The following is a 229,267-nucleotide window of genomic DNA, read 5'->3' as shown; positions in this document are numbered from 1 at the left end:
TTCAGCCCGTCAGCCAGGAACGCGTAGACCTCTGATGCGGGCCGGTTGATGGTGACTTCGTTTTCGGCGTGGGCCATGTGGTTCCTCTGGGGCAGTGCGGGCGGTCGGGCGGAAAGATCGGCAGGCTTCAGCGTAGTGGCTCCAACTCCGACGCTCTATCAGCTCCTGCAGGTTTTCCCCCAACGCCCTTTCAGCTCCTGCCGGTCTTCCCCCAACGCCCTATCAGCTCTCGCCGTTCAACGTGATGGCGATGGTGCTCCGGGTTAGAACAGAACCGCGATAACCACCGCAAGCACTGCAAGAACCCCGACGGCGACCGCGGGCATGTTCCAGGTTGACGTGACTCCATCCTGGCTGAGGGAGATTCCGGCATGGCGCGCGTTCTGCCAAGCGGCAACGATGGCGTCACGCCCGGTTAGCGCCACCGGCTGGCTGATCCGCTCGTTGCTCGGGAGGACCGTATACGGGCGGCTCTTCAAATCGCTCAGATGCTGGAACCCGGACCCGGCTGCGGACGGAGGCGTGGGCGAACCCCAACTGACATATTTCCTCCCGCCGGCACAGATGACCGTGGTGTAGCGAACTTCGATGTCCTCTATCGCCCCATACGGTATCCGGTGATCGCGCAAACCGTTGATCACTTCGAAGCCGTCTCCGACAATGAGCAGGCACGGCCGCCACTGGGCGACGTAGGCGAACCAGGCCACAAGGACCAGCCAGGGCGCTGCGTCAGCTGCAGTTTTGGTGGCTCCGGCAACCAGCAGCCATGCGAGTGTGCCGGCGGCGAACAGCCACAGGGCCGCAGCCAGTGGGCGGGCGGATGGGCTGCGGTGGGTGACGGCCGCCCATTCCTGCCTGGTCCAGGGATCACGGCCGTTAGAAGGACCCGGACGTACCGCAGAGGCTTCCTCTAACGCCACGACGGCCCCGAACCTTCGCCGTCAGTCCGTCCCTTGGCCACCCGCAGAACCCAGCGGGCGATAAAAACCACCGCAACGACGACCACCGCCATCATCACCAAGGCCAAAAACACGACGACGTGCCAACCCTCGAGCCTCATCGGTTCCCCCATTCCCCAATCCGACGCTTGCACTGACCCTACCCCTGCCGAGGTCCATCTCGTAGCACTCCGGCCGTCCAGGACGATCTTGCTTCCCTGCCGGCCAACACCACCCGGGCCCTGATCGAGGACATTGCGGGGAGCCGCGACGAGGTCGAGTGGATCACCGAGGGCGTGGGCCGGATCTTCCCGGAAGCGTGGGCGGAGTTCTCAAACCATGCCAAATGCCGGCCCGGGGAACGCCCGGCGGACGCGTACGCCCGGCGCCTCGCGGGCGAGGACCGGGACGATGCCGAGGCGGCTGCCCTGGCATGGGTCCGGTGGGAATCGACGCACGTCTCGCTGGATCCGCTGTAGCAGCCCGGGCCGATGTTCGACGACGAACGCAGGCGCATGACCTTGGCCATCCTCGTCACCCACTACTGGTCCCAGGACGCATTCCTTGGCATCGGGCAAGTCATCATGGACAGGATCCACGAGCTCAATGGAATTCCCGGCTATCTGATTCATGGCCGGAGAGACGTCAGTGGGCCCGTGATCACGCCCTGGACCCTTCACCAGCGCTGGGAGGGCAGCCGGCTCATCGTCCTCGAGAACGAGGGGCACGGCGGCCCGGAATCGCTGACCGCGCTTATCGGCGCCGTCGAAGAAATCGCGGCTGGTCCGCCCTGAGCTGACAGACGGGGGGATAAAAGCGGGGCATAACGGAACCGCGAATCGTGCTTTAGGCTTACTCCACATCTCGCGTCCGCCGTCGCGGGTTGAGCATGGAGCTGAACGAAGAGAGGCAGAGCCAATGCAGCCAGACCTCGGCCAGCGCGCCGCGGATGAGCATGCCGACGTCGCCCGGGCCCTGCTGGCCGCCGCCGAGCAAGCACTCTCAGGCGCCGATGTTGACGCCGAGCTCCAGATCAGGCTGGCCCAGGCGCATGCCACCCTTGCCCTCGCACTCGAAACGCGCGCCGCCGCGTACGACACGCGGACTGCCGCCTACGTCGCGTATCTGGCGACGCTCAAATCGGAAGCCCGCGCGGAGAAGAACCAGCACGCCGCCGTCGTCACGAAGCTTGTCCGCGACCGCCTCGGCTTCGAAGCCGAATAGGCGGCGGGCAAAGCGCCAAACACCAGACGCCCGACGGCCCGTCAGCTCCACCTCTCCCAATAGTCGTCTGCGGCCTGCAGGAACCGGCGCCGCCGGAATTGCTCTCCAAGGAGAGGGTAGCTGTCGGCCCTTCCCAGCGGCCCTGAGGCATCACCCACTGGCGAATAGCTGATCGCGACCAGCACGGCCAATGCCGGCAGGGATCCAAGATTGACGGTGGCAAGCGCCAGGCCGTACTTCCGCCCCGGCGCCTGCCGCCGCCGCGTCCGGAGACGAAAGCCGCCGAGATACGTGCCCAGGGTGTTGCCGCGGGAATAGAGCGCCCAGTTCAGTGCCCAAAAAACCAGCACAAGAGCGATCACGGCCGGGACCACGTGTCCGGGCACTAGGAAGTAGGTGGCGGCTGCCGGCCCCCAGACAAGAGCAGAATCGGTAAGGAGTGCGAAAAGCAGCGAAGGCCAATTGACTATTAAGGCCTCCGGATCTTCCATCCGCTGATTGTTGCACGGGGGGCCGGCAGGCTTCCGGGCCTTGCCGTTTGTTACTCGTCGATGCCCGTGCTGAGGCTGAGGTCGCGCCACTGGTCCAGTTCCGCGCGCTGCGCGTCCGCGACGGCGGCGAACGCACCGTAGGCGTCCTGGCCGAGAACCAGCAGCGACGGCGGGTTGGGGCTTTCGACGACGGCGATGATCGCCTCCGCTGCCTTGACCGGGTCGCCCGGCTGGGTGCCGTGGACGGTGTCGTGCTCCTTGCGGCGCATGCCTGCCGTCTCCGCGTAGTCCGGAATCGCCGTCGCCGACTGGGTGAGTGAACGGCCGGCGAAGTCGGTGCGGAACGCGCCGGGTTCGATGGCCGTGACACTGATGCCGAGCGGCTGGAGCTCCTTGTGCAGCGAACCCGAAAGGCCCTCCAGGGCCGCCTTGGTGGCGGAGTAGTAGCCGGAGCCGGCGGGCGAGATGCGCGCGCCGATGGAGGAGATGTTCAGGATGGCACCGGCGCGCTTTGCACGCATGTCCGGCAGGACTGCCTTGATCATATCGACGGCGCCGAAAAGGTTCGTGTCGAACAGCTGGCGGATGTCGGCGTCGTCCGCTTCTTCCACGGCGGCACGGTAGCCGTAGCCGGCGTTGTTGACGAGGACGTCGATGCCGCCGTACCGGGCCTGCGCCTGCCGCACCGCCGAGCCGATCTGTTCCTTGTCCGTGACGTCGAGGGGGAGTGCCAGTGCAGTGTCAGGGTAATCGGCCGCAATGTCCTTCACTGCGTTCACGTTCCGCGCGGTGACCACCGCGTTGTGGCCGTGGGCGAGCACGGCCTGGGCGAGGGCGCGGCCAAGTCCCGTGGAGCAGCCTGTGATGATCCATGTGGTCATTTCGATTTACCTTCCGTCGGTCATTCGGGACTAGCGATTCACATGTCCAGAAAACCGTACTCCGGGCGGCCATGGCAGTGGCTGCTGATACAGGTAACGCCAATGCCTTCCAAGGAGGCCGGGGCGGGAGGATCACCTAAAGCAAACCGTCAGGACACGCCAAGCGCGGTCAAGACGATCAGCACGCAGTTCAGGCCGACGATAAGCGTGGCACTCGTCCAGCCAGCGATCTTCAGCGGCGGCGAATCAGTGTGGATCCCCATGACCTCGCGCTTCCCGGTAAGCCGGATCAGCGGAATCAGCGCAAACGGGATGCCGAAGCTCAGGAGCACCTGGCTCAGCACCAGCGCCAGTGTCGGCTCGATGCCGGCCCCGAGGATCACCAGCGCGGGAATCAGGGTGATCACCCGGCGGGTCAGCAGCGGAATACGGACCTTCAGCAGCCCGCCCATGATGGTGGCACCGGCGTAGCAGCCGACGGAGGTGGAGGCCAGGCCGGAGGCGAGAAGTCCGATGGCGAACACGACGCCGATCGCCGGGCCCAGTGCCGACGTCACGGCCGCGTGCGCGCCGGCAATGGTGTCCGTACCTTCCACGCCGCGCAGGCTCGAGGCCGCCAGCAGCAGCATGGCGATATTAACGACGCCGGCCAGCAGCAGGGCGCCCACCACGTCAAAGCGGGTGGCCCGGATCAGGCGCGTCCTCACCACAGGGTTTTCGGAGAAGCCGTGCCGGTCCCGGGCGAGTGCAGAGTGCAGGTAAATGGCGTGCGGCATCACCGTGGCGCCGAGCATGCTCGCCGCAAGCAGGATGGTGTCGGTCCCCTCGAAGCGCGGCACCAGGCCGGTCAGGGCGTTGCCGGCGTCCGGCGGGTTGACGAACAGGCCGGACACAAACCCGACGGCGATCACGCCCAGGAGCGTCAGAATGGCCAATTCGAATGACTTCTGGCTCCGGTTGGACTGCAGTGAGAGCAGTGCCATCGACGCGAGGCCGATGATGACGCCGCCGGCCAGCAGCGGAAGTCCGAACAGCAGGTTCAGTGCGACGGCACCGCCGATCACCTCGGCCATGTCGGTGGCTCCGGCCACGATTTCCGCCTGCGCCCAGTACGCCCGACGGCGGCGGGTACCCAAGCGCTTTCCCAGGATTTCAGGAAGGCTCATGCCGGTGGCCAGGCCCAGCTTGGCGGACTGGTACTGCACCAGCACGGCCATGGCATTGGCCGCCACGAGCACCCAGACCAGCAGGTAGCCGTAGCTCGCCCCGGCCGTCAGGTTCGCTGCGACGTTGCCCGGGTCGACATAGGCGATGGCCGCCACGAACGCCGGACCCAGCAGCAGCAGGCGCGACCACACCCGTGCCGGTGCGGTGCGTTCTGAAAGGGTCGAAACAGCCATCATCCATCCTCGTCTTTGGGGTACCGATAAGACGAGGATAGTCGAGATTTAGGTATACCGAAAAGTAGGGATTAGGCGGGCAGGTGGATGCTGGATCTGGCCGGTGGGCACCTTCCTTCGTCGTTAAGAGGAGAGTGCCCCGCACACCTCGTGAGAGGCGGTGCGGGGCCTTCCTAGCGGCAGTCCCACGAATGTGTGTGGCAACTGGGGACAAGGTTCCAGAGCAATCCTTCGGACAGGCTTGTTAACAGCTGGGAATTACCTGAGAATCACGCAGCTGGTCAGGCTAGGCAGCGCCACTTGCGGAAAGCCCCGGCGGGGCCGGCTGTCTGGAGCGGGCGCACCCCCTGATCTGGGGGAGGTCGGCGCCGCTGCCGCGCCAAAACAGCCTAGAAAGCATTGGGCGCAGGCCTGGCCGCCAGTGCAAACGGCGCCGTTACCGGCAAAAACGGCCCAAGGTTTCCGCAAGGCATCCTCCGCAATCTTGCACCGTCCAATGCAACGTTCAATCAGAGCGTGCAATCAACAAAATAGGCAGGTGCGTCATGAAAGTGTTCCACCCAATAAAAGCCATCGGAGGTGATCGGACGGTGTCCCGTGGAGCGCCACGGCGCCCGAAGCACGCGCTGGGGAGCCGGCGGCGCCTGTTCGGCGCCCCTAACCGCGTCGTTGCGGCCGGCGTGGTCATGTCCCTCGTGGCGGCCATCGGCCAGTCAGCAACCATCGCGGCCCACGCGGTGACCGCCCCGGTGGGTGAGGGCTTTACCGTCACGGCCTCGGACCTCGCGTTCATCCTCAAGCAGATCAAGATCGCTGAAGCCCATGTGGCCAACACGACGTCGGCCACCGGCCCCTGCGGCGCCCTCATCGGTACGGGCCCCAACCAGATCCCGGACGCGCTGACCTCGTACGGTCTCCGCACCGTCGACGGATCGTGCAACAACCTCCTGGCCGGGCGTGAAACCTACGGCGCCGCTGATCAGAAGTTCCCCCGCTACACCACGCCGGTCTTCAATGACGCAGACCCCGTCCCCGCCGGTTTCGGTCCCGCCGGCCCCACCTCTTACAAGCAGAAGAGCGGGAACGTTTTCGACAGCAAGCCGCGAGACATCAGTAACCTGATCGTGGACCAGACCTCCACCAACCCTGCAGCCGTGGCTGCCGCCGGATTCCCGGTCCGTACCCAGGGCAACGTGGGCGTCCACCCGTGCATCACCGACCCGGATCCGCTGGCCACCCCGCCGGTGGCGGGTGATCCCGCCGGCTGCGTGCCCTCGCACAACACACTCTTCATTCCGAACGTCACCACCGACGTCGGCCTCTCGCCACCCTACAACTCGATGTTCACGCTGTTCGGACAGTTCTTCGACCACGGCGTGGACCAGACCGTCAAGAGCGGCGGCAACGTGTTCGTGCCGCTCCGGGACGATGACCCGCTGGTCGCAGGCAAGGACCACATCTTCGGCAACGCCGACGACCTGCCCGCCAACCAGCGCTTCATGGTGCTGACACGTGCGCAGAACCTCCCCGGCCCTGACGGCATCATGGGAACTGCAGACGATGAGCAGAATGCGTCCAACACGGACTCTCCGTACGTGGACCAGTCCCAGACCTACACGTCGCACCCGTCCCACCAGGTCTTCCTGCGCCAGTACGTGAACGACCCCGACGGCAAGCCGGTTTCCACGGGCAAGCTGCTCGGCGGTGCCGCAGGCACCAATGCTGCGAACGGCATGGCCACCTGGGCAACCGTCAAGGAACAGGCCAAGACGCTGCTCGGCATCCAGCTGCTGGACAAGGACGTCCTGAACGTGCCGCAACTCGCCGTCGACCCCTACGGCAAGTTCATCCCCGGTCCGGCCCGCGGCCTCCCGCAGTTCGTGACCGCTGACGGCCTGGTCGAGGCGAACCGCGCCGACAACGGCGGCCTTGGCACCCTGGTGCCGGCGAACGTCCGATACTTCGATACCCCGTTCCTCACCGACATCGCGCACAACGCCGACCCGTCCCCCCAGGACACGGACCACAACCCGTCAACCCCGCCGGTTACGCCGTCCCCCGACGCCGACACTGTCGCCTCGGCTGACTTCGCCAGCCAGCCCCCGGGCACCTACGACGACGAAATGCTGAACGCGCACTTCATCGCCGGCGACGGACGCGTCAACGAGAACATCGGCCTCACCACCATCCACCAGATCTTCCACTCCGAACACGACCGGCTCGTGGACGATTTCAAGAACACCCTGACCAACGACACCTCGGTCACCGGCGTCGCGGCACTGGCCGAATGGAAGCTGGCAGGCGGCGCAGACGGATGGAACGGCGAGCGCCTTTTCCAGGCCGCCCGCTTCGTCACGGAGATGGAATACCAGCACCTGGTCTTCGAGGAGTTCGCCCGCAAGGTCCAGCCCGCGATCCAGCCGTTCCACGTGTACCACACGGACATCAACGCCGCGATCCACGCCGAGTTCGCTCACGCCGTGTACCGGTTCGGCCACTCGATGCTGACCGAGACCATCGCCCGCACCAACCCGGACGGGACGGACAACTCCATCCCGCTGCTGAACGGCTTCCTTAACCCGCCGTCGTATACCGACGACGGCCACGGGAACCAGCTCACCTCGGAGCAGGCCGCGGGCGCCGTCGTCATGGGCATGAGCGACCAGACGGGCAACGAGCTCGACGAGTTCGTCACCGACACGCTCCGCAACAACCTGCTGGGCCTGCCGCTTGACCTCGCGACGATCAACATGACCCGTGCCCGTGAAGCCGGTGTCCCGCCTCTGAACGAGGTGCGCCGCCAGCTCCACGACTCCACCGGTGACGGGCAGCTTACCCCGTACACCAGCTGGGCCGACTACGGCCAGAACATCAAGCACCCCGAGTCGCTGATCAACTTCGTGGCCGCCTACGGCACGTACCCGAGCATCGTGAACGCCACCACCCTGGCGGACAAGCGCGCAGCCGCCAAGGCCATGGTGGATCCGGGCCCCGGGGCCACGCCTCCCACGGCGGACATGATCGACTTCATGAACAGCTCCGGAGCATGGGCGAACCAGGAGACCGGCCTGAACAAGGTTGACCTCTGGGTCGGCGGCCTCGCCGAGAAGACCAACCTCTTCGGCGGCCTCCTCGGCAGCACGTTCAACTACGTCTTCGAGAACCAGCTGACGGACCTCCAGAACGGCGACCGGCTGTACTACCTGGCCCGCACGCCCGGCATGAACCTGCGCACCCAGCTCGAAGGCAACAGCTTCGCCGAGATGATCATGCGCAACACCGACGGTGTGAACACGCTGAAGGCCGATGTGTTTGCGACGGCTGACTGCAAGTTCCAGCTGGGCAACCTCGCCGGCACGCCGGCAGGGTTCACGGCCTCAGGTCCGACAGTGGCCAACGACACCACGACCGACTGCGACGAGAGCGCGCTGCTCCTGCGGAAGCCTGACGGCACCATCCAGTACCAGGAGAAGAACACCGTCGATCCGTCCGGCATCAACGGCCAGTCCGTGTACAACGGCACCGACGGTGTGGACCGGATCACCGGCGGCAACGACAATGACACCTTCTGGGGCAACGCCGGAAACGACGTCATCGAAGGCAACGGCGGCGACGACGTGGCGCTTGGCGGCGAAGGCAACGACAGGATCACTGACCTGTCCGGTGCCGACGTGCTCAAGGGCGGTCCCGGCAACGACTACACCAATGCCGGCATCGGCGACGACATCATGATGGGCGGCGACGGCCAGGACTTCATGAACGGCGGCGCCAACGACAACGAGACGTTCGCAGGTCCCGGCAACGACTTCGTCCGGGCCGGCGACGGTGCTGACGCGGTGTTCGGCGACGGCGGCGACGACTGGATCGAGGGCGGCTCAGGGCAGGATCTGCTCCAGGGCGACCACGGCGCTCCGTTCTTCGATGACCCGGCGCAGACCAAACCGGGCAACGACATCATGGTTGGCCAGGTCGGTGAGAACGACTACGACGCTGAAGGCGGCGACGATCTCATGGCCGCCAACGCGGCGATCGACCGGTTCGCCGGTGCGGCCGGGTTCGACTGGGCCATCCACCAGTACGACACGGTGGGCGCCAACGATGACATGAAGATCAACCAGAACCTGGGCGGCCTCCCGCTGCAGATCGTGGTCAACCGCGACCGGTGGCAGGAGACGGAAGCCAACTCCGGGTCCGCGTTCGACGACGTGATCAAGGGTGACGACCGGGCGCCCAGCACCGTGGGCGGCGCCGGCTTCAGCGGCTGCGACGTCCTCGACCAGGCAGGCATCGACAGGATCGCCGGCCTGGGGGATATCCTCCCCGTGCCCAGCACGCCGCTGGAACCGATCGCGGCGGCTTCGGCAATGGGCGCCTGCCCCCTCACCGGACCGGTCTGGGGCGACGGCAACATCCTGCTCGGCGGCCTCGGCAGCGACCGGCTGGAAGGCCGCGGCGCCAACGATGTCCTCGACGGCGACCGCTACGTGCAGGTCCGGATCAGCGTCCGAACCAACCCGAGCGACCCGGCCACCGAAATCGGCAGCACGGACCTCATGGAGCACACCTACCAGGCGGGCAACCCCCACACCCTGGAGGCCGACGTCGCCGCCGGCGTCATTGACCCCGGCAACCTGGTGGCAGTCCGTGAAGTCATCACGCCGACGGCGGCCCAGACCGCTGGCAACATGGACACCGCAGTGTTCTCCGGACCGGAGGCCAACTACACCGTCACCACCACCGGCGGCGACGGCACCCTCGGCTCACCCGGTTCGACGACGACGGTCACCGACAATGTCGGCGCCGACGGCACCGACACGCTGCGGAACATCGAGCAGCTCGCCTTCGCCGACACGGTGGTCACCAACGCTCCGGTCATCGGCGTCGCAACCGCCGGCAACGCCCGGGCCACGGTTACCTGGACCGCGCCGACCGTCGGCGTCGCCAGCAGCTTCAACGTGAAGACGCTCGATGTGACGACGAACCCGGCCGGTGTCCAGGTGGGCGGCCTGCTCACGGCGCCGGGTACGGACACCAGCCTCGTGGTGCCGGGCCTGACCAACGGCAACAAGTACGTGTTCCAGGTTTCGGCAACGAACGCCCAGGGCACCAGCCCGTTCTCGGCAGCGTCCAACGTGGTGATTCCGGCAGCAACCGTGGAACCCGTCGAACCGCCCGCAGCCACAGCGCCCGGTGCTCCCACCGGCGTGACCGCGGTAGCGGGTAATGCGGCAGCGACGCTGGCCTGGACCGTTCCGGCCTCCGACGGCGGTGCACCGATCTCCGGTTACGAGGTCCGCACGTTCGTCGGTTCCGCAACCACCCCGGCACGGACACTGACCGTCGGCACCGGAACGGGCGCCGTCGTGGACGGGCTGATCAACGCCACCGGCTACACCTTCGACGTGGCTGCGATCAACTCGGCCGGCACCGGGGCCAGGTCGGCCCGGACAGCAGTTGCGACGCCGCGCACGGAGTTTGTTGCCCCTACCATCACGGCACGGACCCCGGCAGCCGGAGCGAAGTCGGTCAGCCAGTCCAACAACCTGGCTGTCACCTTCAGCGAGCCGGTGGCCAACGTCACCAGCAGTACTGTGGTCCTGCGGCTCGGAACCACCGTCGTCCCGGCCACGGTCACGTACAACAACGCGACCCGGACGGCGACGGTGAACCCGAACGCGAACCTGCTGGCTGACCGGACCTACACCCTGGCGGTCTCCTCCGTCCGGGACACGGCCGGAAACTCCATGGCGTTCACGTCGTGGCAGTTCACCACAGGGCCCGCCCCCACACTGGTCTCGGTAAGCCCCGGGATCTCGGCACGGGGAGTGTCCCGGACGGCCAACGTGACGGCCCGCTTCAGCGAACCGATCACCGGCGCCAGCACGGGAACGGTGGTGCTGCGGCTCGGCACAACGGTGATCCCGGCCGTGGTGAGCTACAACAACGCCACCCGGGCAGTGACGCTGAACCCGTCGGCCACTCTGGCGGCGAACCGGACCTACACCGTGTCGATCTCGTCCTCGAAACACGACCTGGCCGGCAACCCGTTCGTCAACCGGAGCTGGACCTTCACCACCGGAACGCGGTGAACATTTAGTTAGTCCGCAGTAACCAAGGGTGCGGGGACCGTCTGTTGCAGACGGTCCCCGTTCCGTTGTGTGTGCTGTGTGGCGCCGTGCTGTCTGGTCCCTCCGCGGGCCATAATGGCGGTGTGGCTTCCTGTGAGGCATGCCGGGGATTCGCCGCCGCTGCTGCCGTTGGCGTGATGGTGGTGATGTCCGCTGCCGGTTGCACGTTCCCTCCGCCCGGCGAACCGCCGTGCTTTCCGCCGGCATATTCGGTGAGCCCCTCAGCTGCGAAGCCGGGGGAGACCGTCACCGTCCAGGCGCAGGACGCGGACTGCAATCCCCGCTACGGCGCGAACGCCCGGATCCAGATCAGCGTGACCGATTCCTCGGGCGCGAAAGTGGTCAACACTACTTCCGCAATGAACGACGGCGGCGGCTTTACTTACGCTTTCGTCGTCCCGGCCCGCGCTGCGCGCGGAAAGGCGGCAGTCACGGCGGTCCCGTACAACATTGACTGGTGCGACGACACCGGAAGGAACAACCGCGTGGCGGGGCCCGCCGTCGTTCTCCTGGAACGTGTGTCGTGTGTATTGCCGGTAAAGCCCCTGACCATTGGCCGGTAACGTTCCGGCGGGCAGCCACCGGATCTACGCGTGCTTGCCTGCCGATACCTGGGCAGCCTTGCTCTTTGCCCTGATGAAGGACTGCTCCGCCGCTGAAAGCTGGTGTTCGCCGTGCTGGTCCTGGGCGACACGGCCGCCCGAGGCCTGGTGAACCACATTTGCCACGGTCCGCGGCAGAACCACGCAACCGGGATTTTCGACGAGCCACTTCTTCGTGACTTCATCAAGCTCATCCCACCACTCAACAATCGGCCGCTGGCCCATGAGGTGCTCCTCGGATTTGAGACCCTACATAAATTTGCAGCGGCCGCCGGGGCTTGCGCCCTGGTGCACCGCGAAACGTGCAGAACCCGCCAAACGCACACAGCCTAGGTACTCATGCCCACCTGCCCCCAATCGCGGCACCGGCCCGTCAACACTCCGCTGTCCGGTTCAGCCCACGGCGCTGTGTACGGGGTGTTGGCAGGAATTCACGAATCTCTAAATTGGTAATCAGTACTGAGTTTGGTCCCGATACCGGGAGGGGTCAAGAGGTCCCCGTAACGTCGCGCAACCCTGCGGTGAAGGGCATTCCTGGCGCCCGGACACTATGCGGGGGAAGCGGCTGTGGAGTACCTTTTACACGCCCGGACGGCCCTGCGGCGTCCGCCGGCAACGACGTTGCCCCGCCGGAAGGAGTCTCGGATGACACAAAGGATGACCGGTCCCCTTGGAGATTTCGGGACCGCTGACCTTGCGGACGCCGGCGGGAAAGGTGCCGCACTGGGCGAACTGCTGCGGCACGGGTTTCCGGTGCCTCCGGGATTCATCGTCACCACGGACGCCTACCGCTCGCTCCTCACCGTCACTGGGATCGGGGCGGCCCTGGACGGCATGGATCAGAACATGCCCGACGGCGGCGCCCTCCGCGCGCTGTTCACCGACGTTGGCATGCCCCCGGCTGTGCGGGCGGATATTGGTGCCGCATATGCCGCCCTGGGCGGGGGAGCCGTGGCAGTCCGTTCCAGCGCCACCGCCGAAGACCTGCCCGGGGCGGCGTTCGCCGGACAGCAGGACACGTTCCTGAATGTCGTCGGCGAGGAGGCCGTGGCCAAAGCGGTCGCCGACTGCTGGGCGTCGCTCTGGACCGACCGGGCCATTGCCTACCGGCGGCGGCGGGGGATCGACCCGCGGGAGGTGGCTATCGCCGTCGTCGTCCAAAAGATGGTGCCGGCCGACGTGGCCGGCGTCCTGTTCACGGCGAACCCTGTTACGGGTGAGCGCGGCGAGATGGTTGTGGACGCCAGTCCGGGCCTGGGGGAGTCGGTGGTTTCGGGGAGGGTGACGCCCGAACACTACGTGCTGGACCGCGCGGGCAGGACCCGCAGCTTCGCTCCCGGCGGCGGCGAGGTGGTGATCAGCCCGGACGCACGCGGCGGCACCGTGGAGCAGTCCGTCAGCCACAGCCCGGATCCCTCCCTGGCTGAAGCCAATCTGCGGGAGCTGGCTGACCTGGGCCGCAGGGCGCAGGAGCACTTCGGCCGGCCGCAGGATATGGAATGGGCGCTAGCCGGCGGCCGGATCCATGTCCTGCAGTCACGGCCCATGACGGCGCTGCCGCCGCAGCCGCTGCGGCTCAACGCGGTGCAGCGGCGGGTGGGGCCGTTCTTCGTCGAGATGTTCCAGGAGCGGCCCTATCCGCTGGATGTGTCCGGCTGGATGGAGCAGGGGATCCTTGCGATGCTGCACCGGATGGCCGGTAGCGTCGGAGTGCGGTTCCCCAGCGTCGCGGAGCTGCTGCCCGAGGAGGACGGCGTGGTGATGCAGCTGGTGCCGCCGGTCCCGCGGCTGACGCTCCGCACCCTGGCCGCACCGCTTACCCTGGCCCGCCGCGCGAGGCAGTTCAACATGGCGGACTGGAGGAACGATCCCCGGTTCACCGCCTTCCTGGAGCAGGTGGACCGGCTCAACGCGCGGGATCCGGAAGCCTTGCGCTGGAACGAGGTTGTGGGCGTTGCGCGGGAGTCATTCGCCACCATGCGGGGCGTCACCGAACTGCGCAGTTCCTACATGCCAGGGATATTCCTGCCCATGCTTCGGCTGCGCCTCATGCTCCTGCTGCTGGGGCGCCTGAAGCTCGCGTCCGCACTTGTTGCGGGTGCTGAAACCATGACGAGCGGGGCGAACCGGGCCCTGGAGCAGCTGGCCGCGATGGTTCGGACCGATCCCGGTTTGGCGGACGCCTTCGCATCATCCGACGGCCCGGCCCTGCTGCAGCTGGTGGAAAAGGACCCGGCGCACGCCGCCTTCCGGGAGGCATTCGCCGGGTTCCTGCGCGCATACGGGAACCGCGAGACCGTCAGCGTGGTGCTGAGCAGTTCGCCCACCTGGTCCGACGCCCCCGAGGTTGTGCTGGGGCTGGTGAAGGCGCTCCTGGGCCAGCGGCCCGCCACCGCTGACCAGACCGGCGCGGCACTGTCCTCGCTGAAGCGCCATCCGTTCCTGCGGTTCGGAGGCGTCCGGCGGCAGGTGCTGGCCGCCGTCGACGACGCCCGGGCCGGCATGGCGTTCCGCGAGGACAGCCACTTCTACGCCACGAAGGTCATCCCGCCCGTGCGCCGCGCATACCGGGAGCTCGGCAGGCGCCTCGCTGCTGGCGGTGTGATTGATGACGTTCAGGATGTCTACCACCTGCGGTTCGAGGAACTGGAGGCAATAACGGACGACGGCGGCGCGCTGCCGGCTTCCGTCAAGCAGCGTTACCGGCCGCTCGTGCAGGCCAGGGCGGCCAAACGCCGCGAACTTGAGGGGATTCCGCTGCTGGACACGGCCCTGCTGTTCAAGGAACGCCGCCGTCCGGAGGGCGTTCTGGTCTCCGGTTCGCCGGCCAGCCGCGGCCGTGCCGAGGGGCCGGTGCGGATCATCAGGGGACCGGACGAGTTCGGCCGGCTGTGCAGCGGCGACGTCCTGGTCTGTCCGTACACGAATCCTTCCTGGACGCCGCTGTTCCAGCGAGCGGCCGCCGTCGTCGTCGACATGGGAGGCCTTGGCTCCCATGCGGCGATTGTGGCGAGGGAGTACGGAATCCCCGCCGTCATGGGAACCGGCACGGGCACGGGCATCCTGGCCGAGGGGCAGCGCGTCATTGTGGACGGCAGCGCGGGGACGGTGCGTGCGGCCGCGACCGGCTGAGTGCGCATCCGCCCGCGGGGCCTGCGCTGTCATACTTTCGCTATGAAGGTGACGGGGTGGCTTTCGCCGGACGAATTCTGGGATGAATATGGGCGCCTGGAGGAACTCGTTCGCGAGTCCTTCGGCGAACTGACCTGTTACGGACTCGACAAGTGGTCCGGCCCCATCGCCGTAGGGGAGTGGGACCTGGGCAGCAGCCCGTCCGCGGCTGTGGGCCTTGAATATGGTTCACGCGAATCCGGCCCCATGGTCCGGGTTACCACCACCAGTGAGGATCCGCGGCTGGCCGCTGCCCACCGCCGGCTGATTCTCGATGGCCCTCCTGCCAGCGGCAACGACCTGTCACGGCGCCTGCAGATGCTCACATCGGAGCGGGGCGAGGAAGTGCCGCTGCCGGTCGACGGAGCGGAAGAGGTGTTCGAAGTATGGCGCGAGGCCGGCCGTTGGTGGGCTGCGGGGCGACATGACGGCAAGGGCCTGGTCCTGGAAGGGACGGCGCAACTGGACGTAAGCACGGTCTCACTGCACCGCGTTTCTGACATCGAACCGTATCTGCAGGGCCGGCGCGCCCAGATCCGTGCGGCCCGCGGCGGGATGTAGCAAGTCCTTCGCCTTTCTTGCCTGAAACTTTCGCCGATCTTGTCCGAACGGCGTGAGCATAAAAACGAGGCTGAAAGGGGTGAACATAATGGCTGACGACAAAGAAGTTCTGGACTGGGTCTCCCCCCGCAAGCAGCGGGAAATCGACAACCAGGCCGCCTTCCTGCGCTTCCTCCTGGAGCGTGACGAAACGACCGCCCAGGGGAGTGAGAAATTGTATGGGTGAACGGCTTTCCCATCCGATCGCCCGCTGTAAAAATAGACCGGCCACCTAGGCATCAGGCCGCGGGCACCGCGGCCAACCCCCTGGCGGGCCGGTGCCTGCCAGGGATCTTTAGGGCAGACTGGTGGCGTGAGCGGAATCCCGTGGGTACTGCACGTCGATCTCGACCAGTTTATCGCGGCCGTCGAGGTGCTTCGGCGGCCGGAGCTTGCTGGCAAGCCGATCATTGTCGGCGGCCGGGGCGACCCCACGGAACGGGCTGTGGTGTCCACAGCATCCTATGAAGCCCGGGCGTTCGGAGTCGGTTCCGGAATGCCCTTGCGCATTGCAGCCCGGAAAGTGCCGGAGGCTGTGATCCTGCCCGTCGATCATGAGGCGTATCTCGCGGCGTCTGAAATCGTGATGGCAACCCTGCGGGCGCAGCCCGGTGCCACCGTGCAGGTGCTGGGCTGGGATGAAGCCTTCGTGGGCACTGAAACAGAGAATCCGGAGGCCTACGCCCGGCAGGTCCAGGCCGCTGTCTTGGAACGGACGCAACTGCATTGCAGCGTGGGCATAGGCGACACCCTGGTCCGGGCCAAGGTGGCCACCGGCTTCGGCAAGCCGGCCGGCGTCTTCCGTCTCACGTCCGGGAACTGGCTCGACGTCATGGGCAGCCGGCCCACCAAAGACCTGTGGGGCGTCGGAGCCAAAGTGTCGGGCCGGCTCGCCAAACTCGGCATCAACACAGTCGCCGAGCTCGCCGCATGCGACCCCCAGGACCTTGTCCCGGAGTTCGGGCCAAAGATGGGCCCCTGGTACGCGGAGCTCGGACGCGGGGACGGCGCCAGCGTTGTGGACGACACCCCGTGGGTTGCCCGCGGGCATAGCCGGGAGACCACCTTCCAGCGCGACCTGACCGAGCCTGCCCAGGTATACGACGCTGTCAGGGAGCTGACAGCGCGCGTTCTTGAGGACGTTGTGGCCGAAGGACGGCCCGTGATTGGGGTGACCCTCAAGGTCCGCTACGCGCCGTTCTTCACCACCACCCATGCGAAGAAGATCCCCGAGACATTCGACCGGAGCGAAATCCTCGCGCGGGTCCTGGACCTCGCAGCCACGATCGAAGCGGGCCGTCCCATCCGGCTCCTGGGCCTGCGGGCCGAAATGGCCATGCCGGACGACGCCCGGAAGGGACACACGCCAACGCGCGGTGGTTGGTGACGCCGTCGTTGGGGGAGTCCGAATATCCGATGGTGGTGGACAGCACCCTCGTGCGTCGGGTTAGGTTTTGAAAAAAGGAGATTTTAATGAGCGAGAAACTTCGTTGGGGCATTCTGGGCACTGCCCGCATCGTCCGCAAGACAATTCCGGCGTTGCAGGAAACCAAAAACGGCGAGGTCGTAGGTATCGCTTCCCGCACCGAGGAAAAGGCCAGGGAATACGCGGACAAACACGGCATCCCGCAGGCGTTTGGCTCCTATGCGGCGCTGCTGGCATCCCCGGACATCGACGCCGTCTACATTCCGCTGCCGAACGCACTGCATCTCGAGTGGATTCTGAAATCCCTGGATGCAGGCAAGCACGTACTCTGCGAAAAACCCCTGGCCATGAGCGTGGCTGAATGCCGGGAGATTGCGCGCAAGGCCGATGAGACCGGGCTGAAAGTGCTTGAAGGTTTCATGTACCGCTTCCACCCGCGGTTCGAGAAGCTGCAGGAGCTTCTCGGTGCGAACGTGGTGGGGAAACTGACCTTCATCCATGTCGCCCACTCCTTCGACGCCGGCGGCGACGACAACATCCGCTGGTACACCGGGCTGGGCGGCGGCGCGCTGTTCGACACCGGCGGCTACTGCGTCAACATCAGCCGGATGGTCACGGCACAGGAACCGGTGCAGGTCGCGGCCTTTGGCAACTACCGCGACGCCAACGACGGCGGCCAAATCGACACCAGCATCGCGGGCATGCTGCGCTTTCCTGACGGCGCCACCGCGCTTTTTGATACCGGGGTGAACCTCGAGCGCCGCAACTTTCTGGAAGTCACGGGCACCGAGGGCCGGCTCTACCTGGACAATCCCTATGGGCTCCTGGAGGAGGACTCGGTCCTGGAGGAGCACCATTTCGGGCAGGACACGATTTACCACAAGGTCAGGGGCGAAAACCACTTCGTTCGGATGGGCGAGCACTTTGCGGACAGCATCCTCAACGGTACGCCGCTCCGTTACGACCTCGCGGATGCGGCCAACAACACGAAGGTGCTGGAGGCTCTCGACAGCGCGGCACGGAAACAGGAGCGCCTGCCGGGGGAGTGAACCGCGATCGAATCGAAGCGGAAAAGTCGGGTGCGGGCCGAGGCTGATCAGCAGACTTAATGCTGAAAGGGGAAACCGTGATCGCAGTCCTCAACCGGCTCGTCGAATTCATCGAGGCATTCAGCCGCGCCTTCCGGTCGGTGCATGGCGTCGGCCCCGGCGACGTGAGCAAAAACGGCGGCCCCCTTCGCATGCAACCGCAGCTCAGGTTCCGCCTGACCGTAGAAGGGAACAGCTCCATGGACACCCGCATCGCAGAGCAACCGGCGTTCCGGCTCGTCGGCCATTCGTCCCGAGTGCCGCTCATTCACCACGGTGTCAATCCGCACATCCAGGCGCACATCGCCTCGCTCCCCGAAGCCGAGCACCTGCGCCTCAAAGCCTTGAGCGATACCGAGCCGGCGGGCCTGCTCCAGGTGAGTGCCGACGTCGACCCGACTATACGGAAGGCAGCGAGCTGACCTACCTCCACGGCGTAGCCGTCGGCGAAACGACGCCAGTGCCCGAGGGCCTCGGCACGGCCACCTGCGAATTGTGGCTGCCGGTGGAACGCGCCTAGGGCGTTCATGAAACAAAGCCGAAGTCGGCTCCGGACCTTTGCGCGGCACAACGGCATGGACGAGGATGAACGCATACCCGGTGCTGTGAAGAAGGAGTCGACGCGATGACCAAGTATCTGATCTCGTTTCCAAGTGCGGCCATGGTCGTCTCTGAGGAAGAACTGCAAGCCGCATCGGTTGCGTCGCGCGCTGTCGTTCAGGACGCCAAGGACGCTGGTGTCTGGGTATTCGGCGGCGGCATCAACGAGAGCATCCCGCCCGTGATGGTCGACGGCGATGGGACAGTCAGGGAGGGCACCTACCCTCAGACGGCGCACCTCGAAGGCGGGTACTCCGTGCTTGAGCTTCCCTCGTACGATGCGGCTCTGGAGTGGGCCGCGAAGCTCGCCGCCGCCTGCCGGTGCGCACAGGAGGTGCGGGCTTTCGCATTCGATCCCGCCAGCTGAGGCGGGGCGCGGGGCAAATTACGGGCGGTGCAGTCGCCGTCGGTCCTGGGGTAGGGTCTTCGGGTGACCACATACGGCGTAGTTGGAGTTGGCTCGATCGCAACAGCGATCGTCACGGGGCTTTGCGACGGGGCGGCCGCGCCGCCAGAGGTGGTCCTGTCCCCGAGAAATGCCGAACGTGCGGCTGATCTCGCGGCCCGGTTCCCGTCGGTGCGGGTGGCCACGGACAACCAGCAGGTCGTGGACGGCAGCGACGTCGTGGTCGTCTGCCTGCTGCCCAATGACGCGGCAGAGGTACTTGCCGGGCTGCAGTTCCGCGCTGACCAGGCCGTAGTCAGCGCGGTAGCCGGCTTCCCCGTCGCGCAGCTGGCCGGACTCGTTGCGCCCGCAACGGACATCGCACGAAGCATCCCGCTCCCAGCCGTGGCAACCCGCGGAGGCGTGACACCGGTATACCCGGCAACGCCGGCCGTAAAGGGACTCTACGACCCGCTTGGCGGGAGCCTGGAGATCGTCAACGAGCTGGCATTTGAATCGGTATCCGCAGCATCCGCCACGGTCGCGGCGTACTTCCGCTACCTCGGAAGGGTCACAGGCTGGCTGTCCGATCGAGGCATCCCGGCGGCCGACGCACATCGCTACGTTGCCGACACCTTCGCCGCTTTGTCGACCGAGCTCGAATCTTCTGGAACGAACTTCGCAGCTCTGGCCCAGGCACACACCACGCCCGGCGGCCTCAACGAGCAGTTCGCGCACCATCTTGAAGCCGCAGGAACGTACGACGCTGTGCAGGCTGGCCTCGACGCGGTGCTTGCAAGGATCACTCAGAAGTAGCGAGGTCCAGCCGCACACTGTGCTGCGCGCCGACGGCGCTTAGTCCTTCTTCAGTTCCTCGGCAAGCATCACGATGATCCCGCTGGGACCGCGGACGTAGGACAGTTTGTAGATGTCCTTGTACGTCGCCACACCGCGGAGCGGATGGCAGCCGTGCTTGGCGGCTATCTCCAAGGCTTCGTCGATGTCGTCGACTGAGAAGGCGACGCGGTGCATGCCAATCTCGTTGGGACGAGTGGGCTCCGTTTCGATCGCTTCGGGGTGGATGTACTCGAAGAGCTCGAGGCGACCTTGCCCTTCTGGCGTCTGCAGCATGGCAATCTTGGCGTGATTGCCGTCAAGGCCGACGGCAGTGTCGGTCCATTCGCCACTAACGGTGTCCCGGCCGACAACCGTGAGACCGAGGTCGGTGAAGAAAGCGATGGTTGCTTCGAGATCGCGAACGGCGATGCCGACGTTCTCAAGTCTGATGGTCATGGTTGCACGCTACCGAGGTGCACGGTGCAGGTCCAGCAGCGTCAGGTATTCGGCTACACGCACAGCCCCGGGCCTCAGGACGCCAACGCTGATTCCTTGACACCCCTTTGTTGCCAGCGAATAGGTCGCTTAAGGATTCGAGGGGATGGCGACAGGTGAGTAATGTTTTCAAACCTTTGTTGGTGGGCATTCTTGGATTGCTCTGTTGCCTGTCGGGCTGCGCGAGTTTAGATGGATATGCAGGCTCTGGGGAATGCAATAGGCGACAAGATTGACGACTACGTTGCCGCCCATCCGGGCACTTTCTCCGGGGCTTACTTCTCCTCGGATTCCTCGAAGATTCTTGTCGGCGTTGCGGAGCCTGGCGACAAGGCCGCCTCAATTTTCGAGAGCCTGGCAGACAGACTTGATCCTGGTCGGAAACGGGTTGTCACCGGGGACGCCCAGTGGTCTTGGTCCGAGCTCGACGCGGTGAAGAACACCCTGGTGAAGGGGTATCTCAAAGACTCCAGAGGAGGTGTTGATTCCGTCGGACTCGATACATCCCGGGATACCGTGGTCGTCTCCGTCCTGATCAAACGCGGGGACCCCGGCTTGGCAGACAATCGGACAGTTATAGAGATCGCTGAACGCTATGGGGACGTGGTCATGTTCCGACAGTCACTAGGCCCGGTTTCGCTAAACACAAATTGCCATTCGCTGGCACCAAAATTTGAAGATTGAATGAGTATCGTCCATGCAATTCCCACTGTCTCTGCAGTTCGCCTGTGCAGGGTAGGGAAGCACACAAATCGAGGCTGCCGGGTTCAGAGGCAACACCTGCCCCTTGGGATCCGGTCGGTCAGGCGACGATCGTGATCCAGTCCCCATCGATAGCGGCGGTCACAGGCGTGAGAGGACGGCGCGCCGGTCCGCTGATGACGCTTCCGTCCGATCCGTTGAACGTGGAGCCGTGACAGGGACATTCGAAGGTGGTCCCGGCTGGTGCCACCGTGCAGCCGGCGTGCGTGCACGTTGCGTCGTAGGCCACGACCTTGCGGTCTTCAGGTCTGAAGACAACGATGGTCCTTCCGTTGGCTTTCCCGGTGGCGGTGTCGCCGACTTGAATGTCGTTGAGCTTGCCGATCCGGAAGGGACGGCCGGGTGGCGCCGGAGCGCCGGGAGCGGCAGAGACGGTTGTGTTGCCTGTGGATGCGCCGGAGCAGGCGGACAGGGCCAGTGCACCGCCCGCTGTGGTGGCAGCCGTCCCCAGCAGCAGGAAGCGTCTGGGCAGGGGTTTTCCGGAACTCATGGACCTATCATGTCAACTCCGCGTCCGGTTCTTGGGATGCTGTCGAAGCGGACGCAGGACGTAGCTACTGATCCATCGGGTTAACCAACCGCCGCCAGTGCCAAATCCGATGGACTATGCCAATCGAAGCTAGTCACCCCAGCGCAACCGTTTTGCGAGCAGAAAGGGCCAGTAGAACGGTTGCCCAACTGGCCATTTGGCCGAATCAGTTTCCAGGCGTCGTGGCGCGAGGGTCGAGGCGGCTCTTCAGAATCACCCGGCCACGGTCCAGGATTTCGGTGATGACACGCTGCTCGTGGTCATCGAAGTACGGGCTGTAATGCTCACCGGGAGGAGTAATGCTGGGGAGGTTATTGCCGTAGAAGAGTTTGTCGTAGCACTTGTCGGCCTCTGATCCTCGGTCATCAAGTGATGCATTCACGCTGCGTGCGATGTCGCCGAGCAGGTTCCACGCGTTCAGCAACTGGGCGCAGGTGTCATCCGACGCCGGCAGCTGGAGAAGTTCTTCGATCCCGTCAAGATTCTGAGGTTCCTCGTTGCCTGCTTCCAAAGTGAGGTTGTGCAGACTGGCCAACTCGGAGAATTCCTCTTCGGTGCGGGCCCACACGATCTGGCCGTTGTAAGCGAGAACGCCGTCGGTTTCACCTTCATCACCCGCCTCGTCGTCCGTTTGCCACACGAGACCGAGCCTCTGACCTTGAAATTGGATCCAGTGCGGGTACGACATCCTCATCCGCGAATCCTATCTATTGAATTCGAATACTCTGACGATCGGATTACCAGGAGCCGAACCCTCCGCGGGGACAGGTTTTCAACGCGAGATCCCTTCGTTTCCCGCGTGTAGTCTTTCCCTTCATGGGAAGTCATTCAGGAGCCCCGGCTGAGGGAGAACAAAGAGTACCGGTCGAGCAAGTACTCAACGGGCTCGAAGTGCATGCCCTCGAGCCAGGCCAAACTGCGCTGGAGGCCTTCATCCTCCTCAAAGTCCTGGACCGAGTGTCAATGGCCATTAGTTTCTGCCCAACGGCGGCCAGTTAATGTGCCCGCTGGTGGCCAGTGAAACTGCCCGGTGATGGCCAACAGATCTGCCCACTGAAGGTTTCGGCGGGGTTGGCCATCGTGGGGTCGTGTCAGTTCAGTTGGGTGACTCCTTTTCCGGTGAGGGCCTGGGTGAGCCGGATGGAATCGCCGCTGGTCTGGCAGACATGGGCGTGGTGCAGCAGCCGGTCCACGGTGGCGGTGGCCAGGGTTTTGGGCATGAGCTCGTCAAAGCCTGCCGGGTGCAGGTTCGAGCTGATCGCGACGGAGCGCTTTTCGTAGGCTGCGTCCACGACCCGGTAGAGGCCTTCGGCGGCGTCCGTGGCCACCGGCAGGAGCCCGATGTCATCGATCACGACGAGTTCGGCGCGCAGGATTTGGCCACGGCCCGGGTGACGCTGTCGTCGGTGCGGTGGGCCCGGATCAGGGCGCCGAGGTCCTCGAGCCTGAACCAGGCCACGCGCATGCCGGCTTCGACGGCTTGCTGGCCGAGGGCTTCGAGGAAGAAGGTTTTTCCGGTGCCGGACGGTCCGCAGACGACCAGGTTCTCCCTGCGGCTGATCCATTCCAGGGTGCGCAGGGCCTGCTGGGTCGGCGCGGGGATGGAGGAGACGGTGGGGTCCCAGGCGTCGAAGGTTTTCCCTGTGGGGAAGCCTGCTGCCTTGCGCCGGGTGGCGAGCATGGACCGGGCCCGGCCGGCTGTTTCTTCGGTGAACAGGGCTTTGATGATCTCTGCCGGTTCCCAGCGCTGGGCTCGTGCGGTCGCGATGAGTTCCGGGGCCAGGGCGCGGGCGTGGGGCATTTTCAGCTGCCGCATCAACGCTTCAAGTTCGGCCGGCAGGGGCGGCGCGGTGGTGTTCGTGGTGCTGACAGGGCTCATCGGTTCGGCTCCTTCACAGGGGCGGGTTCAGTGCCCAGGCCGGCCCAGGCACTGGTGCCTTGGGTCAGGGACCGGGTCTCGTCCGCGGCGTGGGTGGTGGTGCGTCGGATGTTGGCGTTGAGGATCGAAGCCAGATCGCCGTGAGCGAAGCGGCCATGCAGGGCGGCGTCGCCCAGGGCCCGGTCCACCGCCTCGGCGCCGGCGATTTTGGCCAGCGTCACGGCCTCGGCCGTTTTCACGTTCATCCGGGCCGTCCCGGTCCCGGCGGCTTCCACGAGCCAGGACCTGGCGCCCTCGCCGATGGCAAGGAATTCGGCCTCACCGGCGTTGCGTGCCTTCACGGCGTAGTCGCCGGGATCCTGGTCCTGGTCCCGGGAAAGTGCTCATCGATGATCGCGGGGCTGCCGGCCTGGCCCGGTGATGGCGGGCGACCTCGACCGGGCCGGCGGGGCCGTGGTGGACGATGATGACCTGCTCATCGGGCTCGGTGCCGTGGGAGCGGACGAACACCCTCGCGCCGAGCAGATGCGCGGGCACGGAGTACTGGGCGTTCTCGAAGGTGACCATCGGCGTGTTCCCCGGAACCGTGCGGGCCAGTCCGAACGCGACCGTGTGCGCCGTGTCCGGGATCCGGTGCAGCCGGAGCTGTTCCTCTGCCAGCACCGCTGCAGGTTTGCGCCGGATGGTGCGGTGCTCCCGGTTGTTCACCTCGTCCATGAACGCCTCGCAGGCGGCCTCAAGTTCAGTGAAGGAGCTGTAGTCCGCCCGCAGGTTGGTCTCTTCGGGAACGATATCGGCCTTGGCCAGCTTCACGGACGCTTCGACGCCTCCCTTCGTGGCGGGGTCCGCCGGCTGGCAGGTCAGCACGGTGACCCCGTAGTGGCGGGCGAAGTCCAGGGTCTGCTGGTTCCGCACCGGCACCCCGGCCACGTGGGCCGTGGTCACGGTTTTCTCGTTGTCCGTCAGGACGTAGGTCGGTGCCCCGCCCAGGATCCGGAAGCAGCGGTCCAGAGCGGCGAACACGCTCGGCGCGGTCCGGTCCCGCAGCGGGATCACGATCCGGAACCTCGAGAACGCCAGCCAGGCAACGAACAGGATGGTCTTCACTCCGCCGATCCGTGGTCCGTCGCCGAAGTCGTACTGCAGCCACATTCCTGGCTCGGTGATCCACGGCCGGTGAACGCGGGTGTGTCCCAGCCGCCACGCGGCCTTGACCTGCGCGATCGCACGGCGGGTGGACCGCTCCGAGCCCGCATACCCCATGGCGAGGAGCTTCGCGTGGGCCTTGTCGGCGCGGATCCGCCCCTTGGACGTCTCGATCCATTCCTCGATCTTGGGCAGGTAATCGTCCGTGACCCTTGGCCGGGGCCCAGGTTCGGCGATTGGCCGGCCGGCGTCCCGCGCCGCGACATGCCTGGCAACAGTGTGGTGCGAGCAGCCCGTGAGCTCCGCCGTGGCGCGCAACGATCCAGTCAGATCGTAGGCAGCAAGAATTTCCATGATTTCTCCGTCATGCTTCATACAGGGCCTCTTCCTGGGATGACATTTGGTGCGACTAGACACCGTCATCAAATCCCGGGGAGAGGCCCCCACCGCTTAAGACGCGGCAGGTTCAGTAAGGAAGTGGGCAGATCTCATGGCCACCAATGGGCAGTGCTACTGGCCGTCAGTGGGCATTTCCGTGGCCGCCTACGGGCAGTTTTTCATGGCCGCTGACAACCGAGACGGCGACGTTGCCTGGTCATACCGAACCACTAATCGACTCAGCCGTGAGGAATTGCTTGGGGCGCTGACCGTGCAGGTGGACGTGCTGCGCAAGTCGCTTCGCGATGAATGGGACGACGACTAAGGTCAACTGGCGGCTCGGCTTCATGGGTGGTCCGGTGGCTGCTGGCTGCCCCACGATTTTGGACGATGCTGACATTGATTCTTCTCGGCAAGATTTTGGTCTTTGATGCCGGGGCTTGTCCATTGGCCTGCGTATACGATCATTGGTCCTGGAGCTGATGTTGGATAGCCCTGGCTGGACCATACTGTTCCTATGAGACCAAGGCTTGGTGGTTGCGCCGTAGTTGCTGTGCTCTCGGTGGTGCTGTCAGCCTGCACCTCGCCCGGGCGGCCTGCCGGCGAACTGCCGCCTCGTCCTACGGAGCAGCAGTCGAAAACGGCCGCGCCTGGAGAGCTTGAGGGCCGCGGGTTGGTGCGTCAGGAAGGAAACGAGCTGCCCCAGTTCTGTATGGGTGGCATCGCCACCTCCGATCCGCCCTTATGCACTGGGCCGCCTCTTCGCGGCTGGGACTGGTCAGCAGCGGAGGGCGAGGAGACAGTCGCAAACGTAACCTACGGAGACTTCGTGGTCCACGGGACCTGGGACGGAACGAGTCTGACCGTCACAAGACCCCCACAAAGCATCTCGTCCAATGAATCATGGGGAGAACCAGATCCTCGACAGGATCCACGCAACCCTGGCACAGGGACCAAAGCGCGTCTGCAGCAAATCCAACGCGAGATATGGGAGACGGAGCGGCCCGCGGCGGATACACAGGTCGAAAACGGTTACCTCTTCAGGTACGTTCCCTACGACGACGGATCGCTGCAGAAGACGATGGATAAACGCTACGGGCCGGGAATCGTCGTGGTCCTCTCCCGGCTCCGCCCCGCCGACTAAGCCGACCGAATCCCAACCCTAAACGGCGCTTTAGTCTTCAGGAAATGACCGGATGTTCTCTGGCGGAAATGCTCCGAGCAGTTTTCTCCGGAGCTTCTTGCTGGCCTTCCAGTCATCCACGCTGAGCTCCGAACTTCTGCCTCTTCTGTCCATCAATGAGATGCAGCCGCAGCTACGGTGACCAACGACGACGACGTCGGCCAAGGAGATTACCTTCGTCTTGCCCGAATCGCGCCAAAGCAAGCGTGTCGGCGTAAGCGACAACGTGGCGTCAGAGGACTTGTGTCGCCAGGTTGGATACTCAGCGTCGCGTTCTTCGGCCCCGTGATGGTTTTCCGGGTCGTGGTGTCGCTGCCAGATCTCATAGCCATCTATGGTGAGCGCCAGTTTCTCACCGACCTTCTTGGAAAGCTTCACAGACTTATCGAGGGCGACGATCAGTGAGGCCATGCTGCCTTTCAATATCTTTGTGAGTTCAGCAGAGCTCATGGCGGCCGCCCGGTCGAGTAGTTCCTGCCGGTCCGCAGTGGTGCGATTGAGCAGTGCGTCGATTGCCAGTTGGTCCAGATAGTCCTGGGGAACGAAATCATCCCACCCCAGCTCTGACAGCAAGGCGTGACGGGTCGACTGGACGGCGTTCTCACTGAATCCTGCCTCCGCGATGCCGTGCAGGGCCTCAAGGACCTCCCGGAGGACTAGGACGATGTTCGCCCGGAGTGGATCAAGAATGAAATCGAGCTGGCTCTGGTGGGCATCGATCGGGGTTGTGAAGTTCTCAACGGAGTATATAAGGCCGCGTGAATGCCGGAGCCGGACCAGAAGTTCGTATTGCAGGGCTTCACCGAGGAACCTGGCATCGTGTGAGGGCACCAGGAGAGACAGGGCGATGCCTTGCTTGCGGGACATGATCAATGTCGGGGCCTTGATGAGCGGCGAATCCTGGGCGCGTTTAACGGGCTTGGCAGGGGGCAGACAGAGGTCCAGCGAGACCGGCAGGGGACCTGTGAAGGTCAGGGCGGCGTTCCCGGATGTCAGCCACCGGCCGGCCCATTCACTGGTTTCAGCCGTGGTCAGGCTGGCAGTGGCCGGTGCCCCGAAGTGTGCGGCGCCCACTCCGTTCGTTCCGTATCGGTAGGTGAGCAAGCCAGCGGAGACAGTACGGAACTTGTGGGAGTCTTCGGCCTCGAGAACGGCCTTTTCGAGGGCGAGATCTTCTTCGGTGAGGGCCTCGAGAGTCGAGGCGGCGGCCGCGATCTCGTTGAGGAAACCTGCGACATCTTCTGGCTGGCCCGAGGCGTAGAACTGTAGTGAGTCTGCATTCACCATGCCGCCGTGCGGTACCGTGACGGGCTGCACCATGCGGAGCAGCAAGTGCTCAAGTAAGTGTGTGATCCCGGCCAGTGTTGGCGGTTCGTTCCGCATTCCGACGCCGAATATCAACGTGCCAGTACAAAGACCCTTGCGATCCAGCCAGTAAGAGCTAATCCCCTTGTGGGAGGTCAATTTTACCGACTGCATCATGGGTGACAGTCTTGCAGATCCCTGCCGCCCCGACCCGAAGCCGAACGTCTACCGGTCAGTCTCTCGGCGCCCCACGTCCCTCCCGGTCATGGGTGGAAGCAGCCAATCGTTAGGAGTTTCCTTCTTGAGGCTGATCGCTTGCCGAAGCTGCTGGTCCTTCTCCAGGTTTGTAGCGCCGTCCGTGACGCTGCTTGCCGCGAATCTTACGCAGGACTTTTGGGGACAGTTTGTCGCCCTGCTGCGCAGCTTTCTTCAGTAAGGCCCTGCCCTCCCGTACCTGACCGGAATTCCAAAGCGCAAAACCCAGATTGTGAAGAGCGTTAGGTTCACCCTCTGCGACGCTGCGTCGGAGGAGTTCAATTTCCTTCTGGGTATTGCCGGTTTTGGAATAGAGATCCGCCAGCACTATCAAGACTCCTACTTCGCCGTTTTCTAAGTGCTTTTCCAGCAGATTGATGGCGGCATCAAGGTCCAGGTCATTTGTAGTGTGGATGAGTTCAACAGCGGCCTCAGGGCTCGTTTCGCATCCTTCACGCAGGACTTCCACGGCTGAAAGTTCATCGCCTACTGCCCGGTACGCTTTGGCAAGGCGAAGCGGTAGGAAGGGGTTACCGCCGGCAAGGCGCAGCCACTTAATAGCTTCAAGGTTTTTGCCCATCTCCAAGGACGTTTCTCCCAGGTAATAGGCTGCCTGCGGGTCCCCTAATTCCAGCGCCTTATGGAACTGGGCCAGCGCTTCCTTGGGCCGGTTTATGTCTCGCAGGAACCATCCATAGTTCAGGTAGGCTTCCGTCACTCCGTGCTCGATGGCAAGAAGGTACAAGACTTCTATCGCTTCAGACTTGGAGATCTGTGTGAGGTCATTTGCAGCGTTGAAGAGCCCGTCCGGGTCGTCGGACAAGATCAGTTCCACTGATGAACGAAAGTCCACGGGTTCTGGATTCGGGGTGCTCATATCCTGCCTGCCTTACGGAACTTGGACGACAACGCAACCCTATCGTCCGCCCGATGCGGCTGGTACTAAGTCAGGTCTGCTTACTTCGATTCGCCCGAGATGCTGTGGTTCCGCGGCGGTAACCTTGAACGGGCTCCTTCGTGTGGGCAGCGCATCTTCCCTGGGATCTAGTCAGACTCCGGATACTCAGTTACGAACCCGTCATTCCATCCTTCAGAATCTAGGTCGTGGGGCTCAATCACTAATTCACCCACTGCCTGTGAGTCTTGCCGGTGAACCGCTTCGAGGGCCGTCTGCGCTAGTTCTTCGGTGGTCAAATCGGCGCCACCCGCGGGGCCCAGCCGCCCGCGAATGAGGAACCCTCTACGGCCTGTTCGATTAGGGTGTGTGCCATGCTCGGCCGTGGCGATATCGCGTAGCAATTCCCCGCATGCCGGCGGGGGTGAGGTCCACGATATCGAGGACTCCGCGCTCGTGAGGGGGCAGGAACTCCGGTTTGGCCCACTGCGGCATGGCTGCGTCGGTGGTTCTCAATTCTTCGGCTGCTTCAACTTTTGGACTCGCTGAGTCCATTACGCTCCCTTTCCTCTGAGCTGGGATTCCGCCGAAGGCGTGCCCGGCAAAGGCAACAAGCGCCGCTGCAGTGTCCGAGGTGTCACTCTCAATGGACGGCAGCACGGAGCTCCTGTCCCAGAACCACGGGGTGCGGGCAAGGGCTCGAAATGTGTTGTGGTCCAGTGAATTGACCACATCAATTCCGTGGATTGGGCAATAGTCGCCTGCCGGAATTTTGTCGGTTGGCCCATCTTCTTCGTCGTCAATGAGGCGGCGCTGAGCTTCTGCCCGGCAGGAGCAACCAGGCGCATCGGCGTCTTTCGGGTCTATGCCGTCGCCGTAAGAAGGGTCCAGGCCCGGCGCCCAAACAGGTCCACCGGCGCAGGGAACCATCCACACAGTTTGCCGTGCCTGCCTGTGGGCCCACCACCGCCAGAGATTCCGGCCCGCGGAAACCACTGTCAGCGCGGTCGCCACGCCAGCAAACTGCGCAACGACGGGATCGAATGAGCTGCCGTCCGTCGGCGGAAACTCATTCCCTGCGATGAACCACTGAACCGACAACCATCCCCACAACACAATGGAAAGGGCCGCCAGGCCGACGGTGAACCCACGCCCCCGTTTCAGGGAACGCCGTTCAGCCGAAAGCGCATTCGCTCCCACCTGAACCGTCGATCCGTCCTTGAATCGCGCCGCGACCTGCTTGACCGCTTTCAGCTGCCGCGACGAGGCCCACGCCTCCACGGCAGCCAAGACAACAGCGACCAAAGCGCCGCTTACCCACACTGGCGCGGACGCATGCCCCACAGCGATATTCAGCCCTGTGCTAACTGCGAGAATAAGCACCAATCCGAAGGCAGTTGCCCTTCCCAACGCCCACCCCAGAAGAACGAACATGGCCGTGCAAGCCGCCGCAGCAGCACCGAAGACATTAACTGGGAGCAACGATTCCTCCCAAGAGAGCGCCGGTTCCTCCCACCCCTGATCAACGACGAAAGCGACAGCAATGGTGACAACTCCAGTCAGCCAAGCGGCCAGAACGGACCGGAACTCCGATCCCCGTCTGGGCAAGTCGACCCAGTCTGACTTGCTTGGCTGAACCAGAACTCGGACGTTTTCCATGCCATCATCCTGCCGGGTGAAGCCCATATTCCACGAAACCTACGCCAGCACACCTCGGAGAGCGGCAACCATTGGAGTGCGCCTGGCATTTTCCAAAAGGCAACCTCAACCGGGTCAGCTTCCTTGGTCTACGCTGCACGGGGAAGCCGGACAAGTCATCGCTGAACCACAGCACCTATCGGGGACTTGGCCGGACCCGTTCGATCAGGGAACCAGTAATCGGCGGAGAGCACGAGGTTCTCAGTGGCCATCAGGCAACATTGATCTCAGTTCTTCGGCACGCGAAGCGATGGCCCGACGCTGGTCTCGGGTCAATCTTCTGGCTTGCAGGTCGAGGATCGCCCGGCTGCCCAACTCTCCCACACCCAACAGCTGACCCACCCGACGTATTGCTTCATCCACGTCCTCTGAATCCTCAATCTCCTGGAAGACCTCGTCGCGCCGATCCATGGCCCGTACCAGGGCATCGACGATCATCAATTCCTGCCTGGTGTGCCGCTCATCCTCGTCCATGCGGCGATTCTTGCACGACGAAAGTCATTGGGGCGTTGGGTCCAGTTGAGGATGGTCACTTGGCGCTCAATCCTTCGGGAACCCCCTGAGCGGGACAGTTTGTGCTCCCGCTCCGTGCGCTTGAAGTCTCAGCATTGCCTTCGCTGAGTCGTACGGTATCGTCATCCCCATGCCCGACTCCGGCGTCGTAGTGAACCGTGTCCGCCGTTTCTTCGGCATTGGAGCACTCATTCTTGCGTCGGCACTAGTTGTGGTGGCTTGCAGCCCGGATCCAACACAACCAGACCTGTCCAGCAGAGAGCCGTTTGCCAGGAGCGTTGTGGCGGCGGCAGCATCAGGATCCGTGGAACAGGTCGAGAAGCTGGTGCCAAAGGTCTACGTCAAAGTCCGCCCTGATGCCCAGCGTCTGGTCGATTCGGCACGGGCCTGGGATCCGGAGACTGTCCAGCTCAGGTTGAGCAATGACTTCCCGGAAATCGCACAAGTCGAGGCAATCAAGCCCGGCCGAACGACTGGAATCAAGTACACGATTTCTTGGAACGATGGACGCTGGAATCTCGACATGGGGGTATCAAGCTACAGGCCGACGGGCAACGCGGTGCCCGGAACCCCGAACAACCCCCAACGTAACCGACCCGAAGAAGTAGCACGGGCGGACCGCGCTCATGGGGAACCTTGAACGGGCTACATGGTCAACGGAACTGAGGCACGTCCGGAGCACTAATCCCATGAGCCGTCGCGGAACGTTGACATGGGAAGAGGACCAGCCGATAGTCAAAGAACGCTAACGCATGGCCATAGCGGAGGTCATATTTGCTCGTTCGTGGCGGGAGGATTTCGCATGAGAAACCAACTGCCTCCTGCGGGCTTGATCATTGGCGTTATTGTTGTCGCCTCGCTAGGTGCTGGATGCACCACAAACGCTAACGTGCCCGCGTCCGGTTCAGGCCGATCGGGGAGCCCAACTGCCCAGCAACCTTCCACGACCCCAGCCCCGCAAGGCAAGGTCGTACCGCGCTTTATCACTCATGATCGCTTTCACGGCATGCCTACGTCAGCCCTCAAGGCTGCCTTTACACAGGTTGACGAGTTTGTTAGATCCCGCCCCGAACGTTTCGGAGGCGCCTACTTCAATTTCAACTATTCAGCCATCCATGTGTGGACTGTCGGCGGGGCATGGCAAGATCCCGAATTTGTACGACTAAGGGAAACGCTGGACCCCGGCGGTGACTTCATCGCCAACGTGGGAACCGGGAAGCCGCTGACGTATCTCACTACGTTGCGGAATCGGTTGGCCACGAAGTTCCATCCAGGTCCACAGAGCAAGATAGCAGCAGTCAGGACGGACCCAATCTACAACGCTGTCAGAGTCCAGATCAGGTACTCCGAGGGGGACGTTTCCCTGCATCGCATGCCGCTAGCCCTCGAAATCGCAACAATAGCTCCCGAAATCGTCATTGAAAGCGTAGGGGGACAATTCACCACCAACTAGAACAACCCAGCCCGACACAGTCGGTTGAGGAACCCTGAGCGGGATGGATTCAGCGCTGGTAACCCGGCCCCGCTCTCTTTTTGACGTCCGTGATTTAGTGATGGAACCAGGATGGGGTTGCCGGACACTTATAGATATGGGGGACAGAAGAGAAGCATCCACAGACACGGAGCTGTGGCTGCGCGCCATGGACGGCGACGGTTCGGCTTTTGCCTCCCTCTTTAAACGCCACCGGGACCGGGTCTTCGTTCACAGCCTCCGGCTGGTGAAAACTCCTTTCGAGGCCGAAGACGTAACCGCGATGGTCTTCCTTGAGGCCTGGCGCTGCAGGTCCAAAATACGGCTGGTCAACGATTCGATGCTCGGTTGGCTGCTGGTAACTGCCACGAACGTGGCCAGGAACAAGCTGCGGTCCACACTGCGCTATGAACGCCTCCTCCGAAAGCTTCCGCAGTGCCAGGTGGTGCCGGATCACAGCGACTTGGTAGCCGACACTGTGGACGGGGACCGCCGGTCGCAGCTCCTGCACCGGGCTTACCGTTCACTGGGTCGCCAGGACCAGGAAGTTATTTCGCTCTGCGTTCTTGAGGAGATGACCACAGCTGAGGTGAGCGAGCTGCTTGGCATTCCATCGGGCACCGTGAAGTCCCGCCTCTCCCGCGCTAAACGGAGACTTTCACAGCTGATGAACCCACAAACCGGGTTCCTGCCGCCAACGGCCCCACTCACTTCTGAGGAGGAATCACCATGAATGACAATCGGCGTTCGCCACTCTTCAACGAGGAACGCAGCGCGGCCATCGGGGAGCTCTTAGCCAATGTCGCGCAAGACGGAACCCCAGAAAATCGGCACTTCCAGAACACCAAGGGCAAGCGGATTCTGCTTGCCGGTGTCGCCGTCGCGCTGGTGGCAACCGGAGGAGCCATCGTCATGCAGCTGCCTGTCACGGACAAAAGCTCAATTGATTGCTTTGCTAGAGCCGAACTTCATGGCAACCAATTCCCCGGCACCACAGTTGTACTGGGGGAAGGAACAAAGGTCGGCGAGCCATCGACGCAACGCAACGCGATTCCGATCGAGGATGCACTGGCCGCCTGCCGGGCTGTCTGGGCTAACCATGGGCTCGACCCCAATGCCCCTGACGGCAGAACGCCTCCAAACCTCCGTGACGGCAGCTCCTCCTCCCCGATCCCGAACCCACTGACCGTCTGCGTTCTGAGTGACGGCCGCGCCGCCGTCATCCCCGGAGACGAAAACGTGTGCGGTGCACTGGGACTGGCCTTGAAAACAGACACAGCACCTTGAGCCGGGGCGATCAACAGCCTCGTCCGGTTGGGTCCAGTGCAGGAACCCCAACCGGGCCAGTTTCCTTGACGGACAAGTCAGATCACTGAGCAGCAGCACCTCCATCGGATTGGATGGAGGAGGAACCCATCAGCTCACATGGCTATCGGTCGTTGGGGATCGTTGTGGGCTGGTACAACTAATTCATGGGATGGCTAACTAAGTGGTTCGACGACACGGACTGGCCAAAGGACCCGCGCCTGGACGCGTTTCGGGATGCTGTGTGGGAGCTGTCCCTGAACGGCGTGCCCATGGGATGGGTGACCACCGGCGTCGCTCCCATGCGATCGTTCCCCTTCCTCTGGCTCAAGGAGGAGCGCTTGTGGTCGCAGGTGCACTGGCTGAACGGTGAGCACGACTATCTCGAAGAGGACTACGGTCCTGAATGGCATGTTGCTGAGGAACTGCGGCGCGGGCACTTTGTCGCCACCGACCCTCTCACCGGCCTGGAAGCAAGCTTTGACGCGGTCGCTGTAACCGGACTCGAGCGTGACCGCCTGTGGGCGCAGTTGGATCACGGCGTGGAACCCCATAGCAGGAAATAGAGAAGTTCCAACACTTCGAATCTCAGCTGGGCATCGGCAGCGTAGCGCTTCATGCCCACAAGGAACGGTAACCGGAATGGTCTCGATGGACTATGCCAATCGAAGCTAGTCACCAGAGCGCAACGATCCTGCGAGCAGAAAGCGGCAATAGAACGGATGCACCAACTGGCCACGTGGGTGGTGTCAGTTTCAAGGCGTCGTTGCGCGACGATCGAGGCGGCTGTTCAGGATCACCCGGCCACGGTCCAGGATCTCGGTGATAACGCGCTGCTCGTGGTCATCGAAGTAAGGGCTGTAGTGCTCGCCCGGGGGAGTAATGCTGGGGAGGTTATTGCCATAGAAGAGTTTGTCGTAGCACTTGTCGGCCTCTGGTCCTCTGTCATCAAGTGATGCATTCACGCTGCGTGCGATGTCGCCGAGGAGGTTCCACGCATTAAGCAGTTGCGCGCAGGTGTCATCAGATGCCGGCAACTGGAGAAGTTCCTCGATCCCGTCAAGGTTCTGAGGTTCCTCGTTGGCTGCTTCTAAGGTGATGTTGTGTTGCTGGGCCAGCTTCAAAAAGTCCTCTTGGGTGCGGGCACATACGATCTGGCCCTTAGAGACGAGAACACCGTCAGTATCGCCTTCGTCGCCAGCTTCGTCGTCTGTTTGCCACACGAGGCCAAGCCTCTGACCTTGAAATTGGATCCAGTGCGGGTACGACGTCTTCATCCGCGAATCCTATCTGTCGAATTCGCTCACTCTGACGAGAGCCGAACGGCTACCCGGGATGGTCGCCGTGGTCTAGTCCCGTGCATTGCAGCTTGTTTGCGCTGGTACCCCGCGGCGCTCAGCCTCATGGAGCAATGTTTTATCCACCAGAAGCGCCGCTCTCGGACTAGCTTTGCGCGGGTGGATTCTTTGCGGCACGGCGGTACCACCAGAAACTGAAGGCGAATAGGGCCAGATTCAACGTCTGTATTACCCAGTACCAACCTGTTGCCTTGGCACCTTCTGCAAGTACGGCATACAAGTTACTGGCGAACAGCAACACAGCGAAAACGCACATGAACACAGCTTGGACTTTCGTCGGTGGCTTGTTGCTCATAAAGCCCATGCGCAGATCCTAGCGGTCAAAAGTCTGGCGGGGTATATTTGGCGGCCCTCCAATCACCGTCTAGGAGTAGGTTCTGAGTCCAAGCGCCGAACCTCTGCCGGGACGTCCAGGCGATAAGTAACGGGAAGATACTTATTTACGCAGAGCGGTCTCGTTTGCGTTCCGACTGGAGTAAACCAGTGGTGTGCCTTTTCCACTGGGCGTAGCTTCTGGGCATGGGGAAATATATTTCAGTGGTGCAGTCAGGGCTCTTGGTAGCTGTACTGGGCACCGGGTGCGGCATTCTTCCAGGCAGTGGTGCCGAAACGTGCGTTGACTGGGTCCGGTTTGAGTCCGTCCAAAAGCAGTACGACCAGGCCGGCATGGTGCTCATCGGGAAGTCTGTAGGCGAGGCCGGCGAAACCAGCATCTACAGTTACAAGGCCACGACCCACCTCATAGAAGTCGAACGAGTACTTAAAGGCGACCCCGGAGCTGGGCCCGTTCACGTCTCCTCCACACCCGCGACATGTACCGGGGGCGAGTCCTACCCGGACGGGGACCCACTCGAGGCTAACCAGCGAGCCATCATTTTCGCTACCCGGCAGGGCAGTGAGTGGTTCACGCTGACGCCAGCCCAGGGAGTGTTGCCCTTCCAGCAAGGGAAAGAACTTCCCTTTCGATAGGGCTCTCACGAAATGAACCGGCCCTGACCAGCTCCGGCCATGCCCTATAGACCTTGCAGTGGAAGCGTCATGCGGTCCCTTGCTACGAACCTCTATCGGGTCTTCTCAACAGTTACTCAACGGCGGACCCTACGTTGGGCGCGGTTCCGCTTTCCGTCGGGGTGCAGCCCGACGCCCACCAAAGCTACGATTACTGCGACCAAGCCGGACAGCACCAGCGGCCATGCGAGCCAATCGTGGTACACCGAGGAATCTTCGAGGGCTACTACATGGGCAACAGCATTGCTGATTACTGCAGAGGGGTAGAGAGAAACTATTGCGGTCAGTCCGTAGGCGCCAAAAATCGTGGCCCATTTCGGCGCGGCCCAGCGCTGCGCCAGCCATACAGATAGAAGAGTTACGCCAGACCAGATGACCAAAGCCAGTCCGTTGCCAAAGTTGGAGCCTGTCTGGAATGAGGCATACGAGTCCACGACGCCCATTCCAGTGTTTGTGGGAGCAACCATGAAGTTGGAAATGAACCCGATAAGCCAAGCCACGGCAACCGCTGACCACACCGGCCAGCGAGGTTCGCGGGCCCAGGAGAGCTCTGTCTGATCGCTGCTGGTGGTCACCCTTCTCAATATAGTTAGCGGCGAGCCAGGGGACGGCAGCACCAGCTCCGTTTCAGATCCCGAACCCGGAACCTCTACCGGGATGGTCGTCGTGGTCTAGTCCCGTGAACTGCAGCCTATTTGCGCTGGTATCCCGTGCGCTCAGCCCCATGGAGCAATGCTTATCCGCCAGAAGCGCCGCTCTCGGCCTAGCTGCGCGCGGGTGGATTCTTCGCGGCCCTGCGGTACCACCAGAAGCTGAAGGCCAACAGAGCCAGATTCAACGTCTGTATTACCCAGTACCAACCCGTTGCCTTGGCACCCTCTGCAAGTACCGCGTACAGGTTGCTCGCGAACAGCAACAAAGCGAAAACGGCCATGAACATGGCTTGGACTTTCGTCGGTTGCTTGCTGCTCCTGAAGCCCATGCGCAGATCGTAGCGCTCAAATCTCTGACGGGAAATGTATGGCCGCCCCCAAGCACGATTTAGGAATAATCAGAGTCCAACGCCGAACCCTTACGGGGACTGGTTTTCAACGCGAGATCCCCTGGTTTCCGCGTGTAGTCTTTCCCTTCATGGGAAGTCATTCAGGAGCCCCGGCTGAGGGAGAACAAAGAGTACCCGTCGAACAGGTACTCAACGGGCTCGAAGTGCATGCCCTCGAGCCAGGAGAGACTGTGCTGGAGGCCTTCATCCTCCTCAAAGTCCTGGACCGAGACGGCGACGTTACGTGGTCATACCGAACCACTAATCGACTCAGTCGTGAGGAATTGCTTGGGGCGCTAACCGTGCAGGTGGACGTGCTGCGCAAGTCGCTGCGCGATGAATGGGACGACGACTAAGGTCAACTGACGGCTCGGCTGCCAGAGCGGTCCGTCTCGTACCCCTAGGGAATCAAGGCACCTAGGTTATGAGACACGCGTGGATCCACTGTCCCGTAAGTGGACCCGCGCTAGGAACCTCAAAGCTTCTACCCGATGCTGGTCCAGGAAGTCGGCCAGCGGTCGCTGCTAATCACATTTGAGCACATAGAAGACCCAGCATTCCGAGCCACGGCTGTAGCTAATCGCTCCACAGGAATCATCGAGAAGCTGGCCGTGATGGGAGACACCACAATTCTGACCGAAGTAGAGACTGGAGTGCAGCTTGATCCGGGGATCAAGCCCGAGTTCCTGCCAATCACGGATTGGATCCGACCCAATTACTGACTTGGTGTTGTTGGTTTGACGGTGAGAAGCAGTTCGGGTGTCCGGTGAAGGATGATCGCCCGTACTCATGCCCCGAGGGAACCTCTACTGGGACAGCCTGACCCCGATTGGCCTGCTTAAAGTTGCAGTTGAAAGGGACGGGATGCGCAGCAGGCCCTGTGGCCCGAACCTGTCTGTGGTTCTTGAAGCGTGCCGGCTGCACATCACGTGAACCTGCCATTGGAACCTTCGGGCATTACTTTTTGTAGTCCACGATTTGGGGCGCTTCGCCGGACATGAGTCCGGCAAGGCGAACTCAACCCTCGATTCGAACCGCTCAGGCTTTCTGCCCTGCGGCTTTTCGGCCCTGCGGTAGCAGTTGGCCGCGCTCAGGCCACAAGGCCGTCAGCGTGGCCAAAAGATCCTCGAGTGCGACGGGCTCGTCGCCGAGTGAATCCAGGAACGCCGCCGCCTTTTTGTACACCCGCTCGGAGACGGCATTGCCAGCCCTGACCTTGGTTCCGCCGGAACGGCTGGTTTCCACCAGACCATCGGTTTCGAGCGACCGGTAGGCTCGCCCGATTGTCCCCGGCGCGACCCTTAGGTCTGCAGCCAGCTGCCGGATAGCGGGTAGCCGGTGTCCGCCCGGCAGACCGCCGGACCGGATCAGCGAGGCGATTTGCTCCCGGACCTGCTCGTAGGGTGGAGTCGGGTCAGCGGCATCGAGCGTGATCATGCCTGAGTCGCCTTCTCCTGTGCCGCCTGCAGGTCAGATCGGCGCACCTCCAAGCGTGCAACCCGCGTTCCGAGGACCACTGCTGCAAGGGCCGCGGCCATCCCGGCCAGTAGGGTTCCGGCGCCGAGCAGCATCAGAATAAGGCCTGCCGAGGAGGCCCCTGCCGCGGATGCTTCAGAGAGGCCCGTGGCGAGCACCGGGGCGTTGAATAGCGGGACCCCTGCTGTGCCCAGGAACATGCCCAGAGTGAGTAGCAGAGGGGCCATGATGATCCAGACGAGCACACGTGTGGTGTTGGCCCGGAGCATACGGTCCGCACCGGCCAACTCGCGCCAGGCAGCATCTGGAAGGAGAATGACGCGTCGAAACGCCGCGGCCGCGCCCGCGGCGAGAATCGCTAAAGAGAGCAGGGTGGGACCGGCAAAGTGCCATCCCGGATACAAGTAAGGCCCTCCGGGCGGGCATGCCGCACTAAATAATGACGTGCATAAAAACCGCCCGTCTCCAACGGCAGCCTTGGATGACAGCCCGCCGGCCAACACTGCGGCCACGGTCCCAATAGCGGTGATGACTGTCAGAATCCACAGCCCCGGAGGCAGCAACTCCCGCACAGTGCGGCGCTTCAAATCTGCCGTCCGGCGCGATACATCGCCCTCGATGGGCACCGCTGGCAGCGTGGCAAAGGCTAACAGCGCACTCCCGGCTCCCGCGGCAGGGCCGACGAACACCGGCACGCCCTCCCACGCAGGAAAAGCCATTTGGACCAGCAATGCCGCACCGAACACCGCCGTTGCGACCAACAACGCGGCGGCAGTTCGGCCGATAATGTTCTGCCGGGCGCGTCGCAGGGCCTGCGACCCCGTCCCCTCTCCAGCCCCGGACAGACCCGCCAGTCCACACACAGCTCCCAAAACGACCAGGACCACTAGTCCCGCGTCAACCAGCAAAGCAGCGATTGCCATTACTTTGTCCCCCTCTACGTGTATCAAAGGGACGGTACAGTTGAGGTGGAACGTGTGTCAACTAGTTGACACACGTTCTCGGAGCTAACGGCCGCAGTGCCGAGTGATGCGGTATCGTCAGCCTCATGCGCGACTCCGGCGTCGTAGTGAACAGCAGCCGTCGTCCATTAAGCGTCGGCGCAGGCATTCTTGCGTCGGCACTATCGGTCGTGGCGTGCAGCCCCGATCCAACACAACCAGACCTGTCCAGCAGAGAGCCGTTTGCCAGGAGCCTTGTGGCGGCGGCCGCATCCGGGTCCGTGGAACAGGTCGAGAAGCTGGTGCCAAAGGTCTTCGTCAATGTCCGCCCTGACGCGCAGCGTCTGGTCGATTCGGCACAGGGATGGGATCCGGAAACTGTCCAGCTCAGACTGAGCAATGACTTCCCGGAAATCGCACAAGTTGAGGCAATCAAACCCGGCGGAACAACTGGAATCAAGTACACGATTTCTTGGAACGATGGACGCTGGAATCTCGACATGGGGGTATCAAGCTACAGGCCGACGGGCAACGCGGTGCCCGGGACCCCGGACAGTGGAACTCCCAAAGTAACCGACCCAAACAAGTAGCACCGGCGTATCGCGCGCATGGGGAACCTCTAACCGGACGGTTTGATAAGCCCCATCCACGAATCACTGCGGATGGCAATTTCTCAATGCCCTTCTGTGCCTGGTTTTCTTGCAGAGGGCGGCGTTGCCCCTCGCTAAGCGTTGTCTCGAGAGGCAGGTAGCTCCGGGTGCTTAGGGTCTTTGCCGCGTTCGCGCCAGTACTCAGCCCGCTGCCACAGTACAAAGCGCGTGAGCCAACCGACCATGACGATGACGATAGCAATCATGAGAGCCATCTTTATCCATAGGAATGGCTCCGGATCTGTAGGCAAAAAATTGAGTGCTATCAGAACAGCGGCGCCGATCATCGAAATGAAAGCCATGCGGTTAGTTTTGCGTTTGACCTCATCTGCCGATGCCATAGCTGCACTAAATCACGAACTCCGGATCGCTCGGTAGCCTCTCATGGAGAACCCTTTACGGTTCCTGCCTGACGAGTTCGAGAACGTGGGCATAGTTTTGCTCGAATGTGGGGCTCGGGGTAGCCATGCGCCGCAATGCAATTCGGACGACGTCGATGGCGACATTCCTGGTGACACGCACCAGCGGGTACCCCGTCTCGACTACCTCCCAGTGCGCTCCAGGAACAGTGTGCGTGAGTAGATCTCCGTAGAACATCCCAACGGGGCGGACAAGCTCGGCCGGCAACCCATCATTGATGGCTTGATCCAGAGTGGCAAGGCTTTCTGCCGCGCGCGGCAATGATTGCCCACGCTGCTGGAAATAGCCGAGGAGTCCTTCGTAGCCGCCGACGTTAGTCGGCGGGGGTTCCACGGCATCCGAAGGGACTGGCCTATATTCTGCGTACCTTCTCGGCATTCCCTCTGGCAGTTTCTGCAGATGCTCGGCGGGATCTTCGGGGATGCTCATGGGGTCATCCTAAACACACACACATCCGCCCTGGTCGGATTGCCGAGAGCCGAACCCTTCACGGCACAGTTCCGTGGGTCTAGTCCTGTTGGCCCTTCGGGAAGCGATGGTTACGGCTGCCGCACATACGCCGTACATGAGTTCCCAGGAACCACGATGGCGCTCCCTATCCGTATTTCGCCAAGAGGCTTACAGTCATAGCAATCAAATTGGGGGATTTGCTATGGATAAATTGGCCAGCACGGATAAGAACACCGCGAGCTCAACGCCCGAACGGGGGTCGGTAGCGTCGGTCCTGGCAGCCGCGGTCGCTTCGGTGCTCGTTGTTTTCGTCACGGGGTATCTGTCCATGCAGCTTCAGGCCGCATATGCCGGCGGTTTTCTTGGTTTCAATTTCCGTCCGGTCGGAGTAGCCGGAGGCTGGTTGCCGTACGTATGGCGTCTGGGCTTCGTTCTACTGGCGGTGGCCGCAGTTCTGGTCCACCGCCTATTGATTCGAACGACTGCTGCACGGCTCTCGGCTCTGACAATCCTCGTGGTCTTGGCCGTCATGGGCAGCCCGGTTGGATCTGGGCTTCCCGTCGACGAGGAACAGCATCCTCTCATGCTGTTTATGTTGACTGAAGGGGCCAAGTCCCCGTTCACCCTCGTACTTATCGGCGCGATTGTCGCCAACATGATCCTCGAGGCCCGGAGAGCACGGCACTGACTCCGCCGGAAATGCCCAGACGCTCCTGCAGCCAGACTTCCGATTCTGATGCGTGAGCGCAGGCAGGCGGGACCCCTCGGTCCAGCTGGCGAACCTGGAACGGGCTACATGGTCAACGGAACTGAGGCACGTCGGGAGCACTAATCCCATGAGCCGTCGCGGAACGTTGACATGGGAAGAGGACCAGCCGATAGTCAAAGAACGCTAAGCGCATGGCCATAGCGGAGGTTATAAATGCTCGTGGCAGGAGGACTTCGGATGAGAAACCAACTGCCTCCTGTGGGCTTGATCATTGGCGTTATTGTTATCTCCACGCTAGGTGCTGGATGCACCCCAGACGCTAACGTGCCCACCTCCGGTTCTGGCCAATCGGCGAGCCCAACTGCCCAGCCACCTTCCACGACCCCAGCCCCGCAAGGCAAGGTCGTACCGCGCTTTATCACCCATGATCGCTTTCACGGCACGCCTACCTCAGCCCTCAAGGCTGCCTTTACACAGGTTGACGAGTTTGTTAGATCCCGCCCCGAGCGTTTCGGAGGCGCCTACTTCAATTTCAACTATTCAGCCATCCACGTGTGGACCGTCGGCGGGGCATGGCAAGATCCCGAATTTGTACGACTAAGAGAAACGCTGGACCCCGGCGGTGACTTCATCGCCAACGTCGGGACCGGGAAGCCTCTGACGTATCTCACTACGTTGCGGAATCGGTTGACCACGAAGTTCCATCCAGGTCCACAGAGCAAGATAGCAGCAGTCAGGACGGACCCAATCTACAACGCTGTCAGAGTCCAGATCAGGTACTCCGAGGGGGACGTTTCCCTGCATCGCATGCCGCTAGCCCTCGAAATCGCAACAATAGCTCCCGAAATCGTCATTGAAAGCGTAGGGGGACAATTCACCACCAACTAGAACAACCCAGCCCGACACATTCGGGGCGCCTGCCGGCCCATCCAATGGAAGGTACCTTAAGCGGGACGAGGCCGAGCCTTCAGGGATAGGGACCGACAGCGAGACGTGCTGAAGCAGGACGTGCAGCGCCGCCATCGGGCAGACTGCTGTCATGGCAACTCGTTACTTTCGAAGGCGTTGGAGTGAGTCGCGCGGTGACGACTATGCCTCCTGGGGGCCGGCTACTTACTACTTCGAGGTCGGCGACGATGGGTGGCCCATTCGTCAGGTCGAGGTCTATGACTCTGGCCCAACCTTGCGCTACGGCCCCGGTCACGAGGAGGACGGGTATGGCCAACTGGGCCAAGCGCAACTCGATGAGCTAGAAGACTGGCGGCCGTGGGCTATCTCCGAGGTCGAGTTCAAGCAGGCTTGGCAGGCACCCCGCTAGCGCGGGGACGGCCGAATCATGCCCTGTTTGCCAGCCATCCCATGGATCGTTCAGAAAGAGCGCTCCGGCGGTTGCCTTCAGTTCAGCGGCTCGGTCGACGGACGTCGAATAGTCGAAAACATATCGTAGGAGGATGTCGCCGTTATGATCGCAGCAAGTTTCTTTTGCGCGTCTACCGGTCAGTCTCTCGGCGCCCCACGTCCCTCCCGTGCGTGGGTGGAAGCAGCGAATCGTTAGGAGTTTCCCTCTTAAGGCTGATCCCTTGCCGAAGCTGCTGGTCCTTCTCCAGGTTCCACACGGCTCCACATTCCCGCGACTTGGGAGACACGCCCTAGCCCCCTGAAGAGGAGCAGTAGGATTGCTCAGCATGAGAGCAAGACCGCAAGGCCGGCACACGCCTTCGACGAAGGCAGGGTGGCTCCTGAGCCACCCCTTAAGTGCCCGCCGTGCCTTGGCCGCAGCAATTATCGTTTCGCTGGTCGCACTGGCTCTACTCTTCGCGGCTGCGGAGCGATCTGATTATGCGCGCGCCGCGGAATTGGTCCGGACACAGGAACAGAAGGTCGGCGTCCTAGTTCGAACGGCTTACCGCGGACGATTTCGAACCGATTACATTATCGAAGTAGATGGACATGATCGGACGCTGTCCTACAGTGAATTCATCACGGACGAGACTCCGGGAGCTGCTGTCCTGGTCGTCGTCGACCCGGAAGACGAGTCGCGTGTTATCGCTGTGGGCTCGCCCGGGGACTGGGGGGAGGAAGAGCCAGTCGGTGTTGGGATTACCCTGGCCGCTGTGACGCTCGCCCTGGTCGTTGGCGGCCTAGCCGGTTCGCGGATCATCCCAGAAGATTTCGCGGCCACCCTCTGTGGCAACTTCCGGAACGCCCAGAAAAGGCAAATTCCCTGAGGGCGAAGCTGATGCTGAAAGACTGGCAGAAGGCGGGAAGGCAGCTGAAGTAGCCGCACAACCGGACGTTACTGTCAAGGGTTGGGCTTAGTTGGGCACGTTCAGCGCGGAACCAGCGTGGTCCTGAATCAAGCCGTCTTGGTGGTCCTGAATCACGTTGACATATTTAGACGAACGCCGCCTCTGAGGGAACCCCTCACGGCACAAGTCGCTAGGTCTAGTCCATTTCCTTCGGGAGCGCCTACCGAGACCCTTGTGGGTAGTACTCAGGGTCAGTCGCCTGCGCCTAGGTTCGCCTTTAACCCGACGCCGCTTTAGCGATCTGACGATGGGCGACGTCAATAGGTATAGCGAATGAAAGGGGTGGCTTACGGAACGGCTACTCTCGGGATCCGTTGACAAGGACACGAAGGCCCGCTGACAGTGGTCCATGGACACATCGGCGCGGGATAGAAGGATTCGGATCGGTGCAGGTTTGGTCATGGCTGGCCTCGCCGTCATTTCGGTGATCATTATTCTTGCCTCCGCTCCGGACCCCGAAACTGAGATCTTCTCAATCATCATCGGCAGCGTCCAAGCGCTTCTCACACTCGGCCTGGGCGCGTGGCTTGCCTCCGGCAAGCGCGGCACGTCCGAACTAGTTCCGGTTCCCGGCCGCTGGAGGAGAATATTTCTCCTCTTTGCCGTTCTGCTCGGCATTTTGCAGTTTGTTTGGCAGCTGATTGATGATCCACGCCACTTGGTGCTAGCGGCGTCATGGCCCAGCCTGATCGGTGTAGCGATCGTCTTGCAGTTCGGCCCCGGCCGGCATCGCTTCCGAAACGAAGAGAAATGGATCACCGCATTGTCCCGGCAAGGCGCTGTGGACGCCCTGGGCCGGGTGTTCAACCAGCCCGGACTGAGCACGAAATCGACGGGTACGGATGTATGGGTGGAAATCAGCCGAGAGTGGCAGGGCGACTGGCGTCACCGAGATGCCGCCAAGCGCCTGAAGGTCCGGCCTCACATCCATTTCAGAATCGACGTCACCGATAACGGAACCCTAGTTACCGCCTACAGCCGGGAAATGCAGATGGGGATGCACGACGTGTTGGAGCTCGCGGACGAAATGAGCGATTCTGGGGTGACTCTGGCCAAACAGGCCACTTCCTGAGACAGACCATCACTTTTCCGCAGGTTTAGTGTTGACTGCGACGGCCCGGCAGGGAGTTTTCTGGGGGAACCGCTAATGGTGCAACTTTGAAGGTCCAGTCCAAAGAGACTTATATCGTGGTTCGCCCGGCGGCAGGGCGCCCAGTTATTCTGCGAGTATGGTCGCGGGGCAGCGTATGAAGAGGCATCACTGATATGAAGTGGATAAACGTCTGTCGGTGGTTCACTTTTCAGCGAACCCGCCGTTATTACGGGTGGAACCTTGCCGAGCGCTTGAAGAATCCCGTCCTGCAGGAAGAGTTCAGAGAATGGACTCTCCGGGACAATGAGCTCGCTGTTATGGAGTGGGCGTTTGCATGGCTCACCATCGCCGGCGTTGCTGTCCTCCCGGTTACCTGGGCGCTCTTGCAGTGGGCACCGTGGTTGGTGCCGGCTATGACAGTCGTCGCCCTACTCGGACCTTTAGCCGGTGTCCTCTGTGCCCTGGAGGTTTATATCCGATGGCTCATCGGACTATGGTTTCCACGTTCGCCTGCACGCTTGCCCGGCGGCCCCTCCGTCATCGAGGGAAATTCCTTGTTGGCCAGCAGTTTGGCCACCTATGCGCTCATCCCGGTTCTTTACATCTTCCTTGAAGCTGTTTTAAGTCCAGCGGCCGGCTAAACCTCCTGGGCCAATTGGGAAGGCCATCCGGTACGACATCCCTCACTGTGACAGGCCAGTGATTAGACCGGGATGCGGTCCCGGTCTCAGCGCAGAATAAACTTCCGGCTGTAGACACTTTGCTCAGCTTCTTCCGTGCGCAGCACAAGTCTCTACACGTCGGTTTGTCCTCGAGTCATGGGATGGTGAATGTTGCAGTTGAGCGTCGCGCTTGGACTGTGCGTGGCGGGCTGCATGATGTCCGCGCTCTTGTTGCACGCGCGAGCGGATCAACCGGGCCAATCACGCTCCCGATTGCCCTGGGTCGTGATTCTTCACCCCGCGGTGCTGTTCATTGGGTTCTTCGCTTATCAAGAAGCTGATCGTGTGTATGGCTCAGGTCTCGCTGGATTAGCCGCCTGGGGCGTTCTATGGCCGTTAGCCGTGGAGATCGCTTCACGGGGGCGTCCCTACCGAGTTACCCGCTTGCTGCGCCTGTATCTGCAGAATCAGCACATACTTCCATTCGGAGCCGAATACAAAAAATACCGTCGAAAGGCGCGACCATTGCTGTGCACGCAACGGGTGCTAATGGGTGTAGCGGCGCCCATCAGCTTTGCTGGCCTCTACATCACAGACTGGATCTCGAACGGTATTTAGCAAAACCCCCTGGGCCTCAAGAGGAATCGTCAAAGGAACGCTAAACGGGTCCACGGCACGAGAAAGCTCAGCGTGTTCCCAAATCTCGTGGTGGCTTGTAGCCTCGGCACATGGCCGAGCCGGAAGCCCATAAGCGATTGCAGCCCAAGATGACTCGCGGTGCCTTCCGCTTTCAGTTTGTCCTGTGGTCAATCTGGACCGCGCTGCAATTGGTAGTTGTCGTCATAAACCTGGCTGCAGGAACGGTCTGGGACTTGGGGGATTACCTAGCCCTCGCCGGGTTGGCACTAGGCCTGGTGTACCTGGGGTTCCTTTTGAAGGTTCGACGTCGTGACGGCCATTTGTGGGAAGAGGAAGAGGCCCGGAGAGCTGATTGGGACCGGCGAGGTCGGTCCCTATAGTCAACAACGAACCCTTCACGACACAATTGGCTAGGTCTAGTCCATTGCTTGGTATTCCAAGACCGAACCTTTGAAACTGGAATCATCGGAGCTGCAACCAGGCTCGATGTTCGTGGGTCATGGCCGCCGGAAGGGAATGCCTTATATGGGAGATGAAGCCAGCTTTCATCAGCTGTTTGTCTCCCGCGTTGCCATGTTTGCCTTTTTCTGGTGTCCCTCGGCGTTGTGATGTCCGAAGGTTTAGTTCCCATGTCGACACCAGCTGGCGCAATGTCCGAGGAGCTGGTCTTCGCGAGTTGCATCGGTTTGGTCGTGCTCTGGTTTAGCTGGCGAGTCTGGAGGCTCGGGGTCCGTCTCACATCTACTCAGGTCCACATAAAGGGTTTGTTTCGCGACAGAAAGATCGCCCGCGAGAGCGTAAGGCTTGATCCCTACACCGAAAGCAGTGCGATACAGGCCGTGATTTTGTGGGGTTTCGCTGCGGTTGCCCTGGCAGGGAACACCATCCGCTTGGCGTACCTCATGGTCCGCCCTAGGCGAGGTTAGGTCCCCTGTAATCCCAGCCTGGGAACCCTCTACGGCCTGTTCGATTAGGGTGTGTGCCATGCTCGGCCGTGGCGATATCGCGTAGCAATTCCCCGCATGCCGGCGGGGCTGAGGTCCACGATATCGAGGACTCCGCGCTCGTGAGGGGGCGGGAACTCCGGTTTGGCCCACTGCGGCACGGCTGCGTCGGTGGTTCTCAATTCTTCGGCTGCTTCAACTTTTGGACTCGCTGAGTCCATAACGCTCCCTTTCTTCTGAGCTGGGATTCCGCCGAAGGCGTGCCCGGCAAAAGCAACAAGCGCCGCTGCAGTGTCCGAGGTGTCAGTCTCAATGGACGGCAGCACGGAGCTCCTGTCCCAGAACCACGGGGTGCGGGCAAGGGCTCGAAATGTGTTGTGGTCCAGTGAATTGACCACATCAATTCCGTGGATTAGGCAATAGTCGCCTGCCGGAATTTTGTCGGTTGGCCCATCTTCTTCGTCGTCAATGAGGCGGCGCTGAGCTTCTGTCCGGCAGGAGCAACCAGGCGCATCGGCGTCTTTCGGGTCAATGCCGTCGCCGTAAGAAGGGTCCAGGCCCGGCGCCCAAACAGGTCCACCGGCGCAGGGAACCATCCACACAGTTTGCCGTGCCTGCCTGTGGGCCCACCACCGCCAGAGATTCCGGCCCGCGGATACCACTGTCAGCGCGGTCGCCACGCCAGCAAACTGCGCAACGACGGGATCGAATGAGCTGCCGTCCGTCGGCGGAAACTCATTCCCGGCGATGAACCACTGAACCGACAACCATCCCCACAACACAATGGAAAGGGCCGCCAGGCCGACGGTGAACCCACGCCCCCGTTTCAGGGAACGCCGTTCAGCCGAAAGCGCGTTCGATCCCACCTGAACCGTCGATCCGTCCTTGAATCGCGCCGCGACCTGCTTGACCGCTTTCAGCTGCCGCGACGAGGCCCACGCCTCCACGGCAGCCAAGACAACAGCGACCAAAGCGCCGCTTACCCACACTGGCGCGGACGCATGCCCGACAGCGATATTCAGCCCTGTGCTAACTGCGAGAATAAGCACCAATCCGAAGGCAGTTGCCCTTCCCAACGCCCACCCCAGAAGAACGAACATGGCCGTGCAAGCCGCCGCAGCAGCACCGAAGACATTAACTGGGAGCAACGATTCCTCCCAAGAGAGCGCCGGTTCCTCCCACCCCTGATCAACGACGAAAGCGACAGCAATGGTGACAACTCCAGTCAGCCAAGCGGCCAGAACGGACCGGAACTCCGATCCCCGTCTGGGCAAGTCGACCCAGTCTGACTTGCTTGGCTGAACCAGAACTCGGACGTTTTCCATGCCATCATCCTGCCGGGTGAAGCCCATATTCCACGAAACCTACGCCAGCACACCTCGGAGAGCGCCAACCATTGGAGTGCGCCTGGCATTTTCGAAAAGGCAACCTCAAACGGGCACTTCCCGGCCGATTTGTTGGAAACTACTGACGATGAGTAACGACCAGAATGTGCAGCCCTATCTCTCGGACCTCTCGAGGAAGGTCGAGCGGATCGTCTTGAGTTTGCCCGAAGGTGTAGACGGGACGGTGAGCGTACGTGAAAACCACATTTATGTAGAGATTCAGGGCCCCCGGCTGGAAGTTTTCACGCTGGTGCTTGGAAGCGAAGCTCCTGAAATCGTCTATGACAGTCAGTACATTCGATACGAGCTAATCCCCGAAGGCATGGAGGAACAGATCGACTTTGCAAAGGAAACCGTCGATGACATTGCGGAGTTTCTTCTCAGCGACAGGAATCTTGTCGAACGTAAGAGCCGGTTCCTGGGCCGAGCTTATCTGTCTGTACCTTTGGCCGGCGACGTCGAGTGGAGACTCAAGAAGTTCAACTGACGTCACCACAGCTCACTATCCCTGAACCAGGTTCAAGTGCCAGCCATCTGCCGCTCTGGACGAACGTCATGCGGCACATGCTTGCGCATGATCGAAGGCCGCTGATTAGTTGGATTCGTTGCCCACCGGTAGCGTGTCGATATGGTCGCTGGCAGAGGTATATGGGGAACCCCATGAAGGTAAGAGCTGTTGTGGCAAAGTCCGCTGCAGTAACGGCTAGTATCCTGTTTGCCGGCTTGGCGGCTGCTTGGTTCGCGATAAAAGTCCAGCAATCTGCCGATATGGGAGCTTCCGCCGGATTCCAAGCGTTCAGGCTTACCTCTGCGATCGTGCTCTTTGCTCCATTCCTGGCTTTGATTTTCCTTTGCACGAAACCTCGGCTGTACTTCAAATGGAACCCATGGTGGGGAAGCCTGTTCTTTGCTGGCGTGGCATTCGCTTGGCTCTTCTTCGCACTAGTTCTATCCGCCTTTGTAGGCTTTGGCGGGTTCTAGGCATGAGGAAGCCACGGCGGGCTCAGTCTCGCAAGCCGAGCGGACTGCCGGAGAGGGAACCCTACCGGGGCCAGAAATAGTCGACACCCAAACTTCCTATGTACAGACGCTTTGCTCTGCTTCATTCGTGCGCAGTACCAGCGCCTACACGTCGGTTTGTCCTCGCGTCATGGGATGGTGAATGTTGCAGTTGAGCGTCGTGCTTGGACTGTGCGTGGCGGGGTGCAGGACGTCCGCGCTCTTGTTGCACGCGCGAGCGGATCAACCGGGCCAATCACGTTCCCGGTTGCCCTGGGTCCTGATTCTTCACCCCGCGGTGCTGTTCATCGGGTTCTTCGCTTATCAAGAAGCTGATCGTGTGTATGGCTCAGGCCTCGCCGGATTAGCCGCCTGGGGCGTCTTATGGCCGTTAGCCGTGGAAATCGCTTCACGGGCGCATCCCTACCGAGTCACCCGCTTACTGCGCCTGTATCTGCAGAATCAGCACCTACTTCCATTCGGGGCCGACTACAAGAAATACCGCCGAAAGGCACGACCATTGCGGTGCACGCAGCGGGTGCTAATCGGTGTAGCGGTGCCCTTCATCTTTGCTGGCTTCTACATCACAGAGTGGATCTCGAAGGGAATTTAGTAAAACCCACTGGGTCTCAAAGGGGATCGTGGAAGGAACCCCTTGCGGCACTGTTTCATAGGCTTGCTCAAAGTCTGCCGGGGGACTGGGAGTGAGTGTATTGCCCTCGTTTCTTGGCTGGCCTAGGAGGCTTAGTAGGAGGGTGATCCGAGGGCAGCTTGGGCGTCGATGCCCGGCCCGTAACGGTCGATAAGCTGTCGCTTCACGGCGTCGATGTCCTTGGCGCCGACCACGTCGACAAGGACGGTATCTCCGTTCGTGGTTATGCCGGTGACCGTGATGTTGATTCCCTTCGAGCGCAAGATGGCGGTGTCGGTGTCCACGCGGCGTTGAATCGCTTTTGCTTGCTCTAGGCTGCGAAGGGCGTTGCGGATGCCTACGGTAAACCCTTCGGCATCGGCCGAAATTGCTGCCACATCGGCTTTGAAACCCTGCAGGTCGGCGTCGGGTGATGGAGGGATGATGGCCATCACGGCATTATTGTTGGGCTCGTACCAGACGTTATTTGGACGGATGCCTCGCTTTTTAGCGCTGGCCTTTACGCTTTCGATGGCTGCGGAAATTCCAGGCGGTGCCGTTGGCGGCATGTCCTGGAGGCTCGCGCCTGCCGGTTTGTCACTCGGTGGCGCCGATGGGGCTACGTCCGCTGGCGCGCAACCGGCCAGCACAGCTCCGAAGATGACCACTGCGGCCAGCATCTTTACAGCGCCCATTTCCGCCTGCCTATCCCAGAAGAGACCAAATCCGCCATGGACCACTTAGTGCCGTTTGCCATGATCTGTAAAACGAAGGGTACCTGCGGCCCGAACTCCCGAACAGGGCGTGCTCCAGGCGATCAGAAATAGGTCTTGTTGCGCTTTTGGGGAAACGCGAACGCACAGTTTGTTCCCGGAACGTACTGAGAGCGTAGACAGCAGTTACTTCACCGGATAGCTTCAGGTCATGGGCATGCTTCTGCGGCCAGTGACGACGCCGGCAGTCCCGCGCGGATTGGCGGTAGCGGCGGTGAGTGCTGTGCTGGCCCTGGCCGCCGCTGGCTGCACTTCGCAGCCGCCCCCGCCGTCTACGTCAGAAACTGCGTCACTGCCGGGAAATATCCCGGCCGAGCTCTGGAACCACGGAACTCCGGATCCCCTTCGGCCAGTGGGTCTGGGTAGGATCACGCCAACGAAGCCAGTGATCGCCACATCCTATGACGAGCGCACCGACACTATCGGGGACTGGCGGCTAATGGACATGAACGACGACCGCACGCAGCTAGTGATCGAGTACGCCCAAGGGGGACCCTGCGACGCTGCCAAGGGACTCCTTAAAGTGGAAACTTCCACGGCCGTCGCTCTTGTTCCCCTCTATCAGAGCGGACCTGCAACGCCTTGTATCGCGCCCCTATATGGACCCGTGAGTACCGTGACCCTGGATAAGCCGCTGGGCGCCCGCGAGCTGCTGCACCTTGCTGATCACGGAACAATGCGGAGTCCGACGCCAGTGCCCTCCAGGTGAACCCATTACGCTAGCAAATGGCTTGGCGTTCACCTCGTTTCCGTGGCTCATGGGGTCCTTCAACTCTGACGGACAGCTCGCCAGCTACGCCCACGACCTAACCTCAACCGGGCCAGTTTCCTTGGTCTACTCCAAAAAGGGGAAGCCGGAAGTCGGATCGCCGAGCCGCAGTACCTCCATCGGAGGACGTCAGCGGGTCGTGAAATGGGAAATGTCGATTCGGCTAAGACCCTGAGCAAGCTGTTCCTTTTTGCCGGTTTGGACTTCAACGCCCCAGTCCCGCTCCAGGTAACGCACGGTCCGGGCCGCGATGGCATCAGGAGTGTGGCCCTTAGCGAGCCATGAGATGGCGCGGTCGACCTCTGTGTCGTATTCAGATTCGGGGAACCAAGTTCCACCGAACCCCATCCCCGCAGGATCTACATCGAGAAATATCCGGCGGACTGCCTGCATGGCAGCTTTATATCTGTCCATCGGATCATCCTCCTTAGGTAAGCTCCAGCCCCACTGCCATGGCCAAAGCATTTTTTGCTTTTGCGGTTCCCAGTCTGGGACATCGGCCAGGATCCGTGCGGCATCAGCTAGCGCTTGTTCATACTCCAACAGGGTGAACGTGTAGCTGCCGAGCTCGTCGATAGGGTCGGTCAATTGGAAGCCGTCTTTCCAAGCCCAGTCGCTCCACGTGATCGTCGAGGCGCTGCGCTCGATGCGGGCCCCGATGCCGAAGCAGTCCAAATCACCGCACCTACAGATATACATAGCGGTGCGGCCATCCTCATGTTCGGGCTTCCCAAGTCCAAGCAAGCGGCCGAACTCTTCATCGAGGCTAAATTGCTCCCAATCAGGCTGGAGTCTGGTGGGCATCCTGTCTGAACCTTTCCCCAAGACGGATTCAATAAGGGGCTCGCCGTCGACTATGAAATCGAGAAATGGTACTGGCGCCCTCCAGCTTCGGCTCTCAGAGACATAGGTCTCCATAGTCATCAGTGACGGCTGCAATGTGAGCTGGTGCCGATGGGCTGCGGAGTTCATGCACTCAGTATCCAATGAACGCCAGTACTCGGCCGTTGATCTGCAGCATGCACCGAGACGGATGATCCTCGTCCTCGCGGGAACCTCAAGCGGGCCGACCGCGGGCTTAGGGCACTTGCGTTCCGTCGTGGCCAGAAAGTCGCCCTATCCGGGCAAGTGCAACGTATGGTGAGTGCCATTCGATTGGCGTGCCGTCCAGCCAATCCAGTAGCTCCTCCAAGGTGTCAAAGGAGGGATCGGGTTCGTCATCGCCGGGACCGGCGTTATCCTCGTCGACCAGCCAGTAGTCCGCGGAGTACCAGAAGTCCGCCGGCTCGTACTCCCGGTCCAGCGCGGCTTCGCCATAGACCGTGACTAAAAGATCGTGACCGACGTAGGGCCCGCTCAGTACTTTGCCCGTGAATTCACGGCGCCCGGCGATGACGGCTTCCCAATGTGGTCCGTACCCGTACTCTGGCTCAGGCCTGGATTCCAGCTCCTGGACTAGGGCCTTCCGAGTTTGCCACTGTCCATCTGGTTTCGAACGCGCGCTCCGCCATTTCCACATTCTCCAATAATGCAGGATCCCGCAACCGGCGGGCTCCCGCTGAGTAACGGTTACTGGCATTCTCGGGCGACTTATGGCCGGGATGACGTTGTCGCGGGAGAGACTCTGACCCTGTCCGGCGAACGATTGATACCCCAAAGGAGTACCGATCCGTCAGGTTTGCGGATGGCTATAGTTCGTTGCACGTCCAAAATGTCTATGTCGCGGGGGTATTCGTAGCCGGTGCGGGCAGTGAATTCTTCTGCGAATCTACGGTTGATGAGTGGCCGGAGTTGTTTTTGCTTGCGAGAGGCATATAGGGCGAACCCGCTCGTAAGTAAAACGGCGACTCCCATGCCCGTGAGGGCGATTTCTCGGGGGACCTCCAAGTTTCCGAAAAATATGATCGCCCACAGAATCCAGAAAAGAAGGAAAAGTAATCGCCACGCAGTGTTGAGTGTCCTGTATTTTCGCAGTTCGGGTAACGCAACCGTGAAAGTGTTCGAGTCATAGTCCAAGGATCGCTCCTGATTCTGCGGTCTCCAGCAAGCCGGTGTTTCCACATGTCAGTTTCACCGCGTGACAGGACAGAGCCTATTACCCTTCAGCCTCACGGAGAAGGCCACAACAGCACAAATTCCAACCTCGGCGTCCCGTCAAGGCCGTCCCTTATAGAGGGAGGAGTGCGTCCCGTAAGCCGGTCACTTACCGGAAAAACGGCTACTTGATCTGCATCGTTGCAGCCAGCGCGAGGCAACCGTCCCGCAGGACCGGACCGGTGAAATGTCCGGTGACGGACTCCTATATGGCGCACTGCTGCTCCTGTGGCGGACACTCCTGTTCATGGGTGAAATCAAGGTTGGCTACGCAAGAGTTTCCACTGACGAACAAGACGTCACCGTGCAACGGGATGCCTTGACTTCCATGGGCGTAGAAGCTGATCGTATCTACGTCGATCATGGCCTCACCGGCAGTAACACGAACCGTCCAGGTCTGCGGGAAGCGCTGGCCGCGTGCCGGAGTGGCGACACCTTCATGGTGACGAAATTAGACAGGCTGGCCAGGTCGGTCCGTGACGCGCATCAGATCGCCGACGACCTCGCCTCGCGCGGAGTGAAGCTGAGCATCGGCGGTTCCTTGCACGATCCCGCGGACCCGATAGGCAAGCTGCTCTTCAACGTCCTGGCCATGGTCGCCGAGTTCGAGGGAGATCTCATCCGGGCCCGCACACGCGAAGGCATGAAAATCGCCAAAGCCAAGGGGCGGCTGCGCGGGAAACAGCCCAAATTATCGGCCAAACAAGAAGCACTCATGCTCCAGCTGCATGACGCTGGCGAACACACAATGGGTGAGCTCGCCGACCTGTTCTCCGTTGGTCGTTCCACCGTCTACCGTGCGCTCGATCGCGCGCGCCAGAAGGCGGAAAAGAAGGGTAGCTCCTGACACCACCCGGAGGGCAACCGCAAGGGTCGGCCACGGGAACGACGGCGGTTCACCGCGCCGTCGTGCGCCTCCCAAGCTATGCCTCAACGCGCCCTAACAAGCCCAAGGCATGCCACGGCAGTTGCAACTGAAACCACCGTAACAACCCCGAACGGCAGTGCATTATCCGCACCGGCGATGCCCACCAGCGGAGCGGCCACTCCGCCGAAGGCAAACCGTGCCAGGCCGAGTAACGACGACGCCGTCCCGGCGATGTCCGGGTAGCCCTTCAGCGCCAGCGACGTGGCGGAGGGGCTCGCCGTCGCCACTCCACCAACCATCGTGAAGAGGGACAGGATCACCGCAATCAGCGGCAGGTGCTGGAGCGCGGTAATTAGCAGGCCAACGGAGCCGGCCGTGGCCATGGCGAGTCCGATCACCAGCATGGCCTTCTCGGACCACCGTTCGGCAAGCCGGCCGCCGAGGAAACCGAAGATCATGAACCCCAGCGAGTTCAGGCCGAAGGCAAATGAATAGCCCTGCGGCGACAGCCCGTAGATGCCCTGGAGGACGAACGTGGCCCCGCTGAGGTAGGCGAAGATCGCCGAGTACGTAAAGCCCGTGATCAGCACTGCGCCGACAAACACGCGGTCCGCCAGCAGGCGCCGGAAATCCTGCACGGTGTGGGAAAACCCGCCGGCCGCCCGCCGCTGAACCGGGAGTGTCTCCTTGAAGATCACGAGGCAGGCCACCAGGATGGCCACGCCAACAACCGCCAGGAACAGGAAGACGCCGCGCCAGTCCGTGACGGAGGCCAGCTGGCCACCGATGACCGGACCCACGATCGCCGCCAGTCCGCCGAGCACCGTCAGGCGGCCGTAGTACCGAAGGAGCTTGGCGCCCTCGTACACATCCCGCCCGGCGGCCTGCGCAATGACGATGCCCACGGCACCGGCCAGGCCCTGCACGAACCTGGCGGCGATCAGCGTCTCAACCGTCGGGCTGACGGCACAGAGAACGGACGTGACCGTGTACGCGGCAACGCCAATCAGCAGCGGGAGCCGGCGGCCGAAGCGGTCCGACAGCGGGCCCGCAATCACCTGGCCGATCGCCAGTCCAAGCAGGCAGGCCGTGATGGTCAGCTGCGCCGTCGAGGTGGAACTTCGCAGTTCCGCCGTCAGGGCCGGCAGCACAGGCAGGTACAGGTCCATGGAAATCGGACCGAAGATGGTCAGCAGGCCAAGGACAATGGCCAGCGGCCGTCCGACTGCCTGTTCGCGCGTGGTCACCGGAGCGTCGGTCAGAGTCACGCTGCCTCCGTTCAAGGGGTAAAGGGGCTGCCGCAAGTTCGACGGCGGGTGGTGGGGATGCATTTCCACCTAACCAGCGTTTACAACGCTGTGGGAGACCCTGCTGGTACCCCCTCCAGCAAGGCCTCCCACCACACCGCCTACCCCAACGTGGCGGAAGCGGCCGGCTGCACCGCCCGCCCCGGCTGACCGGCCACCTGCAGCTCACCAACGGCCTGAAGGGCCTCAAGCGGCGAAGCCCACGCCGCCAAGACCTCCCTGGCGGCAGGGACCGACTCGGCGGCGAGCGCCTGCCGGTGCGCCTCGTCCAGCACGTCGCTGATCAGCACCCGCTGGCCGGTCTGCGAGGACTTCACCGCCGCCTCGACCATCGCAAGGCTCAGGACATTGGCATGGATCTCGCCCGAGGGAACCTCACCCGTCCGGAGGCTCCGGACGAACTCAGCCAGCGCCCCGGCGATCTCCTCCGGGCCCTCGGACGGCCCCTCGGCAGCGGCGTCGCCTTCCGCAACCACAGAATCCGGCGCCGAAGAAACAGAACCCGTCACCCCGCCGTCGTCCGCCAAAACGTCGTCCGCCGAAGCCCCGGCAACACGCTCAGCCACCGGCGCAGCAGCGCCGTCCCACACCGCCGTTCCGTCGGCGCCGTTGATCCGCCAGCTGCCGTTCCACGAGGTCTCCAGCCCGTCGGCGCACCAGCTTCCGGTGTAGACGAACCGCGTCCCGCCGTCCATCTCGAAGACCGCCGTCGCCGCGGCGTCCCCGGCGTACCAGCTCCAGCCCGGGTTGAACTCCTCGCAGTACACGGAGACCGGATTCCGGCCCAGGAGGTACCGCGCGGCGTCGAACGCGTGGATCGCCATGTCCACCAGCAGCACATGCTCCATCTCCTCCCGGAAGCCGCCGAAATGCGGCGCCTTGAAGAAGTCGCAGGTGAGCAGCCCGATCGCGCCAAGCCGGTCTGCCTGCCGCCTGAAGGCAGTGAGCGTCCGGAAGTACCGGCGCGACTGGCTGATCATCAGCAGCTGGCCCGTCGCCTCTGCCACCGCGGCCAGCGAGAGGGCCTCCGCGACGGTCGGCGCCGCGGGCTTCTCGCACAGCACGGGCAGCCCGAGGAAATGCGCCTCGACGTTCACCGGATGGTGCGCGGCCGGGACCGTCACGTTGACCACGGCCTGGGCACCGACGGCGCCGGCCAGTTCGGTCAGGCTCGTCCCCACCGGCACGGCATCCAGCCCCAGCTCGGCGAGCGCGTCCCGTGCCGCCTGCGGGTTGAGGTCCACCACGCCGGCCAGTTCGACGTCGGCCGACTCACCCAGCAGCCGCAGCCAGGCCCGGCCCATGCCGCCGGCGCCGACCTGCACCACGCGGACGGGCGCCGTCGGATCAGGCAAAGTAGCGAAGCGGCTCAATTGGCCATCGCCCCCTCGTAGCTGTGGCCGGTGTAGAACGCCTCGGTCTCGTACCGCAGCAGGACCGGGTCGGTGCGCTCGGGCCGCACGGTGCGGGCCCACTCCACGCCGTTGGCGATGACCCTCCGCACGTCCTTGTGGTGGTAGACGGGGTAGTCCTGGTCGCCGGGGCTGAAGAAGAAGATCTTGCCGTAGCCCCGCTTGAACGTGCAGCCGCTGCGGAACACCTCGCCGCCGGAGAAGGTGCTCAGGAAGATCAGCTCGTCGGGGGCGGGGATGTCGAAGTGCTCGCCGTACATCTCCTGCTCCGGAATGATGAACGGGTGCGGCACGCCCTGCGCGATCGGGTGCGTCGGGTCCACGGTCCAGACAATTTCGCGGTCCCGTTCCGAGCGCCAGCGCAGCGTGCACGTGGTGCCCATGAGCTTGCCGAAGATCTTCGACCAGTGCCCGGAGTGCAGCACCACCAGGCCCATGCCGGCCAGCACGTGCCGGTGCACGCGCTCCACCACCTCGTCCGCCACCTCGGCGTGGGCGGCGTGGCCCCACCAGACCAGGACGTCCGTGTTCCGCAGCCGCTCCTCGGTGAGGCCGTGCTCGGGGTCGTCGAGGGTCACGGTGGCCACCTCGGTCCGCGGACTGAGGTTCTCCTCGATGCCCTCGCGGATCGTGGTGTGCATGCCGTCCGGGTAGATCTCGGCCACGTGCGGCTGGTGCTGTTCGTGGCGGTTTTCGCCCCATACGGTGACGCGCAGGGGAGTGTGGTTCTCAGTCATTGATTCGTTCCTTAGGTTCGGACAAGCTATTTGACGGCGCCGCCGGTGGCCCCGGCAGCGATGTACTTCTGTGCCAGGACCAGCAGCACGATGGCCGGCAGTGAGGAGAGCACTGCCGTCGCCATCACGGCACTCCAGTTGGACACCTGGGTGCCCAGGTACTGGTAGATGCCCAGCGTCACGGGCCGCACGTCCTCTGTGGTGGTCAGCGTCAGGGCGAACAGGAAGTCGCTCCAGGAGAAAAGGAAGGCGAACAGGCCCGCGGTGATGAGCGAGTTGCGGCTGATGGGCAGCACGATCGAGACGAACGCCCGCACCAGCCCGGCGCCGTCCACCCTCGCCGCCTCCACAATGCTGGGCGGAATCCGCATCATGAACGCCCGCATGATCAGGATCACGAACGGGATGGCGTGGGTCGAGTCGGCCAGAATCAGCCCCGGGATGGAGTTGAGCAGGCCGAGGTCGTTGTAGGCCGCATAGAGTGCATTGGCGATCACGATGCCGGGGATCATCTGCGAGATGAGGATCGCCAGCAGCGCGGCATTGATCCAGCGGAACCGGAACTGCGCCAGCATGTACGCGGCCGGGGCGGCGACGGCCAGACTGAACACCACGGTGCCGAGCGAGATGACCAGGCTGGTGAGCAGGTTCGGGCCCTGCTGCGCGATCGCCTTCTCATACCCCTCGAAGCTGGGGTTAAGCGGCAGGAAATCCGCGGTCAGCGTGTTGCCGGACGGCTGCAGGGATGCGTTGACCATCCAGTACACCGGGAACAGCATCACCGCGAGGAGCAGAAGTCCGACGGCGGTGTGCCCCAGCTTGGGCCTGTTAGCCTTCCGCGGCCGCTGCGCGGCCGGCGCGGAGCCCGCCGTCGTCATATCCAGGGTTGTCATGATGGTCCTCTTACTCGTCGACCGCACGGCGGTTCATGCGGAGGTAGACCACCGCGAACACCAGTGAGATCAGGATCAGGATGTTGCTGAAGGCAGCGCCGACGCCGAACTGGAAGTTCACGAACGACTCCTGGTAGGAGCGCACCGCCAGGGTCTGCGTCGCGTTCGCCGGGCCGCCGTTGGTCAGGCCCAGGATGATGTCCAGGACCTTGAGCGTGTAGACGACGCCGAGCACCAGGACCACGCTGACCACCGGCCGCAGGTTGGGCCAGGTGATGTGCCAGAACGCCTTCCAGCCCGTGGCACCGTCCACCGCGCCTGCCTCGTACAGCTCCTCGGGAATCTCCTGCAGTCCGCCGTAGAGCAGGGTGACGTTGAAGGGAATGCCCACCCAGACGTTGACCAGGACCACCGCCAGCAGCGCCACGGACGGGCTGGTCAGCCAAGGCACCGGTTCCTGGATGACGCCGAGGTTCCGCAGGAATGCGTTGAGGATGCCGCTGTCCTGGTCCAGGATCGAGCGCCACGTGGCGCTCGAGACGATCAGCGGCAGCAGCCACGGGAGCAGCAGCATGGAACGCAGGAAGCCGCTCAGCGGGAACCGCCGCTTAAAGAAGCTGGCCAGCGCCAGGCCAAGCACAAACTGGCCGGCGATCGAACCCAACGTGAACAGTGCCGTGTTCAGCATCGCCGGTGCGAAGAGGCTGCTTCCGACGGCGGTGGCATAGTTCGCCAGGCCAACCCAGGGCGCTTCTCCGGTGAAGAAGGTCCGGGTGGTGTACTCCTGCAGGCTCATCACAACGTTCTTCACCACGGGGTAGCCGAAGAACAGCAGGAGAAACAGCGCAGCCGGTGCCAGGAAGAGTGCCTGGACCAGGCGCTCCCGGCGGTAGCCCCGCCGTCGTCCGTCCCTTTCCGGTGTGTCCGCGGCGGCGGGGGAGAGGGCTCCCGGCGCCGGGCTGGTTGTCAGGGTCGGCACGTCCCTGCCTCCTTTCCGCAGTGGGTGCTGGCTGTTCGCGTCATCCCGGGCTACTTCCCCTCAGCCTTGGTGAAGGCCTCCTGCGGGGACGCCTGGTCCGTCAGCGCCAGCTGGATGGCCGTGTACATGACCGTCGCGGTCGTGGGCCAGTCCTTGCCGAGCTTGCCGGTCCGTGACTGGGCGTTGGCCACCTGCTCGGTGAACGCGGCCATCTCCGGGACGGCCTTCACGTACTCACCGGCGAGCGCGGTCTTGGTGGGCACGGTGAAGCGCTCCTTGGCCAGGGCCAGCTGGTTCTCGTCGCTGCTGATGCACTTCACGAGCTCCGCGGACTTGGCCTGCTTGGCCTTGTTGCCGGTCTGCGGCACCGTCCAGACCTCGCCGCCGAGCGGCGCCACGGGAGTCTGCCCCTGCGCGTTGACGGGGACCTGGACGGCCGCCCACTTGATGTCCGGCGTCTTGGCCAGGGACGGGATCTGCCACGGGCCGTTGATCATCATGGCGGCCTTGCCCGCGGCGAACTGGTCGCGCACGTCCGCCTGGCTCCAGTTGACCACGCTCTTGGACGCGGAGCCCGAGGACACCAGGCCGTCGATGAAGCCCAGCGCCTCCGCCACCTTCGGGCTCCTCAGGTCGGTCTCCTCGCCGCCGTTGGTCCACATGAAGGGCAGGAACTGCCAGCTGCCCTCGTAGGTGGCGATCGCGGAGAACGCCAGGCCGTAGCGGCCTCCCGTCGTGAGCTTTGCTGCCGCCGCCTTCAGCTCGTCCCACGTCTTGGGCGGCTGGATGCCGGCAGCCGCCAGCATCTCCTTGTTGTAGAACAGGCCCAGCGTGTTGGCCGTGGGCGCCAGGCCGTAGACCTTGCCCTCATAGGTCGCGGCGTCCAGCATGCCCTGCGCAAACCCGGAGGTGTCCACGCCGAAGTCATTCAGCGGGGCCAGCCCGCCTGTTGCCGCGATCTCCTGCACGTCCGGGTTGTCCAGCATCAGCACGTCCGGCAGGGTCCGGGAGCTCGACCGCTGGAGGACCTTCTGGATGAGGTCCTTGCCGGGGACGGTCTCGCGCTTGAGCGTCACGCCCAGCTGCGCGGCGCACTTGTCGAGCGCGCCCTGGATGTGGGTCTTGTCCGGTTCGTTGTTGTAGTAGTCCAGGACGGTAAGCGAGTCGACCTTCTCGTTGGCGGAGGCCTGGATGCTGCCCCCGCCGCAGGCGGTGAGGGCGAGCGGAGCGATGGCGGCCATGGCCATCAGGCAGGTGAGTGATGCTTTCTTCATGGGGGCTCCTTTGCCGTGCTGCGGTTCATTTGGTGGTTGAGGTGTTCGGTGATTCCGTGGTTCAGGGCGCGTTGGATCGTCCGGGCAGGTGGTAGGTGCATGCCCGCCAGTTAAGCGGTTAACTCACTGGCCAAATGTGGGCCCGGATTCAACGTGTCGGGGGATGTGGGAACAACTCTGCATGCCGCGGCAAGGGGTTGTCAAGGAAAAAGTTAACCGCTTTACTGGAGACCTGTCCCGTTCCCTGAGCCCTGAACTGAAAGAGTCGTACTGTGCCCACCATGAGAGACGTTGCGAGGCTGGCGGACGTCTCGATCGCCACGGTGTCGTTCGTCATCAACGACACCAAGCCGGTTGCCCCGGCCACCCGGGCCCGGGTTGAGGAGGCCATGCTGCAGCTTGGCTACCGCCGTAACGCCCTCGGCCGCGCGCTGGCCAGCAAGCGCACCCGGATCATTGCCCTGCTGTACCCGGCGCTGCAGCGGCGGCTCAGCGAGACGGCCGTGAAGTTCTTCACCAGCGCCACGCAGACCGCGAAGGACCTGGGCTACAACCTGGTGCTGTGGCCCATCAGCAACGACGCCGAACAGGTGGAGGAGCTCATCTCCAGCGGCTTCATCGACGGTGTCCTGCTCATGGAGGTGCAGCTGGACGATGCCCGTGTGGAGCGGCTGCAGCGATCCACGCTGCCTTTCGCGCTGATTGGACGGACGCGGCACCCGGAGGACCTGCCGTACGTGGACGTCGACTTTGAGAATTCCATGATCGAGGCCGTCTCCTATCTGGAGGGCCTCGGCCACCGCCGGCTCTGCTTCGTTGACAGCGGCGGGGCCGAGCATGCCCTGAGCGGCTACGGCCCCGTCATGCGGAGCCGGGCGACCTTCGCGGCGGAAGTGGACCGCCGCGGGCTGGAGTCGCTTCACATCTCGTGCGAGGAATCACCGATCTCTGGTCAGGCGGCCGCCGAAAGGCTGCTCAAGACCGCCCCCGACACGACGGCGGTGATCCTCATGAACGACAACGCGTCGTTCGGCTTCATCAACGGCCTGGACAAGCACGGCATCGACGTTCCCGGCGACATGTCCGTCCTGCTGATCGGCTCGACGCCGGACGTCGCCGCCACGACGGACCCCCGCCTGACTGTCCTCACGCTGCCCAGTACCGAGCTGGGCCGCATGGGCGTTGAAACCCTGGTCGATCAGCTCGAGGAACGCGGCGGTCCCATGCGCCAGGCCGTGGTGATCTGCCGTTTCGAGGAGGGGCAGTCGACGGGACCGGTGCAGCGGAAACCGTCAACGACGAGCGCCGGCTGAGCCAGCCGGCTCCGGCGCGTTCACTGGAAGCGACCCCAGTCAGCAGCCCTTGAGGCTAGAACGCGTAGCGGATGCGGCAGTACGGCGCGATTTTCCCAACGAGCGCAGTCAGTTGCTGTACGTACGCTGCCTTGGCTCGTGAACGGTAGCGGACGTTGGTGAAGCCGTTGGACGAGACCTTCGATTCCTGCAGGTCGGGACGCCACAGCACCTGCTCGGCCTGCGGATGCCATCCGAGATTGACCTCGTGAAGCCGCTCGTTATGGGTCAGGAAGATGATCTCGGCTGCAAGCTGCGCCTTTGCGGCGGCGGTAAGGGTGGCATCGAGTTGGCGCAGCATCTGCTCCCAGTCACGGAGCCAGGTGTCCGTGATGATGACGGGGGAGAAGTTCACGTGCACTTCGTAGCCGGCCTCCACGAAGTCGTTAATCGCAGCCATTCGCTCCGCCACCGGTGAAGTCCGAACGTCAATCGATTTCGCCAGGTCCGCGGGCATGAGGGAAAAACGGATTCTGGTGTGACCGCCGTGGTCCCAGCCGAGCATTGCAGGGTTCACGAATTTGGTGGCAAAGGACAGTTTGGCGGTGGGCAAGTCCCGGAACAGCAGGACGAGATCCTCCACGTTGTCGCTGAGCAGCGCATCCACGGAGCAGTCGCTGTTTTCACCGATGTCGTAGACCCAGAGTTCAGGGTCACACTGGTTGGGCTCCAGCTTCATGCCCTGGCGGGTGACGTGCCGTGCCAGCGACCCGGCAATCTGGTCGATGTTCGCAAACACGGTCACCGGATTGCTGTAGCCCTTGTGGCGGGGCACATAGCAATAGGCGCATGCCATGGCGCAGCCGTTCGCAGTAGAGGGGGCAATGAAATCCGCGGAGCGGCCGTTCGGCTTGACGGTCAGCGCCTTCTTAACGCCGAGGACCAGCGCTTCGGTCTTGATCCGGGACCAGCGTTGCACATTCCGTTCATCTCCGTGAACTTCGGGGATGTTCCAATGATTGTCGACGAGCACGACGTCGGCGCCCGGCCAGCGTCCGACGATCTCCTTGCCTCTGGGAAGCTCCAGTGCAGCAGGCTGCGCGTAGATACGCCGGATCTGCAACAGCCGCTTGAATTCCATGAATCCATTCTCACAGGACAGCAGAGCCTGGCGGCTCAGTCCTCCGGTTCGCCCAGTCCGCGGGCGGCCAGCGCCTCGCCGGTGTGGCGGGCGTAGGCGACGGTGGTGATGAACACCGGCAGGATCAGCGCCCGCGGGTTGCGTTCCAGTCCGCGGGCACGCGCCGAGTCCCGCACGTCAGCGAAGGCCCCGGCGATGAAGGGGATGCTCCGCAGCATGATGGCGATGGTCAGGGCAAAGCGCTCGGGGTCCGCGCCGAAGCGCCGGAACGGGCGGGCGAGCGATACCACGCCGTCGAGCAGCCGGTGCAGCGGGGTGGTGGCCGTCAGCAGGGACGCCGCCACGACGCACAGCAGGATGTTGAGGACGATCCGCGCGGCAACCGGCCCGCCCAGCTGCCACCACTGGAACGCGCCGATGACCAGCAGGACGGGCAGGAGCGGCCGCACCGCGCGGAAGAGGCGCACGGCCCCGGCGCCGCTGAGCAGGAACAGCACGGACATCACGAGGAGGGCTCCGGCGGCGAGCCGCCAGTCGACGACCAGGAACGAGGCCATTCCGCAGGCCAGGACCAGGAGGAACTTCAGCCAGAGCGGCATGCGGTGGATCAGGGATGTGCCGGGCACGTAGTTGGCGAGCAGGAAGCCGTGGCCCCTCACCGGAGGTCCCCGCCTGACAGGCTCCGGGCGGAAAGTGAGCGGTAATGCCCGACGGCGGCGGCAGCACCGCCGTCGTACGCTATCTGTCCGGCTTCGACCACCAGGACCCGGTCCATGTCCAGGGCCAGCTCCAGGTCGTGGGTGGACATGACGATCTGCTGGCTGAGGCCGGCCAGGGTGCGGCGCAGCAGTTCGCGGTTCCGGAGGTCGAGGAGGGTGGAGGGCTCGTCAAGCACGAGGACGCCGGGGTCCACCGCCAGCACGGACGCCAGGGCGAGGAGCTGCCGTTCGCCGCCGGAGAGTTCGTAGATGCTCTGGTCAGCCAGGGGGAGGAGCCCGAAGCGGTCGAGCGCGGCGGTGGCCTGCTCCCGGCGGTCCCGGCCGTTCCGCACCGAACGCCGGAGCGACAGCTCCACGTCCTCACGGCCGGTGGGCATCACCAGCTGGGACAGGGGATCGGTGAAGACGAAGCCCACCTGCTGGCGCACGGCGCGCACGTTGCGGACGGTGTCGGCGCCGTTGACCGTCACGGTTCCCGCGGTGGGTGCCACGAGGCCGTTGAGCAGGCGGAGCAGGGTGGACTTGCCGGAACCGTTGGCTCCGATTACACCGATCCGCTGCTCGGTGAGCTCCAGCGAGATGTCCTGCAGCAGGACTTTGGGGTCAGGGCGGCCGTCGATTGCCACGCTGACCCCTGCGCTCCTGAGGGAGATGGTGCTCACTGCTGAGTGGTTGCTTTCGGCTCCGTGGTTTCCTGCGTGACAGGCTGCTGCGGGGCGGGCTGCTGCGGAAGCTTCCGGACGCGGCGGACCAGCAGGTCGGGGAACGCCTTGTGCAGGGCCATGGCCACCGCAACGGCGAGGACGTTCTTGATGGTGTCACCCGGGTAGAAGGGGAGATCGGCCAGGAACGCCTTGGAGAAGTCCAGCTTGGCATTGACCATCATGCCCGCGATGCCCAGTCCGTGGATCAGCACAATGCTGGTGGCCATCGCTGCAGCGAACAGAAGTACGGCACGGAACTTCACGGTACGGCGGATAACGACGGCGGCCAGCCAGCCCACCGCCGCGGCGGCAAGCGGGAAGGCGATGACGTAGCCGGCTGACGGTCCGGCCAGGATGCCCAAACCGCTGCGCCCGCCGCTGAAGATGGGAAGCCCGGCGAGCCCAAGCAGGGTGTGCAGTCCGACGGCGGCGAACGCGCGGCCGGGGCCGAGGGCGAGGCCGGTCAGCATGACGGCGAGTGTCTGAAGCGTGATGGGGACGCCGAGGCCACCCACCGGAATGGCAGCGACCAGGGCTGACGCCGCCACGAGCGCGGCGAAGACGGCGATGAGTCCGAGGTCGGTGGCGTTCCAGCGGCTGCGCTTTGCCGGCTGCAGGGCGCCGGCGGAATGGGTCTGGGTCATGGGGTGGTCCTGTCGGAGGGGTACAAACAATTATCGGCTGGTGTTGACGTTACTGGCCCGCGACTAGCCTCATTTTGTTGCTGTCCTACAAGAGGGACTGCCTGGGCTCTGGTGCTGGGCACAAATACTCCGTTCTGCCGGTCTTGGGAAGGCGCTCCTCCGGGCGGCTGGAATGGCCCTCGTCCGGGCGGGGAAGGCGTGTTCTGGCCGGGTTGCTCGTGTTCTGGCCGGGTTGCACGGGCCGGTAGACTTGAACGGGCCGTTCTCCGGCCGGCATCCCGGGCGTTCCGTACTTCGCACCGCGCGGCATGCAACCTGCCGTGCTGCGGCATTCCCTGTTGTGAAAGGCCTTACCTGCTTTGATTACCGTTCAGGAACTTGAACTCCGTGCCGGCGCCCGCCTGCTCATGGACCAGGTGAGCTTCCGCATCGACAAGGGTGACAAGATCGGCCTGGTGGGCCGGAACGGTGCTGGCAAGACCACGCTGACGCGCGTACTGGCGGGCGAAGGCCTGCCGGCCGCCGGCAAGGTGACGCGCAGCGGCGAGATCGGATACCTGCCGCAGGACCCGCGCACACCGGACATGGAGCAGCTGGCGCGGGACCGCATCCTGTCCGCCCGCGGCCTGGACGTCGTCGTCGGCAAATTGAAGAAGGCGCAGGCGGACATGGCCAGCGAGGACCCGGAGGTCCAGCGCAAGGCCATGGGCCGGTACGACCGGCTCGAGGCCGAATTCCTGTCCGGCGGCGGATACGCGGCCGAAGCCGAAGCGGCTGCCATCTCCTCCAACCTCGCGCTGCCGGAGCGGATCCTGAACCAGCCGCTCAAAACCCTGTCCGGTGGCCAGCGCCGCCGCGTGGAACTGGCGCGCATCCTTTATTCCGGCGCCGAAACCATGCTGCTGGATGAGCCCACCAACCACCTCGACGCGGATTCCATTTCCTGGCTCCGGGACTTCCTCAAGAACCACCAGGGCGGCCTGATCGTGATCAGCCACGACGTGGAGCTGCTAGAGGCCACGGTGAACAAGGTGTACCACCTGGACGCGAACCGGGCGCAGATCGATTTCTACAACATGGGCTGGAAGCGCTACCTGCAGCAGCGCGAGACCGATGAGCGTGCCCGCAAGCGCGAACGCGCCAACGCCGAGAAGAAGGCCCAGGTCCTGATGGACCAGGCCAACAAGATGCGCGCGAAGGCCACCAAGGCCGTCGCCGCACAGAACATGGCCAAGCGCGCCGAGCGGCTGCTCAGCGGCCTGGAGGCCGTCCGCGAGCACGACCGCGTGGCAGCCCTGCGGTTCCCGGACCCGTCGCCCTGCGGCCGGACCCCGCTGACCGCCGAGGGCCTGAGCAAGTCCTACGGTTCACTCGAGATCTTCACCGACGTGGACCTCGCCATCGACCGCGGCTCCAAGGTGGTCATCCTCGGCCTCAACGGTGCCGGCAAAACCACGCTGCTGCGGATGCTCGCCGGCGTGGACCGGCCGGACACCGGCGACATCGTTCCCGGGCACGGGCTCAAGGTGGGCTACTACGCCCAGGAGCACGAAACCCTGGACCACGACCGCACGGTACTCGAAAACATGCGCTCCTCCGCGCCGGACATGAAGGACGCCGAGGTCCGCGGCATCCTGGGCTCGTTCCTGTTCTCCGGCGACGACGTCGACAAGCCGGCCGGGGTGCTCTCCGGCGGGGAGAAGACCCGTCTGGCGCTGGCCACCATCGTGGCCTCCAGTGCCAACGTCCTGCTGTTGGACGAACCCACCAACAACCTCGACCCCGCCAGCCGCGCAGAGATCCTGGGCGCACTGCGCAACTACACCGGCGCCGTCGTCCTTGTCAGCCATGACGAAGGCGCCGTCGAGGCCCTCAACCCGGAGCGCGTGGTGCTGCTGCCCGACGGTGTTGAGGACCTCTGGAACGAGGACTACCTGGACCTCATCACGCTGGCGTAGTCGCGCTGGCACGCCGGCTATTCCCGCCGGCCTCGGCAGACGCTCTTTAATGTCAGACCCCCTGATCAGACTGGTTCTATGGAAGCCATTGGGGGATTCACCGCGGACCGGGCCTTAGGGTCCGGTGCCGGTGGCTTGGCTTCCGTTCCCGGGAACGACGGCGGTGGCCAGCTGAGTGGCGGGGTGCCCGAGGGCGTGCCTGACGCCAGGTCTATTAATGTCAGACCCCCTGATCAGGCTGGTTCCATGGAAGCCATTGGGGGATTCACCGAACATCTGGCCTTAGGGCGGGGTGCCGGTGGGTTGGCCGGTGCCGGTGGGTTGGTTTCTGAGCCGGTTTCGGTTGGTGCCAACGCCCTTCAAAGCGTGCCTGCCGGGGCGGTCACCCGTATCCACGTGGGGGACGCGGTTGATCAGGCCCTGGTTTTGCTGGAACAGGACGCGATCACTGCCGAGGACACCGCGTTGTGGGGTTTCCGGCAGTCCGCTGACTTCGCCGGCCGGGTGGAGCAGCTCTCCCGGCGGGTGGAGCGCCTGCAGGTGCTCGCCGCCGGGGCGGTGGACCGGTCCCGCACCGCCGCGCTCACGGCCGCGGCATCACCCCTGGTCCCGGTCGCCGTTGCCGAGCCCGCCCCGGGGGATGACGGGTCGCGGAACAGTGTCGAGTTCCTCCGGGACAGGCTGCGGATCAGTTCCGCCGAAGCCCGGCGCCGGATCGGACTGGCCGACTCGGTCCTGCCCAGGGCCGGGTTCGGCGGGCAACAGCTCCCGCCCCGGTACGAAGAACTCGCCACCGCGGTCGAAACCGCCCAGATCAGTTCCCGCGCCGCGACCACCATCACCCTGGCCCTGGACCGGGCCCGGCACTTCACCACCCCGGACCACACCGCCGCGATGGAACACGACCTGACCCTGGCCGCGATCGAGAACGACGCCGACTTCCTCACCCGCGTCGCCCGGCACTGGGCCGAGGCCATCGACCAGGACGGCACCGAACCCTCCGAAGCAGCCCTCCGGCAAATCCAGGGCGCCTTCGATCCGCCGCCCCAAGCACGGCCTGCAGCACCTGGAAATCTTCGCCACGCCCGAACAGTTCGAAACCATCACCACGGTCATGAACACCGCCACCAACCCCCGCACCCCACCACCGGCCGACCGCCACGAAGCGGACGGGAACGGCATCAACGGAGCGGGTGGCGGCGGCATGGGCCGTGACGGGACCAGTTCCGCCGGGACAGGGGCCGGTGAACCGGCCGGCCTCGCTGGCTGGGACACCGCCGACCCGCCCGAAATCTCCCTGGACCACCGCTCACAGGGTCAGAAACGGCTCGACGGGCTCGTCGGCGCACTGCAAACAGTACTCACCACCGACACCCTGCCCGCCAACGGCGGACACCGGCCCCAGATCCTGGTCACCATCAACTACCGCGACCTCCTCACCGACCTCCAACACCGGCAAGACGCCCAATCGGCCCAAAACCCACCATGGGCTTCAGAGGCCCAACGGGCCCAACACCAGCCGCACGGCCACGACGCTCAGGGTTCGCAGCCGACCTCCATCAGCCGGACCAACAACAGCCGGACCACAACCAGCCGGACCAACTTCCACCGGGCCAACGGCGGCACCGCCCTGTTCGCGTTCAGCGGGCCGGTGAACCCGGCCACGATCCGCAAAATCGCCTGTGACGCCGACATCATCCCCATCGTCCTCGGCAGCCAGGGCCGGATCCTGGACATCGGCCGCGCCTCACGCGTCTTCCCGCCCCACATCCGCAAAGCCATCACCGCCCGCGACCAAGGCTGCGCCTTCCCCGGCTGCACCATCCCCGCCGCCTGGTGCGAAGCCCACCACATCACCTACTGGTCCCGCGGCGGACCCACCAGCACCGGCAACGGCGTCCTGCTCTGCAGCCACCACCACCACCTCATCCACAAAGAGCACTGGACCATCGAAGTCACCAACCAGGTCCCCTGGTTCAAACCCCCACCCGAACTCGACCCCCACCGAAAACCCCGCCGCAACAACTACTTCCACTCACGACCCCAACACGAATGAAGACCGGCCGGCACTCAGATCGACGCGAACGGGCAGCGCCGGGACGGGGACTCAGGCCGTCGTCGTCAACCTGGCCAGCCACGACGAAGGGGCCGTGGAGGCCCTCAACCGGGAACGCTTGCTGCTGCCCGTCCGAGTTGAGGACCTCTGGAACGATGCCCACTCGGACCTCATCACGTTGGCCAAGTTTCACTACGGTTCTGACTGGCGTGCCAGTGCCCGGGAACGTCAAGGCCGCCGGGCAGCCTGGTGGCGAGGTTGCCACACGCGCTGTTGAGCTGTGGCTGCGTTAGGTACAAGGCACCCGAAAGATCGGCGTCCTCCAGCCGCGCATCCCTGAGATCTGCGCCCAGGAGGTCCACCGCCGTAAGGTCGCTGCCGCGCAGGTCTGCCGCGATGAGGCAGGCGCCCCGAAGGTCGGCGCCGTAGAGCCGTAGCCGCCGGAGGTTAATGCCCGCCAGGTCCGCCCCCGGCTGCAGCCTTTGATCCAGCTCGTCTACGGACGCAAAGTAGGCGCCCCGGACTTCCCCGCTGACGTCCATCAGCACGTGGCGCACCCGCTCGTGCAGTGTTCCCACGTCCAGGGCGAGCACTTCATGCACTGTCCCCTCTGCGACCTTGACGATGGCGAGCCTCAGCTCCAGCACATCGTTCCGGGTCTCGGCGTCGAAGGCGCGGTCCTGTGCCTCGGCCAGATACCAGAGCATCTCATGAAGCTGCCGCATGACTTTGAAGGCGGCGAACATCGCGGACCTGCTGTCCGGCTGGTCGCGCCAGCTGACGCCATCGAACAGCCCCTGCGACACAGCCTGGCCCGCGCCGAAGCAGTCGAAAACGGTGCACCCGCGGAAGCCCCGCGGGCGCAGCCGGTCGTGGATGCCGCAGGAGAAGTCAGCGCCGAGATTGGGGCACGGCGTACCCGCCGGCTTGTCGATGGCAAAGTCGGCGGACCGGGAAAAGCCAAAGGCGGTGCAGCACAGCGCGAAGCAGTTGCTGCAGTCGGGGCGAAGTTCGTTCCGGCCTGGAACGGCAGTAGAACGACGAATGGATGAGGTGCTCAAGTTGTCTCCCAAGAATGATGCGGATGTGTACGTCGCACAGGGAACTCGTCGTCGAGTTCCCTCGGCGGACACACCGAATCACCGCTCCGTGAAGGAACGAGGGAGCGCTGCCGCGGGAGGGCAGCTGCTGTGGGCTAGAGAGAAGAATGAAAAATCACTGGTTCCAGAATACCCCCATGTGGTACTCACGAGCCCTGTGGCCATCCTTCGCTTCGGTGACTAAGCTCTTGCCGCCGTGACATCTGTAGTCCCCAACCCGATCGGCCGAACCCGAGGAGAACAGCATGAGCGCCATCTACACCTTCGACGTCTTTTCCAGCCTCGACGGCTTCGGCTCGAACCGCGGCAACTGGGGCGGCTACTGGGGCAAGCAGGGACCTGAACTCCTCGAACACCGCCTCGCGCTCTACCGGGAGGAGCAGCGGATGGTTTTCGGCGCCAACACGTATCGTGCGTTCGTGCGGATGCTGGCCGCAAGCAGCGAGGGCTCAGACGTCCGTGACCCCTGGGTCACGCGCATGACGAACTTGCCGGCGACGGTGGTCTCGAAGACCCTGCAGGAACCGCTCGACTGGCCGGACGGGACCGTCGCGAGCGGCGACGCGGTCGACGTCGTCGCCCGGCTCAAGGAGGAGTCAGACGTCCCGCTGCGCTCCCACGGCAGCCTGTCCATGAACCGGGCACTGATGGCCGCCGGTCTGGTGGACCGCGTCCAGGTGACAGTCTTCCCGGTGATCACCGGCCAGACCGGAGAGGAGCCGATCTTCCAGGGTGCCGCCGACTTCGACCTCGAGCTGATCGAGAGCCGGACGCTCGACGGCCACACCCAACAGCTCATCTACCGTCCCACCCTGCACGTCTGAATCCAAAGGACCGCAGGTCACCGCACGGCAAGCGGTCAGCGCACCCGAAGGGCGTGCGCGTCCGTGATGCGCTGCAGCTCGCCGTAGCTGATCGAGAACATGGAATGGTGGTCTCCGGCGCCGGCCCAAAGAGTTGCGTGCTCTTCGAGCGAGGCATCCAGCAGCGTGCGGATCTTCGCGGGATGCCCCACAGGCGCAACGCCGCCCACTTCCTGGCCCGTGTGGTGCAGGACGAATTCCGTCGCAGCGCGGCGGATCCGGCCCGTGCCCAGCTGGGAGGCGACCAGCCGGACGTCCACCTTCGCGGCGCCGCTGGCGAGGATCAGCAGGGGAGTGCCGTCCACTTCGAAGACCAGGCTGTTGGTGATGGCCGCGACGTCGCAGCCGAGCGCGTCAGCCGCAGCGGCCGCCGTCGGAACCGCCCCCGGAAGAACCGTGACGGTGTCGGGTGCTCCGGCCGCGGTCAGCGCGCGGCGCACGTTGGCCACCGGGTCGGCAAGCACGTCCATGCTCCTGTCGTCAGTAGCCCTGTGCATCCAGGATCGCGTCTTCCTCTTCTTCCGCCGTCGGACGCTTGCGTTTCCGCGGTGCCGGCGGACGACGGCGGGCTCCCGCTGCGGTGTGCGCAGGCTCGCCGTCGAGCGCTTCCGCGTCTTCGGCATCCATCGCGGCGTTGCGTGCCTGCTGCCGGGCCGCGTAGCCGAAGCCCACGAACATCAGGACGCCGAAGGCGAACCACTGCAGCGAGTAGGAAAGGTGAGTCCCCTCGTCCACCGAGGGCATCGGGAACGGCTGCGGCATGTCCGCCACGGGCGGCGTCTCGGACGCAAGCTGACCGTAGGCACCGGTCAGCAGCGGGTAGCCGAGTTCGCCGGCGTAGGTGGGCAGGTCGATGGAGGCCAGCTGGCCTTCCGGCGCGCCGCGCTGCAGGGTGGGTTCGCTGTGCTTGAGCCGCACCACGGCCGTGATCTGCCCGGACGGCGGGGCCGGAATCGAGTCAGGCCGGCCGGGGGTCTTGTTGCCGATCGGCAGCCAGCCGCGGTCAATCACCACGGTCTCGCCGGACACGAGCTTGAACGGCACCACCACTTCATAGCCAGGCTGCCCGTTGAGGGGCCGGTTGCGCACAATCCGCTGCCCGTCGACGTCGTACGTGCCCTGGAGCCTGACCTGGGTCCATTCCTTCGACGGGTCCAGCTGGTTGAACTCGTCGCGGGCCTGGGCGAACGTGATGGGCGTGGCGGAGTAGTTGGACGTGACGCGCTGGATTTCCGCCAGCGTCTCCGCCCGGCGGTCCATCTGCCAGCGGCCCAGGAACACGCAGCCGGTGGCGAAGATCGCGGCCAGCAGGAGGTAGCCCAGCCACTTGCTGGAGAACAGGAACTTATACATTCAGCTGTTCCCGCCTGCTTCGGCGGCCTCCAGCGGCACGGTTTCCTTCCAGAGCCCGCGCGTCTGCAGATAGTCCTCCAGCCACGCCTTGTGTTCACCGCACGCCAGCCACACCTTGCGCCGGTCGGGCGTGTGGATCTTGGGGTTGTTCCAGAGAAGCTGCCAGGACGCATCGGCCCGGCAGGCTTTGCGGGAGCACGTGGCCGCGGATGCCGGCCCGGCAAGCTCGCCGCTGCCGCCACCCAGGTTGAAAATGTTCATGAAGCTTTCTGTCCCCGGCCGTCGTCGTCTTCTTCGTCATCAGCAATGAGTTCGCCCTGGAGCACCGTCGGTTCGTCGGCGGCGGCGGCGCTTTCCGCAGTCGCGGGTTCCTCCGCCGCTCCCAGCTCGGCGTACGGCGTGTAATCGAGCAGCGCGTCGCTATGGATCTCCGCCTTGTCCGAACCGTTGGCAATCACCACCGCAATCCATGGCAGGAACACCGCACCTGCCACCGCCACCAGCTTGAACCAGCCATCCACCACGAAGATCAGAATCAGGCACACCATGCGGATACCCATGGCGAGGGCGTACTTGATCATGCGCTCCCGCATGTCTTCGGAATGCGCTGCGGCGGCATCCGTAATGCTGATTACTTCCGGATGGCCGGCGGCTGCGTCACGCTTCCCGGGCGTCTGCTGTCCGGGTTGGGGTTCAGGTATCACGGCTGTCTCATCACGCTCCAATGGCTACCCCAATTCTCTCACCATCCGAAGTTGGCTCCCAATCGGGCGATAAGATCGGAGGCAGTCAAAATTCCAGCCACCATAGCGGAGCCATGCTCCGCGGAAATCCGGAGCACACATGTCTGAAGCAGCAACCACGGCCCGCAGCGTCCTCATCACCGGCGGAAACCGCGGCATCGGCCTGGCCATCGCGGAGGCATTCCTGGCCAACGGCGACAAGGTGGCCGTGACTTACCGCAGCGAATCGAAGCTGCCGGAGGGTGTCCTGGGGGTCAAGGCGGATGTGACCGACGAGGCCTCCATTGACGCCGCATTCGCCGAGGTTGAGGCTGCCCACGGCCCGGTCGAGGTGCTGGTGGCCAACGCCGGGATCACCAAGGACACGCTGCTGCTGCGCATGAGCGAGGATGACTTCACCTCCGTCATCGACACCAACCTGACCGGCGCGTTCCGCGTCATCAAGCGCGCCTCCAAGGGCATGATCCGCCTGCGCCGGGGCCGCGTGGTGCTCATCTCCTCCGTTTCGGGCCTGTACGGCGCGCCGGGCCAGATCAACTACTCGGCCTCCAAGGCCGGGCTGGTCGGCATTGCCCGCTCCCTGACCCGCGAGCTCGGATCACGCGGGATCACGGCGAACGTGGTGGCTCCCGGGTTCATCAACACGGACATGACGGCAGAGCTGCCGGAGGCAACCCAGAAGGATTACCTGTCCGGCATCCCCGCGGGCCGCTTCGCCGAAGCCTCCGAGGTGGCCAATGTGGTGCGCTGGATCGCCAGTGACGAGGCGGCCTACATTTCCGGCGCCGTCATTCCGGTCGACGGCGGCCTCGGCATGGGGCACTAGGCCCCCTCCCGCGCCGGGCGGGAGCCCGCCCAACTTTGCCAACGGGGAGGCCGCCGGGTTCTTTGTCGCGTTTCTACAAAGGAAACCGGCGTCCCCGCTGGCATGATGGACTTCAGGCCATCAGTAATTAGACGTTTTGAACAAAATTAAGACAAGGGAGCCCACATGGGACAGCTGGACAACAAGACAGCCATCGTCACCGGTTCTTCGCGCGGCATCGGCGCCGAAGTTGCCAAGATCCTCGCGGGCGAGGGCGCCGCCGTCGTCGTTAATTACCGCCAGAAGGCGCCGCGCGCCAACAAGGTGGTGGCCGGGATCGAGGCCGACGGCGGCCGTGCCGTCGCCGTGGGTGCGGACCTGACCACCCTGGAAGGCGTGCAGGCGCTGGCCAGCGCTGCCATGGAAAACTTCGGCTCGCTCGACGTGCTGGTCCTCAACGCCTCCGGCGGCATGGAATCCGGCATGGAGGAGGGCTACGCCCTCAAGCTCAACCGCGACGCCCAGGTCAACATGCTCAACGCTGCCGTGCCGCTCATGAAGGAAGGCTCCCGCGTGGTCTTCGTGACCAGCCACCAGGCCCACTTCATCAACACGGTGGCCACCATGCCCGAGTACGAGCCCGTGGCCCGCAGCAAGCGTGCCGGCGAGGACGCCCTGCGCGAGCTGCTGCCGAACCTGGCGGACAAGGGCATCTCCCTGGTGGTCGTGTCCGGCGACATGATCGAGGGCACCGTGACCGCCACGCTGCTGGACCGTTCAAACCCGGGCGCCATCGAGGCCCGCCGCGCCGAGGCCGGCAAGCTGTACTCCGTGGAGGAGTTCGCCGCCGTTGTTGCCAGCATGGCCACCGCCGACGTCGAGTCCGGCCACACGGAATACGCCGGCGGGGCGGACTACTTCGGCAAGAACGCCGGCTGACCACCCCGGCACATCACGTGCAGCGAAGGGCCCGGTGCTGTTGCGCCGGGCCCTTCGCTTAACCTTCGTGCGGAGCTGGTGAAGTCCACACAGGCGTTGTCCGGGCGGCCCATCGCGCCTAGGGTCGTAGCCATGACAGAGGATGCGGGAGTGCAGAAGCGGACCTATCCGGCCGGCGTGCCCTGTTGGGTGGACAGCCAGCAGCCCTACGTCGGAGCGGCCCTGGAGTTTTACGGGGGATTGCTCGGGTGGGAGTACGACGGCGGTGCGGCGCCTCCCGCGGACACTGGAAGTTACGTTGTCGCCCGGCTGGGCGGCCAGGAGACGGCCGCCATCACCGGTTTGGGCGCCGGTCCCCACGGCGTCCCCGCCTGGAACACGTATATTGCGGTCGACGACGCAGAGGCTGCGGTGCGCCACCTGCTGTCCGCCGGGGCAACCCTGAAGTCAGCTCCGGCCGACACCGGCGCGGGAGGCGTGCGGGCATCGCTGGCCGACCCCGAAGGTGCTGAGTTCCGCATCTGGCAGCCGGGGGAGAGGCCTGGCGCCCAGGCGGTCAACCTGCCGGGCGGCTGGAACTTCAGCGACCTCCATACGGCGGACACGGATGCCGCCGCGGACTTCTACGGCAGGGCCTTCGGCTGGGAGTTCGACCGCCTCGACTTCGGCATCATGATCCGCCGCCCCGGCTACGGCGACCACTTGGAAGCCACGGTCGACCCCGATATCCGGACCCGGCAGTCAGGGGACCTGGTACCGGGCGGCTTCGCGGACGCCGTGGGCTGGCTCGCACCGGTCGCCCCGGGCGAGCGGCCGCACTGGCATGTGACCTTCACCGTCGCGGACCGGGACCGCGCGGTGCAGGAGGCCGAGCGCCTCGGCGGCCGCGTCCTGGGGCAGGACGATACAATGTGGACCCGGACCGCCCTGGTCCGCGATCCCGGCGGTGCCGTGTTCACCGCAAGCCAGTTCACGCCGCCGTCGGGCTTCTAGCTCAAGCTGTTAAGTTCCGTCGCCTGCAGCAAGCGCCTAAACGCCGGCGATGTGCCGCACCGCGTCCAGGTACGGCATGTTGATGGCGGCGTCAGCCACGGCGCGGACGGCGGGCTTGGCGTTGAAGGCTACCCCGATGCCGGCGGCGCCGAGCATGTCCAGGTCGTTGGCGCCGTCGCCCACGGCGATGGTGTGCTCCAGCGCGATGCCCTCGGCGGCCGACCATTCGCGGAGGTATTTTTCCTTGGCGGCGCGGTCGATCACGGCGCCGAGCACCTTGCCGGTGAGGGCACCGTCCACGATCTCCAACTCGTTGGCGATCCAGTAGTCCATGCCGAGCTCCTCAGCGATGGGGCGGAGGATCTGGTTGAAGCCGCCCGACACCACGGCCACGACGTGGCCCGCGGCCTTGAACGCCGCCACCAGCTCGGCGGCTCCCTCGCTCAGCTTCACTTCCGCGCGGACGGAGTCGACGACGGCGGCCGGCAGCCCGGCGAGGACGGCCACCCGCGCGTGCAGGCTCTGCGCGAAGTCGAGTTCACCGCGCATGGCGGCTTCCGTGACGGCCGCGACTTCGTCGCGCTTTCCGGCGTACGCGGCGAGGAGTTCGATGACCTCCTGCTGGATCAGCGTGGAGTCGACGTCCATGATGAGCAGCTTGCGCTCCGCGTTCCGCAGTTCCGCCGGGACGATGGCTATGTCCACACCGGTGCGCTCGGCGCTCTCCTTCGCGGCGGCGACCGCGTGCCGCAGGCCGGCGAGGTCCGCTGCGGAGCCCGAGGGTACGGAAAAGTCCACGGTGCAGACTTCGAAGCGTGCATCGCCGGCGCTGGAAGCTTCTCCGAAGATGGCGCCGGAGTCCGCCAGCAGGGACCGCAGGTTTTCCGGTTCCGAGGGGGACAGTTTCAGGCCATAGCTGACCGCAGTCACGTTCGAAGTCATGGCTGCAATCTTATCCAGCGCGGCGCCGCCGCCCGAATCCGTGGAGCAGAATCAGCCGCAGCACGCGCCAGAGACCGGAGCAGCAGCCTCCAGCCCGCTCCCAGCAAACGTCCGGCCAACGCGGAGGCCGGTTTGGCAAAATGGCCCGATGCTCTTTGCCCTGATCGCCCGCCTGCGCCCGCCGCCCCTGCTGAGGCCGTCGCAGCAGGTTCTTTTTTGCTGGGCCGGGGCACTTCTGGTGGCCGGTGACGCCATTTTCTGGCTCATGTTCGCTGCCGTCCAGTCGGACTCGGGGCTGGCCGGGCTGGACGGACCCGTGCACAGTCTGCTGGTGGACTCCCGGAATCCCGCGGCCACCGCGCTGCTGGCGGCGCTGACCACCGTGACGTCGCCGGAAACGCTGAGCGTCTTCGGCGGGGCGTTTGCCCTGGCGTGGGCGCTGTGGAAGAAGGAACTGTGGCGCCCGGCCGTGCTGATGGGTGCCATGGTACTGGCCGTTGTGCTGACAAACCTCATCAAGCAATTCGTCAGCCGGTCGCGCCCGTCCACCTCTGACTTTCTGCTCGGCCCGGACGACGCGCTCTCCTTCCCCTCGGGCCACACCGTCGGCGTCTGTGTGTTCACGGTTGTGCTCGCCTACCTCGCCCTTTCACGGTCCGGGACGCGCACGACGGCGGTACTTGGGTTCTCCGCGGCCATTACAGTCACGGCGCTGGTTGGCTTTAGCCGGCTGTATTTGGGCTACCACTGGCTCACCGACGTGGTGGCTTCCTTCGGAGTGGCCCTGGTGATTGCAGCGGTGGCCGTGTTCACCGATGCGGCCCGCCACGGTTCTGCCAGGCACAGTTCTGTGCTGCACGGTTCTGCCTTGCACGGTTCTGCGCAGAACAGCACGGTGAAGGGCCGCTCCGGAGTGCGCAAGGGCCTGGCCCAGGGCAGTCTGCAGGTTTCTGATCAGTCAGCGCCGGACGCGCAGGCGTAGCAGCGCCACGGCCGCCGCTGCGACGACTGCCGCAGCCAGGGCACTGACGCCGGCGTAGCCCGTCAGGCCCATGACGGGCCCCGCGGCCGCGCTTCCCACTGCTCCGGCAAGGGACATGGTGGCATCCGAGAACCCCTGGACCGGGACGCGTTCTGCAGGTGTGAGTGAGGCAACGAGCAGGGTGGAACCGGCAACGGTGGTTGCCGACCATCCCAGCCCGAGAAGGACCAGACCGACGGTGACCGAGCCCATGTTCTGGGACGCCAGTCCGGTCAGTGCCACGGCTGCGAGCAATGTGAGCAGGCCTGCCAGCGCAGTATTTCGCGGACCAAGGCGGTCGGTGAGGATCCCCATCAGCGGCGACAGGGCGTACATGCCCGCGATGTGCAGCGAGATGGTCAGGCCGATCAGTGCGATGGTGTCAGGATTCCCGGCATCGTGCCCGGCGTGGTGCTGCATATGCAGCGGTGTCATGGACATCACGGCAACCATGACCGCGTGGGCCGCGACGACCGCCACCACGGCTCCGCGGGCAGTGGGGTGCTGCCTGACGATCCGCCAGCCTTCCTGCCAGGTGCCGGAAAGCTTTGAAGCAGGTGTTGGGTCCACCCCGTCGAGGGCGCGGCGGGCCAGGAGCGGATCCGGGTGAAGGGACAGTGCCACGATGGCAGCACCCACCACCATCCCCAGCGCGGAAATCAGGAAGGGGCCCGCAGCAGGCGGAATGTCCAGCCAGCCGGCCAGGACAGCTCCGGGGGAGACCATGTTGGGCCCCGCGACGGCGCCGATGGTGATCGCCCACACCACAAGGGACAAATCGCGTCCCCGGTGGGCGGGATCGGCAAGGTCGGTGGCCGCAAAGCGGGCCTGCAGGTTGACCGCCGATGCCAGGCCGACGAGGAAGGACCCGGCCAGCAGGACAACAAACAATTGGGCGGTCACTGCCGTGACCATCAGGAAGGTGCCGGCGATCGCCGCGGCCAGGCCGGTGGTGAGGGCGACGCGGCGGCCCCGCTGCAGGGCCAGCCGGGAGAGCGGAATCGCCGTAACCGCGGTGCCGAGGGTGAGGGCGGTGTTGACGGATCCCGCCCACGCTTCGGAGCCTGACAGGTCAACGGCCAGGATCGAGCCCAGGGCGAGAGTGGAGCCGTTGCCCAGGCCGGAGAAGATCTGTGCGACCGACAGGGTCCGCACGATCCGGCGCTGGGTGGAACGGGTTGCTTCAGCTGTGCTGGTCAAGTTGCGTGGTCCCCTCGGGCAGGTGTTCGTCGTGGAAAAACTCCACACACCAACTGTGATGTCATGGGTTTATGCAGTTCAACCATGACAACATGCACGGGGTGCGGCTGGCGGAATCCCTCGTCAACATGCTTGCCGACGGCATGTGGGGCAGTGACCCGCTAGAGGATCTCCTGGCGAGCCACCTGTTCCGCTCGCCCCGGGTTACAGCCACGAACCAGGAGCAGCTGCGGGCGTGGGCCGCCCGGCTGCGGACAGTCTTCGCCGCGGAGGACCAGGAGGGGCGTTGCGCAGCGGTCAATGCCCTGCTGGCCGAGGGCGTGCGGCGGGTCTTCCTGACCACCCACGACCACATGCTCCCGCACCTTCATTTTGCCGATGCGAACGAAACGCTGGTGGAACGGGTGCGTGCTGTCACCGCCGGCGGCCTGGCCATCTTCATGACCGAGGCCGCCGGCGAGCGGCTGGGCGTGTGCGCCTGGCGGGACTGCAAGCGCGTGTTTGCCGACACCAGCCGCGGCGGAAATCGTGCGTACTGCTCGGCCCGGTGCGGCAACGCCGACGCCGTCCGGCGCTATCGCGGCCGCGCGCGGTCAGGCTAGACATATGTCAGCCTGACGCAGGCACCGGCGTGAGAGTCATTTCATCGAGTTTGGGCAGGGCGTGGCGGAGCCGGTGCCGGGCCTCGTGCATGGTCTTCTCTGCCAGGCGGATGCTCGTACCGTCGTCGACCGCAACGGTTGCCGCACCCTGCAGGCGGTGCCCGACCCACCGCAGCTGCACGCGCCTGACGTCGACAACTCCGGGCGTGCCCTCGAGGGTGCTGCGGGCGCGATCCAGCAGCTCCGGCTCGATTCCGTCCATCAGCCGGCGCCCGATGCTCCGGACAGTTCCCCACAGCAGGATGATGATGGCCGCCGAGATCAGCAGGCCAACGATGGGGTCCGCCAGGGGGAAGCCGAGCATCACGCCGCCGGCGCCAAGCACCACAGCCAGGGATGTGAAGCCGTCCATCCGGGCATGGACGCCGTCGGCCACCAGCGCAGCCGAGCCGATCCGGCGTCCGATATTGATGCGGTAGATCGCCACTGCCTCGTTTCCGGCGAACCCGATCAGCCCGGCGCCCATGACCCAGCCCAGGTTCTCAAGCGCCTGGGGGTGGAGCAGCCGGTCCACCGACTGCCAGGCCGCCAGTACTGCCGAGAGGGCAACGACTGCGACGATGAACAGCCCCGCCAGATCCTCGGCCCTGCCGAAACCGTAGGTGTAGCGGCGGGTAGCAGCGCGGCGGCCCAGGATGAACGCGATCCACAACGGGACGGCAGTCAGCGCGTCCGAGAAGTTGTGGATGGTGTCCGCCAGCAGCGCGACCGAACCGCTCACCAGCACGACAAGGAACTGCAGGACCGTGGTCCCGAGCAGCATGAACAGGCTGATCTTCAACGCCCGGATGCCCTGCGCGCTGGCTTCGAGGGCGTCGTCGACCGAATCGGCGGCGTCGTGCGTGTGCGGGACGAACAGCTCGAAAAGCCAGCCCTTCAGCCCCTTGTGATGCGTGTGCCCGTGATCGTGGTCGTGTGAATGATCGGGGTCATGTGTGTGGCCGTGACCGTGCGAGTGGTCATGGTCATGATGCCCCTCGTGCGCGTGCCCGTGGTCGTGTTCATGTCCGTGGTGATGGCCCTCGGTGGTCTGTGTCCGCTCCGTCACGATGCCGCTCCCTTCATGCGGTGGTGGGCAGGCTGGCCGCCGAGCGCATGCTCGGCCTGGAAGATTGCATCGGCGACGAGCTGGCGTGCGTGCTCGTTTTCGAGCCGGTAGAGGACCTTTGTCCCGTCCTGGCGAGTGGACACCATGCGCGCCAGCCGCATTTTGGCCAGGTGCTGGGACACGGCCGCCGGCGACTTGCCGACCACTTCGGCCAGGGCTCCTACGGCCATCTCACCCTCGCGGAGGGCCAGGATAATCCGCACCCTGGTGGCGTCCGCCAGCATGGCGAAAATCTCAACCGCGAGCTCGACGTACTGGCTGTCGACGTCGAGCCTGCAAGGATGCTTATCTGCGTTCATACGCATATATTGTCATAAACGGAGAGGGTCAGCCGACGGCCGGCGTTACCGGTTATCAGTCGCACCCGGTTTTGTCCTAGTGTCTACTTCTATGAGTGATGTTCTTGAAATGGCCGCCGTCAGCGTTGTGCGCGGAGCCAAAACGCTCCTGAGCAAGGTGGACTGGCAGGTCAGGGAAGGCGAGCGGTGGGTCATCCTTGGACCCAACGGCGCCGGCAAGACCACTCTGCTGCAGATCGCCGCTGCCCGGCTTCACCCGACCAGCGGCATCGCCGGCATCCTGGACGAAAGCCTCGGAAAGGTGGACGTCTTCGAGCTGCGTCCGCGGATCGGCCTCTCCTCGGCTGCCCTGGCCACCCAGATCCCCGAATATGAGAACGTGCTCAACGTGGTGGTCACCGCCGCCTACGGCGTGACCGGCCGCTGGCGCGAAGGCTACGAGAAGGACGATGAGCGCCGTGCTTTCGCCCTCCTGAACGACTGGGGCATGGGTCCGCTCCTGAACCGCAAGTTCTCCACGCTCTCCGAGGGGGAGCGCAAGCGCGTGCAGATTGCCCGGGCCCTCATGACAGACCCCGAACTGCTGCTGCTGGACGAGCCCGCCGCCGGCCTGGACCTGGGCGGCCGCGAGGACCTGGTGCACCGTCTCAGCCAGCTGGCCATGGACGAGGACGCCCCGGCCATCGTGCTGGTCACCCACCACCTTGAGGAAGTGCCCCCGGGCTTCACCCACGCCATGCTCATGCGCGACGGCGAAGTGGTGGCAGCCGGACCGGTGGAGGAGGTCCTGACCTCGGGCAACCTGAGCGAGACCTTCGGCCTGCCCCTTGACGTCTCGGTGAACGCCGGCCGTTACACGGCAACCGCCCGCCGCTAGCGGGGCGGCCGGCACAGCGTGGAGTTTTTCAGCGGCATCCTTGTGTTCTTCGCCGGTCTCTGGGCCGGCACCATCAACAGCGTCGTCGGATCCGGAACCCTCGTCACCTTCCCGGTGCTGATTGCCCTGGGCATCGCGCCGGTGACGGCTTCGATGAGCAACGCCATGGGCCTCGTCGCTGGCGGCGCGGCGGGCGCGTGGGGATACCGCCGCGAGCTGAAGGGCCGCGGCCGGCAGCTCCTGCGGCTGCTCCCGGCGTCCCTGCTGGGCGGCATCAGCGGCGCCTGGCTCCTGCTCCACCTGCCGGAGAAGGTCTTTCACTACGCGGCACCGGTCCTCATTGTCCTGGCCCTGCTGATGGTGGTGTTCCAGCCCAGGCTCCAGCAGTGGGTGCGGAACCGTGAGGAAAACCCCGAGCACGCCCTGCGGGACAAGCATCACGGCGTCTTGCTGGTGGTCCTGGTCTTCCTCGCCGGTGTGTATGGCGGCTACTTCGTCGCGGCGCAGGGGATCCTGCTGGTGGGCATCCTCGGCGTGTTCATGACGGGCACCATCCAGAATGCCAACGCCATGAAGAACGTCCTGGTGCTGGGCGTGAACCTGATCGCGGCCGCTTCCTATCTGCTGTTTGCCTTCGACCGGATCAACTGGGCAGTGGTGGCCATCATCGCCGTCAGCTCCCTCATCGGCGGCCTCGTCGGCGCCAGGGTTGGCCGCAGGCTGTCGCCGCCCGTACTCCGCGGCGTGATCTTCGCCCTCGGCCTCGTAGCGCTTGGCTTCCTGGTCGCGAACCTGCTCAAGTAATGACTGAAACGACTGCCAGGTGACATTCCACTATCTCGAGTCAGCCGCCGATCCACGCGTCGCCGACTACACCCAACTGACGGACGTGCACCTGCGGAAGCTCCGCGAACCCGCGGAGGGCATGTACATCGCCGAATCCTCCCGGGTCCTGCGGCGCGCCCTCGCCGCAGGGCACCGGCCGCGGTCCTTCTTCCTCGCCGAAAAGTGGATTGAGGATCTCAAAGACATCTTCGAGGAGTACCCCGACGTGCCGGCATACATCGGCAGCGCGGGACTCTTGGAGGAAATCACCGGGTTCCACCTCCACCGCGGAGCCATGGCGGCCATGCACCGCCCGGCGCCGGTCCCGCTGCCGGAACTCCTGGCAGGCGCCCGGCGCGTGGCGGTGCTGGAGGACATTGTGGACCACACCAACGTGGGCGCCATCTTCCGGTCGGCAGCGGCGCTCGACGTCGACGCCGTCCTGGTCTCGCCGCGCTGCGGCGATCCGCTGTACCGCCGCAGCGTCCGGGTCAGCATGGGCACCGTCTTCCAGGTGCCGTGGGCGAGGCTGGACAGCTGGCCGCACGACCTGACGCTCCTCAAGGAGCAGGGCTTCACGGTGGCGGCCATGGAGCTCACCGACGACGCCGTGGACCTGGACGAGCTGGCGGCACGAAACCCGGAGCGGCTCGCCCTGGTGCTGGGCACGGAAGGTGCCGGCATGAGCGCTGAGACGCTTGCCGCCGTCGACCTCGCCGTGAAGATCCCGATGCGGGCGGGTGTGGACTCCCTGAACGTGGCGGCGGCGTCCGCCGTCGCCTTCTGGGAGCTGCGGCCGCGGGGCTGAACCCGCCGGAACGGCGGGTTCGTTAGTTCCCCCGTGATCCGCTATGATTGATAGCTGGTTCCCCTGTGTTTTTCGCTGGCCTTGCGGCTGGCCGGAGCACGGACGGAAGCCATCCCATTCATACCTGGCAACTGGCAAAATCCAGCTGCGTGAACAAAAGGTCCCATTATGAAGTCTGATATCCACCCGAAGTACGAAGCTGTTGTTTTCAACGACCTGGCCTCCGGCACGAAGTTCCTGACCCGCTCCACCGTGTCTTCCTCGAAGACCATCGAGTGGGAAGACGGCAACACCTACCCGGTCATCGACGTCGAAATCTCCTCCGAGTCCCACCCGTTCTACACGGGCAAGCAGCGCATCATGGACTCCGCTGGCCGCGTCGAGCGCTTCAACGCTCGCTTCAAGGGCTTCGGCGGCAAGAAGTAATTCACTTCTCCCCAAGGTTCTTTGGAAAGCCCGCACCGGCAACGGTGCGGGCTTTCCGCGTTTGTGGGGCAGGATGGAAGGCATGACTGCCACGCCAGGTTCTGCAATAGAGGAGGCGGCCCCGCGGCTGCACGGTGAGTACAAGGTCCCGGGCGGCAAGCTCGTGGTGGTGGACCTCGACGTCGAGGACGGCGCCTTCACGGACGTTTCCCTCAGCGGCGACTTCTTCCTCGAACCGGACGAAGCCCTCCTGGCCATCAACGGAGCCTTGAAGGGACTGCCGGAAAATTCGACGGCTGCCGAGATCGCCGCCGCTGTGGAGGCATCCCTGCCGGAGGACACGGCAATGTTCGGGTTCACGGCCGACGCCGTGGCCGTCGCCGTCCGCCGGGCCCTGGCCAAGGCAACGGCGTGGACGGACCACCACTGGAACATCATCGCGCCGAGTGTCCTGCCCACGCACCTGAATGTGGCGCTGGACGAGGTGCTCACCGAGGAGGTCGGCGCCGGCCGCCGCAACCCCACCATCCGCTTCTGGGACTGGGAGGAACCATCGGTGGTGATCGGCAGCTTCCAGTCCTACCGCAACGAGGTGCATCCCGACGGCGTGTCCCGGCATGGCATCACCGTGGTCCGCCGGATCAGCGGCGGGGGAGCGATGTTCATGGAGGCGGGCAACTGCATCACCTACTCGCTCTACCTCCCGCAGACCCTCGTGGACGGCATCAGCTTCGCCGACTCCTACGCCTTCCTCGACGCGTGGGTCATGGCCGCCCTGAAGAAGCTCGGGATCGACGCCTTCTACGTCCCGCTCAACGACATCGCCACCGGCCAGGGCAAGATCGGCGGCGCGGCCCAGAAGCGGCTCGCCAACGGCGGCATGCTCCACCACGTCACCATGAGCTACGACATCGACGCCGACAAGATGGTTGACGTGCTCCGGATCGGCAAGGAGAAGCTTTCGGACAAGGGGACCACCAGCGCCAAGAAGCGCGTGGATCCGCTGCGCCGCCAGACCGGCCTGGCCCGCGCCGAAATCGTGGCCGCCATGATGGACGTCTTTGCCGAACGCTACGGGGCGACGCCGTCGGAGATCACGGAGCAGGAGCTGGCCACCGCCCGCGAACGCGTGGCGTCAAAGTTCGGCACGGACGCCTGGCTGCACCGGGTTCCTTAACACTCATCGAGTGCTCCGTAACCGCCCTTTTGAGCCGTCATAAGGGCGTCTACGGAGCAACCGATGGTGTTCCTACGCCGGCACCGCCTGGGCGGCCAGCGACCGGTGCAGCTGGCTCCGCTGTTCGATGATGATCCGGCGCAGGGCACGCGGGGCGTCCGGGTGCTCCGAGAGCCACCGGTCGGTGCGTGCCAGCACAGGATGCCGGTCCGGGTTGTTGACCGGGCCCAGGTCCTGGACTCCGGGGTAGAGTCCGCGTACGATCCGGCTGGCGATTTCGATGCTCCGCCGCGCCCACACCGTTTCCAGGCACTCGAAGTACGGCTCCACGAACGGGTGCAGGAGGTCTTCGGCGGCGGTGTTGAACCCCGCGATGGTCGCGCTGAGCAGCTGGTTGGAGAGCTCCGTCCCGCGCACTGCGGCGTCCCAGGCCGCCGCCTTGACCGCCGCCTCGGGCCGGGCGGCCAGCGCCGTCGCATGCCCCGCGCGCCCGGAGGCCGTCGTGTCCCTGGCCAGCTCGGCGTCGAGCTGCTGCTCCGAGGCCAGGCCGCGCGCCGCCAGCGCGTGCCACAGGCTCCAGCGGAGCTCCGCGTCCACGGACAGTCCGGGCACCCGCTCGCTGCCGTCCAGCAGGCCGCGGAGCAGGGCAGCCTGGCTGCCGTCGGTCCGGCTGACCGTGGCGAGCGTCCTGGCCCAGGCCAGCTGCTGGTCGGAACCGGGGTCCGCAGCGTACAGCTCGCGGGCGGCGCCCTCGGCGAAGGACTTCCGCAGGGCTTCACGCTCCGTGGCCGGAACGTACTGCTCAATGGCCAGGGTGGCGTTGCCCAGGATGTTCAGCAGGACCCCGATGCCGGTCTCGGCGGCGGCGAAGCGCAGCACGGCGTCCACATACTGCGACGCCGGCGTGATGCCGTCGCGGGCCGAATTCCACAGCGCGGACCAGCTCAGGGCGCGCGCCATGGGGTCGCTGATCCGGTCCAGGGAGGAACGGACGGTGGCCTCGGAGACTGGGTCGAGCCGGACCTTGGCGTAGGTCAGGTCCTCGTCGTTGACCAGCAGCAGGGCCGGCCGGGCCTTCCCGGACAGGGCTGCTATTTCCTGGGCCCCGCCGGACAGGTCTGTCTCCACGGAATCGGTCCGGACCAGTTTGCCGGCGGCGTCGAAGTTGTACAGCCCGATGCGCAGCCGGTGCGGGCGCGGCTCCTGCTGCCCGGTGACGGGGTCGGGGGCGTCCTGCAGCAGCGTGACCCGCTCGAGGCTGGCCTTGCCGTCTGCCGCCCCGGCGGTCTCGAGTTCGGCGCTCAGCGTCGAGATGCCGGATGTCTGGAGCCACTGCCTGGCCCAGGTGGTGAGGTCGCGTCCCGAGGCGCCGGTCAGGGCGCCGAGGAGGTCCGACAGCGTGGTGTTGCCGTACTCGTGGTCCCGGAAGTACTGCCGGGAGCCGGCAATGAAGGCCTCGAAGCCGACGTACGCCACGAGCTGCTTCAGGACGGAGGCACCCTTGGCGTACGTGATGCCGTCGAAGTTCTGCTTGGCCGCCTCAAGGTCCGGGATGTCGGCGACGATCGGGTGCGTGGTGGGCAGCTGGTCCTGCACGTAGGCCCAGGCCTTGCGGTTGTTCGCGAAGTTGACCCAGGCGGTGTCCCAGTCCGTGGCGCGGTCCACTCCGAGGGTGCCCATGTAGTCTGCGAAGGACTCCTTCAGCCACAGATCGTCCCACCACTGCATGGTCACGAGGTCGCCGAACCACATGTGCGCCATCTCGTGCAGCAGGGTGTTGGCGCGGCCCTGGTACTGCGAATCGGCGGCCCGCGAGGTGAATACGTAGTTTTCCGTGAACGTCACCAGTCCGGGGTTCTCCATCGCGCCGAGGTTGTATTCGGGCACGAAGGCCTGGTCGTACTTGCCCCACGGATAGGGGTAGTCGAACAGCCCGTTGAAGAAGTCCAGTCCCTGCTTGGTGAGCCTGAACAGCTCGGCGGTGTCGAACGAGGACGCCATGGAGGCCCGGCAGTAAAGTGCCAGCGGCACGTCAAGGCGTGTACCGCCGTCGTCCGTCCTGCTCCAGTGGTCCTCGGCCTTGAAGTAGGGGCCGGCCAGCACCGTGGTGATGTACGTGGACATGGGCAGCGTGGGTTCGAAGTTCCACCGGCACGCCGCGGCGTCCTCCGCCAGCGGCAGGCGCGCCGCCACGGCGCCGTTGGCGGCCACCTCCCAGCCCGCCGGGGCGGTGACGGAGAAGCTGAACCGGGCCTTGAGGTCGGGCTGTTCGAAGTTCGCGAAGACCCGGCGGGCATCGGCCGGCTCGTACTGGGTGTAGAGGTAGCACTGCCCGTCGGCCGGGTCGAAGAACCGGTGCATGCCCTCGCCCGAGCTGCTGTACAGGGCGGTCCCGGTGACCGTCACCCTGTTCTCGGCCTTCAGGTTGTCCAGCCGGATCCGTGAGCCGTCCACCACGTCCGCCACCGGCAGTTCCACGCCATTGAGGACCACGCTGTGCACCTCACCCGCGATGAAATCCAGGAAGGTGGAGGCGCCCGGCTGCGCTGCCGAGAAGGCGATGGTGCTCCGGCTGGAGTAGCCGGCCGTGTCCGGATCGGGTGCGCTGCGGATGTCGAGCGCGACGTCGTAGCTGTGGGTGGTGATCAGGGCGGACCGCTCTGCCGCTTCGCTGCGCTGGAGGTTCTGATTCGACACCAAGCCATTGAACCACGCCCCGTTGCACCACGCGGCCAGTGAACCGGAGGGCTAATGAACCGGGCGGGCTATTGGATCATCAGCACCGCCGCCGCCAGCCCCAGCACCGCGATCAGCAGCCACGCCGCGAGGGCGGCCAGCACGGCGCGGGCACCGGTGTGCAGCAGCGTGCGGATACGCACCGCCGAACCCAGGCCAAAGAGGGCGGCCCCCAGCAGCACATCCTGCAGACCGGCCGCCGCCTCCAGCCACCCGGCCGAGAGCCAGCCGCTGGAGCGCAGCGCCACCATCGCAATGAACCCCAGGACGAACAGCGGGACTACTGGCGGCCTGCCTTCGGCCGGCCTGCCCGCGCTGCCTGCCTCCCGGCGGTGCCGGAGCCGCTGTTCCGCCCCGGCCATGGCCACCATGGGTGCCAGCAGGATCACGCGGGTGAGTTTGACGACGACGGCGAGGGCCAGTGCCGCCGGACCCGCGGTCTGCGCTGTTGCCACCACCTGCCCGACGTCGTGCACCGAGGCGCCGGTCCACGCACCGAAGACCTCTGTGCTGAGCTGCAGCGGATGGACCAGCAGCGGGAGCACGCCGATGGCGAGCGTCCCGCACAGCGTCACGAGTGCCACAGGCAGGACCGTGTCCCGGTGGCTGATCCGCCGCACAGCGGCCATCGCGCCGATCGCCGAGGCGCCGCAGATGGAAAACCCGGTGGCGATCAGGAGTGCGGTGTCGGCCGGGAGCCGGAACAGGCGGGAGATCCCGTAGGTGCCGGCGAAGGTGGCCACCACCACCGCCGCGATGAGCAGGAGGGCCAGCCAGCCGAGGCCCAGCACGTCGGAGAGGCTCACCTTCAGGCCCAGGAGCACGATGCCGCCGCGCATCAGGTGCTTGCCGGCGAAGTCCAGCCCTGGCCGGGCCCGGCCAGCTGTCCACACCGCCGTGCCGGGCAGGTTGGCCGCCAGCAGGCCCAGGACCACGGCCAGGGTCATGGCCGGCAGCGCGGGCACGGCAGCATGGATTGCGAACGCGAAGGCCAGGGCGACGACGCCGGTCAGCAGGCCGGGAAGAATCCGGGTAAGGTTCTGATGCGTCATCCCGCGCAACTGCTGCGGCAGCGGCGGCGGGAGTCGAAAGTCTGGCACCTCCCAACCTTGCCGGACCTCGACGCCAAAGACCAACCGGAAGTCCCGCCAACACGCCAGGGCGGGACGGGAAATGAATTCGCAACAAAAAGGTGGTTGGCTAATGACCATGTCTGACCTATTCCAGGATTACTCCGAGGCTGCCGGCCGCACCGGCGCCTACGACGAGATGTTTGCCCCCGGGCAAAAGGCACGCCAGTCGTATGGCCAGGTTGCGGGTGCCCTGCGGCAGCTGTCCCTGGCGGATGTCAGCGCGCGGGCGGACTCGATGGCGAGGACGTTCCTGGACCGCGGTGTGACGTTCGACTTCGCCGGGGAGGAGCGCCCGTTTCCGCTGGACATCGTGCCGCGCGTCATTCCCGCCGGCGAATGGGACGTGCTGGAACGCGGCGTCGCCCAGCGGGTGCGCGCCCTCGAGGCGTTCCTGAACGACGTCTATGACAAGATGACAGTGGTGTCCGACGGCGTGATCCCGCGCCAGCTGATCACTACCAGCGCGCACTTCCACCGCGCCGTGCACGGCTTCGAACCCGCCGGCGGGGTGCGCGTGCACATCTCCGGCATCGACGTGGTGCGGGACGCCGCCGGAACGTTCCGGGTCCTGGAGGACAACGTCCGCGTGCCGTCCGGCGTGAGCTACGTGCTGGAGAACCGGCGCGCCATGGCAAAGGGCCTCCCGGAGGCGTTCGGCCAGCAGCTGATCCGCCCGGTGGAGGAGTACCCGCGCCGGCTGCTGTCCGCCCTCCGCAAGACGGCGCCGTCGGGCGTGGACGACCCCACCGTGGTGGTGCTGACCCCCGGCGTCTTCAACAGCGCCTACTTCGAGCACACCCTCCTGGCCGGCCTGATGGGCGTGGAACTCGTGGAAGGCCGCGACCTCATCTGCCGCGGCAACCGCGTATACATGCGCACCACCGCCGGGGAGCAGCGCGTGGACGTCATCTACAAGCGCATCGACGACGACTTCCTCGACCCGCTGCAGTTCCGTTCCGACTCGATGCTCGGCTGTCCCGGCCTGGTCAACGCCGCCCGTGCCGGCGGCGTCACCATCGCCAACGCGGTGGGCAACGGCGTCGCGGACGACAAGCTTGTCTACAGCTACGTCCCTGACCTGATCCGGTACTACCTCGGCGAGGAACCCGTGATCGCCAACGTTGACACCTTCCGGCTCGAGGAGAAGGAAGCCCGCGAGCACGTTCTGGACCGGCTGGACGAACTCGTGGTCAAACCCGTGGACGGCTCCGGCGGCAAGGGCCTGGTGATCGGCCCGGACGCGTCCAACGACGAACTCGAGGCCCTCCGCAAGCGCATCATCGCCGACCCCCGCGGCTGGATCGCGCAGCCGGTGCTGCAGCTGTCCACCGTGCCCACGCTCAGCGGCGACAAGTTCGGCCCCCGGCACGTGGACCTCCGGCCCTTCGCGGTCAACGACGGCGACGACGTCTGGGTGCTGCCCGGCGGACTCACCCGGGTGGCACTCAAGGAAGGGTCACTGATCGTGAACTCCAGCCAGGGCGGCGGGTCGAAGGACACGTGGGTGCTGGCCGGTTCGCCGCAGGTGCCGGTGGAGCGGCTGCCGCGGCAGTCCGCCACCGTCCGTGAGCGGGTCTCCGTGTGGCCGGTCGAGAGCAACTGGCGCGACCGGCAGTCGGAACAGCAGCAGCAGCAGATTTCTGACGCGCAGGAGGTACCCGCGAATGCTTAGCCGAATTGCCGAATCCCTGTTCTGGATCGGCCGCTACGTCGAACGTGCCGACGGCACGGCCCGCATCCTCGACGTCCACCTGGAGCGCCTGAACCACCTTCCCACCGAGGAGCGGCGCAGCGTTGCCCGCGAACTGCTCGGCGTCATGGGTGCGCGCCCGCAGAGCGAGGACTTCGGCCTGGAGGAACTGCTCCACGCCCTCGCCTACGACAAGCACAGCGCCACCTCGATCGCAGGCTCCCTCGGCGCCGCCCGCGAGAACGCCCGGCGTGCCCGCGAAACCGTGTCGTCCGGCCTCTGGGAGAGCCTCAACACCACCTACTACGGGCTGAACCAGCACCGCAAGGACGTGGTAGGCACCTACCGCTTCTGCCACTGGGTGCTCGAGCGCACCGCCATGGTCAGCGGCCTGGCCGACACCACGGTCAGCCACGACGACAGCTGGCTCTTCCTGGCGCTGGGCCGCTCTCTGGAGCGTGCCGACATGACCGCCCGGATGCTTTCCACCCGTGATGTCCTCTCCGCGGGCATGTCCTGGGTGAACATGCTCCGCTGCGCCGGCGCCTACGAGTCCTTCCTGCGGACCCGCAGGGCAGCGTTCGGCGACCAGCACGCGGCAGAGTTCCTGCTGCTGGACCGGCTGTTTCCGCGCTCCATCGTCTACGCCCTGCGCGACGCCGACGAATGCCTCGCCAAGCTGGACCCGTCGGCCCAGCGCGTGGGCTTCATCAACGACGCCCGCCGGATCGTGGGCCAGGCCCGCACGTTCCTGGAGTTCCACCGCACGGACGACCTCATGTCCGAGCTTCCGGAGCACATGGAGCGCGTGCAGAAGGCCGTGGCCCAGGCGTCCGACGCCATTTCCCGTAAGTACTTCAATCAGGCGGATGAACTGGCCTGGGTGGGAGAAGTTTCATGACCCGGCTGAGCATCGTCCACCGGACCGGCTACAAGTACAAGCGGCGCGTCACGCTGTCCTACAACGAGGCCCGCATGACCCCGCTGACGGACCCGCAGCAGGTGGTGCTGGAGTCCTCCATGAAGGTCACGCCGTCGCAGGCCGCCGTCAGCAGCTACCGCGACTACTGGGGCACCCGGGTTACCGCGTTCGACATGCAGATGCCGCACGAGCACCTCGAAGTCCTGGCCACCACCACGGTGGAGGTCCACCGCGCGGTGCGCGTCCCGTCGGAAGCCGACATTGTGGGCTGGGACGACCTCGCTTCCCCAGAGACGCTGAACCAGTTCAGTGACTGGGTGCCGCAGTCACAGCTCACCGGCCCGGGGGAGGAGGTCCTCGGCATCATCCCCGGCGTGGTGGAGGGCAAGAACCCGCATGAGGCCGCCATGGCCATCTTCGCGTGGATGCGCGGCGAGATGACCTACATGAAGGGCACCACGGGCGTGACCACCAACGCCGAGGAAGCCTGGACCCAGCGCCAGGGCGTCTGCCAGGACCTGGCTCACCTCGCCATCGGCGCCCTGCGCAGCTGCGGCATCCCGGCCCGCTACGTCTCGGGTTACCTGCACCCGCGCTCGACGGCGGACATCGGCGAGACGGTGGCCGGCCAGTCCCACGCGTGGCTGGAATGGTGGGACGGCGAATGGCGCAGCTGGGACCCCACCAACCACAAACCGGCCGGCGACTTCCACGTCACCGTGGCCCGCGGCCGCGACTACCGGGACGTGCCGCCGCTGAAGGGCATTCTCTCCGGCGGCGGCGGCTCGAACCTGAGCGTGAGCGTGGAGATTACCCGCCTGGCCTGAGCCTGGCAGGCGTGAGCCGGGAGTTCGCGGGCTTGAGTCGGAATTACTCCGGCGAGGCTTTCACCGCGCCGCTGAGCTGGGTCCACCAGGTGAGCGGCGCGGTGACCTTGAACCGTCTCCCGGTGATCGAGTCCGGCGTGATGCGGATAAAGTGGTCCTTCTGCCCTGCCTGCCACGGGAAGAGGTACAGCGACGCGGTATCAAGGACCTCCTCGGTGCGCGTGATCGCCGCGGCTTTGCCTTTGACCACCACGCTCCAGGCCAGACCGGAAACGGCGTCCACACCGTCGGCCTCCAGCGCCACCGGCGATTCGCCCAGTGCGCCGCCGAGCTTGGTTCCCGTGCCGGTCCGGAACACCAGCGTTCCGTGATCCACGGTGTAGTTGAGCGGGAAGATGTCCGGATGGTCGTCCACCCAGACGGCGAGGCGGCCCACCGAAACCTGCCGGAGCAGGTCCCAGCACTGCCGGGATTCAAGATGTTCCACCGGCTCCTGGGCGGAGCCGGGTGACGTGTCAGCTGCCATGGACCAGAGCCTACGCCGCAGCCACCCGGCCTGCCAGAGCGGGCCGTCGCCGAGATCGCCGGAAGGACTACTCGAACGCCAACCGCCGCTGGTCCGCCAGCCGGGTGTTCCAGATGTCCGGGGCGGCCACCTTGAACCGTCGGCCGGTCAGGACCTTCGGCGCCAACCGGACGTAGTGTGCCTTATTGCCAGGTTCCCAGGCTTCCAGACCCAATGCATCGGCCGCGGCCCGCTCTTCGTGATTGTCGATGATAGACGTGACACCACGGGCCGTGACGCTCCATGCCTCCCCGGTTCGGGTGTCGTAGCCGTCAATTTCGAATGCCGCGGCAGATTCCTTGGCCGATTCCCAGAGCTTTGTTCCGGGGGCAGTGCGGAAGACAACACTGCGGCGTTCTATCACGAAGTTCACGGGGAAGATTTCCGGATGCCCATCCACCACGAGGGCGAGCCTGCCGACCACTGACACGGCCAGCAGCTCCCAGCACTCGTCGAAGGTGAGCTTTCCGTCCTGACCAGTGCTGTTCTGTGATTCCATGTTCATTGACTCATGCTACGAAACCACGGCAGCTGCCGCGAGGCTATTTACCAGGGGCTGGCCTTGTAGTCCTTCAGGAACACCCCGTACTGGTCCTCACCGTTTTCGCCCATGACGATGGGATCGTAGACGCGGGCGGCGCCGTCCACCAGGTCCAGGGGCGCGTGGAAGCCTTCCTCCATCAGCCGGACTTTGGTGTAGTGCGGCCGTTCGTCGGTGATCCAGCCGGTGTCGACGGCGGTCATGAGGATCCCGTCGGTCTCCAGCATCTCCTGCGCGCTGGTCCGGGTCATCATGTTCAGCGCCGCCTTCGCCATGTTGGTGTGCGGGTGGCCGGGTCCCTTGTAGGCCCGGGAGAACTGGCCCTCCATCGCGGAGACGTTGACGATGTACTTGCGCCGGGCGGTGGACCGCTTCATGGCGTCGCGCAGCCGGCTGACCAGCAGGAACGGCGCAGTGACGTTGCAGAGCTGGACCTCCAGCATCTCCAGCGGGTCCACCTCGTCCACTACCTGCGTCCAGCTGTTGATGGTGGCCAGGTCCGGCACCAGGCCGCCGGCATCGATGGCTGTTCCGGCGGCGATCCGCTCCAGGGAAGCCGAACCGGTGGAAAGGGCCAGGGACGTCACGGCGTCGCCGGCCAGGACCGGGTGTTCGGTGACGCTGCTGGCAATCGCGAGCGGGTGTTTGTCGTGCGCGTGGCCGAAGGTGACCAGTTCCGGGCCCCCGTTGGCTGCCTCCAGGGCGGCCGGGAGGGGCTCGTCCTCGGCATCCACCAGCGGCTTGTAGGCGTTGCCGGAGCGGCGCACGGTCTGGGCGGCGTTGTTGATGATGATGTCCAGCGGGCCGGCGGCATTGAGGTCATCGGTCAGGGCCATGACCTGCGACGGGTCGCGTAGATCGATGCCCACGATCTTCAGCCGGTGCAGCCAGTCGCCGCTGTCCTCCATGGCGGCGAAACGGCGGGCGGCGTCCTTGGGGAAGCGCGTAGTGATGGTGGTGTGCGCGCCGTCTCGCAGCAGCCGCAGCGCGATGTACATGCCGATCTTGGCCCGGCCGCCGGTGAGCAGGGCACGCCGGCCGGTGAGGTCCGTGCGGGCATCACGCTTGGAATGGCTGAACGCCGCGCATTCGGGGCACAACTGGTGGTAGAAGGCATCCACCTGCGTGTAGTGCTGCTTGCAGATGTAGCAGGGCCGGGACCTGATCAGGTGGCCGGCCACCTTGCCCGTGGCGGACGGGGCGAGCTTGTTGCCGCGCGTCTCGTCGTCGATCCGGTCCGGCGCGGCGGTGGCGGTCTGGGCCAGCACTGCGCGGTCCGCTTCCGCGATCAGGTCGCGCTTGGTGACGCGGCGGTGCCGCTTGACAGCCTTGAACATCTTGCCCGTGGCGCGGCGCACCGAGACGTAGTCAGGGTGCTCCTCGTCATAGACGTGGATGGTGTTCAAAACCTTGAGGCAGGCCTGAATCTCTTCAGGCGTCAGATCGGCGGAGCTCATTGATCTGATTTTACAGCCTGTGGAGGGTCAGACCTGCCTCAAGGAAATCGCTTGAACAGGGGATTAGGAACGGACGGCCTGCTGCGGGGAGCCAACGGCGGCATGGGCGTGCTCGGCGGAGCTGTGCACCTCGGGCAGGTTCTGGGTGGCGGCCTTCACCGCATCCGGAACCTGGTGCAGGTTGGCGGCGGACAGGGCGCGCTCGGCGTCGTCCGGTTCCGGGACCGCCTGGTACTTCGAGAGCACCGTGATGCCGGAATCGGTCACTTTGAAGCCGCGGGCGCGGTCCAGCTCCGGGTCAAGGCCGATGGCGGCGCCGGCGGGGACCTTGACGTTCTTGTCGATGATGGCGCGGCGCACCACTGCCCCTGCGCCGATCTGCACCTTGTCCATCAGCACGGAATCGACGACCCGGCTGCCCGAGCCGACGTAGACGTCGTTGGAGAGCACGGAGCCTTCCACGATGCCCCCGGAGATGACCACACCGCTAGCCACGATCGAATCGACGGCCGTACCCACGGTGTTGTTGTCGCCACGGACGAACTTGGCCGGCGGGGAAATGCTCTGGCGGGTGTAGATGGGCCATTCGGAGTTGTACAGGTTGAACACCGGCAGCGGCGAGATCAGGTCCATGTGCGCGTCGTAGAAGGAGTCGATGGTACCGACGTCGCGCCAGTACGTCCGGTCGCGTTCGGTGGAGCCGGGGATGTCGTTGAGGGTGAAGTCGTAGACGCCGGCCTGCCCCTGGTTCACGAAGTAGGGGATGATGTCCCCGCCCATGTCGTGCTTGGTGTCCAGCCGCTCCGCGTCAACGTGGAGGGCATCCACCAGGGCGTCGGCGTCGAAGACGTAGTTGCCCATGGAGGCGAGGAACTGGGTGGGATCCGCGGCCAGCCCGGGGGTAGAGGCGGGCTTCTCCACGAAGGCGGCAATCTTCTGGGGATCGTCCGGATCCACCTCGATGACGCCGAACTGGTTGGCCATGTTCAGCGGCTGGCGCACGGCCGCGACGGTAGCCTTGGCGCCGCTCTTGACGTGCTGTTCGACCATCTGGAAGAAGTCCATGCGGTACACGTGGTCAGCGCCCACGACGACGACGATGTCCGGGTTGGCATCGTGGATCAGGTTCAGGGACTGGTAGATCGCGTTGGCGCTCCCCAGGAACCAGCTCTTGCCCACGCGCTGCTGAGCCGGAACGGAGGCAACATAGTTGCCGAGCTGCGTGGACATCCGCCAGGTCTCAGAGATGTGGCGGTCAAGGCTGTGGGACTTGTACTGCGTCAGGACCACGATCTGGAGGTACCGGGAGTTCACGAGATTCGACAGCGCGAAATCGATAAGCCGATAACTGCCTGCAAAGGGCACGGCAGGTTTGGCCCTGTCTGCCGTCAGCGGCATGAGTCGGTTTCCCTCGCCTCCGGCGAGGACAATGGCCAGGACTTTCTTCGTTGACGGCATGGTCGCTCCTGTACGCCTTCGTATCTCCCCAAAAAATCCGGTTTGTCCGGACTTTCTTCACACTAGAACAGTTCAACCGTAACGACTACCTTGGGTAACGTGCGAATAGACATTGTGACTAAAGAATTTCCGCCGGAAATCTATGGCGGCGCGGGCGTCCACGTTGCCGAGCTGAGCCGGGTCCTGGCCAAGCATGTCGACCTTCAGGTCCGTGCCTTTGGCGCGCCCCGGGACGCCGACTATCATGGCGCCGCCGTGACCTCCTACTCGGTGCCCGAGGACCTGGGTGATGCGAACGCCGCTGTGCAGACCCTGGGCGTTGACCTGCGGATCGTCCCGGATGTCGCCGGCGCGGACCTGGTGCATTCGCACACGTGGTACGCCAACATGGCCGGCCACCTGGCATCGCTGCTGCACGGCATCCCGCACGTGCTCAGTGCCCACAGCCTGGAACCGCTCCGGCCGTGGAAGGCAGAGCAGCTGGGCGGCGGTTATGCCCTCTCCTCATGGGTGGAGAAGACCGCGTACGAGGCTGCGGCCGCGATCATCGCCGTCTCCGAGGGCATGCGCCAGGACATCCTGCGCAGCTACCCGGAGGTTGACCCGGCCAAGGTCAAGGTGGTGCACAACGGCATCGACGTCAGCCTGTGGAACCGTGACGAGAACGACGACGTCATCCGCACCCTGGGCATCGACCCCGCCCGCCCCAGCGTAGTGTTCGTGGGCCGCAACACCCGGCAGAAGGGTGTCCCGTACCTGCTGCGCGCGGCCGCCAAGCTCCCGGCGGACGTGCAGCTGGTTCTCTGCCTCGGCGCGGCGGACACTCCGGAACTGGCCGCCGAGACCGCTCGGCTGATCGAGGAACTGCAGAGCCAACGCAGCGGCGTGGTGCTGATCGAACGCATGCTTCCCCGCAACGAGCTCATCCAGGTCCTGAGCCACGCCACCGCGTTCGCCTGCCCGTCCATCTATGAGCCGCTCGGCATTGTGAACCTTGAAGCGATGGCCTGCGGCGCAGCCGTGGTGGCCAGCGCAACCGGCGGCATCCCCGAGGTGGTCAACCACGGCGAGACCGGCCTGCTGGTGGAGCTCGAACAGGTGACCGACGGGACCGGCACGCCGCTGGATCCCGAGAAGTTCGTCAGCGAGTTCGCAGCGGCCCTGACCGAGGTCGTGTCCGACCCGGACCGGGCCCGCACCATGGGCCAGGCCGGCCGCAAGCGTGCCGAGGAGCACTTCTCCTGGGAGTCGATCACCCAGACCACCCTGGACGTCTACCGCTCGGTGCTCAGCTAGCGCCAGTCTCGTAACCCATTAACGCCCGACGGCGGTGCCCCCTTCCGGAGGCACCGCCGTCGGGCGTTGGACTTATTAGCGGTTTGGGCCCACGACCGCAGGGTCCCCTGGCCGAGCTTGCGAGCCTACGGAGCGGTTTGGGCCCACGACCGCAGGGTCCCCTGGCCGAGCTTGCGAGCCTACGGAGCGGTTTGGGCCCACGACCGCAGGGTCCCCTGGCCGAGCTTGCGAGGTTAGGGAGCGGTTGGGGAGTGACTTCTCCGGCACCGGGGCTGTGCCGCTGGCGCGCTGCACCCGGTAGTAATCGCGCGCCTCATCCTGGCGGACTTTTTCAGCGCCGGTGGCAATGGCGGCGCGGAGGTGGGCCGGGCCGTAGCCGAACGCGTCCACGAGGTCCAGCGCATGGGGGCGCAGCTTGACCAGGAGCCGGTTGATGTACCCGCCCACGGTACGTGCCCGCTGCATCGAGAGCCTGCCGTTCATCAGGTACCACGCGAGGTTGTTCTCGATGAGGGACAGCCCGAACAGGTCCCGGAGCCAGGTCAGCACGGTCCTGGTTCCCGGGTCAGCGGCCTGGCCCAGCGCCTCGGTAAAGGCCTCCCACTGCAAAAGTTCGGCGTGCGCGCGGGCGGCGTCGATCAGCTCGTCCTGATGCTGATTGAACAGGGCAGACGCCTCACGCTGCGGCAGCCGGCTGGCACCCCTGAGCGCAGTGGCTGCTTCGGCAACCATGGTCTGGACGCGGTCCGTGAGCAGTGCGCGCTGGCTCTCCTCGTCGCGGAGGGCAATGGCGGCCTTCTGCGCGGAGCCGGTGTCGGCCACGAACTGTGCCACCTGGCGCAGGCCGGTGCGGTGGACGGCGTTTCCGGCGGCCTGGTTAACGACGTACCGCGCCAGCACGCCGAACGTGGCGCTGCGGAACTCCTTGGCGTAGTCAGCCAGCAGCCGCTTGGCCACGAGCTGCAGCAGGACGGTGTTGTCGCCCTCGAAGGTGACATAGACGTCGAGGTCGGCACGGAGCGAGGCGAAACGGTTCTCGATCAGGAACCCGGCCCCGCCGCAGGCCTCGCGGCACTCCTGCAGAGTGTCCAGTGCGTGCCAGGTGCTCAGCGGCTTCAGCGCCGCGGCCAGGGTTTCCAGGTCCTGGCGGTCCTCGTCGGAATCGTGCGCGCCGGAGAAGACGTCGTCCAGCTTTTCGAGCAGCTGGTCGTGCGCGAAGCCCGCCGCGTAGGTGGTGGCCAGCCGGGTAAAGAGCCTGCGCTGGTGCCGCTGGTAGTCCAGCAGTACTTCTTCCTCGACGGGGGACGAGGCGTTGAACTGCCGGCGTTCGGCGGCGTAGGTGATGGCGGTCTTGAGGGCGATCTTGGATGCAGCGACGGCGGCACCGTCCAGGCTGACGCGGCCCTGCACCAGCGTGCCGAGCATGGTGAAGAACCGCCGGCCCGGGCTCGCGATGGGCGAGCTGTAGTTGCCCTCGGCATCGACGTCGCCGTACCGGTTAAGCAGGTTCGTGCGGGGGACGCGGACATGGTCGAAGTGCAGCCGGCCGTTGTCGATACCGTTGAGCCCGCCCTTCACGCCGTCGTCCTCGCCGCCAATCCCCGGCAGGAATGCCTTGGTGACTGGATCGCGGAGGTCCGCGTAGAAGGCGTGCACGCCATGGTTGACTCCGCGCGTAACCAGCTGGGCGAACACCACGGCGCCGAGGCCGTCAATGGCCGCGTTGCCGATGTAGTCCTTCCAGGCGGCGCGGAACGGGGTGTGGATCACGAACTCCTGCGCGTCCGGATCGTAGGTTGCCGTGGTGGCGATGCTGGCGACGTCCGAGCCGTGTCCGGTTTCGGTCATGGCGAAGCAGCCCGGAATGTCCAGGTTCATGATGCCCGGCAGCCACTTCCTGTGGTGTTCGTCCGTGCCGAGGTGCATCACGGCCGAGCCAAACAGGCCCCACTGCACGCCGGCCTTGATCTGCAGCGACGGGTCTGCGGTGACCAGTTCCTCAAAGCCGGCGATGTTGCCGCCGTGGTCGTCGGATCCGCCGAAGGCGGCCGGGAAGGCGCGGTGGACGGCGCCGCTGTCCACCAGGTGCTTCAGCTGTTCGAAGGTGCGCAGGCGGTGCTCCGTGTGCGTGAGCCCCTCCGTCTTGTGGAGCTCCTCGCGTGCTGCCAAGTCCCGCATCTGCCGGCGGACGGTTGCCCACTTGCCCAGGAGTTGCTCACCCAGGGCGGCGACGTCGACGGCGGGAGATGGAGGCGCCGTCCCGGTTGCAGCTGCGCGGGTGGTTGTGCCCGCCGGGCGGTCAGCTACTTCAGTCATGTCGCTTCCTTCGTTGGTAGTGGCAGGTTCCGGTGCTAGTGAATGTCCGTGAGTTCCGGCGCAATGCCGACGCACAGCCAGTCCGTGATTTGGCGTGCCATGGTTTCCTGGTCCGGCTTGGCGGGGGAGTCCGGGCTGGCCAGCCACTGTTCGCCGGCGTTGCGGACCAGGCCGATGGCGGCGTTGGGCCAGTAGCCGATGATGGATTCCCTGCCTTCGCCGAGGTGGGCGCGCATCGGCGTGGCGATCATGTCCGCAATGGCGTCAAAAAAGTGGCCCAGGGCGCCGGCCGTCGTGATCGAGGTGGGACCGCCGTCGGACTCCGCGGCGGAGTACCGGGTGACAAACGTGTAGACGTTGGGGCTGGTTTCAGCCATCTGCAGGTAGGCCGAGACCATGGCGAACAGGCCCTCACGGGGAGACTGCGCGCTTTGCGCCGCCTCCCTGATGCGCTGCTGCATCTGTCCCAGCACGACTTCCCCCACGGCCTGCTGCAGCCCGGCCTTGTCCCCGAAGTACCGGTAGAACACCGACTTTGACGTGCCGGCCGCCGTGGCAATGTCCTCCATGGACGCGTCGCTGCCCAGCGTGTGTACTGCCCGCCGGGCCGCCTTGATGAGCTCGCGCCTGCGTTCCGCCCGGTGCCCCTGCCAGCGCGAGGCGCGGCCGTCCACCGCGTCCGAGGGGGAGCCGGCAGGAGGAGAGGGAGGGGTTTGGTTCACGATACCCAGCGTATCAGGTACGCTGGGTATCGATAACCAGCCGGATCAAAGGAGATAACACATGCCCGTGGATCGTCAGCCTCAAACCGTGCGGAAAGCCGTGGTGGTGGGCGGCAACAGGATCCCGTTCGCCCGGACAGGCGGTGCGTACACCAAGTCGTCCAACCAGGACATGCTCACCGCAGCCCTCGACGGCCTGATCGCCCGCTTCGGCCTGCAGGAGGAGCGCATCGGAGAAGTGGCCGCCGGCGCCGTCCTCAAGCACTCCCGGGACTTCAACTTGACCCGCGAGGCAGTCCTGGGCTCGGCGCTGTCACCGGAAACTCCTGCCTATGACCTGCAGCAGGCCTGTGCCACCGGCCTGGAAACAGTGCTGGGCCTGGCCAACAAGATCCGGCTCGGCCAGCTGGACTCCGCCATCGCGGGCGGCGTGGACTCCGCCTCGGATGCGCCCATTGCCGTCAGCGAGGGCCTTCGCGAGGTGCTGCTGGACCTCAGCCGGGCCAAGACACTCCCTCAGCGGCTTCAGATCCTCGCCCGGCTGCGGCCCAAGGACCTCGCCCCGGACGCGCCGAACACCGGAGAGCCCCGGACCGGCCTCTCGATGGGTGAGCACCAGGCCCTGACCACAGCGCAGTGGAACATCTCCCGCGAGGCCCAGGACGAGCTTGCCCTCAACAGCCACCGGAACCTCGCCGCCGCCTATGACGCCGGATTCTTCGACGATCTCCTCACGCCGTACCGCGGGCTCACCCGCGACTCCAACCTCAGGGCCGATACCAGCGCCGAAAAGCTGGCGTCGCTGAAGCCTGTGTTCGGCCGGAACCTCGGTTCGGAAGCCACCATGACGGCGGGCAACTCCACGCCGCTCACGGACGGCGCCTCAACGGTGCTGCTCGCTTCGGAGGACTGGGCGGACGGGCATGACCTGCCCAAGCTCGCCACGGTCCTCGATGGCGAGGCAGCCGCTGTCGATTTCGTCCACGGCAAGGACGGGCTGCTGATGGCACCGGTGTTCGCCGTCCCGCGCCTGCTGGCACGCAACGGCCTCACCCTGGACGACATCGACTTCTTCGAGATCCACGAAGCCTTCGCCGGGACAGTCCTGAGCACTCTCGCCGCCTGGGAGGACGAAAAATTCGGCCGCGAGCGCCTCGGACTGGACGGCGCTTTCGGAAAGGTCGACCGGTCCAGACTGAACGTCAACGGATCATCGCTGGCAGCCGGGCACCCGTTCGCCGCCACGGGCGGACGCATCGTGGCCACGCTTGCCAAGATGCTGCATGAGAAGGGCAATGCCGGAGGACGCCCCGCCTTGGGGCTCGTGTCCGTCTGCGCTGCGGGCGGCCAGGGCGTCGTCGCGCTGCTCGAGGCGTACACGGAAGGTGACACCCCGGGGGACATTCATGACTGACACCTACGCACGGCTGGTGAACCACCGCCTCGGACGGGATCTGGCCCGGAAGCTCGGCCTGCCGCAGCCGGCCGAACTGCGGCGCTTTCGGCCGGGCCAGCCACTGGTCGACGGACCGGTCCTGGTTTGCGGCCCCGGCCCCGGCCCCGGCCCCGGCCCCGGAGCGGACGGGATCGCGGCGGAGCTGCTGTCGTGGGGACTCGACGTCCGCCGGCACGCCGTACCCAAGGAAAAGCTCGCAGGAATTGTGCTAGTCCTCGACGCCCTCGAAGCCCCCGGCGACCTGGAGCACCCGGTCCTGGCGGCAGCTCCGTCGCTGCGCGACCTGGCCCCCGGCGGACGGGTGGTGACAGTCTCACGCGTGCCCGGCGGTACGCCGGCCAGAGCCGCCGCGCGGCAGGGCGTGGACGGTCTGCTGCGGTCGCTGGCCAAGGAACTGCGCGCCGGAGCCACCGGAAACGGCATCCTCCTGGCCGAGGACGTCAGTCCCACCGCCCCGTCGGCCCTGGGTGCGCTGCGCTTCTTCCTCTCCGCCCGGTCAGCGTTCGTGGACGGCCAGTTCGTCCGCGTCACGTCCGCGGAAGGCAGCCTGCCCGACGACGCCGACGCGCCGCTCGCGGGGAAGGTCGCCGTGGTGACCGGCGCGGCCCGCGGTATTGGTGCGTCCATCGCCCGGACACTGCACCGTGACGGCGCCACGGTGGTGGCCGTGGACGTTCCCGCGGCCGGGGACCACCTGGCGGAGGTTGCCAATGGGGTTCGCGGCACCGCACTGCAGCTGGACATCACGCGCGACGACGCCGGGCAGCGAATCATCGACCACGCAGTGCACCGCCACGGACGGCTCGACGTCGTGGTCCACAATGCCGGCATTACCCGGGACAAATTGCTGGTCAACATGGACCCGTCCCGGTGGGGTTCAGTGATTGAAGTGAACATCGCTGCCCAGCTGCGCATCAATGAGGCGCTCCTTGCCTCGGAGCACTTCCGTTCAGCGCCGCGTATCGTGTCGGTGGCCTCCACGAGCGGAATTGCCGGGAACCGCGGGCAGACCAACTATGCGGCCTCCAAGGGCGGGGTGATGGGCATGGTCCGGGCCACGGCACCGCTCCTGGCGCAGTACGGCGGTTCGATCAATGCCGTGGCACCCGGATTCATCGAGACGGAGATGACGGCACGGATCCCGTTCGCCACCAGGGAGATTGCCCGCCGGCTGAATTCGCTGCAGCAGGGCGGCCGGCCGGAGGATGTTGCCGAGGCCATTTCGTTCCTCGCGGGTGATTCGGCCGGGGGCATTTCCGGAGAGGTGCTGAGGGTGTGCGGGCAGAACCTGGTGGGGGCATGACCGCCAGCCAGCCCCTCATCCTGGGGGAGATGCCGTCCCTGTCCAAGCTTTACGTGAACGCGGCGGCCACGGCCGCCCGCCGCAGGATCCTGGGCTCCCATGCCGACGGCGTGCTTCCCGCCGTGAGCCACGAAGTCCGGGACGTCCGGCCCGACGTCGAAAACCTTACGGCATACCAGCACCTGCTGGGCGAGACCGCAAGCGATGTGTTGCCGGCGGGGTTCATCCATGCACTGGCGTTCCCGGTGACCATGAGCGTTATGAACCGGGACGATTTTCCGTTGCCCCTGCTGGGGATGATCCATCTGCGGAACGTGATTGAGTACCGCAGGCCGGTGAGGTTCACTGAACCGCTGGACATTGCGGCCAGGGCGGAGGCACTCCGGGCGCACCGCGCCGGAACCCAGGTGGATATTGCCGTGGAGGTGCGCGCCGCCGGTGACAGCGCCGCGTGCTGGTGCGGCGTGTCCACCTATCTGGCCAAGGGGGTGTTCCTGCCCGGCATCGACAAGGCCTCGGCGGCAACCGCCGCCCAGGGCTTCTCGGCACCGGATCCCACCGGGCTCTGGGAGCTAGGTGTGGATACCGGCCGCGCGTACGCCGCTGTGTCCGGGGACTTCAACCCGATCCATCTGAGCGTCCTATCCGCCAAGGCCCTGGGGTTGCGGCGGTCCATTGCCCACGGCATGTACCTGGCGTCACGGGCGCTGGCGGACGTGGGCGCAGTCAAAGGCGACGCCTTCCGCTGGGACGTGGGGTTCGAGGCCCCGGTTTTCCTGCCTGCCCGGGTGGCGCTGGACATTTCGACGGCGGAATCCGGGGACGGCGGCTGGCTCCGGTCCGACTACGTAGCCTGGAGCCAGCGGTCCGGCCGCAAGCACTTCAGTGGATCGGTGGCTGCGCTGTAGCCGCCTGCACCGGTGCTCCGCAGAGATGCTGTGCCGGACTACTTGCCCTTCGGGTTGGCGACCCGGAGGATGCGGTGCAAACTCAGCAGGATTGACCCTGCGGCGCTTGGCGTGCCGGCCCCGTTGCCTTCGGTGGCGGTGCGGTCCTCGAGGGAGGCTACCGCCGCATTTGCTGCCCGGAACAGCTCTGCCTGCCGTTCGGCGTCGTCCTCCTCCGCCGAGCGGAGCACCTCACCCACGGCAGAAAGGGCCTCGGCGAGCGGCTCGCTGTACGGGAGGGGGATGGTGAAAGGCATGTCCTCGCTCCAGATGACATCCGCAAGCACCTCGGTCATGTCCTGGATGTGGAAGGTGATCTGTTCAAGATCGCGGACGCTGCGGTAGTCCTTGTCCACGTCACGCGGATGGAAACGGCGGCGCGGGTTTGCCGCCCTGCTCGCGTCGGCCTTCTGGACGGCAGCCCGGACGGAGCGGGCCGACTGGGCCAGGTCCTCGGACCGGCGCGACCAGTCCTCGTGTTCGGGCGGCCATTTTTCGTGCATCGCCGCGGCCATGTCGGAGAGCTGGCGGGCCAGGGAAAGCCGCAGCTCCGCGAGGCTGAGTGCCGCGGCGTTGAAATGGAGCGGCGGAAACACCAGCAGGTTGACGGCGACGCCCACCACCACGCCCACGCCCATCTGCAGCAGGTAGCCGAACGAGAAATCGTCCGGGTTCTGCCTGCCTACCAGCAGCACCAGCAGGGCCGCCGTCGGAATCCAGTCCCGGCCGGCGCCCAGGCGCGGCAGCCCAGCGAGCAGGACGCCCAGTGCCATGACTGCCGCAACGCTGAGCGGCGTGGCCCCGAAACTGAAGAGGACGAAAGCCAGTCCGATGCCTGCGCCCAGCCCGACCAGTGTCTGGAAACCCTGACGCATGGAACCCGAGACGTTCTCGTACATGGCCACCAGCGCGCCGAGCGGGGCGTAGTACGCATAATGGGCGGCGCCTCCGGGCATGAGCGGCGCAACCCAGAAGGCGATGCCGGCCGCCAGCCCCGCTTTGGCGGCAAGTTGCAGGCGCGGGGCGGCGAGCGCCCCCGCAACCCTGGTGGACACTAACCGCCAGATCCTGCGGGGCAGCGGATCACGGGCCGCCTGGTGCTGATTCGAGGAGCTCATCGCGCCCCTGCGGTGCTAATGGGCTCCGTGGCCGGCGGCCACTTCTTCGCCAGCCTTGACCGGTCCCGGCGGAGTGCCCTCGCCGAATGGGCTGCCGCCCAGGGACTCCCTGCCGTGTGCGGTCAGCCAGCCGGACAGCTCGGGGCCGGCCGGGACGATCTGTGTGGGATTGATGTCCTCGTGCACGATGTAGTAATGCTGCTTGATCTGCACGAAGTCGATGGTGTCCCCAAAGCCGGGCGTCTGGAACAGGTCCCGGGCATAACCCCACAGCGCCGGCATTTCGCTGAGCTTGTTCCGGTTGCACTTGAAGTGGCCGTGGTAGACGGCATCGAAGCGCGCGAGGGTGGTGAACAGCCGGACGTCCGCCTCGGTGATGGAGTCGCCCACCAGGTACCTCTGGCCGGTTAGCCGTTCCTCGAGCCAGTCCATCGCGTCCCACAGCCGGGTGTAGGCGGCATCGTAAGCCTCCTGGGAACCGGCAAAGCCGCACCTGTAGACACCGTTGTTGACCTCGGTGAATACGCGCTTGTTGACGCTGTCGATTTCCCCGCGCAGGTGCTCCGGATACAGCTGCGGCGCACCCGGCCGGTGGAAGTCGGTCCATTCCGTGGAGAAGTCCAGCGTGATCTGCGGATAGTTGTTGGTGACCACCGCACCGCTGGCGACGTCCACCACAGCGGGTACGGTGATGCCGCGGGGGTAGTCGGGGAAGCGGCGGAAGTAAGCTTCCTGCAGGCGCTCGATGCCCAGCACGGGGTCCTTGCCGTCCGCGTCCAGGTCGAAGGTCCAGGACCGGGCATCGTGGGTAGGGCCGGGCTGGCCGAGGCTGATGGCGTCCTCAAGCCCCAAGAGGCGGCGGACGATGATTGTGCGGTTGGCCCACGGGCAAGCCCGCGCGGCTATCAGCCGATAGCGTCCAGGCTCCGCCGGCCAGCCCGGCTCGCCGTTCGGTCCGGGGGCGCCGTTCCGGGTGATGCGGTCCTCGATGTAGTTGGTGTCACGGTTGAACTCACCGCCGGTGACGTAGGCGCCCCTTGTGCTGTGTACATCCGTGCTGTCCTGGTCGGGGCCGGGTTGGTCCGGGCTGGGCTGTTCCGTGCTGCGGGGCTCCGCGGCGTGCAGTTCCCTGCTGCGCGGTTCCCCTGCATGGCGTCCTTTGTGTGCTTCGACTGCGCTGGTCTTCTCACTCATGGCACCAGACTATGTCGCCGCCCCAAAGACCCGCGACATCGGCAGCCAGGCAAGCACCCAGCAGCCCGCCACCACCAGGGAGAACATTGCGATCCAGACGCCGGACGGCACGGCTGTGGCGCGGTACAGGATGTAGGCGTCGGAGGACCGCAGCTGGTCCCGTCGCCGCAGGTGGACATTGGTCAGCTTGAACAGGTCCCGCACCGCGGCAACCAGGAGGGCGAGGCCCAGGATGATGGCCACGTGGCCGGTGAACGCGGCGGGCACGTTGATGATCATGGCTGCCACCGCCACCACGGCCCCCAGGAGGATGAGCACGCCGGCGGCATTCCGGATGAAGATCAGCGAGGCCAGCAGGACCAGCAGTCCGGCAGACATGGCGGCCGGCCCCCAGCCGCTGAATCCGGCCCACACCAGAGCGGCACCGGTCACGCCTGGAACGGGATAGCCCCAGAAGCCTGACCACACGGCGGCCGCGCGTCCCCGGGTATAGGACGTGGTGGTGCCGCCATGGTTGAGCTGCAGCCGGATGCCGCCCAGCCGCTGTCCGCTGGTCAGGGCGGCAAAGGCGTGCCCCAGTTCGTGGGTCACCGTGGCGAGCAGGCCGAAATAGCGCCACGTGGCGCGGGGAACGGAGAGGACCGCCGCAATGAGCACCACGGCCAGGAGCTCGGTGACGGTGACTGCGGGAACCGCGGTCTGGGTGAATCCGGCAACCACCCGGTCCCACCATTGTTCGGGCAGGGACGGGCCGGGGACTTGCACATAAACCATAGGGATCTAGGCTACAGGGGCCTGCCTTGCTTAAGGAGCGCGGCCTTTCGGGCCCGGTTTACAGGCCGGGCAGCGTGGGGGGATCCTCAATCAGGGACGACGCGTCGTCGGGAACCACCAGATCCAGCATGCTCACCACGGGGGCTTCGCCCATCGCGACAAGGAGCTCATTGATTGACATCTGCCCCGCAAGTTCACCGGGATGTTCCTCTTCCATACATAGAACATATGTGCGAAAGCGGCCGGCAGTGGAGAAGGACACGCGGCAAAAAGCCGATCCGGGCCACAGCGGGGCCGCGGTCGGTGCGGGGCTCCGGCAGTGCGTGTCCTCAGAGCGTGCGTGGCCGCGGACGGTGCGGGGTTCTGGCAGTGCAGCCCGGCCGGGTCCACGATTGAGGTACACACTCATCCCGAGAGAAGGACATCATGGCCACGCTGAAGGAACGCCTCCACGGGGACGTCGTTGCACATCTGAAGGAGCACAACAAGGTAGCCCTGGGCACCGTGCGCAGCGTCCTGGGCGAGATCGAGACCCGGGAGAAGTCCGGCAAGACGCCGGTGGAGCTGGACGACGAGCAAGTGACCGCGCTGCTGCAGAAGGAAGCCGCGAAACGGCGGGACACCGCCCGCATCTACACCGAGGCCGGGGAATCGGAACGGGCAGCAGCGGAGGTCGCCGAAGCCGAGGTGATTGAGGCCTACCTCCCGAAGGCGCTCTCCGCCGCCGAGGTGGAAAGCATCGTGGACGAGGTGATCGAGGGTTTGCGGGCGGACGGCACGGAGCTGTCGGTGCGGCACATGGGCGCCGTGATGAAGCCGGTGACAGCCCGGGTGGCCGGCCGCTTTGACGGAAAGGCCGTGAGCGACATCGTCCGTCAGCGGCTCGCGTGAGCAGGGGCGGCGCGGCCTCCTGTCAATCGACACCGTCCGGCAATGGGAGGACGATTAAGGGACACCAACTGTTAGGAGGTCGGTGATGTGCTATTCATCGTGTGAGGGATGGCGGAATTACAGGAAGGAAGCGGCCAAGGAGGCCGAGGGACGTCCGGAAGCAAGGCCGGCCGAGACCCCTGAACCCCAGGTGCAGGCAGAGGAAAGCAGGATGTGGGCCTACCTCGCCCGGCTGGAGGAAACCGCTGACCGTGAGCCTGACCGCATCCGCGAGAACGCGTAGGCACAGCAAAGAAAGGCCCCGCATCTGCGGGGCCTTCTCTGCGGCTTCTGGTCGAGCTCTGCTCCTGCCAAGTTCCTTGCCACGCCGGCTACAGGAGGCCTGCGGCTATGTCCTGACCGATCCGGCGCAGCAGGGCGGCGGACAGCCCGGGGTCGCTGGCGGAGTCCCGTTCCGTGTACTCGGCCAGCGTGTAGACCCGGGTCAATGACATCTCGGCCCAGCGCTCCTTCCGGAGAAGGGACCTGCCTGCCACCGCGATGATCGGCCGGCCGCCAGAGCGCCGGGCGAGGGCGGCCGGGAGTTTGCCGGCCAGGGTCTGTTCGTCGATGCTCCCCTCGCCGGTGATGACGACGTCGCAGCTGTCCTTGCGGGTGTTGAAGTCCAGCAGGTCCAGGAAGTAGTCCGCGCCTGACACCTGCACCGCCCCCAGGAGCAGGCAGGCGAACCCGAGTCCGCCCGCGCTGCCGGCGCCGGGGTGTTCCGCCAGCCTCCCGGGCTCCGGGATCCTGGACGCGGCCAGCATGCCCACAAAGTGCTTCAGCCCGTCTTCGAGGACCGCGATTTCCCCGGGCCCGGCACCCTTCTGCGGCCCGAAAACGGCAGGAGCCCCCTGCGGGCCAAGCAGCGGATTGTGCACATCGCTGGCCACGACGAGCTCGACGCCGGCCAACCCCGGAAAGCTGGTCCGTTCGATGGACCGGATCCGGCCCAGGGCTTCGCCGCTGCCGTTGAGCTCATGTCCGGCAGCGTCACGGAAGCGGTAGCCCAGCGCGGACAGCATGCCCATGCCGCCGTCTGTGCTGGCACTGCCGCCCAAGGCGAGCACCACCCGGGCCGGCTTGAGGCCAAGGGCGAACAGGACCGCTTCCCCGAAGCCGCGGCTGGAGGCAGCCAGCGGGTCCAGCTTGCCGGCCGGCACAAGTGCGAGGCCACAGGTGTTGGCCACCTCGACTACGGCTGTGGCGCCGTCGAACGCGATGTCCGCCTGGACGGGCCGGCCGGCAGGACCGGACACGGTGACGCTGTGGCGGGCAAAACCGGAGGTGACGGCGGCATCCACACTGCCATCCCCGCCGTCGGCGAGCGGTAGCAGTTCACAGTGGACCGCGCCGGCCCTGCCGGCCGCGTCAGCTGCCGAGCGGAGCCCTGCGGCCAGGGCGGCGGCCACCTCGGCCGCAGTGAGGCTGCCTTTGAACTTGTCGGGTGCGATCAGGGCCCGCACGGTTTTCGGGGCGGTGGTGCCGGCCATGTCAGACGTTTTCCGAGTAGGCGGGGCGGCGGTCAGCGGACGGTGATGTTTCGACGTCGGCAGCATGCTTGGGTGCCGGATCCCCGGATTCGTTGTGCTTGGGGTCGTGGTGGCCGTATTCGGTCAGGTCGTCGTCGATGTCGGTGACGTCGTCGATATGTACGGGGTCCTCTGCGGACATCGGCTCGACGGTTTCTCCGGCGAAGACGCGACGTGCACGGTCGGCGTCGAGGGTCCGGTCCCACCAGGCAATGAAGAGGGTGGCGACGGCGTTGCCGGTGAAGTTCACGATGGCGCGGCATTCGGACATGAACTTGTCGATGCCGAAGATGAGCATGATGCCGGCAGCCGGAATGGTGCCGATGGTGGTCAGGGTTGCAGTGAGGGCGATGAAGCCGCCGCCTGCAACGCCTGCTGCGCCCTTGGAGGTGAGCAGCATGACGGCGAGCAGGCCCAACTGCTGCCCGATGGTCAGGTCGGTGTTGGTGGCCTGGGCGATGTAGAGCGCCGCCAGGGAGAGGTAGATGGCGGCGCCGTCGAGGTTGAAGCTGTAGCCGGTGGGGACCACGAGGCCGACGGTTTCCTTCTTCACGCCGGCATCCTCGAGCTTGCGCATCAGGCCGGGAAGGGCCGGTTCGGCGGTGGAGGTGCCCAGGATGAGCATGTATTCCTCTTTAAGGTGGCGGATCATGGTGAAGATGTTCAGCTTGAGGAACGCCATGATCGAGCCCAGGACCACCACGATGAACAGGATGGAAGTGGCGTAGAAGAGGGCGATGAGTCCGCCCATGCTGGTCAGCGAGGACACACCGTACTTGCCGACAGCGAATGCCATCGCGCCGAATGCACCCAGCGGGGCGGCCTTCATGATGAAGCTGAGGATCTTGAACATGACCCCGGTCAGGCGCTGCACGCCGTCCAGGACGGGGGCGCCCACCTTGCCCATGGCATTGAGGGCGATGCCAAAGACGACGGCGATGAAGATGATCTGCAGGATGTCGCCCTCAACGAACGGGCCCACAATGCTGTTGGGGATGATGTGGGTGAGGAACTGCCACCATTCCTGGTGCTGTCCGGCGTCGATGAGCTTCGCGGCGGACTCGGAGGTCTTGATGGTGGACGCGTCCGCGTTGACGCCGTCACCGAGGCGGAAGACGTTGATGGCCACCAGCCCGAAGACCATGGCGCAGATGGTGCCGATCTGGAAGTAGGTCAGGGCCTTCAGGCCCGTCATGCCGACCTTTTTCAGGTCCGCGACGCTGGCGATGCCGCCCACGATGGTCAGGAACACGATGGGGCCGATGAGCATCTTCATCGAATTCACGAAGGTGGTGCCGATGGGTTCCATGGCGATGCCCGTGGACGGCGCGAGCCAGCCGACCAGGATGCCGATGAGAATGGCGGTCAGTACCCAGAAGTACAGCTGCTTGTACCAGCGGGTCTTGCGGGCAGGTACTGCCCGACCGGCGGTGGTGATGTGGTCCATGATTCCTACCTCATTGTGGAATTTCTTTGGAGCGGGGGAAAAGGGGGATTACGACGGCGGCCGGCTGGCCGCCGTCGTACGTTTAAGTCAGCGGGCTAGACGGTTGCCAGTGTGCTGGTCAGGGCCCTGATGATGGCCTCGGTGACGTCCTCGGTGTTGGCGTCGCCGCCGATGTCGCGGGTCAGGTACCCGGCGCCGGTGGTCTGCTCGATGGCGGCCTCCACCTTGCGGGCTTCCTCGTGCAGGCCGAAGTGGTCCAGCATGAGCGCGGCGCTGGCAATCGCGCCGATCGGGTTGCTGATGCCCTTGCCGGCGATGTCCGGGGCGGATCCGTGGACCGGTTCGAACATCGACGGGAAGCGGCGCTCGGGGTTCAGGTTGGCGCTCGCCGCCAGGCCGAGGCTGCCGGCCAGGGCCGAACCGAGGTCGGACAGGATGTCGGCGTTCAGGTTGGACGCCACGACGACGGAGAGGTCCTCGGGCTTGAGGATGAACTTCGCGCTCATGGCGTCGACCAGGACGCTCTCGGTCTGCACGTCCGGGTAGTCCAGGGCCACGCGGTTGAAGACTTCATCCCACAGGACCATGCCGTACTGCTGGGCGTTGGACTTGGTCACCGAGGAAACCTTCTTCACCGTGCGGGTCCGGGCGAGGTCGAAGGCGAACCGCATGATGCGCTCGCAGCCCTTCTCGGTGAACAGCGCGGTCTGCAGGGCCACCTCGTTGCCGGGCCCGCGGCCGCTCAGGTTCCGTCCGCCCAGGCCCGCATATTCACCTTCACTGTTCTCGCGGACAACGATCCAGTCGAGTTCGGTATGGTCCGCCTTGCGGAGCGGGGACTCGACACCCGGGAGGAACTTCACCGGCCGGATGTTGGCCCACTGGTCGAAGTTCTGCGTGATGTTCAGGCGCAGGCCCCACAGGCTGATGTGGTCCGGGACGTTTTCCCAGCCGACGGCGCCGAAGTAGATGGCGTCAAAGTCCTTCAGGGCCTCCAGTCCGTTGGGGTCCATCATCTGTCCGGTCTTTTCGTAGTAGCCGCAGCCCCAGGGAAACTCGGTCCAGTCGAAGGCGAACTTGCCGCCGGAGTTCTCTGCCAGGGCGTCCAGGACGCGGCGGCCGGCGGAGACAACTTCCTTGCCGACGCCGTCTGCGGGGATTGAAGCGATGCTGAATGTCTGGGTGGCGCTCATGGCGTTCTCCTCGTCGAGTGTGTTGGCAGCGTGGTCCTGTTAGCGGGGTCACGCTGTTTTCTTCCTCTTCAAGTAGAGGCCAGAGCCGTTACCTGCGTCCAAGACCAAGATTCAATCCGCTAAATAGGTTCAGCCTATGTACGCTACTCGTCGACTGCTCCGTAGCTGCCGTTTTGGGGGCTGAAAACGGCACTTACGGAGCAATCGACGGGCTGGCCGGGGCCACGTGCAGCTCAGCAACCTTCAGGAAAGCACGGGCGGCGGGTGTCAGGCCGTCCTTCCGGCTCAGGATGGCCACGTCCAGGTGGGAGACGGGCTCAATCTGCAGGGTGCGAAGGCCCGCCTTGTGCGCGGTGGGCGCCCAGGATGATGGCATGACGGCGTGCCCGACGCCCGCCAGCACCAGGGGCAGGATCGAGGTCCGGTGCGCGACTTCGACGACGATTTCGGCTCTAACGCCATGGGCAAGGGCGTCGTCCACGAGCCAGCGCATCAGTGATCCGCGCTGGCTGGCGATCAGCCGGTGCCCGTCCAGGTCCTCGCGCTGGATGGTGCCCCCGGCGGCGAAGGTGTCCGCGTGGGGGTTGACGATGAGGATGAGCGGCTGGCGTTCCAGGTCCAGGACGTTGACTCCGGGGACCCGGATCGGACTGGAGGAACCGGCCAGGCCAATTTCGGTGCTGCCGCTGCGGACCGACTCGACGACCTCCTCCGGAGTGAAGGCGGCGCTGACGTTGAGGCGGACCTCCGGGTGCAGCCTGGTGAACTCGGCGGTCATGGATGTCAGCGGCTCGATGCCGGGGGAGGGCATGGTGATGATGTCCAGGCGGCCGCTCCGCAGGCCGCGGAGCGCCTGCACGGCGGACTGGGCTGCGTCCAGGTCCCGCATCACCAGTCGGGCGGGGCCCACGAGTTCCTTTCCGGCCTCGCTGAGGACAGCCCGGCGCCCGATGCGGTGGAACAGCGGCACGCCCAGGTCCCTCTCCAGGCTGGCGATGGTCTGGGACAGGGACGGCTGTGCAATGAGCAGGTGTTCTGCCGCCCGGTTGAATCCGTCGTGGTCGACCACCGCCAGGAAATACTTCAGCTTCCGGGTGTCCAAGCCAGCTCCTTTCCCGGTCCGGTCCGGTGTTTGGCCCGGACCTGGCCCTGCCCCTTGGCGGCCTGCCCCTGAGTGCGGAAGCCTGCCGGGGCTCTGATAGCTTACGCCTATCAGTGGCCGCGGGACGTGAGCAGACAGCGTAGCGCGGTGAAACTGCTGGCATACTCTGAGCATGGCCGTCACCTTCGAAAGCACCACGCGGACAACCATCGGGATGACCGAGCTGTTTGACCTCTCCCGAAGCATCGACGCGCACAAGGACTCGATGGCCCGCTCCCGCGAGGAAGCCGTGGGTGGCGTCACGTCCGGGCTGATTTCGCTGGGGCAGGAGGTGACCTGGCGCGCCTGGCACTTCGGGCTGCCGATCCGCATGACGAGCCGGATTACCGAAATGCAGGCACCCCATTACTTCGTCGATGAGCAGGTCCGGGGCCCGTTCCGTCGCTTTCGCCACGTCCACGCGTTCAGCGCAGACCGGGCCGGAACCGTCATGGTGGACCGGATTGACTTCGCGGCGCCGTGCGGGCTCCTGGGACGCCTGGCGGAGAAACTCTTCCTGGCGCGCTACCTCCGCAAACTCATCGAAACGCGCAACCTGCACCTGACCGCGGGAGCACGGGCTGAGTGATGCTCCCGGCGGTCAGGCGCAGGATTCCGCGTAGTGAGTGCGCCTACTGGGCTGTGTTTACTGGGCTGCAAGCTCCTGAACGGCGCGCTCCTGTTCTGCCGCTTTCCGGGTCTTCCTTGACTGGGCGAACCGCAGATACAGCGACGGCACAATGAACAGGTTGAGCAGCGTGGAGGTCAGGAGTCCGCCCAGGATGACCACGGCCATCGGGTATTCGATCTCGTGGCCGGGCACGTCCCCCATGACGACCAGAGGCACCAGGGCAAGCCCGGTGGCGAGGGTCGTCATCAGGATTGGGGACAGCCTTTCCCCGGCACCCCGCAGCACGAGCGAGCCGCTGAACGGAACCCCTTCAATCCTTTCCAGATGCTGGCAGTGGCTGATGAGCAGGATGCCGTTCCGGGCCGCGATGCCCATGACCGTCAGGAACCCAACAAGCGAGCCCAGTGACAGCACGCCGCCGGTGAAGTAGGCGGCAAAGACCCCGCCCACCAGCGCGATCGGCAGGGTCAGGAGGGCGAGGATGGCCAGCCGCCAGCTGCGGAACGACGCCTGCAGGAGCACGAGGATCAGGATCAGCGCCGCGACGGCGAAAATCGTGAGGCGCTCCGTGGCTGCCTGCCGCTCCGTGTATTCGCCCAGAAGCTGGACGCTGTAGCCGGCCGGCAGTTTCAGGGCCTCCAGCCGTTCCTGCACCTGCGACACCACGCGGCCAAGATCGGCCCCGTGGTCGATGAAGGACCCGACCTCAACCCTGCGGGACCCGTTCGTCCGGTCAATGAGGTTCGGAGTGGGCTGGACACTGACTGAGGCGACGTCCTCAAGGCGCACCCGCTGCCCGCTCGGCGTGTCAATGGGCAGGTTCTGGACCGTGGTGACGCTGGTCCGCGTCTCCGGCGTGCTCCACACCTGGACGTCGTAGGCCCGCCCGTCGCGGAACACGTCGCCCACCTCTTCGCCGGCCATCAGTGTCGCAGCGGCGCGCCGTACATCCCCAGGCTTAAGGCCGTACTTTTCCGCCGCCGCAAGATTCACCTTCACGGTGATCTGCGGGACGTCGACTTCCAGGGAAATATGTGGCTCGTCGGTTCCATTCACGTCGGTGAGGAGTTGCTTGACCCGCTTGGCCTGTTCACGCAGGACGTTCAGATCGTCACCGTATATCCGCACGAGAATAGGTTCGCTGGCACCAGTCAGAACCTCCTCGATCCTTTCCTTCAGATACGTCTGCACGTCGCGGTGCAGGCCCGGGTATCCGTCGACGACCTCCTGGACTGCCGCAACTGTCTGCTCATAGTTGGCATGGCGGTCAATGCTGATCCAGTGCTCACCGGCATTGACCCCGACTATTTCGTCGGCCTGGAAGGCCTGGCCAATGTGCGTTCCGCAATTCAGGACGCCGGGCACCTTGAGGAACGCTTCGCAGCCCCGCTGGGCGATGCGGTATTCCTCGGCTGCCGATGTGCCGGGTTCCGATACCCAGTGCATCAGGAAGTCGCGTTCCTTGAATGTGGGGAACAGGGACTGCCCCAGCAGCGGCGCAATCAACACACCCGCAACGGCGAGCGCCCCGAAGCCGGCGTAGCCGTAGCGCGGCCGCTTCATGGTGCGCGACAGGACGGCGTGATAGGCACGCTTGAGTACCCGCACCAACGGCGGGTCCAGTTGCTCCAGCTTCGCCCGGGCCAACAGGATCAGGGCAAGGGCAGGCGTCACCGTCAGCGCCACGAGCATCGAGGCCAGCACCGCGAGCGTGTACGCGACGGCAAGCGGCCTGAAGAACACTCCCGTAAGCCCGTTCACGAAGAAGATAGGAAGGGCCGCCACCACGATGATGATCGTGGCGTAGACGATAGGGCTCCGCATTTCCAGCGACGCCCGCAGGACGACGGACGCCGTCGATTCACCGCCGCCGCGGCTGCGGTGCTGCCGCAACCGGCGCATGATGTTTTCGACGTCGATGATTGCGTCGTCAACGACGACCCCCACCGCAATCACCAGCCCGGCCAGAATCATGGTGTTGACCGAACTGCCGGTGAGGTACAGCACCATGATGGCAGTGAGGAGGGAAAGCGGAATTGCGATCAGGCTGATGAGCGCTGTCCGCCACTGGAAAAGGAACGCGCTCAGGATCATGACCACCAGCAGGCAGCCCAAGAGGAGGGCCAGACTGAGGTTGGAAATGGCCTCCTCGATAAAGCTCGCCGGGCGGAAGATGGTGGTGTCAAAGGTGACGCCGCTCAGGCCAGGCTGGAGTTCGTGAAGGGCTTCCTCGACGCCCTTGGTCACCTCGAGGGTATTGCCCCACGGGAGCTTCTCGACAATGAGCATCAGTCCGTGGCCGTTGTTGATCACGGCGTCACCGATCAGCGGCTGATGGTCCTCGACCACGCGCGCTACATCGCCCAGGTGGAGGGCCGTGCCATGGTCTTCACGGATCGTCACCTTGGCCAGATCAGCGGGGCTGGTGATCGGCTGGACGTGCCGGATGCTCATCCGCTGGTTCGGACTGTCGATAAAGCCGCCCGTTCCGATGAATTTCCCGGGGGAGTACTGGAGCAGTCCGGCGTCAACAGCCCCGGCCGTCACCTCCATCACCTGGTTCAGCGAGACATTCTTGGCCTTGAGCTTCTCCGGCTGAACCTGGACCTGAAGCATCTGGAGCCTCTCGCCCCAGATCGCGACGTTGGCCACGCCGGGAACACGGAGCAGCCGGGCCCGAATGGTCCAGTAGGACAGCATGGACATCTCGATCATGGACCGGCTCGCAGACGTCATGCCGATCTTCATGACGCGGCTGGTGGAGGACAGCGGCTGCAGCATTACCGGGGGCGCAGCCCAGGTGGGCAACGCCGCAGTCACGGCGGCCATCCGCTCGGATACCTGCTGACGAGCGTTGAGCAGGTCCGTGCCCTGTTTGAAGATCAGGATGATCGAGGACAGCTGGGGCACTGATTTTGACCTCAGCTCGTCCAGTCCGGGCATTCCGGACAGGGACGCCTCGATCGGCACGGAGACGAGTTCCTCCACTTCCTGGGCCGTGAGACCCAGGCACGCAGTCTGGATCTCGACCTGCGGGGGCGCGAATTCCGGAAAGACATCCAGGGATGCCTTGCTGAGCTGGACGGATCCCAGCAGCATGACCACGCAGGCGAGGGCGACGACAATCGTCCTGAACCTGAGGCTGATTCCGACAATCCAGCGCATGTCAGCTCGCTACATCCAGTTCAGCGCCGAACAGCTCTTCGGCCCCCGTGGTGACGACGGTCGTGCCCGCCGCCGGACCGCTGCTTAGCGTGGCCGTGGTGTCGTCGATCCGCTCCACCGTGATGGGCTGGCGGACGTAGACCAGCGGGGCGGCAATCGTATAGACCCACGTCTTTCCCTCGCTGTCGTACAGGATCGCCAGGTAGGGGACCACGAGTTTCCCGCTCTTGGGATCCCGGGACGTCGTCGAGGTCTGGAGGCCGATGTTCTCGGCGGCGTGTTCGTTGAGCGTGATGCGCTTCAGGTCGCTCCCTGGAACCTCTTCAAGGCTCGCTGCGACGTCTCCTGCTGCCACCGGCTCCGCTGCGAGCTGGCTGCAAGCCGGCAATGCCTGCGTCAGAAGACCCAGGACGGTAAGAACCATCAGGCCGCGCATCCGCGGCGAGGTCGTTGTCATGATGCATCCCGGCTTTCAGACGCCCATCGGGGCTTCAGTTGCTTCGGATTGTGTCGTTGCTGTTTGTGATCCTGCCTGTCCGCGTTCGAAGCGGATCAGGATTGCCGGGAGCACGAACAGGACGAAGAGGGTGGTTGTCAGCAGACCGCCCCAGACAATGACGGCGACCGGTTGAATGATCTCCGTGCCCGTCACTCCGCCCAGTAGAACCAGCGGAAGAAGAGCGATGGCAGTGATCACTGCGGACCCGAGGGCCGGCTTGAACCTGTCGCGTGCGGCCCGGATGACGATCTGGCCTGCGCCGGCCGTGCCATTGCCCCCGGCGCCGGTTTCCCGCGCTCGCTGGCTTCGGACCTCCTGGGCGAGCAGCAGGCAGTTCCGGACCGCGATGCCGAGGACTGCAGAGAAAGCGACAAACGCTGCCAGGTAATTGGCTCCTCCGTCTGCCAGGGCCGTGAGGACGCCGCCCGACAAGGAAGCGAGCAACCCGAGGAAAACGGCCGCTGCGATCCGCCAACCGCCGAGTGCCGTTTGCAGCAGCACCAGGATGCCGAACGCAGCTACCCCCGTGAGCAGCCACAGCCATTGGAACGCTGACTGCTGCTGCGCGTACTGGGTGAGGACCTCGGCGTGGTAGGCCACCGGGAACTGGATCTGTTCCAGGCCCTTTTGGATGTCCTGCTGCACCTCAGCCAGTCCACGTCCCTGGATGTCTGCCTTAACATCCACGCGCCGCGATGTGTCGTCGTGCAGAATGACGGCGTCGTTGGGAACGATGCTGACGTCGGCCACGTCGCCAAGACGCACATGGCCGCCTTTGGGGGTGTCGATCAGGAGTTCACGGACACTGGTGAGGCTGTTCCTGGTGGAGGGCTCTCCCTTGACGACCACGGAAAAGACCTTCTGCTGTTCGTAGACGTTGCCCACCTCGATGCCCTGCAGCAGGGCGGCCGCAGCACGGCGGACATCGCCCGGGATGACTCCGGCTTTCTGGGCTTTCTCCAGGTCAACCTTGACCTGGACGGTGGGCTGTTCAACGGGGGCATCGACACGGGGATTCACTATCCCGGCCGTGTGAGCCAGGACCTGCCGCACTTCCTCGGCCTTGGCGCGGAGTACGGCCATGTCAACGCCGTAGACCCGCACGCCGAAGCCGGCATCGGCAGCAGCCCGGATCTGGTCGATCTTCTGTTGCGGGTAGGTCGAGACTGTTGCCCGCAGCCCCGGATACCCGGCCACGACTCTCTGCACATCGTCCACGGTGCTGGCGTACGAGGCATCCTTGGCCACGCTCACCCACAGTTCGCCGGAACTTACGTCTCCCACCTGGTCAGAGGTAACGGCACGGCCAACCTCGGAGGCGACGCTGGAAACGCCGGACACGGTGCGCAGTTCATCGGCAGCCGCATTGGTGACCCTGACCATTTCCTGGTCGGAGGTGCCTGGCGCGGCACTCCACTGGACCACCAGTGTGTTGTCCGCCAGGACGGGGACCACAGGGCTGCCAGGCACCAGTTGCGGAGCCAGGGCAAGTGCTGCGAGCGCCATGACCGCCGTCGCGGCGAAGACGGCTATTGTGCTGCCGCGCCTGCGGGAAAGCGCCCGCCCGTACCGGATCCGGAGGCTTTGCATTGCCTGCCCCTCACGCCCGCGGGACGCTGAAGCCGGAGGCAGGAAGAACACCAGGGCGGCGGTCACTGTCAGCGCCACGACCATGGCTACCGCCAAGGCGAGCAGGTAGCTGAGTACCAGGGGTCCGAACATTGCACCGTTCTCACCCGGCACAAAGAGCAGGGGCAGCACGCTGAGCGCCATGATCAGCAGGGAGTAGAACAGCGACGCGCGGACTGGCCGCAGGGCCCCGATAACAAGGCCGCTCCTGGCGTCCCCCGCGCCTGTCTCCCGCGCCGTACGGTATGCCCGGACAGTGCAGTTCAGGTCTTCCACGACGTCGCCGATGATGACGGCGAGGGCAACGACCATGCCGGTAAAGACCATCGTGTTCAGCCCGGCACCGCGCACGGAGAGCAATACGGCTGCCGCAACGAGTGACAGCGAAATGCTGACCAGGCTGATGACGGCACTCCGCCAGGACCGGAAGACCACGCCGATCGCCGCTGCGACCAGCAGCAGCGTGACGAGCAAGGCCACGGCCAGGGTGCCCGTTTCCTGCTCTACGAACGACTCCTGCCGGTACACGGTGGTGTCGACTGTTACGCCGGGCAAACCTGCCTGAAGCTCACGCATGGTTTCATCGAGCCCGCGCGTAACGTCAGCGGTGTTGGTCTCCGGGAACTTCTCCACCACCAGCAAAAGCTCGGCGTCCTGGCCGGGCTGCGCATCGCCGATCAGCGGCTGGTGGTCGGTCTGGACCTTGGCCACATCCCCGAGAAGCAGCTTGTCGGAGCTGCCCTGGACGCTGATCCTGCCCAAGTCCTGGGGTGTGGTGATGGGCAGGACATGCTGGACGCCAAGCCGCTGATGCCCTGTCTCCAGGAAACCGCCCGTGCCCGGCGTTGAGGCTTCAAGATAGCTCAGCGGGGACACCCACACGGAGTTGCCGGTGGTCCTGATGACCTGGTCCAGCGTCACGCCCTTGGCTTCGAGCTGCTTGGGGTCAACAAGCACCTGCAGCTGCTGGTCGCGCTGGCCCCAGATGGAAATGTTAGCCACGCCGGGAACGGCAAGGAGTGCAGGCTTCATGGTCCACCGCGCGAGCACGGACATGTCGATGGGGGACATGTCCTTGGATGTCAGCCTGATCATCATGACCCGGCTGGTCGAGGACAGCGGCTGCATGAGTACAGGGGCGGACGACACGTTGGGCAGCGCGCGTGCCTGGGTCAGGCGCTCGGCGACCAGCTGGCGTGCCCGGAACATGTCGGTGCCGGGCTGGAAGACCAGCTGGACGGAGGACAGGCCGGGAAGCGATTTGGAACGGATCGCCTCCACCCATGCCACGCCGTTCAGCAGGTCGGCCTCCATGGGGGATGTCACGAGCTGTTCGACTTCGGCGGCGGAGAGCCCCAGGGCCTCGGTCTGTATTTCGACCTGCGGCGGTGCGAACTCGGGGAAGGCGTCAACCGGCATGCTGGGCAGGGCGGTGAAGCCGTACCCGAGGACGCCGGCAGCAACTACCAGGACAAGGATCCGGAACTGCAGAACCCAGCCCAGAACCGCGCCCATCATGGCCTGCTCACCGCCAACCTCATCGCCGCCGGGTTCACGGGCAACGAAAGGATGCGGCCGGGCCGGCGGCGATGTCGGTGTATGCCGGGTACTTCAACGGGAATTGGTGTTTCACGAAGGACTGCATGCGGGTTCACGTTCAGATCTACGCTGAGGTGAACGGGGTAAAACGTTTCATCAGCAAAATAAGTGCTCACGGCGCGGCTCCATTGCGTTTGCCATAGCGCCCCCCAAACGTCTAGCAGAATGATGGTCCTCGCAAAAGGCCGCGTCAATGCTTTGGGCAACCTTCTTCAGCGGAGCTGCCTCGGCTCAGCGGCCTGCGATCAGCTCCGCGACCCGCGCGAGCTCTTCTTCGAGGTTGTAGAAGATGGTCGACCCGTGCGGTTCAGGGAATGACCGGATGCCGACGCCCTTCGCCTCCAGCGCATTCCGCAGGTGAATGGCCAGCCGCGCGTTGCGTTCGAGGACCACGCCAATGCCGATCCGATGCAGGACAGTGAGGGCCGCCTGGTCGGCCAGGGCAGGAAACCAGCCCAGCGACGCGTCCAGCTTCGACGCCGTCAGCGACAGGTCCATGTCCGGGCTAAGGAAGCTCTCGAGCGGCAGCCGGGCAGCCTTCCAGCAAAGCCCGCGGATGTCACCGACGTTCATGGCAGGGGCTGTCCTACGCCACCGGCGAGGCCCCTCCCGGTTCCACGAAACGCTGCGTCCGCTCAATCTCGGCAACCTTCGGGTCGGTTTCATCGGCGCCGTAGTCAGACCGCCGCGTCTTGTCCTCCCCCTTGGGCACCTTCAGCGCACGCAGCACCAGGGTGAGTACGACGGCGACAAGCAGGTTGAGCACGAACGCCGACACGGCGATGTAGACGGTGAAGTCGGTCCCCGGGACGGGAGCAATGGAGCCGCCGAAGTGTGCGTGCGTGACGGGGTTGATGACGTTGTACGCCGAGGCGGTGCCGAAGGCAATGCCCACGGCCCAGCCAGCCAGCAGCGCCCAGCGGTCAAACCACCGCGTGTAGAGGCCCGCCACAACCGCCGGGAAGGTCTGCAGAATCCAAATGCCGCCAAGCAGCTGCATGTTGATGGCCGCGGACTGGTCCATGGCGATGACGAAAATCAGCGCACCCACCTTCACCACCAGCGAGACAATCTTGGACACCTTGGCCTCGGTCTTGGGGTCGACTTCGGGGCGGAGGAAGTCCCGGTAGATGTTGCGGGTAAACATGTTCGCCGCCGCAATGGACATGATCGCCGCCGGCACCAGCGCCCCGATGGCGATGGCCGCCAGGGCAACCCCTGCGAACCAGGCGGGGAAGTGGTCCAGGAACAGCTGCGGGACCACGAGCTGGGGGTTGACCGACCCGTTCAGGTCGATCGGCTTGGTGCCTGCCTTGATGGCCACGAAGCCCAGCAGCGCGAGGAAGCCGAGCATGAGCGAGTACAGCGGCAGAATCGCGGCGTTGCGCCGGATCGTGTTGCGTCCCTTGGACGCGAGCACGCCGGTGATGGAGTGCGGGTACATGAACAGTGCCATGGCCGATCCGAGTGCCAGCGTCCAGTAGGCCGAGTAGTTCGCGCCCGACGGAATGAACACCCCGCTGGGCTTCCCCGTCGCTTCACTCACGGTGTCCAGCTTCGTCTTCGCCGCCCCGAAGATCGCGTCCCACCCGCCGAACTTGATCGGCAGGTAGATGACCGCCACGATCACCGCCAGATAGATGAGCAGGTCCTTGACGACGGCGATCATCGCCGGCGCCCGCAACCCCGAGGTGTACGTGTAGGCCGCCAGCACGACGAACGCCAGGATGAGCGGCAGGTCCGTGAGCAGCACGTTCTCGGAGCTGCCCAGGCCAAGCACGGTGAGGACTGCCTTGATGCCCACGAGCTGGAGGGCGATGTACGGCATGGTGGCCACAATGCCCGTGACGGCGATGGCGAGGGACAGCCACCTGCTTCCGTAGCGTCCGCCCACGAAGTCCGCCGAGGTGACGTAGCCGTGCCGGTGGGACACCGACCATAGCCGGCTCATGATGATGAAGATGATCGGATAGAGCACGATCGTGTACGGGACCGCGAAGAAGCCGCTGACGGCACCCGTGGCCCACATCGCGGCCGGAACAGCAACGAATGTGTAGGCCGTGTAGAGGTCGCCGCCCAGCAGGAACCACGTGATCCATGTCCCGAAGCCGCGTCCGCCCAGCCCCCATTCGTCGAGGCTGTGCAGTCCCTCGGACTCTGCCGTCCGGCGCCACCTGGCGGCCAGGAAGCCCATGACGGCAACGACGACAAAGAGCAGCACCACGATGATGAGGGCGATCCAGTTGATCTCGCGCCCGTTCATGGCCTTTCATCCCCATCCAGTGAGTCGTCCGCTGCATCGCCGTCTGTGTCGGCAGCACCCGCGCGGGCTACTGCCCGCCGTCGTCGGTCCTCCGTGTTCACGAGCCAGTACGCCACGCCGCTCAGGGCGGCGGACATGGGAACCCAGAGCAGCTGGTACCAGTAGAAGAACGGCATGCCGCCCAGCGTCGGCGCATTGAAGGAGTAGGTCTGCGGCATGAGCGGGAGCAGGATGGCCGCGGAAAGCAACACACCGGCGATGGCATACCGGCCGCGCCGGGCCGGTCCGCGGGTTGCCGTGTTGCGGGTAGGCAGCCCGGCGCCCGGGGGAGCCCCCGGGACGGGACGCTGCTTCGGGTCAGGACGATCTTGCTGGGACACCGACGACCTCCTTGTGAGCCCGTCTCCCGGGCTCCGGGAGGCCCTGAGAACGGGTCACCGGAGAACGGTGAGGCGGAGGTTACAACTGTTGCCCTCCAGTTCCTTTGTACGCCCGTCAGCGTCGCGCGGGAAGAGCGTGGGCAGTGGCGTAACAGTCGGTAACGCGGCGGTCTTTCCTGGTCATCTTCAGCGCGTTTTCCCGGCCGCTTTTCCGGGAGCCAACACCGGCGCCCCCGCCCGGACCGGACAGCCGGGCCCAGGCGAGGGTTTCCGCGCGGGGCATATTGACGTCGTTCGGGGAGAAACGAAAAAACCCCGGTAATCCATTGGATTCCCGGGGTTTTCCCTCTGTGCGCGGAGGGGGACTTGAACCCCCACCCCCTTTCGAGGACTAGCACCTCAAGCTAGCGCGTCTGCCATTCCGCCACCCGCGCAGGTGGATTTCGGAGGTCTCTCTCCGCCTTTCAGCGGTTCGCTTCTCTCCGAAGCAGCGAGAAAAACTCTAACACGAACTTTCCGGAAAGATGGAATCGAGGCGACTGGGTAGGCTGAACCCGGGTGTTCCGGCAGGCAAAAACCGCCACAACCCGCATGAATCCGCGTTTTCCCCGCTATAAGGAGTGATCAATGACACAGATCCGGCCAGAGGATGAAGTCGTCACCATCTGCCAGGAGCTCATCCGCATCGATTCATCCAACTACGGGGATGGTTCGGGTCCCGGCGAACGCGCGGCGGCCGAGTACACCGCCGGCCTGATCAGCGAGGTGGGGCTGGAAGCGGAAATCTTCGAATCGGAGCCGGGCCGGGCCAGCGTGGTCACCCGCATGGCGGGCGAAGACCCCTCAGCCAGCGCCCTCGTGGTCCACGGCCACCTGGACGTGGTCCCCGCCCTCCGTGAACAGTGGTCCGTGGACCCGTTCAGCGGCGAACTCAAGGACGGCCTGATCTGGGGCCGCGGCGCGGTGGACATGAAGGACATGGATGCCATGATCCTGTCCGTGCTGCGCAACTTCGCCCGCACCGGGCGCAAGCCCAAGCGCGACATCGTCTTCGCGTTCTTTGCCGACGAGGAGGCTGGTGGCGTGCACGGCGCCCAGTACGCCGTGAAGCACCGGCCCGAGCTGTTCGAGGGCGCCACCGAGGCCATCTCGGAAGTGGGCGGCTTTTCGACCACCATCGGCGGCCAGCGCGCCTACCTGCTGCAGACGGCGGAAAAGGGCATCTCCTGGCTGCGGCTTGTGGCGCACGGCCGCGCGGGCCACGGCTCGCAGATCAACACCGACAATGCCATCACCCGGCTCGCCGGCGCCGTGACCCGCATCGGTGAATACCAGTGGCCCATCGAGCTGACGGCTACCACGCGCCAGTTCCTGGACGGCGTGACGGAACTGACCGGCGTCGAATTCGATCCCGACAACCCGGAGCTCCTGCTGAAGGAACTGGGCACGGTGGCCCGCTTTGTGGGTGCCACCCTGCAGAACACGTCCAACCCCACGCTGCTGGGCGGCGGCTACAAGCACAACGTCATCCCCGAGTCCGCCGAGGCCCTCGTGGACTGCCGGACCCTCCCGGGCCAGCAGGACCAGGTCCTGGAGATCGTTAAGGAGCTGGCGGGCAGCGGCGTCGACGTCAGCTACGTGCACAACGACGTTTCCCTGGAAGTGCCGTTCGCCGGCAACCTGGTCGACTCCATGATCGACGCCCTGCACTCCGAAGATCCGGGCGCGAAGGTTCTCCCGTACACCCTGTCCGGCGGCACCGACAACAAATCGCTCTCCAAGCTCGGCATCACCGGCTACGGCTTCGCGCCCCTGCAGCTGCCGGACGACCTCGACTTCACCGGCATGTTCCACGGGGTAGACGAACGGGTCCCGGCAGAATCCCTGAAGTTCGGCGCCCGCGTCCTGAACACACTGCTGACCAACTACTGAGCGTGGCAGTGGAACCGTCACAGCTGCTGCCCGACAGCCTGCTCGAAGGGATCCGGGGGAGGGCCGCGGAGTACGACCAGCAGAACCGCTTCTTCACCGAGGATCTTGAGGAACTCGCCGCCGCCGGGTACCTGAAGCTTTTCGTGCCGGAGTCCGACGGCGGGACGGGCCTTGGGCTGGAGGCTGCGGTCCGCTGCCAGCAGCGATTGGCGACGGCGGCCCCCGCCACCGCGCTGGCCGTCAACATGCACCTGGTCTGGACAGGGGTGGCCCGCGTCCTCGCCGAACGCGGCGACTCCTCCCTGGACTTCGTGCTGCAGGAGGCAGCGGCGGGGGAGATCTTCGCCTTCGGCAACTCGGAGGCCGGCAACGACTCCGTGCTTTTTGATTCCCTGACGGAGGCAACGCCGCTGCCGGAGGGCGGCTACTCATTCACGGGCACCAAGATCTTCACGAGCCTCTCGCCTGCCTGGACGCGGCTGGGCATCTTCGGCAAGGACCCTGCTGCACGCGACGGAGAAGGTGAACTGGTCCACGGGTTCATCAGCCGGGACACGGCGGGCTACCGGATCCTCGAGGACTGGAACACCCTGGGCATGCGTGCCAGCCAATCCAACACCACCATCCTGGACGGTGCCGTTGTGCCGCCCGGCCGCATCTTCCGGAAGCTTCCGGTGGGTCCCAGTGCGGATCCGCTGATCTTCGCGATCTTCGCGTGCTTCGAGATGCTGCTGGCCGGGGTCTACGCGGGCATCGGCGAGCGGGCCCTCGTCCTGGCCGTGGAAGCGGCCAAACGCCGGACGTCATTCAAGAACGGCGGCCGGAGCCTGGCCCAGGATCCGGATATCCGCTGGAAGGTGGCCGAGGCAGCCCTGGCCATGGATGCCCTCTACCCGCAGCTTTCGGTGGTGGCCGGCGATGTGGACCGTCTGGCGGACCATGGCAGCCAGTGGTTCCCCAAGCTCGTGGGGGTGAAGGTCCGGGCCACGGAAACGGCGCGGACGGTGGTGGACCTTGCCATCCGGGTCTCCGGCGGCTCCAGCTACTTCCGCGGTTCGGAGCTGGAGCGCCTGTACCGTGACGTCCTGGCCGGCATGTTCCACCCCTCCGACGACGAGTCGGCCCACAGCACGGTGGCCAACGCCTGGCTGGGCCCGCTCGACGGCTAGCTGGCGGCAGCACGAATCGGGCGCGCACCATCACGGTGCGCGCCCGGAGGGCCGGGACGGCCTAGACGGTGCGCTGCACCTGCGTGACCCGGCGGCGAAGCCAGAAGCGCCTGCCGCCGCCCACATAGAGCCTGCTGCGCTCGAGTTCCCACTTGCCGTACTCGGAATGTTCCACGAGCCGGCGACGGGCTTCGGGCAGGGAATCCTCAGGACCGACGGTCAATACGAGGTACTCGTATTGCCGTGCGTAGTCCCGTTCCCGCAGGACCGAGCTGGTCAGAAAATGTTCCTTCATTGCTCTCCATTTTCGTCCTTTTCCCGCTAACGTGAAGGCATGAGCATCGATCCGCGTGTCGCGCTTCAGTCCTTGACTGCCGCTTTGGAAGAACACCTTGCAGCCGCCTCGGCCCGCCGCGGGGATGGTGACCCCTCAGTGGAGGCGGCATTCTTTGCGGTTGCCGATGCCTTTGAAGTCTATGAGGACGCCCTCTATGAGGCCTACAACGAAGTGACGCCGCTCCAGGTTTTCGATGACGAGGAAGACGAAGAGGAAGAGGGCGAAGTCGACGACGAGGATCTCGAAATCGTCGAAGAGTAACCCTAGGCCAGGCTGCTGGAGACATCCTCCAGGGCACGTGCAATTTCCGCCGGCAGCGGCGTGAGCTGGGCGTCCAGGATTTCCTTGAGCTGGACCGGTGTGCGGGCACCCACGACGGCCGTGGCCACTCCGTGCTGGGACAGCAGCCAGCTAAGTGCCACATCCAGGGACGATCGGCCCAGTCCGCGGGCCGCCATGGCGACAGCCTCAACCACCTGCGACGAGGGCTGCTCAAGGTACGGCTCCACGTAAGTGGCCAGCCGTGTGCCGGCGGCCCTGGAATCGGCGGGCACATGACCGCGGTACTTGCCGGTGAGGACGCCACGGCCCAGCGGCGCCCACGCCATCAGCCCCAGGCCGGCATCCTCGATGGCCGGCACCAGCTCCGTCTCTGGCCTGCGGCGCAGCAGTGAGTACTCGGACTGGTTGGCCACGAGCGGGAATCCAGCGATGGCGGCGGCCTTGGCGGTCTGCCAGCCGTTGTAGTTGGCTATACCCGCGTAGCGGGCCCGTCCGCTGCGGACGGCGAAGTCGAGGGCGGACAGCGTCTCCTCGAGCGGGACGTTGGGGTCCCATGCCTGGGCGAGCCAGAGGTCCACGTAGTCCGTGCCGAGCCGCGCCAGGCTGGCATCCAGCCCGGACAGCATTGCATTCCGTGACGCGTCCACGCGCTGCCGCCCGTCCGACGGCGACACGCCGGCTTTGGTGGAGATGACCACTTCGGTGCGGGAGACGACGTCGCCCAGCATCGACCCCAGCATGGCCTCGGCCTGGCCGTCAGCATAGGAGGCCGCGGTGTCCACGAGCGTTCCGCCGGCATCCACGAAAGTGCGCAGCAGCTCCGAGGCATCCTGCTCGTCCGTTTCACGGGACCAGGACATGGTGCCCAGGGAGAGGGAGGAGGCGCGGAGCCCGCTGTTGCCGATGTAACGCTGCTGCATAGCAGCTAGCTTACGGGGAAACCACCCGCATCATGACGTAGGGTCTTAGCGTGAACTGGATTGAAGCGGCCCTGCTGGGTCTTGTGCAGGGACTGACCGAATTCCTACCGATTTCATCGAGCGCCCACCTCCGGATTGTGGGCTCCTTCCTGCCGAATGCGGCGGACCCCGGCGCAGCCTTCACCGCCATCACACAGCTCGGCACGGAAACCGCCGTCATTGTCTACTTCTGGCGCGACATCGTCAGGATCGTGAAGGCCTGGTTCGGCTCGCTGACCGGACGGGTCCCGCGCCAGGACCCGGATGCCCGGATGGGCTGGCTGGTGATTCTGGGCAGCCTGCCCATCATCGTCCTTGGCCTGCTGTTCCAGGACCAGATCGAATCCGTCCTGCGGAGCCTGTGGATCGTTGCCACCATGCTGATCGTCTTCGGCCTGATCCTCGCCGTGGCCGACGCCGTCGGCAAGCAGGACCGGGACCTCTCCAGGCTCACCTATAAGCACGGCATCCTCTACGGCTTCGCCCAGGCCATGGCCCTGATCCCCGGCGTTTCCCGCTCCGGCGGCACCATCACGGCCGGACTCCTCATGGGCTACACGCGTGAAGCCGCCGCCCGCTACTCCTTCCTCCTTGCCATCCCCGCCGTTTTCGGCAGCGGCCTGTACCAGCTGTACAAAGTGGTGGCCAAGGACGGCGTGAGCGGCCCCTTCGGCCTGGGGGAGACAGCCTTGGCAACGGTGATTGCATTCGCGATCGGCTACGTCATCATCGGCTGGTTCCTGAAGTTCATCTCAACGCGCAGCTACCGGCTGTTTGTCTGGTACCGCATCTTCCTGGGCCTCGCCCTGTACCTGCTGCTCGGTTTCAATGTCATCAGCGCCTAGCACTAGGCTTGGTCTGTGAAGTCCTGGATCTCCCGCCCCGTGCCTGTCCTGCCGGGGGAAATGCCCGCGCTCCGCTTGTTTGACACAACCGCAGGCCGCGCCGTAACCCTAAATGCCGACGGCGAAAAGTCGATGTATGTCTGCGGGATCACCCCGTATGACGCGACCCACATGGGTCACGCTGCCAGCTACATAGCGTTTGACCTTTTGAACCGCGCCTGGCGCGACGGCGGCCAGCAGGTTGCGTATGTCCAGAACATCACCGACGTCGACGACCCGCTGCTGGAGCGGGCCGAGGCTACCGGCGTCGACTGGCGTGAACTGGCCGAGAGCCAGATCGAGCTCTTCCGTACCGACATGGAAGCCCTCAACGTCATTGCCCCCGACCATTACGTGGGCGCCGTCGAAGCCATGCCTCTGATCGTCCCGGCGGTTGAACGGCTCCTGCACCAGGGACTGGCCTACCGCGTCAACGGCACCCCGGGCGAACCCGACGGCGACGTTTACTACGACGTCGAAGCCGCCAGCAAGCACGCCGTCGGCGTGGACGCCTGGACCCTCGGCGCGGTCTCCGGTCTGCCGGAAGCCGAAATGCTGGAACTGTTTGCCGAGCGGGGCGGCGACCCGGGCAGGGCAGGTAAGCGGCAGGCCCTCGACCCGCTGCTGTGGCGCGTGGCCCGCGACGGCGAACCCAGCTGGCCCGGCGGCGAACTGGGGGAGGGCCGGCCCGGCTGGCACATCGAGTGCACCGTAATTGCCCAGAAGTACCTGCCCGCGCCGTTTACCGTGCAGGGCGGCGGCTCGGACCTGGTTTTCCCGCACCACGAAATGGGAGCCGGCCACGCCTACTCGCTGTCCGGCGTCCCCCTCGCTGAGCACTTCGCGCACGCCGGCATGGTGGGGCTCGACGGCGAAAAGATGTCCAAGTCCAAGGGCAACCTGGTCCTGGTCTCCAAGCTGCGCGCTGCCGGCGAAGAACCCGCGGCCATCCGGCTGGCCATCCTGGCGCACCACTACCGGTCCGACTGGTCCTGGACCGCGGAAGGCTTCGCGGAGGCCAAGGCCCGCCTCGAACGCTGGCGTTCAGCGCTGGCCGCCGCTCCGGCCGGAACAGCTACGGAGCTGACCGCCACGGAGCTGATCGGGGAGATGCGCGACGCCCTGGCCAACGACCTCGACGCACCCGCGGCGCTGGCCGCCGTCGACCGTTGGGCCGACGCTGCCCTTAGCAGCGCCCTTAAGAACACGGACAGCGCGTCCGCAGCAGACCAGGCTTTGGTGCGCGACGCCGTCAACGCGCTTCTCGGCGTCGAACTCTAAACGCCCGTTTCGACGGTTCCCTGCCCGCACGACGTTCCGCAACGTCTGACTGGCAGGGAACCGTCGAAACGGCGGAGCCAACTCCCTAGGGCTTGTCCTTGCCCCGCCGCTTCAGGTAGCGCTCAAACTCGCGCGCGATGGATTCGCCGCTGGCCTCGGGCAGGTCCGCGGTGTCCTTCGCCTCCTCAAGCTGCCGCACGTACGCGGCGATTTCGGGGTCCTCGGTGGCCAGTTCGTTGACGCCGCGCTCCCACGCCTCGGCTTCTTCGCCCAGCTCGTGCGTGTCCAGCGGAACCTGGAGCAGTTCCTCGATGCGGTGCAGCAGAGCCAGCTGTGCCTTGGGCGAGGGTGCCTGGGCAACGTAGTGGGGCACCGCGGCCCAGAGCGAAACTGTAGGGATGCCGGCGAGCAGGGATACCTCGGACAGTACGCCCACGATCCCCACGGGCCCTTCATACTGCGACGCTTCGAGATTAAGCCGTTCCCGCAGCGCGCCATCGTCGGTGGAGGTGCTGACCGGGATAGGCCTGCTGTGCGGCACGTCGGCCAGCAGCGCCCCCACCAGGACCACGTAGTCGACGTGAAGTGCCTCGGCGTGGACCAGCAGTTCCGCAGTATAGGCGCGCCACTTGTAGGACGGTTCGGTGCCCTGGATGAATATCACGTCAACGTTGGTGCCGGGGGCGCTGGCCTTGTAGATCCGCGTGGACGGCCACTTGATCTTGCGTTCGCCGGAGGCAGTGCGGCGGACAGTGGGCCGGGTGAACTGGAAGTCGTAGTACTCGTCGGCGTCAATGGACGCGACCTTCTTCCCGCCCCAAAGCTTGTTGAGGTAACGGAGCGCATCACTGGCAGCTTCCCCCGCGTCATTCCAGCCCTCGAACGCAGCCAGCATCACAGTAATGCGCTGACCTTCGGGAACAGGCTGCAGCAGCTGCTCCGTCTCAGGCGCGGTGCCCGGTTCGTTGGTGTCTCCCTCGAAGCTGTTCATCCCTTCACCCTACGTCCACAAGCGTTGCTGTTGCATAGAACGAACCGCCGCAGATCCGGACAAAACCCATCTCAGCGGGCCATCCCACCCGGTCACCACTGCTGGTCATCACTGCCCATCATCCCTCCGGGCGGGGTGCGGATATTCGCCGACGGCGTAGCCCGGGGCCCGCGGCAGGGCGCCGCCGGGCAGCCCGGTACAGTGGAAAGCATGGAATCTGCCGCCACTCAGCCCTTGCTCAAAGCCGTTTTATGGGACATGGACGGCACCATCGTTGACACGGAACCGTACTGGATCGAGGCCGAACACAACCTTGTCGAGGCCTACGGGGGGACATGGTCGCATGAACAGGCCATGCAGCTCGTGGGGCAGTCACTGGTCCACTCGGCCGGCATCCTCCGGCGCGCCGGCGTGCGCCTGGAGATCCGCGAGATCATCGACACCCTCACGGCGCAGGTCATCAGCCGCGTCCGGGAGAACGTGCCGTGGCGTCCCGGGGCGCGGGAGCTGCTGGATGAACTTTTCAGCGCCGGCGTGCGTTGTGCCCTTGTGACCATGTCAGAGGCACCGCTGGCCCGCGAGATTGTGGCGAGCCTTCCCCGGCCCTACTTCGAATTCCTCGTTACCGGCGACACCGTAACAAAGGGCAAACCGCACCCGGAGGCGTACCTCAAGGCTGTGGACCTCCTGAAGCAGCAGGACCCCGAGCTCACCGTCGACCACTGTGTGGCGCTGGAGGACTCTGCACCGGGTGTTGCCGCTGCCGTGGCATCGGGCGCCGTGACCGTGGCCATTCCGCATCTGGTGCCGCTGCCCGAGGACGACCGGAGGACCACGTGGGACACCCTCGCGGACCGCTCGGCGGCCGAACTCGAGGAGCTGGTCAGGCTCCGGCTCGGCTCGTGCGAAGCGGCGGCAGCATTCGAGAACGTCAACTAAGGAGCCCGGAACGTGTCTGATCCCGCGGGATCCGGTCAGCAGCCCCAAAACGTGCAGACCCCTGCCGGCCGCCGGGAGGGAATCCCGCTCGGCCGGATCGCCGGCATTCCCATCATCCTGGCCTACTCCTGGTTCATCATCGCCGGCTTCACGGTGATTGTGTACGGCCCGGTACTGCAGCATGGCAACCCGTCACTGGGCATCGGGGCGTACTACGTGGCCTTCGCCTACGCGCTACTGCTCCTGCTGTCGGTGCTCGTCCATGAGCTCGCGCACGCGCTGACGGCCAAGATCTATGGCTGGCCCAGCGAGAAAATCGTGCTCAACCTCTGGGGCGGCCACACCCAGTTTGAAAGCTTCACCGCCACGCCCGGACGGTCCGTGCTGGTGGCCATGGCCGGGCCTGCCGCCAACTTCGTGCTCGCCGGAGCGGCCTGGCTGGTGATCTCCGCGGGCGGACTGTCCGGCGTGGCGGACACCCTTCTGAACATCTTCTTCTGGGCGAACCTCGTGATCGGCATCTTCAACGTGCTGCCCGGGCTGCCGCTGGACGGCGGCCGCCTGGTGGAGTCCGCAGTCTGGAAGGCCACCGGCAGCCACGCCAAGGGCACCGTGGCCGCGGGCTGGGGCGGCCGGATCATCGTCATCGCCCTGGGCCTGTGGTTCCTTGTCCGGCCACTGCTCAGCGGGGACGTCCCGGACACCAGCATGCTTCTCATCACCATCCTGGTCGGCGGTTTCCTGTGGATGGGCGCGTCAGCGTCCATCCAGCAGGGCCGCCTGCGCGGCAGGCTCCATCTGGTGAGCGCCGCCGCCCTGGCCGAACCCGCCGTCGGGCTCGCCGAAACGGGGAGCGTCAGCGATATCCTGAACGTGTCTGCAGGCGGAAGGACCGCCGTCGTGCTGTGCGCACCGGACGGCAGGCCCAACAGCGTGGTGGACCCCGCGGCTCTGGCCGCTGTGCCCGCCGCCGTGGCCGGCACCACCCCTGCCGGGGCAGTCGCCTACCCGCTCGGTGCCGGCGCCTACGTGCCGGAATGGTCCAAGGGCCAGGAGCTGCTCCAGTACCTTGCGCAGCTCGAAGGACACGACTACGCGGTGGTCGACCACAACGGCCGGGTCACCGGATTGCTGCGGCAGTCCACCGTGGTGACGGCCATAACAGGCAAGGCCCCCCGCTAAAACACGCGCCGGCACGGCCGGAACCGGTAGAGTTACGTGCCGGTCGTGAAATCGGCAGCGGGTGCACGGCGCCCGGCCCGACCGCCACGGTGCACGCCAAAACAGCTTTCACAGGAGCGAGGACACAGTCATGAGCAGCGAATCTGCCGCCAACGGAACCAGCACGGGCCTTTCCTCCGGCACTGCAGCCGGGACGGCGGACCAGCCGGTGGGCGCTGCCCGGCGGCGCGGCCCCTTCCGGGAAGGCGAACGGGTCCAGCTGACTGACGAGCGCGGGCGCATGAACACCATCAGCCTCGAGTCCGGCGGAGCCTTCCACACGCACCGCGGCTTCCTCAACCACGACGACATCATCGGCAAGGTGGATGGCTCGGTAGTGGTCAACAACGTAGGCCAGCAGTACCAGACGCTCCGCCCGCTGCTGTCCGACTTCGTCCTGTCGATGCCCCGCGGCGCCGCCGTGGTCTACCCCAAGGATGCCGCGCAGATCGTCACCATGGCCGACATCTTCCCCGGGGCCAGGGTGGTCGAGGCCGGCGTCGGTTCGGGTGCGCTCTCCATCTCGCTGCTGCGCGCGGTGGGGGACCAGGGCTACCTGCACTCGTTCGAGCGTCGCGAGGAATTCGCCACGATCGCCCGCGGCAACGTGGAAACCATCTTCGGCGGACCGCACCCTGCCTGGAAAATCTCGCTGGGCGACTTCCAGGACGAAGTGGTCCGCACTGAAGAACCGGGATCCATCGATCGCGTGGTGCTGGACATGCTGGCTCCCTGGGAATGCCTCGACGCCGTGGCCACGGTCCTGGCCCCCGGCGGCGTGTGGATCAACTATGTCGCTACGGTCACCCAGCTCTCCCGCACAGCCGAGGCCATCCGCGCCGACGGCCGCTTCACTGAACCGGACGCCTGGGAATCCATGGTCCGCGGCTGGCACCTCGAAGGTCTGGCCGTGCGCCCCGACCACCGCATGGTGGCCCACACCGGCTTCCTGCTGGTCACGCGGCGGCTCGCCGACGGCGTCACCGGCATCTCCGTCAAGCGCCGCCCTTCCAAGACCGAGTTCAACGAAGAGGACGTCAACGCCTGGACCCCCGGCGCTGTGGGGGAGCGCATGGTCTCCGACAAGAAGCTCCGCCGGGCCGCGCGGGACGCAATCGCCGGCACCAACGTGAAGGACGACCCGGAGATCACAAACTAGTCCGTATTTCGGATGTCGTCGGCTCTACCAGCCAACTTGGGGCTATGGTCTTAAGAGAAGCGCAGGAAGGGGCTGATGATCATGGAGACTCCAAACAACGACTCCGTGCCAACGCCGGCTGAACAGGCTGGCGCCAACGAACTGTCTGTCGCGGACCGGCAGGTCAATATCCTTCGGGACAAACTGAGGCATATTGACCGCCAGCTGGCAGCTGCCACGCAGAACAACACCAAGCTCGTGGCGATGCTGGAAACTGCCAAGGCCGAAATACTCCGGCTGAAGAACGCCCTGGACCAGGAGGGGCAGCCGCCGTACAGCTTCGGCACCATCCTCCAGCTGAACCCGCGGCGTCAGGCTGCCGGCAGCGGCCAGGCAGCCACCGAGGAGTCGGTGGACATCTTCAACGCCGGGCGCAAAATGCGCGTTGGCATCAGCCCCCTGGTCAACATGAACCAGCTGGCCGTCGGCCAGGAGGTCCTCCTCAACGAGGCGCTCCTGGTGGTGGCCGGCCTTGGCTACGAGCGCGCGGGCGAACTCGTCACGCTCAAGGAACTGCTCGGCCCGGACCGCGCCCTGGTGCTGGGCCGCGCCGACGAGGAACGCGTCATCCGGCTGGCCGGTCCGCTGCTGAGCGAGAAGCTCCGCGTGGGCGACGCCCTGTCCATCGATTCGCGCACCGGGTATGCCCTGGAAAAGGTCCCGCGCTCCGAAGTTGAAAACCTCGTCCTGGAGGAAGTCCCGGACATCACCTACGAGGACATCGGCGGCCTCGGCCCGCAGATCGAACAGATCCGGGACGCCATCGAGCTGCCCTTCCTGCACCCGGACCTCTACCGCGAGCACGGGCTCAAGGCGCCCAAGGGCATCCTGCTCTATGGCCCCCCGGGCTGCGGCAAGACCCTCATCGCCAAGGCGGTGGCAAACTCGCTGGCCGCCCGCGCCGCGGAACGCTCGGGCAATGTTGACCTGAAGAGCTACTTCCTCAACATCAAGGGCCCCGAGCTCCTCGACAAGTATGTTGGCGAAACCGAACGCCACATCCGGCTGATCTTCTCCCGGGCCCGCGAAAAGGCCTCCGACGGCAGCCCCGTGGTGGTCTTCTTCGACGAGATGGATTCGCTTTTCCGCACCCGCGGCACCGGCATCTCCTCCGACGTCGAAACCACGATTGTGCCGCAGCTGCTGAGCGAGATCGACGGCGTGGAGCGGCTGGACAACGTGATTGTCATCGGCGCCTCCAACCGCGAGGACATGATCGACCCCGCCATCCTGCGCCCGGGCCGCCTTGACGTGAAGGTCAAGATCCAGCGCCCCGACGCCGAGGCCGCGGCGGACATCTTCAGGAAGTACATCACACCGGACCTGCCCTTCCACGAGGATGACCTGGTGGAGCACGACGGCGATGTGCTGGCCACCGTCGATGCCATGGTCCAGCGGACCGTGGAGTCGATGTACTCGACGGAGAAATCCAATGAGTTCCTGGAAGTCACCTACGCCAACGGCGACACCGAGATGCTGTACTTCAAGGACTTCAACTCCGGCGCCGTGGTCCAGAACGTGGTGGACCGTGCCAAGAAGTACGCCATCAAGGACCTCCTGACCACACAGCAGAAGGGCCTGCGCATCGACCACCTGCTGCGCGCCGTCGTCGATGAGTTCCGCGAGCACGAGGACATGCCCAACACCACCAACCCGGATGACTGGGCACGTATCTCCGGCAAGAAGGGTGAGCGCATCACGTACATCCGCACCATCGTCCAGGGCAAGGCCGGCCAGGAGCCCGGCAAATCCATCGAGACCATGCCCAACACGGGCCAGTACCTGTGACGGCCGGCTCCGAATCAGCGCTGGGAGGTGGCCTGCCGGCCGGCGGCGCCATGCGGGTCATGGGGTCGGAAACCGAATACGGGATTCACGCACCGGCCGCCCCCGGGGCCAATGCCACCATGATGTCCGCACGGGTGGTCCAGGCCTACGCCCAGGTCACCCGGCTGCGGGCCGCCGGCGGCGCCGAAACCCGCTGGGACTACACGGACGAGGAACCGCTGCACGACGCCCGCGGCTGGACTCTCGAACGCGGCCAGGCTCACCCCAGCCAACTGACGGACCAGCCGCCGGTGCTTGACGCCGAAGCGGTGGCGCTTGCCTACGGCCGGGAAGAGCTTGAGCTCGACGGCGAGGACGAATCGGGCTCGCTGCTGATGAACATGGTGCTCGGTAATGGCGCACGCCTCTACGTGGACCACGCCCACCCCGAGTATTCGAGCCCTGAGGTCACCAACCCAGCAGCCGCTGTGGCCTGGGACGCGGCTGGTGACCTTGTGGGCCTGGCGGCGGTCCGCAGGCTGGCCGGCGACACGGAACTGCCCGCTGTCAACCTCTATAAGAACAACACGGACAACAAGTCCGTGTCCTACGGGTCGCATGAGAACTACCTGATGCCGCGGTCCGTGCCGTTCGGCGACATTGTCCGCGGGCTCACCCCGTTCTTCGTCTCGCGGCAGGTCATCTGCGGCTCGGGGCGGGTGGGCCTGAGCCAGGACAGTTCCCGGCCCGGCTACCAGATCAGCCAGCGGGCGGACTTCTTCGAGGCGGAGGTGGGACTCGAGACCACCATCCGGCGCCCCATCATCAACACCCGCGACGAGCCCCACGCAACGGCGGACAAGTACCGGCGGCTGCACGTCATCATTGGCGACGCCAACCTGAGCCAGGTGTCGAACTACCTGAAGTTCGGGACCACCGCCATGGTGCTGAGCCTGATCGAGGCGGGCCTCGCTCCGCGGATCGAGGTCCACGAGCCGGTGGCCGCGCTGCAGGCCATCAGCCACGACACCACCCTGACCACCAAGGTCAGGCTGCTGGACGGCCGCCGGGTGACTGCCCTGGACCTGCAGTGGATGTATCACGAGGCCGCCGCCAAGCTGGCCCAGGACACCGGGGTGGGGGACGCCGTGGACGGTGATGGCCACACCCACGCCGTGCTGGAGCGGTGGGCCACCACCCTGACCCAGCTGGACAGCGACCGCGGTGCCGCTGCCAGCTCGGTGGAATGGCTGGCCAAGCTGTCCATCCTGGAGGGCTACCGCCAGCGCGACGGGCTCCAGTGGGATGACGCCCGGCTGGGCCTGGTGGACCTGCAGTGGGCCGACCTCCGGCCCGAAAAAGGTCTGTACTACCGCCTGCTCTCCCGGAACCGGATGCAGCGGATAGTGGACGACGCCGACATCGCCGCGGCGGTGACCGCACCGCCGTCGGACACCCGGGCCTACTTCCGCGGACGCTGCGTCAGCAGCTTCAGCAAGGACGTCGTGGGGGCCAGTTGGGACTCGGTGATTTTCGACGTGCCGGGCTACGGAAGGCTGCAGAGGGTCCCCACCAGGGAGCCGCTGCGGGGCACCAAGGCGCTGACCGGAGGGCTGTTTGACAGGCACCGTGAGGCGGGACCTTTCCTTGCCGAACTGCTCGGATCGGCACCGGCTCCGCCACCGGCATAATGCACCCCGCAAAGGCCCTTTGCGTGGCAATATTGGCATACAAGATGTCCTCCCGGAACGGGGGACTGGATAAAGGAGAAGGACATGGCAGGCCAGGAGCAACAGCAGCCACAGCCACGCGACACCGAGGTCGAGGAAGAGGTCCCCGTACCCCCGGCGCCCGCAGATGGCCAGGCATCCGCCTCGACGCAGGGTGTTGACGATCTTCTCGACGAGATCGACGGCGTCCTGGAGTCCAACGCGGAGGAATTCGTCCGGGCATTCGTGCAAAAGGGCGGCCAGTAGACCGGCAGCCACACCACCCGCACAGGGCACGGAGGCCAGAGGTACCGGACAGCCGCTGAATTATCACGTTGAAGGAGTGCACCAGTGCAGGAGACAACAGCCAACAAGGTAGCCGCCCACGCGACATCGTCGTTCACTGAGCATCTCCAACGCGACCGTCCGGAACTGCTTCCCCAATACGCCCCGTTTGCCACGGGCACGTCCGCCGGCCAGCCGCCCGCCGTGCCCCACGCCACCACCATCGTGGCCATGACCTACGCCGGAGGCATCGTCATGGCCGGCGACCGCCGCGCGACCATGGGCAACATCATCGCCAGCCGGCACATCGAGAAGGTCTTTCCCGCCGACCAGTATTCGGTCCTCGGAATCGCGGGCACGGCAGGCATTGCGATCGACCTGACCCGCCTGTTCCAGGTGGAGCTTGAGCACTACGAGAAGATCGAGGGCACCCTGCTGAGCCTGGACGGCAAGGCGAACCGGCTCGGCGCCATGATCCGCGGCAACCTGCCGATGGCGCTGCAGGGCCTCGCCGTGGTCCCGCTGTTCGCAGGCTTTGACACGGCCGCCGGGGTGGGCCGGCTCTTCTCCTACGACGTGACGGGCGGCCGCTATGAGGAACAGGAACACCACGCCGTAGGCTCCGGGTCGATGTTCGCCCGCGGCGCTCTGAAGAAGCTTTGGCGGCCCAACCTGCCGGAAGAGGAAGCCATCGCCGTGGCCGTCGAATCCCTCTACGACGCAGCCGACGACGACTCCGCCACCGGCGGCCCCGACCCCGTGCGGCAGCTCTGGCCCGTGGTCTACGCCGTCAACCGCGCCGGAGCCCGGCGGGTTTCCGAGCGTGAGCTCGCCGCCATGGCCGGAAACATCATCGAGTCCAGGGCAGCTGCCCGGAGGGAGGCCTGATATGACACAGCAGTTCTATGTCTCTCCCGAACAGCTGATGAAGGACCGTGCGGATTTCGCACGGAAAGGCATCGCCCGCGGCCGGTCCGTGATCGTGATCAGCTGCGAGGACGGGATCGCCCTGGTGGCGGAGAACCCTTCACCGTCGCTTCACAAGATCGGCGAGATCTACGACAAGATCGCCTTCGCCGCCGTCGGGAAGTACAACGAGTTTGAAAGCCTCCGCCAGGCCGGCGTGCGCTACGCCGACGTCCGCGGCTATTCCTACGACCGCGAGGACGTCACGGCCAGGGGACTGGCCAGCGTCTACGCCCAGAGCCTGGGCGCCGTCTTCACCGCGGAACAGAAGCCGTTCGAGGTCGAGCTCGCTGTGGCGGAGGTCGGTGCCAGCCAGGACCTCGACCACCTCTACCGTCTCACGTTTGACGGCTCGATCGCTGACGAGCACAACTTCATCGTGATGGGCGGCCAGGCGGACAAGGTGTCCGGGTCGATCGAGGGCGGCTGGCAGCGCGACCTGTCGTTCGCGGCGGCAATCCGGCTCGCCGTCAGGGGACTCGTGACGGACAACGAGGCGCCTGACCTGCCGGCCAAGGCCTTGGAAGTGGCGGTGCTGGACCGCAGTTCGGAAAGCAACAGGGGGACGCGGAGGGCTTTCCGCAGATTGTCCGACCAGGACGTTGTGGAACTGCTGGCTGAGGAGAGCTGACATGGACAAGAGGATCTTCGGCATTGAAACCGAATTCGGGATTTCCTATTCGAGCCCGGACTCCCGGCCCCTCGCCCCGGAGGAAGTGGCCCGCTACCTGTTCCGCAAGGTGGTCAGCTGGGGACGGTCCTCCAACGTGTTCCTCACCAACGGGTCACGACTGTACCTCGACGTGGGCTCGCACCCGGAATACGCCACTGCAGAATGTGACGACCTCGCCCAGCTCATCGCCCACGACCGCGCCGGGGAGCTCATCCTGGACGATCTCGTGGACGAGGCCCAGTCCAGGCTCGCGGCCGAGGGCTTCAACGGCACTGTCTACCTGTTCAAGAACAACACCGACTCCGCCGGCAACTCCTACGGCAGCCACGAGAACTACCTCATTCCACGCCGCGGCGAGTTCACCCGGCTGGCCGAGATCCTCATCCCGTTCCTCGTCACGCGCCAGCTCATCGCCGGTGCGGGCAAGATCCTGAAGACGCCGCACGGGGCCACCTACGCGTTCTCGCAGCGGGCGGACCACATCTGGGAGGGCGTGTCCTCCGCCACCACGCGTTCCCGGCCGATCATCAACACCCGCGACGAACCGCATGCCGATGCCGAGTTCTACCGCCGGCTGCACGTGATCGTCGGCGACTCCAACATGTCCGAGACCACGGCACTGCTCAAAGTGGGCACCGTGGACCTGATCCTGCGGATGATTGAAGCCGGCGTGATCATGCGGGACATGCGGATGGAAAACCCCATCCGCAGCATCCGGGAAATCTCCCACGACCTGAGCGGCCGCGCGCTGGTCCGGCTCGCCAACGGCCGCCAGCTCACCGCGCTGGAGATCCAGCAGGAGTACCTGACCAAGGTCACCGCCTTCGTCCAGGAAAACGGCGCCCACAACCAGCATGTTCCCCTGATCCTGGACCTGTGGGGGCGGACGCTGCGTGCCATCGAGAGCGGCGACTCCAGCACCATCGACACCGAAATCGACTGGGCCATCAAGAAGAAGCTGATGGACAGCTACCGCAGGCGCCACAGCCTGGGCCTGGACGCCCCGCGGATCGCGCAGCTGGACCTCACCTACCACGACATCTCCCGTTCCCGCGGCCTGTACTACCTTCTGCAATCCCGCGGTGCCGTCCGCCGGGTCACCGAGGAGACGGCCATCAAGGACGCTGTGGATGCCCCGCCGCAGACCACCCGGGCCAAGCTGCGTGGCGACTTCGTCCGCAAGGCCCAGGAGCTGGGGCGTGACTACACGGTGGACTGGGTCCATCTAAAGCTCAACGACCGTGCCCACCAGACCATTCTGTGCAAGGACCCGTTCCGCAACGTGGACGAGCGGGTTGATGCCCTTCTGGACTCTATGGGCTGATACCCAGATTTCCGCGTTACTCTGGAAGAGGCCGTTCTGCGGTCCTGACTGCCTTGCCGTGCGCAGCACCTCCGCCGGCAGGGCATCCATCTTGCCCCGACGAAAGTTCTTACGTGCGCCGACTACTAGCAATCCTTCTTCCCGCGCTGCTTCTGCTGACCGCCTGTGGCGGCCAGGAGCCCGCAGCCCCGGAACCGACCAGCCAGTCCGCGGGTGAGACCGCTAAGCTCGACTCGCTCAAGCTGACGGACAAGGGGGACAAGAAAGCCCCGGGCGTCGAGTTCACCAAGCCCCTCGAGGTCGCTGAACCCACCGTCAAGGTTGTCACCGAAGGCAGCGGCGACCGCGTGAAGGCCAACCAGGTCGCCGAGATTTCGGTACTGGCCCTCAACGCCAAGGACGGCTCCACGCTGGACGACAGCTTCCCCCGCGATCCCGAGCCGCTTGAACTGAACGACAAACTCAAGACCAGCAGCGCGATCGTCTACAACGCGTTTGTCGGCGCCAAGGTGGGCTCCCAGCTCGCCCTCGCCATCCCCGGCAAGGCAGCAGCCCAAGGCACACCCGCCCAGCCGACCCAGCTGCTGATCATCAAGGTCATCTCGGCCAAGGAGGCCCCGAAGGCCCTGGAGAAGCCCGAAGGCGAAACGGTCACCCCGCCCGCCGGCATGCCGACCGTCACCGAGAAGGACGGCATCCCCGAGATCTCGGTCAAGGGCGTCGCAGCCCCGAAGAAGCTCATCGCCCAGGACCTGATCAAGGGCAAGGGCGCCGCCGTCAAGGCAACAGACACGCTGACCGTCAACTACGTGGGCGTGGCCCTGGCCAGCGGCAAGAAGTTCGACTCCAGCTTTGACCGCAAGCAGACAGCAGAGTTCCCCCTGAACCAGGTCATCAAGGGCTGGACCCAGGGCCTGACGGGCAAGACCGTCGGCTCGCGCGTCCTGCTCGTCGTCCCCAAGGCCCTCGCCTACGGCGATACCGGCCAGGGTGACGCCAAGGGCGACCTCGTGTTCGTCGTCGACATCCTCGGCGCCAAGTAACGCCAAAGCGTAAAGTAACAACGCGAATAACCAAGTTCCACCAGCAGAAGGAGCAACCATGTCATTTGGCCAGCGCAAGCTCGACCGCGAAAAGCCGGAAATCGACTTCCCCGAAGGCCCGGTGCCCACGGAACTCGTCATCACGGACATCATTGAGGGCGACGGACCCGAGGCCAAGGCCGGCGACACCGTCTCCACGCACTACGTCGGCGTGGCCTGGTCCACCGGCGAAGAGTTCGATGCGTCCTGGGGCCGCGGCGCCCCGCTGGACTTCCGCGTCGGCGTCGGCCAGGTCATCCAGGGCTGGGACCAGGGGCTGCTCGGCATGAAGGTGGGCGGACGCCGCCGCCTGGAGATCCCGTCGGAGCTGGCCTACGGCTCGCGCGGCGCCGGCGGAGCCATCGGCCCGAACGAGGCCCTCATCTTCGTCGTGGACCTGGTGGGCGTCCGCTAGTCCCCACCCATCCCCTATCCTCGCAAGCTCGGACAGGGAACCCTGCGGGCGTGGGCCCACCCACCGGCTCCCTGCCCTCGCAAGCTCGGGCTGGGGCCCTCGCCGGCGTGGGCTCATCCGCCGGCTCCCTAACTGCCTAAGCGCGGTAACAATCGGAAGGATTTTCCGGATTGTTGCCGCGCTTTCGCGTTTTTGCCGGAACGGCTTTAGTAACGTAACGAGGGTGTCCGCCCAACGTACTGAACGCCTGCTGAACCTCCTCATCGCCCTGCTGAACTCGCGGTACGGCCTGCGGCGCAGTGAGCTGCGGGAGAAAATCTATGCGGGCGGCGCGGCCAGCGACGCCGCGTTTGGCCGCATGTTCGAACGCGACAAGAACGACCTTCGCGACTTCGGCTTCGACGTCGAGACGGTCACGGACCTGGGCTGGAGTTCGGACGATCCCGGCACCACCCGGTACCGGATCGGCAAGGAATCCAACCGCCTGCCGGATGTGGAACTGACCCCGGACGAATGGACTGTCCTGCTGCTGGCCTCGCAGCTTTGGGAGCAGGCTGCCCTCGGCACAGCGGCGGGCAACGCCCTCCGCAAACTGCAGGCGGCGGGTGGCTTGGCCGACGTCGAACTTCCGGCCGGCGTCCAGCCGCGGATCAAGCCCGCCGGCCAGGCGTTCGAGGACCTCGTGGCTGCCATGCACGCCCAGCACGCCGTCCGCTTCCTCTACCTCGCCGGCAGCACGGGCCGGGAAGAGGAACGGATTGTTGAACCGTGGGGTCTGGGCAGCCGCTTCGGCCAGTGGTACCTCGTCGGGCACGACCGGGGCCGGGGCGCCAAGCGCTACTTCCGGCTCTCGCGCTTCACGTCGGCCGTCACGGTACTGGACAGGGAGTCCTTCACGCCGCCCGCCGGCTTCAACGTGCGCGACGAGCTGAACAGCCTTCCGGAGCTTCCGGTCAGCTCCGCCGTCGTTGACGTCCGCAGCGGCAAGCTGCTGGGGCTGCGCAAGCGCGCCGCCGCGGCCGCACCGGACTCTGAGGCCGACGCCGGCTGGGACCGGCTGTCCGTTCCCTACCGCGACGCCGAGGTGCTTGGCGAGGAACTGGCCTCCTACGGGCCGAACGTCCGGGTGGTGAGCCCCGCGGAGCTGTCACTGGCCGTCCAGCGGCGGCTGGCAAACGCCGCCGCCTTCACCGACGCCCCGGCACCGTCGTATTCATTCAGCCATGCAGCGTCAGGGAAGCGGACCCGAAATCGCACCTCGGAGGACCAGCTCAAGCGCATGCTGCAGCTCGTACCGTTCCTCGTCCGCAACCAGGGCCTGCCCATCGAGGAAGTCGCGGACCGGTTCGGTGTGACCCGACAGGAGCTGGAGGACGATCTGCTGATCCTGATCTGCTCCGGCCTGCCGCAGGGATACCCGGACGAGCTCCTGGACATCCAGTGGGAGGAAGGCCACGTTTTCATCAGCCAGTCCATGGAACTGAACCGGCCGGTCCGCTTCACGGTGGACGAGGCGTGCGCCCTGCTCACGGGCCTCGAGACCCTGAACGGGCTCCCGGAGCTGGCTGAGGGAAGTGCCCTGGACTCGGTGACGCTCAAGCTGATGGCGGCGGCTGGGGAGGAGGGGCTCCGGGCGGCTGCCCTGTCCGGACCTGAGGTGGGACCGGGCAACTCGGCCAACCTGGAGGTCATCCGCGACGCGATTGAATCAGGGTCGCAGCTGCACCTCGTCTACCTTTCCCCGCAGAAGGACACCTTTTCGGAGCGGAACGTGGATCCGCTCCGGCTCTACTCGCTGGACAACACCTGGTATTTCGAGGCCTACTGCCATTCTGCGGCCGGCCTGCGGAATTTCCGGCTGGACCGGATCGAGGACCTCACCCCCACCGGCAGGCCGGTCTCGTCCGGAATAACGCCCGACGGCGGATTCCCGGCAAAGCTGTTCACCCCGAACGACGACGACACTCTGGTCACCATCCAGCTCACCGCCCGCGGTGCCGGGCTCGCGGATGACTATTATGCCGAACGGACGGCACCGCTGCCCGACGGCGGGCTGGTGGCGGAAATCCGGTTCGGCAACACGGCATGGCTGCCCATGTTCGTGGCCCAGCACGGCGGAACCGCACGCATCCTGGAACCCGAGTCCCTTGCCCGTGCCTCGCGGGACTGGATCGCTGCGGCCCTGGCCCTATACGGCAGCTAGCCCAAAACTGCAGCTAGCCTGTGCAACAGTCAGCCGGTACAACGGCTGCCCGATACGCCAGCTAGACTACTCAGCATGCCTTGGTGGTCCTGGATCCTTATTTGGGTGGCCCTTGTGTCGCTGTCCCTGCTCTTCTTCGTAGTCATGGGTGTCCGTCTGTTCCGCCAGTTCATGGCGACAGTCAAGGAGCTCGGCGAAGCGGGGGACAAGCTCACCAGCCTGCCGGTTCCCGCGGCAGCAGCGGCCGGTGACGCCGCCGCCGTCGGGGTTGCACCGGCAACCGGGGTTGCACCCTCAGCCGGCGCTGGGCACTCAGTCGGGGCTGCGCCCGGCACCGCCCCTTTTGCCTCACCACACCAGATGCGCCATGATTACCACGCATCCAAAGAGGCCCGCAGGGAGGCCCGGCGCCAGCGCCGGGTCCGCCGCAAGGCCGAACGGGGCCAGCCCCAGTCGCTGCGCGACATCGAATTCAGATAAACGTAGGATGTTACTAAACGAAAGGAACACCCACCATGAGGCTTGAAGGCTGGCATCTCATCATCATCATCGTCCTGGCTTTGGTGCTCTTCGCTGCACCGAAGCTGCCCGGCATGGCCCGGAGCCTCGGCCAGTCGATGCGTATTTTCAAGTCGGAAGTCCGCGAAATGAAGAAGGACGGAGCGCCTGAAGCCAAGGACGGCTCTGATCCCGTTGAAGGCACCGTCGTCAACCACCCGCGGTCCGCCGCGACGGAAAACCGCCCGGCAGACGGCAACGACGTTCCGCCCCCCAACCGCGCCTAAGATTACGTGGCACTAACCATGAGTCGTCGCTCCAACCCTGAGGGACGGATGGCTCTGCTGGACCATCTGCGCGAACTCAGGAACAGGCTGTTCAAGTCAGCCATCGCCGTTGTGCTCGCCACCGTAGCGGGTTTCATGGTCTATCAGCCCATGCTGTCGGCCCTGATCAAGCCGATCAAAGACCTGAACAACAACGCGGGCCGTCAGGCGTCCCTCAACTTCGACGGCGTGGCGAGCTCGTTTGACCTCATGATCCAGGTGTCAGTCTTCCTGGGCGTCATCCTGGCCAGCCCCGTGTGGCTGTACCAGCTCTGGGCGTTCATCGTCCCCGGCCTGCACAAGAAGGAACGCCGGCTGGCGCTGTCCTTCGTGGCAGCCGCCGTGCCGCTCTTCGTCGGCGGCGTGGCGATGGCGTGGCTCGTCCTGCCCAACGCCGTCAGGGTCCTCACCGAATTCACTCCCGCCGGCGGCTCAAACTTCATCAGCGCGCAGGTGTATCTCTCCTTCGTGCTGCGGCTACTGCTCGCCTTCGGCATCGCGTTCCTGCTGCCGGTTGTGCTGGTGGGGCTGAACCTTGCCGGACTCCTGCGCGGGGAGCAGCTCCTGAAGAGCTGGCGCATCACTGTGTTCCTGGTCTGCCTCTTTGCTGCCATGGCTGCCCCAGGGGCCGACGCGATGAGCATGTTCTACCTTGCCACGCCCATGCTGGTGCTCTTCTTTGCAGCCATCGGCCTGTGCGTCCTGAACGACCGCCGTCGTGCGCGCCGGACAGAGAAGCGGGCCGCTGAGACTGAGGCCACAGCCGATATCGCGACCCCGAGCAGTGAGCTGAAGAATCTCTAGTCGCGCCACCGCTAGGCTTGAGGCATGTCCACCACCACTCCGTCGCCCTCCGAACGGTACCGCGCCAGCGCCGAACGGACCGCGGAAGCAAAGACCCACCTGGGTGCATTCGCCCGCACACTGAGCTTTGAACTGGATGACTTCCAGCGGCAGGCGTGCAAGTCCCTCCAGGAAGGCCGCGGGGTCCTGGTGGCCGCGCCCACCGGGGCCGGCAAGACGATCGTGGGTGAGTTCGCCGTGTACCTGGCGCTGCAGCGCGGGCTGAAGGCGTTCTACACCACACCCATCAAGGCGCTCAGCAACCAGAAATTCACTGAGCTGACGGAGAAGTACGGCGAGGAGAACGTCGGACTCCTGACCGGCGACACCAGCATCAACGGCGACGCGCCCGTAGTGGTCATGACCACCGAGGTCCTGCGCAACATGCTCTACGCCGACTCCGACACCCTGTTCGACCTGGGATTTGTGGTCATGGACGAGGTCCACTACCTGGCCGACCGCTTCCGCGGTGCAGTGTGGGAGGAAGTCATCATCCACCTGCCCAGCGAGGTGCAGGTGGCGTCGCTCAGCGCGACGGTCTCTAACGCGGAGGAGTTCGGCGCCTGGCTGGACACCGTGCGCGGCGACACGGACGTCATTGTTTCCGAACACCGACCCGTGCCCCTGTGGCAGCACGTCATGGTGGGCCGGGACATCGTGGATCTGTTTGCGGGCGAGACCACTTTCGACGAAATCGCCCCCGCCGGCAATCCCGCCACGGCTGCTGCCCTGCCGTCAGCGCCGTCTGCAGCCGACGCCGGGCAGCGGGGTTTTGAGGTCAACCCGGAGCTGCTGTCCCTTTCCAGGGCGGAAAGCCAGCTGAACTTCCAGGGCCGCTTCGGCCACGGCGGCCGGAGCCAGCGGCGGCAGCAGCGCCAGCGCTACGGCGACAGGCCCCAGCAGGAGACCCGCAGCGCGGTGCGCCGGGCCAGCCGGCCGCAGGTCATCGCCAGCCTGGACCGGCAGGACCTGTTGCCCGCCATCACCTTCATCTTTTCCCGGGCCGGCTGTGACGCCGCCGTCGCCCAGTGCGTGTCGTCCGGGCTGTGGCTCACCACGGAGCGGGAGCAGCGCATCATCGCCCAGCGCGTGGACGAGGCGGGCCAGGACATCCCGTCCGACGACCTTGAGGTGCTGGGCTTCTGGAACTGGCGCGACGGGCTCCTGCGCGGCATCGCGGCCCACCATGCCGGCATGCTTCCCACCTTCAAGGAAGTGGTGGAGAAGCTCTTTGCCGACGGCCTGGTGAAGGCCGTCTTTGCCACCGAGACGCTGGCCCTCGGGGTCAACATGCCGGCCCGATCCGTGGTGCTGGAGAAGCTGGACAAGTTCAACGGCGAAGCCCACGTTGACATCACGGCGGGGGAGTACACCCAGCTCACCGGCAGGGCGGGCCGGCGCGGCATCGACGTCGAAGGCCATGCCGTGGTCCTGTGGCAGCCGGGCACGGACCCGGCGGCGGTGGCCGGCCTTGCCTCCCGCCGGACGTACCCGCTGAACTCGAGTTTCCAGCCGACCTACAACATGAGCATCAACCTGCTCGCGCAGTTCGGCCGGCCCAGGGCCCGTGAAATCCTGGAGTCTTCCTTCGCCCAGTTCCAGGCTGACCGGTCGGTGGTGGGGCTGGCGCGCCAGGTCCGCAGCCGCGAGGAATCACTGGCCGGCTATGCCAAGTCGATGACGTGCCATCTGGGTGACTTCACCGAGTACGCCAGGCTGCGGCGGGAACTTTCCGACGCCGAAAACTTCAGCTCGCGGACCAAGTCACGTGCCCGCAAGTCCCTCAACGAGGACTCCCTGAGCCGGCTCCTGCCGGGCGACGTCGTGGATGTCCCCGCAGGCAGGGCCCCGGGCTTTGCCGTTGTGCTGAGTTCGGACCACAGCTCCCGCGAGCCCCGGCCCGCGGTCCTGACGCTGGAAAGCCAGCTGCGCCGGATCGGCGTCGACGACCTTGAGGGGCCCATTGCACCGCTGACGCGGATCAGGATTCCCAAGTCCTTCAATGCCAAGGTTCCCAAGTCGCGGCGGGACCTGGCCTCGTCCGTCCGGAACGCCCTGCGGGAGAACCGGCCGCCGGCGCGGGGAAGCAGCCGCAACAACGACTTCGGGCTGGGCTCCGCCTCGCAAAACCAGGAGAAGAAGATCGCCGACCTGCGGCGTGCCCTGCGCGCCCACCCCTGCCATGGCTGCAGCGAACGCGAGGACCACGCCCGGTGGTCCGAACGCTGGTGGAAGCTGCGCAAGGAAACCGACGGCCTGGTCCGCCAGATCCAGGGCCGCACCAACACCATCGCCAAGACCTTCGACCGGGTCTGCGATGTCCTCTCGGCCTATGGCTACCTCGAGTCCGCCGAGGACGGACAGCACCGCATCAGCACCGACGGCCAGCGGCTGCGCCGGATCTACGGCGAGAAGGATCTGCTGATTTCACAGGCCCTGCGGCAGGGCGCGTTCGATGACCTCGACGCGGTGGAGGTGGCGGCGTTCGCCAGCGTGCTCGTCTACCAGGCCAAGCGTGAGGACCGCGGCCTGCGGCCCCGCATGCCCAGTGTCTCGCTGGAGACCGCCGTGGATATTGTGGTCCGCGAATGGTCGGCGCTGGAGGACGTGGAGGAGCAGAACAAGCTCCCGCTCACCGGCGAGCCTGAGCTGGGCCTCATCTGGCCCATGTACAAATGGGCCCGCGGCCGGCATCTGCAGGAGGTCCTCAGCGGCTCGGATCTGGCCGCCGGCGACTTTGTCCGCTGGGTCAAGCAGGTGATTGACCTGCTGGACCAGCTGGCCAAGATTCCCGGTCTGGACCCCCGGCTGGCCCGGCTCTGCGCCGAGGCCATCCGGCTGGTCAGGCGGGGCGTCGTCGCCTACTCCACCGTGGGCTGACCGCCCGCAGTCCAGCCCCGGCACCCGTACCAACACTCTCCCGACACCCAAGGAGCACCTCCATGGCCGATGCCCCCGCCCATCCCCAGGAAGGAACCGGACCGTCCAAGGTCACGCTGTACCGCAACGGTTCCGTCTACACCGCGGCTGATCCCTTCGCCACGGCCATGCTCGTGGACGGCGACACCATCGCGTGGGTCGGCTCGGAACAGGCTGCCACCTCGATCGCCGACAGTTCCATGGACATCATCGACCTCCACGGCGCCCTTGTTGCCCCTGGTTTTGTCGATTCCCACGCGCACCTGACCGAGACCGGCGTCGCCTTGGACTCACTGCAGCTCGGCGGTGTCCGGTCGGCCCGCGAGTTGCTCGACGCCGTCGCGGCCTCCGGCGGGAACGGCGCGGTACTGGGGCACGGCTGGGACGAGTCACTCTGGGACGATCCCACGCTTCCGGACGCCGGAGAGTTGGAGCGGGCTGCCGCCGGCCGTCCGGTGTATCTCTCCCGGGTCGATGTGCACTCGGCCCTGGTCTCGCCGTCGCTCGTGGCCAGTGCCGGGCTGGCGGAGCTGGACGGCTACGCAGCGGGCGGCCACGTCAAGCGCCAGGCCCACAGTGCTGCCCGGCAGGCCACCCGCCGCCTGCGTTCCGGTGCGCTCCAGGAATACCAGCGGCGCGCGCTGGACGAGGCTGCGGCCAATGGGTATGTGGCGCTGGCGGAGATGGGTGCCCCGAAAATCAGCAGCATCGACGACCTGCGGCTTGCCGCCGGCTGGAATGACGCGGCAGGTTCCCGCCCCGCACCTGAGGTGCTGCCGTACTGGGGACAGCTGACGACGACGGCGGCCGACGCCGAGGCGCTGCTCGCCGAGCTTGGGGTCCGCGTCCGCGGATTTGCCGGGGACCTGAACATCGACGGATCAATCGGCTCCCGCACGGCGTCGCTGCGGGAACCCTACGCGGACGCCCCGGGGGAAACCGGCGCCACCTACCTTTCTGTGGCCGAAGCGGCAGCACACCTGGCGGCGTGCTCCGTACTGGGCATCCAGGGCGGATTCCATGTCATTGGCGACGCCGGCCTCGATGCCGCCCTGCAGGCCCTCGAGGAAGCTGCCGCCGAAGTGGGCGAGCAGCGGGTCCGGGCCGCCGGGCACCGCTTCGAGCACGTTGAAATGGCCGACGCCGACGCCATCGCCCGGCTGGCCAAATACTCCGTGACGGTCAGCGCGCAGCCCGCGTTCGACGCCGCGTGGGGCGGCCAGGGGCGGCTCTACGAGCAGCGGCTCGGACCCCGCAGCCGGGGCATGAACCCCTTTGCCGCGTTCTATTCGGCCGGCGTGCCCATCTGTTTCGGAAGCGACACCCCGGTGACGCCGCTCCGTCCCTGGTCCAGCGTACGGGCGTGCCTCGAGCACCACGACGTCGACCAGCGGATCTCTGCCCGCGCTGCCTTCCTGGGACACACCCGGGCAGGCTGGCGCGCCGCCCGCTACGAAAACCCCATGGCGGGCCAGCTGGTACCGGGTGCGCCCGCAACCTTCGCCGTCTGGGAAGTGGATGAGCTCATGGTGCAGGTGGCCGACAACAGGGTCCAGTCCTGGAGCACGGACCCCCGGGCCCGCACGCCGCTGCTGCCCGCGCTGGACACCGGCAGCGACCCCCGGTGCCTGCAGACCGTGCGGAACGGGCTGGAGCTGTTCTCCGCAGAAGCCCTCCGGGCCTGACCCGCAGCAGGCTTAATTCGGCGACACAAAGCGGCCGGCCCGGACCTGATTGGCCGCGTAAACAAGCCCCTGACCTGCGGCGATACGTGAACGGGCAGGTCAGGGGGCTGTTGACAGCCCCCGGCCAGTCCGTAGCATTGAGCTTCCGGGGGCGGGTCCAAAGCGCAGCAGAAAACAGTTCCTCCATCCGCTTATCGCGGCATCAGGAACTGGCCCGTGGCGCGTGGACCCGCCCGTGGCGGACGGAAGTGCCCCGCGGGGCCCGTATAATAGGGAGTTGCGCTTTGCGAGCCGGCGTTCCCGCCGGGCTCCCGCGTGCTGACCGCTCCCATCCAGGAAAGGCCTCCCTGTGCGTGTCCTCACCATCATCCCCACCTACAACGAGCTGGAGTCGCTTCCCAAGACTCTTGGACGGCTCCGCGCCGCAGTGCCGGCCTCTGACGTCCTCGTTGTGGACGACAACAGCCCGGACGGCACCGGACAGCTCGCCGACAGCATCGCGGCTGCTGACAACCAGGTCCACGTCCTGCACCGGAAGGGCAAGGAAGGCCTGGGCGCCGCCTACATCGCGGGCTTCAAATGGGGACTGGATGCCGGCTACGACGTCCTGGTGGAAATGGACGCCGACGGATCCCACCAGCCCGAGCAGCTGCCCGCTCTCCTTGACGCCGTGGACCAGGGCGCAGACCTCGCCATGGGCTCCCGCTGGGTGAAGGGCGGAAGCGTCGTGAACTGGCCGCTCTACCGGCAGGCCATTTCGCGGACCGGAAGCACCTACGCGCGCATCATGCTCGGCCTCAAGATCAAGGACGTGACCGGCGGTTACCGCGCCTTCCGGCGTACCACGCTGGAGAAGCTGAACCTGGACCAGGTCGATTCCGTCGGTTACGGCTTCCAGGTGGACCTCGCATGGCGCGTCGCGAAGATGGGACTGAACATCGTGGAGCGGCCCATTACCTTCGTGGAGCGCGAGCTCGGGGCTTCCAAGATGAGCGGCAACATCGTGGTTGAGGCCATGATCAACGTGACAAAGTGGGGCCTGGCCGCCCGCTGGAAGAAGCTGACCGGCAAGAGCCCGCGCGACTAGCGGCTTTACCGGGCCATCGTGGCACACTGAGGCTGGCCCCCAAAGGCTGGCAAATAAAAAAGGCCGGACCCGCTGCATCCATGGATGCAGCGGGTCCGGCCTTTTTGGCTGTGGCGCCTGCCGGCTGGCTAGCAGCGGCTAGGCTGAACGCCGTTCGCCGCGACGCTCGCGCAGGATGGTGAGGCGGTCTTCGAGGATCTGCTCCAGCTCGGGAAGCGAGCGGCGCTCAAGCAGCATGTCCCAGTGCGTACGGACTGCCTTTTCGTTGCTGGTGTCCGGGCGTTCGCCATCAACGAGCAGCGCTTCCTTGCCGGTCTTGGAAACCCAGACAGGGGGAATTTCGGCTTCGGAGGAAAAGGTTACAAAAACCTGTTCGCCGTCCTCGCACCGGTACTCAACCCGCTGACGCGGAGCCGGCTCCACGCCGGATTCGGTCTCCATGCTTTGGGCGCCAAGACGCATGCCTCGCAGGCTGCGATCGCTCATGATTTCTCCCTCTAATCGGTTCGCGGAGCGGACTCCGCGCTAGTCGGAAGCCCTGGTAAGGGTGCCTCCGGACTACGGTGTGGTTCACGTAGCATCACTAGGTGAAACGCTTCGCCAAGCATTGTTGTTCCGCACGGAGTGATCCGGCCGGACAAATATCCTATTATACGGATTCCGGCAGGCCTCAGCAATCCGGGAGAACACAGCACGCCCGCGGGCGCAAAGCAAACGGGAAGCGGGCCAGTGCGGCCTGCCTCCCGTTTGCCCATCTTGAACCCCTAGGACGGGGTCCGGGCAGCTTCCTCGCCGGACTGGCCGCCGTCTTGGCTGCCGAACAGGTCGCCCGAGCGGGGATCGGCGTTGGTTCCGCCGAGGGCGCTGCCGATGCCTTTCAGTGCCTCGCCCACTTCGCTGGGGATGATCCACAGCTTGTTGGAAGAGCCGTCCGCGAGTTTCGGCAGGGTCTGCAGGTACTGGTAAGCCAGCAGCTTCTGGTCCGGGTTGCCCTTGTGGATGGCGTCGAACACCTTCTGGATGGCCTGCGCCTCACCGTCGGCACGAAGGATGGCAGCCTTCGCGTCACCCTCGGCCTTGAGGATGGCGGCCTGCCGCTGGCCTTCCGCTGTCAGGATCGCGGACTGCTTGGTTCCCTCGGCAGTCAGGATGGCGGCGCGGCGGTCACGTTCTGCCCGCATCTGCTTCTCCATCGAATCCTGGATGGAGTGTGGCGGATCGATGGCCTTCAGCTCCACCCGGGAGACGCGGATGCCCCACCGGCCGGTGGCTTCGTCCAGGACGCCGCGCAGCTGGCCGTTGATCTGGTCGCGGGAGGTGAGCGCCTCTTCGAGGTTCAGACCACCCACCACGTTACGCAGGGTGGTGGTGGTCAGCTGCTCCACTGCCTGGATGTAGTTGGCAATTTCGTAGGTGGCCGCACGCGGGTCGGTGACCTGGAAGTAGACCACCGTATCGATGGACACCACGAGGTTGTCCTCGGTGATCACGGGCTGCGGCGGGAAGGACACCACCTGTTCGCGCAGGTCCAGCAGCGGCAGGAGCCGGTCAACGAAGGGGATGAGGAGGGTCAGGCCGGGATTAAGCGTCCGCTGGTACTTTCCCAGCCGCTCCACGACGCCGGCCCGCGCCTGGGGCACGATCCGCACTGAGCGGACCAGCACGATGATGACGAAAATAATCAGGACCACCATCACGAACGTGAGGGCGACTCCTCCTGGGCTATCCATACTTCTCCTTTGTCCCCAACTTTCAGTGAAGCTCTAACCTGGCGAAAGACTCGCCGCAATCTGCTGCTCCGCCGCGGCGGGAGCAGAAACCCATGGGGGAGCCGCCTACTGGACGGCAGTCTCAGCCTGAGGTGAGACGACCGCCGTCGCGCCCTCAATGGCCGAGACGATCACCCGCTGGCCTTCGGCAAGGACGCCGGACTGCGAGCGGGCGCTCCAGATGTCGCCGCCGATCTTCACGCGTCCGCCGGTGGCCGTGACTGCCTCCAGGACCAGCGCTGATTCGCCGATCAGGCGGTCGATGTTGGTGCGCTGTTCGGGCGGGCCCTTGTGCAGGTGCTTGAGGGTCACCGGACGGACGAAGGCGATCATGAGCAGCGAGACGACGCAGAACACGACGATCTCCAGCCACAGGTCCGCGCCGGCGAAGTCGGCCACCAGGCCGGCCAGGGCACCACCGCCCAGCATGATGAAAAACAGGTCAAGGGTCAGCATCTCCACGGCGGCGAACACCAGGAAGAGGGTGAGCCACAGTGCCCACCAATTTTGGCCAAGCCATTCAAACATCGCGTTCCCCCTTGATCCCGAGGGCTGCGGGGCAGACCCTCAGTAACTTTCTTCCATCGTAGACCGAAGCGGGAGCGCCCGGCAGGGGAATGGCGGGCAGCGCAGGAACGTGGCCAAGCCGTTATGGAGCGCTGGATTCCGAGTGCAGGAAGATGCTGATCCGGAACAACGCGGACACCCTGGTGGCTGGCGGAAGGCCGGCCAGCCGGCCGCTAAGTGCGGCGCGGTCCGTGTGGTGGCCGGCGGGGCCCATAAGCGCAAGGTTGGCCACGTCCTCGGGGGAAAGCGACAGGTCAACGTCGACGTCCTGCGTCGACAGCGGGGAGAACCGGCCTGCGAGCGCCTCGGCCAGGCGTTCGTCCTTGGCGGGGTCGATGCCCAGCATCCCTGCCTGGCTGGCGATTTCCCCGAGGTGGCCGGCCCGCGGCGTCACTACGATGAGCCTGCCGGAGGGTTTGAGGACGCGGGCGAACTCGGCAGCGTTCCGCGGCGCGAACACCACGGTGACCACGTCGACGGCGGCGTCGGGCAGGGGCATTGGCTGCCATACGTCCCCCACCAGGTTGATGGCTTCCGGATTGAGTCTGGCGGCGCGGCGCAGCGCGAACTTGGAGATGTCCAGGCCGACGGCGGCCACGCCGGCTGCCCCGGCCACGCCGTCAGCGCCGTCGCCATGTTCGCTCTCCAGATAATCCAGGATCGCGCGCAGGTAGTGACCCGTTCCCGTACCGGAGTCGAGGACCGTTGGGGCGGGGCCGTTCAGCGCCGGCGCGGCCGCCCGTGCCAGGGCATCGGCCAGGGGCCGGTAGTGGCCGGCATCGAGAAAGGCCGTCCTCGCCGCGACCATTTCCGCGGTGTCCGATTCGAAGGCGGTTCCCTTGCCCACCAGCATGTTGAAGTAACCCTGCCGGGCGGCATCGAAGCTGTGCCGCTCCCGGCAGGCCAGCGCACGGACCCGTCCCGTGCCGCCGTCGTGGACTGCCTCGAGATCCTGGCGGCAGACGGGGCAGAGGAGGACGGGGAGGCGCGAAAGCATGAGGTCAATCCTAGGGCAGGTGTACTGCGCGCTGCCGTTCCGTGCCCTTGCCCGACCCGCTAGGCTCACGAGGATGAAGCCTGAACATTTGCCGCTGCTCAACTCCGTTTCCGACCCTGCCGTCCATCCCGACGGCACCAGGGCCGTGGTGTCCGTGGTCCGGCCGGACTTTGACGCCGATTCCTATGTCGGCCAGCTGTGGAGCGTCCCCCGGGATCCGGAAAAGCTTCCCCGCCGTGTGACCCGGGGCTTCCGCGACACCGCGCCGGCCTTTTCACCTGACGGCCGGGTGCTTGCCTTTCTCCGCGCCGCCCCCGGCGGCAAGCCGCAGCTCCACGTGGTGGAGGCCGCGGGCGGGGAACCGCAGGCGCTGACCGACCGAAAGATGGGAGTAACCTCCTTCGCCTGGTCGCCGGACTCCAACCGCATTGTCTTCGGATCCCGGGAACCGGAGGCGGGCCGCTACGGATCGCTCGACGGCGTGGGGTCCGGAGCCGAGGACGCGCGGTTGGTCACGGATTACAAATACAGGATGAACGGCGTGGGGTACACCCAGGACAAGCCGCTGCAGCTTTTCCTGCTCGATGTTCCGGAGCTGGGCGGGGAGCCCTGGGTCAAGCCAGTGGGGCGCGCGGCCAAGCGGAGCGGCAACGGAAAGGGCCAGGGCGACGGCGACAGTGAGATTCCGGACGAGTCCGGCGAGGATTCCGGCGGGTTCCCGGCGGCCCGCCAGCTCACGACGTCGGCAACCGACCACACCGGTGCCACCTTCAGCAACGACGGCAGTGCCGTCTACTTCGTCGCTGCCCTCCACGAGAATGCCGACCAGGACCTGGTATCCGGGATCTACCGCGTAGCGGCCGACGGCGGCACGCCGGTTTTGGTGCCGGTCCCCAACCTGGGTGCCCAGACCGTTTCCGACGTCCGGGAGTCGGCCGACGGGCGCTGGCTGTTCTTCACGGGCCAGGACCTGGGCAGCACCCGCCAGGACTTCGTTGCCAAGAACACGGTCCTCTACGTCATGCCTGCCGCGGGCGGCGACGCCACAGCCCTGAGCGACGCGGAGAATATGGACGTCGAGGCACCCGGTGCCACCATCGGCCTTCGCGGCCACGATGGTGCGCTGGTGCTCAACAATGCCCAGGGTACGGTGGAGCTGCTCGAATTCAGCGCCACGGGAGACCACTCCCTCCTGGTGCATGGCGACTGCGTGGTCGGCGGGGCCGGGGACGCTGCGGGCACCGTGTTCCTCAGCTACAGCGACGCCGCCACGGCAGGTGACGTGGGAGTCCTCGAAGACGGCCAGCTCCGGCTGCTCACCGACTTCTCGGCCGCGCTGCGGACCGAGGCGGGCATCATCGAACCGCAGGAACTGACGTTCCCCGCCCCCGACGGCTACCCCGTCCACGGCTGGCTGGTTCTGCCGCCGGGCAAGGGCCCGCACCCGGTGCTGCTGAACATCCACGGCGGACCGTTCGCGCAGTACACCACGGCGTTCTTCGATGAAGCACAGATACACGCCGCGGCCGGATATGCCGTTTTGATGTGCAATCCCCGGGGCTCGGCCGGTTACGGCCAGGCCCACGGACGGAGCATCAAGGAGCGCATGGGCACGGTGGACATGCAGGACGTGCTCGCGTTCCTGGACGGAAGCCTCGGGAAGTTCGCCTCCCTGGACGCCGGCGCCCTGGGAATCATGGGCGGCTCCTATGGCGGTTACCTCACGGCATGGACCATCAGCCAGGACCACCGGTTCCGGGCGGCCATCGTGGAGCGAGGTTTCCTGGACCCCGTCAGCTTCACGGGCTCGTCGGACATCGGCTGGTTCTTCGGCGGCGAATACGTTGGCTCGGCGGCCGAGCAGGTGGCCGCCCAGAGTCCGATGGCAACCGTGGCCGCGGTCAGGACGCCCACGCTGGTGATCCACAGCGAGGACGACCTGCGCTGCCCGGTGGAACAGGGCCAGCGCTATTTCACCGCCCTCAAGCAGCAGGGCGTCGACTCGGCGTTCCTCGTGTTCCCGGGCGAGGACCACGAGCTGTCACGGTCGGGCACGCCGCATCACCGGCGGCAGCGGTTCGAGCACATCCTGGCCTGGTGGGCGAAGTACCTGCCGACGGACGGCAACCGTGGCGATTCTGCTGAAAGCGCTCCGGCCTGATCCGTTCCGCTCAATCCGTTTCGGCGTCCCGGCTGGACGGGCTGCCGGCATGGCTGCCGGCCGGGAAGCCGAGTTCCCGGCTGGCGGCGGCGATGCCCGGTTCGGCCCAGCGCGCGGCGTATTCGCTGTTGGTGCTGAGTGAGCGGAGTTCGGCCCGGTCGATGTAGAGCCGGCCGTGGAGGTGGTCGGTCTCGTGTTGCACGATCCGTGCCTGCCAGCCGCTGAAATCCTTGGTGACCTGCCCGCCGTCGGGCGTTACATACTCCAGCCGGACGCTTTCGGGACGGTGCACCACAGCCTGCAGCCCGGACAGCGAGAGGCAGCCTTCGAAGAAGGCGGCCGTGCCGTCGCCCAGGCGGGAGTACGACGGATTCAGCATCGCGAAAAATTCCAGCGGTGTCCTGCCCCGGGCCGCGGCCGTCGCCTCGTCGATCTCGAACTGGTCTTCGAGGACGGCCAGCTGCAGCGGGATGCCCAGCTGCGGGGCTGCCAGGCCGACGCCGGGCGCCGCATGCATGACCTTCCGCATCAGGACGATCAGCCGGCGGAGTTCATCGGGCTCCAACTGGCCCTCGAAGGGAGCCGCGTACTGCCGCAGCACCGGGTGCCCGGCCTGCACGATGGGCGGCAGGGCCTCCAGGGCCAGCAGTTCCTGCACTGTTTCCCTGATCCGGGCGGGGCTGTAGGTTGTTGGCGGCGATGCGTGGGTCATGGGGACAGCCTAGTGCCGTGGAGTGCCGCGTCACCGCATGGGCCTTACTGCACGGGCCTCACTGCATGGTGAAGCGCCGGGCCACCAGGGCATTGAACGCGGGTATGGCTGCGACGCCGGCGATCGCGGCGTTCCGGGGCCGCAGCAGGCCGTCCGGCAGCGGCCTGCCAAGTGCCATGTTCACCTCGGCCTGGCGCCTGGCAGAGGCTGCCGCCCGCCGTCGTGTGGAATCAAAATGCCGCAGCGCCGCAGCGGACGGCTCACCGCTCACGACGGCGAGAACCGCCGGCAGCAGCGCCACTGCATCGAGCCAGCCAAGGTTCATCCCCTGACCGCCGATGGGGCTGATCTCGTGCGCCGCATCGCCGGTTAGCGCCGTCCGGCCCGAGACCATGCGCGCGGCCAGCCGCGAACGGACACTGAAGCTGCTGAGCATGGTGTTCGCACCGGCATCCAGCGCCACGCGGGTTCTGCGGGCAACGAGGCTCGCCAGCTGCTCCGCGTCCGGGCATGCCGGGGGTTTTCCCAGCCGGACCACCCAGCGGCGGACGCCGCCGGGAAGCGGGAAGGACTCCACAATGCCCGCGCTTTCCAGGAACAGCGCGGCGTCGCTGCCGAAGGGGCTGGATTCGGGGAAGTCACCCATCAGATAGTGGTCCGGATACAGTTTCTCCGGCGCCGCGACCCCCAGAAGGGTCCGCAGTGTCGAGTATGCGCCGTCGGCACCCACGGCGAAAGCCGCGGAGAGGCTGGCAGAGCCATCGCCGGTGGTGACGCTCAGCGTGACCCGGGCGCCGTCGTCGTGCATTCCGGTGACCTGGGCATTCCGGAGCAGCGCACCGGCGTCCAGCTCCCGGAGCCGCCGCTCCAGGACCTCCTCCGTCACGGGCTGGGGCACGGCCAGGACGAACGGGTACCGGTCGGAGACCGGAGCGAACGGCATGCGGGCAATCTTCCGGCCGTGACTGACAGCGAAGCCCTGGCGGATCGGGACGCCGCGGCCGATCAGCTCCCGGGCAACGCCGATGCGCTCCAGGGCGGCGAGCGCCGGCGGATGGATGCCGATGGCCCTGGTGTGGGCATTCCGGCCCGTCCTCCGTTCCAGGACCCGCACCGCGACCCCGTGCTGCAGGAGCAGTGAACCGAGGAAGAGTCCCACCGGCCCGCCGCCCACGATCAGCACATCGGTCATGCCTGGCGCCCCCGGTAGGTGAGCAGGCAGTGGTACGGTGCGTGCGGTTCCACCGTCCAGCCGGCGGGGACCACGGCGGCCAGCTCTGCAACGGTGTAGCTGCGCCTGATCGAGGTCAGCCCGTCAGCGCGGATGTAGGAGCCGGTGAGCGGCAGGGCGCCGGCACTGAACAGGGCATAAGCCGCAGCGCTCCGGCTGAGGTCGTTGTGCAGGGCCAGGCTGCGGCCGAGCCGGGCGGAATCGTCCAGGAACGACTGCAGCTCCGGCGCGGTCAGGTGATGCAGCACATGGTTGGAAATGACGACGTCGTACTGCCTTCCCTCGGCGAGCAGGTCGCCGCTGCTGGCCTGCCGGAACTCGACGCCGGGTGTTGGTTTGCGCGCCGCGGCGAAACGGAAGGCCCGTTCATCCGGGTCAACCCCCGTCACATGGAGCCGGATCCCGTCCCTGGCCGCCCAGCGGGCGAGCATCACCGCCAGGTCCCCGCCGCCGCAACCGACGTCCAGCAGCGTTGCCTGACCGGAGCCGGCCACCAGTGGGCGCACCCTGCTGCGGTATAGCCGGTGCCAGCCGGAGACCACGCGGTTGACCAGGGCGAACTGTTTGTAGGTGCGCTGCAGCCTGTCCGGATCGCAGTCCGGCCGGTCCATCTCTTCGACGGCGTCCGTGTCCCGCCGGCCGAGGAGGCCTGGGCCCGTTCCCGGGATTCTCACCGGATCAGGCCAGGGACGGCTCGGTGTCGCCGGAAAGTGTGCCGCCGGAAAGGGTTACGCCCGAAGGGGTGTCGCCGGAGAGGGTCCCGCCCGCCTCCGCACCAGGGTCATTCGCCCGCTGCCTCACCTTGGTGAACAGCCCGGTTTCCACGGTCAGGCCCGGGCCGAACGCCATGGAGCAGATGCGTTCGTCCCCCTCCTGCGGCGGAAGATCCAGAATGTGTTTGAGGACGAAGAGCACCGTGGCGCTGCTCATGTTGCCGTAGTTCCGCAGCGTTTCGCGGGCCGGACGCAGCTGCACGTCTGTGAGGTCCAGCCGCGACTGCACCTTGTCCAGGATGCTGCGTCCGCCCGGGTGGATGGCCCAGTGGGTGATGTCGCGGTAGGCAAGGTCCTGCAGGGAGGAATCGCGTGCCAGCAGCGGCTCGAGTGCTCCCACGATGTGGTCGTCGATGATGTGCGGCACGTAGTTGCCGAGCACCATCTCGAAACCCTCATCGCCGATGTTCCACGCCATCGAGTCCTCGCCCACGGGAGTCAGGACCGTCTCGAAGTGGTCCAGCTGGAGCAGCGGCGGGGATGGCAGGTCCTCGCGTGCTGTCACGACGGCGGCCGCCGCGCCGTCCGCAAACAGCGCGGATCCCATGATCGTGTCGGGATCGTTGGAGGTCCGGACGTGCAGGGAGCACAGTTCGGCGCACACCACCAGCACAACGGCCGCCGGGTCCGCCTCGCAGAACGATTTGGCTGCCCGGAGCGCCGGGAAAGCGGCGTAGCAGCCCATGAAGCCCAGGTGGTAGCGCTGCACCGCAGGGTCGAGGCCCAAGGCGCGGACGATCTTGTAGTCCGGCCCGGGATTGAAGAAGCCCGTGCAGGAGACGGTGATGAGGTGGGTGATGTCCAGCGGGTCAATGCCATCGCACTTGGAAACGGCCGCGTCTGCCGTCTCGATGAAAAGCTTCGTTGCTTCCTCGGCGAAGAGGTTGTTGCGTGCCTTGGTGCTGGGGCTCCGCAGCAGGCCCGTCTGCGGATCGAAAAACTGGGGATTTTCGGCGGTGGAGTCCATGGTCAGTTCGCGCACCGCCGTGTACCGGGTATCGATGGCGGCCGAATCGAAGCACGTGGACACGAGCCGTGAGCCCAGGCGGGTCAGCCCCGGCTGGGCGGCAAACACGTCACGGGCCTCATGCTGGACGAGGATAGTCGGCGGAACTGCAGTTTCGAGAGCTCTCACATAGACCGTCATTCGTTCATTCTTAACGAGAGCGCACGGTTAAGACAATGGATTGGAGTGGCCGCAAACGGACAGCTCCGGACTGGACAACCCGGGCAGGAGGTAGCACCATCACGACTGTGACCAGCAAACCCGCAGCAGAACAGCGCCTGGACGATCTGGCGCGGCTGCGCCGCGTCCGGGACCGCATCGACAGGGAGTACGCCCAGCCGCTCGACGTCGAGGCACTTGCCCGCGGCGTCAACATGTCCGCCGGGCACCTCAGCCGGCAGTTTCGGGAAGCCTACGGAGAGCCCCCGTACGCCTACCTGATGACGCGGCGCATCGAGCGGGCGATGTCGCTGCTGCGGCGCGGCGACCTCAGCGTCACGGAGGTGTGTTTCGCCGTCGGCTGTTCCTCGTTGGGGACGTTCAGCACCCGCTTCACCGAACTGGTCGGCATGCCGCCGAGCGCATACCGGGCACAGGCAGACGGGGAGGCGGCAGGGATGCCGTCGTGCGTGGTGAAACAGGTGAGCAGACCGGTCAGGAATCGAGAAGCGGTCCCGTCCGCCCGTACCTAGACTGGCGGCATGAACCTCACCATTCACTACACGTTCCTTCCACACAACGACGCCGACGCTTCCCTGGCGTTCTACCGCGACACCCTCGGATTCGAGCTCCGCAACGACGTGGGGTACGGCGGGATGCGCTGGCTCACCGTCGGCCCGCCCGACCAGCCCGGCACCTCCGTGGTGCTGGAGCCGCCGGCTGCCGATCCCGGCATCACCGACGACGAGCGGCGCACCATCACCGAGATGATGGCCAAGGGCACCTACGCCCGGCTGGTACTCGGCACTCCGGACCTGGACGGCACCTTCGACAAGGTGCAGGCCAGCGGGGCCGAGGTGGTCCAGGAGCCCACCGACCAGCCATACGGGGTCCGCGACTGCGCCTTCCGCGACCCGGCAGGCAACCTCATCCGCATCAACCAGGTCCGCTAGATCACCGAGGTCCGCAAGGTACTTTTCGATCACAACCGGCGGGCGCAGCAGCTGCGCCCGCCGGTTCTTGTGCGGCTTTACGAACATCGCTCCGGCGGTTGCTGCTGCCGCGGTTGTTGCCGCAGTTGTTGCCGCAGCCGCGCCGACGAACAAGAATCAGACATGGCGCGCGAAAGCCGGCGGGCTCAGCCCAATACTGCTGAACAGATGGAGACACGATGACCACCACAACGAGGACGGACACGCAGCTGTCCGGACTGCACACCGCCGACGGCCATGACCTGATCCGGGTGCAGGGCGCGCGCGTGAACAACCTCAAGGATGTCAGCGTCGAGATCCCCAAGCGCCGACTCACTGTGTTCACGGGCGTCTCCGGCTCCGGCAAGAGCTCCCTTGTGTTCGGCACCATCGCCGCGGAGTCGCAGCGGATGATCAACGAGACGTACAGCGCGTTCGTGCAGGGCTTCATGCCGACGCTGTCGCGGCCCGAGGTCGATGTGCTGGAGGGCCTGACGACGGCGATCATCGTGGACCAGGAGCGGATGGGGGCCAACCCGCGCTCCACCGTGGGCACCGCCACCGACGCCAACGCGATGCTGCGGATCCTTTTCAGCAGGCTGGGCCAGCCCCACATCGGCTCGCCCAACGCCTACTCCTTCAACATCCCGACGGTGAAGGCCAGCGGCGCGATCACCGTGGAGCGCGGCAACAAGACCAAGGCGGAGAAGGCGACCTTCAACCGGCTCGGCGGCATGTGCCCCCGCTGCGAAGGCATGGGCAACGTCAGCGACTTCGACCTCACGGCACTTTATGACGACAGCAAGTCGCTCAGCGAGGGCGCCCTGACCATTCCGGGCTACAGCATGGACGGCTGGTACGGCCGGATCTTCAGCGGTGCCGGCTTCAACATGGACAAGCCGATCAGCAAGTTCACCAAGAAGGAACTCCACGACCTGCTCTACAAGGAGCCCACAAAGATCAAGGTCGAGGGCATCAACCTGACCTACGAGGGCATCATCAACAAGATCCAGAAGTCGATGCTGTCCAAGGACGTGGACGCGCTGCAGCCGCACGTCCGCGCCTTCGTGGAGCGGGCCATCACGTTCACGACGTGTCCGGACTGCGGCGGAACCCGGCTCAGCCAGGAAGCGCTGTCCTCGAAGATCAAGGGCAAGAACATCGCGGATGTCTGCACCATGCAGATCACCGACCTGGCCGACTGGGTCCGGGGCCTGGACGAGCCGTCCGTGGCCCCGCTGCTGGCGGGGCTGCAGCACCTTCTGGACTCGTTCGCCGAAATCGGCCTCGGATATCTCTCGCTGGACCGGCCGTCAGGCACCCTGTCCGGCGGCGAGTCGCAGCGCACCAAGATGATCCGCCACCTGGGCTCATCCCTCACGGACGTCACCTATGTCTTCGACGAGCCCACCATCGGCCTCCACCCGCACGACATCGAGCGGATGAACTCCCTCCTGCTCCAGCTGCGCGACAAGGGCAACACGGTGCTCGTCGTGGAGCACAAGCCGGAAAGCATCGCCATCGCCGACCACATCGTTGACCTCGGCCCGGGCGCCGGCACCGGGGGCGGCACCGTCTGCTTCGAGGGCACGGTGGACGGGCTACGGGGGAGTGACACCATCACCGGCCGCCACCTCGATGACCGGGCACGGATCAAGGACTCGGTGCGTTCAGCTTCCGGTGCGCTGGAGATCCGCGGTGCGTCGACGAATAACCTCAAGAACGTCGACGTCGACATCCCGCTGGGCGTGCTCTGCGTCCTGACCGGCGTGGCCGGTTCCGGCAAGAGCTCGCTGATCCACGGATCGGTCGCCAAGCGCGACGGCGTGGTGGTGATCGACCAGTCCGGCATCAGGGGTTCCCGGCGCAGCAACCCGGCCACGTACACGGGCCTTCTTGAACCGATCCGCAAGGCCTTTGCCAAGGCCAATGGCGTGAAGCCGGCGTTGTTCAGCTCCAACTCCGAGGGCGCCTGCCCCACGTGCAACGGCGCCGGTGTCATCTACACAGACCTGGGCGTCATGGCCACGGTCGAGACCACCTGCGAGGAGTGCGACGGCAAGCGCTTCCAGGCGGCGGTGCTGGAATTCACGCTCGGCGGCCGGAACATCGCCGAGGTGCTGGCGATGTCAGTGGCGGAGGCCGAGGAATTCTTTGAGGACGGCGATGCGCGCACGCCGGCTGCCCACAAGATCCTTGACCGGCTGGCCGACGTCGGGCTTGGTTATCTGACCCTCGGCCAGCCGCTCACCACGCTCTCCGGCGGCGAGCGGCAGCGGCTCAAGCTGGCCGCGCAAATGGCCGACAAGGGCGACGTCTACATCCTCGACGAACCGACCACCGGACTGCACCTGGCCGACGTCCAGAACCTGCTGGGCCTGCTCGACCGGCTCGTCGACTCAGGCAAGTCGGTGATCGTCATCGAGCACCACCAGGCGGTCATGGCGCATGCCGACTGGATCATCGACCTTGGACCCGGCGCCGGGCACGACGGCGGCAGGATCGTTTTCGAGGGATCGCCGGCAGATCTTGTGGCCGGCCGTTCAACGCTGACCGGCGAGCACCTCGCTGCCTACGTCGGCGCCAGCTGACACGACAGACAAGCGCGAACGTACAGTTGTGGCCCCTTTCCCTCCGGGCCGCAACTGTACGCTCGCGCCGAGCCCGCAGGGCTACGCCGCCGTACCCGGCAGGACCGACAGCCCGTCGGCGACAACGCGGCCCTCGTGGATGACCGTCCGGTCGGTGCCCCTGTCCATGACGGTACTCGTGACAGTTTCGCCGTCGACCAGGACGATGTCTGCTGGGTCCCCGACCGCCAGGCCGGGCCGGTCGTCGGGGCTCGCCAGGCGCCGGACTGTCCGGTCCATGATGGCGGCACCTCCGACGGTTGCGATCGCCGCACAGTGCTCGATCAGCCGGTCCTTGCGCAACCGGTGCGTGAAGGCCAGCTGCCACGTGCGGTCCAGCATGTCGCAATTGCCGTACGGGCTCCAGTAGTCCCGCTGGCCGTCCTCACCCAGCCCAACCCGGATCCCGGCGTCGGTCATCTGGGCCAGGTCGAACTGGGTGCCTCCGCTTGCGGGGGCGACAGTTGCCCAGGCGATGTCCAGCTCGGACATCTGCCCCACGAGCCGGGCGGTCACGTCCGGATGGACGTTGGCCAGGTCGTAGGCGTGGGAGAGCGAGACTCGCCCCTCCATCCCCAGTGCCCGGGTGGCGTTCAAATATGAGTTCGGCGCTGAAAACCCCGAGGTGGCCGGGCTCGTGCAGGTGGATGTCGACGTCGACCCCGTACTTCTCTGCCAGGCCAAAAACGATGTCCAGATGACGGGCCGGATCCCTGTCCAGCTGGCAGGGATCTATGCCGCCGATGGTCGTGGCGCCCGCCCGGAGAGCATCCTCAAGGAGCGGGACGGTGCCGTCTTCAAGCAGGAGTCCGGCCTGGGGAAATGCCATGATCTCCACCGTTGCGGCGCCGGCGAACCGTTCCCTGGCAGCCACGACCGCGTCGAAACGCTCGAGTTTGCAGTCGACGTCGATCTGGGCGTAGGAGCGGACGCGTGTGGTGCCCCGCGCAATCATCCGCTCCAGCGTTCCCGCCACCACCTCCGGGTAGGGGATGGGGGTATCGCGCCAGTTCTCACGGTCGTTGCACATCATGTTCCAGACGCCGGGCCCGCCGGTGTGTTCCCGGAAGGGCAGCCCGATCCGGGTCGAATCGAGGTGGACGTGCACGTCGGTGAAGGCAGGAATGGCGATCCGGTTCCGCCCGTCCACTGACCCGACGGGAGTCCCGGCACCGACGGCAGCGGTCCCCGCGGGGTGGAGTGCAGCAATCCGACCCTCACGGATCTCGATGTCCACGGCGCCGCCGCCCCACGGACGGACGTTGGCGATGAGCATGGTTTCCTTCCTTTCGACCGGCTGGGTTATAGCTGACAGTACAGAAGACGGGTGCCGGCCGGTTCGTCCCTCAACAGCAGCATCGTCTAGAAGTTCAACGCAACCTGGGCGATACCCGCCGCGGCGACGAAGCTCGCCGTGAAGGTTATCAGCGCAACGATGACGATCTTCCAACTGAGTGAACGCAGCGCCTTGACGTCCCGGCCAAGCGACATGCCGATCAAGGCAATCATGGGCAGGCCGGCAAAGAGGACGTTGATGTTCTGCGTGGCGGAGGCGATGAACGGACCGATGGGCAGGAACGTCGCTGAGGCAAGGGTGGCAAGGGCCAGGACCCAGATGCTCGACGGGACGGCCGGAACGAGCTTTGCAAGAACAAGTGCGACGGCGGTGAGGGTGAGGAGGATGAGCACGCCGACGGCATCCAGGGGCCGTGCTGAACCGGTGCCGAGGGCATTCAGCAGCAAGCCGGCCGCGCCCGTTGCCGCAAACGCGGTGAGCCACGTCCAGGGTGTCCGGACAACGGTTGGGTCCTGCTCGACGCCGGTGACATCCACGGAGTCCAGCCCCGGTATCCGATCAGGGGTGGCTACTGCCAGCCGTGAACGGCGGACACGGCGGCCGAGGTCGTCACGTCCCCAGACGCGGGACCACATTGCGTAGAGCTTCTGGCACATCGGAAGCGCGACGAACACCCCTGCGTAGAAGCCGACGATGTTGGTGACAAGGTTGGACAGGGCGGACAGGGCCATTATTTCCCCCGCCGACTCCGGGAACAGGATGGACAGCGCGCCGACGCCGCCGAGCATCATGGAGGCGGACCCGAGCCCCAGGCCCAACGCGAGGGCCCGAGGATCCAGGACGCCCATTCCACCGAGCAGTCCGGCCAGGAGGGATATGAAGACGGCACCGAAGACGCTGCCCAGCACCCACACGCCGAACACCCCGCGGTACTCCGGGGAGCGGACCCCGAAGCGCTGAATAGCGAAGGCTAGATAGGACTCCCGGTCGATGGACCAGGTGGCACCGATTGCTGTGCGGCCCAGCCCCAGCGCAACGGCCACCGGGAGGGCCAGGACCACCGTCCCCACAACGTGGCCGACCTCCTGGAGGAGGATCGCGGGGCCAATGTTGGTGAACTTCGTCAGTGACGGGCCGATCTGAGTGCCGAGACCTGCCAGGAAGAACACAATCGATACATCCATCAGGTGCGTGGATACCGCGCGTGCCCGTCCGCCGATCGGCTTCCATTTCTGAACGCCAAGGAATCCGCCGGTGAGCACGGTCCACAGGATGGGCATGAGGACGATGGCGGCCGGGCCAACGTGGAACTTGTGCGTGCCGATCATGATGGCCAGGGCGCACACGGCGGTGGACGTCCCAATCAATGCCGCCCACACGGAGGGACGGGCACGAAATGAACTCTGAGGGACTGCGTCCAGTAAGGCTGTTGGGAAGTTGGCTGTGGTCTTCGCTTCATTGCGCATGACGCGTGCCTTTCAACGGGGTCAAAGGGGGGAGCCGGGAAAGCTAATTCGCAAACCGGAAAGGTTCAACCGGTCTTGGTATACCAAATGACTGTATACTCGCATCCAGTGAGAGACAAGTCACATTCTTCAGATGGCGGGAATATCCTCACACCTGGCGCAAGGAGGCCCACCCATGTTCACGAAAATCTCGGCCCGGTATGTCCTGGGGTTCGATGGAAAACAGCACACGCTCATTGAGGGCGGGGAAGTCGTCTTCGACGGCGATTCGATCGTCTTCGTGGGGGCACGACTACGGCGGACCCGTGGACGAGGATCACGACTACGAGCAGAGCCTGATTATGCCCGGCCTGATCGACCTCGATGCACTTGCGGACATAGACCACCTCATTCTGGACTCATGGCCGGTCATCCGACGTGGCGGCCGGCCACCTTTGGTCAGAGGACTACTTTGCCAACCGCCGCAGGGACGTGTTCAGCCGGGCGGAGCGGGGCAAGGTCCGCCAGTTCGCACTCGCACAGCTCGCCCTGCATGGGATCACGACCTACATGCCGATCGCCTCCGAGATCCACAGCGCCTGGGCAGAGAACTTCGATGAGCTTGTGGATATGACGGAGACCAGCCGGCGCATCGGGCTGCGCGGATACCTCGGACCGGCGTACCGGTCCGGGGTCCATGCCACCACTGCCGACGGAACGCGCGCGGTCCTCTTCGACGAAGCTGAAGGGCTCGCCGGCCTGCACGGCGCCGAGAAATTCCTGGACTACGCCGCCAGCCTGGCGGACCCGCTAGTCACCGGAGTTCTGCTGCCGTGCCGTATTGAGACCCTGTCCGAGCACCTCATGCGGGAGACGGCACGCATCGCCAAGGAGAGTGATGCAATCGTGCGCCTTCATTGCCTCCAGTCGCCCCTCGAGGACGGCCTCCTGAAGCAGTCCACCGGACGCGGGGTCCTGGAACTCCTTGAATCCACGGGACTTTTCGATACCCGCCTGATCATTCCGCACGGCGTGGTGGTCAACGCCACGGACCCCGGCGCCCTGGCTCCAGAAGGGCCGCTGGATCTGCTGGCTAGGCACAACGTCAGCATCGTGCACTGCCCGCTGACGTCCTTCCGCTACCAGAAGCAGCTTGTCTCGTTCGACCGGTTCCGCGCGGCTGGCGTCAACATGTGCCTCGGCACGGACTCCTTCCCGCCGGACCTGGTGCGGGGGATGGACGTCGGCATGCACCTGGCCCGGATGGTTGAGGGCAGGCCCGACGCCGGGAGCCTTGCGGACTACTTTGATGCAGCCACCGTCGGCGGGGCACAAGCCCTCGGGCGGGCCGACCTGGGGCGCCTTGCCCCCGGAATGCAGGCAGACATCGCGGTGGTCTCGCTGGGCCATTTCGGGGACGGCGTAATCGAAGATCCCCTCCGCACACTCATGCTGAACGGCACGGCGCGCCAAGTCACAGATACGTTCGTGGCTGGACGTCCCGTCGTCGTCGGAGGCACCCTGCCCGGCGTAGACCTTCACGCATTGCGCGCTGAGGGGCAGCTGCTCTTCGACCAGATGCGGACGGCCTATTCGGAGCGGGACTTCCGACGCCGGGAGCCGGACCAGCTGTTTCCGCCCGCCTATCAGCATGCCCGGAGGCCGTCGCCGGCCGCAGCCCGATAGAACACCAGTCTTGTTTTGGTATACCAAAAGCCGTATGGTGGGGTCATTCGATTTCTGCTGCACCTCCCGGCGAAGGCCTGCAGTACCCCTGACCTGACCTACTCACGAGGCCCGTTCCGCGACAGGGCCAACTACTTTTGGAGACAACCATGTGCCTGCACGACCACACCCCTGAAGCCCCGCCTGCAACCGCTGTCCCGCGCCGCGGCATCCTGGCCGGGGCTGCCGCGCTGGCGGGAATTTCCGTCGTCAGCCTCGCAGCCCAACTCGGAAGCGCCCCGGCAGCACACGCAGCAGACCACGCAGAAAGCTCCAGCCGCCGGGACCGTCCTGTTTTGCCTCCACCCATGATCATCGAAGGCGGCACCATCGTGGACCCCAAGACGGGCCATGCGGTGGAAGACGGCGTCCTCGTGCTGGAAGAGGGCAAGGTCTCCGCCGTCGGCAGCCGGAACGAAACGCGGCGTGCCGTCGCTGCCCTGGCGGGCAGGGCCCGCACGGTGGACGCCTCCGGCCGCTGGGTCCTTCCCGGCCTCATCGACGTGCATGTGCATGCCAATGCACTGTCCGATGCAGCCACCATCCTGCAGGGCGGGGCGACGAGCGTCAGGAGCGGTTCCACCAGCTTCTACCAGGACGTCGCCCTCGCTGCCCTGCCTGAGTGGGCGGCTGGCGCGTCGCCCCGGATGAGCCCCGCGGGTCTGTTTGTTTCGCCCGAGCTGGGGGAGTCGCTCCTTGCGGACCCGGACCTTGGGCCGCTTGCATCCCTGCGAGGGGGAGTTACCGAACCTGAGGACCTCGCCTACCTCGCGCGGGTCAACCTGAAACGCGGCGCCAAGGTGATCAAGACCCGGGCCAATCCGCGCGCCGGCCTGCCGGAGCAGGATCCGCGGGAACTCGTCTACAACTACGAGCAGCTGTCCGCGGTGGTCAAGGCCGCGGACAGGGCGGGCGTACTCTGCCACGCGTACAGTGCCGAGGGGATCGACGGTGCGGTCAGGGCGGGCGTTCGCAGTATCGAGCACGGCGTCTTCGTCACCGAGGCGACAATCTCCCGGATGGCGAGCCAGGGGACGTACTTCACGCCTACCCTGGACGCCATCACCGGCATGTCCGGCTCCTCGAACCCCATCCTCGCAGCGCGGGGCCGGGAATACACGCCCGTCATCAAGGAAGCAGTGCGGGCAGCCCACGAAGCCGGAGTGACGGTCGTGGCCGGCACCGACTCCTTCGGATCCGAAGTGACTCCGATCGGCACCGAGGTGCGCCTGCTTGCTGAGGCAGGACTTTCACCACTGGAGGCCCTGAGGGCGGCAACGGTCAATGCCGCCGCGCTGCTCGGCTGGAGTGGCGAGGCCGGACGCCTTGTCCGTGGCGCCTTTGCGGATGTTGTCTTGGTGAACGCTGATCCGTTGAGCAGCGCCTCGGCACTGGAGCAGGTCAGTTCCGTAGTGGCACAGGGCGTCCTGGTACGGAACGACCGCTGACCCGCAACCACGGCCGGACCCCGGCGCTGTCCTCGCGCTCCATCCGCCCTTTAGTCCAGAAAGCGACCCATGACCCTGATCCTCACGGCCTCTGAGCTCCAGTCGCTGGCCGACATGCCTGGAACCATCACCGCCGTCGAGCGCGTCTTTGCCGGGCTCAGCCGGGGCACCGCCATCCAGCCCGCACCCGACTCGCTCCTCCTGCCGTCCTCCGATGCCCGGTTCCTGCCGATGGCGGCGCTGTCCGGCACGGACGGGCTGGCGTCCGTAAAGCTGCTGGCGGATATCCCCGCCAACGGTGCAGCCAACCTGCCCACGCAGCGGTCCACCATCATGCTGGTGTCCCAGCTGACCGGCGAAACCCTGGCCATCCTGGACGGCAAGGTTCCCACCAAGGTCCGCACAGCCGCCGCCAGTGCTGTCGCCACGAAACTCCTCGCGCGGCCGGCCAGCACCACCCTGGGACTCGTGGGAGCCGGGGCCCTGGCCGTGGCGCACGTGGAAGCGATGCTGGCCGTAAGGCCGATTGAAAACGTCCTGGTGTGGTCGCGCTCGGCGGACACCGTCGCTGCCTTCTGCCGTGAAACTGCGCAGTATGGACTCAACATCACTCGCGCCGCCAGCGTTCGGGAAGTCGTGGAAGGCGCCGATGTGCTGTGCACCCTCACGCCGGCTGTTGAGCCGCTGGTCAAGGGGGAGTGGTTCCGGCCCGGACTGCACATCAATGCTGTCGGTTCCCGGCCCCGGCCGGACCATCGGGAAATTGATTCGGCTGGCATGGCGCGGGCGCGCGTTTTTGTCGACAGCCTCGCCACGGCAAAGGCCAAATCCGGCGGTCTGATCATCCCGGTGACCGAAGGTGCAATGGACTTCGAGGACGTGGCAGCGGAGCTGGGTGATGTGGCGGCCGGGATAAAAGCAGGGCGCAGGGGAGATGAGGACGTAACCTTGTTCAACTCGGTGGGTATTGGTCTGCAGGACCTGGCCATCGGCCGGCTCCTGTATGACGCTGCCCTTAGCGGGGGGATCGGCACCCACGTGGAGCTGAATAACTGACACGGGCGGCTGCATGACGCCGGGAACAACGGGAGGCATCAATGACAGTCCAGGCGGAATCCCCCGGATCCTCGGCGGAGACTACCCGGGCCCGGATCCGCGAGCTGATCATCTCAGGAGATTTCGCCCCGGGATCGCGGCTCCGGGAACGTGAGCTGTCCCAGTCCCTTGACGTGTCCCGGGTCCCGGTCCGGGAGGCTCTCCAGCAGCTGGAAGCCGAGGGTTTCATCGACACCTCTCCCCGGCGCGGGGCCACGGTAAAGCAGATCACATTGCGGGACGTCAATGAACTTTTCGATGTACGCCTGAGCCTCGAAGTCCTCGCCGCGCGCCTCGCGGCCCAGGCCGCGGCCCACGGAGAGCCGTCGTTGCGCCTGCGCCAGGTGATGGACCGGGCAGAGGAAGCAACCCGGGCCCGCGATCAGGCGCAGATTCCCCTCCTGAACACGGCACTGCATGCAGAAATCGTTTCGATGGGAGGCAACACGTTGCTGGAGTACTCCATGAAACCCCTGCTGGGCAGGATGCAGTGGCTGTTCACCCTCACCGGTCACCGGGATCCGCAGGTACAGTGCGCGGAGCATCTCAGCCTTTGCCAGGCCATTTACGACGGAAAAGCCGAACTCGCGGCAGCGCTGGCCTTTGCCCATGTTGAGCTCGGCCGCGCGCCCTCGCTTCAGAGGCTGGCCGGGCAACTGCCTGAAGGTTGAGTTGCGCCGCGAGGGACCGGGGGGACCCGACACAGGAAGCCATCTTATTGAAGGCTCAACTAATTCGGTGGTATATCTGGATCTACCGGCGAGGGGATTTACCTGCCGCCGAGATATTGGGGGATTCACATGAATTTGCAGCAGCGGGACGGGTCTCGCTATCAGCACTTGAAGAAGATTGCCGATCTGTTGGATTGGGCCGGTGATCTCGCGGGTGCGGAGTTCACGGACGAATCCCGCGAGGCCTACGCACTGGCGCGGAAATTCCACGACCGGGCTGACGTACTTGGTGGCGAGGCCCCTGATCTCCGCACGTCAAACCAGCCGCGCTGACCCCGGAATGCCGAAAGAGTCTGACATTATGTCAAGTTAACCAGGCGGCGCGTCACCCTGAGTGAGGCGCGCCAACGCCAGCGCGGTGACTGGCGGAGTGGAGTACAAGCAGATTCGCGTCTGCCCGCAGATCAGCGTCCGCCCGGCAAAGCCTGCGAGATCCAGCCAAGTTTACCCAGAGGATTCCGGTAGGACGACGCATGGCCCAAAGCCACAGATCGATGTCGCGCCAGAGATTTCGCATGGTTCAATGGACCAGCGCTGGCCAGTACGCGTCCTGGCCGCAAACTGTGGCCCCAATCGTCCAGTCTGATACTGAGATGAACCGGATGCGTAAGCCCTGTGGATGCGCCGTACAAGGCATCAGGCGCCCCCTTCCGCCCCCGATGCGTAACGCCGATAATCAGCATTATGTAAAGTAGTAGTCTGAGTATTTCATCAGACGAATCAGTTCGCCCCGCTCCCCACACCGCCACCGCTGGTCGACCGACACTGAAGTCCGCGTACCTCCGTATATCAGGAGCGGCAGCGCAGTCAGGACCACCGGGATGAGCAACGGCACCAAGATCGATGGACCGTCTACCTCAAGCAAGGTCGGATGATTTACCTGCTCTCGCCCACCAGACGTCACGCTTACCTGGGTATACACGGGAGCCAGTAAGAGCTGGTACTGGCCTTGGGGACGGCATGGAATCGCCTGGCTCTGACCGGTCGAGGGCCTGTGAGCCTCTGCCTCTCCCCCGCCGGATGGCACATTGCTCGAGTCGTAGCTCCGCGCACTAGAGGTGATTGCGGCCGTGTGCGCCGCTTCTCGGAGTAGGCGCTATCTACAGATGACGCTGGAGCTTCAAGCTCAAGCGTGGTGACTGCTGCGGACCGCCTGCGGCGCGCAGACAAAGAACAGCGGCTGCTCCACCTGGGCGAACGGCACGACGAGCCACCGACCACCGTAAAACTCGACATACGAGTCCGGCGTGCACCTTGCGAAAGCTTCTTCGCGTGTCATCGTCATTCCTTTCCCACTAGGCTTCTGCATTTCAGGACCTCGTTCTGAAGCCCCCGAGTGATACTCTTAAGTGTAGACCTTCATTGATAAAGGTCAATAGAAATTCAAGGTTAAATGTCACTTCGTCGGGAGCCAAAAATGGTTACTTGGAAAGAGCAGCTCGCCTTCGCCCCGCTCGAGAATGCGGACCGGGGCGAGGAGGTTGGACGCCGGCTCAGGCATGCCATCGAACTCGGAGTACTCGAGGACGGCTCCCAGCTGCCCAGCGAAAGCTACCTTGCATCACGGATGGGCGTCTCCACCCTGACGCTGCGGGCCGCCCTGGCCGAGCTGCGCGGACTGGGCCTTGTGGAGACCCGGCGCGGCAAAGGCGGCGGCAGTTTCGTGAAGGCCAACACCGGTGACATCGCACGCGTCCAGCGCCAGTCTCTGGCGGGATATTCCCTGGAAGACCTGCGGGACCTACGGGAGTACCGCGCCTTCCTGGCCGGCAGCGCCGCAGCCGCCGCCGCAACTGCTAACCGGTCGCATCGGCTCTCGATGGGACGCCTCGTCTACACATCCAGCGAGATCCAAGGCTGTGAGCATCCGGCGGACGCGATCCGGGCGGACAGCAAGTTTCACATTGAGCTCGCGGCCAGTTCAGGCTCGGTGCGACTCACCCGACAGGAAGTGGCGCTGCAGGCCGAGGTGGGCCCACTGATTTGGGTTGACCCGGTCCGCCATAAGGACGCGGCTGCAGAAGAGCACACCAAGATCGTCGAGGCGATCAGGAACGGCGATGTCGTCGCCGCCCGAGCCCTGGCCGAAGAACATGTCCGGCGGGATATGAACCGGGTCATCGACGAGCGAATGGAGATGGACCGCGTACCGACCGATTCACCGCATGCTCCGGCCACGGGCGACGACGCTGTGGCCGCCATCGAATCTCTCACCGGAATGTTTCGCGGAACGGCCGCGGCATCAATGCGCGAGCTCGAGCAGGCAGTGCGTGCCAGCATCGGGTCCGGCGTCAGCAGAGACAAGGCAGATACGGACATCTACGGTGCGGCCCGAAGAGCAGTAGCCATCGGGGTTCCGCTTCTCTACGGGACCGGCTTCATCGCCGAGCAGTCATACTTCGGCGAGAGCTGGATTGCCTGGTGCTACACACCGGCGGGGCCAGAGTCTCCACAACGGCTCTACATCGACATGGACCTCTACGATGTCGTCACTGCACCCTGGCGCCCTGACGATACCGCCGATGACACCACTATCCACACCAGTCACGCGTACGTGGATGCGAGTGGAACGAACGAGAACATCATCACCTTCAGCAAGCGAGTCACCATCGCCGGAGACTATGTAGGCACCGTGGCCGCCGATATCCGGGTCAGTCAGCTCCAGGATGCGTTCGAACCCCTCCTGCGGCCCCTACCGCCGAACACCTGCATCGTGGACCAGCACGGTGCCATCATCGCAACGAACACGGGCCGGTTCGTAGGCGGAACCGTCTCGGCAGCCGACCAGGTCAGCCGGCGAGCCCTTCCGGGGGTCCCGTGGTGGCTCTGCACGGGAGTCGCCGAAGAACACGCGGAACAAGCCACTTAAGAGCCATATGGCAGGCAGCCCCACAGCGCACCGGGTCAGGGGGTATGGACCCAACCGACGCCGCCGCCGAAGCGGATGCCGCTGCCGCAAACAGAGCACGACCACTTGCCACGGGACCACCGGCGCTCACTTACGGAGCGGCAGGGGCTGATTTCCGCACTGTCCGCTTGAGTGCTGGCCCGCACCATCGCGGCCAGCATGACCCGGACGTCCGTCTCGTAAATATCCATCGCATGGAAGTCGCGCAGTTCGCAGCCCGCACCGTGCAGGCACGCCCCGTCGTGCAGCCGGCGGGCGATCGCCAGCACTGACTGGTCGTTGACGGTGACGGTGACGACTGGTGCAGCGAAAACTTCTGCGGGGCAGGTCCTCGGTCCTGGATGATCCGCGAACGGATCGTCGATCAGGTCATTTATTGTGGCGGTCATCGGGTGCTCCTCGGCGCTCCTGTGGTTGTAGTTGTATCCCCCTCGTCTGCGGCATCGCATGATGCCAGTCACGTTCACTTGTTTCAGAAGCAAAGCTACGTCATTTTAAACATCTAGTCCAGCCTTTTTTAATTCTTAGCGATGGGTTCGCCGGTACAGCAAACGTGCCCGGAGGCTGACAGGAACTCCACAATTAAAGTGTCGCGTCTAGGGTTTTAAAACTCGGCACACTCCCCCGGGCCCGGAGGGTCCGAGGTTCCTCGTAGCCGGGTCCGCCGGCTGCGCTTCGGCCGGGCTGATCAGCTGCGTCTGGCGTAGAAGTCGCTGAGCCTCCAGGACGTGGCGGGACATCGGCGTCCCCAAGATAAGTGTCGATGTCGTCGTCGATGGATTGCCGGTCAGCGAACGGAAACGTTCCTCGAAATATCTACGCCCACCTGAGTCCTCGCTGTAGCCGGTGACCGTGCATGGTCCTGACCCCACAATGACGGGACCGAGCACGATCGCGCTAGGGGAATTTCCCGCCGTAGAACCCCCGCGGGTCCGCCTTACGGCGGGTTCACACTCTCGGGGGCGGGCCTTAACATGGACGTGCTGGGACGACGACGCCTTATCAGGCCTGGCCGGGCGAGGTGCCGCTCGCGGCCACGTCCCTACCATTTCGTCCATCATCGGAGGGCTCGCATGAGCTCGAAGAACCGCATTTGGAGGCGAGCGGCCCTCGCCGTCGTCCTTGCAGTGTCTGGCTGCACGTACGACGCGGACGACACCTCACCATCGCCAACCGCAGCTGACGCCTTCGCATCCTTGGAGCGCCAGGTACAGCTATTCATGGATCAGGGCGCGGTGGCCGCCGTCGTCCAATTCCGATGGCCGGAGGGCGAGTGGTCCAGGGCATTTGGCCTGCGCGACCTCGAGTCCCAAACTCCGGCACAGACTACGGACCGGGTGGAGATCGCAAGCGTTACTCAGACCATGACGGCCGTGGCGGTGCTCAGGCTCGTCGACGACCACATCATCGGCCTCGACGACCCGGTCAACGACGTCATCCCGGGGTTCACGGCCGCGCTCAAGCCTCCGGGTCCGATCACCGTCAGGCAGTTGCTCAGCCACACTTCAGGGATGCCCGAGGTCAATGACGCGCTGCCGCATGATGTTGACTTCCGCCCTGTTCTCTCCCGCACGCTGACGATGGAGCGGGGCCTTAAAGTAGCCGGGACGCTCCCCTGGACCGCGTCCAGTGTGGGGTTGTTCATGTACTCAAACACGAATTACCTCGCCCTGGGGCTGCTGGTGCAGACACTACGGCACAAGCCATTCGTCCAAGTCATGCGGGAGGAGGTCTTTGAGCCACTCGGCCTGAGGAACACCGGCCTGGGCCGTCTCGACCTGCACGAGTCCGGCCTCCTGCACGGCTACGTGACCCTCCGCGGCGAGCGCGTCGACACCACGGACAATGCCTTCGCTGCCGGCTCACCGGCGGCGGGGGCGGTATCGACGATGGCGGACGTGAATCTCTTCATGGCGGGACTCTTCCAGGGACAAGCCGTCTCGGCAGCGTCGTTGCGGGAGATGAAGACCAGCCCGGGTTTCGGTCGTTATGGGCTGGGACTGTGGCAGCACGGCGACGGATGCTCGGCCGCGAAGCGCTACGAGGGCCGGGGCTCCTTCTGGGACTACCAGACGATAGCGGTCAGCAGCGACGACGGGCGGTACCAGGCCGCCATGACCGTCACGGCGCCGCCCATGCCGACTGAATTTGAGGACCCGTCCAGTGAGTACTGGCGGGACCTCCTGAATGGCCAGATCGAGTCCACCCTCAACGAGACCCTGGACCGGCTCTGCTAGCGAAGTTCCCGCACCCGGTCGAGCCACTCGGTGATCAGGGCCTTAAGGAGGCCCGGCTGCTCGTGCGGCAACGCATGACCGGCGCGGTCGAGCACGGCGAAAGTGGCCCGCGGATAGTGCTCGAGCAGCTCCCACTGTCCGACGTACCCCACCATGGAGTCCTGGCGGCCGGCAACGATGAGGACGGGGCCGGAGTACGGCGGGCCCCCTTCGGGACTGTTGCTGAAGCGCCAGTTTTGGCCGATCCGCTTCAGCCCGGCCTCGTCGACCAGACCAAGGGCAGGAACGACGTACTCCGTGTACCGCTCCAGCGTGTCCTGTGTCTGCACCACAAAGTACTTGCGGTACACGCTCTCATCGGACGGGCTGAGCATTCCGCCCGGATCGACCGAGGAGTGCAACACCTGATGCGCAGGAAGGTTCCCGGAATCCTCGACCAACGGACAGATCAGCGCAAGCCCTGCTACCTGCCCCGGGCGTCTGCCGGCGACGGCCCGGGCGTAGTATGCTCCGGCCGAATGGCCTATGAGCCCGAACTGCCCGTCACCGATCACGCCATCGATAAACGCGAGCAGCACGCCAAGAACCTCGTCGGCAGTGTCCAGCCTGCCCGCCGGAGTATGCCCCATGCCCGGCAGATCAGGGTAGAAGCGCTGATAACCGGGCAGCCCGCTAACTACCGGCTCCAGGGCACCGACCATCTCCCGGTGGTCAACGCCGGCACCGTGCAATGCGAGGATCGGAGCCCCGTCACCGTGCTCGGCATAATGCACTGGTATCCCGCATGCTTCGTACTCCACAGCGTCAGCCTAATCTCGGCCATGGATCACTGGTAGCGGCCCCCGATTACGGCCAACTGGCGGCGCGTTTCTCTGCATTCCGGGCGCCCCTCCCCTGCCAGATCCCCCACGCTGCCTGGGCCATAGCGTCAGCCGATAGCCTTCATAGCTTTTTGGCGTCTATCGGGTCCTGCAGTTCCTGCAGATGCTTGATTCATCAGTTACGAATCTTGCCCGCTCCTTCCCCGGAGGGAAGCGGGCAGGTCTTGAGAGTAGGAACTTTATGTCCCAGACGGAATTTTCAGTCAATGGCCGCAACTATGCTTTTTCCGATGCCCCGGTCGTCGTCATCTGCATCGACGGCAGCGAGCCCGCTTACCACGAGGAAGCCATTGCGGCCGGACGGATGCCGTGGCTCAAGGAGGTGCTGGCGTCCCGGGGCAGTTCATGGGCAGCCCACTGCGCCGTACCGACGCTGACCAACCCGAACAACATGTCCATCGCCACCGGCCGGCCGCCTGCTGTCCACGGGATCTGCGGCAACTACATCCTGGACCCCGAGTCCGGCGAAGAAGTCCTAATGAACGATCCTAAGTTCCTCCGCGCCCCCACGATTTTCGCTGCTGCGGCCGCGGCCGGGCTGTCCGTGGCCGTCGTGACAGCAAAGGACAAGCTCTCCAGGCTACTCGCCGCTGGTCTCACCCAGCCGGGCCTTGACCCCGCCGGTTCGGGTGCCATGGTCGCGCCGGCCAACACGGGCATCTGCTTTTCGGCCGAAAAAGCCAGCCAGGCAACCGTGGAAGCCAACGGCATCGACGCCGTGCTGGAAATGGTGGACATGGACCTGCCCGAGGTCTACTCGGCCGGACTCAGTGAGTTCGTCCTCGCAGCGGGAGTCCGGCTGCTCGAACAGCGCACCCCGGATCTGATGTACCTCACCCTGACGGACTACATCCAGCACAAGAACGCCCCGGGAACCGAAACCGCCAACGACTTCTACGCCATGATCGACCGCTACGCCGCGGCGCTGGATGAGCTCGGCGCCGTGGTTGTCATCACCGCGGACCACGGCATGAGCCCGAAGCACAAGACGGACGGAACCCCCCAGGTCATCTACCTGGAAGAGGAAGTCAACCGTGTCCTGGGGATCGCAGGGGAAACGCCCGACGGCGGCAGTCGCGTCATTCTTCCCATCACCGACCCCTACACCGTGCACCACGGCGCCCTGGGTTCCTTTGCCAACGTCTACCTGCCCGACGGCGCCGACCGGGAAGCCGTCCTCGCCGCACTGAACGGACGGGAAGGGATCTCCGGCGTGTACCGCTCGGAGGAAGCCGCCGAACTGTTCGACATGCCGCTGGACCGGATGGGAGACATCACCGTCCTGTCGGACAAGAACACTGCCTTGGGCCGCTACGCCGCCTGGCACGACCTGGGCAACCTGGAAGTTCCCCTGCGCTCCCACGGCGGCCTGGGCGAACTGAACATCCCGTTCTTCATCAACCGGGTGCTCCCGGCCCCGGCCGGGACAGCAAGCGAGGCTCCCAACGGAGACAGGGCCCTGACCCACAACTATGACGCATTCTGGGTGGCCACAACCCATGCCTCGGTTAACCTCGCAGCCATCAGCTGAATCCTCCGCCGGCAGGGCCCGCCGCCATCGGCGGGCCCGTCTGGCCAAGAGGCCCGCCCGGCCAAAGGCCCTTCGGGCCACGCCAACCCCAGGTTTGTATGACGAGAGGACTCAGCAGTGTCCGATTCAAACTCACCCCAGACCCAGCTACAAACCCCGCCGCCAGAGGGCACAGGAAACCTGAAAACCTCCACGAAACGGCAGGAGCTGCTCAAATGGCAGATCCGAATCTTCGCGCTCTCGTGGCTGGCCTACGCCGCCTTCTACTTCCCCCGTTCAGCGTTCTCCGCCGCCAAGGTCGGCGTCCTTGACGAAGGGTTCCTCAGCCGCCAGACCCTGGGGCTCCTGGACTCGGTCTACCTGGCCGCCTACGCCGCCGGACAGTTCATTTGGGGCGCGTGCGCCGAGAAGTACGGCACCCGCGTCGTCGTCGCCGGCGGCATGATCATGGCAGGCGCGGCGTCCCTGCTCATGGGCATCGTCCCCGCCGTAGCCCTGTTCCTGCCGCTGATGATCGCCCAGGGCCTGGCACAGTCAACCGGCTGGGCAGCCCTGAGCAAGAACATCGCCTCATTTTTCACCATCAGCAAGCGCGGCCGCGCCATGGGCTTCTTCTCCACCAGCTACGCCTTCGGCGGCCTGGCGGGCGCACCCGTGACCGGATGGGTGGCCTACTCGCTCTTCGACAGCTGGCGCTGGGCGTTCATCGCCGGCACCGCCGTCATCGCCTTTGCCTTCGTCCTGTTCATCATTTTCCAGCGGAACTCGCCCCAGGAGGTGGGCCTGCCGGGGATCGATGAGGATCCCTCGCTCCTGGACCACGCCCACGACGGCGGGACCAAACCGGCTCCCACCACGGCAGCCAAGGCGAAGTTTTCCCTCCGGGACCTGCTGGCGGCCGTCCGCTATGAGCCGATGGTGCTGCGGCTGGGCCTGGTGTACTTCCTGATCAAACCGGCCCGGTACGCGATCCTGCTCTGGGGTCCGGTGCTGGTCCTGGAGGCCATGCCCAACCTGAGCGCCATGACGGCGATCATGGTCCCGGTCGCCTTCGGAGTCACCGGGATGGTTGCACCGGTCGCGGCCGGCTGGATGTCCGACACCGTCTTCGGCGCACGGCGTGTCCCGCCGAGCGTGCTGTGCCTGTCACTGATGGTGGTGGCCCTCGCACTGTGGCAGGTCATCACCCAAACCGGTTCCCTCCCGCTCATCGTGGCGCTGCTCGCTTTCATCGGCCTGACCGCCTACGCATCGGACGCCATGATCTCCGGAGTCGCGGCCGTGGACTTCGGCACCTCCAGGTACGCTGCCGGCGCCACCGGCTTCGTCAACGGCTGCGGTTCCATCGGCGCCATCCTCGGCGGGCTCCTGCCCGGCTTTTTCTCGGGCATAGTGATCTTCTACAACTTTGCCGGAGCAGCCCTGGTTGCCGCCGTCATCCTCGTGCCGTCCTGGAACAAGCGCCCCATCAGTGCCTGACATACCTTCGGGCGTCAGGCACCAGCCGCACGTACATCATCAGAGGAAAAATGAACACCTTCAAAGACTCCGAACTCCACCTGAACTACATCGACGGCCAATGGCGGCCGTCCTCCGGTGGAGCCACCTTCACCAACACCAATCCGGCGGACACCCGGGACGTCATCGGGGAATTCCCGGACTCGTCGGCCCAGGACGCGCTGGACGCCATCGGGGCAGCGGAAAAGGCCCGGCAGCACTGGGACTCGCTGGGAACCATCAGGCGCGGCGACATACTGTTCGCAGCCGCGGAAATCCTGGCCCGCCGGAAGGAGGAACTGGCAAGGGCCGTCACGAGGGAACAAGGCAAATGCCTGCGGGAGTCCCAGGGCGAGGCCCAGCGGGCCGTGGACATCCTGCGCTACGTTGCCGGCGAGGGCCGCCGGCTTTCAGGTTCAACCCTTCCGGCCGACGAGCCCAGGAGCATGGCACTGACCTGGCGCAAACCCATCGGCGTTGTCGCCCTGATCACGCCCTGGAACTTCCCGCTGGCCATCCCCATATGGAAAATCGCACCCGCCCTGCTCTCCGGCTGCACCGCTGTCCTCAAACCGTCGCCCCTGGCACCGCATACCGCGGCCCTGCTGGTGGATATCTTCGTCGAGGCCGGAGTGCCCGCCGGCGTCCTGAACCTGGTTCAAGGCGACAGGGAGCCCGGGGAAACACTGAGCAACCACCCTGACGTAAGGGGCATCTCCTTCACCGGGTCACTGGGGGTGGGGCTGGCCATCCAGCAGGCGGCCGCGCCCCGGCTGGCCAGGACCCAGCTCGAGCTCGGGGGCAAGAACGCGCTCATCGTCCTGGCCGACGCCGACCTTGACCTGGCGGCGGACGCCATCCTGCACGGCGCTTTCGGGCAAGCCGGACAGCGCTGCAGCGCCACCAGCAGGGTGGTCGTCGAAAGATCCGTCCGCGAGGAGCTGGTGGGCAAGGTGCTCGCCCGCCTCGCAGAGCTAACGATCGGTGACCCGTTCGACGCCGGCACGAAGCTGGGTCCCGTGGTCAACGGGGAACGCCTCTCCGCGTGCGTCAAGGCTATTGAACAGGCCCGCCGGGACGGCGCCACGTGCCGCACCGGCGGTACGGTTGCTGATACCGGGGAACTGGCACATGGCTACTTCATGCAACCTACCCTGCTCACCGATGTCGCCCCTGACTCCGAACTGGCCATGGAGGAAGTCTTCGGACCGGTCCTTGCCGTCATTGACGCGGAGAACTTCGACCACGCCATGGACATCTCCAACTCCGTCCGGTACGGGATGTCCGGCACCATCTTCACCAACAACCGCAAGCACATTTACGACGCCCTGGAACGGTTCGAAGCGGGCATGCTGCACGTCAACAGGCCCGGGGTGGGAGCCTGGCCGCACATGCCGCACATGGGCGCCAAACTCTCGCAGTACGGTGCGCCGGAATGCTCCCCTGAAACCTGGGACTTCTATATGGAGTGGCGTTCCGCTTGCATCAGCTTCCCCGCGTAAAGGCGAGCAGCTAGGTTCGGGACCATGAATCTGAGCATCCAGGGCCTGCGGATCTTTCTGGCCGTCGTCGAAACCGGAAGTTTCTCGGCGGCGGCACGCCGGCTGTACATGAGCCAGCCATCGGTGTCTGCCCACGTCCGCAGCCTCGAAACCTCCCTCTCGGCCCATCTGCTGGACAGGGGCCCGGCCGGCGCATCTCTCACGCCGGCCGGGCAGGTGCTGGCCGACCATGCCCGGGCGATCTTCGCCGTGATGGACCAGGTCGACGCCGACGTCGCCGCCGCCCAGGGGATCCAGGACCGCAAGCTGTCCGTCGCCGGCACCAGCACGCTCGGTTCGTATCTGCTTCCCCGGGCACTCAGCCGGTTCCTGGCCGAGAATGACGGGCTCAGGACCGAGCTGCGGGTAGGAAACACCGAAGCGGTTGCTGACTGGCTGATCAACCGGGAGGTGAGCTTGGCCATCTGCGCCGGTGAAACCGACCACGAGCAGCTGGAGGGCACGGTGATCTTCGAGGACGCGCTCGTCCTGGTGGCGGGCCGGGCAAGCCCCCTGGCCGGACGTGACCTCACCCCGGCCGACCTGGAAGGCGAGCGGTTCCTGCTCCGGGAGATCGGGTCATCCACCCGGTTCGACCAGGACCAGGCGCTCGCCGACTGGAAGCTCACCCATGCCGAGCAGTGGACCATCTGGACGTCAGAGGCGGCAAGGGAATCTGTCCGGGCCGGCCTGGGGCTGGCGCTGGTCTCCGAACACGTGGTGGCACAGGACCTCCGGTCCGGCGAACTGGTCCGGCTGAAAATCCAGCCGGCTCCCCGGCACCGCCCGGTATCCCTGGTCCGCGTGGCCGGGCAGCCGCTGACCCGGGTTGAGAGCTCGTTCGTGGAAATGATCCAGAAAATGCATTCCTGGCCCTGAGCCGCCTGAGGGGGCTCGCGGCCGAATCCCGGCCGGACAAAGTCCGGCTGACATTCACGTACTTGAAAGGCAAAACCTATGAACTCTAGAGAGTTCCGAAACAAGCTCGACGGCGGGCGTACGGACCTTTTGATCGCCGGTGCAGGAATTGTGGGCCTCGCACACGCCTTCGAGGCGCACCGCAGGGGCTATACCGTCCGGATCATCGAACGCGACGCCCGGCCCAATGGCGCGTCCATCCGGAATTTCGGCCACTGCTGCATCACAGCGCAGGACGGTAAACACCTCGACACCGCCTACAGGTCACGCGAAGGGTGGCTGGCCGCGGCCGCGGCAGTGGGGTTCTGGTCCCCGGAAGCCGGGGCACTCGTCGTCGCACGAAGCCAGACGGAGCTGGCCGTTCTGGAACAACTCAGCGACAAACGCGGCACCGACAGCGTGCAGCTGCTCACGGCGGCACAAACTGCGGACCGGCTATCCCCTGCCGGTTCCCCTGACCCGCAAATCTGCGGCGGGGCATTTCTGCCTGCGGACCTGCGCGTCGACCCGCGCACCGCGGCGCCGGACATCGCGGACTGGCTGCAGAACCAGGACGGTGTCCAAATCCAATGGGGCACCGCTGTCAAGGACATCCGGGCCGGCACTGTCGCCACCACCCGCGGTGACTTCCACGCAGACAAAGTCCTCATCTGCGTCGGACACGACCTGGACTACCTGCTCCCGGACGTCGCCGCCCGCTACCAGGTCCAGCGCTGTGCCCTGCAGATGGCCCTTGCCCCGGCGCCCGCAGGTTTCACCCTGGACTCGGCAGTGCTGACCGGAACCTCCATGACGCGCTACGACGGCTTCACCACCATGCCCGCTGCCGACGCGCTCCGGCAGGAAATCCACGGGCACAGCCCCGAACTGATCGATATCGGCGCCAACGTCATGTTCACCCGGCGGCCCGACGGCACAGTCCTGCTCGGAGACAGCCACGTCTACGGACAGACCATCGGGCCGTTCCAGGACGAATGGATGACCACCCGCCTGGTCGGCGAGATCGAGAGGATCCTCGGGACCAGGCTGACCGTCACGCAGCGCTGGCAGGGAATCTACGCCTCCAGCCCGCTGACCTCACTCCTGCGCGAAGAGCTCGATTCAGCCACCACAGCTATCACGGTGACCTCCGGTATCGGCATGACCCTGTCGTTCGGCATTGCGGCCGAAACGATTGAGCGCCTCTGATGCGGGAAATACTCGCGGCAACCGGCTCCACCGATCTCCTCCGGCGCCCCTTTGGCAGCCTCCTCACCGCCATGGTCACGCCCTTCACGGCAGCCGGGGAGGTGGACCTGGACGCCGCCGCTGCGCTTGCTGCCGGGCTGGTCGACGGCGGCAGCGACGGACTCGTAGTGTGCGGAACCGCCGGTGAGGCCTCCACACTGGAAGATCAGGAAAAGGAGGACCTGATCCGGGTGGTCAAGGAGACCGTGGGCAACCAGGCCAGCATTGTCGCGGGCACGGGGACCAACTGCACTGCCCGTTCCATCAGCATGGCCCGGCGTGCCGCCAGGGCGGGCGCCGACGGCCAGCTGGTGGTGACCCCGTACTACAGCAAGCCCACCCAGGCAGGGGTGGCGGAGCACTTCACCAGGATCGCCGAAGAAACCGATCTTCCGGTGATGCTCTATGACATACCCGGCCGCGCCGGCATCGCCATCAGCACCGTCACCATGAAGCGCCTCGCTGAGAACGCCCGCATCGTGGCCCTTAAGGACGCGAAAGCCGACTTCAGCGCCACGACGGTGGTCCTGGCCGAAACCGACCTCGCCGTTTACGCCGGAGACGACGCGCTCGCATTGCCGTGGCTGGCTGCCGGGGCGTCGGGACTGGTCAGCGTTTCAGCCCACGCCGCCCCGGGGGCGTTCCGGCAGCTGGTCGATGCCGTTCACTGCGGAAATCTGGCACTGGCGAGGCGGCTGCACTTTGAGCTCGCTCCGCTGGTCCGCGCTGTGATGGACCACATTCCCGCGGCAACCGCGGCGAAACACATCCTCCACCGGCAACAGAGACTCGCTGGCAGCTTTGTCAGGTCGCCGCTGACGGAGCCGACAGGGAGCGAGGCCCGGAACCTCGCGGCGGAAGTTGCCGGAACGGCATGGGCGCTTAACTGAGCATGGGGCCTCGACCAACCACGGGCGCCTAACTGAACACGTCTTCTGGGCCTGCGGTGGAGGTGGCATACTCCGGCCGCCCGAGCGGCCGGTACGTCTGGATGGTGATGCCCCGTGACGTGGTCCGCGAGCTGACCAGCTCAAGTGCCATGTCAGGACCGGAATCGGGGAACAGCCGTGTGCCCTGGCCGACGACGACGGGATAGGTCACCAGGTCGAGCCGGTCCACCAGGCCGTTGGCCAGCAGCCACCGGACGAGGGCGCCGCTGCCCGGCACCAGGAGTTCGCCGTCGTGCTTTGCCTTCAGTTCAGCGATGGCCGTGGCAACGTCGCCCTGCAGGACAGTCGTGCCCGGCCACTGCGGGTCTGTGAGACTGGTGGACACCACGTACTTGGGGCGGCTGTTTAGCGCCGCGGCAATCGGATTCGTTTCAGGGTTGGGCAGCACTCCCCAGTAGCCCGCGAAGATTTCGTACGTACGGCGGCCAAAGAGAAACGCGTCCGCGCTGCCGTAGACCTGGTTGAGATAGTCCCCTGCTTCGTCGTCGATCAGCGGGATCGCCCATCCGCCGCGGTCGAAGCCGCCGCTGCGGTCCTCGTCCGGTCCGCCCAGCCCCTGCATCACGCCGTCAACCGAAACATTGGTTGTGGTGGTCAGCCTCATGTCGTGTCACCCCGTCGGACAACGGCCGCAGACCCCTGCCGGGTCTGCGCTACCGGCTACAGACAAGCACACTTGCTGCAGCCACGCGAGAGCTAAATGAGCAACGACCGCCGCCCGCCGGTGGCTAGGATGTGCCTGTGAAGCAGCAATCCCATCAGTGGCAGGCCTCCGCCAGCACGTCCGAGCCGTCCCCCGGTGTCTTTTTCGTCGAAGGACCCGCATCAAACTGGATCGTGGTCCGCGACGAGACCGGATTCATGGTCATCGACAGCGGCTACCCGTCCGACCGCCCGCTGGTCCTTGAATCCATCCGCCGTCTGGGCCTGCGCCCGGCTGACGCGCGGGCGTTGCTTATCACGCACGGCCACGTCGACCACACCGGGTCAGCGGCCTACTTCTCCGAAACGTACGGAACGCCGATCCTGTGCGCACCTGAAGAGCTGGCCCACGTCCAGGGCAAGGAAAAGCACCAGGTCACCTTCGGCCAGGTGGCAGTCCGCGCCTGGCGGCCCCGCGTCTTCCGCTGGCTGGCCCATGTCATCATGGCGGGGGCCCTCAAGGCGAAGCCGGCAACGGATGCCCGCGCGTGGAGCGCCGACACCCTGAAGAAGCTTCCCGGGAAGCCGGAAGCCGTTCTGCTGCCGGGGCACACACCGGGCAATGTCGCGATCCTGCTTCCCCGGGCCGGTGCCATAGCGGTCGGTGATTCCTTCGTCAGCGGCCATCCGCTAAGCAGTACCCACGGACCCCAGATGCTGCACCCGATGTTCCACACCGACCCCGCTCAGGCGCTCGCAGCCACGCACCGCCTGGACGACATCAGCGCCTCCGTGGTTCTGCCGGGCCATGGCTCCGCGCTCCGCATGCCACTGGCCGACGCCCTGGCAGCGTTGCGGGACTAGGAATAACTGCTCCAGTCGCATAAAATGAATGACGTTCATTTATATCGGCCGGGCCCCAAAGAGGGTGCGGCCGTGCAATACCGAAGGAGCCGCCGACAGTGACGCCGGGGACAGCTGCAGGAAAAATCCATGATGCGCGCGACCTGATTGGGACGGAGGTCAGGGTGGAGCGGGCAGGAACGGTCATCCGTGTGGGCTACGTGGAAACCGCCACCCCCTCCGGGGAACTCTTCTGGATCAGGGCCAACGGGTGCGAGCCCCGTGAGCTGTTCGGCTCGGCGCTGGGTCACACGGTTGTCCCGGCGTCGGAACCTGGCCAGATGGCCGGCTGAACCTCGGTCCGTCCCTTCGCGGGAGCGGCCTCCTAGGAACCGGAGCCGCCAAGGCCGGAACCACCCGGGCCGGAACGGTGGTTCACCTCGTCAGTCAGCCGGTCGATCAGGGCCACCGCGCCGTCGAGGTTTTCCACTGCCGCCCACAGGGCAGGCTGCTCGTCCCGGATCTGTTCCGGCGTGCGGCCTGCGGACGTGAGCGCGGCGAGGTCGAAACTCACGTTGGTCCGTGCCCCGGTCACCGCCGCCCTGAGGGCCCCGAACGCCACGACGACATCGGCAACCAGGGCCCGGTTCCCGTTGTACGCCAGCCACTCCAGGTCAGCAATGGCGCCCATGGCGCGGTCCCCGAGCACAGCTGAGGCCCTGGCTGCGTCCACGGAGGCCCGGTGAATCGCATCCTCCCGTTCCGGCCCCGGATCCAGCCGGAAGGCGGCTCCGAAAGCCTGGGACGCTGAAGCATCCTCGTCGGCCAGCCGCAGTGCGTCTTCCCGCAGCGAACGCACCCGCGCGTGAACGTCTGCCAGTTCCTGGCGCCGGCGCCCGTCAGATTCCGTATATCCGGCGACCATCGACGCCAGCGACGCGGCGATGGCAAGCATGACGCCCGCGCCGGCGCCGCCGCCAGGGGAACCAACGGACTGCGCCAGGGCCTGCGTCCAATCCTCAACCGTCGAATGCTGGGTCGTGACCGCCGTCGAATCATCACTCATGGCACCAGTCTGCCCCACGCCGTGCCATCTGCTCAGCCGGAAACGCTTGGGGCGGTGCTGGGTGAACAGGCGCTGCCGGGTGAAAAAGCGGACGACGGCGGGACCTCCCGCCGTCGTCACCCGGAGACTTTGCTGATCCGCTGCTACCGGTAAACGCGCACCCAATCGACGATCATCTGGGTTTGATTGGTGATGGTTCCGTCCGGGAACCAGTCGAGCTGCAGCGTCTGGTGCATTCCCACCGTCGGCAGATGGGACGGGTTGGTGTCGATGTACCACGGGACGCCGTCGATGTAACCTGTGATGCCGGTCCGGGTCCACTCGACGGCGTAGTTGTGCCACTGCGTCAGGTCGATGGCCTTGGCCGCCCGGGTCTGGTAGTTGGACCGCGTGCAGGCGTAGTGCAGGCTGAACTTGATCACGTTGACGTTGCCCAGCGCCTCGGCGTAATCAACCTCGGCGCAGGTCGACGAGTTATTGTCGTTGGGCCACAGCAGCACCACGGGGTGATATTCCACATCCCGGATGCTGGTCCGCATCCGCGTCTCCCAGCGGCCGTACTTCTGTTGGGCGAACTTGGCGGACACCCCGCCCGTGGTGCCGTGTGCGTCACCCGTAATGAAGAGCGCCCCGCTGGCAACTTTCACTGCCTGGGGGCTGCGGATCCCGTTGCCGTCGTGGCCGACGCTGTCGTACACCTTCCACTTCAGCGGGTTGGGCGGTCCCAAATAGTTGAACTCATCACCGGCCACCACCGGGCCCCAGTTCCGCACGACGGCGGCCTGCACGTTAGGCACGACGGTCGCCGCGAACGCCCCGTCCCCGTGCCCGCCGGAGAAGTTCCCGTTCAGATTAACTGCCGCCACGTTCAGGGCAACGGCAACGATAATTGCCGTTGCCAGCTTTCGCCTCCACAGCATGATCTCACCTCGGTTTGCAGCCTTCGCAGCGCCCCGCCCAAACGCATCCTGTTCAGTACCCTGCCGACAGGGTACTGAACGTAACTTGGGAAAACCTTGGGCTCCTTGGGTGGGCCATTCTTTGGGTGGGCCGTACCTTGGCTGAGCCGTTCTTTGAGGTGGGCCGGCTGCCCGGGGAACTACCCGCCGTCGTAAGCCCGCTGGAGTTCGGCGATATCCAGCTTCTGCATGCCCAGCATGGCCTGGACCGCGCGCTGGGAGCCGGCCGGGTCCGGCCCGTTAACGAGCCGGCTGAGAACCTTCGGGACTATCTGCCACGAAACGCCGTATCTGTCCTTGAGCCAGCCGCACTGGCTCTCGCTCCCGCCGTCGGTGAGGGAGTTCCAATAGCGGTCAACCTCATCTTGCGAGGCGCAGTCCACCACGAAGGAGACTGCCTCATTGAAGGAGAACGCCGGTCCCCCGTTCAACGCCTGGAAATCCTGGCCCTCGATTTCAAATTCGACGACGACAGCCTGGCCTTCCGGGCCGGGTCCACCCTCGCCGAGGCGCGAGACGCTGGTGATCGAGGCGTTATCGAAGACTGACACGTAGTATTCGGCTGCTTCCTCCGCCTGGGTGTCGAACCACAGGCAGGGTGTGATTTTCTGCACGCCGCTCTCCTCCTTAGTGAGGCCGGAGTCCGCCCGACGGGCGCCGACACCCCGAAACCTCCTGCATTCCGCCCTGAGACTAGTCCCGCCAGGTGCCGGCGACAATGGGGGCGGGGACAAACGACTGCTCAAGCGCGCATCCCGGCGACGGACGAGTGGCTCACCAGCCCGACGGTGTTTCCTTCACTGTCCCTGATGAACGCCATCCATTCATCCGTGCCCGCAGGGCCGAGCCGGGCATCATCGTGATGGAAGATCACGTGCGGGGCGCCCACCACCTCCACTCCCCTTGCCTCCAACTCCGCCACATGTGACCGGACGTCCGTGACGGTCAGGTAGATCAGCGACGACGGCGCTCCCCGCTCCAGCAGGAGCCGGACGCCGTCGAGATCGAAGAACAGCAGCCCCGGGGGGTCGAAGACCGCTGCCGGGGCAACGCCCAGAAGGGCAGAGTAGAACTCCGCCGCACGGTCAAGGTCCTCGGCATGCTGCGCGATCTGGGTGAGCTTCACCAGGCCTCCTTCAGGGTGCACATTGGTTCCTGCATGACATCGTCACGGCATATTCTTGCCGGGGCAAGAGCCGCCAAAAACGGATAGGCTCGGAAGCATGCCTTCCACAACAGACCGTTCCGGAACACGGGCAGTTCCGGCCGTCACAGCAGCCGCAGCGGCGGCCGATGCCATCCTCATCCTGATTTTTGCCGCCATCGGCCGCGACGCCCATGCGCGCGGTGAATCGGTGACCGGAATCCTGGCCACCGCCTGGCCCTTCCTGGCCGGCGCCGCCGTCGCCTGGCTGCTGCTGCGGGTCTGGCGGCGGCCCCTGGCGCTGTGGCCGGCCGGAGTGGAGGTCTGGCTGGGCACCGTGGCCGTCGGCATGTCGCTGCGGGCACTGACGGGACAGACCGTGGTCCTGCCGTTTGTAATTGTGGCCCTGGTGAGCCTGGCGGTGTTCCTCCTCGGCTACCGCCTCATCGTCGCCATAGTCCTCCGCCTGCGCGCCCGCCGGCGCGCCTGACCCACCGAGCCGGGCCGAGCGCCAGCGGGGCGGGCCGAGTCTTCGGCGACCCGGCTGGTGGCCACCCATGTTGCACCTGCCCATGTATTAGGCTGGCAGCACAGCTCAACAGATCCGGAAGGGTTCACAGTGATCACCGCATTCGTCCTGATCAAGACAGACGCCTCGCGCATCCCCGAAACGGCCGAGGAAATTTCCGCCATCGAGGGCATCAGCGAGGTCTACTCCGTCACCGGGGAATGGGACCTGATCGCCGTTGCACGCGTGTCCCAGCACGAGGACCTCGCGGACGTCATCGCTGACAGGCTGTCCAAGGTGCCCGCCGTCGTGCACACCACCACCCACATCGCCTTCCGCGCTTACTCACAGCACGACCTCGATGCCGCGTTCGCACTGGGATTCGAGGAATAACCGGGGTTCCAGGAGTAGACCTCGTGTAACAATCCCGTGAGCTAGCAAGGGAGGGGCCGGGCACCTGCAGGTGCCCGGCCCCTCCCTTGTTAGTGCCTTGGGATGTTGCCCTAAGCCTGCGAGAGGCTGACCCACTTGTCGAGAACGGCAGCGGCTGCGCCTGAGCCAATGGATTCCGCAGCCCGGTCCAGCGCCAGCTTCATGCGGTCGGTGAGCGGACCGTCGGCCTGAAGGTCGAAGGCCACCAGGCCCGCCGCCGCGTTCAGCAGGACAGCGTCCCTGACTGGGCCCGTTTCCCCGGCCAGGACATCGCGCACGACGGCGGCGTTCGCCTGCGCATCCCCGCCGCGCAGCTGCTCGACAGTCGCCTGGGGGATCCCCAGGTCCCGCGGCGAGAAAGTCTGTTCGGTCACCTCGCCGCCGCGGATCTCCCACACGGTGGACGGTCCCGTGGTGGTCAGTTCATCCAGGCCGTCGCTTCCGCGGAACACCAGGCCGCGGCTGCCGCGCCGCGCCAGGACGCCTGCCACCAGCGGCGCCATGCGCGCGTTTGCCACCCCCACTGCGGAGGCCTGCACCCGGGCGGGGTTGGTGAGGGGGCCCAGGAAGTTGAAGGCTGTGGGGATCGCGAGCTCACGGCGCGGTACCGCGGTGTGGCGGAAGGACGGGTGGAAAACCTGGGCGAAGCAGAAGGTGATGCCCGCTTCCTCAGCGTTCCGGGCGACGTTGGCGATGGGGAGGTCGAGCCGGACGCCCAGCGCTTCCAGGACGTCCGCGGATCCGGACGACGACGACGCCGCCCGGTTGCCGTGCTTAACGACCTTTGCGCCCGCCCCGGCACAGACCAGTGCGGCCATGGTGGAGATGTTTACGGTGTTAAGTTGGTCACCGCCGGTGCCCACGATGTCCAGCTTTTCCCCGGTGATGGAGATGGGATTGGCATGGGACACCATGGCGTCAACCAAGCCGGCAATCTCCTCCACGGTCTCGCCCTTGGCTCGCAGCGCAACCAGGAAACCGGCGATCTGGACGGGCGTCGCTGACCCCGACATGATGGTGTCCATGGCCCACGATGTACTGTCCGCGCTCAGGTGTTCGCCGTTCAACAGTGCCGAGATGAGGCGCGGCCAGGTGTTGCCTGCCGCCGGTGCCGATACCTGAGAAGTCACCTCCTGATGCTATCGAGGAGCCTGTCGCAAAGACCAATGTGAACGCCGTCGGGAACTTTTCAGCGCGATTTCGCGTCTTTGTAGAAAAAGTCTCCGCAAAAGGCGGTTTGCGTTGGGCAAGCCGAAGTTTTACAGACATAATGTCTATGTGACATCTGCGACCCATGCCCCCAGTACCCCTGCGCACCCCACGCTGAACCGCCCGAACATGGTCTCCGTCGGGACCGTTGTCTGGCTCTCCAGCGAGTTGATGTTCTTCGCCGGCCTCTTCGCCATGTACTTCACACTCCGGTCCACTTCCGGCCAGATGTGGGCTGAAGAGACGGCAAAGCTCAACTTCCCCTTTGCGCTCGTTAATACCATCGTCCTTGTGGCAAGTTCCTTCACTTGCCAGATGGGCGTCTTTGCCGCCGAAAGGCTCCAGCCGCGACGCAGCGGCGGGCCGCTCCAGTTCACCCGCTGGGGCATGATCGAATGGTTCACCCTGACCTTCCTCATGGGCGCATTCTTCGTTGCCGGCCAGACCACGGAATACGCCATGCTGGTGTCCGAGCACGTGTCGCTGTCCTCTAACGCCTACGGCTCCGCCTTCTACATGACCACCGGCTTCCACGGCCTGCACGTCATCGGCGGCCTGGTTGCCTTCCTGCTCATCATGGGCCGCGCCTTCGCCGCCAAGAAGTTCGGTCACTTCGAGGCGACCTCAGCCATTGTCACCTCTTACTACTGGCACTTCGTGGACGTTGTGTGGATTGGCCTCTTCCTGGTCATCTACGTCCTCAAGTAGTCCGACTTTCCTCCCTCTCTCCAAGAGAACGTATTTCAAGAAGCGGCTCACGGAGCCGACGCACGATCGAATAAAGGAACCACCACGTGAAGGCACTCTCGCAGAAGCGACGTCACCCACTGGCAGCAATAGCCCTGCTGTTGATGGGCCTCCTCCTCACTGGTGGGCTGTACGCCGTTGCCACCACCGTCAACGAGGCCAAAGCCAGCACTGCAGAGTTCACCGCCAGCGATACACAGGAAGGCCAGAAGCTCTTCGAAGCCAACTGCGCCACCTGCCACGGCATGGGTGCCAGCGGAACGCAGGATGGTCCCTCACTGGTCGGCGTCGGCGCCGCCGCTGTTGACTTCCAGGTCGGCACCGGACGCATGCCCATGCAGATGAACGGCCCCCAGGCCTACAAGAAGCCGGCCCAGTTCAACGACACGCAGACCCACCAGCTGGCCGCGTACGTTGCGTCGCTGGGTGCCGGTCCGGCCATCCCGGCCGACGAATACCTCGACGAAAAGGGCGATGCCGCCAAGGGTGGCGAGCTGTTCCGCACCAACTGCGCCATGTGCCACAACGCGGCAGCTGCCGGCGGTGCACTGACCCGCGGCAAGTTCGCCCCGGCGCTGGCCGATGTCACCGGCAAGCACATCTACGAAGCCATGGCCACCGGACCGCAGAACATGCCGGTGTTCAGCGACTCGAACATCACCCCCGAGGGCAAGCGCGACATCATCACCTTCTTGAAGCAGATTGAAGCCAACGGCTCCCCGGGTGGCGCAGACCTGGGTGCCCTGGGCCCCGTTTCGGAAGGCCTGTTCGTGTGGATCGCGGGCCTCGGCGTCATCATCGCCTTCACGATCTGGCTGACGTCCCGTACGTCCTAGCCAACCCGGCAACACAAAGAATGTCCTGCTGATCACTCAGCAGGTTTGGAACTGAACATTAACTCGGCAAAGGCCGAGACGAGAGAAGGATGAGGCGAATCATGGGCAACCATAGTGACGGCAGTCCGAACCACTCGGGCACCGTAGCTACGGCTGGTCAGCATGAGGTGGAGAAATTCCAGGATCCTGGAATTCCCCCGCACCGCTTGCGCCTGGCTGACACGGACCCGAAGGCCGCCAAGCGGGCAGAACGGCAGGTTGCTGCACTGTTCGCAATCTCAGTCGTTGGCACCATCATCTTCCTGGTGGCGTACTTCGCCATCGATTTGGGAGACGACTCCAGCGTTGCGACGATCCGGCTGCAGAATGCATTGCTCGGCATCGGAACGGCGTTTGCCATGCTCGGCATCGGCACCGGCATCGTGCACTGGGCCAAGGCCCTCATGCCGGACCACGAAGTTTCCGAGGAACGCCACGCGATCCGCACGGAGGACGACCGCCAGGCTGCCGTCCGCATCGTCGACGACATCGTCGAGGAAACGGGCATCAAGCGCCGTCCCCTCATCCGAAACACCCTGCTTGGCGCAGTCGCACTGGCACCTCTGCCGGCCCTCGCCATCTTCGGTGACCTCGGACCGCGCCCGGACGACAAGCTGGCGCACACCATGTGGGCCCCGCAGGACGGCAAGCTCAAGCGCCTCACCCGCGACCCCGATGGCACCCCCATCAAGGCCTCGGACGTCACCATCGGTTCCGCCTTCCACGTCATCCCGGAAGGCCTCAACGAACTGCACGAGGGCAAGCTGAACGAAAAGGCCAAGGCCGTCGTTCTGCTGATGCGCCTCAACCCGCAGGATCTTCACATCTCTGCGGGCCGTGAGAACTGGAGCTACAACGGCATCGTTGCGTACTCCAAGATCTGCACCCACGTCGGCTGCCCTGTTGCCCTCTACGAGCAGCAGACGCACCACCTGCTGTGCCCGTGCCACCAGTCAACCTTCGACCTGACCCAGGAATGCAAGGTTATCTTCGGCCCGGCAAGCCGCCCGCTCCCCCAGCTGCCCATCGCAGTTGACGATGAGGGCTACCTGGTCGCCACCAGCGACTTCAAAGAACCTGTAGGACCAAGTTACTGGGAGCGTGATGAGCATGAGCGCAGCGTCAACAGCTGAAGCCCCCGCCTACGTAGCCAACACCAAAGTCGGACGGTTTACTGACTTCGTCGACGAGCGCGTCGGCGGATCCGGTATCCTCCGCGAATTCGGCCGCAAGGTATTCCCGGACCACTGGTCCTTCATGTTTGGCGAGGTGGCGCTGTACTCCTTCGTCATCCTGCTGATGTCGGGAACCTTCCTGACGTTCTTCTTCGACCCCTCCATGGCGGAGACGCACTACGCCGGCTCCTACACGCCGCTGAAGAACGTTGAAATGTCCGTCGCCTACAGCTCCTCGCTGGACATCTCCTTCGACGTCCGCGGCGGCCTGTTCATGCGCCAGGTCCACCACTGGGCAGCACTGCTGTTCGTGGCCTCCGTGGCTGTGCACATGCTCCGCGTCTTCTTCACCGGCGCGTTCCGCAAGCCCCGTGAAATGAACTGGGTGGTGGGCGGCGTCCTGCTGATCCTGGCCATGGCCGCCGGCTTCACCGGATACTCCCTCCCCGATGACCTGCTGTCCGGCAACGGCCTGCGCATCATCGACGGCGTGATCAAGTCGATCCCCGTGATCGGCACCTACATCTCGTTCTTCCTGTTCGGTGGGGAGTTCCCCGGCACGGTCATCATCAGCCGCCTCTACACGCTGCACATCCTGCTCGTGCCGGCACTGATCCTGCTCATGATCGTCATCCACCTCTTCATGGTGGTTGTCCACAAGCACACGCAGTACCCCGGCCCGGGCCGCAACGACCGCAACGTCGTTGGCTACCCGCTGGGCCCGGTCTACGCTGCGAAGGCCGGCGGCTTCTTCTTCATCGTGTTCGGTGTCATCGCGCTGATGGCTGCGTTCTTCACCATCAACCCGATCTGGAACTACGGCCCGTACGACCCCTCCCCCGTGTCCGCAGGCACCCAGCCTGACTGGTACATCGGCTGGGTTGACGGCGCGCTGCGCCTGATGCCCGGTGTGGTCAGCGGCTTCCACTTCGAATACATCATCTTCGGCCACGTGCTGACGCTGAACGTCCTGCTCCCCGCACTCGTTCCGGCAGGCGCGGTGTTCACCGTGCTGTTCACCTACCCGTGGATCGAGCGCTGGATCACCAAGGACAACCGCGAGCACCACGTCCTGGACCGTCCCCGCAACGCCCCCACGCGTACGGCTATCGGCATGGCCGGTTTCACGTTCTACTGCGTCATGTGGGCCGCCGCGAGCTCGGACCTCATTGCAACGCACTTCCACGTGGCACTGAACGACGTCACCTACTGGCTGCGGGCGCTGTTCTTCCTCGGACCGATCATCGCGTTCGTCGTCACTAAGCGCGTGGCCCTGGCCCTGCAGCGCAAGGACCGCGAAATCGCCCTCCACGGCCGCGAGACCGGACGCATCGTCCGCCTCCCGCACGGTGAGTTCATCGAGGTGCACGCCCCGCTGGACGAGTACAAGCGCTACAAGCTGGTTGGCTTTGAGTCGCCCGCACCGCTGCCCGCACAGCCGAACGAGCACGGCGTGGTCACCCGCAAGGAAAACCGCCGCGCCAAGCTGTCCCGCTGGTTCTTCGAGGACAGGGTTGCCCCGGCAACGCCTGCTGAGCTCGAGGCCGGCCACGGCCACCACGAAGCCGTTGAAGCCGGCGCGGGACAGAAGACCCTGAGCCACTAAGTAGCCAGGCCATCAGGATCTTCACCCCAGGCAGTAAACAGAGAAGGCCCGGTCCACCAGGACCGGGCCTTCTCTGTGTTTCAGAAGAACCTGTTTCCGAACGGTTCTGCCCGCAGGGAAGCAGGCCGGCTACTGCTGCCGGTAACCCGAGGCGTAATTACGGGTAGGCCGGACACCGGGCCGCTGCAGGGGAACCCACAGCTTGTACCGGTCTGCCCGGTAGTAGGACACGGAGTAGTCCACCATGGCCCGGGCCACAAAGGCATGTCGCTGGATCTTCAGCAGCGGCGCACCGTTCTCGACGTTGAGCAGCCTGGCTATGGAGGGCGACGCAGCCGTGGCCTCGATCATGTCCTCGCCCCATTCCATGACCAGGCCGAACTGTTCACTGAGGACGTTGTAGAGCGAGGTGGGCGGCTCGCCGTCGAGCAGGCCCGGCACGCGGTGGGCGGGGATGAAGTTCTCGTCCACGCTCATTGGCTCGTTATCGGCCAGCAGAAGGCGCCGGAAGCGCACCAGGGGCGTTCCTTCCTCCAGCTGGAGTTCGCGGGCCAGGAAGGCGCTGGCAGCGATCTGCTCGAAGCTCAGCACCTTCGCAGCCGGCACCATGCCGCGGCGCTGCATCTCCTCGCTGTAGGAGGTCAGCTTGACCTGGAGGTCCAGCTTCGGTTTCCGGACGAAGGTGCCCAGGCCCACCACCCGTTCGATGACCTCCTCCCCCACCAGGGCGTCGATGGCCTGGCGGACGGTCATCCGGGCGAGGCCGAACCGTTCTGCCAGATCCCGTTCGGAAGGCAGCGCCGAGCCTGGCGGGCATGATGTCGCGATGTAGGTCCTGAGGATCTCACGGAGCTGGACGTAGATCGGCGTCCCGCTGGTTCTGTCGATTTCACCGGCAATGCCGGCAACGCTAGCAGCCACGGCGGCCGCTCCTGTATTGCATTCTCACAGTTCAAGGGTAAGCCAACGCGGCTACAGGTCTAGACCAGGCCGGTCCCCGGGGCGGATCGTCGGCCAGGGCCGATATTCTTAAAGGCGAACAAAATAGAAAGACGACGGCGGCTTTCCCCCCAATGTGCCATCCCGTCCAAAGTGAAGGAGTCCAGTTGCCCGTTCGTAAGGCAATAGTTTCTGCGGCCATCGGCCTGCACGCCAGGCCGGCAGCGGTGTTCGTCCGCGCGGTCACGGAGACAGGCTTGCCGGTGACCATCCGCAAGGACGGCATTGACGCCGTCGACGCCCGCTCGCTGCTCGAGGTCATGACTGCCGACTTCAACTTCGGCTGCGAGGTAGAGCTCGCGGTAAAGGAATCAGCCCTCCCGGCGGGCAGGAGCCTCGGTGAGGCCGAAGCGGCGCTCTCGGGTCTCGTCGAACTGCTGGCGTCGCAGAGGGCCAGCTAGCGCCGGCTTAAATTCAAAAAGAAACGACGGCGGGCCCCGCCGAAAAGGTGGGGCCCGCCGTCGTTCTTGGTACTGAATCGCTTAGTGCGCGTGGTCTCCGCGGCTGTACTCGTATACCCAGCCCACGAGGGCCACCAGCGCCATGCCGCCGGCGATGAAGACGATCCAGAAGCCTACGGCCAGGCCCAAGAATCCTGCTGCGCAGGAGAGGCCCAGAACCAGCGGCCACCAGCTCCAGGGGCTGAAGTGCCCCTGCTCGCCGGCGCCTTCGTGGATTTCTGCGTCGGCACGGTCCTCGGGACGCATGCCCACGCGCTTGCCGGTGAAGCCCAGGTAGGCGCCGATCATGCCTGCGAGGCCACCCACCAGGAGGATGCCCAGGATGCCGACCCACTCAGACCAGTTGGTGAGGAAGCCGTAGATGATGGAAACCGGAACGAAGAAGAAGACTCCTGCTCCAAAAATCCATGACTCGATTCTCATTGCGCGGTGTCCTTCTGATCGGCGTTGCCCAGCACGCTTGCTGCAGGTGCCGGCGACTCAACGGTGTGTGACTGGGAGAGCTCAGGGTGGTGCAGGTCCAGTGCCGGACGCTCCGAGCGGATGCGCGGCAGGGACGTGAAGTTGTGACGCGGCGGCGGGCAGGACGTGGCCCACTCCAGCGAGGCACCGAAGCCCCAGGGATCGTCAACCTGAACCTTCTCGGCGCTGCGTGCAGTGATGTACACGTTCCAGAAGAACGGGATCAGGGACGCACCCAAGACGAACGAGGCGATGGTGGAGAACTGGTTCATCCAGGTGAAGCCATCCTCCACCAGGTAGTCGGCGTAACGGCGGGGCATGCCCTCGACGCCGAGCCAGTGCTGGATCAGGAAGGTGCCGTGGAAGCCCAGGAACAGGAGCCAGAAGTGGATCTTGCCGAGGCGTTCGTTGAGCATCTTGCCCGTCCACTTGGGCCACCAGAAGTAGAAGCCGGCGAACATTGCGAACACCACGGTGCCGAACACCACGTAGTGGAAGTGCGCCACCACGAAGTAGGAGTCGGAGACATGGAAGTCCAGCGGCGGGGAGGCCAGGATGATGCCGGTCAGGCCGCCGAAGAGGAACGTGATGAGGAAGCCGATGCTCCACAGCATGGGGGTTTCGAACGTCAGCGAGCCGCGCCACATGGTGCCGATCCAGTTGAAGAACTTCACACCGGTCGGGACCGCGATGAGCATGGTCATGAAGGAGAAGAACGGCAGTAGCACCGAACCGGTGACGTACATGTGGTGTGCCCACACGGTCACGGAGAGGGCAGCAATCGCGATGGTCGCGTAGACCAGGCCCTTGTAGCCGAAGATCGGCTTGCGGCTGAAGACCGGGAAGATCTCGGACACGATGCCGAAGAACGGCAGGGCGATGATGTACACCTCGGGGTGGCCGAAGAACCAGAAGAGGTGCTGCCACAGGACGGCGCCGCCGTTCTCCGGGTCGAAGATGTGGGCGCCGAAGCGGCGGTCCGCACCGAGGGCGAAGAGTGCAGCTGCCAGCGGCGGGAACGCCATCAGAACCAGGATGGCCGTAACCAGCGTGTTCCAGGTGAAGATCGGCATGCGCCACATGGTCATGCCGGGGGCACGCATGCAGATGATGGTGGTGATGAAGTTGACCGCGCCCAGGATGGTGCCGAAGCCGGACAGTGCCAGGCCGAAGACCCACAGGTCACCGCCGACGCCGGGGCTGAAGGTGGTGTTGGAGAGCGGCGCGTAGGCGAACCAGCCGAAGGATGCAGCACCCTGCGGGGTGATGAAGCCCGAAACGGCGATGGTGGAGCCGAACAGGAAGAACCAGAAGGCCAGCGCGTTCAGTCGCGGGAACGCGACGTCGGGTGCACCGATCTGCAGCGGCATGATCACGTTCGCGAAGCCGGCAAAGAGCGGCGTGGCGAACATCAGCAGCATGACCGTGCCGTGCATGGTGAACAGCTGGTTGTACTGCTCCTTGGTCTGCAGGATCTGCATGCCGGGTTCGAAGAGCTCGGCGCGGATGAGCAGCGCCATCACGCCGCCGAAGCAGAAGAACACGAAGGACGCGATCAGGTACATGTACCCGATGGTCTTGTGGTCGGTGGAGGTGATCCAGTTGACGACGATGCGCCCCTTGGATTTGGGAACTACGGGAGCCTCAAGGATCCCGGGGGTCTGGGTGTAAGTAGCCACTTCGCTTCCCTTACTTCGTTGCGTTCAGGTTCGGGTTGCGGTCGTACTCGTCACCAAGCAGGCCCGTGTTGCCGTCCTGGCGAAGCTGGTTCATGTGAGCCTGGAATTCGGACTCGGAAACCACCTTGACGCGGAACAGCATTTCGGAGTGGTACTCACCGCAGAGCTCGGCGCACTTGCCGTCGTAGGTGCCCTCTTTGGTGGGGGTGAACCGGATGTAGTTGGTCTTGCCGGGGATCATGTCCCTCTTTTGCAGGAATGCAGGAACCCAGAAGGAGTGGATCACGTCGCGGGAGTTCAGTTCCAGGTCGACGGACTTGTTGACCGGCAGGTACAGCGTGGGGAGCTTGTCCTTGTTGATCGCCTCGCCCGTGAGGTGCGCCTGGACACCGGCCTCGTGGAGGTCCTCGGTGACGACGTCGCCCTTCTTGTAGTTGAAGTCCCATGCCCACTGCTTGCCGCGGACGTCCACTACGACGTCGGCCGGCTTCGAGCGGTCATCGATTGCCTGCTGGTCACGGTCGGTGAAGTAGAAAAACACCAGGACCATGAAGAGCGGGATCGTCAGGTAAAAGACCTCAAGGGGCAGGTTGAAGCTGGTCTGCCGCGGGAAGCCCACGGTGCCCTTGCGGCGGCGGTAGGCAACGAGGCACCAGACGATCAGGCCCCAAGTGATGATGCCCACCACGAGGGCGGCAATCCATGAGTTGACCCAGAGGTCCATGATGCGGTCAGTGTGATTGGTGGTGCCACGCTCGGTGGGCAGCCACCCCTTCTCTACCTCTGGCGAACATCCAGTCAAAACCAACGCGCCGGCAGTTGCCAAGCCAGTGATCGTAGTGATCGTTTTGCGTCGGCTGCCGGTTCGGTTCTGCGAACTCACAGACGGCCCTTCCTACTTGTTGCTGTTGCCAGGGCGGCAAAAAGCTTCCCGGGCACACTAAAAGTTTTACTACTCGGTGTAGAGCTTACCGCTCCCCGCAGGTTTTCGCCCACATGTCCCCACCGTGTGGCGGGGCCGGTTTTCACCGGCGCCGCCAAGAGGTTCTGGATGGGCTTACTTACCCGTTAGTGGAACGAATCACCGCAGGCGCATGAGCCGCCCGCATTCGGGTTGTCTATGGTGAAGCCCTGCTTGGAGATGGTGTCTTCAAAGTCGATGCTGGCACCGCTGAGGTACGGCACGCTCATCTTGTCGACGACGACCTCGACACCGTCGAAGTCGCGTACCGCGTCACCGTCAAGGAGGCGCTCGTCGAAGTACAGCTGGTAAATGAGGCCGGAGCAGCCGCCCGGCTGCACAGCTACGCGGAGGCGAAGATCGGTACGGCCTTCCTGCTCCAGGAGGCTGCGGACCTTGCCTGCGGCAACGTCCGTCAGCTGAACCTCGTGGCTCGCCAGTTCCTCACTGGCCGGGCCGGTGGGTTCGGTGCTGTTTTCATTGGTCGTAGTGCTCATTGGCCTACCTTACTAACGACGGTTATGGCTGCCCCGCTTGCACGGTGCCTGCCCCTACGGAAACGGTACGGGCTATAGCTACATGCTACGTCGATCCGGCGCGGAGCTCTAACTTCAGGCGTAACCCTCCGCGGCCTCCCGTTGTTCCCTGCGGGGCCTGCTAGCGGAGGCCCTCCGCGTTCAGTCGTGCCAGCAGTAGCGCCTCGGCAACCACCGCGTTGCGGAAGTCCTCCAGGTGCAGTGACTCGTTGGCGGAATGCGCGCGCGAATCGGGGTCCTCCACGCCCGTCACCAGGATCTGGACCTCGGGGTACAGCTCGGTGAGGTCGCTGATGAACGGAATCGAACCTCCGATCCCCATTTCCACGGCCGGTACGCCCCAGGCCTCGCCGAGCGCCCACATGGCCAGTCCGGCAGCGGCGGATCCCGTATCCGTCTGGAAGGCGTTGCCGCTCTCCCCCGGAGTGAAGGTGACCTTGGCCCCAAACGGCGCGTGGGTTTCGACGTGCCGGCGCACGGCCTCCATGGCCTCCGCCGGGTCCTGGCCCGGGGCCAGCCGGAGGCTGAACTTGGCGCGGGCGCTGGGCAGCAGGGTGTTGGAGGCAACGCTCACGGCCGGCGCATCAAAGCCGATAATCGACAGCGCCGGCTTGGTCCACAGGCGTGAGGCGATGGTTCCGGTGCCTGCCAGCCGCACGCCGTCGAGCACTGAAGCGTCGGCGCGGTACTCCTCCTCGGTGAGGTCCACGGCCGTTTCGTCCCGGCCCACCAGTCCCGCAATGGCCACGCTGCCGTCGTCGTCGTGGAGTGTGGCGATCAGGCGCGAGAGCAGGGTGGGTGCATCCAGCACCGGGCCGCCGAACATGCCCGAATGCACTGCGTGGTCGAGGACCTGTACCTCGATGGTTCCGTCGACCAGTCCGCGCAGGCTGGTGGTCAGGGCCGGTACGCCCACCTTCCAGTTGCTGGAATCAGCCACGACGATGACGTCGGCGCGGAGCAGTTCGCGGTGCGTTTCAAGGAACGTCCTGAAGGTTGGCGAACCTGCCTCTTCCTCCCCCTCGAAGAACAGCGTGACGCCCAGCCCGAATTCGTCACCGAGCACCCGGGTAACGGCGCCGTAGGCGGCAACATGGGCCATGATCCCGGCCTTGTCATCGGCCGCGCCGCGCCCGTAAAGGCGCCCGTTGCGTTCGACGGCGGTAAACGGCTCGGACTCCCACAGCGCGGGATCACCGGGCGGCTGGACGTCGTGGTGGGCGTAGAGAAGGATTGTCGGCTTGCCCGCCGCGGCCTCGCGGCGTGCGACGACGGCCGGCCCGCCAGGGGTGCCGTCTTCCTTGTCGCACCGGAGGATCCGGACGTCCCCGATGTCCGCCGCGCGCACCAGGCTGGCCACGGCCTCGGCGCTGGCGTCCAGCGGGGCAGAGTCAAAGCTGGGCCAGGCGATGCCGGGTATGGCCACCAGGTCCTTCAGCTGTGCAACTGTGGTGTCGAAGGCCGCGTCAACGGCAGCCCGCAGCGCGTCGGTGTCGATGCCGGCCGCTGTCCCCGCATATTGCCGGGCGTCGTACTGTTGCGGGGTCGCCGCAGGGAATGAAGTCATGGCCAAACACTACCTGTGTCACACGCCACAACAAACCTCGCGGTGGCGGGGTGCAGGGTGGCACAGCGCGGCGCCCGGCGGGGAACCGGGCATGACCGGGGGCACAGTCCGCCAAGGTATTCTGTTGTGGTGTTCGGACGTAAAAAGGAAGCGCCAGCGGCGCAGGATCTAGTAGACCAGCAGGCTGCCGAGGCAGCCGCAGTAGCAGGCAAAGGCGCACCCACGCCCAAGCGCAAAGCACAGGAAGCGGCCCGCAAGCGCCCCCTCGTGCCGGAGGACCGCAAGGCCTCCAAGGAAGCGGAGCGTGCCGCGGCCCAGGAGCAGCGCCTGAAGATGCGCCAGGCCCTGGACACCGGCGACGAAAGGTTCCTGCCGATCCGTGACAAGGGCCCGCAGAAGCGGTTCGCCCGTGATTACGTTGATGCCCGCTTCAGCCTGGGCGAGTACCTGATGTTCGGTGCCCTCGTGTTCGTCATCATCTCCCTCGTGGTGCCTGCCAGCAGCAACATGATGGTCTACGTGCTGGGCGGCTTCTGGGTGATGTTCCTGGCTGTTTTCGTTGACGTGTTCATCCTGTCCCGCAAGCTCCGCAAGCGCTTGGCCGAAAAGTTCGGCGAGGTTGAGCGCGGCACCGTCTGGTACGGTTCCATGCGTTCGCTGCAGTTCCGGAAGCTTCGCCTGCCCAAGCCCCTGGTCCGCCGCGGGCAGTACCCGTCCTGATTCCTCGTTTCCTCCTGCGGCTCGGCCGGCCAGGGGGTGGTCCCGGACCTAAAGCAGCAGCCCGGCGGTTCCACCGCCGGGCTGCTGTATTTAATGCGGGTCTTAGCGGTTCCGGGCCAGTTCCTTATTGATCCGGGCGGCCCAGAACGGCCCCTCGTACAGGAAGGCCGTGTAGCCCTGGACCAGGGTGGCGCCGGCGTCCAGCCGGTCCTGGACGTCCTGGCCAGTTTCCACGCCGCCCACGGAGATCAGCGTCAGCCGGTCCTGGGTGACCGACTTCAGCCGGCGCAGTACCTCCAGCGACCGGCTCTTCAGCGGTGCCCCCGAGAGGCCCCCGGCGCCGCAGCCCTCCACCTTGTCCGCAGCGGAGTTGAGCCCGTCGCGGCCGATGGTGGTGTTCGTGGCGATGATGCCGTCGAGGCCGAGGTCCATCGCCAGCCGGGCGACGTCGTCGATATCCTCATCTGTGAGGTCGGGTGCGATCTTTACCAGCAGCGGGACGTGCCGGCCTGCTGACTTATCGGCCTCCTCCCCCACCGCCTTCAGCAGCGGCCGGAGCGTTTCCACGTTCTGCAGGAGCCGGAGTCCGGGCGTGTTCGGCGAGCTGACGTTCACCACGAGGTAGTCGGCGGCCGGGGCGAGGCCGCGCGCGCTGATGAGGTAGTCCTCCACGGCGTCCTCGAGCTCAACCACCTTGGTCTTGCCGATGTTGACGCCGATCACGGGCCGCACCTTGGCGTGGCGCCGCTGCAGTGCAGCCCGGGCGGACTTCAGCCGCGGAGCCACGGCAGAGGCACCGTCGTTGTTGAATCCCATCCGGTTTATGACGGCCCGGTCCGCAACCAGCCGGAACAGCCGGGGCTTTTCATTGCCGGGCTGGGCCTGGCCGGTGATGGTGCCCACCTCCACGTGGCCGAATCCGAGCTCCGTCAGGGCCTCGATCCCGTGGCCCTCCTTGTCGAAGCCCGCGGCGAGGCCGAACGGCGACGGGAAGGTCAGGCCGAGCGCGTTCGTCTGCAGGGACGCCGGCGGAGCCGTAAACCGCTCGAGAAGCCGTCCCGCTCCCACGGAATGGACCATCCGGATTCCTTTGAAACCGATCTTGTGGGCGCGTTCGGCGTCCATCCATGAAAAGGCCAGCCTGAAAAAAGTGGGGTATACGCGCATGCCTCTAGTTTTCCGTCTTCAGAGGTGCAGACCAAATTCCACGCGCAGACCAAATTCCGCGCTGCAAGCAGAATCCCACGGCGCAGACCAAACCGGGCCGCCAACACCGCCCGCACCGGAACCGGAAAGCCTACGCTGGTGCCATGGAGTGGCAGAGCGACATCCTGGGGCCGGGCTTCGAGTCCTGCGCCTTCGACGCCGTGGGCCCGGACGGTATCCGCCGCAGGGCCACGCTGGTCCGCTTCACTCCCCCGGACGCCCCCTCTCCCCGGTCGCCCGGACGCACCGGGCGCGCCGGACCCGCAGGATCCGCAGGACGTCCGTTCCGCCGGGCCCCGCCGGGCGGTCCTGTTCCTGCACGGCTGGAGCGACTACTTCTTCAACGTTGAGCTGGCGCAGTTCTGGGACGCCCAGGGTTTCGAGTTCTTTGCACTGGACATGCACAACCACGGCCGCAGCCTGCAGCCGGGCATCCCTGGCGGCTACGTCGCGGATCTGGGAAACTACGACGCCGAGATCGGCACCGCGGTAGGCATGATCGCCGAATCCGGCGGGGCAGGAAACGTGCAACTCGCGCTCATGGGCCATTCCACCGGCGGCCTGGTGGCCGCCCTGTGGGCCAGCCGCAATCCCGGCACGGCGTCCCAGCTGGTCCTGAACAGCCCATGGCTGGAAATGCACGGCAGCGCCCTGGTCCGGCGGGCGGCCTGGACCATGGTGGAGCCGATCGCCCGCCTGCGGCCGGAGGCGGTGCTCAGGCTGCCGGAGCGCGGCTTCTACTGGCGGAGCATCAGCAACGCCGCCGAAGGCGAGTGGACGCTGGACGCCGCCTACCGGCCGCCCCTGGCCTTTCCTGTGCGCGCGGCCTGGCTCAGCGCCATCCTGGCCGGGCAGGCCCGGGTCGCGCGCGGCCTGGGCATCGGGGTTCCCATACTGGTCCTGCTGTCCGCAGCAAGCGAGAACGGCATGGTGTGGAACGAGGAAATGCGCCGGACGGACGCGGTGCTGGATGTCAACACCATCGCCGGGCGCGCCATGTCGCTGGGCAGGAGCGTCACCGTGGAACGCATCGACGGCGCGCTCCACGATGTGTTCCTTTCCGGCGCGGACGTGCGGGCCGACGCTTACGGACGCCTGGCCAGGTGGCTCAGGGGCTACGCCGCCTGAGCGGGCGCAGGGCATCCAGGACGAGAGGACCTAGAGGGCCTTGGCGGCGTCCACGGCCCCGCCGTACCGGCGGTCCCGCTGGGCGTAGATCTCCACCGCATCCCACAGGGTCCGGCGGTCGACGTCGGGCCACAGGGTGTCCAGGAAAACGAACTCCGCGTATGCGGACTGCCACAGCATGAAGTTGGACAGGCGCTGTTCGCCGGAACTGCGAAGGAAGAGGTCGACGTCGGGGAGGTCCGGCTCGTCGAGGTACTTCTGGATGGTCTTCTCGGTGATGGCATTGGGCTTGAGCCGCCCGTCGGCCACGTCCCGGGCAATGGCGGACACGGCGTCGGCGATTTCCGCCCGGCCGCCGTAGTTCACGCACATGGTCAGCGTGCAGGTACTGTTTCCGGCGGTGTACTCCTCCGCCTCCTCGAGTTCGCGGATCACCGAGCCCCAGAGCCGGGGACGCCGGCCGGACCAGCGGATCCGCACGCCCCAGTCATCCAGCTGGTTGCGCTGCCTGCGCAGCACCTCCTTGTTGAATCCCATCAGGAAGCGGACTTCCTCCGGGGACCGTCGCCAGTTCTCCGTGGAGAAGGCGTACACGCTGACGTATTCGATGCCCAGCTCAATGGCGCCGGCCACGACGTCCAGCAGTGCCGGCTCCCCCGCCTTGTGGCCCTCGATCCGCGGCAAGCCGCGCTGGTTGGCCCACCTGCCGTTGCCGTCCATCACAATCGCCACGTGCCGGGGCACGAACTCGGCCGGAATGGACGGTGGAACCGCCCCCGAGGAGTGCGGGTACGGGGCCACCACCGGGGTGGTGCGGCGCCGGGCAGGACTGGTCTTCTTTCCCAAGGACACTGTTAGGTACGCTCCACATGTTTGAGGGATTTCAGGACACGCTCCAGGTGCCACTGCAGATAGCTTGCCACCAAGCCCGCGGATTCGCGGCGGTGGAGCGGAAGCGAGGCATCCGCCGTCGTCCAGTCCCCGGTGAGCAGCGCACCCAGCAGGGACACCGTTTCCGGTGCCGGCGCCGGCGACCCCGGCGGGCGGCAACCGCCGCAGACCATGCCGCCGATCGGGGCAGAGAAGGCAGTGTGCGGTCCGGGCGCACCGCAGCGTGCGCAGACGGTGAAGCTGGGTGCCCAGCCGCCGGTGGAAAGGGCACGCAGGAGGTAGGAATCCAGGATCAGCTCCGGCGCGTGATCCCCGCGGCTCAGCGAGGCCAGGGCGCCGACCAGCAGGTTGTACTGCGCGGTTCCGGCTTCGCCGTCGACGTCGGTCAGCTTTTCGGCGGTCTCGGTCATGGCCGCTGCCACCGTGTACCGCCCGTAGTCGGCGGCGATGTTGCCCCCGTAGGCCCCTTTCGCGGCGGCCTGCGTCACGATGTCGAGGGTCTTACCGGAGACGAGCTGGAGGTCCGCCACCATGAAGGGCTCCAGGCGGGCGCCGAAGCGGCTGGTGGTCCGCCGGACCCCTTTGGCCACCGCCCGGACCTGGCCGTGGTGCTTGGTGAGCAGGGTGATGATGCGGTCCGCCTCGCCCAGCTTGTGGGTGCGCAACACCACGGCGTCGTCGCGGTAGCTGCGTGCTGCAAATGATGATTGGACCACGCTTTATCTTCCCATTGACTCAATAAAAACAGCTGAGCCGCCGAAACAGCTGCGCCGCCGGCATGGACCGGCGGCGCAGCTGTCAGGAAGCTCAGGCCTGGGCGTCCCGGATGGCCCGGTTCACCGCAGAGATGACTGCCTTCAGCGCCGAGGTGCTGGTGTTGGAATCGATGCCGACGCCCCACAGAACACGTTCCCCGACGGCGCATTCGACGTAGGCCGCGGCGAGGGCGCTGCCGCCTTCGGACAGGGCGTGCTCGCTGTAGTCCAGCACCCGCACGTCCACGCCGTCCTGGCCGAGGATGTCCAGCAGCGCGGCGATGGGGCCGTTGCCGGTCCCGGTGCGGCTGGCGTGGGTGCCATCGACGCCGAGCGAGGCGTGCAGGGTCATGGCGCCGTCCTCGTCGGATTCGGTTTTCACCGAGCCGAGGGAGTACCGGCCCCACTGGCTTTCCGTCTTGGCGGAGGGCAGGTACTCGTCCTGGAAAATCTGCCACAGCTGGGCGCCGCTGACTTCGCCGCCGACAGTGTCCGTGCGCTTCTGGATGACGCCGGAGAATTCGATCTGCGCGCGCCGCGGCAGGTCCAGGCTGTGCTCGTTCTTCAGCAGGTAGGCCACGCCGCCCTTGCCGGACTGGGAGTTGACGCGGATCACGGCCTCGTAGCTGCGGCCGAGGTCCTTCGGGTCCACGGGCAGGTACGGAACCTGCCAGGTGAAGTCGCTGACGTCCTTGCCCGCGGCGGCCGCGTCCTTCTCCAGGGCTTCGAGGCCCTTCTTGATGGCGTCCTGGTGGGAACCGGAGAACGCGGTGAAGACGAGGTCGCCGCCGTAGGGGGCACGCTCCGCGACGGGCAGCTGGTTGCAGTACTCCGCGGTGCGCCGGACGTCGTCGATGTCGGAGAAGTCAATCATCGGGTCGATGCCCTGCACGAACATGTTCAGGCCGAGGGTGACCAGGTCCACGTTGCCGGTGCGCTCACCGTTGCCGAACAGGCAGCCTTCAATGCGGTCGGCACCGGCCTGGTAGCCCAGCTCAGCTGCGGCCACGCCGGTACCGCGGTCGTTGTGCGGGTGCAGCGAGAGGATGATGCCTTCGCGCGGGTGCAGGTGCCGGCTCATCCACTCGATGGAGTCCGCGTAGACGTTCGGCGTGGCCATTTCCACGGTGGCGGGCAGGTTGATGATCACCTGGCGGTCCGCGGAGGCCTCAAAGACGTCGGCGACGGCGTTGCAGACGCGGACCGCGTACTCCAGCTCGGTGCCGGTGAAGGACTCCGGTGAGTACTCGTAGGTGATGTGGGTGTCGCCCAGCGTTTCCTCGTACTTCTTGCAGAGGCGGGCGCCCTGCAGGGCGATGTCCAGGATGCCGTCCTCGTCCTGGTTGAACACCACGCGGCGCTGCAGGACGGAGGTGGAGTTGTACAGGTGCACGATGGCCTGCTTGGCGCCCACCAGGGACTCGTAGGTCCGCTCAATGAGGTGTTCGCGGGCCTGGGTCAGCACCTGGATGGTGACGTCGTCCGGGATGTGGTTGCCCTCGATCAGCTGGCGGACGAAGTCGAAGTCGGTCTGGGACGCGGAGGGGAAGCCGACTTCGATTTCCTTGTAGCCCATGCGGACCAGCAGGTCGAACATCTTCATCTTGCGCGCCGGGCTCATGGGGTCGATCAGTGCCTGGTTACCGTCCCGCAGGTCCACTGCGCACCAGCGCGGCGCGGTGGTGATGATTTTGTCCGGCCACGTGCGGTCCGGCAGATCGACCTTGATCTGGTCCTGGAAGGGGACGTAGCGGTGGATCGGCATTCCCGAGGGCTTCTGTGCGTTTCGCATTAATCTGGCCTTTTCTGTGATTCCTGAGTGAAAGGGTGGCCGGGCAACACAAACTCCGCGACGAGGGTGGGCCTTGCGCTAGATCGCGTCTGAGGCCTCGCCGCGGCAGCTAAGAAGAAGGAGCTCTGCACGCACCATTTCACAGTAACACGGGTGCGTAAGATGAAGGGGCAACACCTCCAGCAACGTCCACCATGCAGACGCTGCACCGGTGAAAGTGCCGGCGCAGCCCGTCATCGAAGGAGCTCCTGTGCCAATTTCGGGGATCGCCCTGTCAAACATCGACCGCAGCGTGAGGCCACAGGACGACCTCTACCAGCATGTGAACGGCGCCTGGTTGAAGGACACCACCATCCCTGACGACCGTCCGCTGGAAGGCACCTTCACCGCCCTTCGCGACGGCTCCGAGCTGGCAGTGCGGGAAATCATCGAGGAAGCCGCCGCCAAGGGTTCCGAGGCCAGCGGCATCGAGCGGAAAATCGGCGACCTGTACAGCAGCTTCATGGACGAGGCCGCCGTCGAGGCCAAGGGCATGGACCCCATCCGGGGCCGTCTGGCCGAGGTGTTCGCCACCGCCAGCATTTCCGAGCTGCTGGCCCTGGCCGGCCGGCTCTTCCGTGCCGACGTGTCCGGGCTCTTCTACATCTACCCGGCACCCGACGCCGGCAACCCCGACCGCGTCCTCCTGTACACGGGCCAGGGGGGCCTCGGGCTTCCGGACGAGTCCTACTACCGTGAAGAGAAATTCGCCCCGGTGGTGGAATCCTACCGGGAATACGTGGGCACCATGTTCGGCCTGGCCGGCGTGGCCGATCCCGAGGGTGCCGCAGCCCGGGTGCTGGCGCTGGAGACCTCCCTTGCCTCGCACCACTGGGACAACGTCACGCTCCGCGACCCGCAGAAAACCTACAACCTGAAGTCGGCCGACCAGGCACGCGAGCTGTTCCCGCTGCTGGACACGTGGTTTGACGCAGCGGACATCGCTGCCGACAAGCGGCAGGAGATCGTGGTCAGCACCCCTGACTTCTTCGCCGGCGCCGCGGCGCTGCTGGCCTCGGAATCCCTGCCGGTGTGGCAGGAGTGGCTTGCCCTGCGGGTCATCAACTCGGCTGCGCCCTACCTCTCGTCCACTTTTGTGGACACGAACTTCGCCTTCTACGGCACCACCATCAGCGGCACCCCGCGGAACAAGGACCGCTGGAAGCGGGGCGTCGCCGTCGTCGAGGCCGCTCTGGGCGAGGCCGTGGGCCAGATCTATGTGGCCCGGCACTTCCCCGAGGGCCACAAGGCCCGCATGCAGACCCTGGTGGGGAAACTGATCGAGGCCTACCGGCAGAGCATCAGCGGCCTGGAATGGATGGGCGAGGACACCAAGGCCGAGGCGCTCCGGAAACTGGGGGCATTCCGGGCGAAGATCGGCTTCCCGGACGAGTGGATCGACTACTCCGCCGTGGTCATCGACCCCGCGGACCTGCTCGGCAACGTCGAGCGGGCCCACAACGCCGACGTCGACCGGCACCTTGATGAGGTGGGCAAGCCGGTTGACCACAACAAGTGGCTCATGACCCCGCAGACCGTCAACGCGTACTACCACCCGATGCTGAACGAGATCGTCTTCCCGGCGGCCATCCTCCAGCCGCCCTTCTTCACCGCCGAAGCGGACGACGCCGTGAACTACGGCGGCATCGGGGCCGTGATCGGGCACGAGATCGGCCACGGCTTCGACGACCAGGGCTCGCAGTTCGACGGCACCGGCGAGCTGCGCAACTGGTGGACCGAGGACGACCGCAAGGCCTTCGAAGCGCTGACCGGACGCCTCGTGGACCAGTTCGAGGCACTGTCCCCGTATGCAGCGCCCGGACACAACGTCAACGGCAAGCTCACGCTGGGCGAGAACATCGGGGACCTGGGCGGCCTGACGATTGCGCACAAGGCCTACCGCCTGAGCCTCGACGGCCAGGAACCTCCGGTGCTCGACGGGCTGACGGGTGAACAGCGCTTCTTCGCCTCCTGGGCCGCGGGCTGGCGCCAGGTGATCCGCACCGAGGAGGCCATCCGGCGCCTCGCCACGGACCCGCACTCCCCCAACGAATTCCGCACCAATGCCATTGCCAAGAACCTCGACTCCTTCCACGCCGCATTCGGCGTCACGGAGGAGGACGGCATGTGGATGCCTCCGGCGGAGCGCGTCAGCATCTGGTGAGTGCAGAAATGCCGGGCCGCCCCGTTCGGGGCGGCCCGGCATTTTTTGTGCCCGGCTGCTGGCGGCTGGCCCGTTTAGGTGGCCGGCCTGCCAGCCGGTTACTGCTGGACGATCAGCTCGGGGTTGGCCCGCTGGCAGACGGTGTCGCCTGCTGTCTGGTTGACGATGTCCTTGGGAACGGTGGTTTTGCCGTACTTGGTCCCGGACGGGAAGTCGGAGCCGAGGTACAGCTGCACTCCCGCAACGCCGGATGACGGCGCCACCTGGGCGGCCGGAATACCGAACAGGGCAGCCACATCGGCGGCGACGTCCGCGAACTCCGGCCCGTAGTAGACCATGGTCTTTGCCGTGGTGTCGGCCTCCAACTGCCCCACCTGGGTGAAGCCGCCGGCCACTACGGCCTCCACGATCTCCTGGGTCCGGGTGGCGGAGCCGGTGCCGTTCGCGACGGTGATGGGCTGCAGCGCCTTATCATACGGCGCGGCCGTGGCGGTGGGCTTCGGCGTGGCCTTGGGAGTGGAACTGGCCGACGGTGCGGGCGTCGCCGACGGTGACGGGGTTGCCTTCCCGTCTGGGTCTGTCAGGTCGACGTCCTTGCGCAGGGCCGCGAACAGCTGTGCCGCGGCCGGCGCGGCTTCCAGCCGGTTGGGATCGCTGGTGGCCGGGATGGTCGGCATCGCCACAAAGGCGACCTTCCCGACGTCGATCGACTTCAGCCGGTTGGCGATGGTGATCATCGACGGCACGGAGGCGAGGCCCTCGTCGACCGTCAGGTTCTTGGTGATGACGTCTGCGATGTTCAGCAGCTTCGCCGGGTTGGACAGGGTGCCGTCATCCTTGATCTTCCTGGTCAGGGAGGACAGGAAGCCCTGCTGGGCCTTGATGCGGCCGAGGTCGCCGCCGTCGCCGAACGCGTGCCGGGTGCGCAGGAACGCCAGCGCCTGCTCGCCCTGCACCTGGGAGGTGCCCTTGGGCAGCCGCAGCCGCGAGTCGGGGTCATAGACGGCGTCGCTGATGCACACCGAGACGCCGCCCACGGCGTTCGACAGCTCCTTGACGGCGTTGAAGTCCGCCATCATGAAGTGGTCCACCTCCATGCCGGTCAGCTTGTTGACGGTGTCCACGGCGCAGCCGATGCCGGCTTCCTTCATGGCCTCATTGATCATGATGCCGGTGCGGGCCGGGTACTGCTTGCCCGTCTTCTGGTCGGTGCACTTGGGGATGTCCACCAGCAGGTCGCGGGGGAAGCTGATGACGTTGACCCGCTTGTTGTCCTCCGAGATGTCCATGAGCATCATGACGTCGGAGTTGCCGTAGCCGGTGGAATCCGCGGTGCTGCCGTAATTGGAGTTCTTGCCGTCGCGGGTGTCGGAGCCCAGGATCAGGATCTGCAGCCTGCCGGTCGCGTCGTCCGTGGTGTCCGTGCGGCTGCTGCCGGCGCCCAGCGCAGACGTGGAGATGTTGGACTGCAGCCTGAAGTACCAGTAGCCGGCAAAGGCCAGGCCGCCGGCCAGGACCACGGCGACGACGGCGGTGGTCACCTTGAGCCACGTGGGCATGTGGCGGACATTCAGGTGCCGGGCAGCGCCCAGCCGGGAGTCCTCGGCATGCCGGGCAGCTGGCTCGGAGCGGGCGGGTGTGCCCGGTCCTTGGGCGCGGTTGTCGCGGCGTCGCACCACAGGGTGTACCTTCCTCGAAAAAATGGGATCCGGCCTATTTTAGTAGCCGTTTCTGGGAAAACCCCGGAAACCCGGCGTTCGCGGCCCGGCGCGCGGGCGCCGGGCCGGTCAGAACCCGAGTTTCACCAGCTGCTTGGGGTCGCGCTGCCAGTCCTTGGCCACCTTGACGTGCAGGTCGAGGTAGATGCGGGTGCCCAGGAGCGCCTCTATGCCCTTGCGGGCGTTAGTGCCGACCTCGCGGAGGCGGCTTCCGCCCTTGCCGATGATGATCGCCTTCTGCGACGGGCGCTCCACGTAGAGGTTGACGCGGACGTCCAGGAGCGGGTTGTCCTCAGTCCGGCCCTCGCGCGGCACGATCTCCTCCACCACCACGGCCAGGGAGTGCGGCAGCTCGTCTCGCACGCCCTCCAGCGCGGCCTCGCGGATGAGTTCGGCCACCATGACGGCCTCGGGTTCATCGGTCAGCTCGCCGTCCGGATAGAGCGGGGGCGACGGCGGCATGTGGCTGATCAGGACGTCCGCCACCGTGCCCACCTGGAAGCCGTCCGCGGCCGAGACCGGAACGATGTCCTTCCAGCCGTCCTCGCCCAATACTTCCCTGCCGAGCTCGGCGACGGCCAGCAACTGCTCCGTCAGGGCCTGCTTGTCCACCAGGTCCGCCTTGGTCACGAGGGCAATCACCGGCTTGCGGCCTACCGCGGCGAGCTGGGCGGCGATGAACTTGTCACCGGGGCCGATCTTCTCGTTGGCCGGGATGCAGAACCCGATGGCGTCCACCTCTGAGAGCGTGTCGGCGACGAGGTCGTTGAGCCGCTTTCCCAGCAGGGTGCGCGGCCGGTGAAGGCCGGGGGTGTCCACGAGGATCAGCTGGGCGTCTTCGCGGTGGACGATGCCGCGGATGGTGTGCCGCGTCGTCTGCGGCTTAGCGGAGGTGATGGCCACCTTCTTGCCCACCAGGGCGTTGGTGAGGGTGGATTTGCCGGCGTTCGGCCGGCCCACCAGCACCGAGAATCCGGCATGGTACCCGCCGAACGGTTCGCCACCGTCGGCCTTATTCTGCTTGCTCACGTGGAACTCCCTGTTGCATTGATTCGGCCTCGTCGAGAAGTTCGTCAAGGTCAGTATTGTTTGGCACGGGGCCTTTCGGGGCGGCGCCCGCAATGATATGGCTGACGCGGTTCCGGCGGCCTTCCAGCCGCTCGGCGCGCAGCGAAACGCCGTCGACATCCACCGCGCTGCCCACGATCGGGACCCGGCCCAGTGCCTTGGCCAGCAGGCCGCCCACGGTGTCTACCTCGTCGTCGTCGAGTTCGATGCCGAACAGTTCGCCAAGGTCGTCGATCCCCATCCGGGCGCTGACCCGGAATGTTCCGTCGCCCAGATCGACGACGGCGGCGCTCTCCGAGTCGTACTCGTCCACGATTTCGCCGACGAGCTCTTCGATCAGGTCCTCGAGCGTCACCAGCCCCGCGGTGCCGCCGTATTCGTCGATGACGATGGCCACGTGCGTGGACTCCTTCTGCAGTTCCCGCAGGAGGTCGCTCACCGGCTTGGAATCCGGCACGTAGCGGACCTCGCGGGCCAGCACGTCCACCACGGGCGGCTCGGCCTCGGGGTCCATGCCGTGGATCGCGGCCGCCACGTCCTTGAGGTAGATGATGCCCAGGATCTGGTCGGTGTTCTCGCCGATGACCGGGATTCTGGAGTACCCGGACCGGAGGAACAGTGCCATCGCGCTGTGCAGGCTCGAGCCGGCGTCGATGGTCAGGATGTCCGTCCGCGGCACCATGACGGCGCGGACCAGGGTGTCGCCGAACTCGAAGACGGACTGGATGAGTTCGGCCTCGTTGTCCTCGATCATGTCCGACTCGGTGGCCCGGTCAACCAGCTCGCGGAACTCCTCCTCGCTGAAGTAGGAGTCGTCACCGTTGGGTGAACCCGGGGCCACGGCGCTGCCCAGCCGGACCAGCCAGGCGGGAATCGGCCCGAGTATCCACGCCAGGAACCGGACCAGCGATGCCGAATACCGCGCCACGGCGGCCGGATGGGAGCGGCCCAGCTGGCGCGGCGAGACACCCACCAGCACAAACCCGAGCACCGCCATGATGCCTGTCGCGGCCAGGCCGGCAAGCCAGACGTTGTCCAGCAGGCTGTAAAGCAGCACGGCCACGGCCACGGCGGAGGCCGATTCGAACCAGATCCGCCAGAAACGCAGTGCGCGCATGTGCGTCATCGGCTGGTCGAGGATCCTCCGCAACGCCGGGCCCTGGCTCCCCTGCACGGCTTGCTCGGCATCGTGGCGCGGAAGAAAGCTGAACGCCGCCTCGGCAGCCGTCAGCAGCGCTGCGGCACCGAGAAACGCCAGCGCCATGCAGACAAGGAGCAGGGAGGTCACTGGGTGGTCTCGGCCGGTGCTTCTTTGCCGGTGAATGCCGTCAGCAGTTCGCGCTGCAGGCCGAACATTTCTGCCTTCTCCTCGGGTTCGGCGTGGTCATAGCCGAGCAGGTGGAGGATTCCGTGCGTGGTCAGCAGCAGCATCTCGTCCTGCATGGAGTGCCCGGCATTCCGGGCCTGGACCTCGGCCACCTGCGGGCAGATGGCAATGTCGCCAAGCATCCCCTGCGGCGTCGGCTTGTCCGGGGTGCCCGGGGTCAGCTCGTCCATGGGCACGGACAGCACGTCGGTGGCTCCGGGCTCATCCATCAGTTCGATGTGCAGCTTTTCCATGGCCGGTTCGTCCACGAGCAGGATGGACAGCTCCGCCTGCGGATGGATGTACAGCTGTTCGAAGATGAAGCGTGCCAGCGCCACCAGGCGGGGTTCGTCCACCTTGATGCCGGATTCGTTGTTAACTTCGATGCTCATGCGTGCTCTCCCGTCGTTCCCGGGGAACGGAATGCTTGACCCGGTTGCGTTGTGCTTCGTCCCAGATGCTGTAGGCGTTGACGATGTCCCCCACCAGGCGGTGGCGGACGACGTCAGCGGCGTCCAGGACAGAGAAGCTGACATCGTCGATTCCGGTGAGGATCTCCTCGACGATGCGCAGACCGGAGCGGGTCCCGAAGGGAAGGTCCACCTGCGTGACGTCGCCGGTGACCACCATCTTGGAGCCGAAGCCGAGCCGGGTCAGGAACATCTTCATCTGTTCCGGCGTGGTGTTCTGTGCCTCGTCAAGGATGATGAAGGCATCGTTCAGCGTCCGGCCCCTCATGTAGGCCAGCGGCGCCACCTCGATGGTACCGGCCGCCATCAGCCGGGGAATGGATTCCGGGTCCATCATGTCGTGCAGCGCGTCGTACAGCGGCCGCAGGTACGGGTCGATCTTGTCGCTGAGCGTGCCGGGAAGGAACCCCAGCCGTTCGCCCGCTTCGACAGCGGGGCGGGTGAGGATGATCCGGCTGACTTCCTTCTGCTGCAGGGCCTGCACCGCCTTCGCCACCGCGAGGTAGGTCTTGCCGGTACCGGCCGGGCCGATGCCGAAGATCACGGTGTTCGCGTCGATGGCGTCCACGTAGTTCTTCTGGTTCAGCGTCTTGGGCCGGATGGTCTTGCCGCGGCTGGAGAGGATGTCGTGGGTCAGCACCTCCACCGGATTCTGCAGCGACTGGCTGCGGAGCAGCGAGACCAGCTGCTGGAGAACCGACGGCGTGATAACGGTGCCCCGGGCCACGAGACCGCGGACCTCGTGGAGCAGGCGCATGATCCGCGGAACGTCGGCCGCGGGTCCGTTGATGGAGAGTTCATTGCCGCGGACGTGGAAACTGACGGCCGGGAACTGGTCTTCGATGAAGCGGAGGGCCTCGTCGTGGCTTCCCAGCGACTGCACCATCTGATCAGAGTTATCGAAGATGACCACCTCCGTCCGGACACCGGGGAGAGTATGGGGGAATTCGCCCGTGGTTCGGTCCCCCGTGTTGAGGCGGCGCTTTCCGTTTGCTGATTCAGTCATGGTGACGGCCCGCGGGCCTTAGGTTCCCTCCAGTTCGGAATATAACTCGTTTGCGTCCTTACATCTTACGCCAGCGCCCGCCCCGGCCTGCCGTCCTGGAAGGTCACGGCGGACCGCATTTTTGTAACGCGTTCCCGCAATTAGGTATCAACTTTGTATCGGCCTCATATCGTTCCCGTTGCAGTTAGGCCGCCCGCCGCGAAAGGCGCCCAGCACCGCAACGTCTCGTGTAATGCTGGAAAAGGAGCCCGCCGGCAACGGTCCGGCGTGCCCGCACGCAACTGCTCATGTGAAGGGATCGCCAGCATCAGTCAGCCAGGAACTCCGGGCCGGAAAGTACCGCGGACGCGCTCCGTGCTGCTGTCCGCGCTGCTTCCGGCTGTCCTGCTGCTGTCAGGGTGCATCGCCGATCCCGATCCCTCGGTGACCTCCGCAAACTCCCCGACGTCCTCGTCGCGCCGGGCCGCCGGCGCGGACGGCGTTCCCACCACCAGCGCGCCGCTGGAAACAACGCAGTCGTCCAACAAGGCGCCGGTCTACTGGATCGGGCGGAGCAACAGCAATGTCTTCCTGTACCGCGAGTTCCGTGACGTTCCTGACGATGAGAACCCGATCACCCGGGCCCTGCGCGCCATGATGTCCGAGACACCGCTGGATCCTGACTACTTCACGCCGTGGCAGAACCCCAAGAACCTCGCCACGTCGATCTCGGGCACCAACGTCATCACGGTGGACGTCTCCGCGGATGCCTTTAACAGCAACCTCGACGCGGACATGGCCCAGCGCGCCATCCAGCAACTGGTGTACACCGCGACGGCCGCCGGAGCCAGCTCGGGCCTGATCGACGCCGGCCAGCAAATCGAAGTGGTGATCCTGGTGGACGGGCACACCGATTACCTGGCGTTCAAGCACGTCAAGCTCGGCGCCCCCACCTCGCGCAGCGCCGGAATGGTGGCGCCGGTGTGGATCATTGATCCGCAGCAGGGCACCCAGGTCGGCGACGGCCGGGTCAAGATCTCCGGGCGAAGCACCGTCCCCAACGGCAAACTCCACTGGCGCATCCTCAAGGTCCATGACAATGGCGACAAGGAAAGCTACCTGACCGGCGAAGCCAGGGCCGCGGCTGATCCGGCGTCATCGGGAATCTTCGGCATCACGGTCAACCTCGCCCCCGGGAACTACGAGGTGCGCGTGTCGCAGGTCGACCCGGGCAAGCCCGAGGACGAACTCAACGTGGACTCGCGCGGGTTCACGGTCCGCTAGCTCCACCGTTCGCCGGCTGCGCTGGCGGTCCCCGCCAGCGTTCAGTTCGCTGGACTTACCAGCGGCCCGGACTTTACCAGCGACCGAGGACGTCGCTGGCAACCACGACGCCGGCCGGTCCCGCCGTCGACGACCGCAGCACGTGCGGTCCCAACAGGGCCGTTACCGCCCCTGCGCTGCACAGCCGGGTGACCTCGCGCGGGCTGATGCCGCCCTCCGGACCGACTATGAGGAAAATCTCGCCGGGTCCGGACGCCTCCTGCCGCTCCTCGGACCACTTGCCGAGGACCCGCCGCAGCGGCGTAACAGCGTCTTCGTGCAGGATCACGGCGAGGCCGGCTTCCGCCACTTCCCTCGCCAGGGCCTGGGTGTCGACGGCGGGGCGCACCTCGGGTATCCAGGCGCGGCGCGCCTGCTTGGCGGCCGCCGTCACGGCGGACTGCCATTTCCCGTGTGCTTTGGCTGCCCGCTCACCCTTCCACCTGACGATGGAGCGTTCCGACTGCCAGGGGATCACGGCGTCGATGCCCAGCTCGGTGGCGGTTTCGATCGCCAGCTCGTCCCGGTCCCCCTTGGCGAGGGCCTGCACGAGCACCAGGCGGACGTCCGGCCGCGGTTCCACGCTGACGGAGGTGCACTCAACCGTCAGTTCGGCGGGGGCAGCATCGGTCACGGTGCCGGTGATGCGCTTCCCCGCGCCGTCGGCAATGTCCACCTGCTCCCCCACGGCCAGGCGCTTGACGGTGACCGCGTGCCGGGCCTCGGCGCCGTCGAGGACGAACACCGAGCCGGGCGCGGTGCTATCCAGCGCGCCGGCCGGCGTGAAGAATACGGGGTTGCTCACCGCTACAGGTTACCGAGGCGGTCCCGCAGCTTGGCGAAGACGCCGCCGCTCGCTGCGAGCTTGCCCTCGGAAAACTGCTCGCCGCGGAGCTTGGCCAGCTGCCGGAGCAGGTCCTCCTGAGCGGGGTCGAGCTTGGACGGTGTTTCCACCTGCAGGTGGACCTTGAGGTCGCCGCGGCCGTAACCGCGCAGGTGGGTGACACCGAGGCCGCGCAGGGTGATGATCTCGCCGGACTGCGTGCCCGCCTTGACGTCGATCTCCTGCTTGCCGTCGAAGGTCTCCAGGCTCAGTTCCGTGCCGAGGGCGGCGGCGGTCATGGGGATGTTCAGGGTGGCGTGGAGGTCGTCGCCCTCGCGGATGTAAGTGGAGTCGTTGTTGACCCGGATCTCGACGTAGAGGTCGCCGGACGGGCCGCCCGCGGGGCCGGCCTCGCCCTGGCCGGAGAGCTGGATCCGTGTTCCGGTGGCCACACCGGCCGGGACCTTGATCGTCAGGGAACGGCGGCTGCGGATGCGGCCCTGGCCGCTGCACTCGTTGCAGGGGTCCTTGATGACCGTGCCGAAGCCTTCGCAGGAACCGCAGGGGGCCGCGGTCATGACCTGGCCGAGGATGGAACGGACCGCCCGCTGCACCTGGCCGCTGCCGCCGCAGATGTCGCAGCGTTCCGGGTGGCTGCCCTCGCGGCAGCAGGATCCTTCACAGGTGGGGCAAGTGACGGCCGTGTCCACTTCCAGCTTCTTGTTGACGCCGAAAACGGCGTCGCGCAGGTCGATGCGGACGCTGATGAGCGCGTCCTGGCCGCGGCGGACACGGGACGCGGGCCCGGAGGTTCCGCCGGCGCCGAAGAAGGTGTCAAAGATGTCCTGGAACGCGAAGCCCTGGCCGGCGTAGCCGCCGCCGAAGCCGTTGTCGGTTCCGTTCTCGTTGCCCGTGGTGTCATAGACCCTTCGCTTCTGCGGATCGGACAGCACCTCGTAGGCGTGGGTGACGGCCTTGAACCGTTCAGCGGCGTCTTCCCCGGGATTAACGTCCGGGTGAAGCGAGCGGGCCAGCTTGCGGTAGGCCTTTTTGATCTCCTCGCCGGTGGCTTCCGGGGAGACTCCAAGAACGTCGTAGTGGCTGCTCAAAGTTCGTATCTCTTCCTGGTTGTACTGCCTGGGGTCAAAGGATGTCCGGGGCGTGCGGTCACGGGCCCAGAATCCTCGAAAGGTAGCGGGCCACCGCGCGCACGGCGGCCATGGTGGTGGGATAGTCCATCCGTGTGGGGCCGAGGATGCCCACCTTGGCGGTGGCGTCGGGGCCGTAGCCGGTGGCCACCACCGACGCCTCGGCCAGCCCGTCGTAGGGGTTTTCCCGGCCGATGCTGACGGCCACGCCGCGCGGGTCCTGCGCCATGTCGCTCAGGAGCCGCAGCATTACCACCTGTTCCTCGAGTGCTTCCAGCACGGGACCGATACTGAGCGGGAAGTCCACGTTGGACCGCGCCAGGTTGGCCGTTCCGGCCAGCACCATCCGGTCTTCCCGGCTGTTGTGGGCGAGACCCTCCAGTCCCTTGCCCAGGGCCATGGCAGCGTGGCGCTCGGCCGGCGTGCAGCCGGCCACCACGGCGGCCAGGTGCTGGGGCAGGATGGCCACCGGCGTTCCGGCCACACCGGTCAGGAACCGGGTGCGCAGCGCGGCGAGCGTGTCATCGGACAGGTCCTGGCCGGCGTCGACCACGCGCTGGTCCACCTTGCCGGAGTCGGCGATGAGGACGATCAGCACCTTCCTCGGCGCCAGCAGCACGAATTCGATGTGCCGCACCACGGCGCGGCTCAGGTGCGGGTACTGCACGACGGCGACCTGGTTGGTCAGCTGGGACAGGAGCCGGGCCGTCCGGTCCAGGACGTCGTCAAGGTCCTCCGACCCCTCGAGGAGGGTCTGGATGGCGCGCTTCTCCGCCGGGGACAAGGGCTTGACGGCAGAAATCTGGTCGACGAACAGGCGGTAGCCCTTGTCCGTCGGAATCCTGCCTGCGCTGGTGTGCGGCGCAGTGATGAGGCCCTCGTCCTCCAGGGCCGCCATGTCGTTGCGGATGGTGGCGCTGGACACGCCCAGATGGTGCCGTTCCACCAGGGCCTTGGAGCCGACAGGTTCGCGGGAATGGACATAATCCTCCACGATGGCGCGCAGCACCTCAAGCTTGCGTGGTTCGCTCACAGTCCACCTCCTTTTGGCCTTGACCGCGCCGGGCGTTGAACCTGCCCGCAGACGCTGTGGTTAGCACTCGACATGCCTAAGTGCTAACAAGTCTAATATGAGTCGCCCCGTTGTTAGCATTGGTACCGCTCCGGGCGAAATTCCGGGCGCCTGTCCCCCGGCGGCACGCCCGCGGCCGGAGTGGCTCTTTCCTAGTGCAGAGCGGTGAACGAATGCAGTATCAGACCTGGGGCCCGCAGGAGATGGCAGCGCCCGCCAAGAAGAGCCTGCCCGAGGTGCCGGTGGAACGCGGCATGGTGCTCGAGGACGTCCAGTCGGGCTGGGTGGGCGCGGTGATCCGGGTGGAGAAGTCCGGCGGCATGCACGTGGTGGCGCTCGAGGACCGCCGCGGGAAGTCCCGCTCCTTCAAACTGGGCTTCGGGTTCCTCCTGGACGGGCAGCCGATCCGCCTGATGCCCCCGGCTCCCAAGGCGAAACCCGCAGGCCACGGCACGGCCGGCCGGACGGCGTCGGGTTCGGTGCGCGTGGAAGGGCAGCGCGCCCAGGTGGCCAAGGCCAGCCGGATCTGGGTCGAAGGCAAGCATGATGCCGAACTCGTGGAAAAAGTCTGGGGCGACGACCTCCGGGTGGAGGGCATCGTCGTCGAACCTCTCCATGGCATCGACGACCTGGCGGGGGCCGTTGCCTCCTTCCGTCCCGGTCCCGGCCGGAGGCTGGGCGTCCTGGTGGATCATCTGGTCCCCGATTCCAAGGAGTCCAGGATCGCCGACGCCGTGATGGCCTCCCCCGGCGCCGCCGGGAACGTGCTGATCGTGGGCCACCCTTATGTCGACGTCTGGCAGGCGATCCGGCCGTCAGTGCTCGGAATTCCGCAGTGGCCGGTGGTGCCGCGCGGCACGGACTGGAAGACCGGTATCCTCACCGCCTTCGGCTGGCCCCATGAGACCAAGGAGGACATTGGCCTTGGCTGGCAGAAACTCCTCGGCGCCGTTCGAACCTACGCTGACCTTGAGCCCGCCCTGCTGGGCCGGGTGGAAGAGGTCATCGATTTCCTAACAGTTCCATAGCTTCCGGCCCCGCGATCCGGCGTGGGCCCGCGATTCCCCGCACGGGCCGGTATCCTTGGTACGGCGTCACCGCACTGCGGGCCCGGCGCCGCATCAAAGCACCATCGCACCAACGCAAGCAAAAGGAATACACCGTGGCAGAAGACGCTCGCGACCGCAGGGACACACAGTCCGGCCAGGACCTGCCCCAGTACCATGGGGTTCCGGCCAACGCGCTTCCGCTGACCGCCAGCGAGGACCGGCAGTGGGCGACCCTCGCGCACTTCGGCGGCATCCTCGGCTGTGTTCCGGCGCTGCTGATCTACCTCATCTTCCGCGACCGCGGCCCGTTCACCGCGCAGGAGTCCAAGGAAGCCCTCAACTTCACCCTGCCGCCGACGATCGCGGCCTTCGTGGCCAATCTGCTGGTGCTGCTTCCCGTCGTCGGCAACCTGTTCGCCGTCGTGGCCACCCTCATCTGGATTGCGCTGACCTGCTTCGCGGTGTCCGCCGGCGTCCACGTCAACAAGGGCCAGCCGCACCGGTACCAGTACAACCTGCGCTGGATCAAGTAGCCGCCTGATAGGGTAGCCAAAAAGCAACGCGGGGTCACTTACAGCCCAATGTCCCTACCGGATGGGGCTGTAAGTGACCCCGCGTTATTTTGTCTGTGGTGGGCCCAGCGCATGTAGGCCAGTCAGTCCGGCAGGAGCCTGCGGACCACGGCGTCCGCCAGCAGGCGGCCCTTCAGCGTGAGGATGAGGCGGCCCCGGAAGGCGTCCTCCGGCACCACGAGGCCGTCGGCGATCAGCCCGGCCACGGCCTTCTTTCCGGACGGCGCGAGGGCAGCAGTTTCGAGGCCCGAGGAAAGCCGGGCCTCCAGCATGACCTTTTCGACACCCCGGGTTTCGCCGTCGAGCGTTTCGCGTCCTGCCGCCGGCGAGACGCCTGAGCCGAGCCGGCCGGCATAGGCGGTGGGGTGCTTCACGTTCCACCAGCGCACCCCGCCAACATGCGAGTGCGCGCCCGGGCCGATGCCCCACCAGTCGTCCCCGCGCCAGTAGGCGAGGTTGTGGCGGCACGCCTGCTCCGGCGTCGCGGACCAGTTACTGACCTCGTACCAGTGCAGGCCGGCCTCGGTGATCATCCTGTCGGCGAGTTCGTACTTGTCGGCGTGGTCGTCGTCGTCGATTTCCGGAACTTCGCCACGGCGGATCTGGGCTGCGAGCTTGGTGCCGTCCTCAATGATCAGCGCGTAGGCGCTGATGTGGTCCGGTTTGTAGGAGAGGGCGGTTTCAAGCGAAAAGCGCCAGTCATCCATCGATTCGCCGGGCGTGCCGTAGATGAGGTCCAGGCTGACGGCGAGTCCGGCGTCGCGCGCCCACTGCACCACGAGCGGGACGCGGCTCGGGGTGTGCGTGCGATCCAGGACCTTCAGCACGTGTGGTACCGCGGACTGCATGCCGAACGACACCCTGGTGAAACCGGCGTCCGCAAGCAGCTGCAGGGATTCCGGCGTGACGGAGTCCGGATTGGCCTCCGTGGTCACCTCGGCACCGGGTTCGATCCCCCAGGTGTCGATGGCGGCACGGAGGATCCGCGCCAGGTCCCCGGCCGGCAGAAGCGTTGGCGTGCCGCCGCCGAAGAACACGGTGCTCAGCCTGCGGGGAGGAAGGCCCGACTCCTCAAGGACCCGCGCGGCAAAGTCCACTTCGGTGATGGCGGTGGAGGCGTATGCATCCTGGGACGCGCCGCCGCCGAGCTCGGTTGCGGTGTAGGTGTTGAAGTCGCAGTAACCGCAGCGCACCGCGCAAAACGGGATGTGCACGTACAGCCCGAAGGCCCGGTTGGCCGCACCGTCCGCCGCCTGCTGCGGCAGTAGACCGTCCGATGGCGCGGGGTCACCCAGGGGAAGAACGCTAGGCATGCGTGCGGCCTCCGGTGGTTCGGGCCACGGTCATCACTACTTCTTGGCCTTGTCCTTGGATTCGTCGGTGGTGAGGGCTGCGATGAAGGCTTCCTGCGGCACTTCCACGCGCCCCACCATCTTCATGCGCTTCTTGCCTTCCTTCTGCTTTTCCAGCAGTTTGCGCTTACGGGAAATGTCACCGCCGTAGCACTTGGCGAGAACGTCCTTGCGGATGGCGCGGATGGATTCACGGGCGATGATCCGGGAACCGATGGCGGCCTGGATGGGCACCTCGAACTGCTGGCGCGGGATGAGTTCGCGCAGCTTGCCGGTCATCATCACGCCGTAGGCGTACGCCTTGTCCTTGTGGGTGATCGCGCTGAAGGCGTCTACCTGTTCACCTTGGAGCAGGATGTCCACCTTGACCAGGTCGGCGACCTGTTCGCCGTCGGCCTTCCAGTCCAGCGAGGCGTAGCCGCGCGTCTTGGACTTGAGCAGGTCGAAGAAGTCGAAGACGATCTCGGCCAGGGGGATCCAGTAGCGGAGCTCCACGCGGTCCTCGGACAGGTAGTCCATGCCGCGCATCTGGCCGCGGCGGCCCTGGCAGAGTTCCATGATGGCGCCTACGAATTCATTGGGGGCCAGAATGGTGGCGGCCACCATGGGCTCCTGGACTTCCTTGATCTTGCCCGCGGGGAATTCGCTGGGGTTGGTTACGGTGACGTGGCTCTTGTCCTCGAGCGTGACCTCGTAGACGACGTTCGGCGCGGTGGAGATCAGGTCCAGGTTGAATTCGCGCTCGAGCCGCTCGCGGACAATTTCCAGGTGCAAGAGGCCGAGGAAGCCCACGCGGAAGCCGAAGCCGAGGGCGGCGGAGGTTTCCGGTTCGTAGACCAGGGCTGCGTCGTTGAGCTTCAGCTTGTCCAGGGCGTCGCGGAGCACCGGGTAGTCGGTGCCGTCGAGGGGGTAGAGGCCCGAGAACACCATGGGCTTCGGGTCCTCGTAGCCGCCGAGGGATTCGGAGGCGGGCTTGGCCAGGTTGGTGACGGTGTCGCCAACCTTGGACTGGCGGACGTCCTTCACACCCGTGATCAGGTAACCCACCTCGCCGACGCCGAGGCCCTTGGAGGGCGTTGGCTCCGGGGCGCTGACGCCGATTTCCAGGAGTTCGTGGCTGGCCTTCGTGGACATCATCTGGATGCGCTCACGCGGGTGGAGCATGCCGTCCACCACGCGGACGTACGTGACCACGCCGCGGTAGGTGTCGTAGACGGAGTCGAAGATCATGGCCCGGGCAGGTGCTTCCGGGTCGCCCACGGGTGCAGGCAGGTCGCGGACGATCTTGTCCAGCAGCGCCTCGACGCCCACGCCGGTCTTGCCCGATACCAGCAGGACATCCTCGGGGTCGCCGCCGATGAGGCCCGCGAGTTCGGCCGCGTACTTCTCCGGCTGCGCGGCCGGCAGGTCGATCTTGTTCAGGACCGGAATGATGGTGAGGTCGTTT

The 229,267-nt window shown here is 65.5% G+C and carries 216 protein-coding genes, 1 tRNA gene and 4 pseudogenes (2 of these 221 cut by a window edge); 109 read left to right on the top strand and 112 right to left on the bottom strand.

What is annotated here, in order from left to right:
• The 3 genes from R5O87_RS02475 to R5O87_RS02465 all read right to left on the bottom strand — a co-directional run.
• A protein-coding gene (locus tag R5O87_RS02475; protein ID WP_410555447.1) for an SRPBCC family protein crosses the window boundary here: on the bottom strand, positions 1–77 show its start. The gene continues 358 nt to the left of window position 1, outside the view; only the first 77 of its 435 coding nucleotides appear in the window; the start codon lies at positions 75–77; the stop codon falls past the left edge of the window.
• A 186-nt stretch (positions 78–263) separates the two neighbouring features.
• Positions 264–920, bottom strand: a complete 657-nt coding sequence (locus R5O87_RS02470) for a hypothetical protein (protein WP_410555446.1) — start codon at positions 918–920, stop codon at positions 264–266.
• Positions 911–1,060, bottom strand: a complete 150-nt coding sequence (locus R5O87_RS02465) for a hypothetical protein (RefSeq protein WP_410555445.1) — start codon at positions 1,058–1,060, stop codon at positions 911–913. Before R5O87_RS02465 ends, R5O87_RS02470 begins: the two co-directional genes overlap by 10 nt.
• 174 nt (positions 1,061–1,234) lie before the next feature.
• Between R5O87_RS02465 and R5O87_RS02460 the strand changes: the two genes are divergently transcribed.
• From R5O87_RS02460 to R5O87_RS02450, 3 genes are all read left to right on the top strand, one after another.
• Positions 1,235–1,417, top strand: a complete 183-nt coding sequence (locus R5O87_RS02460; RefSeq protein WP_410555444.1) for a hypothetical protein — start codon at positions 1,235–1,237, stop codon at positions 1,415–1,417.
• A gap of 12 nt (positions 1,418–1,429) precedes the next feature.
• Complete coding sequence (locus R5O87_RS02455; protein ID WP_410555443.1) at positions 1,430–1,732, top strand: alpha/beta fold hydrolase; 303 nt, start codon at positions 1,430–1,432, stop codon at positions 1,730–1,732.
• Between the two features lie 124 nt (positions 1,733–1,856).
• Positions 1,857–2,162 carry a hypothetical protein gene (locus tag R5O87_RS02450; protein WP_410555442.1) on the top strand — a complete coding sequence of 102 codons (306 nt, stop codon included), beginning with the start codon at positions 1,857–1,859 and terminating at the stop codon, positions 2,160–2,162.
• Between the two features lie 41 nt (positions 2,163–2,203).
• Here the strand turns inward: R5O87_RS02450 and R5O87_RS02445 are convergent, their stop codons facing one another.
• The 3 genes from R5O87_RS02445 to R5O87_RS02435 all read right to left on the bottom strand — a co-directional run bounded on the left by R5O87_RS02445 (position 2,204) and on the right by R5O87_RS02435 (position 4,934).
• Positions 2,204–2,653, bottom strand: coding sequence for a hypothetical protein (locus R5O87_RS02445; protein WP_410555441.1), 450 nt, complete (start codon positions 2,651–2,653; stop codon positions 2,204–2,206).
• 50 nt (positions 2,654–2,703) lie between these two features.
• The gene (locus tag R5O87_RS02440) at positions 2,704–3,534 is read right to left on the bottom strand and encodes an oxidoreductase (RefSeq protein ID WP_410555440.1); all 831 of its coding nucleotides are present in this window, start codon (positions 3,532–3,534) and stop codon (positions 2,704–2,706) included.
• 149 nt (positions 3,535–3,683) lie between these two features.
• The gene (locus R5O87_RS02435; protein WP_410555439.1) at positions 3,684–4,934 is read right to left on the bottom strand and encodes an Nramp family divalent metal transporter; all 1,251 of its coding nucleotides are present in this window, start codon (positions 4,932–4,934) and stop codon (positions 3,684–3,686) included.
• 590 nt (positions 4,935–5,524) lie between these two features.
• On the opposite strand from R5O87_RS02435, the gene R5O87_RS02430 reads away from it, so the two are divergent.
• Positions 5,525–11,023: a peroxidase family protein gene (locus R5O87_RS02430; RefSeq protein ID WP_410555438.1), complete on the top strand. Its 5,499-nt coding sequence runs from the start codon at positions 5,525–5,527 to the stop codon at positions 11,021–11,023.
• Between the two features lie 251 nt (positions 11,024–11,274).
• Complete coding sequence (locus R5O87_RS02425; protein WP_410555437.1) at positions 11,275–11,625, top strand: hypothetical protein; 351 nt, start codon at positions 11,275–11,277, stop codon at positions 11,623–11,625.
• 24 nt (positions 11,626–11,649) lie between these two features.
• Here R5O87_RS02425 and R5O87_RS02420 read toward each other — a convergent pair whose 3' ends face one another.
• Positions 11,650–11,889 carry a hypothetical protein gene (locus R5O87_RS02420; protein ID WP_410555436.1) on the bottom strand — a complete coding sequence of 80 codons (240 nt, stop codon included), beginning with the start codon at positions 11,887–11,889 and terminating at the stop codon, positions 11,650–11,652.
• A gap of 420 nt (positions 11,890–12,309) precedes the next feature.
• Between R5O87_RS02420 and R5O87_RS02415 the strand changes: the two genes are divergently transcribed.
• From R5O87_RS02415 to R5O87_RS02380, 8 genes and pseudogenes are all read left to right on the top strand, one after another.
• Positions 12,310–14,796 carry a PEP/pyruvate-binding domain-containing protein gene (locus R5O87_RS02415; RefSeq protein WP_410555435.1) on the top strand — a complete coding sequence of 829 codons (2,487 nt, stop codon included), beginning with the start codon at positions 12,310–12,312 and terminating at the stop codon, positions 14,794–14,796.
• A gap of 42 nt (positions 14,797–14,838) precedes the next feature.
• Positions 14,839–15,396, top strand: a complete 558-nt coding sequence (locus R5O87_RS02410; RefSeq protein ID WP_410555434.1) for a hypothetical protein — start codon at positions 14,839–14,841, stop codon at positions 15,394–15,396.
• An 88-nt stretch (positions 15,397–15,484) separates the two neighbouring features.
• Positions 15,485–15,622, top strand: a complete 138-nt coding sequence (locus R5O87_RS02405; protein ID WP_410555433.1) for a hypothetical protein — start codon at positions 15,485–15,487, stop codon at positions 15,620–15,622.
• A gap of 126 nt (positions 15,623–15,748) precedes the next feature.
• Positions 15,749–16,822: a DNA polymerase IV gene (locus R5O87_RS02400; RefSeq protein WP_410555432.1), complete on the top strand. Its 1,074-nt coding sequence runs from the start codon at positions 15,749–15,751 to the stop codon at positions 16,820–16,822.
• Between the two features lie 86 nt (positions 16,823–16,908).
• The gene (locus tag R5O87_RS02395; protein ID WP_410555431.1) at positions 16,909–17,910 is read left to right on the top strand and encodes a Gfo/Idh/MocA family protein; all 1,002 of its coding nucleotides are present in this window, start codon (positions 16,909–16,911) and stop codon (positions 17,908–17,910) included.
• Positions 17,911–18,023: 113 nt separating this feature from the next.
• Positions 18,024–18,469 (top strand): annotated as a pseudogene (locus R5O87_RS02390) (GyrI-like domain-containing protein); the annotation flags it as partial.
• 105 nt (positions 18,470–18,574) lie between these two features.
• The gene (locus tag R5O87_RS02385) at positions 18,575–18,916 is read left to right on the top strand and encodes a YciI family protein (protein WP_410555430.1); all 342 of its coding nucleotides are present in this window, start codon (positions 18,575–18,577) and stop codon (positions 18,914–18,916) included.
• Positions 18,917–18,979: 63 nt separating this feature from the next.
• A complete protein-coding gene (locus R5O87_RS02380; RefSeq protein ID WP_410555429.1) occupies positions 18,980–19,750 on the top strand; it encodes an NAD(P)-binding domain-containing protein in 771 nt (256 codons plus the stop codon).
• Positions 19,751–19,789: 39 nt separating this feature from the next.
• On the opposite strand, the gene R5O87_RS02375 is transcribed toward R5O87_RS02380, so the two are convergent.
• On the bottom strand, positions 19,790–20,227 hold the full coding sequence (locus tag R5O87_RS02375; protein WP_410555428.1) for a VOC family protein: 438 nt from the start codon (positions 20,225–20,227) through the stop codon (positions 19,790–19,792).
• A gap of 231 nt (positions 20,228–20,458) precedes the next feature.
• Here R5O87_RS02375 and R5O87_RS02370 point away from each other — a divergent pair, with 231 nt between their 5' ends.
• On the top strand, positions 20,459–20,950 hold the full coding sequence (locus R5O87_RS02370; RefSeq protein ID WP_410555427.1) for a hypothetical protein: 492 nt from the start codon (positions 20,459–20,461) through the stop codon (positions 20,948–20,950).
• A 118-nt stretch (positions 20,951–21,068) separates the two neighbouring features.
• Here the strand turns inward: R5O87_RS02370 and R5O87_RS02365 are convergent, their stop codons facing one another.
• The 4 genes and pseudogenes from R5O87_RS02365 to istA all read right to left on the bottom strand — a co-directional run bounded on the left by R5O87_RS02365 (position 21,069) and on the right by istA (position 24,957).
• A complete protein-coding gene (locus R5O87_RS02365; protein ID WP_410555426.1) occupies positions 21,069–21,518 on the bottom strand; it encodes a Rieske (2Fe-2S) protein in 450 nt (149 codons plus the stop codon).
• 205 nt (positions 21,519–21,723) lie between these two features.
• On the bottom strand, positions 21,724–22,251 hold the full coding sequence (locus tag R5O87_RS02360) for a hypothetical protein (protein ID WP_410555425.1): 528 nt from the start codon (positions 22,249–22,251) through the stop codon (positions 21,724–21,726).
• Between the two features lie 397 nt (positions 22,252–22,648).
• A pseudogene (gene istB / locus R5O87_RS02355) lies at positions 22,649–23,358 on the bottom strand (IS21-like element helper ATPase IstB).
• A 74-nt stretch (positions 23,359–23,432) separates the two neighbouring features.
• A pseudogene (gene istA, locus R5O87_RS02350) lies at positions 23,433–24,957 on the bottom strand (IS21 family transposase).
• Between the two features lie 115 nt (positions 24,958–25,072).
• Between istA and R5O87_RS02345 the strand changes: the two are divergent.
• Positions 25,073–25,285: a hypothetical protein gene (locus R5O87_RS02345; protein WP_462836369.1), complete on the top strand. Its 213-nt coding sequence runs from the start codon at positions 25,073–25,075 to the stop codon at positions 25,283–25,285.
• An 849-nt stretch (positions 25,286–26,134) separates the two neighbouring features.
• Here R5O87_RS02345 and R5O87_RS02340 read toward each other — a convergent pair.
• The 4 genes from R5O87_RS02340 to R5O87_RS02325 form a co-directional block, all read right to left on the bottom strand.
• Positions 26,135–27,625 carry a peptidase M16 family protein gene (locus tag R5O87_RS02340; protein WP_410558191.1) on the bottom strand — a complete coding sequence of 497 codons (1,491 nt, stop codon included), beginning with the start codon at positions 27,623–27,625 and terminating at the stop codon, positions 26,135–26,137.
• A 109-nt stretch (positions 27,626–27,734) separates the two neighbouring features.
• On the bottom strand, positions 27,735–28,580 hold the full coding sequence (locus tag R5O87_RS02335; RefSeq protein ID WP_410558190.1) for a tetratricopeptide repeat protein: 846 nt from the start codon (positions 28,578–28,580) through the stop codon (positions 27,735–27,737).
• A gap of 378 nt (positions 28,581–28,958) precedes the next feature.
• Positions 28,959–30,257, bottom strand: coding sequence for a hypothetical protein (locus tag R5O87_RS02330; protein ID WP_410558189.1), 1,299 nt, complete (start codon positions 30,255–30,257; stop codon positions 28,959–28,961).
• A gap of 240 nt (positions 30,258–30,497) precedes the next feature.
• The gene (locus tag R5O87_RS02325) at positions 30,498–30,770 is read right to left on the bottom strand and encodes a DNA gyrase subunit A (protein WP_410558188.1); all 273 of its coding nucleotides are present in this window, start codon (positions 30,768–30,770) and stop codon (positions 30,498–30,500) included.
• 343 nt (positions 30,771–31,113) lie between these two features.
• Between R5O87_RS02325 and R5O87_RS02320 the strand changes: the two genes are divergently transcribed.
• From R5O87_RS02320 to R5O87_RS02300, 5 genes are all read left to right on the top strand, one after another.
• Positions 31,114–31,449: a hypothetical protein gene (locus tag R5O87_RS02320; protein ID WP_410558187.1), complete on the top strand. Its 336-nt coding sequence runs from the start codon at positions 31,114–31,116 to the stop codon at positions 31,447–31,449.
• A gap of 366 nt (positions 31,450–31,815) precedes the next feature.
• Positions 31,816–32,262, top strand: coding sequence for a hypothetical protein (locus tag R5O87_RS02315; protein ID WP_410558186.1), 447 nt, complete (start codon positions 31,816–31,818; stop codon positions 32,260–32,262).
• Positions 32,263–32,305: 43 nt separating this feature from the next.
• Positions 32,306–33,013 carry an RNA polymerase sigma factor gene (locus tag R5O87_RS02310; RefSeq protein ID WP_462836368.1) on the top strand — a complete coding sequence of 236 codons (708 nt, stop codon included), beginning with the start codon at positions 32,306–32,308 and terminating at the stop codon, positions 33,011–33,013.
• Positions 33,010–33,567, top strand: coding sequence for a hypothetical protein (locus R5O87_RS02305; protein ID WP_410558184.1), 558 nt, complete (start codon positions 33,010–33,012; stop codon positions 33,565–33,567). The genes R5O87_RS02310 and R5O87_RS02305 overlap by 4 nt, the downstream gene beginning before the upstream one ends.
• A 185-nt stretch (positions 33,568–33,752) precedes the next feature.
• Positions 33,753–34,151 carry a hypothetical protein gene (locus tag R5O87_RS02300; protein WP_410558183.1) on the top strand — a complete coding sequence of 133 codons (399 nt, stop codon included), beginning with the start codon at positions 33,753–33,755 and terminating at the stop codon, positions 34,149–34,151.
• A 189-nt stretch (positions 34,152–34,340) separates the two neighbouring features.
• Here the strand turns inward: R5O87_RS02300 and R5O87_RS02295 are convergent, their stop codons facing one another.
• The 5 genes from R5O87_RS02295 to R5O87_RS02275 all read right to left on the bottom strand — a co-directional run bounded on the left by R5O87_RS02295 (position 34,341) and on the right by R5O87_RS02275 (position 39,392).
• A complete protein-coding gene (locus R5O87_RS02295) occupies positions 34,341–34,862 on the bottom strand; it encodes a hypothetical protein (RefSeq protein ID WP_410558182.1) in 522 nt (173 codons plus the stop codon).
• Positions 34,863–35,028: 166 nt separating this feature from the next.
• Complete coding sequence (locus tag R5O87_RS02290) at positions 35,029–35,247, bottom strand: hypothetical protein (RefSeq protein ID WP_410558180.1); 219 nt, start codon at positions 35,245–35,247, stop codon at positions 35,029–35,031.
• Between the two features lie 781 nt (positions 35,248–36,028).
• Positions 36,029–36,526, bottom strand: coding sequence for a hypothetical protein (locus R5O87_RS02285; protein WP_410558179.1), 498 nt, complete (start codon positions 36,524–36,526; stop codon positions 36,029–36,031).
• A 1,505-nt stretch (positions 36,527–38,031) separates the two neighbouring features.
• Positions 38,032–38,430, bottom strand: a complete 399-nt coding sequence (locus R5O87_RS02280) for a GntR family transcriptional regulator (protein ID WP_410558178.1) — start codon at positions 38,428–38,430, stop codon at positions 38,032–38,034.
• Positions 38,427–39,392, bottom strand: a complete 966-nt coding sequence (locus R5O87_RS02275) for a hypothetical protein (protein ID WP_410558177.1) — start codon at positions 39,390–39,392, stop codon at positions 38,427–38,429. Before R5O87_RS02275 ends, R5O87_RS02280 begins: the two co-directional genes overlap by 4 nt.
• 125 nt (positions 39,393–39,517) lie before the next feature.
• Between R5O87_RS02275 and R5O87_RS02270 the strand changes: the two genes are divergently transcribed.
• Positions 39,518–40,000: a hypothetical protein gene (locus R5O87_RS02270; protein WP_410558176.1), complete on the top strand. Its 483-nt coding sequence runs from the start codon at positions 39,518–39,520 to the stop codon at positions 39,998–40,000.
• 134 nt (positions 40,001–40,134) lie between these two features.
• On the opposite strand, the gene R5O87_RS02265 is transcribed toward R5O87_RS02270, so the two are convergent.
• Together R5O87_RS02265 and R5O87_RS02260 are read right to left on the bottom strand one after the other, a co-directional pair.
• On the bottom strand, positions 40,135–40,362 hold the full coding sequence (locus R5O87_RS02265; RefSeq protein ID WP_410558175.1) for a hypothetical protein: 228 nt from the start codon (positions 40,360–40,362) through the stop codon (positions 40,135–40,137).
• 94 nt (positions 40,363–40,456) lie between these two features.
• Entirely contained in the window at positions 40,457–40,909 is a 453-nt protein-coding gene (locus tag R5O87_RS02260) for a DUF6278 family protein (RefSeq protein ID WP_410558174.1), read from the bottom strand.
• Between the two features lie 223 nt (positions 40,910–41,132).
• Between R5O87_RS02260 and R5O87_RS02255 the strand changes: the two genes are divergently transcribed.
• From R5O87_RS02255 to R5O87_RS02235, 5 genes are all read left to right on the top strand, one after another.
• Positions 41,133–41,618 carry a hypothetical protein gene (locus R5O87_RS02255; protein WP_410558173.1) on the top strand — a complete coding sequence of 162 codons (486 nt, stop codon included), beginning with the start codon at positions 41,133–41,135 and terminating at the stop codon, positions 41,616–41,618.
• A gap of 1,790 nt (positions 41,619–43,408) precedes the next feature.
• A complete protein-coding gene (locus R5O87_RS02250) occupies positions 43,409–43,867 on the top strand; it encodes a hypothetical protein (RefSeq protein WP_410558172.1) in 459 nt (152 codons plus the stop codon).
• A gap of 481 nt (positions 43,868–44,348) precedes the next feature.
• The gene (locus tag R5O87_RS02245; protein ID WP_410558171.1) at positions 44,349–45,020 is read left to right on the top strand and encodes a hypothetical protein; all 672 of its coding nucleotides are present in this window, start codon (positions 44,349–44,351) and stop codon (positions 45,018–45,020) included.
• A gap of 194 nt (positions 45,021–45,214) precedes the next feature.
• Positions 45,215–45,682, top strand: a complete 468-nt coding sequence (locus R5O87_RS02240; RefSeq protein ID WP_410558170.1) for a hypothetical protein — start codon at positions 45,215–45,217, stop codon at positions 45,680–45,682.
• 189 nt (positions 45,683–45,871) lie between these two features.
• Positions 45,872–46,321, top strand: coding sequence for a hypothetical protein (locus tag R5O87_RS02235; RefSeq protein WP_410558169.1), 450 nt, complete (start codon positions 45,872–45,874; stop codon positions 46,319–46,321).
• A 991-nt stretch (positions 46,322–47,312) separates the two neighbouring features.
• On the opposite strand, the gene R5O87_RS02230 is transcribed toward R5O87_RS02235, so the two are convergent.
• Positions 47,313–48,611, bottom strand: coding sequence for a hypothetical protein (locus tag R5O87_RS02230; RefSeq protein WP_410558168.1), 1,299 nt, complete (start codon positions 48,609–48,611; stop codon positions 47,313–47,315).
• Positions 48,612–48,759: 148 nt separating this feature from the next.
• Here R5O87_RS02230 and R5O87_RS02225 point away from each other — a divergent pair, with 148 nt between their 5' ends.
• Together R5O87_RS02225 and R5O87_RS02220 are read left to right on the top strand one after the other, a co-directional pair.
• Entirely contained in the window at positions 48,760–49,158 is a 399-nt protein-coding gene (locus tag R5O87_RS02225; RefSeq protein ID WP_410558167.1) for a hypothetical protein, read from the top strand.
• Between the two features lie 173 nt (positions 49,159–49,331).
• Positions 49,332–49,652 (top strand): hypothetical protein, encoded by a 321-nt coding sequence (locus R5O87_RS02220; RefSeq protein WP_410558166.1) that lies wholly within the window; start codon positions 49,332–49,334, stop codon positions 49,650–49,652.
• Between the two features lie 762 nt (positions 49,653–50,414).
• On the opposite strand, the gene R5O87_RS02215 is transcribed toward R5O87_RS02220, so the two are convergent.
• The 3 genes from R5O87_RS02215 to R5O87_RS02205 form a co-directional block, all read right to left on the bottom strand.
• Complete coding sequence (locus R5O87_RS02215) at positions 50,415–50,996, bottom strand: hypothetical protein (RefSeq protein WP_410558165.1); 582 nt, start codon at positions 50,994–50,996, stop codon at positions 50,415–50,417.
• 976 nt (positions 50,997–51,972) lie between these two features.
• Positions 51,973–52,647, bottom strand: coding sequence for a hypothetical protein (locus tag R5O87_RS02210; protein ID WP_410558163.1), 675 nt, complete (start codon positions 52,645–52,647; stop codon positions 51,973–51,975).
• A 274-nt stretch (positions 52,648–52,921) separates the two neighbouring features.
• Positions 52,922–53,422, bottom strand: coding sequence for a hypothetical protein (locus R5O87_RS02205; RefSeq protein WP_410558162.1), 501 nt, complete (start codon positions 53,420–53,422; stop codon positions 52,922–52,924).
• Between the two features lie 762 nt (positions 53,423–54,184).
• Here R5O87_RS02205 and R5O87_RS02200 point away from each other — a divergent pair.
• Entirely contained in the window at positions 54,185–54,784 is a 600-nt protein-coding gene (locus R5O87_RS02200) for a recombinase family protein (protein WP_410558161.1), read from the top strand.
• A gap of 83 nt (positions 54,785–54,867) precedes the next feature.
• Here the strand turns inward: R5O87_RS02200 and R5O87_RS02195 are convergent, their stop codons facing one another.
• The 6 genes from R5O87_RS02195 to R5O87_RS02170 form a co-directional block, all read right to left on the bottom strand.
• Entirely contained in the window at positions 54,868–56,067 is a 1,200-nt protein-coding gene (locus R5O87_RS02195; protein ID WP_410558201.1) for a multidrug effflux MFS transporter, read from the bottom strand.
• Between the two features lie 146 nt (positions 56,068–56,213).
• The gene (locus R5O87_RS02190) at positions 56,214–57,416 is read right to left on the bottom strand and encodes a Gfo/Idh/MocA family protein (protein ID WP_462836431.1); all 1,203 of its coding nucleotides are present in this window, start codon (positions 57,414–57,416) and stop codon (positions 56,214–56,216) included.
• Positions 57,417–57,481: 65 nt separating this feature from the next.
• Positions 57,482–58,261 (bottom strand): ThuA domain-containing protein, encoded by a 780-nt coding sequence (locus R5O87_RS02185; protein WP_410558158.1) that lies wholly within the window; start codon positions 58,259–58,261, stop codon positions 57,482–57,484.
• Between the two features lie 26 nt (positions 58,262–58,287).
• Positions 58,288–59,139 (bottom strand): carbohydrate ABC transporter permease, encoded by an 852-nt coding sequence (locus R5O87_RS02180; protein WP_410558200.1) that lies wholly within the window; start codon positions 59,137–59,139, stop codon positions 58,288–58,290.
• 25 nt (positions 59,140–59,164) lie between these two features.
• Complete coding sequence (locus tag R5O87_RS02175; protein WP_410558157.1) at positions 59,165–60,133, bottom strand: carbohydrate ABC transporter permease; 969 nt, start codon at positions 60,131–60,133, stop codon at positions 59,165–59,167.
• Positions 60,134–60,183: 50 nt separating this feature from the next.
• Positions 60,184–61,407, bottom strand: coding sequence for a sugar ABC transporter substrate-binding protein (locus R5O87_RS02170; protein WP_410558156.1), 1,224 nt, complete (start codon positions 61,405–61,407; stop codon positions 60,184–60,186).
• Between the two features lie 281 nt (positions 61,408–61,688).
• Here R5O87_RS02170 and R5O87_RS02165 point away from each other — a divergent pair, with 281 nt between their 5' ends.
• Positions 61,689–62,720: a LacI family DNA-binding transcriptional regulator gene (locus R5O87_RS02165; protein ID WP_410558199.1), complete on the top strand. Its 1,032-nt coding sequence runs from the start codon at positions 61,689–61,691 to the stop codon at positions 62,718–62,720.
• Positions 62,721–62,775: 55 nt separating this feature from the next.
• Here the strand turns inward: R5O87_RS02165 and R5O87_RS02160 are convergent, their stop codons facing one another.
• From R5O87_RS02160 to R5O87_RS02145, 4 genes are read right to left on the bottom strand one after another with little or no spacing between them, the layout of a single operon-like run.
• Positions 62,776–63,840 carry a spore photoproduct lyase family protein gene (locus tag R5O87_RS02160; RefSeq protein WP_410558155.1) on the bottom strand — a complete coding sequence of 355 codons (1,065 nt, stop codon included), beginning with the start codon at positions 63,838–63,840 and terminating at the stop codon, positions 62,776–62,778.
• 35 nt (positions 63,841–63,875) lie between these two features.
• Positions 63,876–64,499: an energy-coupling factor transporter transmembrane component T family protein gene (locus R5O87_RS02155; RefSeq protein WP_410558154.1), complete on the bottom strand. Its 624-nt coding sequence runs from the start codon at positions 64,497–64,499 to the stop codon at positions 63,876–63,878.
• Positions 64,496–65,221 (bottom strand): energy-coupling factor ABC transporter ATP-binding protein, encoded by a 726-nt coding sequence (locus R5O87_RS02150; protein ID WP_410558153.1) that lies wholly within the window; start codon positions 65,219–65,221, stop codon positions 64,496–64,498. Before R5O87_RS02150 ends, R5O87_RS02155 begins: the two co-directional genes overlap by 4 nt.
• A complete protein-coding gene (locus R5O87_RS02145; protein WP_410558152.1) occupies positions 65,218–65,907 on the bottom strand; it encodes a biotin transporter BioY in 690 nt (229 codons plus the stop codon). The genes R5O87_RS02150 and R5O87_RS02145 overlap by 4 nt, the downstream gene beginning before the upstream one ends.
• 359 nt (positions 65,908–66,266) lie before the next feature.
• On the opposite strand from R5O87_RS02145, the gene R5O87_RS02140 reads away from it, so the two are divergent.
• From R5O87_RS02140 to R5O87_RS02130, 3 genes are all read left to right on the top strand, one after another.
• Positions 66,267–67,865, top strand: coding sequence for an ABC-F family ATP-binding cassette domain-containing protein (locus R5O87_RS02140; RefSeq protein ID WP_331568882.1), 1,599 nt, complete (start codon positions 66,267–66,269; stop codon positions 67,863–67,865).
• A 366-nt stretch (positions 67,866–68,231) separates the two neighbouring features.
• The gene (locus R5O87_RS02135; RefSeq protein WP_462836367.1) at positions 68,232–69,080 is read left to right on the top strand and encodes a DUF222 domain-containing protein; all 849 of its coding nucleotides are present in this window, start codon (positions 68,232–68,234) and stop codon (positions 69,078–69,080) included.
• A complete protein-coding gene (locus R5O87_RS02130) occupies positions 69,070–69,921 on the top strand; it encodes an HNH endonuclease (RefSeq protein ID WP_462836366.1) in 852 nt (283 codons plus the stop codon). Before R5O87_RS02135 ends, R5O87_RS02130 begins: the two co-directional genes overlap by 11 nt.
• Before the next feature lie 173 nt (positions 69,922–70,094).
• On the opposite strand, the gene R5O87_RS02125 is transcribed toward R5O87_RS02130, so the two are convergent.
• On the bottom strand, positions 70,095–70,982 hold the full coding sequence (locus R5O87_RS02125; RefSeq protein WP_410558312.1) for a pentapeptide repeat-containing protein: 888 nt from the start codon (positions 70,980–70,982) through the stop codon (positions 70,095–70,097).
• 284 nt (positions 70,983–71,266) lie between these two features.
• Between R5O87_RS02125 and R5O87_RS02120 the strand changes: the two genes are divergently transcribed.
• Positions 71,267–71,845 carry a dihydrofolate reductase family protein gene (locus R5O87_RS02120; RefSeq protein WP_410558311.1) on the top strand — a complete coding sequence of 193 codons (579 nt, stop codon included), beginning with the start codon at positions 71,267–71,269 and terminating at the stop codon, positions 71,843–71,845.
• A 35-nt stretch (positions 71,846–71,880) separates the two neighbouring features.
• On the opposite strand, the gene R5O87_RS02115 is transcribed toward R5O87_RS02120, so the two are convergent.
• Genes R5O87_RS02115 through R5O87_RS02100 form a run of 4 tightly spaced genes read right to left on the bottom strand, consistent with a single transcriptional unit; the run spans position 71,881 to position 73,962 of the window.
• Positions 71,881–72,381 carry a YbaK/EbsC family protein gene (locus R5O87_RS02115; RefSeq protein WP_410558310.1) on the bottom strand — a complete coding sequence of 167 codons (501 nt, stop codon included), beginning with the start codon at positions 72,379–72,381 and terminating at the stop codon, positions 71,881–71,883.
• Positions 72,365–73,237, bottom strand: coding sequence for an SURF1 family cytochrome oxidase biogenesis protein (locus R5O87_RS02110; protein WP_410558309.1), 873 nt, complete (start codon positions 73,235–73,237; stop codon positions 72,365–72,367). Before R5O87_RS02110 ends, R5O87_RS02115 begins: the two co-directional genes overlap by 17 nt.
• On the bottom strand, positions 73,238–73,498 hold the full coding sequence (locus tag R5O87_RS02105) for a hypothetical protein (RefSeq protein ID WP_410558307.1): 261 nt from the start codon (positions 73,496–73,498) through the stop codon (positions 73,238–73,240).
• Complete coding sequence (locus tag R5O87_RS02100) at positions 73,495–73,962, bottom strand: DUF3099 domain-containing protein (RefSeq protein ID WP_410558306.1); 468 nt, start codon at positions 73,960–73,962, stop codon at positions 73,495–73,497. Before R5O87_RS02100 ends, R5O87_RS02105 begins: the two co-directional genes overlap by 4 nt.
• 118 nt (positions 73,963–74,080) lie before the next feature.
• Here R5O87_RS02100 and R5O87_RS02095 point away from each other — a divergent pair, with 118 nt between their 5' ends.
• The 3 genes from R5O87_RS02095 (at position 74,081) to R5O87_RS02085 (ending at position 76,717) form a co-directional block, all read left to right on the top strand.
• Positions 74,081–74,806 (top strand): beta-ketoacyl-ACP reductase, encoded by a 726-nt coding sequence (locus R5O87_RS02095; protein WP_410558305.1) that lies wholly within the window; start codon positions 74,081–74,083, stop codon positions 74,804–74,806.
• Positions 74,807–74,971: 165 nt separating this feature from the next.
• Entirely contained in the window at positions 74,972–75,724 is a 753-nt protein-coding gene (locus tag R5O87_RS02090) for an SDR family oxidoreductase (RefSeq protein ID WP_410558304.1), read from the top strand.
• A 132-nt stretch (positions 75,725–75,856) separates the two neighbouring features.
• Complete coding sequence (locus R5O87_RS02085) at positions 75,857–76,717, top strand: VOC family protein (RefSeq protein ID WP_410558303.1); 861 nt, start codon at positions 75,857–75,859, stop codon at positions 76,715–76,717.
• Positions 76,718–76,753: 36 nt separating this feature from the next.
• Here the strand turns inward: R5O87_RS02085 and serB are convergent, their stop codons facing one another.
• The gene (gene serB / locus R5O87_RS02080; protein ID WP_410558302.1) at positions 76,754–77,659 is read right to left on the bottom strand and encodes a phosphoserine phosphatase SerB; all 906 of its coding nucleotides are present in this window, start codon (positions 77,657–77,659) and stop codon (positions 76,754–76,756) included.
• A gap of 148 nt (positions 77,660–77,807) precedes the next feature.
• Between serB and R5O87_RS02075 the strand changes: the two genes are divergently transcribed.
• Positions 77,808–78,641 (top strand): phosphatase PAP2 family protein, encoded by an 834-nt coding sequence (locus tag R5O87_RS02075; protein WP_410558301.1) that lies wholly within the window; start codon positions 77,808–77,810, stop codon positions 78,639–78,641.
• Here the strand turns inward: R5O87_RS02075 and R5O87_RS02070 are convergent.
• Positions 78,618–79,880: an MFS transporter gene (locus R5O87_RS02070; RefSeq protein WP_410558300.1), complete on the bottom strand. Its 1,263-nt coding sequence runs from the start codon at positions 79,878–79,880 to the stop codon at positions 78,618–78,620. The genes R5O87_RS02075 and R5O87_RS02070 overlap by 24 nt on opposite strands.
• Positions 79,881–79,951: 71 nt before the next feature.
• Between R5O87_RS02070 and R5O87_RS02065 the strand changes: the two genes are divergently transcribed.
• The gene (locus R5O87_RS02065; protein ID WP_410558299.1) at positions 79,952–80,482 is read left to right on the top strand and encodes a CGNR zinc finger domain-containing protein; all 531 of its coding nucleotides are present in this window, start codon (positions 79,952–79,954) and stop codon (positions 80,480–80,482) included.
• Between the two features lie 7 nt (positions 80,483–80,489).
• Here R5O87_RS02065 and R5O87_RS02060 read toward each other — a convergent pair whose 3' ends face one another.
• Both R5O87_RS02060 and R5O87_RS02055 read right to left on the bottom strand, forming a co-directional pair.
• On the bottom strand, positions 80,490–81,590 hold the full coding sequence (locus tag R5O87_RS02060; protein WP_410558298.1) for a cation diffusion facilitator family transporter: 1,101 nt from the start codon (positions 81,588–81,590) through the stop codon (positions 80,490–80,492).
• On the bottom strand, positions 81,587–81,949 hold the full coding sequence (locus tag R5O87_RS02055) for an ArsR/SmtB family transcription factor (protein WP_410558297.1): 363 nt from the start codon (positions 81,947–81,949) through the stop codon (positions 81,587–81,589). Before R5O87_RS02055 ends, R5O87_RS02060 begins: the two co-directional genes overlap by 4 nt.
• Positions 81,950–82,040: 91 nt before the next feature.
• Between R5O87_RS02055 and R5O87_RS02050 the strand changes: the two genes are divergently transcribed.
• From R5O87_RS02050 to R5O87_RS02030, 5 genes are all read left to right on the top strand, one after another.
• Positions 82,041–82,826: an ABC transporter ATP-binding protein gene (locus R5O87_RS02050; protein ID WP_410558296.1), complete on the top strand. Its 786-nt coding sequence runs from the start codon at positions 82,041–82,043 to the stop codon at positions 82,824–82,826.
• Between the two features lie 18 nt (positions 82,827–82,844).
• Positions 82,845–83,630 (top strand): sulfite exporter TauE/SafE family protein, encoded by a 786-nt coding sequence (locus tag R5O87_RS02045; RefSeq protein ID WP_410558295.1) that lies wholly within the window; start codon positions 82,845–82,847, stop codon positions 83,628–83,630.
• Positions 83,631–83,649: 19 nt separating this feature from the next.
• Positions 83,650–84,459, top strand: a complete 810-nt coding sequence (locus R5O87_RS02040) for a TrmH family RNA methyltransferase (protein ID WP_410558294.1) — start codon at positions 83,650–83,652, stop codon at positions 84,457–84,459.
• A gap of 168 nt (positions 84,460–84,627) precedes the next feature.
• The gene (locus R5O87_RS02035) at positions 84,628–84,885 is read left to right on the top strand and encodes a type B 50S ribosomal protein L31 (protein ID WP_003802336.1); all 258 of its coding nucleotides are present in this window, start codon (positions 84,628–84,630) and stop codon (positions 84,883–84,885) included.
• A gap of 82 nt (positions 84,886–84,967) precedes the next feature.
• Entirely contained in the window at positions 84,968–86,062 is a 1,095-nt protein-coding gene (locus R5O87_RS02030) for a lipoate--protein ligase family protein (protein WP_410558293.1), read from the top strand.
• A gap of 72 nt (positions 86,063–86,134) precedes the next feature.
• On the opposite strand, the gene pepN is transcribed toward R5O87_RS02030, so the two are convergent.
• Positions 86,135–88,759 (bottom strand): aminopeptidase N, encoded by a 2,625-nt coding sequence (pepN, locus tag R5O87_RS02025; RefSeq protein ID WP_410558292.1) that lies wholly within the window; start codon positions 88,757–88,759, stop codon positions 86,135–86,137.
• A gap of 68 nt (positions 88,760–88,827) precedes the next feature.
• A complete protein-coding gene (locus R5O87_RS02020; protein ID WP_410558290.1) occupies positions 88,828–89,850 on the bottom strand; it encodes a YeiH family protein in 1,023 nt (340 codons plus the stop codon).
• A 157-nt stretch (positions 89,851–90,007) separates the two neighbouring features.
• On the opposite strand from R5O87_RS02020, the gene R5O87_RS02015 reads away from it, so the two are divergent.
• The 3 genes from R5O87_RS02015 to R5O87_RS02005 are packed head-to-tail and all read left to right on the top strand — an operon-like array spanning position 90,008 to position 93,370.
• The gene (locus R5O87_RS02015) at positions 90,008–91,603 is read left to right on the top strand and encodes a circularly permuted type 2 ATP-grasp protein (protein ID WP_410558289.1); all 1,596 of its coding nucleotides are present in this window, start codon (positions 90,008–90,010) and stop codon (positions 91,601–91,603) included.
• Positions 91,596–92,522, top strand: coding sequence for an alpha-E domain-containing protein (locus R5O87_RS02010; protein WP_410558287.1), 927 nt, complete (start codon positions 91,596–91,598; stop codon positions 92,520–92,522). Before R5O87_RS02015 ends, R5O87_RS02010 begins: the two co-directional genes overlap by 8 nt.
• Positions 92,519–93,370 carry a transglutaminase family protein gene (locus R5O87_RS02005; protein WP_410558286.1) on the top strand — a complete coding sequence of 284 codons (852 nt, stop codon included), beginning with the start codon at positions 92,519–92,521 and terminating at the stop codon, positions 93,368–93,370. Before R5O87_RS02010 ends, R5O87_RS02005 begins: the two co-directional genes overlap by 4 nt.
• Positions 93,371–93,413: 43 nt before the next feature.
• On the opposite strand, the gene R5O87_RS02000 is transcribed toward R5O87_RS02005, so the two are convergent.
• From R5O87_RS02000 to glgC, 4 genes are all read right to left on the bottom strand, one after another.
• Complete coding sequence (locus R5O87_RS02000) at positions 93,414–93,896, bottom strand: pyridoxamine 5'-phosphate oxidase family protein (RefSeq protein WP_410558285.1); 483 nt, start codon at positions 93,894–93,896, stop codon at positions 93,414–93,416.
• A gap of 67 nt (positions 93,897–93,963) precedes the next feature.
• Positions 93,964–94,434: a pyridoxamine 5'-phosphate oxidase family protein gene (locus tag R5O87_RS01995; RefSeq protein WP_410558313.1), complete on the bottom strand. Its 471-nt coding sequence runs from the start codon at positions 94,432–94,434 to the stop codon at positions 93,964–93,966.
• A gap of 47 nt (positions 94,435–94,481) precedes the next feature.
• Positions 94,482–95,933: an SDR family NAD(P)-dependent oxidoreductase gene (locus R5O87_RS01990; RefSeq protein ID WP_410558284.1), complete on the bottom strand. Its 1,452-nt coding sequence runs from the start codon at positions 95,931–95,933 to the stop codon at positions 94,482–94,484.
• A gap of 63 nt (positions 95,934–95,996) precedes the next feature.
• Positions 95,997–97,391 carry a glucose-1-phosphate adenylyltransferase gene (glgC, locus tag R5O87_RS01985; protein ID WP_410558283.1) on the bottom strand — a complete coding sequence of 465 codons (1,395 nt, stop codon included), beginning with the start codon at positions 97,389–97,391 and terminating at the stop codon, positions 95,997–95,999.
• Positions 97,392–97,490: 99 nt separating this feature from the next.
• Between glgC and glgA the strand changes: the two genes are divergently transcribed.
• Positions 97,491–98,687, top strand: a complete 1,197-nt coding sequence (glgA, locus tag R5O87_RS01980) for a glycogen synthase (RefSeq protein ID WP_410558282.1) — start codon at positions 97,491–97,493, stop codon at positions 98,685–98,687.
• A 75-nt stretch (positions 98,688–98,762) separates the two neighbouring features.
• Here the strand turns inward: glgA and R5O87_RS01975 are convergent, their stop codons facing one another.
• Positions 98,763–101,003: an acyl-CoA dehydrogenase family protein gene (locus tag R5O87_RS01975; RefSeq protein ID WP_462836365.1), complete on the bottom strand. Its 2,241-nt coding sequence runs from the start codon at positions 101,001–101,003 to the stop codon at positions 98,763–98,765.
• 35 nt (positions 101,004–101,038) lie between these two features.
• Positions 101,039–101,725 (bottom strand): TetR family transcriptional regulator, encoded by a 687-nt coding sequence (locus R5O87_RS01970; protein ID WP_410558279.1) that lies wholly within the window; start codon positions 101,723–101,725, stop codon positions 101,039–101,041.
• A 61-nt stretch (positions 101,726–101,786) separates the two neighbouring features.
• Between R5O87_RS01970 and R5O87_RS01965 the strand changes: the two genes are divergently transcribed.
• The 3 genes from R5O87_RS01965 to R5O87_RS01955 are packed head-to-tail and all read left to right on the top strand — an operon-like array spanning position 101,787 to position 105,392.
• Complete coding sequence (locus R5O87_RS01965) at positions 101,787–103,139, top strand: acetyl-CoA C-acetyltransferase (RefSeq protein ID WP_410558278.1); 1,353 nt, start codon at positions 101,787–101,789, stop codon at positions 103,137–103,139.
• Positions 103,132–104,484, top strand: a complete 1,353-nt coding sequence (locus tag R5O87_RS01960; protein WP_462836364.1) for a 3-oxoacyl-ACP reductase — start codon at positions 103,132–103,134, stop codon at positions 104,482–104,484. The genes R5O87_RS01965 and R5O87_RS01960 overlap by 8 nt, the downstream gene beginning before the upstream one ends.
• Positions 104,481–105,392: a MaoC family dehydratase gene (locus R5O87_RS01955; protein WP_410556184.1), complete on the top strand. Its 912-nt coding sequence runs from the start codon at positions 104,481–104,483 to the stop codon at positions 105,390–105,392. Before R5O87_RS01960 ends, R5O87_RS01955 begins: the two co-directional genes overlap by 4 nt.
• Positions 105,393–105,430: 38 nt before the next feature.
• On the opposite strand, the gene R5O87_RS01950 is transcribed toward R5O87_RS01955, so the two are convergent.
• The 4 genes from R5O87_RS01950 to R5O87_RS01935 are packed head-to-tail and all read right to left on the bottom strand — an operon-like array spanning position 105,431 to position 108,734.
• On the bottom strand, positions 105,431–106,549 hold the full coding sequence (locus R5O87_RS01950; RefSeq protein ID WP_462836363.1) for an FUSC family protein: 1,119 nt from the start codon (positions 106,547–106,549) through the stop codon (positions 105,431–105,433).
• A 15-nt stretch (positions 106,550–106,564) separates the two neighbouring features.
• A complete protein-coding gene (locus R5O87_RS01945) occupies positions 106,565–107,743 on the bottom strand; it encodes a glutathione S-transferase family protein (RefSeq protein WP_410556182.1) in 1,179 nt (392 codons plus the stop codon).
• Between the two features lie 9 nt (positions 107,744–107,752).
• Positions 107,753–108,517 carry a M50 family metallopeptidase gene (locus R5O87_RS01940; RefSeq protein WP_410556181.1) on the bottom strand — a complete coding sequence of 255 codons (765 nt, stop codon included), beginning with the start codon at positions 108,515–108,517 and terminating at the stop codon, positions 107,753–107,755.
• A 58-nt stretch (positions 108,518–108,575) separates the two neighbouring features.
• Entirely contained in the window at positions 108,576–108,734 is a 159-nt protein-coding gene (locus tag R5O87_RS01935; protein WP_410556180.1) for a hypothetical protein, read from the bottom strand.
• Between the two features lie 209 nt (positions 108,735–108,943).
• Between R5O87_RS01935 and R5O87_RS01930 the strand changes: the two genes are divergently transcribed.
• Together R5O87_RS01930 and R5O87_RS01925 are read left to right on the top strand one after the other, a co-directional pair.
• Complete coding sequence (locus R5O87_RS01930) at positions 108,944–109,408, top strand: GatB/YqeY domain-containing protein (RefSeq protein ID WP_410556179.1); 465 nt, start codon at positions 108,944–108,946, stop codon at positions 109,406–109,408.
• Positions 109,409–109,493: 85 nt separating this feature from the next.
• On the top strand, positions 109,494–109,691 hold the full coding sequence (locus R5O87_RS01925; RefSeq protein ID WP_306923678.1) for a hypothetical protein: 198 nt from the start codon (positions 109,494–109,496) through the stop codon (positions 109,689–109,691).
• Positions 109,692–109,779: 88 nt separating this feature from the next.
• On the opposite strand, the gene R5O87_RS01920 is transcribed toward R5O87_RS01925, so the two are convergent.
• The 4 genes from R5O87_RS01920 to R5O87_RS01905 form a co-directional block, all read right to left on the bottom strand.
• On the bottom strand, positions 109,780–110,940 hold the full coding sequence (locus R5O87_RS01920; protein ID WP_410556178.1) for a glycerate kinase: 1,161 nt from the start codon (positions 110,938–110,940) through the stop codon (positions 109,780–109,782).
• A 1-nt stretch (position 110,941) separates the two neighbouring features.
• The gene (dctA, locus tag R5O87_RS01915; RefSeq protein WP_410556177.1) at positions 110,942–112,426 is read right to left on the bottom strand and encodes a C4-dicarboxylate transporter DctA; all 1,485 of its coding nucleotides are present in this window, start codon (positions 112,424–112,426) and stop codon (positions 110,942–110,944) included.
• 95 nt (positions 112,427–112,521) lie between these two features.
• Complete coding sequence (locus R5O87_RS01910; RefSeq protein ID WP_410556176.1) at positions 112,522–113,619, bottom strand: tartrate dehydrogenase; 1,098 nt, start codon at positions 113,617–113,619, stop codon at positions 112,522–112,524.
• 193 nt (positions 113,620–113,812) lie between these two features.
• Positions 113,813–114,721 carry a LysR family transcriptional regulator gene (locus R5O87_RS01905; RefSeq protein ID WP_410556175.1) on the bottom strand — a complete coding sequence of 303 codons (909 nt, stop codon included), beginning with the start codon at positions 114,719–114,721 and terminating at the stop codon, positions 113,813–113,815.
• A 172-nt stretch (positions 114,722–114,893) separates the two neighbouring features.
• On the opposite strand from R5O87_RS01905, the gene R5O87_RS01900 reads away from it, so the two are divergent.
• A complete protein-coding gene (locus tag R5O87_RS01900) occupies positions 114,894–115,349 on the top strand; it encodes an SRPBCC family protein (protein ID WP_410556174.1) in 456 nt (151 codons plus the stop codon).
• Between the two features lie 57 nt (positions 115,350–115,406).
• Here the strand turns inward: R5O87_RS01900 and R5O87_RS01895 are convergent, their stop codons facing one another.
• The 7 genes from R5O87_RS01895 to R5O87_RS01865 form a co-directional block, all read right to left on the bottom strand.
• On the bottom strand, positions 115,407–118,556 hold the full coding sequence (locus R5O87_RS01895; RefSeq protein ID WP_410556173.1) for an efflux RND transporter permease subunit: 3,150 nt from the start codon (positions 118,554–118,556) through the stop codon (positions 115,407–115,409).
• Between the two features lies 1 nt (position 118,557).
• The gene (locus R5O87_RS01890; RefSeq protein WP_410556172.1) at positions 118,558–119,013 is read right to left on the bottom strand and encodes a hypothetical protein; all 456 of its coding nucleotides are present in this window, start codon (positions 119,011–119,013) and stop codon (positions 118,558–118,560) included.
• A gap of 15 nt (positions 119,014–119,028) precedes the next feature.
• Entirely contained in the window at positions 119,029–122,202 is a 3,174-nt protein-coding gene (locus tag R5O87_RS01885) for an efflux RND transporter permease subunit (RefSeq protein ID WP_410556171.1), read from the bottom strand.
• A gap of 312 nt (positions 122,203–122,514) precedes the next feature.
• Positions 122,515–122,856, bottom strand: coding sequence for a hypothetical protein (locus R5O87_RS01880; protein WP_410556170.1), 342 nt, complete (start codon positions 122,854–122,856; stop codon positions 122,515–122,517).
• Positions 122,857–122,869: 13 nt separating this feature from the next.
• Complete coding sequence (gene mctP / locus R5O87_RS01875; RefSeq protein ID WP_410556169.1) at positions 122,870–124,546, bottom strand: monocarboxylate uptake permease MctP; 1,677 nt, start codon at positions 124,544–124,546, stop codon at positions 122,870–122,872.
• Entirely contained in the window at positions 124,543–124,926 is a 384-nt protein-coding gene (locus R5O87_RS01870; RefSeq protein ID WP_410556168.1) for a DUF3311 domain-containing protein, read from the bottom strand. Before R5O87_RS01870 ends, mctP begins: the two co-directional genes overlap by 4 nt.
• A gap of 351 nt (positions 124,927–125,277) precedes the next feature.
• Positions 125,278–125,360, bottom strand: a tRNA-Leu gene (locus R5O87_RS01865).
• Between the two features lie 193 nt (positions 125,361–125,553).
• On the opposite strand from R5O87_RS01865, the gene R5O87_RS01860 reads away from it, so the two are divergent.
• Together R5O87_RS01860 and R5O87_RS01855 are read left to right on the top strand one after the other, a co-directional pair.
• Entirely contained in the window at positions 125,554–126,858 is a 1,305-nt protein-coding gene (locus R5O87_RS01860) for a M20/M25/M40 family metallo-hydrolase (RefSeq protein WP_410556167.1), read from the top strand.
• Between the two features lie 8 nt (positions 126,859–126,866).
• Positions 126,867–128,027 (top strand): acyl-CoA dehydrogenase family protein, encoded by a 1,161-nt coding sequence (locus tag R5O87_RS01855; RefSeq protein ID WP_410556166.1) that lies wholly within the window; start codon positions 126,867–126,869, stop codon positions 128,025–128,027.
• Between the two features lie 61 nt (positions 128,028–128,088).
• Here the strand turns inward: R5O87_RS01855 and R5O87_RS01850 are convergent, their stop codons facing one another.
• The gene (locus tag R5O87_RS01850) at positions 128,089–128,322 is read right to left on the bottom strand and encodes a DUF5703 family protein (protein WP_102973612.1); all 234 of its coding nucleotides are present in this window, start codon (positions 128,320–128,322) and stop codon (positions 128,089–128,091) included.
• A 39-nt stretch (positions 128,323–128,361) separates the two neighbouring features.
• On the opposite strand from R5O87_RS01850, the gene R5O87_RS01845 reads away from it, so the two are divergent.
• Positions 128,362–128,625: a hypothetical protein gene (locus R5O87_RS01845; RefSeq protein WP_387103899.1), complete on the top strand. Its 264-nt coding sequence runs from the start codon at positions 128,362–128,364 to the stop codon at positions 128,623–128,625.
• A 2-nt stretch (positions 128,626–128,627) separates the two neighbouring features.
• Here R5O87_RS01845 and R5O87_RS01840 read toward each other — a convergent pair whose 3' ends face one another.
• Complete coding sequence (locus R5O87_RS01840) at positions 128,628–129,566, bottom strand: aldo/keto reductase (protein WP_410556164.1); 939 nt, start codon at positions 129,564–129,566, stop codon at positions 128,628–128,630.
• Between the two features lie 50 nt (positions 129,567–129,616).
• On the opposite strand from R5O87_RS01840, the gene R5O87_RS01835 reads away from it, so the two are divergent.
• Both R5O87_RS01835 and mshC read left to right on the top strand, forming a co-directional pair.
• Positions 129,617–130,450: an undecaprenyl-diphosphate phosphatase gene (locus R5O87_RS01835; RefSeq protein WP_410556163.1), complete on the top strand. Its 834-nt coding sequence runs from the start codon at positions 129,617–129,619 to the stop codon at positions 130,448–130,450.
• Positions 130,451–130,465: 15 nt separating this feature from the next.
• Complete coding sequence (mshC, locus tag R5O87_RS01830; protein ID WP_410556162.1) at positions 130,466–131,770, top strand: cysteine--1-D-myo-inosityl 2-amino-2-deoxy-alpha-D-glucopyranoside ligase; 1,305 nt, start codon at positions 130,466–130,468, stop codon at positions 131,768–131,770.
• An 85-nt stretch (positions 131,771–131,855) separates the two neighbouring features.
• On the opposite strand, the gene R5O87_RS01825 is transcribed toward mshC, so the two are convergent.
• Positions 131,856–132,761 (bottom strand): PAC2 family protein, encoded by a 906-nt coding sequence (locus R5O87_RS01825; RefSeq protein WP_410556161.1) that lies wholly within the window; start codon positions 132,759–132,761, stop codon positions 131,856–131,858.
• Positions 132,762–133,019: 258 nt separating this feature from the next.
• Between R5O87_RS01825 and R5O87_RS01820 the strand changes: the two genes are divergently transcribed.
• The 18 genes from R5O87_RS01820 to R5O87_RS01735 all read left to right on the top strand — a co-directional run bounded on the left by R5O87_RS01820 (position 133,020) and on the right by R5O87_RS01735 (position 153,901).
• Positions 133,020–133,700, top strand: coding sequence for an HAD family hydrolase (locus R5O87_RS01820; RefSeq protein WP_462836362.1), 681 nt, complete (start codon positions 133,020–133,022; stop codon positions 133,698–133,700).
• A gap of 12 nt (positions 133,701–133,712) precedes the next feature.
• Entirely contained in the window at positions 133,713–134,882 is a 1,170-nt protein-coding gene (locus R5O87_RS01815; protein ID WP_410556159.1) for a site-2 protease family protein, read from the top strand.
• Positions 134,883–135,012: 130 nt separating this feature from the next.
• Entirely contained in the window at positions 135,013–136,080 is a 1,068-nt protein-coding gene (locus R5O87_RS01810; protein WP_410556158.1) for a tRNA (adenine-N1)-methyltransferase, read from the top strand.
• Positions 136,081–136,161: 81 nt separating this feature from the next.
• Complete coding sequence (gene arc / locus R5O87_RS01805) at positions 136,162–137,907, top strand: proteasome ATPase (RefSeq protein WP_410556157.1); 1,746 nt, start codon at positions 136,162–136,164, stop codon at positions 137,905–137,907.
• Between the two features lie 50 nt (positions 137,908–137,957).
• Positions 137,958–139,577, top strand: coding sequence for a depupylase/deamidase Dop (gene dop, locus R5O87_RS01800; protein ID WP_410556190.1), 1,620 nt, complete (start codon positions 137,958–137,960; stop codon positions 139,575–139,577).
• Between the two features lie 84 nt (positions 139,578–139,661).
• Positions 139,662–139,862, top strand: a complete 201-nt coding sequence (locus R5O87_RS01795; RefSeq protein ID WP_331568735.1) for a ubiquitin-like protein Pup — start codon at positions 139,662–139,664, stop codon at positions 139,860–139,862.
• A gap of 84 nt (positions 139,863–139,946) precedes the next feature.
• Complete coding sequence (gene prcB, locus R5O87_RS01790; protein WP_410556156.1) at positions 139,947–140,768, top strand: proteasome subunit beta; 822 nt, start codon at positions 139,947–139,949, stop codon at positions 140,766–140,768.
• A gap of 1 nt (position 140,769) precedes the next feature.
• The gene (gene prcA / locus R5O87_RS01785; RefSeq protein ID WP_410556155.1) at positions 140,770–141,477 is read left to right on the top strand and encodes a proteasome subunit alpha; all 708 of its coding nucleotides are present in this window, start codon (positions 140,770–140,772) and stop codon (positions 141,475–141,477) included.
• A gap of 1 nt (position 141,478) precedes the next feature.
• Positions 141,479–142,843, top strand: coding sequence for a Pup--protein ligase (pafA, locus tag R5O87_RS01780; RefSeq protein WP_410556154.1), 1,365 nt, complete (start codon positions 141,479–141,481; stop codon positions 142,841–142,843).
• Positions 142,844–142,956: 113 nt separating this feature from the next.
• Positions 142,957–143,886 (top strand): FKBP-type peptidyl-prolyl cis-trans isomerase, encoded by a 930-nt coding sequence (locus tag R5O87_RS01775; protein WP_410556153.1) that lies wholly within the window; start codon positions 142,957–142,959, stop codon positions 143,884–143,886.
• Positions 143,887–143,944: 58 nt separating this feature from the next.
• Positions 143,945–144,340 (top strand): FKBP-type peptidyl-prolyl cis-trans isomerase, encoded by a 396-nt coding sequence (locus R5O87_RS01770; protein WP_307102959.1) that lies wholly within the window; start codon positions 143,945–143,947, stop codon positions 144,338–144,340.
• A gap of 223 nt (positions 144,341–144,563) precedes the next feature.
• The gene (locus tag R5O87_RS01765) at positions 144,564–146,543 is read left to right on the top strand and encodes a helix-turn-helix transcriptional regulator (protein ID WP_410556152.1); all 1,980 of its coding nucleotides are present in this window, start codon (positions 144,564–144,566) and stop codon (positions 146,541–146,543) included.
• Between the two features lie 75 nt (positions 146,544–146,618).
• Complete coding sequence (locus R5O87_RS01760) at positions 146,619–147,023, top strand: hypothetical protein (RefSeq protein ID WP_410556151.1); 405 nt, start codon at positions 146,619–146,621, stop codon at positions 147,021–147,023.
• A gap of 35 nt (positions 147,024–147,058) precedes the next feature.
• Positions 147,059–147,328, top strand: a complete 270-nt coding sequence (tatA, locus tag R5O87_RS01755) for a Sec-independent protein translocase subunit TatA (RefSeq protein ID WP_410556150.1) — start codon at positions 147,059–147,061, stop codon at positions 147,326–147,328.
• 48 nt (positions 147,329–147,376) lie between these two features.
• Entirely contained in the window at positions 147,377–148,171 is a 795-nt protein-coding gene (gene tatC / locus R5O87_RS01750) for a twin-arginine translocase subunit TatC (RefSeq protein WP_410556189.1), read from the top strand.
• 24 nt (positions 148,172–148,195) lie between these two features.
• Positions 148,196–151,090 carry a DEAD/DEAH box helicase gene (locus tag R5O87_RS01745; RefSeq protein ID WP_410556149.1) on the top strand — a complete coding sequence of 965 codons (2,895 nt, stop codon included), beginning with the start codon at positions 148,196–148,198 and terminating at the stop codon, positions 151,088–151,090.
• Positions 151,091–151,152: 62 nt separating this feature from the next.
• Positions 151,153–152,814: an amidohydrolase gene (locus R5O87_RS01740; protein WP_410556148.1), complete on the top strand. Its 1,662-nt coding sequence runs from the start codon at positions 151,153–151,155 to the stop codon at positions 152,812–152,814.
• Between the two features lie 349 nt (positions 152,815–153,163).
• A complete protein-coding gene (locus R5O87_RS01735; RefSeq protein ID WP_410556147.1) occupies positions 153,164–153,901 on the top strand; it encodes a polyprenol monophosphomannose synthase in 738 nt (245 codons plus the stop codon).
• Between the two features lie 138 nt (positions 153,902–154,039).
• On the opposite strand, the gene R5O87_RS01730 is transcribed toward R5O87_RS01735, so the two are convergent.
• From R5O87_RS01730 to R5O87_RS01715, 4 genes are all read right to left on the bottom strand, one after another.
• Complete coding sequence (locus tag R5O87_RS01730; RefSeq protein WP_003802221.1) at positions 154,040–154,387, bottom strand: RNA polymerase-binding protein RbpA; 348 nt, start codon at positions 154,385–154,387, stop codon at positions 154,040–154,042.
• Positions 154,388–154,665: 278 nt separating this feature from the next.
• Positions 154,666–155,631, bottom strand: a complete 966-nt coding sequence (locus R5O87_RS01725; protein ID WP_410556145.1) for an SPFH domain-containing protein — start codon at positions 155,629–155,631, stop codon at positions 154,666–154,668.
• Between the two features lie 105 nt (positions 155,632–155,736).
• Positions 155,737–156,198, bottom strand: coding sequence for an NfeD family protein (locus tag R5O87_RS01720; RefSeq protein ID WP_387100995.1), 462 nt, complete (start codon positions 156,196–156,198; stop codon positions 155,737–155,739).
• Between the two features lie 121 nt (positions 156,199–156,319).
• Positions 156,320–157,234, bottom strand: coding sequence for a putative RNA methyltransferase (locus R5O87_RS01715; RefSeq protein ID WP_410556144.1), 915 nt, complete (start codon positions 157,232–157,234; stop codon positions 156,320–156,322).
• A 73-nt stretch (positions 157,235–157,307) separates the two neighbouring features.
• On the opposite strand from R5O87_RS01715, the gene R5O87_RS01710 reads away from it, so the two are divergent.
• A complete protein-coding gene (locus tag R5O87_RS01710) occupies positions 157,308–159,395 on the top strand; it encodes a S9 family peptidase (protein ID WP_410556143.1) in 2,088 nt (695 codons plus the stop codon).
• A 10-nt stretch (positions 159,396–159,405) separates the two neighbouring features.
• Here the strand turns inward: R5O87_RS01710 and R5O87_RS01705 are convergent, their stop codons facing one another.
• The 4 genes from R5O87_RS01705 to R5O87_RS01690 all read right to left on the bottom strand — a co-directional run bounded on the left by R5O87_RS01705 (position 159,406) and on the right by R5O87_RS01690 (position 163,258).
• Complete coding sequence (locus tag R5O87_RS01705; RefSeq protein ID WP_410556142.1) at positions 159,406–160,107, bottom strand: peptide deformylase; 702 nt, start codon at positions 160,105–160,107, stop codon at positions 159,406–159,408.
• 58 nt (positions 160,108–160,165) lie between these two features.
• Positions 160,166–161,299: an FAD-dependent oxidoreductase gene (locus R5O87_RS01700; protein WP_410556141.1), complete on the bottom strand. Its 1,134-nt coding sequence runs from the start codon at positions 161,297–161,299 to the stop codon at positions 160,166–160,168.
• Positions 161,296–161,949, bottom strand: coding sequence for a class I SAM-dependent methyltransferase (locus R5O87_RS01695; protein WP_410556188.1), 654 nt, complete (start codon positions 161,947–161,949; stop codon positions 161,296–161,298). The genes R5O87_RS01700 and R5O87_RS01695 overlap by 4 nt, the downstream gene beginning before the upstream one ends.
• A 67-nt stretch (positions 161,950–162,016) precedes the next feature.
• On the bottom strand, positions 162,017–163,258 hold the full coding sequence (locus R5O87_RS01690) for a type III polyketide synthase (protein ID WP_410556140.1): 1,242 nt from the start codon (positions 163,256–163,258) through the stop codon (positions 162,017–162,019).
• A 107-nt stretch (positions 163,259–163,365) separates the two neighbouring features.
• Between R5O87_RS01690 and R5O87_RS01685 the strand changes: the two genes are divergently transcribed.
• From R5O87_RS01685 to R5O87_RS01675, 3 genes are all read left to right on the top strand, one after another.
• Positions 163,366–163,809, top strand: a complete 444-nt coding sequence (locus R5O87_RS01685; protein ID WP_410556139.1) for a helix-turn-helix transcriptional regulator — start codon at positions 163,366–163,368, stop codon at positions 163,807–163,809.
• 9 nt (positions 163,810–163,818) lie between these two features.
• The gene (locus R5O87_RS01680) at positions 163,819–164,229 is read left to right on the top strand and encodes a VOC family protein (protein WP_410556138.1); all 411 of its coding nucleotides are present in this window, start codon (positions 163,819–163,821) and stop codon (positions 164,227–164,229) included.
• Between the two features lie 218 nt (positions 164,230–164,447).
• Entirely contained in the window at positions 164,448–166,838 is a 2,391-nt protein-coding gene (locus R5O87_RS01675; protein ID WP_410556137.1) for an ATP-binding cassette domain-containing protein, read from the top strand.
• An 81-nt stretch (positions 166,839–166,919) separates the two neighbouring features.
• Here the strand turns inward: R5O87_RS01675 and R5O87_RS01670 are convergent.
• A pseudogene (locus tag R5O87_RS01670) lies at positions 166,920–168,153 on the bottom strand (amidohydrolase family protein).
• 86 nt (positions 168,154–168,239) lie between these two features.
• Positions 168,240–169,640 carry a DUF3100 domain-containing protein gene (locus R5O87_RS01665; protein WP_410556136.1) on the bottom strand — a complete coding sequence of 467 codons (1,401 nt, stop codon included), beginning with the start codon at positions 169,638–169,640 and terminating at the stop codon, positions 168,240–168,242.
• Between the two features lie 417 nt (positions 169,641–170,057).
• Between R5O87_RS01665 and R5O87_RS01660 the strand changes: the two genes are divergently transcribed.
• The 5 genes from R5O87_RS01660 (at position 170,058) to R5O87_RS01640 (ending at position 174,891) form a co-directional block, all read left to right on the top strand.
• A complete protein-coding gene (locus R5O87_RS01660; RefSeq protein WP_410556135.1) occupies positions 170,058–171,305 on the top strand; it encodes a chlorohydrolase family protein in 1,248 nt (415 codons plus the stop codon).
• A 149-nt stretch (positions 171,306–171,454) separates the two neighbouring features.
• Entirely contained in the window at positions 171,455–172,792 is a 1,338-nt protein-coding gene (locus R5O87_RS01655) for an amidohydrolase family protein (RefSeq protein ID WP_410556134.1), read from the top strand.
• A gap of 69 nt (positions 172,793–172,861) precedes the next feature.
• On the top strand, positions 172,862–173,848 hold the full coding sequence (locus R5O87_RS01650; protein WP_410556133.1) for an ornithine cyclodeaminase family protein: 987 nt from the start codon (positions 172,862–172,864) through the stop codon (positions 173,846–173,848).
• 41 nt (positions 173,849–173,889) lie between these two features.
• A complete protein-coding gene (locus R5O87_RS01645; protein ID WP_410556132.1) occupies positions 173,890–174,558 on the top strand; it encodes a GntR family transcriptional regulator in 669 nt (222 codons plus the stop codon).
• 129 nt (positions 174,559–174,687) lie between these two features.
• Positions 174,688–174,891: a hypothetical protein gene (locus R5O87_RS01640; protein ID WP_410556131.1), complete on the top strand. Its 204-nt coding sequence runs from the start codon at positions 174,688–174,690 to the stop codon at positions 174,889–174,891.
• 853 nt (positions 174,892–175,744) lie between these two features.
• Here the strand turns inward: R5O87_RS01640 and R5O87_RS01635 are convergent.
• Positions 175,745–175,897: a hypothetical protein gene (locus tag R5O87_RS01635; protein ID WP_377997334.1), complete on the bottom strand. Its 153-nt coding sequence runs from the start codon at positions 175,895–175,897 to the stop codon at positions 175,745–175,747.
• A 138-nt stretch (positions 175,898–176,035) separates the two neighbouring features.
• Here R5O87_RS01635 and R5O87_RS01630 point away from each other — a divergent pair, with 138 nt between their 5' ends.
• The gene (locus tag R5O87_RS01630) at positions 176,036–177,487 is read left to right on the top strand and encodes a GntR family transcriptional regulator (protein ID WP_410556130.1); all 1,452 of its coding nucleotides are present in this window, start codon (positions 176,036–176,038) and stop codon (positions 177,485–177,487) included.
• Positions 177,488–177,522: 35 nt separating this feature from the next.
• Here R5O87_RS01630 and R5O87_RS01625 read toward each other — a convergent pair whose 3' ends face one another.
• Together R5O87_RS01625 and R5O87_RS01620 are read right to left on the bottom strand one after the other, a co-directional pair.
• Positions 177,523–177,915, bottom strand: coding sequence for a hypothetical protein (locus tag R5O87_RS01625; RefSeq protein WP_410556128.1), 393 nt, complete (start codon positions 177,913–177,915; stop codon positions 177,523–177,525).
• A 193-nt stretch (positions 177,916–178,108) separates the two neighbouring features.
• Positions 178,109–178,291 carry a hypothetical protein gene (locus tag R5O87_RS01620; protein WP_462836430.1) on the bottom strand — a complete coding sequence of 61 codons (183 nt, stop codon included), beginning with the start codon at positions 178,289–178,291 and terminating at the stop codon, positions 178,109–178,111.
• Positions 178,292–178,599: 308 nt separating this feature from the next.
• Here R5O87_RS01620 and R5O87_RS01615 point away from each other — a divergent pair, with 308 nt between their 5' ends.
• Positions 178,600–179,763 (top strand): serine hydrolase domain-containing protein, encoded by a 1,164-nt coding sequence (locus tag R5O87_RS01615; RefSeq protein ID WP_410556127.1) that lies wholly within the window; start codon positions 178,600–178,602, stop codon positions 179,761–179,763.
• Here R5O87_RS01615 and R5O87_RS01610 read toward each other — a convergent pair.
• Positions 179,760–180,563 (bottom strand): alpha/beta fold hydrolase, encoded by an 804-nt coding sequence (locus tag R5O87_RS01610; protein WP_410556125.1) that lies wholly within the window; start codon positions 180,561–180,563, stop codon positions 179,760–179,762. The two genes, R5O87_RS01615 and R5O87_RS01610, sit on opposite strands and share 4 nt — an antisense overlap.
• A gap of 262 nt (positions 180,564–180,825) precedes the next feature.
• Between R5O87_RS01610 and phnA the strand changes: the two genes are divergently transcribed.
• The 6 genes from phnA to dapA all read left to right on the top strand — a co-directional run bounded on the left by phnA (position 180,826) and on the right by dapA (position 188,248).
• Positions 180,826–182,175, top strand: a complete 1,350-nt coding sequence (gene phnA / locus R5O87_RS01605; RefSeq protein ID WP_410556123.1) for a phosphonoacetate hydrolase — start codon at positions 180,826–180,828, stop codon at positions 182,173–182,175.
• 117 nt (positions 182,176–182,292) lie between these two features.
• Complete coding sequence (locus R5O87_RS01600) at positions 182,293–183,654, top strand: MFS transporter (protein ID WP_410556122.1); 1,362 nt, start codon at positions 182,293–182,295, stop codon at positions 183,652–183,654.
• Positions 183,655–183,704: 50 nt separating this feature from the next.
• Positions 183,705–185,174 carry an aldehyde dehydrogenase family protein gene (locus tag R5O87_RS01595; protein WP_410556120.1) on the top strand — a complete coding sequence of 490 codons (1,470 nt, stop codon included), beginning with the start codon at positions 183,705–183,707 and terminating at the stop codon, positions 185,172–185,174.
• Positions 185,175–185,198: 24 nt separating this feature from the next.
• Positions 185,199–186,092 carry a LysR family transcriptional regulator gene (locus R5O87_RS01590; protein ID WP_410556119.1) on the top strand — a complete coding sequence of 298 codons (894 nt, stop codon included), beginning with the start codon at positions 185,199–185,201 and terminating at the stop codon, positions 186,090–186,092.
• 78 nt (positions 186,093–186,170) lie between these two features.
• Positions 186,171–187,319: a TIGR03364 family FAD-dependent oxidoreductase gene (locus tag R5O87_RS01585; RefSeq protein WP_410556118.1), complete on the top strand. Its 1,149-nt coding sequence runs from the start codon at positions 186,171–186,173 to the stop codon at positions 187,317–187,319.
• Positions 187,319–188,248 carry a 4-hydroxy-tetrahydrodipicolinate synthase gene (gene dapA, locus R5O87_RS01580; protein WP_410556116.1) on the top strand — a complete coding sequence of 310 codons (930 nt, stop codon included), beginning with the start codon at positions 187,319–187,321 and terminating at the stop codon, positions 188,246–188,248. Before R5O87_RS01585 ends, dapA begins: the two co-directional genes overlap by 1 nt.
• A gap of 28 nt (positions 188,249–188,276) precedes the next feature.
• On the opposite strand, the gene R5O87_RS01575 is transcribed toward dapA, so the two are convergent.
• On the bottom strand, positions 188,277–188,912 hold the full coding sequence (locus tag R5O87_RS01575) for a dihydrofolate reductase family protein (RefSeq protein ID WP_410556115.1): 636 nt from the start codon (positions 188,910–188,912) through the stop codon (positions 188,277–188,279).
• Between the two features lie 137 nt (positions 188,913–189,049).
• Here R5O87_RS01575 and R5O87_RS01570 point away from each other — a divergent pair, with 137 nt between their 5' ends.
• Together R5O87_RS01570 and R5O87_RS01565 are read left to right on the top strand one after the other, a co-directional pair.
• A complete protein-coding gene (locus R5O87_RS01570; protein WP_410556114.1) occupies positions 189,050–189,814 on the top strand; it encodes an MBL fold metallo-hydrolase in 765 nt (254 codons plus the stop codon).
• A gap of 98 nt (positions 189,815–189,912) precedes the next feature.
• Entirely contained in the window at positions 189,913–190,146 is a 234-nt protein-coding gene (locus R5O87_RS01565) for a hypothetical protein (protein ID WP_410556113.1), read from the top strand.
• Between the two features lie 32 nt (positions 190,147–190,178).
• Here the strand turns inward: R5O87_RS01565 and R5O87_RS01560 are convergent, their stop codons facing one another.
• The 4 genes from R5O87_RS01560 to R5O87_RS01545 all read right to left on the bottom strand — a co-directional run bounded on the left by R5O87_RS01560 (position 190,179) and on the right by R5O87_RS01545 (position 192,944).
• Positions 190,179–190,859: a cyclodeaminase/cyclohydrolase family protein gene (locus tag R5O87_RS01560; RefSeq protein ID WP_410556112.1), complete on the bottom strand. Its 681-nt coding sequence runs from the start codon at positions 190,857–190,859 to the stop codon at positions 190,179–190,181.
• A gap of 143 nt (positions 190,860–191,002) precedes the next feature.
• Complete coding sequence (locus R5O87_RS01555; protein WP_410556111.1) at positions 191,003–191,779, bottom strand: glycoside hydrolase family 16 protein; 777 nt, start codon at positions 191,777–191,779, stop codon at positions 191,003–191,005.
• Between the two features lie 179 nt (positions 191,780–191,958).
• A complete protein-coding gene (locus tag R5O87_RS01550) occupies positions 191,959–192,432 on the bottom strand; it encodes a VOC family protein (RefSeq protein WP_410556110.1) in 474 nt (157 codons plus the stop codon).
• Positions 192,433–192,560: 128 nt separating this feature from the next.
• Positions 192,561–192,944 (bottom strand): VOC family protein, encoded by a 384-nt coding sequence (locus R5O87_RS01545; protein WP_410556109.1) that lies wholly within the window; start codon positions 192,942–192,944, stop codon positions 192,561–192,563.
• Between the two features lie 97 nt (positions 192,945–193,041).
• Here R5O87_RS01545 and R5O87_RS01540 point away from each other — a divergent pair, with 97 nt between their 5' ends.
• Together R5O87_RS01540 and R5O87_RS01535 are read left to right on the top strand one after the other, a co-directional pair.
• On the top strand, positions 193,042–193,452 hold the full coding sequence (locus tag R5O87_RS01540; RefSeq protein WP_410556108.1) for a DUF3054 domain-containing protein: 411 nt from the start codon (positions 193,042–193,044) through the stop codon (positions 193,450–193,452).
• A gap of 129 nt (positions 193,453–193,581) precedes the next feature.
• Entirely contained in the window at positions 193,582–193,863 is a 282-nt protein-coding gene (locus tag R5O87_RS01535; protein ID WP_410556107.1) for an Lrp/AsnC family transcriptional regulator, read from the top strand.
• Between the two features lie 110 nt (positions 193,864–193,973).
• Here R5O87_RS01535 and trpD read toward each other — a convergent pair whose 3' ends face one another.
• On the bottom strand, positions 193,974–195,032 hold the full coding sequence (gene trpD, locus R5O87_RS01530; protein ID WP_410556106.1) for an anthranilate phosphoribosyltransferase: 1,059 nt from the start codon (positions 195,030–195,032) through the stop codon (positions 193,974–193,976).
• A gap of 112 nt (positions 195,033–195,144) precedes the next feature.
• On the opposite strand from trpD, the gene ctaE reads away from it, so the two are divergent.
• From ctaE to qcrB, 4 genes are all read left to right on the top strand, one after another.
• Positions 195,145–195,819 carry an aa3-type cytochrome oxidase subunit III gene (gene ctaE, locus R5O87_RS01525; protein ID WP_377991884.1) on the top strand — a complete coding sequence of 225 codons (675 nt, stop codon included), beginning with the start codon at positions 195,145–195,147 and terminating at the stop codon, positions 195,817–195,819.
• Positions 195,820–195,905: 86 nt separating this feature from the next.
• On the top strand, positions 195,906–196,694 hold the full coding sequence (gene qcrC / locus R5O87_RS01520) for a cytochrome bc1 complex diheme cytochrome c subunit (protein ID WP_410556105.1): 789 nt from the start codon (positions 195,906–195,908) through the stop codon (positions 196,692–196,694).
• A gap of 101 nt (positions 196,695–196,795) precedes the next feature.
• Entirely contained in the window at positions 196,796–197,866 is a 1,071-nt protein-coding gene (qcrA, locus tag R5O87_RS01515; protein WP_410556104.1) for a cytochrome bc1 complex Rieske iron-sulfur subunit, read from the top strand.
• A complete protein-coding gene (qcrB, locus tag R5O87_RS01510) occupies positions 197,844–199,514 on the top strand; it encodes a cytochrome bc1 complex cytochrome b subunit (protein WP_410556103.1) in 1,671 nt (556 codons plus the stop codon). Before qcrA ends, qcrB begins: the two co-directional genes overlap by 23 nt.
• Positions 199,515–199,643: 129 nt before the next feature.
• Here qcrB and R5O87_RS01505 read toward each other — a convergent pair whose 3' ends face one another.
• Entirely contained in the window at positions 199,644–200,435 is a 792-nt protein-coding gene (locus R5O87_RS01505; RefSeq protein ID WP_410556102.1) for a GntR family transcriptional regulator, read from the bottom strand.
• A gap of 185 nt (positions 200,436–200,620) precedes the next feature.
• Here R5O87_RS01505 and R5O87_RS01500 point away from each other — a divergent pair, with 185 nt between their 5' ends.
• On the top strand, positions 200,621–200,914 hold the full coding sequence (locus tag R5O87_RS01500; RefSeq protein ID WP_410556100.1) for an HPr family phosphocarrier protein: 294 nt from the start codon (positions 200,621–200,623) through the stop codon (positions 200,912–200,914).
• A gap of 81 nt (positions 200,915–200,995) precedes the next feature.
• Here R5O87_RS01500 and R5O87_RS01495 read toward each other — a convergent pair whose 3' ends face one another.
• The 5 genes from R5O87_RS01495 to R5O87_RS01475 all read right to left on the bottom strand — a co-directional run bounded on the left by R5O87_RS01495 (position 200,996) and on the right by R5O87_RS01475 (position 206,179).
• Complete coding sequence (locus R5O87_RS01495) at positions 200,996–201,397, bottom strand: cytochrome c oxidase subunit 4 (protein ID WP_102974540.1); 402 nt, start codon at positions 201,395–201,397, stop codon at positions 200,996–200,998.
• Positions 201,394–203,115, bottom strand: a complete 1,722-nt coding sequence (ctaD, locus tag R5O87_RS01490) for an aa3-type cytochrome oxidase subunit I (RefSeq protein WP_377994212.1) — start codon at positions 203,113–203,115, stop codon at positions 201,394–201,396. Before ctaD ends, R5O87_RS01495 begins: the two co-directional genes overlap by 4 nt.
• Before the next feature lie 10 nt (positions 203,116–203,125).
• Positions 203,126–203,998 carry an aa3-type cytochrome oxidase subunit II gene (gene ctaC / locus R5O87_RS01485; protein WP_410556099.1) on the bottom strand — a complete coding sequence of 291 codons (873 nt, stop codon included), beginning with the start codon at positions 203,996–203,998 and terminating at the stop codon, positions 203,126–203,128.
• Positions 203,999–204,183: 185 nt separating this feature from the next.
• Positions 204,184–204,573, bottom strand: a complete 390-nt coding sequence (locus R5O87_RS01480; RefSeq protein ID WP_377967862.1) for a HesB/IscA family protein — start codon at positions 204,571–204,573, stop codon at positions 204,184–204,186.
• A gap of 160 nt (positions 204,574–204,733) precedes the next feature.
• On the bottom strand, positions 204,734–206,179 hold the full coding sequence (locus tag R5O87_RS01475) for a dipeptidase (RefSeq protein ID WP_410556097.1): 1,446 nt from the start codon (positions 206,177–206,179) through the stop codon (positions 204,734–204,736).
• Between the two features lie 129 nt (positions 206,180–206,308).
• Here R5O87_RS01475 and R5O87_RS01470 point away from each other — a divergent pair, with 129 nt between their 5' ends.
• Positions 206,309–206,899: a DUF3043 domain-containing protein gene (locus R5O87_RS01470; RefSeq protein WP_410556096.1), complete on the top strand. Its 591-nt coding sequence runs from the start codon at positions 206,309–206,311 to the stop codon at positions 206,897–206,899.
• Between the two features lie 102 nt (positions 206,900–207,001).
• On the opposite strand, the gene R5O87_RS01465 is transcribed toward R5O87_RS01470, so the two are convergent.
• Positions 207,002–208,066, bottom strand: coding sequence for a quinone-dependent dihydroorotate dehydrogenase (locus R5O87_RS01465; protein WP_410556095.1), 1,065 nt, complete (start codon positions 208,064–208,066; stop codon positions 207,002–207,004).
• A gap of 138 nt (positions 208,067–208,204) precedes the next feature.
• On the opposite strand from R5O87_RS01465, the gene R5O87_RS01460 reads away from it, so the two are divergent.
• Entirely contained in the window at positions 208,205–209,233 is a 1,029-nt protein-coding gene (locus R5O87_RS01460; protein WP_462836361.1) for an alpha/beta hydrolase, read from the top strand.
• Positions 209,234–209,263: 30 nt separating this feature from the next.
• On the opposite strand, the gene R5O87_RS01455 is transcribed toward R5O87_RS01460, so the two are convergent.
• From R5O87_RS01455 to leuA, 3 genes are all read right to left on the bottom strand, one after another.
• Complete coding sequence (locus R5O87_RS01455; protein ID WP_410556092.1) at positions 209,264–210,085, bottom strand: isoprenyl transferase; 822 nt, start codon at positions 210,083–210,085, stop codon at positions 209,264–209,266.
• A gap of 2 nt (positions 210,086–210,087) precedes the next feature.
• Positions 210,088–210,840 carry a DNA repair protein RecO gene (gene recO / locus R5O87_RS01450; RefSeq protein WP_410556091.1) on the bottom strand — a complete coding sequence of 251 codons (753 nt, stop codon included), beginning with the start codon at positions 210,838–210,840 and terminating at the stop codon, positions 210,088–210,090.
• Positions 210,841–210,931: 91 nt separating this feature from the next.
• Positions 210,932–212,671 carry a 2-isopropylmalate synthase gene (gene leuA / locus R5O87_RS01445; protein ID WP_410556090.1) on the bottom strand — a complete coding sequence of 580 codons (1,740 nt, stop codon included), beginning with the start codon at positions 212,669–212,671 and terminating at the stop codon, positions 210,932–210,934.
• 250 nt (positions 212,672–212,921) lie between these two features.
• Between leuA and R5O87_RS01440 the strand changes: the two genes are divergently transcribed.
• On the top strand, positions 212,922–214,874 hold the full coding sequence (locus tag R5O87_RS01440; protein WP_410556089.1) for a M13 family metallopeptidase: 1,953 nt from the start codon (positions 212,922–212,924) through the stop codon (positions 214,872–214,874).
• Positions 214,875–214,972: 98 nt separating this feature from the next.
• Here R5O87_RS01440 and R5O87_RS01435 read toward each other — a convergent pair whose 3' ends face one another.
• From R5O87_RS01435 to R5O87_RS01415, 5 genes are all read right to left on the bottom strand, one after another.
• Entirely contained in the window at positions 214,973–216,553 is a 1,581-nt protein-coding gene (locus tag R5O87_RS01435) for an LCP family protein (protein WP_410556088.1), read from the bottom strand.
• 108 nt (positions 216,554–216,661) lie between these two features.
• Positions 216,662–217,621: a GTPase Era gene (gene era, locus R5O87_RS01430; protein ID WP_410556086.1), complete on the bottom strand. Its 960-nt coding sequence runs from the start codon at positions 217,619–217,621 to the stop codon at positions 216,662–216,664.
• Positions 217,605–218,948 carry a hemolysin family protein gene (locus R5O87_RS01425; protein WP_410556085.1) on the bottom strand — a complete coding sequence of 448 codons (1,344 nt, stop codon included), beginning with the start codon at positions 218,946–218,948 and terminating at the stop codon, positions 217,605–217,607. Before R5O87_RS01425 ends, era begins: the two co-directional genes overlap by 17 nt.
• On the bottom strand, positions 218,945–219,418 hold the full coding sequence (gene ybeY, locus R5O87_RS01420; protein ID WP_410556084.1) for an rRNA maturation RNase YbeY: 474 nt from the start codon (positions 219,416–219,418) through the stop codon (positions 218,945–218,947). The genes R5O87_RS01425 and ybeY overlap by 4 nt, the downstream gene beginning before the upstream one ends.
• Positions 219,402–220,502, bottom strand: coding sequence for a PhoH family protein (locus R5O87_RS01415; protein ID WP_410556083.1), 1,101 nt, complete (start codon positions 220,500–220,502; stop codon positions 219,402–219,404). The genes ybeY and R5O87_RS01415 overlap by 17 nt, the downstream gene beginning before the upstream one ends.
• Before the next feature lie 297 nt (positions 220,503–220,799).
• Between R5O87_RS01415 and R5O87_RS01410 the strand changes: the two genes are divergently transcribed.
• Positions 220,800–221,765, top strand: coding sequence for a GerMN domain-containing protein (locus R5O87_RS01410; RefSeq protein WP_462836429.1), 966 nt, complete (start codon positions 220,800–220,802; stop codon positions 221,763–221,765).
• Positions 221,766–221,838: 73 nt separating this feature from the next.
• Here R5O87_RS01410 and R5O87_RS01405 read toward each other — a convergent pair whose 3' ends face one another.
• From R5O87_RS01405 to hrcA, 3 genes are read right to left on the bottom strand one after another with little or no spacing between them, the layout of a single operon-like run.
• Positions 221,839–222,609: a 16S rRNA (uracil(1498)-N(3))-methyltransferase gene (locus R5O87_RS01405; protein WP_410556081.1), complete on the bottom strand. Its 771-nt coding sequence runs from the start codon at positions 222,607–222,609 to the stop codon at positions 221,839–221,841.
• Positions 222,610–222,611: 2 nt separating this feature from the next.
• Entirely contained in the window at positions 222,612–223,736 is a 1,125-nt protein-coding gene (gene dnaJ / locus R5O87_RS01400) for a molecular chaperone DnaJ (protein ID WP_410556080.1), read from the bottom strand.
• Positions 223,737–223,794: 58 nt separating this feature from the next.
• On the bottom strand, positions 223,795–224,808 hold the full coding sequence (gene hrcA / locus R5O87_RS01395) for a heat-inducible transcriptional repressor HrcA (protein WP_410556078.1): 1,014 nt from the start codon (positions 224,806–224,808) through the stop codon (positions 223,795–223,797).
• A 212-nt stretch (positions 224,809–225,020) separates the two neighbouring features.
• On the opposite strand from hrcA, the gene R5O87_RS01390 reads away from it, so the two are divergent.
• The gene (locus R5O87_RS01390; RefSeq protein WP_410556077.1) at positions 225,021–225,875 is read left to right on the top strand and encodes a DUF3097 domain-containing protein; all 855 of its coding nucleotides are present in this window, start codon (positions 225,021–225,023) and stop codon (positions 225,873–225,875) included.
• A gap of 134 nt (positions 225,876–226,009) precedes the next feature.
• Positions 226,010–226,429 (top strand): DUF4870 domain-containing protein, encoded by a 420-nt coding sequence (locus tag R5O87_RS01385; protein ID WP_003800826.1) that lies wholly within the window; start codon positions 226,010–226,012, stop codon positions 226,427–226,429.
• 122 nt (positions 226,430–226,551) lie between these two features.
• Here the strand turns inward: R5O87_RS01385 and hemW are convergent, their stop codons facing one another.
• The gene (gene hemW, locus R5O87_RS01380; protein WP_410556076.1) at positions 226,552–227,781 is read right to left on the bottom strand and encodes a radical SAM family heme chaperone HemW; all 1,230 of its coding nucleotides are present in this window, start codon (positions 227,779–227,781) and stop codon (positions 226,552–226,554) included.
• Between the two features lie 36 nt (positions 227,782–227,817).
• Positions 227,818–229,267: the 3' portion of a translation elongation factor 4 gene (lepA, locus tag R5O87_RS01375; protein WP_410556075.1), read on the bottom strand. 404 nt of this gene lie beyond the right edge of the window; only the last 1,450 of its 1,854 coding nucleotides appear in the window; the start codon falls outside the window, past its right edge; the stop codon is at positions 227,818–227,820.

This window comes from Arthrobacter globiformis (assembly GCF_046536215.2).
Taxonomy (GTDB): Bacteria; Actinomycetota; Actinomycetes; order Actinomycetales; family Micrococcaceae; genus Arthrobacter; species Arthrobacter globiformis_E.
The sequence above is the reverse complement of the archived record's forward strand: the minus strand, read 5'-3'. Positions and strand labels throughout refer to the sequence as shown.

Coding starts and splice junctions, on each gene's coding strand:
- R5O87_RS02465 (WP_410555445.1), bottom strand. CDS start 1,060: ATGAGGCTCGAGGGTTGGCACGTCGTCGTGTTTTTGGCCTTGGTGATG.
- R5O87_RS02455 (WP_410555443.1), top strand. CDS start 1,430: ATGTTCGACGACGAACGCAGGCGCATGACCTTGGCCATCCTCGTCACC.
- R5O87_RS02450 (WP_410555442.1), top strand. CDS start 1,857: ATGCAGCCAGACCTCGGCCAGCGCGCCGCGGATGAGCATGCCGACGTC.
- R5O87_RS02445 (WP_410555441.1), bottom strand. CDS start 2,653: ATGGAAGATCCGGAGGCCTTAATAGTCAATTGGCCTTCGCTGCTTTTC.
- R5O87_RS02440 (WP_410555440.1), bottom strand. CDS start 3,534: ATGACCACATGGATCATCACAGGCTGCTCCACGGGACTTGGCCGCGCC.
- R5O87_RS02435 (WP_410555439.1), bottom strand. CDS start 4,934: ATGGCTGTTTCGACCCTTTCAGAACGCACCGCACCGGCACGGGTGTGG.
- R5O87_RS02420 (WP_410555436.1), bottom strand. CDS start 11,889: ATGGGCCAGCGGCCGATTGTTGAGTGGTGGGATGAGCTTGATGAAGTC.
- R5O87_RS02415 (WP_410555435.1), top strand. CDS start 12,310: ATGACACAAAGGATGACCGGTCCCCTTGGAGATTTCGGGACCGCTGAC.
- R5O87_RS02410 (WP_410555434.1), top strand. CDS start 14,839: ATGAAGGTGACGGGGTGGCTTTCGCCGGACGAATTCTGGGATGAATAT.
- R5O87_RS02405 (WP_410555433.1), top strand. CDS start 15,485: ATGGCTGACGACAAAGAAGTTCTGGACTGGGTCTCCCCCCGCAAGCAG.
- R5O87_RS02395 (WP_410555431.1), top strand. CDS start 16,909: ATGAGCGAGAAACTTCGTTGGGGCATTCTGGGCACTGCCCGCATCGTC.
- R5O87_RS02385 (WP_410555430.1), top strand. CDS start 18,575: ATGACCAAGTATCTGATCTCGTTTCCAAGTGCGGCCATGGTCGTCTCT.
- R5O87_RS02375 (WP_410555428.1), bottom strand. CDS start 20,227: ATGACCATCAGACTTGAGAACGTCGGCATCGCCGTTCGCGATCTCGAA.
- R5O87_RS02370 (WP_410555427.1), top strand. CDS start 20,459: ATGGATATGCAGGCTCTGGGGAATGCAATAGGCGACAAGATTGACGAC.
- R5O87_RS02365 (WP_410555426.1), bottom strand. CDS start 21,518: ATGAGTTCCGGAAAACCCCTGCCCAGACGCTTCCTGCTGCTGGGGACG.
- R5O87_RS02360 (WP_410555425.1), bottom strand. CDS start 22,251: ATGAGGATGTCGTACCCGCACTGGATCCAATTTCAAGGTCAGAGGCTC.
- R5O87_RS02345 (WP_462836369.1), top strand. CDS start 25,073: ATGGCCACCAATGGGCAGTGCTACTGGCCGTCAGTGGGCATTTCCGTG.
- R5O87_RS02340 (WP_410558191.1), bottom strand. CDS start 27,625: ATGATGCAGTCGGTAAAATTGACCTCCCACAAGGGGATTAGCTCTTAC.
- R5O87_RS02335 (WP_410558190.1), bottom strand. CDS start 28,580: ATGAGCACCCCGAATCCAGAACCCGTGGACTTTCGTTCATCAGTGGAA.
- R5O87_RS02330 (WP_410558189.1), bottom strand. CDS start 30,257: ATGGAAAACGTCCGAGTTCTGGTTCAGCCAAGCAAGTCAGACTGGGTC.
- R5O87_RS02325 (WP_410558188.1), bottom strand. CDS start 30,770: ATGGACGAGGATGAGCGGCACACCAGGCAGGAATTGATGATCGTCGAT.
- R5O87_RS02315 (WP_410558186.1), top strand. CDS start 31,816: ATGCCTACGTCAGCCCTCAAGGCTGCCTTTACACAGGTTGACGAGTTT.
- R5O87_RS02310 (WP_462836368.1), top strand. CDS start 32,306: ATGGATTCAGCGCTGGTAACCCGGCCCCGCTCTCTTTTTGACGTCCGT.
- R5O87_RS02305 (WP_410558184.1), top strand. CDS start 33,010: ATGAATGACAATCGGCGTTCGCCACTCTTCAACGAGGAACGCAGCGCG.
- R5O87_RS02300 (WP_410558183.1), top strand. CDS start 33,753: ATGGGATGGCTAACTAAGTGGTTCGACGACACGGACTGGCCAAAGGAC.
- R5O87_RS02295 (WP_410558182.1), bottom strand. CDS start 34,862: ATGAAGACGTCGTACCCGCACTGGATCCAATTTCAAGGTCAGAGGCTT.
- R5O87_RS02290 (WP_410558180.1), bottom strand. CDS start 35,247: ATGGGCTTTATGAGCAACAAGCCACCGACGAAAGTCCAAGCTGTGTTC.
- R5O87_RS02280 (WP_410558178.1), bottom strand. CDS start 38,430: ATGATCACGCTCGATGCCGCTGACCCGACTCCACCCTACGAGCAGGTC.
- R5O87_RS02275 (WP_410558177.1), bottom strand. CDS start 39,392: ATGGCAATCGCTGCTTTGCTGGTTGACGCGGGACTAGTGGTCCTGGTC.
- R5O87_RS02270 (WP_410558176.1), top strand. CDS start 39,518: ATGCGCGACTCCGGCGTCGTAGTGAACAGCAGCCGTCGTCCATTAAGC.
- R5O87_RS02265 (WP_410558175.1), bottom strand. CDS start 40,362: ATGGCTTTCATTTCGATGATCGGCGCCGCTGTTCTGATAGCACTCAAT.
- R5O87_RS02260 (WP_410558174.1), bottom strand. CDS start 40,909: ATGAGCATCCCCGAAGATCCCGCCGAGCATCTGCAGAAACTGCCAGAG.
- R5O87_RS02255 (WP_410558173.1), top strand. CDS start 41,133: ATGGATAAATTGGCCAGCACGGATAAGAACACCGCGAGCTCAACGCCC.
- R5O87_RS02245 (WP_410558171.1), top strand. CDS start 44,349: ATGGCTGGCCTCGCCGTCATTTCGGTGATCATTATTCTTGCCTCCGCT.
- R5O87_RS02240 (WP_410558170.1), top strand. CDS start 45,215: ATGAAGTGGATAAACGTCTGTCGGTGGTTCACTTTTCAGCGAACCCGC.
- R5O87_RS02235 (WP_410558169.1), top strand. CDS start 45,872: ATGTTGCAGTTGAGCGTCGCGCTTGGACTGTGCGTGGCGGGCTGCATG.
- R5O87_RS02230 (WP_410558168.1), bottom strand. CDS start 48,611: ATGGAAAACGTCCGAGTTCTGGTTCAGCCAAGCAAGTCAGACTGGGTC.
- R5O87_RS02225 (WP_410558167.1), top strand. CDS start 48,760: ATGAGTAACGACCAGAATGTGCAGCCCTATCTCTCGGACCTCTCGAGG.
- R5O87_RS02220 (WP_410558166.1), top strand. CDS start 49,332: ATGAAGGTAAGAGCTGTTGTGGCAAAGTCCGCTGCAGTAACGGCTAGT.
- R5O87_RS02215 (WP_410558165.1), bottom strand. CDS start 50,996: ATGGGCGCTGTAAAGATGCTGGCCGCAGTGGTCATCTTCGGAGCTGTG.
- R5O87_RS02210 (WP_410558163.1), bottom strand. CDS start 52,647: ATGCCCACCAGACTCCAGCCTGATTGGGAGCAATTTAGCCTCGATGAA.
- R5O87_RS02205 (WP_410558162.1), bottom strand. CDS start 53,422: ATGCCAGTAACCGTTACTCAGCGGGAGCCCGCCGGTTGCGGGATCCTG.
- R5O87_RS02200 (WP_410558161.1), top strand. CDS start 54,185: ATGGGTGAAATCAAGGTTGGCTACGCAAGAGTTTCCACTGACGAACAA.
- R5O87_RS02190 (WP_462836431.1), bottom strand. CDS start 57,416: ATGGGCCGGGCCTGGCTGCGGCTGCTGGGTGAGTCGGCCGACGTCGAA.
- R5O87_RS02185 (WP_410558158.1), bottom strand. CDS start 58,261: ATGACTGAGAACCACACTCCCCTGCGCGTCACCGTATGGGGCGAAAAC.
- R5O87_RS02180 (WP_410558200.1), bottom strand. CDS start 59,139: ATGACGACGGCGGGCTCCGCGCCGGCCGCGCAGCGGCCGCGGAAGGCT.
- R5O87_RS02170 (WP_410558156.1), bottom strand. CDS start 61,407: ATGAAGAAAGCATCACTCACCTGCCTGATGGCCATGGCCGCCATCGCT.
- R5O87_RS02165 (WP_410558199.1), top strand. CDS start 61,689: ATGAGAGACGTTGCGAGGCTGGCGGACGTCTCGATCGCCACGGTGTCG.
- R5O87_RS02160 (WP_410558155.1), bottom strand. CDS start 63,840: ATGGAATTCAAGCGGCTGTTGCAGATCCGGCGTATCTACGCGCAGCCT.
- R5O87_RS02145 (WP_410558152.1), bottom strand. CDS start 65,907: ATGACCCAGACCCATTCCGCCGGCGCCCTGCAGCCGGCAAAGCGCAGC.
- R5O87_RS02130 (WP_462836366.1), top strand. CDS start 69,070: ATGGGCCGTGACGGGACCAGTTCCGCCGGGACAGGGGCCGGTGAACCG.
- R5O87_RS02120 (WP_410558311.1), top strand. CDS start 71,267: ATGAGCGCCATCTACACCTTCGACGTCTTTTCCAGCCTCGACGGCTTC.
- R5O87_RS02115 (WP_410558310.1), bottom strand. CDS start 72,381: ATGCACAGGGCTACTGACGACAGGAGCATGGACGTGCTTGCCGACCCG.
- R5O87_RS02110 (WP_410558309.1), bottom strand. CDS start 73,237: ATGTATAAGTTCCTGTTCTCCAGCAAGTGGCTGGGCTACCTCCTGCTG.
- R5O87_RS02105 (WP_410558307.1), bottom strand. CDS start 73,498: ATGAACATTTTCAACCTGGGTGGCGGCAGCGGCGAGCTTGCCGGGCCG.
- R5O87_RS02095 (WP_410558305.1), top strand. CDS start 74,081: ATGTCTGAAGCAGCAACCACGGCCCGCAGCGTCCTCATCACCGGCGGA.
- R5O87_RS02090 (WP_410558304.1), top strand. CDS start 74,972: ATGGGACAGCTGGACAACAAGACAGCCATCGTCACCGGTTCTTCGCGC.
- R5O87_RS02085 (WP_410558303.1), top strand. CDS start 75,857: ATGACAGAGGATGCGGGAGTGCAGAAGCGGACCTATCCGGCCGGCGTG.
- serB (WP_410558302.1), bottom strand. CDS start 77,659: ATGACTTCGAACGTGACTGCGGTCAGCTATGGCCTGAAACTGTCCCCC.
- R5O87_RS02075 (WP_410558301.1), top strand. CDS start 77,808: ATGCTCTTTGCCCTGATCGCCCGCCTGCGCCCGCCGCCCCTGCTGAGG.
- R5O87_RS02065 (WP_410558299.1), top strand. CDS start 79,952: ATGCAGTTCAACCATGACAACATGCACGGGGTGCGGCTGGCGGAATCC.
- R5O87_RS02055 (WP_410558297.1), bottom strand. CDS start 81,949: ATGAACGCAGATAAGCATCCTTGCAGGCTCGACGTCGACAGCCAGTAC.
- R5O87_RS02050 (WP_410558296.1), top strand. CDS start 82,041: ATGAGTGATGTTCTTGAAATGGCCGCCGTCAGCGTTGTGCGCGGAGCC.
- R5O87_RS02035 (WP_003802336.1), top strand. CDS start 84,628: ATGAAGTCTGATATCCACCCGAAGTACGAAGCTGTTGTTTTCAACGAC.
- R5O87_RS02030 (WP_410558293.1), top strand. CDS start 84,968: ATGACTGCCACGCCAGGTTCTGCAATAGAGGAGGCGGCCCCGCGGCTG.
- R5O87_RS02020 (WP_410558290.1), bottom strand. CDS start 89,850: ATGACGCATCAGAACCTTACCCGGATTCTTCCCGGCCTGCTGACCGGC.
- R5O87_RS02015 (WP_410558289.1), top strand. CDS start 90,008: ATGTCTGACCTATTCCAGGATTACTCCGAGGCTGCCGGCCGCACCGGC.
- R5O87_RS02010 (WP_410558287.1), top strand. CDS start 91,596: ATGCTTAGCCGAATTGCCGAATCCCTGTTCTGGATCGGCCGCTACGTC.
- R5O87_RS02005 (WP_410558286.1), top strand. CDS start 92,519: ATGACCCGGCTGAGCATCGTCCACCGGACCGGCTACAAGTACAAGCGG.
- R5O87_RS02000 (WP_410558285.1), bottom strand. CDS start 93,896: ATGGCAGCTGACACGTCACCCGGCTCCGCCCAGGAGCCGGTGGAACAT.
- R5O87_RS01995 (WP_410558313.1), bottom strand. CDS start 94,434: ATGGAATCACAGAACAGCACTGGTCAGGACGGAAAGCTCACCTTCGAC.
- R5O87_RS01990 (WP_410558284.1), bottom strand. CDS start 95,933: ATGAGCTCCGCCGATCTGACGCCTGAAGAGATTCAGGCCTGCCTCAAG.
- glgC (WP_410558283.1), bottom strand. CDS start 97,391: ATGCCGTCAACGAAGAAAGTCCTGGCCATTGTCCTCGCCGGAGGCGAG.
- R5O87_RS01975 (WP_462836365.1), bottom strand. CDS start 101,003: ATGACTGAAGTAGCTGACCGCCCGGCGGGCACAACCACCCGCGCAGCT.
- R5O87_RS01965 (WP_410558278.1), top strand. CDS start 101,787: ATGCCCGTGGATCGTCAGCCTCAAACCGTGCGGAAAGCCGTGGTGGTG.
- R5O87_RS01960 (WP_462836364.1), top strand. CDS start 103,132: ATGACTGACACCTACGCACGGCTGGTGAACCACCGCCTCGGACGGGAT.
- R5O87_RS01955 (WP_410556184.1), top strand. CDS start 104,481: ATGACCGCCAGCCAGCCCCTCATCCTGGGGGAGATGCCGTCCCTGTCC.
- R5O87_RS01950 (WP_462836363.1), bottom strand. CDS start 106,549: ATGAGCTCCTCGAATCAGCACCAGGCGGCCCGTGATCCGCTGCCCCGC.
- R5O87_RS01945 (WP_410556182.1), bottom strand. CDS start 107,743: ATGAGTGAGAAGACCAGCGCAGTCGAAGCACACAAAGGACGCCATGCA.
- R5O87_RS01940 (WP_410556181.1), bottom strand. CDS start 108,517: ATGGTTTATGTGCAAGTCCCCGGCCCGTCCCTGCCCGAACAATGGTGG.
- R5O87_RS01935 (WP_410556180.1), bottom strand. CDS start 108,734: ATGGAAGAGGAACATCCCGGTGAACTTGCGGGGCAGATGTCAATCAAT.
- R5O87_RS01930 (WP_410556179.1), top strand. CDS start 108,944: ATGGCCACGCTGAAGGAACGCCTCCACGGGGACGTCGTTGCACATCTG.
- R5O87_RS01925 (WP_306923678.1), top strand. CDS start 109,494: ATGTGCTATTCATCGTGTGAGGGATGGCGGAATTACAGGAAGGAAGCG.
- R5O87_RS01920 (WP_410556178.1), bottom strand. CDS start 110,940: ATGGCCGGCACCACCGCCCCGAAAACCGTGCGGGCCCTGATCGCACCC.
- dctA (WP_410556177.1), bottom strand. CDS start 112,426: ATGGACCACATCACCACCGCCGGTCGGGCAGTACCTGCCCGCAAGACC.
- R5O87_RS01910 (WP_410556176.1), bottom strand. CDS start 113,619: ATGAGCGCCACCCAGACATTCAGCATCGCTTCAATCCCCGCAGACGGC.
- R5O87_RS01900 (WP_410556174.1), top strand. CDS start 114,894: ATGGCCGTCACCTTCGAAAGCACCACGCGGACAACCATCGGGATGACC.
- R5O87_RS01895 (WP_410556173.1), bottom strand. CDS start 118,556: ATGCGCTGGATTGTCGGAATCAGCCTCAGGTTCAGGACGATTGTCGTC.
- R5O87_RS01890 (WP_410556172.1), bottom strand. CDS start 119,013: ATGACAACGACCTCGCCGCGGATGCGCGGCCTGATGGTTCTTACCGTC.
- R5O87_RS01885 (WP_410556171.1), bottom strand. CDS start 122,202: ATGATGGGCGCGGTTCTGGGCTGGGTTCTGCAGTTCCGGATCCTTGTC.
- R5O87_RS01880 (WP_410556170.1), bottom strand. CDS start 122,856: ATGAACGTCGGTGACATCCGCGGGCTTTGCTGGAAGGCTGCCCGGCTG.
- mctP (WP_410556169.1), bottom strand. CDS start 124,546: ATGAACGGGCGCGAGATCAACTGGATCGCCCTCATCATCGTGGTGCTG.
- R5O87_RS01860 (WP_410556167.1), top strand. CDS start 125,554: ATGACACAGATCCGGCCAGAGGATGAAGTCGTCACCATCTGCCAGGAG.
- R5O87_RS01850 (WP_102973612.1), bottom strand. CDS start 128,322: ATGAAGGAACATTTTCTGACCAGCTCGGTCCTGCGGGAACGGGACTAC.
- R5O87_RS01845 (WP_387103899.1), top strand. CDS start 128,362: ATGAGCATCGATCCGCGTGTCGCGCTTCAGTCCTTGACTGCCGCTTTG.
- R5O87_RS01840 (WP_410556164.1), bottom strand. CDS start 129,566: ATGCAGCAGCGTTACATCGGCAACAGCGGGCTCCGCGCCTCCTCCCTC.
- R5O87_RS01825 (WP_410556161.1), bottom strand. CDS start 132,761: ATGAACAGCTTCGAGGGAGACACCAACGAACCGGGCACCGCGCCTGAG.
- R5O87_RS01820 (WP_462836362.1), top strand. CDS start 133,020: ATGGACGGCACCATCGTTGACACGGAACCGTACTGGATCGAGGCCGAA.
- R5O87_RS01810 (WP_410556158.1), top strand. CDS start 135,013: ATGAGCAGCGAATCTGCCGCCAACGGAACCAGCACGGGCCTTTCCTCC.
- arc (WP_410556157.1), top strand. CDS start 136,162: ATGGAGACTCCAAACAACGACTCCGTGCCAACGCCGGCTGAACAGGCT.
- dop (WP_410556190.1), top strand. CDS start 137,958: ATGCGGGTCATGGGGTCGGAAACCGAATACGGGATTCACGCACCGGCC.
- R5O87_RS01795 (WP_331568735.1), top strand. CDS start 139,662: ATGGCAGGCCAGGAGCAACAGCAGCCACAGCCACGCGACACCGAGGTC.
- prcA (WP_410556155.1), top strand. CDS start 140,770: ATGACACAGCAGTTCTATGTCTCTCCCGAACAGCTGATGAAGGACCGT.
- pafA (WP_410556154.1), top strand. CDS start 141,479: ATGGACAAGAGGATCTTCGGCATTGAAACCGAATTCGGGATTTCCTAT.
- R5O87_RS01770 (WP_307102959.1), top strand. CDS start 143,945: ATGTCATTTGGCCAGCGCAAGCTCGACCGCGAAAAGCCGGAAATCGAC.
- R5O87_RS01760 (WP_410556151.1), top strand. CDS start 146,619: ATGCCTTGGTGGTCCTGGATCCTTATTTGGGTGGCCCTTGTGTCGCTG.
- tatA (WP_410556150.1), top strand. CDS start 147,059: ATGAGGCTTGAAGGCTGGCATCTCATCATCATCATCGTCCTGGCTTTG.
- tatC (WP_410556189.1), top strand. CDS start 147,377: ATGGCTCTGCTGGACCATCTGCGCGAACTCAGGAACAGGCTGTTCAAG.
- R5O87_RS01745 (WP_410556149.1), top strand. CDS start 148,196: ATGTCCACCACCACTCCGTCGCCCTCCGAACGGTACCGCGCCAGCGCC.
- R5O87_RS01740 (WP_410556148.1), top strand. CDS start 151,153: ATGGCCGATGCCCCCGCCCATCCCCAGGAAGGAACCGGACCGTCCAAG.
- R5O87_RS01730 (WP_003802221.1), bottom strand. CDS start 154,387: ATGAGCGATCGCAGCCTGCGAGGCATGCGTCTTGGCGCCCAAAGCATG.
- R5O87_RS01725 (WP_410556145.1), bottom strand. CDS start 155,631: ATGGATAGCCCAGGAGGAGTCGCCCTCACGTTCGTGATGGTGGTCCTG.
- R5O87_RS01720 (WP_387100995.1), bottom strand. CDS start 156,198: ATGTTTGAATGGCTTGGCCAAAATTGGTGGGCACTGTGGCTCACCCTC.
- R5O87_RS01715 (WP_410556144.1), bottom strand. CDS start 157,234: ATGCTTTCGCGCCTCCCCGTCCTCCTCTGCCCCGTCTGCCGCCAGGAT.
- R5O87_RS01710 (WP_410556143.1), top strand. CDS start 157,308: ATGAAGCCTGAACATTTGCCGCTGCTCAACTCCGTTTCCGACCCTGCC.
- R5O87_RS01705 (WP_410556142.1), bottom strand. CDS start 160,107: ATGACCCACGCATCGCCGCCAACAACCTACAGCCCCGCCCGGATCAGG.
- R5O87_RS01700 (WP_410556141.1), bottom strand. CDS start 161,299: ATGACCGATGTGCTGATCGTGGGCGGCGGGCCGGTGGGACTCTTCCTC.
- R5O87_RS01695 (WP_410556188.1), bottom strand. CDS start 161,949: ATGGACCGGCCGGACTGCGATCCGGACAGGCTGCAGCGCACCTACAAA.
- R5O87_RS01690 (WP_410556140.1), bottom strand. CDS start 163,258: ATGACGGTCTATGTGAGAGCTCTCGAAACTGCAGTTCCGCCGACTATC.
- R5O87_RS01680 (WP_410556138.1), top strand. CDS start 163,819: ATGAACCTCACCATTCACTACACGTTCCTTCCACACAACGACGCCGAC.
- R5O87_RS01675 (WP_410556137.1), top strand. CDS start 164,448: ATGACCACCACAACGAGGACGGACACGCAGCTGTCCGGACTGCACACC.
- R5O87_RS01665 (WP_410556136.1), bottom strand. CDS start 169,640: ATGCGCAATGAAGCGAAGACCACAGCCAACTTCCCAACAGCCTTACTG.
- R5O87_RS01655 (WP_410556134.1), top strand. CDS start 171,455: ATGTGCCTGCACGACCACACCCCTGAAGCCCCGCCTGCAACCGCTGTC.
- R5O87_RS01650 (WP_410556133.1), top strand. CDS start 172,862: ATGACCCTGATCCTCACGGCCTCTGAGCTCCAGTCGCTGGCCGACATG.
- R5O87_RS01645 (WP_410556132.1), top strand. CDS start 173,890: ATGACAGTCCAGGCGGAATCCCCCGGATCCTCGGCGGAGACTACCCGG.
- R5O87_RS01640 (WP_410556131.1), top strand. CDS start 174,688: ATGAATTTGCAGCAGCGGGACGGGTCTCGCTATCAGCACTTGAAGAAG.
- R5O87_RS01635 (WP_377997334.1), bottom strand. CDS start 175,897: ATGACACGCGAAGAAGCTTTCGCAAGGTGCACGCCGGACTCGTATGTC.
- R5O87_RS01630 (WP_410556130.1), top strand. CDS start 176,036: ATGGTTACTTGGAAAGAGCAGCTCGCCTTCGCCCCGCTCGAGAATGCG.
- R5O87_RS01625 (WP_410556128.1), bottom strand. CDS start 177,915: ATGACCGCCACAATAAATGACCTGATCGACGATCCGTTCGCGGATCAT.
- R5O87_RS01615 (WP_410556127.1), top strand. CDS start 178,600: ATGAGCTCGAAGAACCGCATTTGGAGGCGAGCGGCCCTCGCCGTCGTC.
- phnA (WP_410556123.1), top strand. CDS start 180,826: ATGTCCCAGACGGAATTTTCAGTCAATGGCCGCAACTATGCTTTTTCC.
- R5O87_RS01595 (WP_410556120.1), top strand. CDS start 183,705: ATGAACACCTTCAAAGACTCCGAACTCCACCTGAACTACATCGACGGC.
- R5O87_RS01590 (WP_410556119.1), top strand. CDS start 185,199: ATGAATCTGAGCATCCAGGGCCTGCGGATCTTTCTGGCCGTCGTCGAA.
- R5O87_RS01585 (WP_410556118.1), top strand. CDS start 186,171: ATGAACTCTAGAGAGTTCCGAAACAAGCTCGACGGCGGGCGTACGGAC.
- dapA (WP_410556116.1), top strand. CDS start 187,319: ATGCGGGAAATACTCGCGGCAACCGGCTCCACCGATCTCCTCCGGCGC.
- R5O87_RS01575 (WP_410556115.1), bottom strand. CDS start 188,912: ATGAGGCTGACCACCACAACCAATGTTTCGGTTGACGGCGTGATGCAG.
- R5O87_RS01560 (WP_410556112.1), bottom strand. CDS start 190,859: ATGAGTGATGATTCGACGGCGGTCACGACCCAGCATTCGACGGTTGAG.
- R5O87_RS01555 (WP_410556111.1), bottom strand. CDS start 191,779: ATGCTGTGGAGGCGAAAGCTGGCAACGGCAATTATCGTTGCCGTTGCC.
- R5O87_RS01540 (WP_410556108.1), top strand. CDS start 193,042: ATGCCTTCCACAACAGACCGTTCCGGAACACGGGCAGTTCCGGCCGTC.
- qcrA (WP_410556104.1), top strand. CDS start 196,796: ATGGGCAACCATAGTGACGGCAGTCCGAACCACTCGGGCACCGTAGCT.
- qcrB (WP_410556103.1), top strand. CDS start 197,844: ATGAGCGCAGCGTCAACAGCTGAAGCCCCCGCCTACGTAGCCAACACC.
- R5O87_RS01495 (WP_102974540.1), bottom strand. CDS start 201,397: ATGAGAATCGAGTCATGGATTTTTGGAGCAGGAGTCTTCTTCTTCGTT.
- R5O87_RS01480 (WP_377967862.1), bottom strand. CDS start 204,573: ATGAGCACTACGACCAATGAAAACAGCACCGAACCCACCGGCCCGGCC.
- R5O87_RS01475 (WP_410556097.1), bottom strand. CDS start 206,179: ATGACTTCATTCCCTGCGGCGACCCCGCAACAGTACGACGCCCGGCAA.
- R5O87_RS01465 (WP_410556095.1), bottom strand. CDS start 208,066: ATGCGCGTATACCCCACTTTTTTCAGGCTGGCCTTTTCATGGATGGAC.
- leuA (WP_410556090.1), bottom strand. CDS start 212,671: ATGCGAAACGCACAGAAGCCCTCGGGAATGCCGATCCACCGCTACGTC.
- ybeY (WP_410556084.1), bottom strand. CDS start 219,418: ATGAGCATCGAAGTTAACAACGAATCCGGCATCAAGGTGGACGAACCC.
- R5O87_RS01415 (WP_410556083.1), bottom strand. CDS start 220,502: ATGACTGAATCAGCAAACGGAAAGCGCCGCCTCAACACGGGGGACCGA.
- R5O87_RS01390 (WP_410556077.1), top strand. CDS start 225,021: ATGCAGTATCAGACCTGGGGCCCGCAGGAGATGGCAGCGCCCGCCAAG.
- hemW (WP_410556076.1), bottom strand. CDS start 227,781: ATGCCTAGCGTTCTTCCCCTGGGTGACCCCGCGCCATCGGACGGTCTA.